The sequence below is a fragment of the Bacillus sp. AFS017336 genome, assembly GCF_002555445.1.
In the GTDB taxonomy this organism is placed as follows: domain Bacteria; phylum Bacillota; class Bacilli; order Bacillales; family Bacillaceae_G; genus Gottfriedia.
Genome location: NZ_NUCO01000024.1, coordinates 1 through 230,686, shown reverse-complemented (window position 1 = coordinate 230,686; position 230,686 = coordinate 1). Strand labels below are relative to the sequence as shown.

The following is a 230,686-nucleotide window of genomic DNA, read 5'->3' as shown; positions in this document are numbered from 1 at the left end:
GATAATCGAATCGTTGGAATTGGAACACACTTAAAAGCTGGGGAACCACATGCTGAAATTCATGCACTTAGAATGGCAGGAGAAAAAGCAATAGGTGGAACGATTTATGTAACGCTTGAGCCTTGCTCTCACCATGGACGAACTGGTCCTTGTGCAGAAGCAATCGTGAAAGCAGGCTTAAAAAAGGTTGTAGTTGCTACACTCGACCCAAATCCTTTAGTAGCAGGAAGAGGAATAAGAATCCTTCAAGACGCTGGAATTGAAGTAATTACCGGAGTTTGTGAAGAGCAATCGATTAAAATGAATGAAGTATTCAATAAATTTATCGTTGAAAATATTCCTTATGTTGTAATGAAATCTGCATCTACTTTAGACGGGAAGATTGCTACGCATTCATCTGATAGTAAATGGATTACTTCCGCAGAAGCTCGAAATGATGTTCATCAATTAAGAAATGAAATTGGTGCGATTTTAGTTGGCGTTAATACAGTAGTAAAAGATAATCCAGAATTAACTACTAGAATTCCAAACGGACGTAACCCAGTTCGAGTGATACTAGATTCAACTTTAAAAATTCCATTAGATTCAAAAGTTGTAATCGATCAACAAGCTGAAACATGGATTTTCACAAGTCAAAAACATTCTGAACAGAAAAAAATAGAATTAGAAAACTTGGGTGTAAAAGTATTTGTTACGAATGATGTAAACCGAGTTGATTTACAAGAAATGCTAAGAACCCTAGGGGAACTTTCAATTTCTTCATTGTTAGTTGAAGGTGGCGGAGAAGTGAATGCTTCTTTTATGAATGAGAAACTAGTTGATAAAGTGATCGTCTACTTAGCTCCTAAGTTAATAGGTGGAAAAAGTGCACCTACATTTTTAGAAGGTACAGGAATTGATAAGATGGGACAAGCCATCGAACTGAATGATCTTCAAATAACAAAAATTGGTCCTGATTATAAATTCATTGGTTATCCAAAATTTACAATAGCATGAGGAAGGACTATTAAAATGAGATTTGGATTCGATATTGATGATACTTTAATTGATTTAAGACAGCATGCTTTTCAAATTTATAATAAAAAATTAAATAAAAATGTTCCGATAGAAGTTTACAATGAACTAAAGACAGTTGAAATTCATGAGGCTTTTGGCTTAACGGCAGAAGAAGGTGGCCAAATGTGGAACAGTAATTTAGAAGAAACCTACTTTACTACTTGTCCCCCTTTTCCCTATGCGGTAGAAACATTACAAGAATTAGAAAAACAAGGCCATGAAATTTATTATGTGACTGCTAGAAATAAAGAATATGGCGACCGAACAAAAGAATGGTTAATAAAAAATGGATTTCCAGTTCATCAAGATCGCTTTTATTGCGGCATGAAAGACTCTGAAAAAATTCACATTATAAAAGAATTAGATTTAGATTACTATTTTGATGATAAACCAGCAATTTTGAATACACTTTCTGAATTAACTTTAAAAGTATATTTAAAAGACACATCATATAATCGAGAGTTAGATATTCCTCGCATTACATGTTGGTCTGAAATAAAAGATATTATTGAACAGAATTAAATGATGAGGGTACCTATGAGTTAAAGCTTTTAGGTGCTCTTTTTTTATAATATTGTAAGAGCTGAAATGCAAATTCTAGAATTATTAAATCTTTTTTCGATGATATATGAAAAAATAATAGATTCATTTATACTCTTTACTAAAAAACAATAATAAAATATAGGAAATAGAAAATAAAAGTTTACTCACTATCTGATCTTAATTTTGGAGGTGCTAGCCAAATTGACAAAGCTTGAATTTGATTTTCAAAATCTACATATTTCAAAGCATACTGATTATAAAGGCTATAAAATTAGATTTTCGATCAATCATCAAAACTATGTGCTTTTAGTTGGTAAAACAAAAATCTTATTTCCTTTGAATTTAATTCACGTTTTTAGTGAAAGAGAGACATGTCAGCTTTGCGGTAAATTAGTTTTTCCATCGAATATTAGTCAACAGGTTTGTCCTACTTTATTTAATAGAAGAAAAGAGTTGTTAGCTTATTTCCAAGAAAAGTATTCTGAGCAATTTTAAATTTGTATTAGACAATCGTCGACTATAGTGAATAATAAATTTCATAGTGAAAACGAGATAAAAAACTACTTTTTAGGTAGTTTTTATTTTTTTATGAAAATATTTAAGAATAATTAGACATAAAAATAGCATTTCATCATATATTTTGTTGAAAACGGAGGTGCTATTTTGCATGATTATTCAAGAATTAGATTTTCAAAACGTGAAAATTAGTAGGCTTGGAGGGTACGATGGCTTTAAAGTAAGCTTCTCAATTAATCATCAAGGTTATATTTTATTAGCCGGAAAACAAGAAACTTTATTTCCTTTGTCTATTAAACATGCATTTATTGAAAAAGAAAAATGTCAGTTTTGCAATAAGCTTGTTTTAAAATCAGCAATTAGCCAGCAAATTTGTTTGCATTTAATACTTAAAAAAGGCGATTTATTAACATTCTTTCAGCAAAAATATCCAGAGCAATTTGAGTAAATATTTAGATAGTATTTAAGGAAAACTTCTAAGGAAAAACCACGTAGAGGTGATTTTTTGTTTATAAAAGTATACATAGAGTAGTTGAATCCTCGATAAATACTTAATGAAGTTTGAATAATTATTAATGGATATTCGTCCGCAATTATTGTACTATTCTTATAATTCTATTTTTATTGGGGGATTTTTTCATGACTAATTCTATATCACCAGCTACTGCAGTTTCTTTGGAGTTTTACGATTCAAGATTTGACGAGCAGTTAAAGAACTATTATTTAACGGATGAGCACTTAAAGTTTACTGGATTACCGATCGATAATTTAGAAATATGTAAATTAGAGGAAGAACGTCATGCTATCGTAATCGTAAGCAATAACGAAGTAGCCGGATTTTTTGTATTGCATGGTTGGGAAGGTGTTCAGCAATATAGCGATAACGTAGATGCTATTTTACTTAGGGCTTATTCAATTGATTCTAATTTTCAAGGGAAAGGTATTGCGAAACATTCTTTAAAATTATTGCCTGATTTTGTGAGAGTACATTTTCCAGAAAAAAATGAAATCATTTTAGGTGTAAACCATAAAAATATCGCTGCACAGCATGTTTACTTAAAAAGTGGATTTGTTGATAAAGGCGTAAGAGTAATGGGGAAAAAAGGTGAGCTTTTTGTAATGCATATGGACCTAATATAAGTTTGGAAAGAGGAAGAAACAATGTACGGAGTTGTCGCATTATTTGATGAAAAAACCGAAAAAATTATTAGAAATATATGGTCAGAGTTAAGAGAAAACTCGATTTCGTTCTATGCTGATGAAGTAGTGGATCGCAAGCCGCATATTACTTTGGCTAGTTACCATGAGCTAGATTTATCAAAGTTCACTTCACAATTGGATGCAATTTATGAGAATGAGTCGGAAATAAATATTACTCTTAATTCAATCGGCTCATTTTTAAACACTGGGATATTGTATTATTCACCAATTGTTACAAAAGTTTTGATAGAGTTTCATGAGAATTTTCACGCTCAGTTTAAACAATTTAATGATAATCCAAAGTCCATGTATTTACCTGATAGCGAGGTACCGCATTGTACTCTAGCAAACCGTTTGACACCGGATAAATTAGTAGAAGCATATAATTTTTGTTTATATCGAAATGAAATAATTGTTGGAAAAATACAGGAGATTGGCGTTATTGAGTTGGTTAATAAGCATAATGCGCCTATCGTTTATTCAAAATCATTAAATGCAAAAACTCGTAAATGATTGCGGGTTTTTTATTTTTAAGTCTCTGTTAAAGTAGATTATTGATTTCCTTGAGTAACTAAATGTCAGTTTAGTGAAATAAAAAGTGAATTAATCCATTAATATCTGTATTATGTTAACTGCATAAATCAGTTGTACAGAGATAATAAAATTGTTTAATTTGCAATTATTTTGCGGTAATGAAATTAAATACCAAATAAAGGAAAAATCCTCTTGACAGTCGAATATTAGCCTAGAACCAAAATTAACAATTCCGATGAGGAGGATTCTTGTGCGTCCACGACCATTATCTATTGAAAATCCAGAGAATGCTAGGTATGTTAGTCTTGTGCCTGATGGAGATATTAAAGAAATACTTAGTAAGCAACGAACTAATACCATTACCCTTTTAAGCAGCGTATCAGAGGAGTCATCAAGGAAGGCGTACGCACCAGGGAAATGGACTTTAAAAGAAGTGATTGGGCATTTGACCGACTCGGAACGTGTGATGTCGTATCGAATGCTTGCCATTGCACGAAATGAAAGTGCACCACTCCCAGCAATGGATCAGGATCAATATGTTTCTGCGGCAAACTTCAATAAATTATCCTGGGAGCAGCTACTAGCTGGTTTAGACACGGTACGCTCCAACACGTTAAGCCTTATTTCAACCATTGATGATGTAGCGTGGGATCGTAATGGAACTGTAATGAACAAGCCAGTTTCGATAGGTATCATTGCATATGGCATTGCCGGGCACGAATTACACCATATGAAAGTGATTAGTGATAAATACTTATAAGTCTTTTTCTATTAATGAAAAAACCTAACTTCTCATTTAGGGTGCGTTAGTTGAAGAAGCAGCAAAAAAAGGATCTTTCCTGTTGAAAGTCCTTTTTTTATTGCCGATAACGGTGTTTATGCAAACTAGATTGTATTAAATTTTCACGTGAAAACGAGGCGTACTTGTTCAACTAAATGGCAGATTAGTTTAAGTGAAAAGATTCACAAATTGGTTCGGGTTTTTAAACTCATCCCCATCGAATTCGCACAAGAGAAACATAAGTAATTTAAATGGGGTAGATAAACCAGTGTTTTTTATTTGAACCTACTTTAAAGAGCCTTGCTACGTATAAAATGTAGTAAAGCTCTTATTTTTTTGTAAAACTATTAAGATGAACAGCTACACTCACTGTATGAGAAGTTGTATCTGATAATTCCACTGCAAAATCCCAATTATTACAATGCTGTGAAGAACAACATCTGGACACACACCAAATTCTGTCCTTGCCTTTTGAAGTAATTTCTGCAATACCTTATCCTTATTTTCTTCGGTGCAATTACCACATAAATATTTACCTTCTGGTAGTATTGTTAGCCCTTCTCGAGATGGATATTTTAAGCAAATTGCAAACAATCGTGTTTTTTCTGATGTTGTTATCATTCCTGCCATATCCTCAAACAAAAATTGTGATTGCAACGGTTCTTCAATTTGGTTATAAAAATGATTGTGATAGTTCCTTAAATTATCTAATGTAGGGTATTCCAATTTATTTGAGAGCATGATAACTCTTTTTGATATATGTTTGACAAAGAAATCCCCATTTTTGTTATCTAGGTTATTTAACTTATTTTCATAATCTGTATAGGCACGTTTAATCCTTGATTTTGCGAATTGCAGGCGAACGATTTTCTCATCTGCATTTATTTCTGCCTGTTTTAAAAGTGCTATAACTCTAGGGAGATCATTCTGCTGCAAAATGTCTTTTATCTCCGTCAAAGTTAAATCCATTGTTTTAAGAAGTTCAATTGTTTGAAGTTGTACTAGCTCCTGCTCAGAATAATATCGATATCCAGTTAGTTCATCTTTATGGCATGGCTTTACCAGACCTATACGGTCATAGTGCCTCAAGGTTTCACTAGTCGTGCTAACTTTTTCTGCTGCTTGCTTAATTGTGTATAAATTATTCATAATTCCCTCTTGACCTTTTTGTAACACAAAGATTTAAAGTGGAGTATATCATTGAACTGAGAAAATCGCAATGGTGTGAAATAACAAAATAAGAGAGGTTAAATAAGAAGGATTAAAACAAATGAAAAAGATAGAAGCTAAAGAAGAAGTACGTATAGAAAGTGGCTATTTTGATGGAAAGGGTTCATTTCATGTTATAAAGGACAGCGTGGAAATTGAAAGAGACGTTAGAAATATACTCACATGATCACCCTTTTTTAGTGAATGATCAAGCGATGACTAACCTTGTTGTAAATGGGAACTAAAATCACGGAAAAGGGATACTTTTACAAAAAGCGTGGGTTCGGAATGGCTGTGACCAGTGAGGCAAAGCATATCATTTTAAACGAGCGGAAAATGGAACTGTTAGGTAGATTTCGACAATCGGTGAAAATTGGTATATCAAGAGAGGAAAATTATAAGTTGTCTAGCGGTATCTGCGATTGTTTATGTTTTATGTGTTTTGGTAGTTAGTCGCAAAAAGATTTAAATGATAAATTTTAATAATATCCTTTAACAAAGAATCAAAGATGGTTATACCATAAAGGTGAAATGCGCTTCCGATATATCTTGTTAAGTCGAAATAAAAAGGATGAGCTTACAGCCTATACTTGAATAGAGGATAAACATGCGACAGCGCACCTTCACTATCATGGTTCTACTGCATACAAGATGAAATTACTACTTAGAGATTATTGGGGGTATAATAACGATTAAATTTTTTAAACCTATTATTGCAGGTGCAATAATGATTTCACTTACAGCATAACTCCTTTGAAAAGCTAAGTAGGGATTCTATCGAGATACACGCATCTCTGAATACCTAGTATATAAAGCTATTTACAATATTGCTCACCAAGTATAAAAATTAAATTCGTATAATATAGAAAGAGGTACCATAAGTTATGAAAAAATATTTTAAAAATCTTTTGTCTGTGACTGTTGCTCTTGGATCAGTAGTGATCTTTGCTTCTGCTTGTACAACAGATTCAGATTCTGATGTTTCATACGAAAAGAAAAGTTATTCTGTAGAAGCAGAAAGTATAAAGCAAATATCTCTGTCTGACAAAGGGAGAAAGGTTGAATTAGAAGAATCAAAAGACAATGATATTCATATAACTTATTTCGAAAGTGATAAGGAATCCTATGATATTCATGTTTCAGACAATGATGAGTTAGTAATGAAGTTAGTAACTGATAAAGACTGGAAAGACTATGTAGGATTCCAAACAGACGAAGAACATCATATTGTAAAGATAGCTGTTCCAAATGGTATTACTAGTGAAGTTAAGATTCAAACCTCCAAAGGGGATATTGTTTTAACTGACTTAAAAATAGATGGTTCTATTGAAACTATAACAAATGGAGGGAAAATAGAACTTACCAACGTAACGGCTAACAAAAAATTGAAAATGAAGACCAAAAATGACGATATAAAATTGAATGATGTAAATATAAAAGATTCCATTGATGCAACAATTACCAAAGGTAATATCAAGGTATCAAATGTGGCAGTGGGAGATACGTTGAAATTGAGAACGAAAGATGGAGATATTACCGGGTCTGTGATAGGTTCGTATGATGTATTTAAAATTTTTAGTGAGGCTTCTAAGGGTAAAAATAATCTACCTGAAAATAAAAAAAGTGGGAATAAGACATTGGACGTAGGTGCAAATAATGGAGACATAAATCTCGAATTTGTTAAGTAACCAATTTTGCTATTAATTAAAACTGTCTGATACAAAATCCTCAACGGTAAATCTTTTTGGATCCGATAGATCTGAAGTATTGAAGTTGAGGATTTTGTCTATATTTTTGCCATTATCACTAATTGTGTATATTCATTGAATAAAACTTTTAGAGTCTTTTTTATGCAAAGGAGTTAACAATGAAAGTAGAGTGGTACAAACTAGATAATGCCGGAAAGCTATATGCTTCAACTGTTACATCGAGAGTTTCTACGGTTTTTAGACTCTCAGTAAACCTTAAAAGCATTGTTAATCCTGAAATTTTACAATGGGCTATTGAACAAACATTAGAACAACTACCTCTATTTAAAGTAATCGTAAAGAAAGGGATTTTCTGGAATTACTTTAAAAAAACGAATGAAATTCCAATTGCTTCAAATGAGCATTACTATCCTTGTTCTAATCTGTTTTTTAACAGTCATAATAAATTACCCTATCGTATTTTGTATTATAATAGAAGAATTTCTTTTGAAGTCTCACATATGTTGACAGACGGTACGGGAGCCCTTGAATTTTTAAAACACTTGGTGACTTATTATGTAATAAGGAAACAATCTCTTAATTTGCAAATGGAAACGAAAAATAGAAATAGCTTAGAGTTTGAAGATTCTTTTTCTACATATTACGAAGAAAATGTACCAAGCTGGCAAGAAACCCTTGATTATGCATACAAACTCCCATTTAAGTTTGATAAAAAGGGCGTATATCATATTACTACAGGAAAGATTGATATAGGCGAAATAAAACAGTTAGCCAAACATCAAGGCATAAGCATTACCACTTATATAATATCTAAATACATAGAGGTATTAATCGAAATTCAAGCTGAGCTAGCAGATAAACCTAAACCTATTACCATAAATGTACCTGTTAACTTGCGGAATTTTTTTGAAAGTCAAACTCTCCGCAATTTCTTTGTTAGTATACCTATAACAATTGATCCTCGTTTAGGAGAATACAAATTTCATGAGATTGTCCATAAGGTTGAAATAGAATTTAAACGATATTTAAACAACAAACAACTGAAACCACTTATTGCTCGAAATGTTCGAGGAGAAAAAAATGTCTTGCTACGACTTTTACCACTTACAATTAAGGACCAATTGGCACCTATTATACACTCGAAATTTGGGGAAAGTTTGTATACAAGCTCCATCTCTAATTTAGGAGTAGTATCTCTGAATAAGGACATAGAACCTTTTATTGAACGATTTGAATTCTATCCACCCCCCAGTGTAGGTAATAAAATAAAAGCCGGAATTATTAGTTATGGTTCTTTCATGTATATCACTTTCGGAAATATATCTGATATTCGTATTGTAGAACGGGAGTTCTTTAGAAAACTTAAAAAAGATGGTATTCATGTGAAAATAGAATCTAATCGGAGTGGATTTTAGTGGCTTATTGCCCAAAGTGCGGTATTCAAGTAGAGAGGGACCAAATACCTTGCCCTTTATGCTTTACCTATATTCCTAAAGTTTCTAGTGATAAACAGCTTCTTAAAGATAATGGTTTTCCACAATATTACAGTATGTATGAAAATGTAAGAGATAACATACTAAAAATAATTTTTCGTATTTTTAGCGTAGGTGCTCTTTTAGCTCTTTTCATCACTACATTAATTAATTTTATATTAGCTGGAACTTTAACATGGTCTCTATATAGTAGCAGTTCAGTCATTTCTTTTTGGATTGTAATTTATGTCTTCTCTAAGAAAATTAAAAGGAAAACTCTGATATTAAGTATTACAGCTACATGTTTATTACTTGCATTAGATATGGTAGATGAACAAATAAATTGGTCTTTTACTATAGCAGTTCCTATTTTTTTAATGTTCGTTACTTTAATTTGGCTGAACAAAGTGTTTTATAAAAAGAACAAAAAAAGATGGCTTGCTTTTGTGGGGATAATTACCATATCCGTATGTATTTTAACAGTATGGATCGATTTTATATTAGGACAATATATTAACCGTCCCTATACCTTTTCAAGGTCTATTGAGGATATAAAAGTCTTTTTATCTATTGGTACAGTTTGTCTAGTTCTCTCCTATGGTTTTCCAAATAAATGGAAAGAAATATTGAAAAGCAAATTTCATTTTTAACTTTCTATTCAATTCACAAGTGGAACATGACAAAAGTATCCAATTGAATTAGAGGTCGAAGGGAAGATTGACGTTTATCCTCATCACAAAATAACAAGAAAGATAATGGATACGTTTATTTAAATATGAGGTTAATATTTGAGAAACCAAAGGTGTATTGAAATTTTTCTTATACAACTAACTAATGCATTAGTTACATAAGAAAATGACCACAAAAATTTTTGTGGTCATTTTCTTTTACTTAAAAAGCAAGAATTTAACAGAGCCAAGTATGATATTCCTTTTATAACTCTATTTGATTCTGGATTCACATATTTATGCTTCTAGAAGTTAAATGTATCAAAATTTAAACTAATTTATTAAAGAAAAGAGGTAAATAAGTAAATTTATGAAATGTGCACTTATTTTGAATTAGAATTAGCTGGCGATTTATCAAGCTCAAGATGATTTCTCAAACTACTTGTTATAGCATTTACGCTAGTTTGATCAGGCATATAATAGTAAATCCTGTCAATATAATCGTCTTTTCCATCCAATTTTAATGTCGTTATGTTTTTAGGATTAGTTTCTTTCATATCATTGAATAAAAATAAGCCTTCAGACAAGCTCATATTTGTTGTGACATTTTTACTAAATACACTTGCATATTTATCTATTTTAAATAAAGTTTTGGGAGACTTTAATTTATCGATAATTGCTAGCATGGCTTGTTGTTGACGTTCTTCACGTCCAAAATCACCACGGGGATCGCGCTTTCTCATTCGAGCATAGGCTAAAGCTTCTGTACCATTCAGATGTTGATTTCCTTTTTTGAAGTAAACCTTATAGCGTGGTTTAGTATCAGTATATTGCCAAAAATCAAATGGAACATCAACATTAATTCCACCAACTTCATCAACAATATTTTTAAAACCACCAAAGTCTACAGTAACATAATAGTCGATTGGGACGTGTAAAAAGTTTTCTACTGTATTGACAGTTGATTGAAGACCACTATTATATGCACCATTAATTTTAGATTTTCTTTTTTGATCTGGAATTTCCACGTAAGTATCACGAGGAATACTCATTTTTTGTATTGTATTATCTTTAGGATTAACTGTTACTAAAATAATTGAGTCAGTTCTACCCCCTTGACCTTTTGTTGCATAGTTTTCAATTCCTAGAAACAAAATGGAAAACGGTTGAGTATCTTTTAATTCTTGATTACGCATACTTGAGTGAATAACTTCACCCTGAGTAGCATTTTGTAATTTAAAGTATGCTTTTATTCCCTTATATCCAATAAATGCTATAAGAATTATAACTAGCAACAGCAATATTTTAAGAGACTTTCTTTTTGTTTTTCTGATTTTTTTAGGCTTTTCTTTCATTTGTTTAGCAAGAGCTCCTTTTGAGATTTTTGTATATTCTTTGATTTGAATCAGAATATTTAAGATGAAATATGATTAGCATAATTTAAACATTAAAGTTTTACAATACAGATTTGGTTAAATTTTTTTAATGAATAAACCAAAAAGATCAATTTCTAATGCAATTTAATCACCTTTGTTTAAAAGCTAAACTTGATTATTTATATCCATTAAAACCTTCGAAGAAAGGAGTATTAAAATGGCTTTACTTCTTATTACATTAATAGGTCAACATAGCTACCTATTGATATTCTTAGTAAACCTTCTTGAACTATTAGCATTACCTATATCTGGAGAACTTACCATGAGTTATTCAGGATATTTAGTATTTCAAGGCAAAATGAATTATTTTTTATCCATATTGTTAGCAGTATTAGGGGCTATAATAGGTATTAGTTTATCTTATTTAATAGGTAATAAATTTGGTTATCGTCTTATTCAAAAGTATGGAAAGTATATTCATTTTGGACCGGGAAAATATCAAAAGACTGCAAAGTGGTTTGATCATCATGGCAATAAATTACTGATATTAGCTTTTTTTATCCCAGGTGTTAGGCATTTTACTGGATACTTTTCTGGTATTTCCAAATTGCCATATTTAACATTTGCTCGTAATGCGTATATTGGTGCATTTTTATGGGGAGTGACATTCGTAACCCTTGGGAAAATTTTAGGTCCAGAGTGGGACAAGTTTCATCATTCCGCTAGTAAGTATTTAGGAATTGGAATAACTTCTCTCATAATATTTATTTTGATAATTTTTTTAACTAGAAGATACAAATTGTTTATTAAATCATTTATTAATCGTTATATTTCATCCCTGTCAAAATTTTTTACTACATTAAGAAGAATGGAAATTTTTATATTCTGTCTCTTTGCAGTTTTTTTGTTAATGTTTATTTCTACACTAGGATTAAGTGAGGAATATTTAAATAATGAGTTAAATGAATTAAATGAGGTTAGTAGATATTTAATACGTACATTATTTAATGAAGATTGGAAAACGGTGATGAACGGGTTACTCTTCCTCCAAACCCCATTGTTTTTATTAGTCATTTCATTCGTAACTTTCAGTGTACTTTTTTTAAATAGACGAGATTTATTGTTAGAAAGTTTAATTTGTTTATCTACTATTATTGGAGGAGTGTTACTTAAAAAGATTTTAATTAGTATTTTTCACTATTTAAAGCCAAGTTTAGGTTCATTGTTGAATCTTGGATTTCCGAATGAGCAGTCATTTATGTCAGTTTTGGTTTACGGATTTTTTGTTTTCATTTTAGTTCGCCATTTGACCAAAACTAATCTTCAAAGCCTCCGTATTTTTCTGCCCTTCATTTTTTTATTACTATTATTTTTGATGGGTATAGCTAACGTATATTTTTCAATTCGTCTGCTAAGTGATGTATTGGCAGGGTACACGTTCGGAGCAACTTGGCTATTTTTAAATTTAGTGTTACTCGAACTTTTTAGGCTAATTCAAAATAAAGTTGATTAAAATTTAAGTTGAATATTATCGCTTCCAATTGATGATCTTAATGCTGACAGTAGACTTGTAGCATTCATGCAATGTATAAAGATTTCATCGTGTACCAGATAGGCCAATTCATTTTTGTGGCAAAAATCCTTTACGATAAAATTGTATGGATTATGAATATGTAATTCAACTAGCTGATGCTTTAGTTGCATAAGAGTTCCAAAGGTTGTCTAATTAGATAACCTTTTTTTGTTCAAAAAACAACGTTTTAACTTAACAGAGCTATTTTTAAAGAAAGTTTACCTGATTAATAGCTAAAAGCTTCAACTCAAATAAACGAATCGAAAGTAACTCAATCGAGTTGTTTCCGATTCGTTTATTTTATTCATTTGAGTCGTTTTGAATCAATAAATGTTGTTTTGTTGGGGTTCTTTAGTTTTGGCATGGTTATTGCAATATAAATGGTATAGGGGAAAGAAATAGGGAAATGAGAGGGGAAATTACTAATGACTTTTAACAAAGTACAAAATGGAACGACTGAAATTTTTGAGAGAACGTTGACTTATGATTTATACACTGATCCGAAGGTTTTGGTGGAAGAGCAAGAGAAAATTTTTTCAAAGACTTGGCAGTTAGTTGGGCATGTTAGCCAATTAGAAAATTTAGGGGATTTCTTTACAGCTGAAGTAGCTGGTGAACCGATTATTGTAACACGTGATAAGGACGGGGTTATTCGAGCTTTTTATAATGTTTGTCCACATCGAGCAACTAAGCTAGAGAAAAATGAAAGTGGAAATAAGAAAATTTTACAATGTGCTTACCACGGATGGACGTTTCATTTAGATGGTAAGTTAAATAAAGCACCTAATTTTAAAGGGGAAGATTTAGCTTGTGTATCAAATGCTTGTTTACGTTCTGTGAGGATGGAAATTGCTGAATCATTCATTTTTGTTAATTTAGATGATCATGCTACGTCATTAATCGAGACGTATGGAGATTTTTTTGAAAAGCTAAGTAAGTTCTCATTTTTAAGTGAGTTAAAAAGAACGAGCAGTAAATCTAGAGTAATTAAAGCAAACTGGAAAGCGTTTATTGATAATTATTTAGAATGTGATCATTGTCATATAGCACATCCAAGCTTTGTGGCTACTTTAGATATGAAAGACTATCAAATTATTACATGTCAGAATTATTCTGTTCAAGGTTCTGTTGTGAAAGCAAATAAGAAAATGGGTTCATTAGATTTTAATGAAGTAGAAATGCAAGGTGGTACGTTCTATTGGTTATGGCCGAATTTAATGATGACTATTTATCCAGGACCAGGAAATATTGCTACGATCCAAATGGTCCCGGTCGATCATGAGACAACACTTGGAATTTACACTTACTATTTTAGAGATGAAAACTTAACACAGGAAGAAAAAGACTTAGTTGAATTTGCTGAAATAGTACGAAATGAAGATGTTGAGTTAGTTGAATTAGAGCAAGTTGGATTCCGCTCACGAGCATTTAATAAAGGCCATTATTCTTCTTCAGAGCAAGCAATTGTTCAGTTCCATGAGACTGTCTTAAAAGCACTGGAGGCAGAGTGATGATGAACAAAGTAAGTCCAATGAAAGAATATTTATTTATTAATGGGGAAGAAGTACAAACATCTGAGTATTCAAATTTGTATTCTCCATTTACAAGAGAAGTTATTTCAGAGATTGCTGTTGCTACAAAAGAACAAACAGAACAGGCAATTGAAGTAGCATATCAGTCAAAAGACGAGTTTGCTAGAATGCCAGCATTTGAGAGGGCACAAATTCTTGAAAATGTCGTGTTGCTATTAAAAGAAAATTTTAATGAAGCTGCTGAAATCATTACAAAGGAAACTGCAAAACCAATAATGTTTTCAAGGGGAGAAGTAACAAGAACAATAGAAACATATAAATTTGCAGCTGAGGAAGCAAAACGAATTCATGGCGAAACAATTCCATTCGATGCTGCTTCGGGAGGTGTAGGAAGAGTAGGGTATACAGTAAGAAATCCAATCGGTGTTATTGGAGCGATTACTCCGTTTAATTTTCCTATGAATCTAGTAGCACATAAAGTAGGTCCAGCTATTGCGTCTGGTAATACTGTCGTTTTAAAACCGGCATCTCAAACGCCACTTTCGGCATTATTTATTGCTAAATTATTCAAGCAAGCTGGCTTACCAGACGGAATCTTAAATGTTGTGACAGGTCCGGGTCGTACAGTTGGAGATACGATTGTTGAAGATGAGCGAGTAAATATGGTTACGTTTACTGGAAGTACGAGTGTAGGGATTAACATTAGAAATAAGGCGAAGTTAAAGAAAACAACACTTGAGCTTGGATCAAACGCTGCTGTTATTATTGATAAAAATACGAACGTTGATAATATTATTGATCGTTGTGTAATGGGGGCCTTTTCAAATCAAGGTCAAGTATGTATTTCCTTACAGAGAGTATTTGTTCATGAAGAGATTTATGAGGAATTTACGAACAAATTCGTAGAAGCAACGAAAAAACTAAAACTTGGTAATCCTTTTGATGATGAAACTTATCTTTCTTCATTAATTTCACCTGATGAATTAGATCGGGCGTTAGACTGGATCGAAGAAGCAAAACAGAGCAATGCAAATATCCTTACAGGTGGTAAAGCGCAAGGAAATATTTTGGAGCCTACAATCATTGCGGATTGTACATTTAGCTTAAAAGTTTCATGTCAGGAAGTTTTCGCTCCAATCGTAACGGTTAGCAAAGTGAAATCAATTCAAGAAGCGATTTCTCATGTAAACAATTCGCGCTATGGTTTACAGGCTGGAATCTATACGGATAGTGTGTCGAATGCATTACTTGCCTCAAATGAACTGCATGTAGGAGCGGTCATCATTAATGATATTCCAACTTTTCGAGTTGATAATATGCCATATGGTGGTGTAAAGGAAAGTGGAACAGGAAGAGAAGGAATAAAGTTTGCAGTAGAAGAAATGACTGAGTTGAAGCTAATTGTTTGGAATCAAAACTAAAGTAGGAGAACTGATATGAAAAAACATAAAATAGCGGTTATTCCAGGGGACGGTATAGGTCCAGAAGTGATTAATGAAGGAATGAAAGTATTAAATAAAATAGCAAGTCTCGATGCTTCTTTTACGTTCGAATTTACATCATTTCCTTGGGGATGTGAATACTACGCACAATTTGGAAAAATGATGGACGATGATGGAATTGACCGATTAAAGGAATTTGAAGCAATCTATTTAGGAGCGGTCGGATTTCCTGGTGTACCAGATCATATCTCATTATGGGATTTGTTATTAAAAATTCGTAAAAGCTTTGATCAATATGTGAATATACGACCTGTAACGCTATTAAATGGGGCACCGTGTCCTCTTAATAATATAGAAACCGATGATATAAATATGTTATTTATCCGAGAGAATACGGAAGGTGAATATGCAGGAGCAGGTGATTGGCTGTATAAAGGAAAAGAACATGAAGTAGTTATACAAAATAGTGTCTTTTCTCGAAAAGGTACAGAGCGGATCATTCGCTATGCGTTTGAAGTGGCCCTAAAAGAGGGGAAAACAGTAACAAGTATTAGTAAGGCTAATGCTTTAAATTACTCAATGGTATTTTGGGATCAAGTATTTGAAGAAGTAAGTAAAGAGTATCCTTCAGTAAAAACATACTCTTATCTTGTTGATGCAGCTGCAATGCTTATGATCAAAGACCCGAAACGGTTTGAAGTAGTCGTGACTTCTAATTTATTTGGAGATATTTTAACAGACTTAGGTGCAGCCATCGCTGGAGGTTTGGGTCTTGCAGCTGGAGCAAACATCAATCCTGAGAGAGAATATCCGTCAATGTTTGAACCAATTCATGGCTCAGCACCAGACATATCAGGTAGACAGATTTCCAATCCGCTCGCTGCAATTTGGTCAGCAAGCCAAATGCTTGATTATCTCGGATATGAAAAGTATGGTAAGTTAATTCTTAATGCGATTGAAGAATTATTAATAGAAAACAAATATTTAACACCTGATTTAGGAGGGGCATCAACTACATCAGAGGTAGGGGATCGAATCGTTGAAATAGTTGCCTCAAGAATGAGTGTGTTACATACACAAACAAATTAACGAAAAGAAATGATACCTAATATTCAAAAGGGAAATACTTCAGGAGTATCTCCCTTTTGATTTAATCTTCATTTTTACAATATTTTCTAATTAATTTATTTGCTTTTGTTTGACTTAATCCGAGATCCTTTGCAACCTTTCGAGAACTCTTATGAATTGTATAAGATTCGATTATCATTTTTTTCTCAGTTTCTTCTAAAATATTGTCTAATGAATTCTCCTCATAGATTGAGATAGATTGATCATCAGGAATTAATTGTGATGGTAAGTCAGACAATCGAATGACTGAATCGCTAGTAATAACAAGTCTCTCAATTATATTTTCAAGCTGCCTAATATTACCTGGCCATTGAAATACTTCAAAAGCGCTTTTTACATTTGATGAAAATGAGCGACTAACTTTGTATTTATGATTGAACTTAGTTAAAAAATGATCGGCTAGTAAAGGAATATCTTTTTTTCTTTTTCTAAGTGGGGGAATTTGAATATCAATTACGTTTAAACGATAAAATAGATCTTCTCTAAATTGCTTTGATTTTACCATTTCCAATAGATTACGGTTCGTCGCAGTAATAATACGAACGTCAGCCCTTTTTAATTCTCGACCACCTACTGAAAAGAAGCTACGATCTTGTAGTACTTGGAGCAATTTTGCTTGAAATTTTAAGGATATTTCACCGATTTCGTCTAAGAAAATTGTTCCTTTATTTGCAGTTTCGAGCAAGCCAATTTTTCCATTTTTTAAAGCACCTGTAAACGCACCAGTAGCATAACCGAATAGTTCTGATTCTAATAGCTCTTCTGGGATTGCTGCACAATTGATAGCAAGAAAAGGACCGTTTTTCCGGTTGCTTAAATCATGGATATATTTTGCGAGAACCCCTTTTCCTGTTCCAGATTCACCTTGAATTAAAATATTTGTATCAACAGGGGCTATTTTTTTACTAAAATCAATGATATTTGTCATTTCGTCATCACATGTTATAAATCCATTAGAATGCAAATGTTCACTCGAACTAAGTTCATGAGTGCTATTATGAATAATAGAAATATAATTTTTTTCGCGAGAAGTAATAAAAATGAAATCCAAGTTTTTATTAATAGGATTGAAGATTGGAATAGCTGTCGTGACAAGCTCTTTACCAGTATGAGTTGTTTGATTAATTGTGACTGTGTTATTTTTCTCCAAAACGATTGGAATAATTGAAGGGGTCCAATATCCTTTTTCTAAGAAAATATCATTATGTTTTCCTATAATTTCGTTTTGACGTAAACCATAATGTTGTTCACACATCTTATTAACATAAATGATTTCAAGATTTCGGTTTAAAATATAAATTTCATCAGAAGAATAGTTTAAAATGTTTAACAACACTTCTTTATCGAATTCTAGTATTTCTGTAAGATTAGAATAACTGTTCATAATGTATGCTCCTTTTTAAGCGCTTACAATTAAAGGTTAATATTTTACTATTTTACAAAAAGAGTTTAACATAAGTCTACAAATTATTTGCAGAATTTTAAAAATAATCAACTATTTGAGGGTAAGGGGGAAATAGGATGAAATTATTTGCCATTTTTTTAACTATTTTTGCTTTCATAGGGTCATTAACGATTGTAAATCGTGTGGAGCCATACATTTTAGGATTACCATTTATTGTATTTTGGTCTGCGAGTTGGTTAGTCATCACTTCAATCTGTCTATTTATTAGTAATGCAATATTAGAGAAACAGGAGGAAAATCAATGAGCATTCTATTAATTGGAATTACGTTTCTATTTGCACTTTTTTTAGGAATACGTGCCCGAAGAGGAAGAGAAATGAAGTTGGAATCTTGGGTAGTTGGAGATCGTAATTTTGGTAGTATTGTCATGTTCGTTCTAATGGCTGGTGAAATGTTCACTACATTTATTTTCTTAGGAGCAAGTGGTGCATCTTATTCAATGGGCGGACCAGTAATCTATATTTTCTGTGCTGTTACTTATATTATTCCATTTTGGATTTTACCCCATATTTGGCGTTATGCGAAAAAACATAATTTATTAACACAGCCTGATTTCTTCGTTAAAAAATATAATAGTAAATCTTTAGGTCTACTTGTTGCTATCGTTGGGGTCGTTTCCATTATTCCATATATGGTTCTCCAATTAAACGGTATAAAAATAATTGTATCTGAAGCTTCATACGGTGCCATTTCACCGAATTTAGCAGTATGGATTGGCGTTATTGTCGTGACAATCTTTGTCTATATCTCAGGAATACATGGTTCAGCATTTACGGCGATACTAAAAGATATTTTGATGCTTATTACGATATTAGTTTTAGGAATTTATTTGCCAGTCCATTATTACGGTGGAGTTGAACCGATGTTTAAAACATTAGATGCTGCTAAACCTGGATTCTTACTTCTACCTAAGTCTGGTTATAGTATTTCTTGGTATGTATCAGTTTGCTTAATTATTGCACTTGGTCAATACATGTGGCCACATGTTTTTGGAGCGAGTTTATCATCCAAAGATTCCAAAACATTACGAAAAAATGCAGCACTGATTCCTCTTTATCAAATACTGATGGTATTCATCCTGTTTATCGGTTTTACTGCACTTTTACAAATGCCACATATACCAGGAGGACGAACTGATCTAGTTTTATTCTCAATTGCTAAAGCAACACTCCCACCTTGGTTTATTGGTGTAATTGGTTCAGCAGGTTTACTAGCAGCATTAGTTCCGAGTTCATTGTTATTATTAACGGCTTCAACATTACTTTCAAAAAATATATATAAAGCAATTAAACCAGATACAAGTGAAGCGAAGTTAGCTGGACTTACTAGAATCTTAGTGCCAATCATCGCTTTAATCGCTTTATTATTTACTTTTTATGGTGGAAAAACAATGCTTTCTCTTTTATTAATGGCATATAGTTTCGTCTTACAATTATTCCCTGCCTTAATTGTAACGTTCTTAAAACGTAATCCAGTTACAAAAACAGGAGCAGTAGCGGGAATACTATCCGGATTAATTACAGTAGCATACGTAACAATTAAAAATACGAGCTTCGGTACATTATTCCCTCATGCACCTCAATTTTTAAAAGATTTAGATCCAGGGTTTATTGCATTTACGATTAATATCATCTTTATGTTTGGTGTAAGTGGAATTACATATTTAGTAAAAGTAAGACCACGAGTAGGTCAAAAAGCGATCAAGGAACAATGGTGAGCGTATGAAGATTATTTGTTTAGGTGATAGTCTTACAGAAGGTTTAGGGATAGCAAAAGTTAATGCATGGCCAGCTGTACTTCAAAACGAATTATCAGTCGAGATAATAAATAAAGGGATTTCAGGTGATACAAGCACTGGAATGCTATCACGATTCTACCATGATGTCGTATTAAACAATCCATCACATGTAATTATTTGCTCTGGTGGAAATGATCTATGGTGGAATGTTGATTTAAACTATATACTGTCAAACATTTATTCAATGGTCAAACAAGCTATACACAACAATATTCAACCTATTATAGCAATCCATCCACCAATTCATTTAGAAAATATCAATCACAAAGAAGTATGGGAACCGATTGCTGGCTTTGAAACATTTGTTTTAAAAGCCAAAGAGTTAGCCGAACGAATTGAGCAAATGATTGAAATAAATCATTTTAATCTAATTGATTTTCGAATTCCATTTCAACAGCATCAACAATTGAAGACTGAGTTTTTCGAAGGTACTGACGGAGTACATCCAAATGAACTTGGTCATATTGCTTTAGCGAAACAGGCATATCAAACAATGAAAGAGTTCTAAAAATACCAATAAAACGGATAGCAGTCTTTAGCTATCCGTTTTATTTTTTAATTAACCGTATCAATTGCTTTTAATTCATAATCCATATATGTACTCTCACTTTTCCATTCAATCTTCCTTATAACAGCAATACCAAAAGGCTTTTCATCATTCTTTCTAGTTACATTGATTGGTGTATCAATAGGAAACAAGTGGTATCCATTAAGCTCTAAAGAGAATGTATTATTTTCTTTTCTGATCGCTTTTTCATTCGTTACAATTACAAAATTAAATTCAAATGGCATACTCATATTTTGGAAACTCCTTAAATTGAAGATTTTTACTATTTAATATAGAAGAGATTAAAGACTTAAAAATATCTTAATATATTTTTGTTGTGAATACAAAAAAGAGATAGGTAGGAAGATGAAATTTCATAATTTAGAAACACTTATTTAATGTAAGGGAGACAGTGCGAGGTTTTATGAGTTACAAATTATGATGAATTAGCTAATTTAGTAACTCATGAACCGCTTATGAGTTAAAAATAATCAACAAATCGCTACTTTTCTAACTCATGAGCCTCTTATGAGTTAAAAATAATCAACAAGTCGCTACTTTTCTAACTCATGAGCCTCCTTATGAGTTAAAAATAATCAACAAGTCGCTACTTTTTTAACTCAAGACCCCCAATGAGTCAATAACTTTTACACATACAAATAAACGATTGGTCATTGATTCACTATGTCGACTATATAATAAAATAAACAGTATTTTTGGAGTTGTTCTTTGGAAGGGGCTGATGTTTATGCGAAGAAATAAAAATATGGCTCTCATTGCAATATTGTGGATATGCATGGTGATTTTTATTATTGTGAACGCGGTTCGTCATATTCGAATATATATGGTTTATAATTCAGGCTTAATGCCATTTATTGTTTGTGGAATGTTTCTTTTTGCCATTATTATTCTTTATGTGAGTGGATCGAAACAGCGGAGATAGAAGAGTAAATGAACCCATAATATTTAGGGTTCTTTTTTATTGTTAGCTCAGTTAAGCAGTTTGTAGATTTTCTTATGCAACTAAATTGAAGATTAGTTGAATAAGATAAGAAGTTTCAAAATATAACGAAATAAATTCCAAAATATGGTAATATCAATTAGTCAGTAATGAATTTTTAAGAGTTTTCTAATTGAAAAATATGGATTTTGGTGTCTAGAAAGCAGGTAATTTTCTTTGAATATAAAAGCTATCAAACTATCAATTTGTACAATGCTAATTTTCGTTTCGATGTTCTTATTGACTGCATGTGTTGGGGCAGGAACGATCGATGTAAAAGCACAAAAATATATTAAAGACAAATACGGTTTCGAAGTAGATGTTTTGGAAAAACCAAACATAAACGAAGGGAACATGGGAGATACCTATTTTAAAGTTAGAAAGAGAACGGGAAATAAGCTCACTTTTAACATCTACATAAAGGGGATGTTATTTACAAAAATTATTGGAGATGACTATGACATCCAATCTAAAACATTTGAAATGAAAAAGGCTTTTGAAAAATCGAATTCAGAAATTCTTAGTCGAGCCAAAGTAAAGTCAATCGAATTTAAAAGTGAAAATGATATGGAATCGTTTGATTACGCTGATACTGGAAATGTTATACAACATTTAAAAGTAAATGTTGTGAGTGCAAATGTTAAAAATTTATTTGATACTGAAAAAATGAATTCAATTTATGAAGTGCTTAAAAAATTTCAAGAGTTTAGCGATGTTTACAAGCCATTAGATGTGAAAGAAATTAGTATGAGCTATACAAATGATATAAATAAAAGAATAACTTTTGATATAGACAATGTACATTCGATTTATTCGATGTCTGATTTTGAACGTGAAAGCTCCACACCTTATGAACCGCCGAATATAACAAATTTTGCACAATACTCTTACTATATTGAAGAATCGGCACTTTTCAAGGATTTTGAAGGTGGGTTAAGGAGTCTTGGTTATGACTATTTGAATACAAATCAAATGCCAGTTTTCAATCAGGATCTTGATTTAGCTTTCGAGTCTGATGAATATAGTATTTTTGACATTCAACTAAAAGGTAATATAGACGATGTAGATCAGGTCTATCAGTTACTCCAATTTTTAACGAGTGCCAAACTTGAAGTTTATAATGTTAGAATTTTTTCTTTAGATAATAAATATCCGGAGGACTATATGAATTTAATTTCCTTTCATATTCCAGATGGGGTATCGAAAGAAATCGTAAAACAAGCTTTTAAAGAAAGAGAAGAATATATCAAGGAATTAGATTGAAATTTAATCTTATGAGTAATTTAGTGAAGCCTCTAATAATCATTAGAATAAAACGTTGCACAAAGTTATCGGTATTAATAAAAGAGTTCCTAAGGTTGTCTAATTGGACAACCTCTTTTTTTAATTCAAAAATCAACATTTTAATTTAACAGAAAAAAATAGGGAACAATTTAGAAAAATTAAAAATTAATTTGTACAGTATTAAACCATTTGTTAAAATGAAGACAGTATATGGTTGCAGTTTGCATTAATAGGGAATTTGGTGAAAAACCAAAACAGCTCACATCTACTGTAAGAAGCTACGAAACATTCGAGTGCGATTGCACGTTAATCACTGGGAAACTGGGAAGATGAATGGAGTAGGCTAGAAGCTTTAAGTCAGGAGACCTGCCATTTGCATTTTACAAGTCTTTCGGTGAGGGAAGTTTTGTTATCAGAAAAATTCTGTTCTTATGCGAAAGCCGTATAAGAGCGCTGTGACGCGCATTTTTTAGTATGCTGTTGGAGCAGTTTAATTTTTGGATAACTATGAGTCCTGCCAAATAAGGCAGGGCTCTTTTTTTGCACATGAAGAATGTATAAATTGGCAGCGGAGAGGAAAAGTCGACGTGGTTGCCAATTTTAATTTCTATGTATAAGTGCAACTTAAGCCTCTATCTTCGCCTAAAGACTCGCCATAATTGGCGGGTTTTCTTTATTGGCAATGAAGAATTTTTGTCACTAAAAGACACCGGAAAATCAAGCAAAATAAGGGAGGAAGAATTTGAGTTTATTAGAAAGATAGGTTTTTAGAAATGAAAGAAAGGACGCGTTTAAATGAAAAGAATATTAGGATTATTATTAGCAGTTTTATTAGTTTTTTCAATTACAATTCCAACGAAATCTGTACCGGTTCACGCAGATAGTCCAATTGGCTATGTGACGATGTCAGTTGAGGCAAATACTTTAGGTGCGGGGTTAATTCGTCAACCAGTTAAAGTTCCTTTTTATGAAGGGGAAAGTTATGCAAAAGTTCTTGACCGATTTTTAAGCGGGACAAGTAATTATGATAGTTACGGATCGGTTAATTCAGGATTCTATTTGTCAAAAGTTAAACTTGAAAATGGAAATATTTCTGTAAATGTTCCGACAGTCATAAAAGATGCAATGAATTTAAGTAATGAAGAAATTATTGCTAACGGCGCTCAAAAAACGGGCTATTTAGGGGAATTTGACTACTATAATATGTCCGGTTGGATGTATGCAGTTAATAATGAGTTTCCAAATGTTGGGGCATCTGATAAATTCCCGAAAGATGGGGATGTTTGTAGATGGCAATTTACACTTTATGGATACGGCTCAGATTTAGGACAAGATAATTCAAGTTTTGGTGGGGATAAAGCACTTTATACACCAGCAAATAAAGATTCTTTATTAAAAAAAGTAGCTGAAGTAAATTCAGCACCTAACAAAGATGCGTTATTAGCGAAGGAATCTATTCGAACTGCATATGATCAAGCAAATACAGCACTTATTAATTTAACAGTTGATCAATCTACTGTTAATACTGCACTGACTACTTTAAATGATGCTTTAAATAATGTTGATATAAGCACGCAATTAAATGATTCACTAGGCTATATATTGACTAAAGTTCCTAATCCAAGTTTTGGTACGGGTTCAGGTGAATGGTCAGTATTGTCATTAGCAAGAGGTAACTATAATGTACCTGATCAATATTTTGTTAATTACTACAATCGTATTGTCGATACAGTGAAGTCAGCAAACGGCGTTTTATCTACATCAAAGAATACGGAATATGCGAGATTAATATTAGCTCTTAGTGCATTAGGAAAAGATTCTACTGATGTAGGTGGTTATAACTTACTAACTCCACTTGCTGATTATGATAAAACAGTTAGTCAAGGGATTAACGGAGGGATATTCGCCTTAATAGCATTCGATTCAAATAATTATCAAATACCAACAATTGCAGATTCTACTAAACAAGCAACAAGGGAAAAATACGTTAATTATATATTAAGTAAAGAAGTAAAGAAGGGTACTGATCAAGCAGGAGGGTTTGCTTTATTTGGCACAACGCCAGATCCTGACATTACATCAATGGCATTACAGGCATTAGCTCCATATCAATCTATGCCAGAGGTAAATGCAGCAATTAATCGAGCATTAAAAGCGATCTCTACTATTCAAAAAGCGGATGGTGGATTTACTGCATTTGGTTCAACTTCTAGCGAAAGTATTTCACAAGTTATCGTAGCTTTAACAGCAGTAGGTGTAAATCCAGCAACAGACAGTCGATTTGTAAAAGAAAATGGAAATTTAGTGACCGCATTACTAAGATTTTATGTTAATGGCGGAGGATTCAAGCATGTTTTAACGGGGAATGTGGATGGAATGGCTACAGATCAAGCGACATATGCCCTTGTATCTTATGACAGATTTCTTAAAGGAAAAAATAGTCTTTATAACATGACAGATGCTTCGGTAACCATAGTTACAAATCAAATAAATGCATTACCTACAACAATTACAATTTCAAATGAATCAGAGATTGCTAAAGCAAGAACGGCTTATGAAGGTTTAACTGCAGCGCAACAGGGATTACTATCATCAGCGGTATTAGATAAATTAGTTGCAGCAGAATCAGAAATTACTAGATTAAAAGAAGAAGCAGTACTAGTTGTTTCAGTAATTAATAAAATTAATGAATTACCAGCATCAATTACTTTATCAGATGAAACAGCAGTAGTGTCAGCTCGTGAAGCATACGATGGTTTAACACAAGCTCAAAAAGAAAAAGTATCAGAAACTGTATTAAATAAATTAGTTTCGGCGGAAGCAGAAATTAGTAGTTTAAAAGACGAGGCTTCATTAATAGACTCGGTTATAGTCAAAATAAACGCCCTACCGACAACTATTTCTTTAGCAGATGAAGCAACGGTAGTTTCAGCTCGTGAGGCATATGATGGGTTGACGCAAGCTCAAAAAGAAAAAGTAACGGAAACTGTATTAGAAAAATTAGTTGCAGCAGAATCAGAAATTAAAAGTTTAAAAGACGAAGCTTCATTAATAGACTCAGTTGTTAACAAAATAAATGCTTTACCGACATCTATTACGCTATCAGATGAAACTGCAGTAGTATCAGCTCGTGAGGCATACAATGGGCTTACTCTTGTTCAAAAAGGGAAAGTATCAACAACTGTATTAAATAAATTAGTAGCAGCAGAAAATAAAATAATTGTCTTAAAAGATCAAGTAAAAGCAGATGCGGTTCAAAATAAAATCAATGGATTACCTTCACAAATCAAGTTAGCTAATGAATCTGCAGTAATTGCAGCTAGAAAAGACTATAACGCTTTAACAACTGCTCAAAAGAACTTAGTTACGTCTACTGTACTAAATAAGCTTGTATTAGCTGAAAAAACAATTGTGAATATAAAAAATGCCGCAAAAGTTGCGAAAGATAAAATTGCTGCATTACCAACTACATCACAAGTTAGATTAACTAGTGAATCGGCAATTAAGTCAGCACGAGCAGCTTATAATTCTTTAGATTCAAGTCAAAAATCGCTAGTAGGCAGTATTACTAGACTTACTTCAGCTGAGTCTAGGCTAGCAGTAATAAAAGCAGATAAAACATTACCAACTATAAAAGGAATTTCGAATAATGCCTATTATAGAACGAAAAAAACAATTCAAATCAGTGATAATGTTGGGCTGTTAAATGTAAAACTTACATTCAATGGTAAGTCATACACTTATTATTCAGGAAAAGTTTTTGCAGCATCTGGTAAGTACAATATTATTGCAACTGATTTAAAAGGGAACAAACGAAGCATCGTCTTCTATATTGATAACAAAGCACCTCTTAAACCAGCAGTAAAAAGTATAAAGAGCTCTTCAACAAAAGTTACTGGTAAAGCAGAGTCAAATAGTACGGTTTATATTTATCGTGGCTCACAAAGAATTGGTTCCGCAAAAGTATCATCGAGTGGAACTTACTCTGTTAAAATATCAAAACAGAAAAAGAGAACGAAACTAACTATCTATGTAGTAGATCGAGCAGGGAATAAGGGTGCTAAAACTTCAGTAACTGTTAAATAATACTGATAATACTCTAGCTGTATGTAATATTGAAACGATCACTAGTTTAATAGAGGTCGTTTCAGTTTTTTTAAAGTCGAAGGATATGATAAACCCAATTATTTTTACGGTCTTGGTTTTCAGAAAAGAAGAGAGGATATGGTATAAAAATGAGAAAAATATCAGGGATGTTATTATCAGGATTTTTTATTTTTTCAGTTATTGTTCCGGCTAATTCCGTTCATGCAGATAGCCGTGCTACGATTTTAGGACAATCAACTACTCACACTACATATGAGAATGCCGGCGCAGGGCTAAACTCAATATTGAAACTAAGTGAATCGAATAGCAACGCGACGATAAGTACCCAACTAAATAATTCTTTAGGATTTTTATTATCTAAAGTTCCTAATCCAAGTTTTGGAACAATTTCAGGTGAATGGTCAGTACTGTCTTTAGCAAGGGGGAACTATAATGTACCCGCACAATATTTTGTTAACTACTATAATCGTATCGTCGATCAAGTGAAATCAGATAAAGGTGTGTTGTCCACATCAAAAAATACTGAATACTCAAGGTTAATACTGGCACTTAGTGCATTAGGAAAAGATCCTACGAATGTAGGTGGTTACAATTTATTAACACCACTTGCCGATTACTCTAAAACAATTTATCAAGGTATTAATGGTGGTATTTTTGCCTTAATCGCATTTGATTCAAATCATTATGAGATTCCTACTATTGCAGATTCTACCAAGCAAGCAACGAGAGAAAAATACATTGATTTTATTTTAAGTAAGGAAATAAAAAAGGGTACTGATCAAGCAGGAGGTTTTGCTTTATCTGGCTCAGCGCCAGATCCTGATATTACTGCAATGGCACTACAAGCGTTAGCTCCATACGAATCAATGCCTGAGGTGAGTAGCGCAATTGATCGAGCAGTGACAGCACTATCAAACCTACAAAACACAGATGGAGGATTTACTGCCTGGGGCTCAACATCTAGCGAAAGTATTGCACAAGCAATCGTAGCTTTAACAGCATTAGGTGTAAATCCAGCAACCGATAGTCGATTTGTAAAGCCAAATGGAAACTTAGTGACTGCACTTCTTAAGTTTTATGTAGACGGTGGAGGGTTCAAGCATGTTTTAGAAGGTAGCGCAGACGGCATGGCTACAGATCAAGGGTCTTATGCTCTTGAATCTTATGACCGATTCTTAAATGGAATAAACAGCCTTTATAACATGACTGATGCCCCTGTAACGATCGTCACTAAACAAATTAATGGATTACCAGCAACAATCACACTTGTGGATGAGCCAGCAATTGTTGCTGCTCGAACGGCTTATGATGGGTTAGGACTAGCTCAAAAAGGATTAGTAGCATCGGTAGTTTTAGATCGATTAGTTGATACAGAGGATGCACTTAGAGCATTAAAAAACGAAACGACATTAGTCGATCTAGTCGTTAATCAAATAAATGCTCTACCAGCTACTATTACACTATCAAACGAAGCTTCGGTAGTTTCAGCTCGCAAGGCGTATGATGGGTTAACTCACACTCAAAAAGAAAAAGTTTCTATTAATGTATTAAACAAATTAGTCGCAGCAGAAAATGCGATTACTACATTAAAAAATCAAGCTAAAGCAAGTGAAGTTCAAAATAAAATCAATGCATTACCTTCACAAATAAAGCTTACGAATGAATCAGCTATTGTAGCTGCTCGAGCGGCATATAACGGATTAACAGCACCACAAAAAGCTTTCGTAAGTTCGACAGCTTTAACTAAACTCGTATCGGCTGAAAAAACAATTACTAATTTAAAAAATGCGGCAAAAGCTGTTAAAGATAAAATTTCGGCTTTACCAGCTGTAGGAAGTGTCAGGTTAACAAGTGAGACGGCGATTAAAGCAGCCCGTTCTGGTTACAATGCGCTTGATTCAAATCAAAAAACACTTGTAGGAAGTATTTCTAAACTTACTGCAGCAGAAGCTAGGCTTTCACTTATTAAGGCTGATAAAACATTACCAACGATAAAAGGTGTAACAAATAATGCCTATTATAAAGTAAATAAAACAGTCCAAATAAGCGATAATGTTGGCGTTTTAACAGCTACGTATACAATAAACGGAAAGTCTTATCCTTATTCATCTAGTAAAGTTTACTCAGCGTCTGCTAAATATACAATCACTGTAACTGATTTGAAAGGAAATAAAAGAACGGTTGTATTTTACATCGATAAAACAGCTCCAACTAAACCGACAGTAAAGAGCATTTCAAGCTCTACAACGAAAGTTACTGGAAAAACAGAAGGGTATAGTACGATTTATATACTTCAAGGCTCTAAAAAGATTGGAACTTCAAAAGTATCATCGTCTGGAGCGTACTCTGTAAAAATAGCAAAACAAAAGAAAAATACAAAACTAACAATTTATGTAGTAGATCGAGCAGGAAATAAAAGTGCAAATACGATTGTAACAGTTAAATAGTAATCTATTAACGTCAAAAAAATCTGCTCGAAATGTTTTTTAATGTTGAAACGACCACTAGCTAAATTAGCGGTCGTTTCAATACTTTAATAAGGAGGGGAATGCGATGAAAAAGTGGCTAGTTTCCATACTTCTAATACTTATACCGACATTGCTAATTGGCTGTGGAAAAGATGATTCGGCTGAAGGGAAAAAGCAAGTACCAAACGATGGAATTTCTCAATCAGTAGTTAACACAATTAAAGAGAATAACGCAAAAGAAAGCGCAGAAAAAAAGCAAACTACTGAAAAAAAACAGAGTGATGAAAAAAAGCAAACCTCTGAAAAAAAGCAAAGTAATGAAGTCAAACAAGAGCAAAAGGAAAGCCCTAAAAAAGAGGAAACAAAAAAGGAAGTAAATAAAGCACCAATTCAAGAAAAAAAATCAAGTAGCACAGATAAAACACAAAAGAAGTCGAATGCTCCTCCGAAAGATACAAAGAAGAATGACGTTGCAACGACTAAAAAACCAGCAAGTGGCAAAAAGGATAAATATCAAACAGATCCAGTACCAAAGGATAAACCAAAACCAGTAGAACCTGGTGATACTGCAGTTGTACCTACTAAAAAATTAACTGCTACCATTTCAATTGTTTGTGACACGATTTTAAATAATATGGATAAGTTTAACGAAGATAAATTATCTGTTTTGCCAAAAGATGGCGTAATCATGGCAAAAAGAACAGTTGAGTTTTCAGAAGGAGAAAGTGTTCTAGATGTATTGAAACGTGAAACGAGAGCATCCAAAATTCAAATGGAAATGGAATTTTACCCGGCATATAATAGCGCTTATATTGAAGGAATCAATAATATTTATGAATTTGATTGTGGTGAGCTTTCTGGTTGGATGTACAAAGTAAATGGATGGTTTCCAAATTACGGAGCAAGTCGTTATGAACTAAAAGATGGAGATGTCATTGAATGGGTTTATACATGCGATTTAGGACGTGATGTCGGAGGGTATGTAGAAGGAGTGGAGAATCAATGAGGGATGCTTTCTCATCCTGCCATCCTTTCATAAATATGTTTTATTTTACAGCAGTCATTATTTTTTCAATGTTTTTTCTTCATCCTGCCCTATTAATCATTTCACTTTTAGTGGCAGTCATCTATTCAATTTATTTAAACGGTGTCAAATCGGTCAAATTTAATTTCTTTATGATGCTTCCAACAATGATTATTGCAGCGATCATAAATCCAACGTTTAGTCACGCAGGTGTGACGATTCTTTATTATATTGACGATGGGAATCCAATTACACTTGAATCAATTTTATATGGTCTTGCAGTAGCGTGTATGCTTGTTACTGTCATTAATTGGTTTGCTTGCTACAATGCCGTGATGACTTCGGATAAATTTATCTATCTATTTGGAAGAATCCTTCCAAGTTTATCATTAATATTTTCGATGGTGTTACGATTTGTTCCTAGATTTAAAATGCGAATAAAAGAAATTGCTGAAGCACAACGAAGTATCGGTAAATCTACCTCAAATGGCAATATATTTCATCGTATAAAAAATGGGCTTAACATTATTTCCATATTAGTTACTTGGGCATTAGAAAATGGAATAGAAACAGCCGACTCAATGAAATCTCGCGGTTATGGACTTAGAGGCCGTACTGCATTCTCAATTTTTAAATTCGAAAAAAGAGATCGAATCGTATTAGCGATCTTTATTGTTTGTACTACCATTATTTTAATTGGCACGTATCAAGGAATTACTTCTATTAAATACTATCCAGCCATTTTAATAAAGCCTTTAACAATATGGAATCTTTTTGTTTATTTTACTTACTTGTTATTTTTATTTACCCCTATGATTCTGAATGTAATGGAGGATTTGAAATGGAAATCTATCAAATCAAACAGCTAACCTTTTCTTATCCAGAAAGAGAATATAAAGCGATTGATGATGTTTCAGTTAACATAAATCGAGGTGATTTTACAGTCATAATTGGAAAATCGGGTTGTGGTAAAACAACATTATTACGACATTTAAAAACGATTATTACACCTCATGGAAATCGAAGTGGTGAAATAAACTTTATGAATGAACCAATTGAATCACTAGATTTACGAACAGTAGCGAGCAAAATAGGTTTTGTATCACAAAACCCTGATAATCAAATCGTAACTGATAAAGTGTGGCATGAGCTTGCATTTGGATTAGAAAGTCTTGGAATCGATAATCAAACAATACGGCTAAGAGTAGCAGAAATGGCTAGTTTTTTTGGTATTCAAAATTGGTTTTTGAAAAATGTAAGTGAGCTATCGGGTGGTCAAAAACAGCTACTAAATTTAGCGTCAGTTATGGCAATGCAACCTGAAGTATTAATACTAGACGAGCCAACCTCACAATTAGACCCAATCGCTGCGGCTGAGTTTTTGGAAGCAATTAAAAAGATAAATAATGAATTAGGCGTTACGATCATCTTAACAGAACATCGATTAGAAGAAGTTTTTCCGATGGCTGATAAAGTAATCGCAATGGAAAACGGTAAGATAATTGTTCACGATACACCTGTACGTGTTTGTGAATGCTTAATGAACGAAAAAAATGATTTAATAAGTGCGTTGCCAAGTGCCATGCAAATCTATTCGAGCTTGCCTAGTAATGAGGAATGCCCAGTAACCGTGCGAGACGGAAGAAATTTTTTAGATCATTTACTTAATGGTAAATCAATAAAAGAACAGAATTCTCAAGTGAAAAACGATATGAATAACAACGAAAACGCCATTGAATTGAAAGATGTATGGTTTAAGTACGAAAAAAATGGGACGGATATTTTAAAAAGTTTGTCTCTTAAAATACAAAAAGGTAAATTTTATGCCATTATGGGTGGAAATGGAACAGGAAAATCAACAACTTTATCAGTAATAGCAGGAAATAATAAACCTTATCGTGGAAAAGTTTTACTAAATGGAAAACCAGTTGCGAAATACAATAATAAAGAGCTATTTCATAAAAATTTAGGTGTACTACCTCAAAATCCTCAAAGCTTATTTGTGAAAAAGACTGTAGAGCTTGATTTAATTTCGATCATAAAGGATCGAACATTAAGTGAAGTGGAGATGAACAAGAAAATTTCAGATGTTTCTATCTTAGTTGAAATAGAGCATTTGTTAAAGGAACATCCTTATGATTTAAGTGGCGGAGAACAACAAAGAGTAGCGTTAGCAAAAATATTACTTTTAGAACCTAAGATTCTATTATTAGATGAGCCTACAAAAGGATTAGATAACTGTTTTAAAGAGAAGTTTGCCAACATTTTAAAAGAACTAACTCAAAATGGTGTTACGATTTTAATGGTGTCACATGATCTGGAATTTTGTGCAAAACATACAGACAATTGTGGACTATTTTTCGATGGTAATTTAATTTCGGAAAGTACAACTACAGAATTCTTTGGTGGTAATAGTTTTTATACAACTGCAGCAAATCGCATCTCTCGCCAATATTTTAAAAATGCCATAACAAATGAGGATGTGATTGCATTATGCAAGATGGCAATGCAATAAAATCAAGAAAAAGAAGTATGCTAGCCACCTTTCTAATTTTAATAGTAATTCCCCTAACAATTGCATGCGGAATCTTACTATTAAATGACAGAAAATATTATTTGATTAGTCTTCTAATTATTTTCTATTCGATGCTTCCATTTGGAATGGTTTTTGAAAAACGTCGACCTCAAGCAAGGGAGTTAATTGTGATCGCAGTACTATGTGCGATTGCCGTCGCTGGAAGAGCAGCCTTTTTTTGGATCCCCCAATTTAAGCCAGTTGTCGCAATCGTCATTATTGCCGGGGTAACCTTTGGAGCTGAAAGCGGATTTTTAGTTGGAGCAATGTCAGGCTTTGTATCAAATTTCTTCTTTGGTCAAGGTCCATGGACACCATGGCAAATGTTTTGTTTTGGAATCATTGGATTTATTGCCGGACTAATATTTCACAAAGATAGGCTTCCAAAAAAAAGGCTTATCCTTTGTCTTTTTGGTGGATTATCAACATTTTTTATCTATGGCGGAATCATAAACTTTGGCGCACTATTAATGTGGTCTTCACACCCAACTTGGAAAGCTCTCCTAACTACATATCTATCCGGAGTTCCTTTTGATCTAGGTCACGCTTTAGCAACGGTCATCTTTTTAGCGATCCTTGCTAATCCGATGATCGAAAAATTAGAACGAATAAAGAAGAAATATGGCTTAGTAGAAAGTCGATAAGAAAAGTAAATATCGATAGCCTCTATCATTTACTGAAAACATAACATTTGGTTATGTTTTTTTGTATATTAAGAAAGTATAAATTGGCAGCGGAGAAGATCAAACGACGTAGTTTTCAATTTTAGGAATTAAGTATAAGTGCAACTACCCCTCTGTCTTCGCCAATCGGAGAGTTTTCTTTATTGTAAAGTAATAAATGTGAACTTTTTATGAAAATATTACCGGGGGTCTACGAAATAAAATTATGATAGTATTTTTATAAGGAGGGGACGAGAAATGGAATTTAAAAAGGCAAATTACATGTTAATTGGGGTACTTATTTTATTAAGTGCATTAAAATATATCGATGTTGTACGCAATTTAATAAATAAATCAAATGAAACTTATTACGTGCTTTTCGGAGTAGTGATCGTAATAACTGGTATAATTTTTGTATTAAGTCCTTATTTTATGAAGAATAAACAAAGTGATTTTTCTATTGAAGGTTAAACTAATGTGATCCTAAATTAAGAAAATGTCTATCTTAATTTAGGATAAGATCTAAATTATAAACTTCTATCTAACATCTTCTAAAACTCTCCAGTTCCAAGAAAATCTATCCATTAAAAGTTTACTATGTAGAATATTTAACAAATGATTGGTGACTCTATCCGTATAAATGAAGAATTGGTATTTTACGGAAAGGAAGTCTAACGAAATATGTCAACATGGTCCCAAATATATAATCCTTTACATAATATTTGGCTTTCTGCATTAATGGCAGCTATTCCAATTATATTTTTTATTATCGCATTAACAGTTTTAAAACTAAGAGGTTATATAGCAGGTGCATTAAGCATTATTGTTGCAGGTATTGTTGCAGTTTTAGTTTATGGAATGCCAATTAAAATGATTGTGTCATCTGCTGTATATGGAATATTGGCAGGGATTTGGCCAGTTGCATCAATCGTACTAGCAGCAATATTCCTATATAAACTAACTACTAAAACTGGTCAGTTTAGTATTATTCGAAAAAGTATCGCATCCATAACGGAAGATCAACGAATTCAAGTTCTTTTGGTGGCCTATTCATTCGGCGCATTTTTAGAAGGTGCTGCAGGATTTGGTGCGCCTGTTGCCATTACTGCTGCGATTCTAGTTGGGCTTGGTTTTAATGCATTAAATGCTGCGGCGATCTGCTTAATCGCAAACATTGCTGGTGGAGCATTTGGAGCAATGGGAATACCTGTTAATGTACCAGCACAATTGACTGGTCTTGATGGACTTACAGTTGGTAGATATACTGCTCTAGTTCTTCCACTAGTAAGCATTTTAGTACCATTTTTACTTGTATTTATCATCGATGGTTTTAAAGGAATTAGACAAACACTTCCAGCCATTTTAGTTAATGGAATTTCATTCGCCATTACACAATTTGCTGTTTTGTATTTTTTAGGCGCAGAACTTGCTGATATATTTGCAGCAATAATAAGTTTAGTTGCAGTATCATTATTTTTACGCATATGGAGTCCAAAAGAAATTTATAAAATTCAACAAACAGAAAGTAAAGCTTCAAACGCAGAAGAAAGATATTCATTTAATCAAATCATCTATGCATGGTTACCGTTTATTCTACTAACTGTTTTTGTGACAATTTTTAATTTAAACTTTATTAAAGCTCTATTTGCACCCGGAGGAGCACTGGCGAAACTTGTATTTTTAATACCTGTACCAGCTTTGAATAATTTAATTATTCGAAAACCGCCAATTGTTCCAACTGATACACCTTATGCAGCCGTTTATAAATTAGATTTATTTTCGTCAACTGTAACGGCCATTGTATTAGCAGCTATTTTAACGATTATTATTTTTAAATGTAATTGGAATTTAGTTAAAGAGACCGCCAGTGAAACTTTTAAAGAATTAATATCACCAATACTAACCATTTGTAGCGTCTTAGCTTTTGCCTACATTTGTACCTATTCAGGAATGTCATCAACGCTTGGACTAGCGTTCGCATCTACTGGAGACAAGTTCCCACTATTCTCACCAATACTTGGTTGGATCGGCGTATTCCTAACAGGTTCCGTTGTAAATAGTGGATCATTATTTGCACCATTACAAGCCGTAACAGCAGCACAAATCGGAATCCTCCCAGAAACAATGGTTGCCGTAAACGTAATGGGAGGAACAATGGCAAAAATGATTTCCCCACAATCAGTAGCAGTCGCAACAGCAGCAGTTGGCCTTGTTGGACAAGAATCAAAGCTCTTTAAAATGACAGTAAAGTACAGCCTGTCACTATTAGTTTTAATAGGTATTGTTAGCTGGACTATATTTTAAGGATAGGAATTTGAACCATAAGATATTATTTCTTATGGTTTTTTTTGCGTTTTCAAACGTATTCACATTGAAAGATAAGGGCATATGCTCAAGCTTACATAGGGCCAGATTATGTCATGAAGGAAAATAGATAGCGTATGCACAAAAACGATTAGCTTATAGATGAAGAACTGTAGCTTATGCACGAAAATCAGTTCTTTATGAACAAAAACAACTACTTTATGAGCAAAGTACACATCTTTATGAACAAAATACATATTTTGTTCGCCTTTTCCTCAAATCGAAACACTATAAAAAGGACTAAACTCCAAGGTATAAAAAATTTAATGTAATAAAAATTGATTTTGTAATTGACACTGATAATCATTATCATATAAAATTACAATTGAAAATGATTATCAATATCATGAAAATGATTGATTCCCTTATTTAAAATAAAAAGCTCGAATTAGAATAGAAGAGCCATTAAGGAGGCCGATGATGGATAAACATTTTATTATTTTAGAGCCGTTTCATCAGCAAGTAACATGTTGTTGTCCAGGTCAAAAGCATCAACACATGATTGAATTCAATGAAGGTGATTTATGGACAATGACAAGTGAGAGAAAGTATGTGGATTGCTTAGGTTGGTATTATTTAATTGATAATAACAGTGATTTTGAGTTTTATTTACATGTTGAAGATATAGAAGGTTTATATGAAAGCGGAGTACTTTGTTCATTGTGGGATATTGACCTTAAAATAAATCATTTGAATTTTAAAATAAACGAAGCACTTGATGTGAATGATCGAGAAGCATTTCTAACAATGGCAAATGATTTACGTAGTTTAAAAGAATTAAAGAATAGATTTTTTACAAATAAAGATGCTGTTTAAATAATTGTCATAAATAAAAACGTAAGATTTGAGGAGAGAGAAAAATGGCTAAAATTTTAATCGCTTTTGCAAGTATGTCAGGTAATACAGAGGAAATAGCTGAGTTAATTAAATCAAGTATAGATACAATGGGACATGATATTGAGATGAAAGAAATTGAAAATATTAATACTCAGAAATTATTAGAATTTGATGGAATCATATTAGGAGCTTATACATGGGGTGATGGAGAGCTTCCGTATGAAGTTGAAGATTTCTATGATGACCTTGAAAACTTAGAGTTAACTGGTAAAAAAGCAGCTGTATTTGGCTCTGGTGATCACGCTTATCCTAAGTTTTGTGCTGCAGTAGACATATTAGAAGAGCGATTAAAAGAATGTGGAGCTGAAATAGTAGAGGAAGGATTAAAAGTAGAATTCGCACCAGAAACAGAAGAAGACATAGAGAGTTGTGTCACATTTGCCATTAGCTTTATTAGCCAATTCGAAGACCAATTAGAGGGAACTGTATGAATAACATGTTCAGTTCTACAGCAGTAACAAGAACTGAAAATGGTAGTACGATTATAGCTACTGTAAATAATGGAATCATCATTGACAATGATGGAAACCGAACATTTAGTTTCCCTACAATAAAAAATCAGATTCGTGATTTAAAATGTGTAGGAAGAACAATATATGGTGTTGGCGATAATGGGATATTCATAAAGAGTATAAACGAAGGGAAAGACTGGAATATCGAACAGTTTCCTACAAAAGCGAGCGTATGGAGCGTATGCTGTAATGCAAAAGGACTTGTCGTAGCGCATGGAGATAAAGTAATTTACATATCAACAAATTATGGTGAGACCTGGAAGATTATTTCACCATTTAAAGTCAACAAACCACCTTCCATTCGCTCACTATGCTTACATGGAAATACATTATTTATCGGAACAAAAATTCATCCAATTAATGGTGGCATTTGGATGTTAGACTTAGGAACATTTAAAATCACTCGAGTAAAAACAGAGTCTGATAAAATGATTTCATCAATGCTAGTGAATAAGGATTTACTAATAACGGTAAGTGGTTCATGTAGGGGCAGAAACGGAGTTGTAGAATATTCTTCAATCAAAAGTCTTTACGCAGAAAATGGACGTTGGGATCAATGCCACAGTACAATCAACAATGGAAGTTACTTAGATATTTGTGCACATAACGGAATCGTCTACACTAGCTCAAGTCAAAATGATTCTGGTTACAGCACCGTTTCAAGAGTATATTTAGAAAGTCAGCTAATTGTCCCATGCGATTACGTAAAAGGTCATGGCTGGAGAATCTGTAATGAAAATGAAAACTACATTGTAGCTGGACAATATGAAACTAGATTTTTTGAGAAAGATTCGAAAAGAGTGTGTTAATAAGGACAGGGAAAATGGAAGCTCCGATCGGGGCTTCTATTTTTTTGAGTATAGGTCTATTTGAAAAAAATAGGATATTCTCCTAAATTATATAAACGGTATGAAAGGCATCAATAGAATGATGGAATCAAAGTATATTGATATTTTTATTGCACTACATGGCAAATTCCTTGAACAAGGAATTTATATAATAACTGTCTAATATATATTTTAAAATGTATAAAACCATAATGAAATTTGGAATAAAAGGAGATTAATATGTTCGATTTCATTTACCCGATTTTACCTTTATTAAATATGTTCTTTTTTATGGCACTTGTCATTTACATCATTTTGAAGATTGGTAAGAAGTTCAACAAAAAAAAATTGCGAGTTTTTGGGAGCATATTAATAGTTTATGTAGCTTTTGTTGTCTTGGTTGGAATCATATCTTATTTTGAATAGATCCCCTTAATACCCAACTAGTTTGGGTATTTTTTATTTGCTATTTGCACTAAATCTCATGAATGCTACCTATTATATTGATACTCCCGACTTTATTTGAAGTATAAGAAAAAGGGTCCCTAAATAAGAGACCCTCATGATTTTCATAACTCTATTCTGCAACGACCAAATGTGTATCTGTCTTATTAAATTTAGAAATAAAACTTTTATTGATTTGAGAATCTGTAATAATATAATCAATTTTTTCAAGTGGTGCTATGTGAACAGTGACGTTTTTACCAAACTTAGTGCTGTCAGCTGCTACATAATTTATGTTTGATAACTCGATTATTTTTTTCCTTGTAATAGCTTCTTCTAAATTATAATCAGAAATTCCTTTTTCGATTGTAATTCCACTGGCGCAAATGAACGTCTTTAGAATATTTAATTCATTAAAATTAAATAAGTAATCGTACGTTACAACCGATTGTTCATTTCGTCTAATTTTACCACCGATGATGATCAGCTCAATTGAACTATTTATTAGTTCATTGATGATCGGTATTGAATTTGTAACGACTGTTAAATTCTTTTTATCCCTTATAAACTTCGCAATTTGCAGTGTAGTAGAACCACTATCTAAATAGATACAATCTCCATCTTCAATATGTTCAGCACATTTTTTGGCGATTTTTTCTTTTTCCTCTAAGTGGCTTACCATTCTTTCTTCCATAGAAGATTCAAAAAACTTCGATTCTGCTATTTTCGCGCCGCCATATATTTTCTCTATTTTACCTTGTTTCTCCAGTAGGTTTAAATCTCTTCGTAATGTATCAGTCGATATATTTAGAGCTTCCGTTAATTCAGTTATTTTTAAAACATTGTTTGATTTTAATAAATCAATTATTTTGTTTTGTCTTTCAAGTGGAAACATAACCTCACCTATTTTCGTATTTAATAATATGTGCTTACAGTTTAATTGAAATGAATGCATATTTTCAATAGTAGTAATGCAAATATTTGGTTAAAAGAATGTAAATATATGCATAAGTTATGCAAAAGTTACTTATAATTTACATATTATTTACTTAAAAAGCTAATTGGATTTACATACGAATTCTATACTTAGGTTGTACTTAAGGAGGTGAACAGTTTGCTGAAACTACAAAACGTAAGCAAACAGTTTGATAAAAAAGTCGTATTATCGAATATAAATCTTGAAATTAATACAGGAGAAATTGTTTCATTACTTGGTCCAAGTGGAAGTGGAAAAACAACATTATTAAACCTTATTTTAGGACTAACTCAAATGGATCAAGGACAAATAATTTTTAATGATGTAGATATTACTAAAACACCAATGAAAAATAGAGGATTCAATATTGTTTTCCAAGATTATGCGCTTTTTCCTAACTTAAATTCTTATGAAAACATAGTTTACGGTTTAAGAAATAAGAAAGGTCTTGTTTCGGATCAAGAATTACAAGACTATATTGACTTTTTAGAGTTAAAGCCACATTTAAATAAGAAAATAGGGGAACTTTCTGGAGGACAAAAACAAAGAGTCGCACTTGCTAGAACATTAGTAACAAAACCAAAAATCTTACTATTAGATGAGCCTTTAAGTGCACTAGATGGTGTCATAAAGGAATCAATTAAAGAGCGCATTAAATCGATTGCAAGAGAATTTAAACTAACAACTATTATCGTTACACATGATCCAGAAGAAGCTTTAACTTTATCAGATAAAATTTTAATTATTAATGAAGGTAAAATCTCACAATTTGGTACGCCAAGCGAAATAATAAATGAACCAAAGAATCGTTTTGTAGAGGAGTTTATATTAAAGCAGCTACAAATTAAGAGACATAATATTTACAACTTATTTGGTGAGAAATATGCATAAAGTTAAACCAGAAATGCGAATCATTTATATAGCAATATTCCTATTATTTATCTCATTTCTATTAGTGCCATTAATTTCATTATTTTATCGCTCTTTTGAAACGGATCATGGTTTTGGGATAAGCAATTATATAACAATTCTTTCAGATAAAAACTTAGTACAAGCAATTGTTAATAGTATAAAGGTTTCTACTCTAACTGCTTGTATCAGTACAGTCTTGGCCTTTATTCTGGCCTATTCGATTAATTGTACAAAATTGATTCAGCCTTTAAAAGGATTTATGAAAATCGTTATTCTCATTCCAATGTTACTTCCAACAATCACATATGGATTTGCGATTATTTATTCCTTTGGACAACAAGGATTAATAACAAAATTAATCGGAAGAAATCTATTTGAAATTTATGGTTTTAATGGATTGTTAATCGGATATGTAATCTATACATTACCAGCTGCTTTCCTATTAATTAATAACTCTTTTAAATATATTGATAAAAAATTTATGGTTGTATCTGAACTAATGGGTGATGGTCCATTTAGAAGTTTTAAAAATACAATTATTCGCCCGTTACTTGGTACGCTTGGTGGAGCTTTTGTTCTTTCGTTCATTTTAAGCTTTACAGATTACGGTATTCCAGCTTCTGCGGGTGGTACATATTACGTTGTAGCTACCCAGTTATATCAAGTTATGCTTGGAGCGATTCCTAATTTTAATAATGGTGCAGTCATTGCGGTATTAATGCTTGTTCCAGCTGTCTTTGGAGTTTTATTGCTAAACTATCTTGAAAAATTCAATTTTCATTATGACAAGTTTACAAATGTTGAAATGATCCCCAACAAGTTACGAGATATTAGTTTTGGAATAGTTTCCACAATCATCTTAGTTGGGATTCTATCAGTATTTGCAGTAATGTTCATCGTACCATTTTTTATTAGTTATCCATTTAAATTAACTTTTACGCTACAACATTTCGTCGATGCTTTTCAATCAAGTGATTTAATAGGAGTTTATAAAAACTCGTTATTTGTCTCAATCTTAACAGCGGTTTTAGGAACGATTGTTGCATATAGCTCGGCATTATTAAATGTTCGAACAGCTATTAAACATAAATCTAAGCTAGTCATTGATTTAATTTCAATGCTAACAAACACTGTTCCAGGTATGGTTTTAGGTTTATCGTATTTACTATTTTTCAATAATAGTAGTTTAAAAGGAACATTCGCGATCATCATTCTTTGCAATATTGTTCACTTCTTTACTACACCATATTTATTAGCGAAAAACTCATTATCCAAAATGAATCCTGGCTGGGAGACTACTGGGGAACTAATGGGAGATTCATGGATAAAGACAATATACAGAGTTGTTTTACCGAACTCTAAATCAACCGTTTTTGAAATGGTTAGCTACTACTTTATCAACTCAATGGTAACGGTAAGTGGGATCATTTTCTTAATAACAGCTGAAACTTCCTTAGTTGCAAGCAAAATTAAAGAGCTACAGCATTTCCAAAAATATGATGAAATATTTGTTTTATCTCTACTAATCTTTTTCACGAACTTAATCGTTAAATTCATCTGCGACTATTTTCAACGTAAAAGCGTTATTCAGGGGTAATCAACAAGTTTAATAAAAAAACAAAAGAGAGAGGTTATTTTATGTTTAAGAAATTTAGGGGAATTATGTTGTCAGTATTCGCATTATGTTTGGTTTTTTCATTAACTGCATGTAATAGTTCAAAAACGAATGCCTCAGGAAAAGTTGTTATTTATACAAATGGCGATGAAGAAGCTATTACATCAATGGAAAGTGCATTAAAGAATGCAGGTTATGAAGGGAAATATGTATTCCAAACATTTGGTACTTCTGAATTAGGTGGAAAACTTATGGCTGAAGGCGACAAAATCGAAGCAAATTTAGTAATAATGAGTTCATACTTTTTAGATAGTGCTCAAGAAAAAAACAATATGTTTGAAGACTTAACATTTAAAACAAATTCATTAGAGAAATATCCTGCGTTTTATACACCAATTTTAGCTAACACGGGAGCGATCTTTGTAAATACGGAAGTAATGAAAGAAAAAGGATTACCAATGCCAACTTCAATTAAAGATTTGGCAAAACCAGAATTCAAAGGTTTAGTTTCAATCCCGAACATCATGGATTCTTCAACTGGATGGTTATTAATTCAAGCGATTATTACGCAATATGGTGAAACAGAAGGTAAAACAATTTTACATGATTTAATTGCAAACTGTGGTCCACATTTAGAAAGCTCAGGTTCAGGTCCAATTAAGAAAGTAGAAGCTGGAGAAGTTGCAGCAGGATTTGGATTACGTCACCAAGCAGTATTAGACAAAAATGCAGGTTTACCAATTGACTATGTGGATCCTACAGAAGGAAACTTCTCACTAACTGAATCAGTAGCAGTTGTTAAAAAAGACAAGAAATCAAATGAATTAGCAACGAAAATGGCAGAAGTTATTATTAAAGATGCTCGTAAAGATTTAATCAAAGATTACCCAGTTGCTTTATACAATGGAGAAACTGTTAGCGACGAACATAAACCAGCTCATTCTATGAAATTTAGTCAACCATTATCAGTTAAATTATTAGAGGATCACCAAAAGTTCTTTAACGCTGCAAAATAATTATCAAGGGGATGAAGGGTCATGAAAAATTATAAATTACTAACACCAGGTCCATTAACAACTACAAATACGGTCAAAGAAGAAATGCTCTTTGACCGATGTACTTGGGATAATGATTATAAAGAAATCACACAGAAAATTAGAACTCAGCTTTTAGATTTGGCAAAAGCTTCAAAAGAAGATTATACAGTTGTATTGATGCAAGGCAGTGGTACATTTGCAGTTGAATCCGTTATTAGTTCAACAATCTCTAAAAATGACAAAGTATTAATTGTGACGAATGGTGCTTACGGTGAGCGTATCGTAAAAATGGCTAAGTATATAGGTCTTAATTTCGTTCAATATAGCATTGCATATGATGAACTTCCAAAAGAGGAAGATCTAAGAGATATCCTTGAAAAGGATCAAGCTATAACACACATCGTGATGGTTCATTGCGAAACAACAACTGGTATTTTAAACCCAATTGAAATGGTAGCTGAGCTTTCAAAAGAATTTAATAAAACATTAATGATCGATGCAATGAGTAGCTTTGGTGGCATTGAAATTGACGTGCAAAAACTGGAAATTGATTATTTGATTAGTAGTGCCAATAAATGTATCCAAGGTGTTCCAGGATTTGGCTTTGTCATTGCAAAACTTGAGAAACTTGTTAAGTGCGAGGGAATTGCTAGAAGTTTATCTTTAGATTTATTCGATCAATGGAAGGAAATGGACAAGGATGGTAAATGGCGATTTACTTCTCCAACGCATGTTGTTGCAGCATTTTCAAAAGCGATTGATGAATTAATTGAAGAAGGCGGAGTTTCAGCTAGATTTGCACGCTATCAAAATAATAACAGCCTTTTAAGAAAAAGACTGAAAGAAGTTGGCATTCACGCTTATATAAATGAGGAAAACCAATCACCGATTATTACAACGTTTTTATTCCCAAGTGAACAGTTTAGCTTTGAAAACTTTTATTACTTCATAAAGGAAAAAGGATATGTGATCTATCCTGGTAAGCTAACTGATGCTGATACATTCCGTGTAGGAAATATAGGCGAAATTTATGAAGAAGATATTCAAAGTTTATGTAACATTATCGAAGAGTATATGGGAGTGTTGACGAAATGAATAAAGTAGAAGGAATTATTTTAGATTGGGCAGGTACAACAGTTGATTTTGGATGTTTTGCACCAGTAAATGTGTTTATTGATATTTTTAAAAATGCCGGAATTGACGTAACAATGGAAGAAGCTCGTGCACCTATGGGAATGCTTAAAATCGATCATATTCGTGAAATGCTATCAATGCCTAGAATTTCTCAGCTTTGGATTGAAAAATACGAGAGACCGTTTAATGAACAAGATGTGAATATACTTTATGCAAACTTTGAACCAGCTCTATTGTCGTCACTTTCTGATTATGCGGAGCCAATTCCTGGAGTCATCGAAGCAGTACAGGAATTAAGAAATCAAGGACTTAAAATAGGTTCAACAACAGGATATACAAATAAAATGATGGATGTGGTTGTTCCAAATGCTGAGAAGAAGGGCTATTATCCAGACTTCTATATTACACCTGATGATACAAATTCATTTGGTAGACCTTATCCATATATGATTTATCACAATATGGAGGTGTTGAAATTAACAGCTCCTTGGAAAATTGTGAAGGTGGGAGATACAATTTCAGATATTAAAGAAGGAATTAATGCCGGTGTGTGGTCTGTTGGTGTCATTATAGGAAGTTCAGAAATGGGACTTAGCTTAGAAGAGTTTAATAGCTTAACAGAAAGTGAGAAAGAAGCAATCATTTCGAAAACTGAACAATCATTTATACAAAATGGTGCAGACTTCACGATTAAACAAATGAGTGAGTTGCCTGCGTTAGTTGAAAAGATAAATGAAGGAATTTTAAAAGGGAATAAGCCTAATGCTAACTAATCACTTTAAAAGAGAAGGCGATATTAACTCGAGTCAACTACGCACAGAATGGATGGATCAATTAAATTTGATTAGTAAAGAAGTCATTCAAGCTGACGAGTTAGTTTTTGTAAAGCAATCGATGTCTACGCCTTGTCTTAATGGGATTGTAGATGCAAAAGGAAGCTATTTAATTGATGTGAATGGGAATAAATATCTAGATTTTCATGGAAATAGCTCACATCAAGTGGGATATAAAAACCCGTATGTAGTTGATGCAATCAAAAGACAAATTGATGAACTTCCTTTTATTCCAAGAAGATTTACAGCTGAAATAGTCATTAAAGCTGCAAATGCATTAATAAACAAAACAACTTCAAAAGATTATAAAGTATTATTTACGCCATCTGGAAGTGCAGCAGTTGGATTAGCTCTTAAAATTGCACGAAAAGTGACTGGACGTCATAAAGTTATTTCATTGTGGGAATCGTTCCATGGTGCTGGTTTAGATGCGATTTCAGTTGGTGGAGAATTTGTTTTTAAAAAAGATATGGGTCCTCTTATGCCTGGTACATTAAAAGCAATTCCTTTTAATGGATATCGTAATCTATTAAAAAGTGAATCCCATGAAGATGTAGCCAATTTTTGCCTAGACCATATTGAATATATGATTGAGCACGAAGGTGAAATAGGAGCTATTCTTTTAGAACCAATTAGAGCAACGGATACACATATTCCACCAAAGTCCTACTTTAAGAGACTAAGAGAGATTTGTGATCGACACGGAATTTTATTAATATTTGATGAAGTTCCGACAGCTTTAATGAGAAGTGGCAAGTTTTATGTCCATCAAAATTTTGACATCGAACCTGATATTTTGGTTCTTGGAAAAGGTCTAGGTGGAGCGGTAATTCCTCAAGCGGCTGTACTAACTCGTACTAAATATGATGTTGCTGAAGAAATATCACTTGGTCACTATACACATGAGAAACCAGCATTAGGGTGTGCAGCGATTTGTTCAACAATCGAGTATATAGATGACTATAACTTGGAAGAAAATTGCCATATCCAATCTAAGTACGTAAAGACAAAACTAGATGAGCTTTATGGGAAATATGAGGAAATTGGCGATATTCGAGTTGCAGGTCTATTAATCTCAATTGAACTAGTTAAGTCTCGTAAAACAAAAGAAAAGAATGATGAATTAGCTGAAGAAATTCTTTATTACTGTTTAAACAATGGACTGTCATTTAAGCTTTCAGGAGGTAATTGCATAACTTGGCATCCACCTTTAATCGTTACAAAAAATGAGCTAGAGTTTGCTGTTGGACTTCTTGAAGAAGGCTTGAAAAGGTTTAGTTAATTCGGATAAGTGTAGCTAATATTTAGCTACACTTTTTTTATGAAAATGATAGGGTAGGAGAGTTCATAATGACTAGTAAGTTAGTAAGTAGAGAACAAGGTGATATTAATTCTTCAACGAATAGAGATACTTATTGGAATCGTAATTTAAGTGAAAAGGCTAGAGAAATTTTTGAAGAAGATCAACAATACTTTTTACACCAAAGTTTAAGTACGCCTGTTTTAAATGTATTAAGTAAATGTGACGGGGCTTATTTATATGACATGGATGGAAAGAAATATTTAGATTTACACGGAAATGGAGTACACAACGCAGGATTTAATAATGATTATGTTATTGAAAAAGTAATCGATGCTCTCAAGGAAAAAAAAACCTTTACTCCAAGGAGATATACAAATGAACAAGCCATAAACCTTGCCAAAAAGCTAGTTAAAATAACACCAAAAGGATTAGACCGTGTCTTATTTGCACCTGGTGGATCAGAAGCAATAGAAATGGCTGTCATGCTAGCAAAACAAATTACTGGTAAATGGAAGACAATTTCCTTTTGGGATTCATATCACGGAACAGGTTTTCAAGCAGCAAGCATTGGTGGCGAAGAACTCTTTAAAGGCGGAAACGGTCCGATGGTTCCTGGTGCATTGCACGTTGAATTTCCTAACTATTTAAGAAATCCTTGGAATTTTACAAATCAAGAAGATGTCGATAATGAAATAATTCGCCAAATGACATTACTTTTCGAAAAAGAGGGAGAAATAGCTTGTGTAATTGGTGAACCAATCAGCGCTACTCCAGTTATGCCGAGCAAAAATTTCTGGCTGAAAGTAAAAGAGTTATGTAATAAGTACGGAGCATTACTGATCTTTGATGAAATAATAGAAGGGTTTGGAAGAACAGGAAAAATGTTTGCGTTCGAACACTATGTTACACCAGATATTTTAGTTTTAGGAAAAACGCTAGGTGGAGGACTATTTCCCTTTGCTGGCATCATGACAAAAGAAGAATACAATATACTAGAAAATCGCTCAATTGGACATTACACACATGAAAAAAACGGAATTTGTGCCACTGCCGGTTTAGCAACGATTGAATATATTGAAAATGAAAACTTAGTAGAAAACGCAAACCGATTAGGCCAATATTTAATAGAAGAACTTCGAAAAATGGTTGCTCGATACGATATCGTAGGTGGCGTAGACGGAATCGGATTTCATTTAGGAATTGATATCGTAAAAAACAAAGATACAATGCAAAGAGGAATTGAAGAAGCCGAATCAATCATGTATATGTGCATGGAAAATGGACTAGCATTCAAGTTGATTGAAGGTAATATTATAACAATGCGACCATCTCTTATATTAACAAAAGAAGAAGTGGATTTTATTTTAAAGACGCTTGAGGGTGCAATTAAAAGGGTTGTTAGTGGAGAAGTGTATAAATAGACAAAACTAGAGTGCCCGTTTTGGGGCCTCTTTTTGTGTTGGTAAATATGTTTTTGGGTGATTGTGGAATCGCAAATAAAAAGGCGGAATCGCAATTAAAATCGTGGAATCGCAAATAAAAATGGGGAATCGCAAATAAAATTATGGAATCGCTAGTAAAAATGCAGCATCGCAAATAAAATCGTAGAACCGCAAATAAGCTAAGAAAAAACCCATTATTACGACCAAAATTAGCACATTAGTAGATGCTTTTAAAAGTAAACTAGCAAATTATCTTTAATTCCTTCTAAATTTAATAAAAAATGGATACAAATCTCTTAATAATATAAAAAGAAGTTTAAAAATAACAGTTACAAATGAAACGGGAAACTAAAATACTCTCTCCACGTTTTCAAATCAAAATAAAAAAGAACTGCCTAATAATCAGACAACCTGAATTACTAGACAACCCTTTATATCTATCACATAATTTTTATTTCACTAATCCGCCTCTTAACTGAGTTACACCAAATTCTAAGTAGCATTTTAAACAGCTAAGCATAAAAACCCAGCCTTCTTTATTGTCGATTAAATGATGAACATATTTATCGTCGCTTTCATTAAAGCCTTCTTCGACTACTTCAATGATCGTGCTATCTTTGTCTTGTTCATTTAATGTAATTGTTACGATATTTCCTTCTTCTGTAGGTCCCCAAGCAAACACGATCTTCTTATTTGCCTCAACCTCGATGATCTTTATTTTACCTTCTGCATTGTAAAGATCGTATTTTAAAGTAATTACTTTTCCTGTTTCCCATCTTTCAGAGCTTGAAGAGAACCAAAAATTACCGATTTTAGCAGGATCAACGAAAGCTTCAAAAATATCATCTGCCGGTTTGAAAATTTTAAACGTAGTAACATTATTCATATAAAACAACTCACTTTCACAATATGTAATATGTATCATCATTAACTATTAAATTTATTTTAAACTTTTATCGCTGAATTGGGAACTTTAAGTCGTAATATTCTGTGAATAAACTTTATCTTTCTAAAACACATTCCCGAGCTACAATATAGTTTATCAACAAAAAACAGTAGTTTATCAATAAAAATCCTCACTATATCAACAAAAAACACCATTATATCAACAAAGTTCACAACTTTATCAATAAAGTACATATTTTGTTCGTATTTTCTAACTCAATCAAAAAAGGATAGGCACAAGCCTACCCCTCTCTTAATATCGGTCCGATTCATGCCCCATATTTTTCGCTTTGTCAGAAGCGACATCAGCGGCTTCGGTACTCGTGTGTTCAGATCTATTGCTATTTGCTTTTTCTAAACCTTCACGTACTCTTCGTCCATATTCTTCGTCGGCTTTTGTAAAGTAGCCAACCATCGTTTCTTGAATATGAGGTTTACATATTTTTAATGCATCGACTAAATTTGAAACTAATTCATTTTTCTCAGTTTCGTCAAAAGCACGATATGTGTTACCAGCTTGGATAAAGTCATTCGGTCGATCAATTTTTTGACGTACAAGTTTATTATTGTAGGAAGGCTCATGATCCTTTCCAGTTTTCGGTGCTTCTTTTAATCCACCTAATGATGAAGGCTCATAGTTTACATGAGGATTTTGCCCCGGACCAATATCAACTTTATACTCCATTTGACCATCGCGTTGATTTGTAGCTACATGAGTTTTTGGTGAATTAACAGGTAGTTGTAAGTAGTTTGTTCCAACGCGATGACGTTGTGTATCCGAGTAAGAAAATGTACGACCTTGAAGTAATTTATCATCTGAAAAATCAAGTCCGTCAACTAGTACACCTGTCCCAAATGCAACTTGTTCAACTTCTGCAAAATAGTTTTCTGGATTTTTGTTTAGTACCATTTTTCCAACAGGTAAAAAAGGGAACTTCTCTGGGCACCAAAGCTTTGTAGGGTCAAGTGGATCGTAATTAAGCTCCGGATGTTCATCATCACTCATGATTTGTACACATAATTCCCATTCTGGAAAATCGCCTTTTTCAATTGCTTCGTAAAGGTCTTGAGTTGCGTGATTATAATTAGTCGATTGGATTTCGTTTGCTTCTAGTTGCGTTAGATTTTTAATTTCATGCTTTAGCGGTTCCCAGTGGTACTTAACAAGAACAGCTTCTCCATCTTGATTAACCCACTTATATGTATTAACACCAGACCCTTGCATTTGACGATAGTTAGCTGGAATACCCCATGGTGAAAATATAAATGTAACCATATGAAGAGATTCAGGCGTTAAATGAAGAAAGTCAAACATTCTTTCAGGGTCAGGAAGATTTGTTACTGGATCCACTTTGAAGGAGTGAACCATATCTGGAAATTTCAATGGATCACGGATAAAAAAGATTTTTAAATTATTCCCGACTAAATCCCAGTTACCATCTTCAGTATAAAACTTTGTAGCGAAACCTCGCGGATCACGTAAAGTTTCAGGGGAATGTCCACCACCCACAACCGTAGAAAAACGAACGAATACAGGTGTGTTTTTACCCTTTTCTTGGAACAATTTTGCTCTAGTATATTTAGCAATCGGGTGGTCTCCAACTTTTCCATAAGCTTCAAAGTACCCATGTGCACCAGCACCACGAGCATGCACAACTCGTTCTGGAATTCGTTCACGGTCAAAATGAGAGATTTTTTCAAGAAAGTCATAGTTTTCTAAAGTTGTTGGTCCTCGATTACCAACTGTTCGTACATTTTGATTATCAGTAACCGGATGGCCTTGTCGATTCGTCAATATTTCATCATTATCATTGTTTGCTTGATTATCCATAATTTGCCCCCATTTATACAAATTCAAAATTTAGAATGTCCATCTATTTGGAAGGATATGCAAATTTTTCCTGTTTGTTAAAACGTCTTTTTGAAAAAGTTTACAACTTAGATACATTTCATGTTTAAGTTCGAAACATTGATTCAATATCATGGAGATAGAAAGTGAGAGGAGGAATTAAAATGAAGAAAAAATTAGTAAAAGCATTAGTTTCAACTATGGCATTATCAGGAGCATTATTATTCTCAAATGGAGTAGTAGCACAACCAACTCATGCTAGTGCAGCAGTGGTAAGTGCTCCAATTAGTGTATATAAAGTAACTGCAAGTGTATTAAATGTACGCAGTGCACCAAACACAAGCTCAAAAGTTGTAGACACATTAAGAAAGAATGATCAAATCGAAATTGTGAAATTCTATAATGCTAGCTGGGCACAAATTAAAACAACTACTACCAAAAACGGAATTGCATATGTAAGCACAAACTACTTACAAAAGATCCCAACTATAGTTTCAACAAAAGCAAATTTAAATTTACGTACTGGTCCTAGCACAAAAAATAAAGTTCTTACAGTAATACCTAAAGGTGCAAAAGTTAGTTTCCTTGGCTATCAAACAACTGGGAAAACCCAAATCGATTACAATTGGGCAATCGTTTCTTACAATGGAAAGAAAGGATTTGCTAGTACTCAATATTTAAATATGAAGTAAGGTTATTAAACTATTTTCATACCGCTTAAGTAAATAACTTTGATTTTATCCAAAACAGAAGTTTAAAATATGATCTTCACTATTTGTTTCATTGTTCTATTTCCCCATAAACTGAGGGTGTCCCTAAAATTTAGGGGCATCCTCATTTTTATTTTAATAGTGTAAATAAGAAATCAGAAACTACAACTAGATGTGGACGTGCAAATAAAAGATTGAAATGTGCAAATAAGAATCGTAGAACTGCAATTAAATGTCGAAGTGCAAATAAAAATAGAGAAACTGCAATTAAAATTGTAAAACTGCAATTAAAATAAACAAAACTGCAAATAAAATTAGTAAAACTGCAAATAAATTCCCAAGCACCCCAAAATAGATTAGATATTACCCATACCAGTTAGGGTATTTCCCCTTAATAATTGTTCAAAAGTAGTTGCACGAAACTAGAAAATTAATAAATTTGCCCAAATTCTTCTTAAACAGCTAAAAAAGTAAAGAATTCTACTAAATTTCAATTAATTGAGACCATAAAATTCACTCTAATTAAAAAACACAACGAAAATACCCCTGTTTTGCTTCTACTCATCAAAAATATATCTCAAAATAAATAGAGGCAGCCTGTTAGTCAGTAACGGTGACTTTTAGGACTGCCCCTTTTCCTTATATAGAATTAAAAAGGAAGTACTTCATATGCTAATTTATTAATAATCTCTTTATGCTCGGGATATTTCTTATGTAATTGTTCTCTAGTAAATAATTCAAAATCCTTAAAATCAAAGCCTGGTGAAACCATGCATCCTACTAGTGAAAAAGTATTTTCTTCCATAACTGAGGATCCGAAAATTGAATTTTTTGGAACTAAATATTGTAGAACTTCTCCGTTTTCTAAATTTAATCCTAATTTGATTTCTTCGTATTGACCATTTTCATGGATAACATGAATTGTTAATGAACTGCCTGCGTGGAAATACCATAATTCATCAGATTTTAGTCTGTGAAAATGAGAAATATCATGTGATTGTAGTAAAAAGTAAATGCTAGTATAAAGCAATCTGTGGTCATCAAAATTTACGGATAATTCTTGATCTGAAATTTGTTCTTTTGATTGATAGGTAGATTTGTAATATCCACCTTCTGGATGAGCTTCTAATTTAAGTTTGGAAATCCAATATTCAGGATTCATGTTTACCATTTAATTAACCCCCAAAATGTATACTCTACTTCTACATATTACAGTATTCTTTATTAGATTGTTGATTTCAGTAAAAAAATATGAACTATTTTTTCTGGATATAAATGAATATCTGAGTTCTCAGAATTTTGGTTAAATGGGCAGAATTTTCCCAATATACAAATTACGATAAATAGATTACATTAAACTTATTAAGAGAAAAAATATGGAGCGGAAGTTCGATGTTTAAAAAAGGAATTTTATATTTATTGGCGTTCTTTACAATTTCACTCATTGTTAATCAAACCATTTTATCGAAAGAAGAAAAACCAGTAGTTCAATTTGAACTTGCAGATAAAAATATACCGTATAAAATAGCAAATTATTCTTGGGGAAAATTATTGGATAAGGATAAATTAGTAAATGTTTCAGATCAAAATATTAAAGAAGATGCAGCTATTCCTGCCTTTCATGGGGACCTTATAAAAATTCATTTTTCAGAGCAACCCGAAAATATAGAAGTTTTAGAGCGAACCGCCACTAAAAATTCATATATTTATAACCAAAATTTAGATAGTAAAGGTAGCTATTCTTTTGCACTTGGTTCTAGAAAAGGGGAAAGAGTATATGAAGTAAAAGGTATTTGGAAAGGGAATAATTATTTTACTTATTTGATCAAAGTAAAGATTATATGAAAAAATTACTTCAAGCTAGAAGTAATTTTTTTAGTTTTAAACGATTTTCTAGCATTCTTTCCAGCTTTTAACCCTATGCTCATTTTTTTCCTTAAAACATGTATTTTAAGAAACGATTCATTTCGAAAAAAAGTTGAAATGAGGTATAATATGAAATAGAGAATGTTTGGCTATCCTTTAGTAGTAAGAGTTAGCTATAGTAATTGTAAAGAATGTCAAACATAGTAAATTAATCGTAGATTCAAAGTTGAAAGAGAGTGGGACAAGATGGGTCGTAAATGGAATAATATTAAAGAAAAGAAAGCTTCAAAAGATGCAAATACTAGTCGTGTTTATGCAAAGTTTGGACGTGAAATATATGTAGCAGCGAAGCAAGGTGAGCCGGATCCAGAATCAAACCAAGCTTTAAAAGTTGTTCTTGAGCGTGCGAAAACATATAGTGTACCAAAGCATATTGTTGATCGTGCGATTGAAAAGGCAAAAGGTGGTTCTGAAGAGAGCTTTGATGAACTTCGTTACGAAGGATTTGGACCTAATGGTTCGATGGTAATTGTTGATGCATTAACAAATAACGTAAACCGTACAGCTGCAGAGGTTCGTGCTGCATTTAGTAAAAATGGTGGTAATCTTGGCGTAACAGGTTCAGTATCATATATGTTCGATGCAACTGCTGTAATTGGACTTGAAGGTAAAACTTCTGATGAAGTACTTGAAATTTTAATGGAAGCGGATGTTGATGTTCGCGATATATTAGAAGAGGAAGAGGCAGTTATTGTTTACGCTGATCAAGACCAATTCTATTCTATTCAAGAAGCATTTAAAAACGCTGGTATTACAGAATTTACTGTAGCTGAATTAACAATGCTAGCTCAAAGTGACGTAGCATTACCAGAAGATGGACTAGCTAAGTTTGAAAAAATGTTAGATGTTCTTGAAGATATAGAAGATGTTCAACGTGTTTACCACAATGTAGACTTAGGTGAATAATAATTAAAAAAAACATAAAATAAACGCTTTCGTTTAGGTGATTTGATATTCATCTAGATGGAGGCGTTTTTTATTTCAACAATATAAAATTGACTCAAATGAGTACTCAATTTTTACGAACCATAACTGGCAGACAGGAAAATAGTAATGTAAGAGAGAATAGTATTGTTAGCTAAGATTTGCGTGGAAATTATCGAATATTATATTCAATTTGAGGAGAACCATACATATGAAAAAATTTATGAAGGTTGTAAAATCCGCAGCTCTAAGAATTGGTGTATTTTTGTTAGTTTTAGCAACTCCGGTAGGCATTTTAATGAGCTTTAACGCCAATGAGCGTAATAAAATTGAGGAAGAACAAGGAAACACTTTTTATGAACAATATATTGGTGAAAAAGGATTAAAGTTAGACGAGCAACGTAGAAATGCCGTAATTCAAGTTAATAATCAATCTGTAGATTTTAAAGCTGGAGGGAAAAATAGTGACTGAGACAATTGAAAAAGAAAAATTTACGCATAGGCAATTTGCTGTATCATGTTTTAACAAAGTGTGGGACTTACTAGAATTAGAAAACCGTTCTCCTAGTGAAACAGAAGAAATGGTTCATTTATGTCACAGTTCATTTTGGCATTGGACAAAAGTAGAGGAGCATACGCCAAAAAATGTGTCGATTGGATATTGGCAATTATCAAGAGTATATGCTGTGATCGGACAAGGGGATACAGCTTTAGACTACGCAGAAAAATGTATTAAAATTAGTTTAGAGGCGGAGTTGGAGCCATTCTACATAGCATATGCATATGAAGCTTTATCAAGAGCATGCGCAAAACTAAGTAGAGTTACAGAAAGTCAAGCTGCTAAAACAAAAGCGCTTGAATATACACAACTTGTAAAGTATGAAGATAGTAAAGAATTATTAATGAAAGATTTAGAAACAATCTAATTGATAAAAAGAAAAAGTAGACTTATAAGATTGAGAAGAAACTACATATGACTTAAATGGGAGGTCTCAAAGTCAGAGTACTTAGAGACTTCCTTTTTTTATAAATTGAGTAGGGGAAAAACGCAAAATTTACAATAAGGTCAAGCGAACAGAAAATGCAAATTAATACGAGAAATCATTAATAATACTAAAAAAGCCACAAGGAAAATTAATTTCCTAGTGACTTTCTTCGGGGACGTGGACTTTATAGAGAACATTTTTCCATCTAAAATGACTTTAAATAATTTTTAAATCGTATATATTTGCAATTACCCATTTATTTTTTAATTTAACAAGATCAAGAGTTACATTATATATATTTCGTCCATTTTTATAATTTACTTTAGGACACGTCTTACCAACAAACGTAATTTCATATTTTACATGTATAGTAGCAGTATGATCTTTCTTATTTAAATGGATGACAGATAAATTATCACCGATGAATTTCGCGTCAATTACATTGGACATTATTTTAGTAAAGTAGAAAGAATGTGTGTTAATTTTTAATGAATCAACAACAACAGAGTTATATTTCTCGACGTCTTTCCATTTTATAGCCGTAATATAATTTCTTACAGAATCCTGGACGCTTTGTTCAACGATCACTTCTGTTGAAGCTTCGTCGTCTAATCTTTTCTGTTTTTCTTTTTCAATAGATAGTTTTAATGTTAAGATAATAAGGAAGATTATACCAAAAATTACCAAATATAGAGTGAGTGATTTTTTAGCCATATGAGACCCCTACAACTTTAAATTGATTTAGAAGATTACTAGTTTGAATAGTTTCCAAAACTTGATGACTGGAAATTTAAAACTATATTTATATTATTTATGGAAATATTAATGGCTTAATCAAAAAAATCGCAAGATGTAATAGTTACATCTTGCTTTAATACTGGTTATTAAATGGGGGTGCATTTAAAAAATACTAATGAAGTTATTAATCTTTAGTATCGTTTAATTGCTTGTAAAGAAATCATACCATTATGTTTGACTTTTTTGTATTGGGAAAATTTTTTGAATATAATTTGTCTAAAAATTATCAGAAATTTATATTAATATGTCGGTGAATCTACTAAAATTTAATTATTAGGATGAGATTAAAAATATTAATATAGAATTTATTTATTATTTATCATATGAATTATCTATTTTAAATAAAGATGAACAGGAGATTTAATTATGGATTATGGCATGATGATCTTTCATCATCGAAAGAAATTAGGTTGGACTCAGGAGAAATTATGTGAAGGGATTTGTTCTGTTTCACACTTAAGTAAAATTGAAAATGGTACAAAAGAAGCTGGTATAGAAACGATTGGGTTACTTTTAAAGAAGATGCAAGTCGAGATAGATGAGAATGACATTATAGATGAAGTGACTATTCAGCTCAAACGATTATGGAATTCTATAGAGCGAGCTGACTATGACTCAAGCAAAATGCTATATGAAGAATTAATCAATAAAGAAGAAAAGATAAATTATACTAATATATCAAACGATTTTTATATTACAATTTGGAGATATTATATTTTTATCGAAGATCTTAAAAAAGCAAAGAAAAAATGGAAACAACTTGAAGCAAAAATGAAGAAATTTTCCCAATATGAATCAATAAAATATTTGTTTACACTATCAATATATTACATAAAAGAAAAAAGATACAATGATTCACTTCAAGTAATGGATGAAGTCCAAGAAATTACACCGAACCTTGAAATTGATTTTCAAGAATACTGCTTTTATAGAGCTTTAGTATACAGTTATATTAATCAGACCTCTTTATCAATGTATTTTTGTAATAAGGCAATCCCTATTTTTCTACAAAATAATAATATTAAACGAATTCTAGATGCAAAAATGTTACTTTCACTTCAATTAATTAAAAGTAAGTTATTAGATCGAGCTGAGCAATTTCTAATCGAAATACTAGATGCTTCTGTAATACTAAGCGATAAAACGATACAAATGAGCGCATTACATAATTTAGGCTATTTATACTATCATTCTAGTCAACATAAAAAGGCGATTAGATATTATGAAGAATACTTATCGAACATACAAGAGGGAACTGAGGAGTATTTTTTAGTCATTTCAAATATAGCTAACAATATGATGATCATGAACAATTACGAGACTGCTACTCAATTGTTATGCGAAAATCTATCTAAAATAAAAGATAGAAATAGTGCATCTTATATTAGAATGAAAGTTTTATTACTTGAAGCAAAAAAGGATGAGGCTAATTTAGTGACTTATTTACGTAAAATTGCTTTGCCATTATGGATTGAATATAATGACCACGAAAAATTAATTAAATATTATGGGGTTGTTGCAGATTACTATGAAAAACACGAATCATTAGAAAATCAAAACTTGTTATATAAAGAATACAATAACACTCTATTAAAAATAATCGAAAGCAGGAAATAACAAGATGAGAAGAATATCCAGCATTATAACAATATTGTGTATGATGACTGTATTATCTATGAATTATGAGCCAAACTTAGTTTCAGGCGGAACTGACACTGCGATTGTTTCAACTGATTCTGAAAGTCCAATTTTCTCAGACGATGGGCAAACAAACGGTTCTTTTGACGGAGAGATTCAACTATTCAATCGATGGAATCGTTGTTTTGTTGATGAACCAATTCATCCTAAAGTAGAAAAAAATTTATTTTTTAGAACTAAATAAATTGATAAATAAGTATCATACATTCAGTGTGGTGCTTTTTTAATTAGGAGGGAACTTTTATGGTTTTTGATGATTGTTTTAAAATAAATGAGATAATGAAAGGGTTTAATAAAGGATGGTATATTGCTGGTGGATGGGCAATTGACCTTTATTTAGATAAGGAAACGAGAAAACATCATGATATTGAATTCGCGATTGCCCGTAAGGATCAATTAAGTCTGAAAGAGTATTTAAATGAGTGGACGTTTAATAAAGTCCTTAAAGGGGAATTAACAAATTGGAAGAATGAATATCTAGAATTACCAATCCATGAATTGCATGGTAGGAATGATCAGACGAATAGTGAGTTAGAAGTCTTACTAAATGAAATTGAATTCAATGAGTGGAAATTTAGAAGAGATAAATCGATTACTTGTAAACTAGACTCATTTTACAGCTTTTCAAAAGAGGGTATTCCATACTTAAATCCTGAAATAGTACTTTTATATAAGGTTAGTAATACGAGGGAAAAAGATCACGAGGATTTTAAAAATGTGATTAATTCATTGAACGAGTTCCAGAAAAAGTGGTTGCGTGAAGCAATTTTGCGCCATCATCCTAATCATGAATGGTTAGATGGGTTAAACTAATAATTTGAGGGAGTGAGCCTTGATGGAAATCTTGATAAGACCAGTAGAAATAAGTGATGCGAAAGCACTTCATAGGATATGCACTCAAGAAAATGTTTTTCCATATATGATTTTTTTACCTAGTATGAGAGTAGACATGATGGAAAATAGAATTAGAAACTTACAAGCAAATGAATATGAATTTGTAGCTGAATGTAATGGAGATGTAGTAGGGTTAGTTGGTTTAGTGCAAAGAACTGGTCGCAGGTCTCATGTAGGAGATTTATTTATTGCGTCTGATGGAAATCATCATAATAAGGGAATTGGGAAGGCTTTGCTTACGAAAGTATTAGACTTGGCTGATCATTGGTTAATGCTTGAAAGAGTAGAGTTAGGAGTATTGGAAACAAATCCTAGGGCACAAGCATTATATGAAAAGTTTGGTTTTAAGGTTGAGGGAGTTAAGAAGGGGAATATAAAAGCAAATGGTCGGTTTGTTGATGAAATTATGATGGCGCGATTGAGGCCGGATGGTGCACTATTATAGAACGCAAACCGGGCGAGTTGATGCCCGGTTCTTTTTATTTGAAAAAAAGCTTTTTTAATTGAATTAGTACGAGAGTGTTTCTTTCATAAACGCAGATGTACTACTATTCATGCCATTAGATTATTAATCTCATTTGCAGCCCGGATCCCAGATTCAATAGCACCTTGTATCCAAGCATGAGAACGTGAAGTATGTTCACCTGCGAAATGCAGTCTTCCTTCAGGACTACTTATATATGAATTGAGTTCTTCCTCTTGCCCAGGCTCAAAAAATGAAAAAGCACCAACAGAAAATGAATTTTGACTCCAGTTAAAGGAAGTTCCCCTTACGAATTCAGTATACACTTGGTTTCCCCATATTTTAGACAAGTCTCGTAAAGTATAAAAAATACGTTCTTCTTCTGTTAAACTACTTAGCGTTAGCGCCTCATCTGCCCAAGTGTAGCTTGCGTTTACTACAGCATGCCCTGGTTTCCCAATATCAATGCTAGGATAGAGTGCAAGTCTACTAGGTAAATCAGTTGTAGATTTACCGCCGAATTGACCGTGTTTTTCCCAAAATCTACTTTTAAATTCTATTCCAATTTTCGTTGCAGACATGTAGTTAATTTCTCTAATTGCTTTACGTTTATAGTAAGAAACCGAGTTGAATGGTTCAATTTCTACAAATCTTAAGAGAGAAAATGGAATAGCGATAATGGCAAGGTCAGCGTTTAGCGTGAATTGTTTAGAGGTTTTATTATCAGTCGTTTGTATGGTTACAAATTTATCGTTTTGAATAATTTTCATCAGCTTTTGGTTGAGATGAATATTATCTTTTAATTGTGGCAGAAACGCTTTTGGTAATAGATCCATACCACCTGTTATTTCATAAAATTTTGTTGCTGAATTAAAAGCGACCTGTTCCCTTAATACCTCTAAAAAGGACATCCCCATAAATGCTTCAAAATCAAGGAGCACACCAATCATGTCGACTGCTCCTACTGAAAAATAGGAATTTAAAAAAGAACCAAATGAAATATTGCCATATTTCTTTTCGACTATTTCCCAATTCGTTAATGGATTTACATTAATAAAATCGATATATGGCTGCAATGCTTGATTCAATAAAGCATTTGAAGTTTTACCTTTTTCGTTTTGTGCTACTGGATAATTTAAAATGTCAGGATTAATTTTATAGTTAGCTTCATTCGTCATTATTCCGTTTGCATAAATAATATCGTTTGGCGTTTCATTAATAAACTCATTTACTGGCAATTTAAACTTTCGAATATATTCTAAAGTCAAATGATGTATATTGGGGATTCGTAAAGGTCCTGCGTTTAAATATAGACCATTACTAAAGGGAGAGCGCAACGTATAGGCACGACCTCCAATTCGATCATTTGCCTCAATAATCGTAACTTGATGCCCCGCATCTTTTAGTAAAGAAGCAGCGGTTAATCCGGCCATACCTGCGCCTACTATCACTACTTTTTTGGAGAATTGGGTTTTTCTAAGACCGCTTCGAATAATAGAAATCATTTGATCCGTAGTTAGTGGGAAATTTGTCATAGATTCTCCTCCTTTACAATTCATTCATTTCATTTTATTCACATTCAGGATAACGTATGAAAGTTTGGGGCCGGACAAATTATAAAAATCTTTACAAGAATAGAGGAGAATCCTGTCAAAAAATCTAATAAATAGTAGTGACTTACTTGTACTTTATTTACATTCATTCTTAAGCCGTAGCCTGATTGATACTAGAGGATGTTATCTAGATTTTTTAATTTCCATAAAATGAGAGTGTTAGAAGTTCTTATTTGGAGGTTAAAAAATGAAAAAATTAATTATGTCCGTACTATTAATAATTACTGCGGCCTTCGTTGTTACCGGTTGCTCAATCGTAAACAATGGTAAGGTGAAGGAAGAGACAATTTCAATTCATAAAGATCAAGCAAAGAATTTGGATGTAAGTTTAGACTTAGGTGCCGGATCAATGAATGTTTCTAAAGGAACTAAAAACTGGGTAGAGGGAAAGGCAGAATATAATAATAAAAGTTTTAAACCGGATGTATCATACAAACTTAAAAATTCTACTGGTGATGTAAAAGTTGATCAGTCTAAACATCATTTATCAAAAATGAAAATCGGGAAAATAAAGAGTGAGTGGGATCTGAAGCTTTCGGATAAAATTCCGCTCGATTTAAATGTAAACACAGGTGCGTCAAAGACAAATCTTGATTTGCGTGGTTTGAAGTTAAATAAATTAAATATAAATGCAGGTGTCGGAGAACTTAATGTCAACTTAGGAGGAAACTGGAAGAACAGTTTTGAAACAAATATTAAAACGGGAATCGGTAAAACGACTGTTGTATTGCCTTCAAATGTTGGTGTAAAAGTTAAATTAAGTAAAGGAATTGGAAAAGCAAACGTTATCGATTTAATTTCGAAAGGTAATGGAGTTTACGTTAATGAAGCATATGACGATGCTAAAATTAAATTAGAAGTTAATATGGATATTGGGGTAGGAGAAGTAACCTTCAAATTAGATTGAAACAAAACGGAAGAATAGTAGAAAAGTAAATTAATAATAACATGTATCGTCCAAGGAGGAGTTTTATGATTAAAAACGCAGTTGAATCGGTTATAGATTGTATGGCATCAGGTAATGGGATGTCTGACATACAAAGAATCCAAACAGAGCATCGTTTTAAATTAGTTGAATTTTGGAATATAAAAGAAGGAAGTAAAGTACTTGAAATAGGCTGTGGTCAAGGAGATACGACTGCCGTTTTAGCATACGTAGTCGGGGGAAATGGATTAGTTTATGGAGTTGATATAGGTTCAAAAACATATGGAAGTCCAATTTCATTAGGAGACTCAGCAGAATTTTTAATGAAATCGAAATTAGGGAATCAATTAAAGATGGAGTTTGAAGTTGACTTATTATCACCGTCTATTGATTTTTTAGAAAATGAATTTGATTATATCGTAATGTCTCACTGCTCATGGTATTTCAAATCACAAGAAGAGTTTGGGACATTATTAACTAAAATTAAAAAATGGGGCAAAACATTATGCTTTGCTGAATGGGACACAAGAGTTAGCTCAATTGAGCAGTACCCACATTTATTATCGATTTTAATTCAAGCTCAATACGAATCATTTAAACAAGATAGTGAATCTAATGTTCGAACTCTTTTAACTCCGAATGATATAAAAACTATTTGTGAAAGCTCCGGCTGGAACATAATTAATGAGACAGCAATATTTTCACCACAATTACATGATTGTAATTGGGAAATTAATAAAACATTATCAGATATTGATGTTGAACTAAGTAATGTTGAAGCCATGCCAAGTAAATTAACGGGACTGATTCGATCAGAAGTTAAAATTCTAGAAGATTTTATTGCGAATAATGAAATCAAGCCATTATCGATATTTGCTTTTACAGCGCAATAAATTTATTTAATACATCTAAAAAGAAAAAGCATCTGTTGCTAGATGCTTTTTTTATTACTGTGGATGATAATTTCTTTGATAAACATACTGGTAACTGTGGTAGTAATCTTGAAATAAGTAAATTGCTAAAACAGATTGTAGCGGTATATTAACTTTTTTATATTTTCGCTGTCTAGGAATAAAAGTTTCGGTATGGCTCTGTCTTACTTCAAAAGAACTCGATTCAGGAGCAGTGAGGTCTTCTGGGACAAGTAAGTTTGCGCTATTTGAGTCATTATCTAATAAAACCCCATCTAATAATGCACTTTCAGTAGTTTGAAATACTACATGGCAGAGTCGATATTTTTTACATTTCTCTTCCATATTTCGAATATGATCCATGAAATCCCTCCCAATCTTATTCATTACATAATGTATGAAACAAGATAAAGGACTAGAATATTGTCCAAACTAATAATTGAACCGAACAAATATGAAAAAATGAGAATGAGATGTTTCCAAGTTGTAAATTTTTTGTATTTAAATAAAAAACGTTTAGTAATTCGTTAAAGAGACATCTATAATTTTTCCTAAGGAAATAGAAAAAGCCATAAGTAAAAAAACATAAATTATGAATTTAGGTGAGGTAATTGCAAGGGAAAGTATTAATTGTAGATGATGAAAAAAGTATAGTAGATCCTTTAACATATGCATTTCGTAGAGAAGGATATGATGTAGAAAACGCATTTAATGGAAAAGAAGCACTAGAAAAAATCTCGACTTTTAATCCGGATATTCTAATCTCGGATATTATGATGCCTGTAATGAATGGTTTGGATTTATGTAAACAAATTGGTAATAAAGATGGACTTGGCATTATTTTACTTACAGCAAAAGATGATATTATTGATCGTGTTTTAGGATTAGAGTTTGGAGCAGACGATTATATAACAAAACCATTTGATATTAGAGAATTAATAGCTAGAACTAGATCGCTACTTCGAAGATTAAAAAAGCAATCATCTTCTGATGAAAATAAATCGATTTCAATTAATAAGCTTCAAGTCATTCCGTCTCAAAGAAAAGTTATTATTGATGGCACAAATATTGAATTAACCCCTAAGGAATTTGACTTACTAGTATTATTAATTTCAAATATTGATCGAATTTATAGTCGAGATGAATTATTAGATTTAGTATGGGGGATTGAGTATATCGGTGGTACAAGAACAGTCGATATTCATATCCAACGCTTACGAAAAAAGCTTGGGAATTCATACCAACATATCGTTCAAACTGTTTTTGGGGTTGGATATAAAATATCAAGTGAAACGAAATGAAATTAAGTATAAAAGTTAAGTCGAGCTTATTTTTAGCTGCATTATTAGTAGGAACTGTTATTGTATTAAGTATTTTAGTCCTTCAAGGAATCAAACAAAATCAGCAAAAACAAACGGAAGAAACACTGGCTAGGCAAAGTAAGCTAGCAAACGTATATGTAAAGCAGGTTTATTTAAGTCAAACATTAGATAACCCTCAAGAGTTTTATAAACAATATGGTCGAGAAATAGCTAGACAAATTGGAATTATTAGTAGTCTTCATGTCACGATTTTTAATATGTCAGGAAAAGTTGTAGGAGATTCTCTTCCATTAGAATCTACTGATATAGGAGATACATTGAGCTATGCATTAAAAGGTAAAATTGCTTATCAGGAAAAAGGTGATACATTATCATATTTTGCACCTATTTATAATGCGAATAAACAAATCGGAGTTGTTCAATTCGATTATTCATTAATAAATAATCAGGAGTTTTATGATAATACAATTAATCTTTTTATTAAAATTGGTTTAGTTACTACTATTCTTAGTTTTATTATTGGATATTTCTTTTTTAATTCGCTCGTTATGAGTATTTTAAAACTTAGGAAAGTAACAGAGGAAATTAAATTAGGAAACTATCCAGAACGATCAATTTTAAGTCGAAAAGATGAATTAGGCTATTTAAGCCAAGCCATTTTCTATATGAGTAATGAAATTCAAAGTAATATAAAAGGCATTCAACAAGAAAAAGAAAATCTTCAACTTGCAGTGGAAAAACTGAAAATTTTAGAAAAACAACAAAAACAATTCATAGGCTCAATTACACATGAATTTAAAACGCCTCTGACAGTTATAAGGGCTTATATTGACTTATTAGACATGTATTCAGATGATCCGAAATTATTAGAAGAAGCGATCAGTAATATCGGAAAGGAATCACTTCGCCTTTACGATATGGTAGAAAAAATTTTAAAGTTAGCAGAACTTGAGAAATATGACTTTGAAATTGAGAAAGAAGCAGTCGATATAAAGTCTCTTTTAGAAGATATCTGTTCAAGAATGAAAGGGAAAATGACAAAGTTTGGATTAGCGATTCATACAAATTTTGAACATGCAACGATTTTAATCGATAAAGAAAGCTTTACATTAATTATGATGAATTTATTAGACAATGCAATTAAGTATAATAAACCGAATGGTGAAATAAGTGTTTCAAATATCGTAGAAAATAACCAGTTAATTATTAATGTAACTGATACGGGAATTGGAATTTCTCCTACGGTAGTCGATAAAATATTTGAACCATTTTTTACTGTAAATAAGGATCGTTCGCGACAATCTGGAGGTTCTGGGCTAGGGCTTGCATTAACAAAAGATTTAATTGAAAAGCAAAATGGTACGATTCAAGTCGAATCAATTGAAGGTAGCGGATCAAGTTTTATCATTACATTTCCTATTGTGAAATGAAAAATTTACAAGTTGGAAACATGATTTGTTAAAAATTGAAACATCCTAAAATTATCATATAGTTAGTAATGGGCGTAGGGGAGTGATGTGGTGTTCAATAAGATTATGGTTAACGTGATAGTTCTTGTTAGTACAATTTTATTAATATCTGGTTGTCAAAGTCAAAATGACAATATCGTAATCGAAAAAAAGCATAAAAAGATTACCGTATTAACTGGAAATGAAGAAGTTGTAACAAATGAATTGGCTCTTGAAAAAATCGATCGATATGAAGGTGTGCGGGGGACAGATTGGTTAGATGATCATACGATTTTAACCGAGCAAAAAAATACGAGTTTACCAAAAAACGTGATGACAGAAAATGGTAATTATACTTATCATATTAACTTGTTTTCTTATGATTTAAAAACGAATAAATCGAAAGCATTAGTCAGTGAGGAGCACGATCAAGTTGGTGCTGTCATTTCGCCTGATAAAAAGCATATTTTCTATAAACAAACAGAGGATGGAAATACTGGCACTGGTTATATTATAAGTTCTGAAGGAACTGAAAAGGTTAAAGTGTCAGAACCAGATACAATCTATGCATTTGCAACAGAAGGACGATGGATTGATAATAATACAATCATTTATTCAACTTTATCTCGTCAGATGTATTCAGCTGATCTAACTGGACATGTGAAAGAAATCAATCCGAGCTTAGATCAGGTTAATGAAATTAGAAAAAAATATGGTGAACAAAATGTCGAGTGGGTGATTCCAGCACCTGATCAAAAGCAATATGCGATTGTTAGAAAAATTACACCGACAAAAAGAGAGTTATTTATTACGGATGAAAAGGGCCGAAAAACTGCCTCTTTAGCAACGGGGACGCAAATTTTTGGTTCAGGCTGGTCCCCAAACTCTAAAACGCTAGCTTTTTCCGTTATTTCGGAAGATAAAGGAGAAAGAGGATTATTTGTAATCGATGTCAAATCTAGAAAGATAACACAATTATCGACTGATTTAGATGAGATCGCAGGACCAATTACTTGGAGTCCGTCAGGCAATAAACTATTAGTTTCTAAAGTAATGATGAAAGATAACAAAAATGTGTTTGTAGCATATGTATTAACTTTGAAAAACTAAGAAATGACAAAAGTTTCTTCTATAGAAAGTGAGAGATTTTACTCACTTTCTCTTTTTTTACACATTAAGGAAGTATAGATTGGCAACTGTGAAGAAAAATCTCCATAGTTTCATTTTATTAAAAAATTCGTTCAATGGTCGTAGAAATAGGCAAGATATTTGTTCGAACAAGTAGCTGAACTTTTTCCCTATAATTCTAGCAAATATATATAAAGGAGAAATAAAATCATATGAGGAGTCGAAAGGTTAAGAACACCGAGAAAAGAAAAAGTAACAAAGTAATTGGTTGGATTATGGTGCTGGCACTATTTGGATGTATATCAGTGTTTAGCTATTATGTTTATGAGAAAATTTATGTAGAAGAAAACAGTATAGTTAAAAGCAATCATAATAATAAAGTAGGCAATGCTCCAAAACCGATAAAAAAGCCGGAGATCAAACCTCCTGTTCAAAAGCCTGAAAATCACAATACAACAAAACCTCAAAACGTCGAAACGACGATTAAAATTAGTGCAGCTGGAGACTTTACGCTTGGATCAGATGTGAACTTTCAATATGTAAACTCTTTTCCGGCAGAAGCAAATAAAAATGGATTAGTGTATTTTACAAAAGGATTAAATAATATATTTAAACAAGATGATTTATCGACTGTTAATTTAGAAACGACATTTACAAATGCTACAAAAAGAGCATCAAAAACGTTTCGCTTTAAAGGTAAACCGGCTTACGCGAATATTTTAAATCTAAGTGGTATTGAAGCGGTTAATCTAGCTAACAACCATATTTATGATTATTTACAAAAAGGCTATGAAGATACAATAAACACTTTAAAGAAGCAAAAAATTGGTTATTTTGGTTATGACAATCAATATGTAACCACAATTAAAGGTGTAAAAGTAGCTGCCCTCGGTTATGAAGGTTGGAATGATTCACCTGATTTAAGAGTTAAAATCAATAATGATATTCAAAACTTGCGAAAAAATGGCGTGAAAATCATCATTATTCATTTCCATTGGGGAATCGAACGAGATTATGTACCAAATAGTATTCAAAAGGATTTAGCACATTATTCGATTGACCACGGAGCAAATTTAATTGTTGGACACCACCCGCACGTCGTCCAAGGGATCGAAGAATACAAAGGGAAATTTATCGTCTATAGTTTAGGAAACTTTATGTTTGGTGGAAATAAAAATCCAAAAGATAAAGATACATTTGTTTTCCAACAAACATTTCATTTAACTAATGGAGTACTCTCTAATCAAAAGGAAATTAAAGTTGTGCCATTTTCTATTTCCTCGGTAACTAGTCGAAATAATTATCAGCCATTATATTTAAAAGGATCAGAAGCACAAAGAGTTAAGAAAAAAATTATTTATCTTTCAAATAAAATCAAAGGATCAAATTGGACTAAATATGAAAAAAATTAGATTAGAAATTAGGTTTAGCTAATGTCTTTAATCCAGTTCTAATGGTTAGTGCAATCGTTATGGGTATTAGTCCTTATTTACTGTAATACTGTTATTTTTGGAAGGAAAATCCTTTTTTATATCGAATCAAAAGAATAACCTAATAGAGTTAATTGCCAAATAAAATTTAGGAGGAATAAGAATGGATGTAAAGTTTATTGCGTTCCTTGGTTTTATTTTCGTTTCCTTGATTTTATCAGTCTGGTTAGAGGTTAAAATGCAAAGAAAAACAAAAAATGTACTAGCTACAATGTCGATTGCATTTAATATTAATCTCTTCATCTTAGGATTTGCGAGTATTTGGTGGTTACTTCATGCTACTGATAGTGCGAGTGTAATTTCAGGCGTTCAGTTATTATTAGCAGCATTTTTAGGAATATTTTTAGTGAATATCGGTGTATTCTTTTTTGTAAGACATAGAGCAGTTTCGTAATTAAAAATGCTCTATTAGTGTATAGCATTACTCCAATTTAAGGGGTAATGCTTTTTATATGTATGGGACAAATTGAAAAAGTGAGGGGAAATAATGCAGTTATCTATTAAAGAAATGACAGATTCTTATGCAATTGAAATTGTTAATTGGAGATATGTGCCACCATACGATTTTTATAATATTAAGTCGGGAAAAGAAGAATTAGATGAATTGTTAAACAATCAATATAAAGCAATAATTGACCAAAATGAGAACCTAGTAGGATTTTATTGCAGCGGACAGGCTGCTCAAGTTCCAAAAGGAAACGAGTTTGGTGTATATAACGAAACATTGATTGATATCGGTTTAGGTGTTAGACCAGAATTAACAGGAAAAGGCTTAGGAAGTCAATTTTTCAAATTTATTCTTATAGATATCGAGGATACAACAAAACATTCCTCGTTTAGATTAACAGTTGCAAAGTTTAATTCAAGAGCAATTCGACTATATGAAAATTTTATCTTCACAAAAGAAAAAGAGTTTCATACTGAGCGCGCAGAATTTATAACGATGGTTAGAAGAGGGAATAAAATTAGTTAGCTAAAGAGAAAAATATGGACATAAAATGTGATTGACATGAAACCAAATGGTTATATATAATTTGAAATATAACTAAAAGGTTTTATATTAATTTGAAAGAAGGGTCTATATGGGAGTACAAAACCAAGTAGAAGATATTAAACAAACACTAATATACAATGCACCTATTCAAAAAGTATGGCAGGTAGTATCAACTTCAGAAGGTATTGCGGCCTGGTTTATGCCGAATGATTTTCAACCAACAGTAGGGCATGAATTTCATTTGCAAGGACCATTCGGTGCATCTCCTTGTAAGGTATTAGAAATTGATGAACCAAACCTAGTATCATTTTCTTGGGATGTTGACGGATGGGTAGTATCATTTATTTTAAAAGATTTAGGTGAACAAACTGAATTTACTTTAATTCATAGTGGCTGGAAAACTGCAGACGAAATTCTTCCAAAACCAAATCAAAAAAGTGCGATTGTCCGCGACAATATGAATGGTGGTTGGACAGGTATTGTTCAAAAACTTAAAAAGGTTGTTGAAAACTAGTGTCCAGTTCTGCACAAAAATATGACGTTTTTCAAGCAATCGCGGATCCTACGAGAAGAGAAGTACTTAAATTATTAGCAAATAATGAACTACCTATCTCTGAAATATCAAGTAATTTTCCAATGAGTCGAACAGCAATTGCAAAACATCTCCATATTCTTTCAGAAGCTGAACTAATAAGTGGAAGAAAAGTTGGCAGAGAAAGAAGATACAAACTTCAGCCAGAAGCATTTTTAGAAATCAAACAATGGTTATCCTACTACGAACAATTTTGGGCAAATAAATTATCAATTTTACAACATCTTGTTGAAAATAATGAAGACCAAAGCATAAAAATAGTTAAAGCGAAAAAAGATCATATTGAAGATTAATTCATGAGGGCGTCCCGAAATTTTATTGGGACACTCTTTTTTTTTGAGGAGCATACGGGGATCATGAGTAAGTAAAACAGCGAAAAAAAGCAAAAGTGTTACTCATAGAAGGCTCATGAGTAAGTAAAACAATCAAAAAAAGAGAAAGTGTTACTCATGGAAGGTTCATGAGTAAGTAAAACAGCAAAAAGAAGAGAAAGTGTTACTCATAAAGAGCTTATGAGTAAGTAAAATAGGAAAAAGAAGGAAAAGTGTTACTCATGGAAGGTTCATGAGTAAGTAAAACAGGAAAAAGAAGCAAAAGTGATACTCATGGAGTGTTCATGAGTAAGTAAAACAGCGAAAAGAAGAGGAAGTGTTACTCATAGAAGGTTCATGAGTAAGTAAAACAGCCAAAAAAAGCAAAAGTGTTACTCATGGAGGGTCAATGAGTAAGTAAAACAGGAAAAAGAATCAAAAGTGTTACTCATAAAGGGCTCATGAGTAAGTAAAACAGGAAAAAGAAGCAAAAGTGTTACTCATAAAGGGCTCATGAGTAGTAAAACAGAAAAATGAAGAAAAAATCTAACTCATAAAGGGGCGATCACCCTGTAGTAGAAATCAAATTCAGGAGCCAACCTTTACAAAAATTTGATATTAATCAACAAGAGTATTTATAACAACTTGAAAATGAACCTAAACCAGGTTCGTTTTTTTACATAGACATTTTTAATTATATCTATATAATGAAATAATGTGACAAAAAATATTATGTGGTTCATATTTAAGGGGTTTTATAATGCATAAAGGAATATATATATTAGCTATTGCAACATTTGTAGCGGGAACTGTTGAGTTTATTATTACCGGTTTACTGTCAATGATTGCTGGGGATTTACATGTTTCGGTTGGAGCCGTTGGTCAATTGGTTTCAATTTTCTCGGTAGTCTTTGCATTTGGTGCTCCTGTTTTTATCGCGGTTACTTCAAAAATGGAGCGTAAGAAATTACTGTTAATCGCATTAACCGTATTCTTCTTTGGAAATATTGTTTCTATTATTAGTCCAAATTTTGCTGTTTTATTGATTGCACGTATAATTCTTGCAGCAAGCTGCTCGGTTGTAATCGTTGTTTCAATAACGACTGCAGCAAATATTGTTTCTTCTGAAATTAGAGGTAGAGCAATTGGGGTTATTTTTATGGGAATCAGTTCTTCTTTAGTTTTTGGTGTTCCATTAGGTACAGTAATTGGAGAAAATTTTGGTTGGAGAATGACATTTGTTTTGGTAGGTTTATTAAGTTTACTGTCTATGTTAGGAATATATAAATTTTTACCAAAAGTTGAAGGTCAGCCTACGATCCCATTGATTAAGCAAGTAGCGACACTTAAAAATAAAAGTATTTTATCGATCCAACTTATTTCATTTTTACAGTTAACAGGACACTTTACAATCTACACTTACTTTACTCCATACTTAATTAAAACGATGGGATTATCTACTAACATGATTAGTATTGTTTTATTAGTATTTGGTATGGCAGGAATTTTAGGTGGATGGTTAGGTGGTTGGTCTACTGATAAATTTGGTGGAAGTAAAACGATCGTATTTAATTTAGGGTTATTGGCTATTTCGATTTTAACTCTAACATTCGCACCGAGTTCAATCATTAGTTTATTTATTATTGTTATCATATGGGGTACTGTATCATGGTCAATTAGTCCAGCAGTTCAAGATAGCCTTGCGAAAGTAGCTAAAGAGTCAGCAGATATACAAGTTGGATTAAATAACTCTTTTTCACATACTGGAATTGCTTTAGGTTCAAGCTTAGGTGGTATTCTAATTACTCAGTATCATGTAACAATGAATGCATTAGTAGGTGGTATTATCGTTATTTTTGCTTTATTTTCTGCAATTTACTCTTTTGTTCAAACAAATAAAGTGAAAGCAAGTACAAATTAATATGTATATATAAACGATGTAATTTTTATTGCATCGTTTTTTTGTCATTTATTTTTCAGAATTGGACATTCTAATAGTGACATAAAACTACTATGAATTAGAAGGTGAAAGTTATGGAAAATAAACCAATGCATTTTGATGGCAGTGGAATGAGTGAAGAATCATTTGAGCAAAACTTCGAACAAGAAGATTTTCAAGTTACAGAGGAAATGAGAAAAAGTATAAGTGGAAATCCTTATTTATTTGAGTGATACTTTTTAAGCGGTACATTGTATCGCTTTTTTATTTTATTTTATTTTTTTGATTAATCCTATGTTAAATAGCTCCTTAATCAAATATGATTAATAGAAAAAGGAGAGGTATAAATGGGATCATTTGCAAAAACGCCAAATCCGCCTTACTATGCGGTAATTTTTTGTTCTAATAGAACTGAAGGAGATAATGGTTACAGTAAGATGTCCGAAAAAATGGTTGAATTAGCTTCAAGCCAACAAGGATTTCTAGGAGTGGAGAGTGCTCGAGATGATGAAATGGGTATAACTGTTTCGTATTGGGAGTCATTGGAAGCGATTAAAACATGGAAAGAACATGCGGTTCATAAAGTTGCACAAGAACGTGGAAAAAAAGACTGGTATGAATCTTTCGCGTTAAGAGTGTGTAAAGTTGAAAGAGATCGTTTTTTTGAAATGTAAAATATTATCGCCGTCAATAATACAGGAGTATATAACGGTGAGAAAGCTCAGATGTAAAAATATAAAATAATTGGAATTAATTTGAATGAAAATGATAGTTATTATCAATACTATAAATAAGAAAGGGCAACCTCCTAAATAGGTTACCCTTAATTGTTTATAATCCTGGATCAAATGTTTTGCAATCTGTTTCAGCATTGTTTGCAGCTTGTTTCCCTTTATGACTTACAACATAAATGGAATCTGCACTACATTGGTTTCCAGAAGCCCAATATTTACAATTATCAACTTCACAAAGTACATCTTTTGCCATAGTAAGACACCTCCTTAATTTTATCATTAACATTAATAAGAGGATTGATACATATTTGAATCGCTTTTTTTAATGTAAATTAATACAAGGTGTAAATCTTTATATGGCGAGTAAAAACCTTATCGATTAATTAGATAAGGTTTTTAGTTTACCTATTACTTTTAAGTTTCTTGATCTTGATTAAACATATTTGAAATTGAATATACTAACTCTGTAAAACCCCATATTTTTTTGAGTTCTAACTAAATCCACAATTTTATCTTCACCATCATAAAAATGATAAAAGATAAAATTGTATACCAAAACTAGCTATTTATGGTATAATTCCTTATAAAATATACTGAATATTTAATTATGGTATACCAAAGGTAAGGGGAGGATGTTGGAACGTGTTGAAGTATATGTTTGCTTTAGTAATCTTTTTCTATTTATTATCCTCTTTGTTTCAATGGGATTTGCAAATTTATATCTCTTGTTTATGTATTTTTATTGTTCTATATACAATGTTTACGGTTAAGTCACTCGTTAGAACAATTGGAAGTATTTTTTTACTAATTGGGTTCATTCTACTTTGGAGAAATCATGCTAGTTTAAAAGACTATATCCTGTCATTTGGACCAATGCTAGATTTGCTAACTTTATTTGCACTAATTCCTATATTAGGTTTTCCGGTCAGACTGGGAGGTTATGCTAATGGAATTCAAGCGATTATACAGAAGAAAGTAAAAACATCCGGACAGTTGTATATTATGACATCGGGAATTTCTTATTTTTTAAGTATGTTTATGAATCTAGCAACCTTACCGATGACATATTATTCCATTCAACCATCTTTAAGTCTTTTTTCTATTAAAAAAGAAGAACGTTTTATGAGTAGAGCGATCACACATGGATTTGCAATGCCACTACTTTGGGCGCCAATTACACCAATCGTTGGGATTGTAATCGGTGTAACGGGGGTAAGTTGGGTATCAATTCTACCGTATGTGCTGCCTTTAAGTATATTGGGGGTCGCGTTAGATTGGATATTAGCCTCAAGAAATTCACGAAAAAGTGTTACGAAGGGTCTTAGAAATAATTTAATACCAGATGAAACAGCAGCTTCACTAGAAGGAGTAGCTACTCAAGGAAAAGTTTTTCATATTTTCATAGCAATCCTGATTTTCAATCTGATCATTTCATTTGCCGAACATCTTTTTTCCTATTCATTTGTTATTATCGTTTCAATTCTAGTTATTCCATTTGCATTTAGTTGGTCTCTTCTCATTAAGCAACAAAGTGCATTTTTACATAATTTAAAAGAGTATTTTCAATCCTACTCCTTTAAAATGAAAGACCAATTTTTTATATTTTTGTCAGCTGGCTTTTTTATTTCCGTAGTCAAAGGAACGAATATAAGTGAAACAGTAAATTTAGCAGTTACTCATTTTAAGGATATTGTAGGACCAGAAGTATTTTTAATTCTTTTACCATTAATTCCATTAGCATTTGCTTTTACGGGGCTTCATCCTGCGGTAACTTTGACGTTAATGGCAGAAGCGCTAGACCCACAAAGTTTAGGTATTTCACCGTATATATTAACTGTTTCATTACTAGCAGGAGCCATTTCAGCATTTTTAGTAGGACCATACAACGCTACGATCGGATTAATGTCGAGTATCGTGAAAGAGAGTTCGTTTAAAGTATCGAATTGGAATATTCCTTATACAATTAGTTATTTAATTATGATTATGCTTTATTTATGTGGTTTAGAGTGGCTTTTTTAGAAAAATAGAACTGACAAAAGACAACAGTTAGTAGTTGTCTTTTTATTTTATCTATTATGAAAGGATAAATTGGGAATGTATAAGAAAAATCGGCGTAGTTTCCGATTTTAGGAATAAGTAACTACACCTTATAAAAAGGGGGGGGCTTTTTTATATGTTGAATAGTATCCGAATATAGAAATAGGTGGGCAAAAGTTTAGACTATTTTCAGTTGCCTGAGGAAATTAGTAAGTGCAGTTCAAATATATTTTTTAAATTAAAAATAGCACTGTAGCAGTGCTATTTCTAAGTAATCTATACAGATAATACGTCCGATTTAACTAATTTTGAATGCTGAGAGTCTTCACTGTTACCTTGGGCTTTAACAATTTCGTATAACTCTTCATGTGCCGCTTCGATTGTATCAAACGTCTCAAAGAACTTTACGCGAATATCATTCACATATTCTTTTCCTTCATACTTTTCGTAAAGTTTGATTTTAATATTGTCGTCTAATACTTCAGCAATGGTGTATTTCGCTTTTAGTTCTTCAAAAAAGTAGAAGTGGTATGTTTCGATTGCCTTTAATCCCTCGTTATCTACAATCGTTTGAAACGTGTCTTTATTCGTTAATACAATATACTTACCCATCTTTGCACACTCCTCATCTAATTATGTAGTATTGAGCATTAGGTATTTTGTATACCAAATTTCTATTCATAGTGTAATACATAAAAAAAAATTAAGCAATATAATTTTCAGAATTTTTAATAAAAACAAAAAATGCTTTGAAGAAAAAATAAAGTTTGATTAGATAAGTTTTTAATGTTAAAGATTTCCAAATGAATAATAGTGTTTACATTATAAAAAATTCGAATTATAATCAGAGTAAATTTTTGAAATTTTAAGAAAATTAAATTGGAGGGATACAAATGCCAAAAGTACGCTTGCATGTTGAAGGAGAAATCATTGAGCAAGAAGTGCGTGATAACGCGAATCTAGTAGTGTTGGCAGGCATCCGTCAATTCCCGAAGCTAAAATATGGGTGCGGGATGGGCAAATGTACAAAATGCGCTTGTAGAGTGTTAGAAGGAGCAGAGAAGCTTGATCCGCCAAACTGGAAAGAGCAGAAAATGTTAGGAGAAAAAGTAGAAGAAGGCATGCGTTTATGCTGTCAGCTAACGATCAAAGACGATATTGTCATTTCACAGGAACATATAATTGCCCCAATACCGAAAGTTGCAAAACCAGTTAATGCCCAATAATTTTTTTTGCATCATTTAGGTATACAATATACCTCGCTAATCTGAAATTAAATTCACATGAACTAAAGTAGAAATATTTGTAAGCGGATACACTTACCGTGAAAGGAGGTGAAAATATGAAAGCATTCTTGTTAACTGAGATGACTTGGGAAGAAGTAAAGGATGCGTTACATACTGTAAAACTTGCAATTATTCCAGTTGGTGCACACGAACAGCATGGCCCGCACATGGTTGAAAGCTGTGATGCTGTACTTGCAGAGAAAATGGCTAATAAACTAGCAGAAAAAATGCATCCTCATGTAATCGTAACACCGACTGTTAATATGGGAGTTTCACATCATCATTTGAATTTTCCAGGAACTATATCTTTACAACCGACTACGCTTATAGCAATTTTAAAAGATATGATCATATCTCTTAAACATCATGGAATTGAAAAATTTTTATTATTAAACTCACACGGTGGCAATCAGTCAACATTAAATGTTGCCTGCACTATGTTGTCGGATGAGCTAGATGCAGAGATTTATTATGCTAAAACGACTGCATCTGCCAAACTTTCAATCTCAGAATCTATTCACTCGCCGTTATTCGGGCACAGCTGTGAACGAGAAGTGTCTGAGGCACTTTACTTGGCTCCTCATTTAATTAGACCTAATAAAATTACAAAAGGAAGTATTACTAGCGAGAGTAGGTGGAAACAGCTACGACCTGGTAAAGCAATTCAAGGATTTTATCGATATGAAGAAATGACGACTAATGGTTGCATTGGGGATGCAACGAAAGCAAGTTACGAAATAGGGGAAAAAATCGTAGAAGAAGCACTTGAAAATCTTTCACTCGAACTTCAAAAGCTATTACATCTAGAAGAAGAATGTAAGTTGTAAGTACCTATAAATGAGAGGGTGGAGTTTATGGATTTAACTGTTGCTCACTGGCTTTATGGTATCATGACACTTGTTGTAATTGTGACAATGTTGTTTCGAAAAGGGGTTGTACTTCCTACCATCATTGGGACCTTTCTTGTTTCCATCGCTTATAAGGGATCAGTTGTTGGTGGATTTCAAGCGTTGTTCAATGCAAACCTTGTTGCAGCGAAAGAACTTTTTACCATCTTTTTAATCATCACTTTTATGGTGGCTTTATTACATTCCTTAAAAGATACTGGTGCAGATGAAAGAATGATTGCTCCGATGCAAAAGGTGATGAAAAACGGTCATATCGCTTTTGCTGTTTTACTAGTTGTAACATACGTTATTTCCTTATTCTTCTGGCCTACTCCAGCCGTACCGCTTATTTGTACCTTATTAGTACCTGCGGCTATTCGTGCTGGTTTATCGCCAATTGCTTGTGCTATGGTAGTCTCGATTGCAGGACAAGGTATGGCACTTTCTTCAGACTATATAATGCAGATCGCACCAATGCTTACTGCTAAATCTGCTGGTATTCCAACATCAGCTGTATCAGGTAAAGTGTTAATTCTTTCTCTTATTACAGGGGGAGTTGCGATCGCGATTACGTATTTAACTGAACGAAAATCTATCGGTAAAATGAAAGGTGAAGCTTCATTACAACATTTACAGTCACTTATAGACAAAAATTCTTCTGCAAATGAAATTGCTGCTGCAACAGAAAGCACTGTAGATACTAGAGAGCGTGAAAAATGGGGGAAAATCTTTGCTGTTATAGTCCCACTTTCACTACTAGCAGTTATTATATTCATGTTTTCAACGAAGCTTGGTAATAGTAAAATGGGTGGTTTTGAAGGAGGAGACGGTGCAGCATTTATAGGTGGTGTTGCGACAATGCTATTAGTCGTAACATGTGTAGCCTTCCGTCGTTTACAAGCTCTTGATAAAATTAGTGAGCATATTACAGAAGGATTCGTATTTGCGTTTCGTGCAATGGGACCAGTTATTCCGATTGCAGCGTTCTTCTTTTTAGGAAGTTCGGACTTTAGTGGTACAATTTTTTCTTTAGGAGAAAATGTGGCAAAGCCGGCTTTCTTAGTTGATTTAGTGCAAGCTGGCCAATCAATTATTCCACATAATTCGGTATTAACTTCATTTGGTCTATTAATTACGGGAGCTATTACAGGGTTAGAAGGATCAGGATTTTCTGGATTACCATTAGTTGGAGCTCTATCAGGTGCATTGGCTCCAGGTGTAGGAATGGATGCAGGTACGTTAGGTGCAATCGGACAAATGGGATCTGTTTGGACAGGTGGCGGTACATTAATTGCATGGTCTTCATTGGTAGCGGTTGCAAGTTTTTGTGGCGTAAACGTTTTAGAGTTAGCTAGGAAAAACCTACTTCCTGTTACTGCAGGATTAATAGTCTCTACCATTGTCGCTCTGGTTATATGGTAGAGCATCTCTTTAAATTTTAGAAAAATTAGAAAATTTAGTAAAAATGTATTTACAAATAAAAATGAATGGGTTACTATAAGGTTAGTTGGTATACCAAATACAAAATACAAATAAATACTCGGATTTAGTAGTTTTTATCGGTATATTTAGCGGTTTGGTATACTTCGATTTTTTACCTAATCTATTAAACTACATAAACATATTGAAGGAGGAGTTTGGAATGACTAGATTATTATCAAAAGATGAGTTTCGTAAGGAGTTAGAGGAAGCGATTAAAGGGAACCATAGCCAAAAGGCACCATTTACTGTAGCATGGGCTGAAGGAAAATTAGAGCGTAGCCACTTCGCTCGCTGGGCTGAAAACCATTACCATTATGTTGGACCTTTTGCAGATTACTTAGCTTATATCTACCATAACACTCCAAACTTACCAAAATTTGAAGACGCTAAAGATTTCACTTTACAAAATATGTATGAAGAAGAGATCGCTGGCGATCGTCATACAGACTTATTAATCAGATTTGCTGAAGCTTGTGGAACAACTCGTGAGCGAGTATTAGATCCTAATAACATGGCTGCAACAACATTAGGTTTACAAAGCTGGTGCTTTGCAGTAGCAGCGCGTGAAAACTTCGTAGTTGCAACTGCAGCTTTAGTAGTAGGACTTGAGTCTCAAGTTCCTGACATTTATCGTAAGCAAACTCCAGCTCTACGTGAAAAGTACAACTTTACAGATGAAGAGATTGAATTCTTCGACTTACACATCGTATCAGATGAAATTCATGGAGAGCGCGGATATAAAATCGTACTTGATCATGCTGATACTCCAGAACTACAACAACGTTGCTTAGAAGTAGTTCGTACTGGTGCAAAAATGCGCCGCATGTACATGGATGGCTTATGGAGAGAATATCTTGAGAAGGATCTTGGTGCTCTAGTACAAGCATAATAAGTAAAAAACTAAAATGGCAGTTTCCGACTAGGGAACTGCCATCTTGTTCAGAAAGGATGATAGATTTGTTAACTACTAAACTGGAAACTTTTAAAAATTACATATGTGGAGAGTGGATCGAGTCTTCAAATAATAAAACGTTCCAAAGCGTTAACCCGGCAAATAAGGAAGAGATTGTCGGCATATTTCAAGCATCAACAGAGCAAGATGTGAACCAAGCGATTGAAGCAGCAAGCAAAGCATTTCCTGAATGGGCACAAACTCCTCCTTCTAAACGTGCTGCAATTTTAAATAAGGCGGCAGCAATTCTTGAACAAAGAGTCGATCAACTAGCTGATGAGTTAACACGCGAAGAAGGGAAAATCATAAGCGCAGCTAAACAGGAGGTACTTCGTTCAGCAGAGACGCTTCGTTATTATGCAATTGAAGGACAAAGCTTTACAGGAGAAACATTCCCGAATGATGATCCAAATATGAGAGTAACAACAGAACGTGAACCGCTTGGAGTCATTTCAGTTATTACGCCTTGGAACTTCCCATTATCTATACCATCTAGAAAAATTGCTCCTGCATTGATTACTGGAAATACGGTTGTATTCAAGCCATCCTCTGATACACCTTTAATTGCTTTTCGACTTGTTGAAGCCTTGCACGATGCTGGTATCCCAAAAGGGGTAATCAATTTCGTTACAGGAAGTTCGTCTGATATCGGGGATATTTTAGTTAAACATTCTGCTATTCGTGGAGTTACTTTTACTGGATCTACTAGTGCTGGGGAGCATATTCATAAAAACACATCCTTTACGACAAGAACACAAATGGAACTTGGTGGAAAAAACCCACTAATTGTAATGGATGACGCAGATGTAGACTTAGCAGTGAATCTGACAGTGAATGGAGGCTTTCATCTTACTGGTCAGGCATGTACGGGTACTAGTCGTGTCATTGTTATGAAAGAAGTAAAAGAGCAATTTGTTCAGAAATTAGTAGAAAAAACGAGCGCTTTAAGAATCGGTGACGGATTTGATGAAAGTGTCATTATTGGACCGCTTGCAAATGAAAAGCAGTTAAAAAACGTTCTGAAATATATTGAAATTGGAAAAGGTGAGGGCGCGTTACTTGAATACGGTGGTCAACAACTTTCGTATGGTAATTACAAAAATGGCTACTATATCGAACCAGCAATATTCACGAATGTAAAGCCGGATATGCGCATTGCGAAAGAAGAGATTTTCGGACCAGTAGTAGCTGTGATTGAAGTTGAAAGCTATGAAGAAGCCGTTTCAATTGCTAATGATGTTGAATATGGGTTATCTGCATCGATTGTTACAAATAATTTGAAACTGGCTCATCAATTTACGAAAGATGTTCAGGCGGGGACTGTCAAAGTAAATCGTACAACAACAGGTAATTTAATGAACGCTCCATTTGGTGGAGTAAAACGATCTAGTACTTCTACGTTCCGTGAGTCAGGCAGAGTCGGACTTGAATTCTTTACTCAAATAAAAACAGTTTATATCGGTTATTAAGGAGGCATTTTTAATGAAGACAATATTGAAAATAGAACTAGAAGAAGCAAAAGTAATGATTGAGGCTGCAAAGAAAAAATCAGAAGAAATTAACGTACCAGAAACGATTGCAATTGTAGATGATGGAGGGTATGTTATTGCGCTTGAACGTATGAATGGTGCTCGTATTACTGGTCCAGAAATTGCGATTGCTAAAGCATATACTGCGGCAGGGCACAAGCGTTCGACTCATTTGTTTAATACAGAGCCTAATGGACCAGCTCTTCCAGGAAATGAGGCATTTGGCATACAACATATGTTAAATGGAAAATTTGCTATTTTTGTTGGAGGTTTTCCAATCGTAGTTAACGGAGAAGTTATTGGCGGTGTGGGGATTAGTGGCGGAAATGGAGCGCAGGATACAGCTGTAGGGACTGCAGCTCTGCAAGCTTTACAAGAGCTACTTTCAAATGATGGTTATGAAGTCATTACGGATGCAGACATAAAAAAATAATAGTTTAGAGGCGGTTAGGTGTTGTCCCTACATCGCCTTTTTTGGTATACAAACATTTTAATAATATAATAAATGGGAGTAAAGTTCTTAATTGAAGATACATAAGCTGTTAATTATAAGGCAGATTACATAGTGAGTTAGAGGGGACAGATAATAGAATGTGATAAATGAACTATAAATGTTATGCAAGGCTAAAATTGTGCAAAAGGTTTTAAGGTAGGTATTTCTTCCTTCTGCTCGATTACTCCAATAAAAGATATTATAATAGAAATATCAATTTACTTTTGAAGAAATGGTGTTACACTATTTTAAAATAGGCAAGAAATGAGAGGCAGGTGATTTGAATGGAAATGGAAACGAATTTTCTTTCAATCCGAGAACATGCGTATAGATATTTAAAAGAATTGATTTTAGAAGGGCATTATAAGCCAGGTGATCGCTTAATTGAACGGGAACTAGCTGTAAAGCTGAACATTAGCCGTACACCTATTAGAGAAGCTTTATTCCGCTTAGAATCACAAGGGTTTGTGAAAACGGTTCCGCGTAAAGGAGTCATCGTTTCGAATATTTCTGATGAAGATATTATGGAAGTGTTTACGATTTTATCTTCACTAGAAGTGCTTGCAGCAAAATTGGCTGCGCAAAAGATGACAGACGAAATTCAAAAAGAATTCGATCAAAAAATCGAAGCGCTTCTCTATATAGAAGAACACTCGGATGAAAACTTTGAAAACGAACATATTGAAATGAATCTTTTACTATACAAAGCAGCAAAAAGTCCTAAGCTATTTGAAATTTTATCTGGCTTAACAGATTATATCCATATGTCTGCCAATATGGGTTACGAAGCACCTGGAAGACGTAAGGAATCATTAAGGGAACATATTGAAATCATGAAAGCAGTACGAAATAAAGAAGTAGAAATGTCGGAGTATTTAACAAAAATTCACATTGAAAATTCTAGACGTGCTTACATGAACTACATAGAAAAAAGAAAAGAGAAAACGACATAAATGTAGTTGATTAAGAATATGATCCTATCGGTTTTATGTCCAAATTGATTTATTCTAAAATAAAAGCCACTAATAGTTAGACTTTTTATATGTCTATACTATTAGTGGCTTTTTGTTATGAACGTAGAAAGTTAGTTACTAATTACACATACAGTAAAAGGGAAAATATTATACTCCAATCACTATAGAGGAAGTTCTACTTTTTAATGCATTACAAATACTCATCGCTACAATATAGCCAGTCTTTGGATTAGTAGCAGAAGGAATATTTTGTACCTTCACTTCCATCTCACCAAAATAGCCGTTTACGAAAATTTGATGTGTATTACGGGTTATAGTTGGATCAACGTATACTTCAACTTTTGTTTTATCAAATCCTACTCCTGCAAGACTTAATGTAGCTGAAACATTAGTGCTCTCCGGAAAAAGCTTAGAAGATTCTCTTGCAACACCACTGTAAATGCAAAATGGTTCTTTAACAGTGTTCAAGTCTATCTTTTCTTCTGCAATAGTCCCTCTCCAAGCACTTGGTGGTTTTCTAGTTACAAGTTTCACTTCGTCAACACTCTGTAGCATTGAAGCAGCCACACGATCCAATCCAGCAATTGCAGCAGAAGGGATAATGATCCTGCTGTTATTAAGATTTGCAGCGGTTTCCAGTTCTGCTAAAAGTGTATCATCTGCTAGTGCGCCAACAGAAGCAATAACAAAATCACTATTAGAAGATAGAGCCCTTTTTCCATATTTGTAGACAGCTTCATGACCTGCAGCTTCAATAATAACATCCAATCCTAACGCGAAAAAAGCTTCTTCGTTGTCGTAAAATAAGTCGCTTATTTGCGCTTCGTATTGGTCCTTCCTTCGCACGAGTACTGCTTTTAGCATGACGTCTCCGGCTTTTCCTTCGTTTATATATTTGATGATATCCTGTCCAATCGCTCCATAACCTATTAGTCCAATTTTAAGCAAAGTAACCACCCCTATTTTTTTGAAAATTCAGATGTATTTGGTATACAAAATATTATATCAAACCGGAATACAAAAACAAATAGAGTAATATAAATTAAGAAAAATAGCTAAAAATATGTATTTTTAATATTGTCAGAAAATTGTAAATATGGTATATTGTATACCAAAGAGGTAAAGGGGAGGATTTATATTATGCCGAAGCTGAATTTTGCTACTAGTGGAAAGGTATTAGAAGTACCGGAAAACTCCAATATTTTACGTATGTCTCTTCGTTTTGATGGAGAATTACCAAATCGATGCGGTGGAGGCGTTTGTGGCTCCTGCGTCTGTAAAATTGAAGAGGGTACTGTTGATCATATAAAAGTACAAGAACGTCGAAAGCTTGGGGAAGAATGGTTGAGTAAAGGGTATCGTTTAGGTTGTCAAGCTTTCATCAATGACGAAGATGTAACGATTTCCTGGGATAAAGAAGTAACAGAAGAAGTGAAAAAACGAAAATTAGATCATCCGAAAAAGAAAGTGACTACTATACCATAAACTATTTTAGGAGCGGGAGTGAATTATATGTTGTTAGCTTGCGATAAACATATGAAAGAAGCCTTAAAGTTAGTAGGAATGCCACAAATTCAAAAAGCTCCAACTGGTGAAACATGTTCTTTTTGTAATACGGAGACTTCACTTTTAGTTAGCATGGTTAATCAACCTAAGCCAATTAAGAAGATGCCATGTGGCAAATGTAAAACATGCTCTTGTCTGATTGCAAATTAAAAGAACGATAAACTAAAGGGATTGATTTTATGAAACAATTAAACATCTTTATCGCCTTTTTTAGAAGCAGTATGCTTGGATATGGAGGTGGACCTTCGACCATTCCTTTAGTACATAAAGAAGTGGTTGATCGTTTTAAATGGATGAACGATGAAGAATTCGGTGATGTTCTAGCAATTGGAAATACGTTACCAGGACCAATCAATACAAAAATGGCAGGATACATCGGATTCAAAGTTGGTGGCTCGCTGGGGATGATCAATGCAATTATCGCGACGATCCTACCGACGATTATCTTAATGGTTATTCTATTAACAACACTCGTTACATTTAAAGATTTAAAATGGGTGCAAGGGATGACTAAAGCCATCGTTCCAGTAGTTGGAGTAATGCTTGGTGTATTAACTTGGCAATTTGTACAAGGCTCGGTTAAGGGGCTAAAATGGCCATTTACAATCGGTCACATTTTGGTAGGCGTTGTTTTAATGCAATATTTTCATATACATCCAGGATTTATTATTGGTGGTCTCTTGATATTTGCATTAGTTAAGCCAACCAATTCAGTTGAAAGTAAAAAATCAAAAGGACTGTCTGCATAATGGTATATTGGAACATTTTCTGGTCGTTTTTTGTTGCTAATATTTTAGGGTATGGCGGGGGCCCAGCGACAATTCCTCTTATTCAAAAAGAAGTGATCGCAAGAGGATGGCTAACGCATCAAGAATTTAATGAGGCTCTTGCTATGGGGAATTCTCTTCCAGGTCCGATTGCTACGAAAATGGCGGGATATATCGGATTTCATGAGGGAGGAATATTAGGTTCGTTTTTAGCAGTATTCGCTACAGTAGCGCCCTCTCTGATCCTCATGTTGACTTTAATGGGAATTTTGTATAAATATCGTCATTCGATCCAAGTTAAGCGAATGACACTATACGTCAAACCGACTATCGCTGTATTACTTGGTGTCATGGCATATAATTCATTTCATGATTCATATTCTCAAATCGGTATCGGGCAATTTCTATTTTTAGGAGTAATTAGCTACATATTAATGGAGAAAGTAAAACTACATCCAGCATTTATTGTAATGGGAGCTTTGTTGTACGGTGGATTAAATTTATAACTCGTAAAAAGGGTAAGCAAATTTTCATTAAATTTTGCTTACCCTTTTTTGCACATTAAGAAAGTATAAATTGGCATCGGTGGAGAAAAATCGACGTAGCGGCCAATTTTGAGATAAGTATAAGTGCAACTACGCCGCTGTCTTCACCTGATGGCTCGCCAATCGGCGAGTTTTCTTTACAATTTATACTTTGGTTTGTAGTTTGTTATTGTAATTTGCTTTCAACTTGTTGGCAAATTTGGTCAGCCGTTAAGCCACTTGCCTCAATTACTGATCCTTGTGTAGCAGTATCTTGCATTCCCATAACGTTTGAATCAAGTCCTGTTACTACACAGCAATCACAACCATTTGCATCTGATTCTTGTTTTAATTCAACTACATCATGCCCTGCTGAACGTAATGCTTCTTGGACATTTGTTAAAGATTGTTCTACTCCGATTCTAGCCATAAAAAACACCTCCTCAGAAATATAAGATTTGCAATTAATAGGAAAATTATTCTTTGAATAAAGAAGTTAACGTTTAGAAAAAGTAAAGATGGAGGTGATTGAAATGGGAAAAACTAAAAAAGATCCATCTAGAGCTGGCTTAGGGTCACCAAATGTACAAGGTCAAGGGACTACTACATCTGAAACAGGTGTGGAAATGTCTTCAAGTAGAAAAAAACAAAAAAGAGATTAATTTTAGACTGTTAATCTTTCAGATGAAAATGTTTAGCCACCTATAAATAGGTGGTTTTTGATTTTAACTTAAAAATAGTGATCAATGTAAAAGGATTCTACTATCTATAAGAAGAATTAAGAATTTAATTAAATAATTTTTTGATTTTTCTAAAGTACATTACAACAATATTTTGGAGTAATGTATTTTCTTTTTAATTAAAAATAATAGGGGAGTAGATGAATAGATGAATCATATTGTAAATGGTGACGTGGTTGGTGGGAAAATACAAGCTTTAAATGGGAATATAAACGTCTGGAGAGAAATGTATGATTTTGGGCCACTGAGTAATGAGTGGTCTTTGGAAGAAACATATCGAAAAAGAGCAGAGTTTTTTGAACAAAAGCTACAAATTCCTGCCGATTTTTTTATTGAAAATTGTCAAAAACAATATCGATTATTAAATGAACTATCACGTACTGAGGAAGTTGTTTTATGGTTCGAACATGATCGCTACGATCAAGTGACGATTCTATATTTATTAACAGAATTATCATCACTTGGATTTCAAAAAATTTCAATGGTTAGTATCAATGAATATGAAGGTTTTGATCCTTTTCATGGATTAGGTCAGCTATCTTCTGAACAATTAATTGAATTACTTCCAACTAAACAAGAAATGACAACAGAACAAATTGAAGAGGCATGTGCAGGATGGAAAGCTTATCGATCAGAAAGTTTGGAGGAACTTGATAAGTTTATTCAAGAATGTCATTCACTCCCATTTTTAAAGCAAGCCTTATTACGTCATAAAACTTATTTTCCATCTTCACAGAATGGATTAAATGAAGTAGAATGTTTAGCTTTATCAATGATTAATGAAGGAATTAACACCTTTGCAGTACTATTTAATAAACTCGTCAGACAAAGAACAAATGATGGATTAAGTGATTTATATTTTGCCGCAATTTTAAATGAATTAATGAAGGGTGATTATCCGCTAATAAGCAGTAATAGTGAATTACCAAGTTATAAACAACATAACCCAAAAGCAAAGATTGATTTAACAAGTTGGGGATTAGATGTACTAAATGGAAAAGCAAATCGAATTCATTTAAATGGAATCGATTGGTGGGTTGGAGGAGTTCATCTATTCGAAAAGCCCACAATGTAAATACTGAAAGAAGAATAAAATAAATGGCAGGTATTCATAATGGATGTTGTATTTAAAGCAGAAAACAATGTATTTAATTTAAGGGTAGCAGGTATTTGGATTAAAAACGGGCATGTACTAATTCATAGGCTAGCAAGTGAATCAATTTGGTCCTTACCTGGAGGTAGAATTAAATTAAATGAAGAATCACATATAAGCTTAAAAAGAGAATTTATTGAAGAACTCGGCATAGAAGTTGACATCGAAAAAATGATGTGGACTGTAGAAAACTTCTTTCATTACAATGGCAAAGATATTCATGAAGTTGGTCTTTACTATAAAGTTAAAAGTGAACAGAAGATTATTCATATGATGAATAAATCGTTTTATGGTCGTGAAGGTGATAGACTAATATTTAAATGGGTACCGATTGAGAATCTTGAAGAAATTGAATTATATCCAGAATTTTTGCGAACAAAATTAAAGGATTTTTCAACGGAAAATCATTTTATTGTTAAATAGTTGAATGAGTTAAGAGGTGGTGGTTTAAATGCGCCCAATTTTATTGGGAATATTAGCAGCATTTTTCTTTTCAATAACATTTATTTTAAACCACTCAATGGAATTATCCGGTGGAAGTTGGATTTGGAGCGCGTCATTAAGGTACTTTTTTATGGTTCCTTTTTTAATGATGATCGTAATTTCTAGAAGAAATCTTACTGTTTTATTGAAAGAAATGAAAAGGAATTTAAAAAGTTGGATTTTATGGTCAACAATTGGATTTGGTTTGTTTTATGCACCAATCTGTTTTGCAGCGGTTTATTCTCCAGGTTGGCTAATAGCTAGTACATGGCAAATCACGATTTTATCTGGTTCATTGTTAGCGCCTTTATTTTTTATTTCAGTGCGAACACCTAATGGTCTACAAAAGAAACGTGGCCAAATTCCATTTAAAGGGCTAGGGATGTCATTATTAATTATATTTGGTATTTTATTAATGCAGATGGAGTTAGCTACAAAAATAGCTGTTTCAACAGTATTAATTGGCATTTTACCAGTCATTATTGCTTCCTTTTCCTATCCACTTGGTAATCGGAAAATGATGGAAATATGTGATGGAAAGCTGGATGTATATCAACGTGTTTTAGGTATGACTTTAGCAAGTTTACCATTTTGGCTTATTCTTTCAATCTATGGGTTTTATACGGTAGGGCTGCCGAGTCAAAGCCAAATTTCACAATCATTAATTGTAGCGATCTCATCAGGAGTGATTGCAACTATATTATTTTTTCAAGCAACTGACTTGGTCAGAGGAAATATGCAAAAATTAGGCGCGGTAGAAGCGACCCAATCAATGGAAGTATTGTTTACAGTAATTGGTGAGATTTTCTTCTTATCTTCAGCACTTCCAACGATAATTTCTTGGATTGGTATGCTTATTATAATGGTAGGTATGATCTTACATAGCTATTTATCACAGAAAGAAAAAGTCTTAAAGCAAGATAAAGAGACTGTTAATTTATGAGCTGGAATCTATTTTTATCCCAGAATTTGAAAAGAGGTAATTAACTTGAATAAAGAATTCAGAGAATCACTTGTACTAGATGAAAGTAAGAATTCGATATCCATTTTAACACCAAAAGATTTCTCCTTTAAAGAATGCTTAGTGTTTTTAGCAAGGTCGAATAATGAAGTACTCCATCAAGTTAAAGGGGAGTATTTTTTTAAGCTTATTAAAGTAGAAAATGAATTAATTTTACTCAAAGTCAGCAGTGACCAAAATCGAGTTTTGATTGAGTTTCCTGACCAAATTTTGCGTGACGAAATAAGAGTAGCTGCAGCAGCATTTGTTTGGGATTTATTTGATTTAGATCGAAATCTTACAGATTTCTATCAATTAAGTAAAAATGATCAATTGCTACAGCAACTAATTAATCAGCATTTCGGACTTAGAGTAATAGGAATTCCAGATTTATTTGAAGCATTTACATGGGCAATTATGGGGCAGCAAATCAATCTTACATTCGCATTTTCTTTAAAACGAAGCTTTGTTGAAACATATGGAGAGAGTTTTAAATGGCAGGATGAAATTTTTTGGCTATTTCCAACTCCGAATGTAATAGCCGAACTAGAAGTTTCAGATTTAACTAGCCTAAAATTCACTACTCGAAAAGCAGAGTATGTTATTGGGATTGCAAAACTTATGGCAGACGGTCTCATTTCAAAAGAATATTTGCAAGAATTAGGCTCTTATGAGAAGAAGCTAAGTAAACTAGTAGAAATTCGAGGCGTTGGTAATTGGACAGCAGATTATGTTTTAATGAAATGTTTAAAAGAAAAATCTGCTTTTCCAATTGCTGATGTAGGAATACATAATGCTTTAAAAAATCTACTATCTTTAGAGAAAAAGCCTTCAGTAGAAGAAATCAAGAAATTGTCGACAAGCTGGGAAGGTTGGGAAGCATACGTAACTTTTTATTTATGGAGATCTTTATATTCCTAATATGTGATGTGTTTATCCGGTAAAGTTGAAAAATCCCTCTATTATTCGATATATAATTGGATTTTATTGTTAAAATAATGGATAGTAACATGAGTAGTTGGGGGAACATCATGAAAAGATTTATATTACTCAAATACGAATAATGCATCTAAGGGCAAAACATTTAAGAATTGTGCAGACTTAAGAAAAGTTTATCCAAATGGTGTGCCAAAAGGAAACAAAGCTTATCAAGAAAAAATGGATCGAGATCATGATCATTATGCATGTGAAAGTGACTAAAAAAGCACCTACTTTTAGGTGTTTTTTATTACTGATTAGAATCTTTCCTTTTATTTTGCTATTTGAATTGAATTTCTTAATTTAAGAACAAAAAAATTTTTAAAGAGTAGCGTTTATACAAAGGATTTTTGATTTAATAGTAGAATAATATTAGTGCCTAAAAATTTATTTTTACAATTTTGTTTAACAGTGTCAAAATATAAATAAGAAAATATTGAAGAGGACGGGACTATGATTAAATTTTTTAAACGATTATTTAGTAAAGAAAAAACAAATCAGGTTACACTGCCATTAAAAGAAACTCGTTCCCTATCAAAAGTGGAAATCGAATATATTATTAATGAGTTCACTGATAAACAAAATAAAGTAGTAGATGATATGAGAAATAATTCTATTGATCATGCTGATATTGAGTTTAATGAACTAATGACAAACAGAATAACGAATAATTTAAAGTACAGAATACCTTTTTTAGCAATTGAATTAGTTTATTTAAATAATACGTTAAGAGGAAAGAAAGTAAAATACATAAAATATAAATTATTTCATCAAGTCAAAGATATAGAAACAACGGAAATAACTGATATGGTAATAAATCAAGGTTATTCATTTGTTCCTTCAGTTGGTTATTTGAAAATTGGATAAAACTATGAAGAAAACCCACAAGATCCTTGTGGGTTTTTCATTTGTAATCTACGTATGTGGGTTCAAATAATTGAGCTTCATCTATTACGCATAGAAATCTCTGGTTTACGCGCGAAAAACTAGCGTATATGCACGAAAATCAGCTCTTTATGAACAAATATCCCGGGTTTATGCACAAACAATTCAATTAATAATGTTCACTTAGTGTTCGCCGCGTTCCTTATACAATTGCCTCATCCTTGTTCATGCATTTCAAAGTTCTCATTTGCTTCCGATTTAGGCAAATCGTTTACCTCATAGGCTACTCTTATCCCGGATTCGATCGCACCTTGAATCCAACCTGGAGCAGTAGAAGTGTGATCACCAGCGAAGTGAATTCTTCCTTCTGGTGTTGATATATAAGGGGAAATTTCAGTTTGCTGGTCAGGTTTGAAAATGGCAAAAGCACCACCTGAAAATGGATTTTCTGCCCAACTAAATGTATTACCTGTAACATACTCGCTGTATATTTCTTTCCCATAAATTTTGGATAAATCTTCTAACGCATTTTCTATTTGTTCTTTTTCTGTTAAGCTATCCCAAATTGCTGCGTTGTCTTCCCATGTATAGCTTGCTAATATGACACCTGGGCCTTCTGAGCCAACGGATTGACTTGGGAAATAGGAATAACGAACAGGTAAATCAGAAATCATTTTTCCTCCAATATTACCTTCTTTCTCCCAAAATCTCGTTCTAAATTGCAATCCGATTTTAGTGGAGGGCACATAGTGTAATTGTCGGATTGCTTTATATTTGTTGTAAGAAAATAAATCACGTGGAATTACCTCAACGAAATTTAGTAATGAAAATGGGATTGTAATGATGGCTAAGTCACCAGTGACAGTATATTGTTGTGAGGTTTGTGTATCTTCAGTATGGATTGTTACATATGAGTCATGTTGTTCAATTTTTTTCATTTTTTGATTGTAATAAAGATTGTCTTGTAATTCTGGAAGGAAGGAATATGGCAAATGGTCATTTCCACCTTTAATTTCATAAAACTTAAGCCCGGGAGTAAATAAAATCATTACTTCTCGAAGTAATGCAGTGAATGAAAGCTCTGGAAAACCTTCCATACCTAGCATAACCTTAATCATATCAATTGCTCCAACTGATAATGTTCTGCCATATGGATTGTATTTTAAATAATATTCCATAGAGTAACGATCAAGCAATTTAATCACGATTTCCCAATTCTTTTTTGGATTCTTTTTAATGAAATCAGTTACAGGCTGCATAGCATACCCGGCCAAATATTCTGCTGTTTTACCTTTTTCAGATGGTGATGTGGGGAAGTTTAGAATGTCTGGATTTTCTTCATAAAGCTTTTGAATAGTTCTTACGTTATTAACATAAATAATATCTTCTGGAGTGCTATTAATGAATTCTTCAAGAGTAAGATTAAATTTCTTAATATATTCTAGAACAAGTAAATGAATTGAAGGTATTCGCATCGCACCATTTTCCATATACTGGTTTGCATAAAAAGAACGATTTGTATAAATTCGTCCACCAATGCGATTATTTCCTTCTAGAATCGTTACTTCATGCCCTGCTGCTTTTAAAAGAGAAGCAGCCACTAAGCCAGAAATACCAGCACCAACAATGATTATATTTTTAGGTTCCAATGTTTTAGGTAGTCCTGTACGAATTGTTTGAAGCATTTGTTCCATAGAAATAGGAGGCTCCATACTTACTGTCATATTTTCGCTCCTCTATTTATGACATTCATAGAATCTTATTCAATAATAGAGGAAGATAGAAGAGCTAAACATAGAAATAAAAAACAAAAAGAGCTTGAAAATTCAAGCTCTTTTTGTGGACTAATATTGCTACTTTTTACGTCTAAATAGATTAACGATAAATACAATGATTGCAATAATTAAAACAATATGAATTAATCCACCTGCGATATGGAAAGTAAAATAGCCTAATACCCATAAGATTAAAAGAATAAAAAATAAAATCCACATAATGATGAACATTCCTTTCTTGATGACTGTATTATTACGTTGTCCAATTTTTACTTTCATATCCAATTAATAAGCTCTAAACGAAAAAAAGCCGCCAAAATTGGCGACTTCATTTTAGAATTTATCAAATACAGTATAAGGCATTTGTCTCTTATGTCTGGATTTATTAAACCATGATTCGATCTTTGCTTGTGAGTCACTATTAATTTCTTTACCTTCTAAATAATCATCGATATCATCATATGTAACACCAAGAGCGACTTCATCTGCTAATTGTGGGCGATCTTCCTCAAGGTCAGCAGTTGGAACTTTTTCATATAGCTTAGCTGGGCAGTTTAATTCTTTTAATAGCATTTTGCCTTGACGTTTATTTAGACGGAAAAGTGGAGTAAGGTCAGCGCCACCATCTCCAAATTTAGTGTAAAATCCAGTAATAGCCTCAGCAGAATGATCTGTTCCTAATACGACACAACCATTCATTGCTGCGACACTATATTGAGCTTTCATTCGTTCTCTAGCTTTTTCATTCCCTTTTGCGAAATCAGTAAGTTCTATGCCAATATCCTTTAATGTATTAACACTAGCATCTACAGCAGCTTTAATATTTACTGTGAAAGTCTTAGTTGGTTGGATAAATTTTAATGCCTCTTGGCAATCTTCTTCGTCCATTTGTACACCATATGGTAAGCGAATTGCGATAAATAAATACTCTTTTTCGGTTTGCTCACTATTTAATTCATCAACTGCTATTTGTGCAAGTTTACCGGTTAAAGTAGAATCTTGGCCGCCCGAAATACCTAAAACAAAACCATTTAAAAATGGATGTTTCTTTAAATAACTTTTTAAGAAATCAACACTAATTCTTATTTCCTCTTTAGGGTCGATAACAGGCTTCACTTTCATTTCTTCAACGATTTCTTTTTGTAAATTGTTCAATCTTCATTCTCCTTTTGATACAGATTGTATTTTTTTATATAAGCGTAGCATTCCTCAGGCAATAAATATCTTGGCTCGCCGCCTTTAGCAAACTCTTCTCGGATATAAGTTGAACTAATTTCCATTGCTAATCCTTTATCAATTAAATGAAATCTAGAGCCATTATCATTATTTCTTAATAGGGGAGAACGAGAGATGGTCTTTAACATATCAATTCCATCACGCGCCATAACAATGAATTTATTTTCAGAAACTAATTGATCCCCGTATTTCCATTTTCCTTCTGCAATATCTTCTAGAAGGTCAGCTCCCATTATGAAATAAACTTCATCTTCACTATACTTTGCTTTAAAATGATTCATTGTATAGTAAGTAAAGACTTCCCAAGCCTCTTTGCTCATTTCATAATCGTCTGCAATAAATTTTGTGTTATTTTGAATTGCCAAATTTAACATATTCCAACGATGTTCATCTGTATTATGTAATTGTTTATCCCTTCTTTTTGAAGAGCAAGGTAAAAATATTACTTTGTCTAATTGACAACGATGAGCAATTGTACTAGCAGTCCATAAATGAACGTTTGTGATTGGATCAAACGAACTGCCGTAAATCCCAATTTTAGCCATTTTTCATTTCCTCTGTTTTCTTTCTAGCTTCTGCTATTTTTTCCATTTTGTTATCCCAGCATTTTTGACTTAAGTCTACTGGATATTCTTCTGGGTTTAATGCACGCTTGTATTCTTCCCAAAGTACACTTAAATTGTTTTCAGCAAAATCTTGAATGTCTTTAATCGCAGGCATTTTATAAACTAATTCGCCTTTTGTAAAAATTTGGTGATGAAGCTCTCTAGCCTCAAAATTAGTAACAAACTTACTAATGTATGGATGAACTGGATGGAATAACTTTATTTTTTCCTCTGACTGTGGATCTTCATCTTCAAGGGCAATATAATCAGCCTCAGCGTGATGGTTAACCGTATTAATAATTCGATACAATTTCTTTAGCCCTGGCGTTGTTACTTTTTCAGGATTTTGAGAAATTTTTATAGTATCAATCATCTTACCGTTTTCATCTTCAATACTTACTAATTTATAAACTGCTCCAAGAGCCGGTTGATCATATGCTGTAATAAGCTTTGTACCGATACCCCAAGAATCAATTTTAGCACCTTGTGACTTTAAATTTAAGATTGTATATTCATCTAAATCATTCGAAGCAACAATTTTCGTATTTACGAAGCCAGCTTCATCGAGCATTTTTCTAGCTTCTTTTGATAAATAAGCTAAATCACCACTATCTAACCGGATTGCTGCAAAGTTAATTTTATCACCTAGCTCTTTAGCAACCTTAATCGCATTAGGGACTCCACTTTTAAGGGTATCGTATGTATCTACTAAAAATGTACAGTTGTAATGACGATCTGCATATTTTTTGAAAGCTATGTATTCATCTCGATAAGCTTGCACGAGCGCATGTGCATGTGTACCTGAAACAGGAATATTAAATAATTTACCAGCACGAACATTACTAGTCGCATGAAATCCACCAATAAAGGCAGCTCTTGCTCCCCAAATTGCTGCATCAAATTCTTGAGCACGTCTAGTACCAAACTCCATAAGAGTGTCATTACCGACAATATGTTTAATACGTGACGCTTTTGTAGCAATTAAAGTTTGGTAATTAACGATATTTAATAAGGCAGTTTCAATTAATTGAGCCTCTAATAACGGGGCCTCAATTCTTAAAAGTGGTTCATTTCCAAATACTAATTCTCCTTCTTGAATTGATCTAATGGAACCTGTGAATTTTACACCAGACAAATATTGAATAAATTCATCTTCATATCCAAGTTCTTCTTTTAAATATTCAAGATCTGTACTGCTAAATTTGAAGTTTTGCAGATAACTAATTATTTTTTCTAAACCTGCAAATATCGCATATCCATTCCCGAATGGGAGTTTTCGAAAATATAGTTCAAAAATAGCATTTTTATTGTGAATATTGTCTCCCCAATATGTTTCTGCCATATTAATTTGATAAAGGTCTGTATGAAGTGCAAGGCTATCATCGTGAAAGTTGTAATTCATCTTATTTCCGCCCCTAAAGTATTTTTAAAATGACTTAATGCCCATTCATGACCAGCTGCATTAAAGCTTGCAACTGCCTGCTCGTGAACGACTATTTTATAACCCTTATTATAAGCATCGACTGCTGTATGTAATACACAAATATCAGTACAAACCCCAATTAAATGAAGTTCATTAATTCCTCTTTCATTTAGTTTTATCTCAAGGTCAGTTCCTGCAAATGCGGAATAACGAGTCTTATCAATCCATTGAATAGTTGCTTTACCTTTTGATGAATTGTATAAATCCATTAAGCCACCATATAAATCTCTTCCTTTAGTATGTCTAATATTATGAGGTGGAAATAATTTTGTTTCAGGATGAAACGGATCATTCTCATCATGGACATCTACAGCAAATACAACATAATCTTGATCTTCAATGAAAGTTTTGGTTAATTGAAGAATACTTTGTTCAATTTCTTGAGCTGGTTTACCACAAGTTAATGAACCAGCATCTGCTACAAAGTCATTCGTATAATCAATAATAATGAGCGCTTTTTTATTCATTTTCAAATCACCCCAAGTAAATAGAATGTTAAATTCTTCACATAGTGAAATAAATCAAATTAGTTTTTCATCTTCAATATTATTATAAGTTAATTCATATGAAAACCTAAATTTTGGAAAATTAATATTTCATTTGGAATTTATTATTACCTTTTCTATAAAAAGTAATAAAAGATGAAATGTAGCTTTTGTGATCATTAAAGGATTTTTTTGAAATGGAAAGAACTAAATACTAAATAAGTTTAAAGATAGTAGAGGTGACAAAACTGGAAGTAGTTCAAGCGAAATCAGAACATATTGTAGAAGTTGCAAAGCTATTTGATCAGTATAGACAGTTTTATAAACAAGAAAGTAATTTAAATGAAGCGATTAATTTTATTACAGAAAGAATTAGTAATAAAGATTCCGTTATTTTTATTGTTAAAGAAGGAGAGGAATCTTTAGGGTTTACTCAGTTATATCCTACTTTTTCTTCAGTATCAATGAAAAAATTGTGGATATTAAATGACTTATTTGTGACTGAAGCAGCAAGGAAAAAGGGAGTAGCACAAATGCTGTTAGATGCCGCTAAAGGATTTGCAATCAATACAAAAGCGAAGGCATTGGATTTACAAACAGCGATTGATAATAAATCGGCACAAGCTTTGTATGAAAAAAATGGTTATCAAGTTGATAAGGAGTTTTTTTCTTATTCTTTGAATTTAGAGAATCTAACTTAATCTGCAAAGTTTGACAGAGAAGAGTGCTGTGAAAATAATAAAATTTTCGTAAAAGAAGTTGAGTGAGGTTGATTTCCATTCCAGGATGCTCGCTTTCCGAGGGGCGAGACCTGAGCCTCCTCGGCGCGCCTGCGGGGTCTCAGCCTTCCCGCATATCCCACAGGAGTCGATCATCCTTTCATTCCAATCAGCTTATTCATCGAAAAATGTATACAATAAAAACCTAGTTTAATACCCGTTACCTTTACAAATTATATTTCAGTTTGAACGTCAAATTCGATAAACCATAGATCTAGCATTTGAACTTGTTTTTCTATTCATTCTAGATATTCATTAATGATTCGATCATGTAAAGCCATTGGAATTGTAAATTGCTGAGTCCCCTTGTTGACATCATAAATAGTATATTCTAATAAATTTTCTTTTTTTATTATTTCAATTTTTCGATTAGGTGTTGATGTACTAATGCTTACCACTTTTTGACCTGAATTGTTTTCCTTAACCTTAATGTCCATTCCACTTTCAAAATAACTGGTAAGAGTTCTATATTTCTTAAACACTATCTCACTACCTCTCATATTAGTATAATCCCGAAAATATGAATAATAGATATGTGCATTTCTATTTGTCAATTGTATGCCAATTTAAAATATATTTGTATCGGGAAATTTTTTTGTTTATTTTTAACTTTCGGTTCTTTTAACTGAAAATCGTCTTGAAATTATTGCAGTAATACTAGCTAAATAAAGATGCATATTGGGAAAATTTAAAGTTCTGCAATTGACAATTAAACATTTGAATAATCTTCGGAAGTTAATACTAATAAGTCTTAGGGAATAGCTAAGTTTAATACTGTTTGTGGTAGTTATTGCTTAAATTATTTATATGTTTAAAACAGTTTTACTTAATGTAATGGGTTAGTCTAATATTAAAGGAATAAAACAATATTCAGCAAATGGAAAGGAGAGCATAATGCTTAAAGTTAACGGTACATTTAATGAAGCTAAAATATTTACAGATAATGTTGAACAAGGTGCCATTGGGCAAATTATTGAACTATGTAATCAAGAGTTCGTGAAAAATTCGAAAATTAGAATTATGCCTGATACTCATGCTGGTAAGGGATGTACGATTGGGACTACGATGACGATTCAGGATAAGATTGTTCCCAATCTCGTCGGCGTTGATATAGGTTGCGGAATGGAAACAATAAGAATCTCTCAAAAAGAAATTGATTTTCAAAAGCTAGACCAGGTCATCCGTAAACATGTTCCATCCGGGTTTTCAATTCGTAATAATAAGCATGCTTTTGTGAAAAATATCGATTTTTCTAAGCTTTATTGTTTTAAAGAGTTAAATGAAACTAGAACAAAGCTAAGCCTTGGGTCACTTGGTGGTGGAAATCATTTTATTGAATGTAACGCGGATGAAGATGGAAATATTTATTTCGTTATTCATTCTGGAAGCCGAAACTTAGGCAAGGTTGTAGCGGAATTTTATCAGAAAAAAGCGTATGAGTTATTAAAAAGTCAGTCAGAAAATCGTTCAAAGATCGTTCAACAATTAAGGAATGAAGGTCGTGAAAAAGAAATTGAAACTGCATTAAAAAATATTACGTCGTCATATATTCCAAAGGATTTAGCTTATTTAGAAGGAGAATGGTTTGATCGCTATATGCACGATATGGCCATTGCCCAAGATTATGCTTTATGGAACCGTAAGGCAATGATGGATGAGATTGTGCAGAATATGGATTTAACTGTTGTGGAACAATTTACGACCGTGCATAATTATATTGATATTGAAAATATGATTCTTCGTAAAGGGGCAATTTCTGCTCAAAAAGGTGAAAAAGTATTAATCCCGATTAATATGCGAGATGGGAGTTTAATAGCAATTGGAAAAGGTAACCCAGATTGGAATTATTCTGCTCCTCATGGTGCTGGTCGAATTCTGAGTCGTACAAAAGCTAAAGCCACACTTTCTCTTGATGATTTTAAAGAAACAATGAAAGATGTTTGGAGTACATCAGTTTTAGAAAGTACACTTGATGAAAGTCCAATGGCTTATAAGGAAATGAACGAAATCATCGAAAATACAAAGGACTCAATAGAAGTAATCAAAGTGATTAAACCACTTTATAATTTCAAGGCAAATTAATTTAATAGACAAAACCAAAGCCACCTACATAAGGTGGCTTTTTTTCAATCATTTCAAACGGTAAACTCTTGGATGGTCTTTTTATTCTCATCAATTCTTTCAGTAAAATTATCATTAGTATAAGAACGAATTACATTTCTCCAAAAAGCTTTAGCTGGTTCATTATTTTCAATTTCGGAGATGCTCCATTTTCCGGGAAACATATTGAATAGTTCAATCGCTACTTTCTTGCCAAAGCCGTTTCCTTTATATTTTTCAATAATAAAAAACTCTTCTACTAGATTTGAGGCAGTCTCTGTTAAGCTTTCAATTAAAGCAAATCCGATCAATTCATCTTTATGTTTAATAAAAAAAGCATGATAATTTTGATTTACCCAGTACTTTTCCAAATTAAACTTATGATAAGTTCCGTTTTGCCCGAGTTTAAGATCGGAAAGATATTTAGTGAATTCATAAATATAAAATTGCATCAAATTATGTAAAATAGATTCCTCTTCTTTTTTAACTTTAATGATGTTAATCAACATATTACCTCCAAATTCTAATTCCATATTTATTAATATTTAACTAGATTGAATAAAAAACCTTTATATAAATCAAAGGAAATAGAAATACATGTGTTGAATAAATAGAGTTAGAAGAGTGCATTTACTTAATTAATTAAATTTCTTAATAAGGATGGCAACTAAGATGAGTAAAAAAGTCATTACATTATTGTTAATCTGCGTAGCTTCTTTGAGTATATTTACATACATATCTTTTAATTTTAATACAGAACAAAAAGCAATTAATTTTGCTATCCATAAAGATTTACCGGAATTAAAGAACCAGGATTATCAATTAGTTAAAATCCCTCATAGTCCATACATTCTTTGTATTACGAATATCCCACATAGTATCTATATATTTAAAACATCAGCGTTTTTAAATATGAATTTTGCCTCTATTTCTGGTGCAGAGCATTTGTACGCCGGAGAAGGCACGGGAATGCATTTTTTAAATGATAAACTAATCTATGGATTTGATAAAGGCGAACCTAAAGGGAAAGCAATTTATATTGATGGGAAAAAAATGAGTAAGGTTGATTTGAATAAGTATTTTGCAAAAAGTAAGTACAAAATGAATTATAAAAATTTAGTGTTCTATTATCCTGATAAGCCAATGGTGACAACTAAAAATAGTTTAGGGTTTACTGAAGTTACTTATCGTTAAACGAATTATGCTGATGCAATACATTTTTTAGTATTGCATTTTTTGTTGTGAAATTTAGGAGGTTAGAAAAATGTTCGATCAATCTAATTATGAATGCCGAGTAGAGTGGGGAAAAAGGGGCGCAAGAGAAGCAGCAGAACGAGGGGATATTACAATAATTGTTGATGTACTTAGTTTTTCGTCGACAGTAGTTTCAGCAGTTTATCATAATGCACTTATTTACCCTTATCCACCAAATTTAGATGGAAAAGCTTATGCAAAAAATATTAGTGCTGAGTACATTTTAGGGAGAAATGAAGCGGAAGTTTTAGGGAAGGCAACTCTTTCACCAATCTCGTTTAATGAGAGACATGCAACTAAAAAGTTTGTTTTAAGTTCATTAAATGGCGCATTTTGTACCTGGATCGCTTCAAAAGTGCCGGCATTATTAATTGGCTCATTACTTAATGCTTCATCGGTTGCAACGTATGTTAATCAACTAAAAACTGCTTCAAATGCTAATATAACAGTCATACCTTGTGGTGAAGTTTGGAATGATGCACGAGAAAACGAAGATGTTTTACGTCCTTCAATAGAGGATTATTTAGGTGCCGGTGCGATACTAGCTGAGCTAGAAGGAACAAAATCTCCTGAAGCGGAAATCTGTATTGGTGCATTTCTTTATTCGAAGCATAAAATAAAAGAGTTTATTTGGGAATGTGGAAGTGGGAGAGAGCTTAGGTTTAAAGGCTTTGAGGATGATGTTAAACATTGTAGTCAACTAAACAGCTACAATGTAGTCCCAGTTTTACAGGATGGTTGTTTTCAAGATGCTCTAAAAATAGAAAAAGGATGAAACAATGTTCATCCTTTTTAACGCTCATAAATAGAGTATGAGCTAACGTTCTTTAAAAGTAACTTAGTATTACTGCCATTTACATTAGCAATCCATACGTTTCCGATGACATCCAATTCTCCTTTTCTAAACCAAGTTATTTTGTGTGAAGACTTAGAGTAGATTGGATAATAATCACCTTTACCTGTAGGCGGATTTGTTATTTTTGTTTGTTTATGTGTATAAAGATTAATTACGTTTAATGATGGTTTTGGACGTTTTTTTTCATCATTAGACCATTCACTTTCTTTTACTCTAGAAACAACTATTGCTGAATCATCCACCCAAGTAAATGCTAATTCAGCAAAATGTGGCGGAGTTAAATTTGTTGATGTAAATGTTGGCATTTCAGTAACTTTCATCTTTTTATTTTTGTATCCAAATACTAATCTTCCACCACCTGCAATGTATCCTAAAATATTTTTAGTTTGGGCCCACTTTGGATTATCTAAATGTAAAATAATTTCATCCTGAACTTCAAAAACTTTTCCATCTGAAGAAATGATACATAGCATATCACTATCCATAGACCATGAAGCTGTGGGGTTAACGATAAAGGAAATCCATTTTTGATTAGGTGAAAATTGAAAGTTCGACGCATTTATAGACGGTATGGAAGTATTGCCTTTTGTTAATGTTTTAGGAACGACAAAAAATTGTTTTACGTTGTTTGTTGTGCTAGTAATCTGTTTTAAATCATTAGGTAAAGTGATTTTATAAAGAACTGGGTTTGTCCAACCATCTGGATTAAGTGAAGCAGCTGAAGAGGCAATAAATCCTTTGCCATTTGGTATCCAGCTAAAGTCATCAACACCTAGTGCAATATTGTAAAAGTTATTAAAATCAGAAACATTTAAGACGCCGCTATCTAAGAAAGCGATAATATTTTTAGTTGGTGACCATTTCGGATTTTCACCATCATAGATGATTTTTTGTTCTTTTTTTGTTTTCATATTGTAAACCCATATTTCTGAGCGGGTAGGGTATGAAGTGGTTGGGCCAGTTGGTATTTCTTTTTGATACATTAAATAAGAGCCATCAAATGACCACTGGGGCTGTTCTGAATAAACTCCTTTTACTTTTGTTATTTTTTCCTCTTTATTATTTATTTTTACCCAAACAAATCCATCACGTATAAAGGCAATTTTTAATGCCGGATCGGTTGTTTCTGCATGACTAAATGTCGGTAAAATTAAACAGATAATTGTAATAAAAATGAATAGTATTTTTCGTTTCACAAACTCACCCCGTATTTCAATTTTGATTTATTTTTCCCAAGTAAGGATAGAAATATCAAAATGAAAGAAGCTCGTTATATGGAAGGGGAGGTTACAAATAGATCCGTCAAAGTTCAAAATTATGAACAGTAAATTTAATTTTAAAAAGCATAAGTAAAAGCCGCCCGATAAAAATCGAACGGCTTTTTAATAACTTAATATTCTTCCACTGTAGCAATATAAGGAAGGTTTCGATATTGCTGTGCATAATCAATTCCATATCCAACAATAAATTCATCTGGAATGACAAAGCCAACATAATCAACAGATAGGTCGATTTTTCTTCTTTCAGGCTTATCTAATAAAGTACAAATCTTAATGGATTTTGGCTTATGCATTTGAAGATGGTCACGTAAAAAATGCAATGTTAGACCACTATCAATGATATCTTCAATTACAACAACGTTTTGATTGGTGATATTCTCATCTAAATCCTTTAATAGTCTAACTTTTCCAGTTGATTCAGTTTGGTTGCTATAGCTCGACACAGAAATAAAATCTACATTAATATTCCCCTTCATTTCACGAACTAAATCAGCAGCAAATACAAAAGAGCCTTTTAATACGACGACCAGGATAAGAGGTTCGTTATTAAAGTCTTTTTCAATTTGTTCAGCGAGTGCTTTTACTCTATTTTTTAAATCTTCTTCAGAAATTAAAGTGTCCTTAATTCGATATGCCATTTTAATACCTTCTTTACTTATTATTAACTACATTTATGTTGTTTGATGAGCATTCATCATTATGTCCATTTTAACAATATTTACTAAATAGTAGAATGAAAAGTTAATTTAATGAACTGACTCAAATTTGGTAATAATAACCACATTACAGATTTGGAGGTACTCAAATGAATGAGAAAATTGATTTTAATGGCTTACCGACCCACTCAAAGCCATTATGGAGAAGTGGACTAAATATCCCAACATTTGAACCGTATAATGATGATGGTGAGTTTGATGTAGTAATTGTAGGTGCTGGTATAACTGGGATTACTACTGCATATTTTTTGACACAAGCGGGAATGAAAGTTGCTTTACTTGAAGCAAATAAAATTATTAATGGAACAACGGGACATACAACTGCAAAAGTAACTGCACAGCATGATTTAATATATGATGAACTAATTCAACATTTTGGATTGGAAAAAACAAAAATCTTTTATCAGTCTACTAAAAATGCGATGGATTTTATAAAGAAATATAGCATTGATAATCAAATAGACTGTAATTTTGAGATTCAAGATGCAACACTTTATACAACTTCAGATGATTATGTAAGAAATTTGGAAAAAGAGTTGAAAGCCTATGAATCATTAGGAATTGACTCATTTGGAGCTGTAAAAACTTTATTACCATTTGATACTAAATATTCAATTACAATGAAAAATCAGGCTCAGTTTCATCCATTGAAATATTTGATTCACTTATTAAAGGAGTCCATTGAAAACGGATTAAAAGTATATGAAGAAACTGTGGTCATTAATGTTGAAACAGGGGATTGCCCGGTTGTCGTAACTCAAAGTGGAAGAAAAATTAAATGTAAGCATGTTGTAAGTGCATCTCATTTTCCTTTTTATGATGGCAACCAAATGTTTTTTACTAAATTACATGCAGATCGCTCATATGCATTAGCTGCAAAAATAAAAACAGCTTATCCAGGAGGAATGTACATAAGCGCTGACAATCCAAAAAGGTCTTTAAGATCGATTAAATATAATAATGAAGAATTAGTTATAATTGGCGGAGAAAGTCACAAAACTGGCGTGGAAACACGCACAATGACATTTTATGAAAATTTAAAGCTTTTTGGTGAAGAGACTTTCGGAATCGAAGATATTAAGTTTAGATGGTCAGCCCAAGATCTAATAACTTTAGATAAAATGCCGTATATTGGCAGATTGTCATCGAAAAACCAAAATATATATGTGGCTACAGGATTCCGTAAATGGGGTATGACAACAGGAACAGTTTCTGCTCAGCTGATTAGTAATTTAATTTTAGAAAAAGAAGCAGTTGATGCTGAAGTATTCTCACCTTCAAGATTCCAAGCAGATCCTAGTATCAAACATTTCTTAATGCAAAACATTGATGTAGCTAAACATTTAATTGAAGGTAAATTAGAACCAGTTTCTAGAAAAATTGAAGAGTTATATAATGACGAAGGCTCAGTAGTTACGTTAGATGGAAAAAGAGTTGGAGCTTATAAAGATGTAAACGGTGAAGTTCATTGTGTCGACACTACTTGTACTCATCTAGGTTGTGAGGTCGAGTGGAATAATGGAGAAAAATCATGGGATTGTCCTTGTCATGGTTCAAGATTTTCAATCTATGGCGAAGTTTTAGAAGGACCAGCAGATCAACCGTTAAAACAAGTTTTTGTGCAGTAAGTAAAATAATGATATGGGATGCCTCTATATACGAGGCATCCTTTCATTTTGTATTTTCAGTCTTACAAGGGAGCTGACTATGACAGAAGCTCATATTCCATCACAAAACAATCTCTATATTCGCCTTCATGTAGCTCATGTTTTGGAAGTAATCGAATTTTTTTAAATCCACATTTTTCATAACATTTAATTGCGCGTATATTCCAAGTTTGTGGATCTACTACTATTTTTTCAGCGTTGTGATTGGAAACTAAATAATTTACCACTGAAGAGACAAGCAAGCTTCCAATCCCACGATTCCAATAATTTATATTACCGATAAATTGATCCATTCCGTAAATAACTTCATTATTTAGTTCATAACCATATTCACTTTTTGACTCTGCATCTAATTTATAATATTGTAAATAACCAATTTCAATATTTTCATAAACGACAATGCACATTTTAATTGAAGGATCTTTCGAAAAAAAGACTTGTTTAACTTTTTCTTCATCAAACGGATTATCTCGACCTTCATAATATTGAAGAACTTTAGGGTCAGAAAGCCAACTTGATAAAAGTGGAACGTCGGTTTCATTTAATAGACGAAGGCTCAGTTTATTATTTTGGAAAATCAAGTACACCCCTCCTTAAATCTGAAAATAGATGATGGTTAATAAAATCATATCATTTTGAAGGTTTAGTTATTATGTTCTTCGTAATGATAAAAAAAGATTTTTCCTATCTACGATAATCATTTAATAAAATAAGGAGTTCAAATTGACAATAGGTATTTAACCGTGTTTTGTCGAATATAGTATTGCAAAAGAAAATTATCATTCTTCTATGTTTTATTTCTAAAATCGAAATACGATAAGGAGGTGCTAATTAATATGAGGAAAATTAGGGTTAAACCAAGTAAAGGGCAGTCTTTCTTTGCTTTAATTATTGGACTTATTTTTATCGTGATCGGTTTTAAGATTGTCATTCCAGAGGCTGGTTTATTTGGATTGCTTTGGACTGGATTTGCACTAATGATTACAATCATCAACGCTTATAATTTATTTAGTAAACGCGGAATTTCAAATTATGAAGTAAATGTTGAAGAATATAGTACTAGAGAGAAAGTGGACTTTGATTTGAAGCTTCGCAAATTAAGCAAATTAAAAAACGATGGAGTTATTACGGAAAGTGAATTTCTAAAACAAAAGGAAAAAATTTTCAACCGAGACATGTAGAAGAATTACGGGGCATGGCTTCATATTTACTTATTAATGTTTTGATTTTTTGTAGGGGGAGTTTTACTTCCAAAATGTTAGAAACGATATTCCTTCAAAGATTACTATACAGACAGTTATTTCCTCGATTATTTAGAGCAATCTAGCTTTGCCAATCCTAATTTAACTTCTAGTCTATTCTTTAAATTGATTCATTCACAATTCACCTCGAAAAACATTTTGTAACTAGTTACGGTATGTATTAAAAAAAATTAATTTAATTTAGAACATTATTAAATTTATCGCAATAAATTAATTTAGGGGGGAATAGTATGAAAAGACTTTTATTTATAGGAATGGCCATTTTAAGCATAATTTGCCTAACAAGCTGTCAGTCAAGCGACTTCGGGTATAGCAAAAAGGATGACAAAACAACGCAGGTTGATAAAAATAAATCTTCGGACAAAGACCAATCCACCGATAAAAACAATTCAACAGATAAAAATAATACAACGGATAAAGGAAATAACAATCCTCCAAAAAAGGATGATAATAAACCGCCAGTAAAAGTTTTTACGCCAGTTGAAAATGACGCATTTAAAGTAACTTCGGTCGTAAATGATTCAACAGGAAAAAATGTGTTAATTGTTGAAGGGAAGGCTAGTGTTTTTGAAGCGACATTTCTATATAAATTAGAAGATGGGCACAATGTTTTAGCAGAAGGGAACACCATGGCTGATATGGGTGCACCTGAGTGGGGAAACTTTAAAATAGTGATAAATTATAATGAACCAACTAGTCCGAATGGAGTACTGACATTATATGTAGCAAGTGCAAAGGACGGCCAACCTGAACATATATTAACTATTCCAATTCAGTTTAAATAAAAATTAACTAAAAAAATAGACAAAATTCTGAGTGTGAGAAACCATTAAAATTTCTCTACACTTTTTTTGTTTTTATAGCCAAATTTCTCTTAGGAGTATTAATAACAAAATAAAAAAAAGTCGACTAATTCGACGGCCTGAAAATAGAAAATATGTAAAAGACAGTTTAAATGGTTTTACCTCTTGTTTTTTGTTTTATGAACGTTGTTAGGAGTCACTTTTTACATACGAATTTGCATGTGGAAAATTAAAATTTAAATAAATTTTAATCATTTTTAAGTGAAATTATTAGAAAATGTAAACAATAGGTAGTATTATCAAGATTATTAAGTTAATAAATTAAAAATTTCTAATAAAACTCTTATTAAATTTTAAAAAATCCGTAAAGCCATTTTCATCTTAAACAGATATCCTTATACAGTATAAATAATTATTTTATAGATGTTATTATATGAAAAATGAGGGATAAAATAAATGAAAAAAATATTAATTATAGAAGATGAAAAAGAATTAGCAAATTTTATACGATTAGAATTAGAGTATGAAGGAAATGAAGTTCATATTTCAAATGATGGTAGAGATGGATTAAACCAAGCAATTGACCAAGAGTATGACTTAATCTTACTTGATTTAATGCTTCCTAATTTAAGTGGAATTGAAGTTTGTAGAAGAATTAGAGCTCATAAAGACACTCCAATTATTATGATTACAGCAAGAGACAGTGTTTTCGACCGTATTTCTGGTCTAGACAGTGGAGCTGATGATTATATTTCAAAACCATTTGTTATTGAAGAACTTTTAGCGCATATGCGAGCAATTTTTAGACGTATTGATCGCTCAACAAATTTACATTGCTTAAAATTTAAAGACTTATCATTAGATTCTGCAGCAAGAGTTGTTAAAAAAGATGAAGCGGTAATTGATTTAACTAAAAAAGAATTCGATTTATTGTACTTATTAATGAGTAATGTAAATCGTGTATTAACAAGAGAAATTTTATTAGAAACTGTATGGGGCTATGGCTCTACAATTGAAACAAACGTAGTGGATGTTTATATTAGCTATTTAAGAACAAAACTAGATGATAAGAATAATACCTATATTCACACTGTAAGGGGTACTGGGTATGTAATGAGGATGTAGAGGTGAATCTTTCCTTGTTTAATAAGCTTTCGATTAGATGGAGAATAACAATTACAATCGCTGTACTTATGTTTTTCATATTTACATTATGTAATCTTATTCAACTTGGCTTAATTCAAATGTCAGTAATGAATCAACAACAGCATCGAATTGAAAAAAGGTTGAATGAAACGTCAGCTTATTTGGATGAAGATTATAAAACGAAAAAACCGAATGCTGCTTCTTTTGCAGAAAACAAAAAATTCTTTGAAAAAATTATCCAAAATAATGAAATGATTCGACTATTAGATAAAGATGGAAGAGTAAAATTTATTGTTTCAAGAACAATGCCTAAAATTTATATAAATAAAAATGACGTTGGCAAAATTCAAAAATATCGATTACACAATCAAGAGATTCTAATTATAAATAAACCATTACACTATAAGAATTTTGACGGTGTATTAGAAGTTGCAATGAATGTAGAAATCTTTTCGAAATTTATTAAAGAATCGTTCATGATCCTTATTTTGGGAACAATTATCTCGCTAATTTTAAGTATGTTCAGTGGTTACTTTTTATCAAAAAGAATAATAAATCCTATTAAAAATTTAAACCAGACGATGATTAAAATAAAAAATAATCAATTAAAAGAGCGAGTTATTGTTGGAGAAACGAAAGATGAGCTATCGGAACTCGGATTACTTTTTAATAAAATGATGGATGAGTTAGAAGCTTCAATTACAAGACAAAAGCGGTTTGTTGAAGATGCTTCTCATGAATTGAGAACACCTTTAGCAATCATTCACGGCCATTTGTCTCTAGTTAATCGCTGGGGAAAAAAAGACGAAACTGTTTTGGAAAACTCATTAAACACTTGTATTAATGAAGCGAACAGAATGATTGTTTTAACGAATGAACTTTTACAGTTGACGAAGCTAGAGAAAAATACTGAGAAAATAGAGCAATATGCACCGACAAATATTATAGAAGTTTTAAACGAAATCATAAACAATTATCAACTGCTACATGAAGATTTAGAAATTCACTTAGGTGAGACTAATCAAGTTGTTAATAAAGCAAATATCGCAAGAGAGCATTTAATGCAAATCTTAATTATTTTGTTCGATAATGCCGTTAAATACAGTAAAGAACACACTATAATAGATATTTCTACTTCGCAAGTTGCTAACAGAATCGAAATCAAAGTTTCAGACAACGGGATCGGAATTAAGGAAGAAGATATTAATCATATTTTTGACCGATTTTATCGAGCAGACAAAGCAAGAAGCCGAGCTAACGGCGGTAATGGTCTAGGCTTATCGATTGCGAAAAACTTAATTGAAAACTATGGCGGAGATTTAAAAATTACGAGTAAAAATGGAAAGGGAACAACTGCCATCATCACATTAAACACAATATAGATTTGTGGAGTTGTCTTCCAGTGAGACCACAAGGGTATTTAATTATCCTTGTGGTTTTTTTATGGAGATTTAGATAGTCAACATCTAGATTTAGCATTAAATTAACGAGAATAGGTTCGTTTTAACGAAAACCGGCGCTATATCAACGAAAAGAGGGACTAAATCAACGAAAACCGGCACCATATCAACGGAAAGTGGGACTATATCAATGGAAATCGGCACTAAATCAACGGAAACTGCCGCTATACCAACGAAAATCGGCACTATATCAATGGAAACTGGCGCTATATCAACGAAAACCAGCACTATATCAATGGAAACTGGCGCTATATCAACAAAAAGTGGGACTATATCAACGGAAACTGGCGATATATCAACGAAAAGGGGGACTAAATCAACGGAAACTGGCGCTATATCAACAAAAAGTGGGACTATATCAACAAAAACCATCAATATATCAACAAAAACTACCAATATATCAACAAAGTTCACAACTTTATCAATAAAGTTCACAAAGCGTTCGGGGCTATCCAATGTTGTAAGCAGTATTTCTTCATCATATTAATAGTTTGCGACTGTAATTTATGATAAAGTTGAATAAAAAGAAAATTCTTGTAATTCGGAGGGAGAACAACAATGAGTTATGTAGGGATCGCAATAAATAATGCCATAATGATTGAAAGACTTCGCAATGCTGGTGTTGAAAATGAACAGTTAATTAATGCTCTGAAAGAAGAGAATTACGAATTTTTAAATGAGTATGGTAATGGTTTTCCTGATTGGGAAACTTTAGTAAATTTATATAAGAAAGATGAAGAAAGTTTTATTAAACTAGTGAATGAAGGATACCAAATTAAATTTTTAACAAAAGGTTCATTAATGACTTTATTAAAATATAAATTTGGAATTGAAGTTGAAAAAGATTATGAAGATGTTGGAACTGCAATTCAAGGAATCCAATTATCCAATGAAGCAGTAAGCAATATTAAAAATACACTTGCAGCAAATTGGAAGCTAAGTACATATGTTGATGAAATAGACGGGCTTACGAAAATCCGTATTGAACTTGTCAAAAGTAGTGAAGTTGTAACTAAATAAAATTAGATTAGAGGGACAAACTTGTTCCTCTTTCTTTACTCATTTTTCAATTCTATATCAATTGCCCCAACTCTAATTCCATATTTAATTAATTCCTCATATGGATCTCCTATTAACCCTAAAATTTTACAAAATGCTGGTTCTGTTTTATAGCCTTCTGTTTTTAGTTTTATGATCTTAGTTTTCAGATTTGGATTTTGTGTCAAAATAAAATGCTCAATGATTAAATGAAGATAAGCATTTTGTTTAATAGATGGAACAGGTTGTCCGAAAATTTCAATCTCAAAGCCTTCGTAAGTAAAATTTGCTGTAATTGTTCCGATTCCTCTTACAATTGAGTGGGAAATCCGAAAATGTTCTTGTTCCTGATAAATATTCTCTAATAGTATTTTGAATGGTGTTAAATCATTTACCTCTGTAATAATATCTAAATCTGATCCCTCTATATCAATCCCAATTGGAATTGTTCCGCATAGAACAGGGCTAAAATCTTTTAATTCATTCAGTATATTTAATCGTGTTAATGCTGAATATGCAAGCTGTTGTTTAGGATTACCATGTTTTAAATAATCAATGGAAAGAAACATATAGACTCCTATCAAATAAGTTTTTTTTAGTATAATATGTATTTTTAAAAAATATAAAGGGAAATCATCCAATGAGTGGAATCAATAGTAAAAATGCAAAACTTAAAGGAGAAAAATGATGGGTGTAAAAAAGCTATTTTGGAATGATCCTTATCTCTCAAAAACGACTGCAATTGTTACAAAAGTAGATGGTCAAATGGTCACACTAAATCAAACAATAATTTATGCTTTTTCAGGTGGGCAACAATCAGACTCTGGCAAAATCGGAAATTATGAAGTGATTGACGCAAAAAAGGATGGATTGGATATTATTTATACTTTACCAGAAAACCATGAACTACAAAAAGGGCAGGAAGTAGTTGTTGAGATCGATTGGGAGAAAAGATATCGAATTATGAAGTTGCATTTTGCTGCGGAAATCATCTTAGAACTAATGTATCAAAACTATAATGAACCTGAAAAAATTGGTGCAAATATTACAAGTGATAAAGCAAGAATTGATTTTTATTGGGATGGAAAAATTTCAGAAACATTTCCTCTATTAGAGAAGAAAGCAATGGAGCTTATTGATGCAGATTTAGAAATAAATAGTGAGTATGACGATCAAGAAAATCAGAGAAGATATTGGGAAATCAAAGGTTTTGGAAAGGTTTCGTGCGGTGGAACTCATATTAAGAGAACAGGAGAAATTAAAGAAATAAAGCTAAAGCGAAATAATATAGGGGGAGGAAAAGAGCGGATCGAAATATACTTAGTATGATTAGATGAAGTGAACTTTTGAGTCGTGACTGTATTGATTTAATCTTAGGTCCGTTATTCACTGAGTTGCTTAAGGGTATAGGATTTTAAAGGAATAAAATAATAAATGACTACCTTTCAGTCGAATGGTAGCCATTTTTATTATATCTTACTTATTAAAAATCAAAATTATCAGGGTCTGGACCTACACGTTTATTTGCATCAAGTGTAGCAATTTGTTGCATATCATTAGATGAAAGCTCGAAATTGAATACATCAAAGTTTTCTTGAATTCGTGATGGTGTTATTGATTTAGGAATAACGATTACATTACGTTGTAAGTGCCAGCGGATAATGACTTGGGCAGCTGTTTTACCGTATTGCTCTGCAATCTCTTTAATAACAGGATTTGTTAAAGCGTCGCCACCTTGCATTAACGGGCTCCATGCTTCTAAAGCAATACCATTTTTTTGACAATATTCATGTAATTCGTTTTGTTGGAAAAATGGGTGCAATTCAACTTGATCAACCATTGGTTGAATATTGCGATGAGCTGCAATATCTTCTAAATGGTGGATATGAAAATTAGAAACACCAATCGCAGGTACAAGTTTATCATCGTAAAGTCTTTCTAATGCTTTATATGTATCTAAATATTTTTCTTTAACTGGCCAGTGAACTAAATAAAGATCAACATAATCCAAGCCTAATTTTTTAAGGCTTTCATCATAAGCTTTTAAAGTTGTATCATAGCCTTGATCAGCGTTCCACACTTTTGTTGTAATAAAAAGTTCATCACGAGAAACACCAGATTGACGAATTGCTTCACCTACTTGTTCTTCGTTTTGATAGACTGCTGCAGTATCGATGTGACGATACCCTACTTCAATAGCTGTTCGGACTGCATCAACACCATCTTCTGGTGACACTCGCCACACACCTAAACCTAATTGTGGCATTTTAACTCCATTTTGTAATGCAATAGAATGTTCAAACTTCATTGTTAATTCCCTCCTTATTAAAGACTAAATCTAGTGTACAATATAAACTTTAAAAATAAAAAAAATTTGATAGAAATTAATGGGAATTTAAAAATACGTACGAAAAAGGATTATGATTATTTAGTAAAAAAATAAAATTAATGCGTAATAAATTAATGAATTGGTTTAGAATAAGACTATCAATGAGTGCAAATTGGTTGTATATTTTGAGCTTTTCCTTCAAAATAGGTTTAGGAAAAAAGCTCTTTATTTTTGTTTGGAGGGGAATTTTTGTGTTAGATCAAATTTTAGAATTTAATAAGAAGTTTGTTGAGAATAAGGATTATGAGCAATATGTAGCTTCAAAGTTTCCGAACAAAGAAGTTGTAGTTGTTACTTGTATGGATACACGTCTAGTTGAGCTTTTACCGAAGGCTCTTGATATTCATAATGGTGACGTAAAAATGATTAAAACGGCTGGTGCAATTATAGCGCATCCGTTTGGCTCTGTTATGAAAAGCTTGCTAGTTTCGATTTATGAGCTTGGTGCGAAAGAAGTATTAGTAATTGGACACCATGAGTGTGGTATGGGGAATACAAACCCAGCTAAAATGAAGGAAAAAATGATTGATAGAGGAATTAAAGAAGAGAACTTAAAAATTTTAGATTTTTCAGGTTTAGATTTAGACAAATGGTTAACTGGATTTACAAATGTATATGATAGTGTTAATCATAGTGTTTCAATTATTAAAAACCATCCACTTATTCCAGAAGGTGTAGAAGTTCATGGCTTAGTAATTGACCCACATACAGGGAAATTAGAAGTTATTAATAGAGATGAAATAGCTGCTGAATAATGATTTAAACAAAAAAGTTATCCTTTGAGAAGGATAACTTTTTTTAACTTCATCTTTACCAAGACTCAAATAAATCTCTACCATTTAAAGGCTGAACAGGACGGCTATTTGGGTCGAATTTGTTTTGATAGAATTGAATTTGTTTTTTTGAAAATTGTAGTGGTTTTGTAAATACAATCCATTTTATGCCTTCAGTACATGGTGGTGTTGTAAAAGAACCATTATAGGCCACTTTTTTACTAGAATAAGGAATAAGTGAATGTAAATTGATTTTTACAAACTTCTCTTTATTTTGTTCGTCCAATGGATTGGCGTTAATTATTTTCTGAAACTCTTTATTCAATCTTCCGTCGTTAACTAAAACGCCTATTGTAACAACTGACTTTTTCGTATTTTCATTAATGAAATGTATCTCTAAATTACTATGTAAACCGTTTAATGTATGTTCACTAGGTGTGTGAAAGTGAAACTGTTTTAACGTATAGTTTGTTCCATTTAAATTAATGTTATTTAAATCATTCAAGGCAACTAATTTTACGGTGTAATGATCTTTTTCTATCTTAAAAAGTCCTCTATGATAGTTAATACCTAAAGGAAGGGATTTTGTTACAGTTTGGCTAATATTAATTGGTGATTGGTTTTTACCATTAGAACAAAGATTAAATTCTTTATTCATTGAGCTCCAATAATTAGGTCCAGTTTTACCTGTATATGACCAAGCTTCATGACTTGTTCCTGAAGCTATTGAATTATTTAGATGAACTATATGGTCTGTATCCCTATTTGAACAAGATGAGAGAATAATGCTGAGTATGATGCTAATTAAAAAAAAATAGTTCATTTTATACTTTCCTTTCATGTTATGTATGATAGGATTCATTTTAGACAACGATGGTACGGAACAAACATTTATTAAGGGGTGAAGAGATGAAACTAGAAGAGGTTATGAAAGCATTAGAGGAAATGGGGACTGAACAAACGAAAAAGACTTTTTTGCGTCATGGTGCAAAAGAACCCTTTTTTGGAGTGAAAATTGGTGATATGAAAAAGCTTGTTAAATATATAAAAAAGGATCACGATTTAGCATTATCACTTTTTCATACAGGAAATTCGGATGCTATGTATTTAGCAGGATTATCCGTCAATCCAAAGTTAATGACAAAAGAAGATCTTCAAAAGTGGGTGAAGGAAGCACACTGGTATATGATTTCTGAAAGTATTGTTGGTGCTGTTGCAGCCGAGAGTCCGTATGCAATTGAATTAGCGACAGAGTGGCTAAAGTCAGATGACGAATTAATTGAGGATTGTGGATGGAGTACTTATAGTCATTATTTATCAATTGCTCCAGACGAAGCAATAGATAAGGAAGAAATTCGTAAGTTACTTAATTATGTTGAAAATAATATACATACTTCAAAAAATAGAGTTCGTTATACGATGAATGGATTTGTAATTGCTGTAGGAAGTTTTATTCCTAGCCTAACAGTTGAAGCAATGATGGTTGGACAAAAAATTGGAAAAGTCCGAGTAGACGTAGGGGATACAGCTTGTAAAGTACCTCTTGCAACGGACTACATTGAGAAGGTAGAAGCGAAAGGAAGGCTTGGAGTTAAGAAAAAAACATGTATTTGTTAAAAATCGGTCGCCTATCTAATTAGGTGGCCTTTTATTAGAGCAAGGAGATAACAATGATTATTCAATCCAATAGACTTTATTTAAGAAAACTTAAAAGTGATGATTTAACTAATTTACATAAGCTTCAATCGAATGCAAATGTAATGAAATACATAATGAATCGGCCTAAAACTCTGGGTGAAACTGAAATGGAATTAAATAGGATTCTCCAAATGGATCAAGCTCATAACGAGAATTTTGAAGTAATGGCAGTTTGTAAAAATGAAGATAATCAGTTTATTGGAACTGCTGCAGTTATAAAAGATGAAAATAATGAGTTTGAAATCGGTTATCGATTAGTAGAAAAAGAGTGGGGAAATGGCTATGGTTCTGAGGCTGCTAGTTTAATAGAAAAATATTGCTTCGGGATGAGAAAGTTAAAATCGATAGTAGCAACTGTAGAAGCTAAAAATAGTAATTCAGTTAAGATACTTGAGAAAAATAATTTCACCTTAATTTTAGAATCAATCGATGATGAAAATGGAGAATTAGTAAAATATTTTCGTAAAGATCGTCATAGTTATTAGAAAGGATAAATAACAAAAAGGAGAATGCTATGCACGCTCAATTCTATTTTAATGAATATCACCTGGCTTCCACGATTATTACGTTAGTAAATTATCTAGTTTTTGGATATGTAATTTTTTGGGTCTATAGGACAAATGTTTTAAAACCTAAATTGTGGAAGGCATTGATCGCTGTACTTATAGGATTGTTTGTATTTAGTATTAACTTTAATTTTGATAATTACCACATTGTCATACCAATTTTACCACTTGGATTATGGATTCTACTTTTGATTTGTAAACATAATGGTAATGAAGAAAGATGGGCAAAATATAGACGTTTTGCATGGGCTGGTTTTCTAATAAGATACTTCTTTTTAATAACAAGTCTATTGCAAATACTAATTGAAAAGTGATTAATATTTCTTTAGATTGAATTTAAATACCAATGACAGTTTGAAATACCGTTTTTGGATATTCATAGTTAATAAATGCACCGATACCTATCGAGTAGTGGTCAGACAGTTATTCTAACCGTCTGGCTTTTTTTATTTAAATTTATAAAAAAGGATCTTCATAGAAAATCAATGAAGATCATACTAAAGAATTTTCAGAATTTACATAAAAAAGGAAAAAATCCCTAACACAAAAACGATCTGTATTGATATAATTAATCCAAATACTTCCATTACTTAAGCGAATGAATGTTGCATATCTTAAGTCGGATTAATAATAAAAAGGAGTCAAGTGAATGGATAACCTAACAAATGAAACGATTAATCAGGCAAATAAATTTGGTATGCTAGACTTGCAATTTACAATTCTTAAATTAATTAGTGCAGGTTTTATCATTACACTTTTTGCAATTATAATAATGTCTACATATTTTTTTCTTAAAACAAAACATAAGAAGCAAGTGATGGAATATGAACACGAATTAGGGGAAGGCAATTCAAACAACTAGAGGGATTGACATGAATAGCTTCCCATGGAAAGCGAGAATCCTGTAGTGGAAATCAACATCAAACAGCTTCCTTTACATGGAAAGAATTATCGATTAATTGACAATTTCTTTTTTCAACAGCTTGAAAAGCAGTTATTTAACTGCTTTTTTATTATGTATTATTTAAAAATGTCGGATGTCCAATGGAGTATTAGAAAAATAAAAAAGGACACATCGTAAAATTACATATATAATTAGAGAAGGTATATTACAATACTTTACACATGATGAGAAAATTAACAACTATGACGTACAGTTGGAAAGTGAGATAACATAATTATGAAATATGATTTAATTTTTGATTTAGATGATACGTTAATTCAAACTCAAGCAGCGTTCCGACAAAACATAGACTTATGTGCGGATTTAGTCTATGAAGTACTCGGTGGAAAAGTAATAATTAATGATATTAAAGAAATTTTCAATACAATAGATCTGGAGCTAATAAAAGAGTTGGGATTCAGTAAAAAGAGATATCCTTTTGCGTGGGCATCAACTTTAGAATTCTTTATAGAAAAACATAATATCGAGGTTTCTAGTACAGCCATTGAACAATTACAATCATTAGCAAAAATGATATTTCAAGAAAATGTTCCACTACAAAGTGACACATTTATAATAGAAGAATTTGCAAATCACAAAGATGTAGCAAGTATGACTATTTTAACTTTAGGTGAAAAAGACGTACAAACAAAGCGTGTGATGGATACTGGCTTAGTACAATATTTTGATGAAGTCATAATCACACAAAAGAAAGATATAAATATATATCTTGAGTTAAATAAAAAATTAAGTAATCCAGTAATGATCGGGAACTCACTTAGAAGTGACATTGTACCTGCAATAGATGCTGGAATGAAAGCTATTCATATTATTAGAGATTCATGGTCTTATGACGAAATTGAGCATAATCATAGAATAGATAGTATTCAGTCATTAGATGAATTAAAATTACTTTTATTTGGAAATTTGGTAAATCAATAAATTTTAAAACTTAATACTAACAATCAAAACTGTCTAATTAGGCAGTTTTTTTTTTTATATTGCCCATTTATTTGAATTATCGAGCTAAAAACTTACTAAACTAAGTATTCCTATAACGAATTCGAATATTCCTCAAAATTTTACAAATAATACTTTGACACATATGAACAATCACTCATATAATATACATATAGAAAACATATGAATGTTTGCTCATGTATTCATAGGAGGACAGTTTATGATTGAAGAAAAGAAAAAAGTAGACGATTTATGTGAAGATGTTTGTCAAACAACGGTTATGCATGAGGATATTATTCTTTCAGTAAAAGAAAGAATGTTAAATACTGATACACTCACAGTGCTTGCAGAGCTTTTTAAAGTTCTTGGAGATAAAACAAGAACAAGAATATTACATGCACTTAGTCAATCTGAGATGTGTGTATGTGACTTAGCACATTTATTAGAAATGACTCAGTCATCTATCTCACATCAGTTACGTGTACTAAAACAAGCGCATTTAGTAAAAAATCGTAAAGAAGGTAAAGTAGTTTATTATTCATTGGCAGATGATCATGTTACACAAATTTTCAATCAAGCACTAGAACATATTTTAGAGGATTAAGATATGTGTTTTCCTGAGAGGAGATGAGTTTGTTGAGTAGGGAGCAAAGGCAAATAAATAGTGAGTTAAAATTAGAAGGACTTGATTGTGCAAATTGTGCAATGAAAATAGAAAAAGGGGTATCCACACTAGAAGGCGTCGACGCATGTTCAGTAAATTTTGCAACATTAACGATGACTATTACAACGAGTGAGGACCAAAAAGAAACGGTTTTAGAAAGTGCTAAGGATAAAATCCGCTTATTAGAACCGCATATTAATCCTGTTTCAAAAATGGATGCAAGTGTAGGACAATTGAAACAATCTGGAATGAATGCCGAAACAAAAAAATTAATTGTTAAATTAGGAGTCGGTACTTTTTTATTAATTTTAGCTCAATTACTAAACTTACCGATTCTTTATCAAATGATTCTTTTTATAGCTGCCTATTTAATAGCAGGTGCTGATGTCGTATTAAAAGCAGTTCGAAATATATTTAGAGGCCAAGTATTTGATGAAAATTTTTTAATGGGTGTAGCAACAATTGGTGCATTTATTATTGGAGAGTACCCTGAAGCTGTCGCAGTAATGCTTTTTTATCAGCTAGGTGAATTATTCCAAAGTATTGCAGTCAATCGATCGCGTAGCTCGATTTCGAAATTAATGGATATTCGTCCTGATTACGCTAATTTAAAAACTGGTGATCAAACTGAAAAAGTATCTCCAGAGAAAATTCAATTAGGGGATATTATCGTAGTAAAACCAGGAGAAAGAGTTCCATTAGATGGAATCGTAAAAAGTGGTTCTTCTAGTGTTGATACTTCAGCTTTAACAGGTGAATCTTTACCGCGAGAAATAGTTGAAGGTGATGAAGTATTAAGTGGATTTATAAACGTCCAAGGTTTATTAGAAATTGAAGTAACAAAGGAATTTAATGAATCAACTGTATCGAAAATTTTAGAGCTTGTTCAAAATGCCACAAATAAAAAGGCACCAACAGAAAATTTTATAACAAAATTTGCAAAAATCTATACGCCAATCGTTGTAATTACAGCAGCTATTATTGCAATAATCCCTCCAGTGATTATTCCAGGTGAAACATTATATGATTGGGTTTATAGAGCATTAATTTTTCTAGTTATTTCATGTCCGTGTGCTTTAGTCGTTTCAATTCCATTAGGTTTTTTTGGAGGAATTGGTGCAGCCTCTAGGTCAGGCGTTTTAGTAAAGGGAAGTAATTATTTAGAGGCATTAAATGATGTAAAATATATTGTGTTTGATAAGACTGGAACTTTGACGAAAGGACAATTCCAAGTAAGCACGATTGTACCTGCCCGAAGTTATTCAAAAGACGATCTACTTGAATTAGCGGCCTATGCAGAGTTTTATTCCAATCATCCTATTGCATTATCAATTCGCCAAAAATACGGTAAAGAAATTGTAGAAGGAAAGCTATCCAATTACACCGAAATTGCCGGACATGGGATTAGCGTTATGTTTAATGAAGACGAACTTTTAGTAGGTAATTCAAGACTAATGGAGAGTCATTCAATTTTATATGAACCAACAAGAGAAGTAGGGACTACGGTTTATTTAGCAAAAAATAAGCACTACATTGGTTCAATTGTCATCGCAGATCAACTAAAAGATGATGCGAAAAAAGCTATCTCAGAGCTAAAGCAAGTTGGTATTAAAAGGTCTGTGATGTTGACGGGTGATTCTACTTCTGTTGCAAGAAAAATCGGTGATGAATTAAAGATAGACGAAATTTATGCAGAGCTTCTTCCACACCAAAAAGTTGAAAAGCTTGAATTAATCGAGAAAATGAAATCTGAGAAGGAAAAAATTGCGTTCGTAGGTGATGGTATTAATGATGCACCAGTTCTAGCGCGAGCAGACGTTGGTATTGCAATGGGTGGAATTGGATCCGATGCAGCTATTGAAGCAGCGGATGTAGTATTAATGTCAGATGAACCTTCTAAAATAGTAGATGCAATAAAAATTGCCAAACGAACAAGACAAATCGTATGGCAAAACATCTTTTTCGCTTTAGCTGTAAAAGGATTTTTCTTATTACTTGGCGTGATTGGAATTGCAACAATGTGGGAAGCGGTAATTTCAGATGTTGGCGTGACTGTTTTAGCTGTATTAAATTCGATGAGAGTTTTAAGACAGAGATAATAAGGAAAAATAAAAAACTCGAGACTTATGATTAAATGTCTCGAGTTTTTCTTTGATTATTTTGTGGCACGTTTTCTTTTTTTCATAAACAGGAGAATAAAAATTACAAGTCCAATTCCTAAAATCCCATAAATTATACTAGAATATACATCCATATACTCTACAATATTCTCCCATGAAGCACCAACTGACGCTCCGACTAACACTAAGACTGTGTTCCATATTAATGAACCGAGAGTAGTAAATAACAAAAAGATCCAAAAATTCATTCGTGACATTCCAGCAGGTATCGAAATTAGGCTGCGAATTAATGGAATTAAACGACAGAAAAAGACAGTCCATACACCATATTTGGCAAACCACTCGTCTGCTTTATAGAGATCCTTCTTAGTTAAACGTAAAATATGACCCCAGCGGTCTACGATTTTTTCTAACTTTTTTACATCTAATAATGTACCGATCCAATAAAGGATGACTGCTCCTACTACTGAACCGAGAGTTGAAAAGAAAATGACTCCTATATTTGAAAGTGAAGATTGCGTTGCCATAAATCCGCCAAACGTTAAAATAACTTCTGATGGGATAGGAGGAAAGATATTTTCTAATGCGATCAATAAAAAGATACCTAAATAACCGAAAGTATCCATCGTTTCAATAATCCAATTTTGCATGAAATTACCTCAATTTGTTTTTTTGATTAGAAAGTTTTAATATTCCTTGTGAAAAAATATACTATGTAACTACTAATTTAGGCAAGTAATTGTGAAAAATGTTACATAAATATAATAAATAGTTCACCAAATTAAATGTACATTTAGTATAATGTAAGAATAATTTGAATTAATTAAAAATAGTTATTGCTATCTGGATGTGTTATGGACGCAAATATAGAGTAAAGCGTATTTTAATAGTCTATTCAATCTAAGATATGCAAAGTGTAAAATCAGCAGAAAAACTAGTGAAATTGAATTTTTTGTTAGAGGATTTTAACAGTTTATGGAGAAGTAAAGTAGACCCATAAAAAAGCAGAATTGATTTAGCTCTTTAATAAAGTATTAATATAGAAACTTTGAGACAAGAGTAATACTTACCGTAGCTCTTATCGGGAGGAATAAAAATGTTTAAAGTACAATTAAGTAGTGACCTTTCAATTAATTTATTAACACCAAAATATGCAGAAGAATTAGTAGAAGCGCTAAAAGAAAATCAAAACTCATTAAAAGAGTGGTTAGTTTGGGCTGAAAATATTCCAGTGATTGAGGATTATCAACGATCGATCATACCGATGTGGCTACAAAAATTTGCTGATAATAATGGGTTTGAAACAGGTATCTTTTATAAAGATGAGTTAGTTGGTATGCTAGGGTTGCATTATATTGACTGGTCAAATCAAACTACTGAAATCGGCTATTGGCTAAGTGAAAAGATGCAAGGACAAGGGATCATGAGCCGAGCTGTAGAAGGTTTAGTTACATATTGTTACGAAGAGCTCAATTTAAATAGAGTCGTTATTAGAGCGGCTGTAGAAAATGAAAAGAGTAGAGCGATTCCGGTGCGTTTAGGATTTAAGCATGAGGGAGTTCAAAGAGAGGCACAACAAATTAGAGATAAGTTTTACGACATAGCAGTATATAGTATGTTGAAAAATGAGTGGCAAAAGTAAATAAATTAGTTAAACGCGTTAGCTAAACATGCTAGCGCTTATTTGTGCCGAAAGATATGGAAAATGATGTTTTAAACGATCCTATTCGATTTTGATGATTTGATGGGATTGTTATTAATAAAGCGATGTTCTTGTACAGAAGGAGGAGTTTGTTTGAAGAACGGAAAAATACATTATGCTTGGATTATATTAATCGTTACATTCCTATCTGTTCTTATTGCAGCGGTGACAAATACAATGTCTGGAGTGATGATGATTCCTTTTGAAAAAGAATTCGGATGGAGTAGGGCATCAATTTCAGGAGCATTTGCGGTTTGTATTACTCTCGTTGGATTTTCTGGTCCATTTATAGCAGGGTTATATCAAAAGTTTAATGTGAGAAGTGTGTTGTTAATAGGAATGGGTGCATTATTAGTAGCGGTATTATTAACAACAATTATGACGCAAATTTGGCATTTATTTATTATTTGGGGAGTCATGATTGGACTTAGTGCAGGTACATTTTTAACTGTATTAAATGCTTATGTCGCTACGACATGGTTTGAAAAAAAGCGTGGATTGGCACTAGGACTTTTAACTTCTAGTTCAGCTGCTGGTCAGCTCGTATTTTTACCGTTGATGGCATATATCGTTGAAAACTATTCGTGGAGAAGTGCAGTATTAACAATCTTCTCTTTCGGTGTTTTTGTTTATGTTTTACTTTGGATTTTTATGAAGAGTGATCCGTCAGATGTTGGAGTTTTGCCATTAGGGGCAGAACATAGTAATAAGAAACAAGTAAACAACATTAATCCAGTGAAGGCAGCGTTTGATGGTTTAAAATTAGGTGCTAAATCGAAAGTTTTTTGGTTATTGGCAGGGAGTTTTTTTGTTTGTGGTTTTTCAACAAGTGGTTTAATCGGTACGCATTTTATATCCCTTTGTATGGATTATGGTTACAAAGAAGTTACTGCTGCTAGTATATTAGCTTTTATGGGGATATTTAATATTATTGGTACTACTTTATCTGGCTATATTTCAGATCGCTTCGATAATCGTTGGTTATTATTTTGGTACTACGGTTTGAGAGGTTTATCATTATTAATTCTTCCATTTGCACTCTCTACAAATTCATTAATCTATTTAAGTGCTTTTGCTATATTTTATGGAATGGATTGGATTGCTACAGTACCTCCAACGATTAAACTAGCAACGGATCATTTTGGTAAAGAAAAAGTAGGCGTCATCTACGGATGGATTTATACGGCGCATCAATTAGGTGCTGGAGCGGCAGCATATGGTGGTGGGCTAATTTATTCTTGGCTAAACGCATATCAGTCAATCTTTATTGCAGCAGGAATTTTTTGTTTAGTCGCTACATTATTTGTACTTAATATTAAAAGAAAAGCGGTCTTAAACCAAGATCTTACTGCGTAAAAAATATAGCTTATTTGAAAAATTGTTTTGTGTTTCTTAAGCTTGTATTTTTGTTAGCGTCAACTGATAATTATATGATAGAGAACAGATATAAGAGGTGTTTATATGACCTATCTTTATAAAATAACAAAAGATAAGTATAAAATAATGCGTGGGAAAAATTGTTTTTGGGAAGGTAAGATTAGCAAAATTTGTGATTTGGAAAAGATAGATTACAAGAGGCTTACTCGATTTTCATACGGTGGGAATATTGTTTTTAGTGTAGATGGTAGAATCGTTATAAAATTATATCCATCCTATGTGAATGATGAGTTTGTAAAGGAGAAGCAAGTTCTTGAGTTTTTAAATGCCCGAACTTTTTCTGTAGATCTTCCTCAAATAATAACGACCGGACAATTTGAAGGTTGGAATTATTTAATAATGAGTGAACTAAAAGGTACACTTTTAATCGATATTTTTGATGAGTTATCGCTAGAAGAGAAAAAGCAAATTGCGTTTGATTTAGGAAAAATAATTAGAGAAATTCATGAAGCAACGATTACTTCAAGGCAAGAAGACTATGAACATTGGAATCGATTTTTATCGAATCAATTACAGCAAGTAGAAATTCATCATAGAAATAACGCAATGAATGAAGCGTTATTTAGCCAATTACAAAGTTATGTAGTTCGTAAAACAATTCGAGACAATGAACAGACCGTACTATTAACTGGAGAATATACGCCATTCAATTTACTCATGAATAAAGTAGATGGTATGTGGAAATTTACTGGTTTAATTGATTTTGCTGATTGCTTTGTAGGTAACGCTAAATATGATTTGCTTGGACCAATTGCATTTATGTTTTATCCATACGAAGGACTAAATAAAATCTTCCTAGAAAGCTATGGATATTCCGAAAATGAATTAAATGAAGAATTTCAAAATGAATTAATGATTTATTTATTACTACATCGATTTAGTAATATTAGTTTTTATCAAGAGAAGTCTGAAGTAGCTAAGAAAGCTGCTAGTTTTAAAGAACTTGAAGAGATATTTTTTAATTTTAATCATTAAAGGAAAAGCATCGAAAATGGCTAGATTAGTCAATTTCGATGCTTATTTTATTAATTTAGTGCTATTAAAAAAGGGTATAATTCAGCGGTCATAACATTCTTTTTAACTGCTGGATCATTTTGCATTATTCCTTGAGCATGTTGTAAGTTTTCTGCATGTAATATGACAATTCCAAACTCAGCGTTTTCTGTTCGGCCTGCTAGTGACACTGTTTTTTCTATATTTAAATTTTGAAGATAATGAAAATGCTCTGATACGATACTTCTTTCTTCCTCTGTTGAATCGTTTAAAAAAGTTGATCGAACTGGTTTTAAAACATAAATAAATTTTTCCACTCATCACACATCCAATCGCTTATACTAGTTATACTATAGCATGTAATGAAGGAGTTAATCATGAAGGAAATCATTTCTGAAAAACTAAAACAAATAGAACGTGAACATGATGTAAAGATTCTCTTTGCAGTTGAGTCGGGAAGTAGGGCTTGGGGATTTCCATCTAAAGATAGTGATTATGATGTGAGGTTTGTTTATGTTCACCGCAAAGATTGGTATTTAAGTATTGATCAAAAACGTGATGTCATAGAATATCCAATTAATGATTTGCTTGACTTCAGTGGATGGGATATAAAGAAGGCACTTAATCTTTTTGCGAAATCAAATCCTGCATTATTAGAATGGTTACGATCACCTATTGTTTATTCAGATGATTTAACAATTTCAGAAGAATTAAGATTGATTGGTAATGATATTCTTTCTACAAAGGCTTGTGTCTACCATTATCTTCATATGGCCAAGGGGAATTATCGTGATTATTTACAAGGTCAAGAAGTAAAAATTAAAAAGTATTTTTATGTACTAAGACCGATATTAGCTTGTATGTGGCTTGAGAAATATAAGGAAATCCCTCCAATTTTGTTTGATGACTTACTAGAAATTGAAGGTTTAGAGAAGGAATTTTTAGAGGAAGTAAACCAGTTATTAATCCGAAAAAAACAAGGTGAAGAATTTGATTTGGAGCCAAGAAAAGATGTATTAAATGAGTTCATTGAAAATAAAATCCAATTTTTTGAAGAGTATGTAAAGGAAATCAAGGAATCCAGCAAAGTAAATATTAATGATCTGAATGAACTATTTCGAAATACAATTGAAGAATCGTGGAAAGAATAGAATAGAAGTCACACCTTTTGGGAAAAATTTCTATGTATGTATTTAAACAAAGAATAGCCAAATGGAGTGTGAACGAAATTGACGAACTTAGAAAGTTTATTAAATCAGCAACTCGCAAACTGGAATGTATTATATGTAAAATTACATAATTATCATTGGTATGTAAAAGGACAGAATTTCTTTACGCTACATGAAAAATTTGAATTATATTATGATGAAGCGAAAGTAATGGTAGATGAATTAGGAGAACGAATTTTAACAATCGGTGCAAAACCAATTGCTACACTTCGTGAATATTTAGAAACTGCTACGATCAAAGAAGGAAATCATACTTTTTCTGCAGAAGAAATGGTATCAGATTTAATTAAGGACTATGAAAAAATTGTACAAGAATCACGTGATGTAATTTCAATAGCAGAAGAAAGTAATGACCAGGAAACAGCTGATTTATTTCTAGGTAAAATTGCTGAAATAGAAAAGATGCTTTGGATGTTAAAGTCATTTCTTGGTAAATGAATAAATATTAGTGAAGGTGAATTAACCGATTCGTAAATGGAGTTTGGTTGGTTCACCTTTTTTTATTTTTAATGATTTTTCCAGTTTGTTTTCTGGTGAAATAGTAGTAATATCAAGGGTTTTTCTAAAAGTGGTACATTTGTCTAAAAAAATTACCAAAAAAAACTAAAAAAGGAATTGTATAATTATTTATATTTGTGTATAATCATTCATTATATAAGAATCTGATGCTTCTAAAAAAGGGGATGGATTTATGAGTAAAGTATTGAAAGAAAATCATGTAAAAAAAACTAACTATACACAAATGCCAAAGGGGAATGTTACAAAAGGGAATTTTAGCTCTGTAAAATGGTCGGATTTTAAAGGGAAAAACTTTCTAACGATTAGTGAGTTTTCATCAAGTGAATTATTATTCTTACTTGAAAAATCATTAGAGATGAAAAATATGCAAAAAGCGGGAGAGGCGCATCCATATTTAAAAAACAAAGTATTAGGGATGATATTTGAAAAAAATTCAACTAGAACGAGACTTTCTTTTGAAATCGCTATGATGCAATTAGGTGGTCATGCAATCTTTATGAGTAGCAAAGATTTACAGTTGGGTAGAGGTGAATCTGTTCATGATACATCAAAAGTATTTTCTCGATATGTAGATGGAGTAATGATTCGTGCGAACTCTCATGAAATGTTAACGGAGTTTGCTGAGCACTCGTCAATTCCCGTTATCAATGGATTAACAGATCTGCACCACCCAGCTCAAATATTGGCTGATTTCTTAACAATTCTTGAACATAAAGGTAGATTAAAAGGTTTAAAGATTGCTTATGTTGGAGATGGGAATAATAATATTTGTCATTCGTTAATTGAAGGGGCAGCTAAGCTTGGTGTTTATTTAACGATTGCTTGTCCCGTAGGGTATGAGCCAAATAAAGTTGTACTTCAATCAATGAAGCATGTTGCAAAAACGACTGGAAGTGTCATTGAAGTAGTCAATAATCCAATTGATGGTGTAAGCAGAGCGGATGTTGTTATAACGGATGTTTGGACCAGTATGGGGCAAGAGAAAGAAACTGAAATACGATTAAAAGATTTTAGCCCATATCAAGTAAATGATCACTTATTAGAAAACGCAAAAGAAGATTATTTATTTATGCACTGCTTGCCTGCACATCGAGGAGAAGAAGTTACGGCTTCAATAATTGACGGTAAGCATTCAGTTGTATTTGATGAAGCGGAAAATCGACTTCATGCTCAAAAATCAATCCTTGTTGCTTTAATGAGTAATTTATAATTCTAACAATCTATTCTATTTTTAAAATTCGACTATCGGGGGTAATAACATGGGAAATGAAAAAATTGTTTTAGCATATTCAGGTGGTTTAGATACTTCAGTTTGTATTAAGTGGTTACAGGAGAAATATAACTATGATGTCATCGCACTTTGTCTTGATCTAGGGGAAGGAAAAGATGTAGAATCTGTTCGTCAAAAAGCGTTAAATTTAGGTGCAATTAAGTCATATATGATCAATGTTAAAGATTTATTTGCAAATGAATATATTGTTCCCGCTCTAAAAGCGAATGCCTTATATGAAGGGAAGTATCCTTTATCTTCAGCTTTATCAAGACCTTTAATTGCAAAGCTATTAGTGGAAGTAGCTGAACAAGAAGGGGCAGTTGCAGTAGCTCATGGTTGTACTGGAAAAGGAAATGACCAAGTTCGTTTCGAGGTTTCAGTAATGGCTTTAAATCCTAATCTAAAAGTAGTAGCTCCTGTTCGTGAATGGGGGATGACTCGTGATGAAGAAATTCAATATGCAAATGAAAATGGTGTACCAATTCCAGTTGATTTAGATAATCCATTTTCAATCGATGCAAATATTTGGGGAAGAGCATGTGAAGCGGGTGTATTAGAGAACCCATGGAATGAAGCTCCTGAAGAAGCATTTGATTGGACGAATGCTATTGAAAATACACCTGACGTACCTGAATATCTTGAAATTGAATTTATTAAAGGTGTTCCTGTTGCCTTGGACGGTCAATCTATTGATCTAGTTCAATTAATTGAACAGTTAAATGGCGTAGGTGGAAAGCACGGAGTTGGAAGAATCGACCATATTGAAAATAGATTAGTAGGCATTAAATCTCGTGAAGTATACGAAAACCCAGCGGCATTAATTTTAATCAATGCCCACAAAGAATTAGAGTTCCTTACATTACCTCGTGAAGTGACAAACTTTAAAGTAAATATCGAACAGCAGTTTTCAAAAATGCTTTACGATGGATTATGGTATTCACCTCTAATGGGAGCTTTAGATGCGTTTGTTAATACAACACAGGAGACGGTATCTGGTGTTGTTCGTGTGAAATTATTTAAAGGTACTCATACAGTAGTAGGTAGAAAATCTGAAAACAGTTTATATAATGAAGAGCTTGCAACTTATTCAAAAGGTGACATGTTTGATCACAACGCAGCAGTAGGCTTTATTAAACTGTGGGGATTACCAACGAAGGTATATAGCGAAGTAACACATAAAAATACTGTTTTAAGTAAATAAAATCGTTTTGTAAATAGGAGGTAGCTATGTCAAAGCTTTGGGGCGGACGTTTTACGAAGGATACAAATCAATTAGTAGAAGAATTTACAGCATCAATTGAATTTGATCAATTAATGGCAAAGGAAGATATAGCTGGTAGTATAGCGCATGCGACTATGCTTGGTGAATGTGGCATTATTGAACTAAAAGAAGCTGATTTAATAATAGAAGGTTTAAACAAGATTTTAAAAAAAATTGAGAAAAATGAAGTTCAATTTAGTGTTGAAAATGAAGATATTCATATGAATATCGAAAGTTTGTTAATTGAAGAAATTGGACCTGTAGGTGGAAAACTACATACAGGTCGCAGTCGAAATGATCAAGTTGCAACGGATATGCATCTATTTTTAAAGAATAATACGTCCTCTATTATTCAATTAATTGAAGACGTTCAAAATAAAATTGTTTCTCAAGCAAAAAAGCACGTAAATACAATTATGCCTGGATATACGCACTTACAAAGAGCGCAGCCTATTTCGTTTGCACATCATATCCTAACTTATTTTTGGATGCTTGAACGTGACAAGAGCCGTTTCAAAGATGGTTTAAAACGTGTAGATATTTCACCATTAGGTGCAGGCGCATTAGCTGGAACTACATTTCCAATTAACCGTTATCGTACTGCTGAATTACTTGGTTTTAGTGATATCTACCACAATAGTTTAGATGCAGTAAGCGATCGTGATTTTATCGTAGAGTTCCTTTCACATGCATCACTACTCATGACACATATTTCTAGGTTGTCAGAGGAATTTGTCATTTGGTCTAGTCAAGAATTTCAGTTTATTGAATTAGATGATGCCTTTTGTACGGGCTCTAGTATTATGCCGCAGAAAAAGAACCCAGATGTTCCAGAATTACTTCGAGGTAAAACAGGAAGAGTCTATGGTAGCCTAATCGGATTATTAACAGTTTTAAAGGGACTACCTTTAGCTTATAACAAAGACATGCAAGAAGATAAAGAAGGTATGTTCGATACTGTTTACACTGTTGTGGGATCATTGAAATTACTTTCAGGAATTATCGATACAATGAAAGTAAACGAAAATCGTATGTATGAAGCTGTTAAGAATGATTATTCTAATGCTACCGATTTAGCAGACTACTTAGTTAGAAAAAATATTCCATTCCGTCAAGCTCACGAAATTGTTGGCAAAACAGTTTTATATGCAATCGAGAATCGTAAATTTCTTGGGGAATTAGGTCTAGAAGAATATAAGGAAATAAATGAAGTGTTTGAAGAGGATATTTATCATACATTAAATCCAAAAACAGTTATGGAAGCAAGAATAAGTGAAGGTGGAACTTCAACGAATGAAGTTTGGAAACAAATCTTGAAAGCGGAAGAGTGTTTAAGCTTTACAACGAATATGGTATAATTTTCTAATTGAAAGCGTCCAATCATTTGGACGTTTTTTTGCACATTAAGAAAGTATAAATTGGCAGGCGGTGAGGATAAGTCGACGTAGTTTCCAATTTTAGGAATTAGGTATAAGTGCAACTACCCCTCTGTCTTCGCCTAAAGGCTCGCCAATCGGCGAGTTTTCTTTATGCTACTATTAATAAATAATTTTCGATACATTTAGCAAATACTAGGAGTAGTTACTAAAAAAAGGTAGGTATAATATGAGTACGCAAGAAAAAAGTAGTGTTTTTAAAGCATCAGAAGGTATTGCACATGCCGTATTTGTTATGATCGGTATCGGTTCTTTACTTGAAAGTATTGGGAAAATTTTTCACTTTGAATCGTTAATGACGATTGGACTTTCAACTAAGTTATTAATGGCACCAGCTATTGGAGCAGGAATAGCAGTTTTATTAGGGTGCGGTACACTGATTATATTTTCAGCAATGGCCGCTGCGATAATAGGTTCTGGAGCATTATTAATGGTAGATACGGCAATGACCATTAAAATGGGAGAACCAGTCGGAGCATTATTGGCTGCTTTAGTTGCTATTTTAATTGGAAAGGCCATTCAAGGTAAAACGAAACTAGATTTAATGGTTGTACCTCTATTTTCAATTTTAATTGCCGGATTAATTGGATTATATTTATCAAAATGGATTTCACCGATCTTAATAGCAGTTGGTAATTTTATTAAAGGCTCAACTGAAGGTTCACCAATTATTGCTTCTATTGTATTAGCTGTAGTATGGGGGATATTAATTGTTTCACCTGCTTCTTCTGCTGCACTAGCGATTGCATTGAATCTAGATGGGATAGCTGGAGGAGCTGCATTAGCGGGATGTGCAGCACAATTTGTAGGTTTAGCTATTATCTCTGCTCGAGAGAATGATCCAGGAAGTATTCTTGGATTATTAATCATCACGCCTAAGTTACAGCTACCAAATGTAACTAGAAATTTAAAGATTCTTATTCCAACTATTGTTGCAAGTGCTGTGGCTGGACCAATATCTGCCTTCTTATTTCATATAGAAGCACCAAAAGAAATTGCTGGATTAGGATTATGTGCACTAGTTGCTCCAATGAATTTATTAGCTACATATGGAAGTGCAGCTATTATACCTATGGTGGTAACGTACATATTAGTTCCAGGGATTGTTTCGTATATCGTGTATATGTTTTTAAAACAAGCAGGTATGATAAAAGCTGGAGAACTGAAAATCTTATAGATTTTCGATAAGATCATGATGAAGTGCAAATAAAATGATGAAAAGTGCAAATAAAATTAGTGAAAGTGCAAATAAAAAAGCCAAAACTGCAAATAAATCAGTGCAACTGCAAATAAAATAGCTAAAACTGCAAATAAATATTGCACATCTGCAAATAAAAAAGTGAAAACTGCAATTAAAATCGGGTATTCTGCAAATAAAGGATCATGAATTATGAATATTTGGGGGAAACCTACTAAATTAAAAGAAATAATAATAAAATAGAATGTGAATTAACTAAAACAGAACAAAATTATATAAAAAACCAATAAGATCAGAGTAAATAGATAAATTTTACTTCCCAACAAATAGAAAAATGAGTACTAATTAAAGTACTCATTTTTCTGTTCAATTTAAAATGCGTTTTCATCGGTCCATAAAAAATAGTTTTAATCCGATTGCCGTAAAAATAATTCCTTGTGCTAGATTGATAGCTTTAGAAGATTTCTCATTTTGTAACAATTTTTCACCTAAGCTACCTGCAAAAATCGCTATAATAGAAAATACAATTAGTGTTAATACCATAAAAGTTAAACCTAAAATAATCATTTGTAGAGGAACTGCCATACCGCTCTTGTTTATAAATTGAGGTAAAAATGCTAAAAAGAATAATGAAACCTTAGGATTCAGTACATTCATCAAAAAACCACGACGGTATAAAGCTGGTAAAGTTTGTTTTTTTGGTTTTGTAAAGGAACCGACTTCACTACTTGAACGGAAGGCTTGATAAGCTAAATAAAGTAAATAAAAAGCTCCTAAGTATTTTAAAATGGAAAAAGCGACATCTGATTTATATAAGATGGCAGATAATCCAATCGAAGCAGCAAGAGTGTGAATTGTCACTCCTGAACAAAGACCACATGCCGTTGCGATTCCTTCTTTTTTTCCGTAAGAAATGCTTTGAGCCATAACAAAAATATTATCTGGTCCAGGTGCTATAATTAATAATAAAGATACTCCAATAAATGATAAGTAAATCGTTAAATCCAAATAAATACCTCCAATAAAATATGTTCGATTTTAATATTCTTACTTTAACATATTAGGAGCAGGAAGAACCTGAAAGAATTTAAAAGCTTAAAAGAGCCGGATTTGATAGTAGAAATTAGAGGTAATAAAAGGTTGTGAGGTTGAAAAATCTCCTAAAACTGTATCTCATTTTCAACTTCGTCTTGCACTAGTAGAGAGGATGAGTTTTATGAATGAGAAGGAAAAGATGATAAATGGTGAAATGTATTTAGCGTGGGATCCACAATTGATTGAGGAGAGAGTTAATGCAAGGCGTTTAACTCGTGAGTATAATTTGACGCTTGAAACAGAAAGTAGTAAACGAGAAAATTTAATAAAGCAATTATTTGGTTCGACTGGTGATAGTATATATATTGAACCGACATTTCGTTGTGATTACGGATACAATATTCACGTCGGTGAAAATTTTTACGCAAACTTTGATTGTGTCATTTTGGATGTATGCCCTGTTCATATTGGAGTAAATTGCTTTATGGCACCTGGTGTCCACATTTATACTGCGACACATCCACTTGATCCAGTTGAAAGAGCTAGTGGAGCAGAATTTGGTAAACCAGTTACGATTGGTGATAATGTTTGGATTGGCGGAAGAGCCATTATTAATCCAGGAGTAAAAATTGGTCAAAATGTAGTTGTTGCATCTGGGGCCGTTGTAACAAAAGATGTTCCAGACAATGTAGTCGTTGGAGGAAATCCAGCGAGAATTATAAAGGAAATTAAGTAAGAGTAATTGCGAAAAAGTCCTTTTTAGAAAAGCACACAGCGCGATGAAAATTTTCCGATGCTGGAAATGGAGGGCTATATGTTAAATCTATTTATCATTTGTATAATACTAGGTTTTCTTTTGTTAGTTTATATGTTTATAGAAGCTCACTTAAATATAGTAAGAAAACATGAATTTTCTTTTTCAAATACTCCTCTTGAAAAGCCAATTAGACTATTTTTTATTTCTGATATTCATAGAAGGAAAGTTCATTCTTCTATTATAGAGCAAATGACAAATCAAGTTGATCTTGTCATTATTGGCGGAGATTTAGTTGAAAAAGGTGTGCCACTTAAACGTCTTGAACAAAATATTCAGAGGCTAAGTAGTCTTGGTAAGGTTTATTTTGTTTGGGGAAATAATGATATTGAAATAGAAAAAAAGGACATAGAGAAAATTTTTAATAAATGGAATGTAGTCGTATTAAAAAATGCAGCTGATATGATAAGTCATCAACAAAATGAGTGGGCAATAATTGGAGTAGATGATTTGAAGACAGGGCATGTTGACATTGATCTTGCCTTTCAAGGTGTTGAGCAAGATACATTTAAGCTTTTAGTGAGTCATAATCCGAGAATTTTGAAGTCACTAACTGAAGAACATGGAGTATCACTTGTTTTAAGTGGTCATACACATGGTGGGCAAATTAGAATTTTTGGATATGGTCCCTACGAGAAAGGTAAAACACGTAAATATAATGGAATGACTCAAATAATAAGTAATGGATATGGAACGACGAAACTACCACTTAGATTAGGTGCACGTCCTGAAACACATTATATTGAGATTAAGAGTAACTAGAATTGTTTTAGTAAAAAAGGAGACACTTAGTCTCTTTTTTTTTGTAGATTTTTTTCTTAATTTTTTTTAATTTTGACTGTTTTTATTAGTGTTTTATTAAGAAAAAATTAGTAGTTAAATTTAGTTTGATTAAAAAATTATAATGAAGCTTGATCGAAAATGCAAGGATTTATTTTTTTGGATTAAAAAGTAGAAAATTCCCCCTAATGATTATTATCTAAAAATAAAGCTCTATAAGTAGTATTAGTTAATCTTTAGTGAAAATTCGGATGCTAAATTGATTATTTTTAGAGTTGAATTGTTTAAATTCCCCCAATTTACGATGTCGATTGCTAGCGCTAAAATGAAAAAAAGAAAGAAAATTGTCAAAAAATTATAAAAATTGGGGGAGAACAATTTGAGTAAAAGGAAATTCAAAACAAATTTAGCGAAAACGTCAATCAGTGCACTTGTTGTTACATCGCTGATTCCGTTTAATGTTTTCGCTGCTGCACCTAACATCGCGACAAATCAAACGACCACACAAAAAACGGTAATGGGCTCTGTTGCACAAAAAACAACTACGCCTAACTTAACGGCTGATCAAATCGACGCGTTAAAGAAAATATCAACAAATAGTGAAGTAAAGATTTCACCAAAAATTGACACGACGACAAGTAATCCAGTGCGTGTCATTGTCGAATTTAAACAAGCACCAGCAAAAATAAGTGTTCTACAAAAAGCAGTAGAAGGTGAAACAACTACATTAAGCGCAGAAAATAGCGCAGTTAGTGCTTCACATGCATCATTCAAGTCATTTGTGAATGGGTTAAACAAAAATAATAATGAAAGTAAAGCTAATGCAGTGTCTGCATTAACTATTACACAAAATGAAGCATCTACTGAAACATCTGGCAATGATGGCGACGCAACGGCTCAAATTACGCGTGAATATACACATGCATTAAATGGAGTAGCAATGACCCTACCAGGTAATTTAGTTGAGAAGTTATTAGATTCTGATGTAGTAGCTCGTGTGCTAAACGATAATATTGTTAAGCTTGACCCAAGTGAGCTAAAGGCTTCGGCAAAAAGTGAACAAAGTGTTAGCGATCTACCAGAAAATTATATTCCATTACCTGGAATTGATGACTTGCATAAAGATGGCACGACTGGAAAAGGAATAAATGTTGGGGTTATTGATACAGGGATAGATTATAATCACCCAGATTTAACCGATGTATACAAAGGTTACCGTGCAAAAGCCGGTGAAGATGCAAGCAAAATCGACCCATCAACGGTTAAAGGTTGGGATTTCGTTGACAACGATGCTGATCCAATGGAAACAACAGTTGATGATTGGGTAAAAGCTGGCAAACCAGAAGGTGATGGTGGAGAGCCATACTACACATTCCACGGTACACACGTTTCAGGTACGATTGCTGCTCAATCGAAAAATAATGTAGATTTCCCAGCTCAAGGGGTTGCGCCAGGCGTAAACTTGTATAACTATCGTGTGCTTGGTCCATACGGTACAGGTTACGATGATGGAATTATTGGTGGAATTGACAAAGCCGTTCAAGATGGTATGAAAGTAATTAACTTATCTCTTGGAGCACCTGTAAATGATCCATTATCAGCTGAAGCAGTGGCAATCAATAATGCAACTCTTGCAGGTGTTACATGTGTAATTTCAGCAGGGAACTCTGGTCCAGGTGAAGGAACACTTGGTACTCCGGGTGCTTCAGCGCTTGCGATTACGGTTGGAGCAAGTGACTTCCCAGTAAGTATTCCGACTGCATCAGCAAAAGTAGGTAATGAAACATTTACTAATTTCAAGTTACTAGGAAAAGGATATGGCGATCGTATAACAGATCTTGAGAATAAAACGTACCAAATCGTGGATGTTGGTTTAGCGCAAGCAGCTGATTTTAAAGATGCAAATGGTAATCCAATCGACTTATCTGGAAAAGTTGCACTAATAGCACGTGGTACAAACGCATTAGCCGAAAAAATTACGAATGCAGCGAAAGCAGGCGCGGTAGCAGCTATTATGAGTAACAATATTGATGGGGATATCGATAATTATTTAGCAAGTGATGATGGGTTTATCCCAACATTCCGTATGACAAAAGCTGATGGTGAACGTTTACGAACTGTATCAGGCACAAATACGATCACTTTTTCAAATATTAGTTCAACGAATACAGAGGGCAATCACTTAGCGAGCTTCAGTTCTAGAGGTCCAGTCGCTTCGACATATGATATTAAACCAGATGTTGTTGCACCAGGTGTATCGGTTTATTCAACATATCCATATTTCGTCCATAGCCCAGATAAAGTAGATTATAGTAACGCATATGCTCGTATTTCAGGTACATCGATGGCATCTCCACATGTGACAGGTATTGCGGCACTAATTTTACAAGCTCATCCAGATTACACACCAGCTGACGTAAAAGCAGCGTTAACGAATACTGCTGGAAATCTAGACGGTAATTATTCTGTATACGAACAAGGTGCGGGTTTAGTCAATGTAGTTAAAGCAGTAAAAGGTGACGTGAGCTTTAAAGCGCAAGACACAACTGCAAACCTTGATAGTAGCGGTAATAGTGTAACTTTGAATTACGAAAAAGGCTCATTAACCTTTGGTGCAGTTTATAAAAAAGATGGTGCGGTCAATACAAGTAATCGAACAGTGAAAGTAAAAAATCGTGGAAACACTGACAAAACATATGATATATCTGCAACTTTCATTAAACCAAATGCATCAGTAAGTGATGCAAATAAAAACGGTATTACTGTGACAACAAGCACTCCATCACTTACAGTAAAAGCAGGTGAAACAACGGACTTTACAGCAACTGTAAACATGCCTGATAGTGCGGAGTATGGTCGATACGAAGGGTATTTGAATATTGTGAATCATAATGATCCAACTGAAACGTATCGTATGCCACTTGCTGTTCGTACGGTGGAAAAAGGATTCAGCAACTTGATGATGGACGACAATGCTGCCACGACTAGAAAGCCAGTCATCCCTTCATTTTTTAACCTTGGTAGTGCAAGGAATATCGGCTTCATATTAAACAGCCCGATGAAATACGTGTGGGCAGTAATATATGACAAAAACGGCAACGCACTTGGAGCTACGGCACCATCGCCGATTAGTGCAAGTACAGCGCCAACGGATGCGTTTTTATCGCTTCCTTTTGACGCAGGTATTTACTATCCATTTATCGGCGATCCGTCGAAAGAATTGACAAACCAGTTCACCAAAGCAGCCTTACCAGAAGGGCAGTACACGATTAAATTCCGTGCCACTGATACGACAAATATGTATGCTAAAACGTATGAGAAGTCGATGCCATTTGTAGTGGACAACCAATTGCCGAAATTGACCTATAAAGACCATGCTCCAGGCATTTACGAGCTAAATGATTCAGATTATACGGATGAAAAACAGGAGGGCAATACTTATCATGCTTTCTGGGTTCATGCCAACCTATATGATGAAGGAACCGCACAGTTGGCTCCCTTAGGCATCACCCAATCGAATAACTCGTTGTTCTATTACTATAATCGCATTGACGATCCAGAAGGAGTATTCCCGACCGATTCAAATGGTGAAACAAAATTCGGGATTGAAAAATCGGACATTGAAAATGGCCCAGCAATCGTCACTCTCTTCCCTAATGATGTAGCAGGAAATGCGGAAATTGTTAATGATTTCCATCAGTATGTATTTGTTAAACAAGGCACGCCGTATATGGTGCCGACGTATGACAAACAAAAAGTGACCCTGAATGATACGGTCACAATGACTTTGAATCTTCACAATGTACAGCAAATGATGTCAGGGGCATATAATGCATCGTACTTCAACGATGTGTACGATTTGCAAGGGGTGACGGTAGCGCCAGAATTCCAAAAATGGGCAAATGATCATGGCGTGAAGGTCAATGTGGATACGCCGGTTAAAACGCCTGACCCTCTTTATGCAAGCAAAACCATGATTAATGTAGGCGCACATTTAAGCGGCGGAGAAGACTTTAAAGGATTCAGCGGCGATAAGATGCCATTCCTGAACGTAACATTAAAAGTGAAGAACGATGACCCGCAATCGCCGGCAGGGATTATATATGGGAATATGGTGGAGGATGATGTAAAGACCGACTTCAGCATGATGCAATATGGTCAAACGCAGCCGACCAACATTGCAGCGTTTGGTCGGGTCAACAGCTTCCAAGTTCTACCAACGCATAATTCAATCCAATCGTTTGTTAGACTTCAAGCGTTTAATAACAACTTTACTATCGACTATAGCACACTAAATGCAAAAGCATATGCACTACTTTCGGATGGTTCTAAGTACCCAGGAACAATTGATCCGAAAGGGTATGTAAATATATTAGGCATTCCGCTTTCAAACGACCCATTTAAAGTGATTATCGAAGCACCGGGGCACTTAAAGAGCGTTCAGACCATCACAATGACGGCGCAGACTCCATGGGGCGACAATGTAGGTCAGTTTAGCGGCTATATCGGAGCTACATCTAAGCAACCGAACGGTCTAGCAGGAGATATAAACGGAGACGGCGTGATTGACGTTCTTGACGTAAAAGCCGTCGCAAAGAAATACAGCGTGAAAAAAGCAGTTCCCGCTTTCAATCCGGAAGACTTGAACCAAGACGGCGTGGTGGATATCACAGATATGAACTATCTTGTCGGGAACCTGTACAAAACCAATTTCGATGCGACGATCACACCAAAAGAAATGGTAGATGGAAAATACGCTACTGATTACTTTAACGTACTTGGTATCGCATCAGGTGTAAACACATTCAAAAATGTGGATAGCAGTGCACACAAAGCAACGTTCACATGGGACCCAGCAGTGGATGCAACAGCGATCAAAATCCAAACGAGTGTGAATAACGGTTCTTCATGGCAAACAGCTACTGTTGATGGGCCATTAAATGTAACAGATGGAAAAGCAACGATTACAGGTTTAGCAGAAAATACGACATACCAAGTACGTGTAGCGATCACAGGCGGTTTAAATGCAAGTGTATCGAACGCAGTAACGATCACAACAAATACGGTACCAACTCCAAACGCACCATTTGTGAAAGGCTTAGGTAATGGGGATACAACAATTTCTGGAAAAGCAGACCCTAATGTTACAGTTACAGTGAAAGCGGGAGACACTGTTTTAGCAAGTGGTAAAGCAAATGCAGCTGGCGATTTCAGCTTAAGCATCGCTAAGCAATCAGTAGGAACAGTATTAAGTATTACAGCAACGAATGATGACAATAAAGTTAGCTCAGTAACTTCAATTACAGTGAGTGACAACGTGGCACCAGATGCACCGGTTGTTGACAATGTAGGCGATAGCAGTAAGACAGTTACAGGTAAAGCTGAAGCAGGTTCAACTGTAGTTGTACGAAACAATGATGGTGTACTTGGAAGTGCAAAAGCGGATACAAATGGAAACTACTCAGTTACGATCGCACCGCAAAAAGCAGGTACAACACTTTATGTAAGTTCAACGGACGAGGCAGGAAATGCTAGCAAGGATGTAACAGTTTCTGTTACTGACACGACAGCGCCTACTGCACCGGTTGTGAATGCTGTTACCGACCATGATACGCAAATTTCTGGAACAGTAGAAGGCTATGGTACGGTTACTGTGAAAGCAGATGGAAAAGTCATTGGTACTGAAGACGCAAACAAAGCAGGCAAGTTCTATATTGGAATTACCCCACTTGCTGGAGGCACTGAATTAGCAGTAACTGTGTCTGACGCAGCAGGAAACGTGAGCGCAGCAACAACTGTTAAGGTTCTAGATAAAACGGCTCCAAATGCACCAACAATTAACCCAATTGCTGATAACGAGTCAGTAATCACAGGTAAAGCAGAAGCAAATGCAACAGTTTCAGTAAAAAATGGTAATACAGAAATTGGAACTGGAAAAGCAGATTCAAACGGAGTGTATGAAATTCAAATCGGTAAACAAACAGCAGGCACATCATTAACAGTAACTGCTAAAGATTCAGCAGGAAATGAAAGTGCAGCTTCTACTACAACAGTATTAGACAAAACAGCACCAAATTCTATTATCATTAATCCTATTGGTGATAATGAAACAGTACTAGCTGGAAAAACAGAGGCAAATGCAACTATTACAGTAAAAAATGGTAATAGCGAAATTGGATCTGGAAAAGCAGATTCAAACGGATTATTTGAAATTCAAGTAGGTAAACAAACAGCAGGCACAACTCTAACAGTAACTGCTAAAGATTCAGATGGAAATGTGAGTGAAGATGCTAATACAACAGTATTAGACAAAACAGCTCCTGCTACACTTGTTATTCATTCATTCAGTGATAATGATACGGAAATAACAGGTAGTACAGAAGCAGGCGCTACAGTTATCGTAAAAAATGGAGATAAAGTAATTGGAACAGGTAGAGCATATTCAAACGGCTATTTTGTAGTTCAAGTAGGAAAACAAGCAGTAGGAACAATCCTTTCAGTAACTGCAAAAGATCAAGCAGGAAATGAAAGTAATGTTTTCGATGTTGTAGTACTGGACAAAACAGCACCTACAGTACCAGTGGTAAATGCAATTAGTGATAAAGATGCGACATTAACTGGTAAAGCAGAAGCAAATGCAACAATCACTGTAAAAGTTGGTAACAATGTAATCGGTTCAGGAAAAGCAGATTCAAACGGCTCTTACCAAATCCAAGTAGGTAAGCTAAAAGCAGGAACAGCTTTAACTGTAACAGCTACTGACGGATCTGGAAACGTAAGTGGGGCTTCTAATACAACAGTATTAGACAGAACAGCACCTACAGCACCAGTTATTAATGCTATTGATGACAACGATGTAGTTTTAACTGGTAAAGCAGAAGCAAACGATACAATTACAATCAAGAATGGTACGAAAGTAATTGGAACAGGAAAAGTAGCTTCAAATGGAACATATAAAATTTCACTAAGTAAGCAAAAAGCAGGAACAGTTCTTTATGTAACAGCTAAAGATGCAGCTGGAAATGAAAGTATTGCATCGAAAACAACAGTATTAGACCGCACAGCACCAAATAAACCAGAGATTACAAGTGTATCTGTAAGTTCGAAAACAGGTATTCAAGTAAACGGTAAAGCAGAAGCAAATGCGAAAATTGTTATTTCAATCGGCACGAAGGTTGTAGCGAATGTAAATGCATCAAGCAATGGTACATTTGCTGCGAAACTACCAAAACAAAAAGCTGGTAAAGTAACAATTACGATTTATGCAGTTGATAAAGCTGGTAATAAGAGCGGGACAGTATCACGTCAAGTTACTGTAAAGTGAGACAATCTCAAAAAGGGGGATTTTGAATAACCCCCCTTTTAAAATAAAGTTATTCTTACTTTATTTTGGGATAGAATTAAACCAACATACTAAAAATAGTAAAGACTACCTCGACAAAATAGAGGTAGTCTTCACTATTTTTTATATTAAATGTGTATTGATGGTAGGGAATACCTTGAATTCAATATTGAAGTGTGTACTTTATTTTAGAAATACCTCATAAAGCGGAGGGACTTTCACAGGACTGCTATCTCTGTTACAAAAAAAGATGCTGCATGAAATGTGAGTTTGCAACGGAAACATTTGATTTTTACAAATAGAATTAAAATGGAGAGCCCTACTAATTTAGATGGGGCTCTCTTTTTGTAGATACAAAAAACGTAGACTTAGGCTTCGATGAGCTTACAACATGGATTTATATGTCAAAAGACAGCAATGGTTAATCTACTCATAAGAGTTTATAACATCTTTTTTATATCCTTAACTCAAATTTCGACATCTCCATGACTGACAAATTATTAAATTATCAAATTATGATTTGAAATGATGTAAATATTTGGTTTATTAAGAAAAATAATAAAAATTTAGAAAAATCTGATGAATTCCCCCAAATTTAATACAATTAGCCTTTTTCTAGGTAAATATAGTAGTTATACTTTGTTTTTACTTTTAAATTACTGAATATTTTTTGAAAATTAATAGTTTTTAGATTAAATTCATTGTAAAAAGATTAAAAAATGGTGAGATTCCCCCAATTTACTATGTCGATTGCTAGCGCTAGAATAAAAAAAAGAAAGAAAATTGTCAAAAAATTTTAAAAATGGGGGAGAAAAGAGTGAGTAAAAGAAACTTCAAAAAAAATATAGCGAAAACGACAATCAGTGCACTAGTTGCAACATCGCTAGTTCCATTTAATGTATTCGCAGCAGCACCAAACACGTCGACAGACCAAACGACCACACACAAAACGGTTGCAGGATCATTCGCAAGTGATGCAAGTGCGGCAAACTTAACAAAAGAACAAAGAGAGATATTAAACCAACTAAAAACAACAAGTGGCGAAACGATTTCACCGAATATCGATACAACCACAAGTAAGCCGGTTCGTGTCATTGTTGAGTTTAAACAAGCACCGGCAAAAATAAGTGTGTTGCAAAAAGCAGTTGAAGGTGAATCAACAACGCTTAGCGCCGAAAATAGCGCGGTGAAAGAATCACACACAGCATTCAAAACGTTTGTAAACGGATTAAACAAAAGCGTGCAACCTGCGGGTGTTTCAGCACTTACCACAACAGGTACAAGCGAAAGCGCAGCGGACGTTACAATCACCCGCGAATACACGCACGCGTTAAACGGTGTTGCGATGACGTTACCAGGGAATATGGTAGAGACATTATTCAAATCAGGTGTGGTAAACCGCATCTTAAATGACGACATCGTCAAGCTTGATCCATCTGAAACGAAGATCAGTACGAATGAAGCGTCACCTAGCGATTATCCGGAGAACTACATTCCATTACCAGGAATCGATGGATTACGAAAAGACGGGATCACTGGGCAAGGCATCAACGTTGGGGTTATTGATACGGGCGTTGATTACAACCACCCAGATTTAACAACGGTTTACAAAGGCTACCGTGCAAAACAAGGGGAAGACGCAAGTAAAGTCGATCCAACTAGTGTGAAAGGATGGGACTTTGTCGATAACGATGCGGATCCAATGGAAACAACGATTGACGATTGGAAAACAGCTGGCGAACCTGATGGCACGTACGAGCATTACATCACGTATCACGGAACACACGTATCGGGAACGATCGCCGCACAAAGTAAAGCAAGTGTGGAATTCCCAGCCCAAGGTGTCGCACCTGGAGTGAATTTATACGATTACCGTGTACTTGGTCCGTATGGTCATGGCTACACAGAAGCGATCATCGGTGGGATTGACAAAGCAGTCGCTGACGGCATGAAAGTGATCAACATGTCACTTGGCGCAGCGAACAACGATCCATTATCAGCAGAAGCCATCGCGGTCAATAATGCGACATTAGCTGGTGTTACGTGTGTTATTTCAGCCGGTAACAGTGGACCAAGCGAGGGTACGCTTGGAACACCAGGGGCATCCGCACTTGCGATTACGGTTGGAGCGAGTGATTTCGCGATGAGCATTCCAACGGCATCAGCGAAGGTTGGGAACGCATCATTCACAAACTTTAAGTTACTTGGGAAAGGCTACGCTGGTCAAGTGTCGGACTTAGCGAACAAAACATACGAATTCGTGGATGTTGGGTTAGCACAAGCGGATGATTTTAAAGACGGTAGTGGAAATCCGATCGATTTAACAGGGAAAGTCGCTCTGATCTCACGTGGAACAAACAATTTAAATGATAAAATCATGAATAGCAAAAAAGCAGGTGCAGTGGCTGCGATCATGACAAACAACATTGACGGAGACATTGACAATTACTTAGGAACGGATGAAAGCTTTATCACAACCTTCCGCATGACAAAAGCAGACGGCGAACGTCTTCGCGCTGACGGTAGTCACAGTATTACGTTTACAAGCACAGGGGCGACGGTATCGGAAGGCAATCACTTAGCGAGTTTCAGTTCGAGAGGTCCGGTTGCAACAACATACGACATCAAACCAGATATCGTGGCACCAGGGGTTTCCGTGTACTCAACGTATCCGTATTTCGTTCATTCACCAGGGAAAGTCGATTATACGAACGCGTACGCACGTATTTCTGGTACATCGATGGCGTCACCGCACGTGGCTGGGATCGCGGCACTGATTCTACAAGCGCACCCAGATTACAAACCAGCAGATGTGAAAGCAGCTCTGACGAATAGTGCAGGGAAATTAAACGGCAACTATTCCGTGTATGAACAAGGTGCCGGTCTTGTCGACGTCGCAAAAGCGGTGAAAAACGATGTGTCGTTCAAAGTCCAAGACACAACGGAATCAGCACCAAATAGTGGTGTGAACTTAGACTATGAAAAAGGGTCATTAACATTCGGTTCGATTTACCGAAAAGAAGCTGGGACAAGTAACAGTGGGAACCGTACGGTGAAAGTCACGAATCGTGGAAACAAAACGAAAACGTTTGACATCACGGCGGAATACAACAAGCCAAATGATAGCGTGAATAACGCGGTTTCAAACGGTGTGACGGTCACAGCAAATGGACCAGTTACGGTCGAAGGTGGCAAAACGGCGAACTTCACCGCGACGGTAAACATCCCTGCATCAGCAGCGTACGGTCGTTATGAAGGGTATGTGATCATTACCAACCACGATGACCCGACGGAAACGTACCGAATCCCATTTGCGGTTCGTAGCGTAGAAAAAGGAATTGGTCGATTTGGCATGGATCTTCCGGCGACACGAACAAATAATCCGATTATTTACTCTGATTTCAATGGAACAGCGGCAAGAGCTATCAAGTTCCGTTTCAATAGTCCGATGAAATATGCGTGGGTTGTGGTTTACGATAAAGCTGGGAATCCACTTGGATCACCGATGCTATCGCCATTGAGTATCAGTGGGTATGCACCGGACAAGGATATTTTCACAACGCTTGATTTCTCAACGTTCTATCCATTTATTGGGGATCCGAAAAAGGAGTTAACGAGTCAGTTTACGAAAACGAAATTACCAGAAGGGGAGTATACCCTAAAATTACGTGCAACGGACACGGATAACTTGTATGCAAAAACATACGAAATGTCTCAAAACTTTATCATCGACAATACGTTACCAATCCTAACGTACAAAGACCATGCACCAGGCGTGTATGAATTAGAAGACAAAGATTTCACAGACGAAAAAATGAACGGGGATACGTACCATGCGTTTTGGGTACACACGAATCTAAGTGACGAAGGAACAGCAAAATTAGCCGAATTTGGGGCAACTCAAGCGGATAACTACTTATGGTATTATCACAATGATTTGTTCTTCCCAGAAGGTGATTTCCCAATTGAAGCGAACGGGGATGCAAAATTTGGTATTGAGAAATCCGACATCGAAAAAGGGCCACAAACGATTACGTTGTTCCCAATGGATGTTGCACACAACGCCGAATTATTGAATGATTTCCATCAGTACGGATTCGTCAAAAAAGGCACACCGTATATGGTGCCAAGTTACGATAAGCAAAAAGCGACGTTAAATGACACGGTGACGATGACGTTAAGCTTAAACAACGTCAAAGACATGCTGGCTGGAACCTATGAAGCAGCTTACTATCATGACTACTTTGACTTACAAGGCGTAACCGTAAACCCAGCGTTCAAAAAATGGGCAGACGAGCATGGTGTGACAGTGAATGTCGATCCTGTCGTTAAAACAGTCGACATAGACTACCCAACGCACGTATCTGATATCAACGTGGGGGCTCATTTAAGTGGCGGAGCAGATTTCAAAGGATTCTCTGGTAACTCTCCATTTTTAAACGTCTCATTCAAAGTAAAAGATGACAACTGGGACATCTTAGCAGCAAGATTCACGCATGATGATGATACGACGAAGTTTAGACTGACGCAGTATGGTCAAGAAAATCCAACAGAAATCACAGCGTTTAGCCGATTGAATGGCTTCCAATTACTACCGACCCATAATTCTGTGCAAACATATGTGAAATTAGCAGGATTACAAAACAACTTCTCAGTGAAGCTGGATAGTGTGGGCGCAAAAGGATACGCACAAATGGCTGATGGTAGCATTTACCCAGGTGTCATTGACGAAAAAGGATACATTGATATTAAAGGGATGCCAGTTTCAAAGGATCCGTTCAAAGTAATCGTCGAAGGACCAGGACACTTAAAAAGCATCCAAAGTGTAACACTTGGCAAAACATCCCCTTGGGGAGATTTACTTGGCGAATTCAAATTTGTTGCAGGACAACAAACGTATGCAGCAGCGGGTGATATAAACGGAGACGGCGTGATTGACGTCTTAGACGTAAAAGCAGTCGCGAAGAAATATAGCGTGAAAAAAACAGCACCTTACAATGTAGAAGATTTAAACAAAGATGGCATTGTCGATAGCCAAGACATGAATTACTTAGTGAACAATTTATACAAAGCAAATCCAGATAACACAATCTCACCAAAAGAGATGGTGGATGGAAAATATGCAACAGATTACTTTAACGCGCTTGGAATCGTAACGAGTATCAATACGTTTAAAGTAGTTGACAGTGGTTCACACAAAGCAACGTTTACATGGAATCCAGCTGTTGATGCAACGGCGATTAAAATCCAAGTGAACAATGGTTCTGGTTGGACAACTGCAACAACAGAAACACCTTTAGCAGTGAACGATGGAAAAGCAACAGTAACAGGCTTATCTGAAAACACAGCATACCAATTCCGTGTATCGATGACAGGTGGCTTAAATCCTGGTTCATCAAACGCGGTTAGTTTGACAACGAGCACGGTTCCAACACCTAACGCACCAGTCGTAAAGGGCTTAGGCAACGGAGACAGTAAGATCACGGGTAAAGCTGATCCAAACGTAAATATTACAGTGAAAGCTGGAGAAACAATAGTAGCAAGTGGTAAAGCAAATGAGGCTGGTGATTTTAGCCTAAGCATCGCTAAGCAAACAGTTGGAACAGTATTAAGTATTACAGCAAAGAATGATGATAACAAAGTCAGCCCAGTTACATCAATTACAGTGAGTGACAACGTGGCACCAGATGAGCCAGTTGTTGACAAAGTGGGCGATAGCAGTAAGACTGTTACAGGTAAAGCTGAAGCAGGCTCAACTGTAGTTGTACGAAACAATGATGGCGTACTTGGAAGTGCAAAAGCGGATGCTAATGGAAACTACTCAGTTACGATCACTCCGCAAAAAGCAGGTACAACTCTTTATGTAAGTTCAACAGACACAGCAGGAAACGCAAGCAAGGATGTAACAGTTTCTGTTACTGACACGACTGCGCCTACTGCACCGGTTGTGAATACTGTTACCGACCATGATACGCAAATTGCTGGAACAGTAGAAGGCTATGGTACGGTTACTGTGAAAGCAGATGGAAAAGTAATCGGTACTGAAGACGCGAACAAAGCAGGCAAGTTCTATATTGGAATTAGCCCACTTGCTGGAGGCACTGAATTAACAGTAACTGTGTCTGACGCGGCAGGAAACGTGAGCGCGCCAACAACTGTTAAGGTTTTAGATAAAACGGCTCCAAGTGCACCAATTATTAACCCTATTGCTGATAATGAGTCAGTAATTACAGGTAAAACAGAAGCAAACGCGACAGTTACCGTAAAAAATGGTAATACGGAAATTGGAACTGGAAATGCAGACTCAAATGGAGTTTATGCAATTCAAATAGGGAAACAAACAGCAGGAACAATTCTAACAGTAACTGCTAAAGATCCATCAGGTAATGAAAGTGCAGCTAGTAATACAACAGTATTAGACAAAACAGCGCCAAATACAATTGTCATTAATCCTATTGGAGATAATGAAACAGTCCTAACAGGAAAAACAGAAGCAAATGCAACAGTTACAGTAAAAAATGGTAATAGCGAAATCGGATCTGGAAAAGCAGATTCAAACGGATTATTTGAAATTGAAGTAGGTAAACAAACAGCAGGAACAATTCTAACAGTAACTGCTAAAGATTCAGCTGGAAATGTGAGTGAAGAGTCTACTACAACAGTAATAGACAAAACAGCTCCTGCTACCTTAGTTATTCATTCATTCAGTGATAATGATACGGAATTAACAGGTAGTACAGAAGCAGGCGCAACAGTTATCGTAAAAAATGGAAATAAAGTAATTGGAACAGGTAAAGCATATTCAAACGGCTATTTTGTAGTTCAAGTTGGAAAACAAGCAGTAGGCACAGTTCTTTCAGTAACTGCAAAAGATCAGGCTGGAAATGAAAGTAATGTTTTCGATGTAGTAGTTTTAGACAAAACAGCACCTGCAGTACCTGTAGTAAATGCAATTAGTGACAAAGATGCTACATTAACTGGTAAAGCAGAAGCAAATGCAACAATCACTGTAAAAGTTGGTAACAATGTAATCGGATCAGGAAAAGCAGATTCAAACGGATCTTATCAAATCCAAGTAGGTAAGCTCAAAGCAGGAACAACTTTAACTGTAACAGCTACTGACCAATCTGGTAACGTAAGTGGGGCTTCTAATACTACAGTACTGGACAAAACAGCACCTACTGCTCCAGTTATTAATGCTATTGATGATAACGATTTAGTTATTACTGGTAAAGCAGAAGTAAACGCAACAATTACGATCAAGAATGGTACAAAAGTGATTGGAACTGGTAAAGCAGATTCAAACGGAACATATAAAATTGCACTTAGCAAGCAAACTGCAGGAACAGTTCTAACTGTGACAGCTAAAGATGCAGCTGGAAACGAAAGTACTGCTTCTAAAACAACGGTTTTAGACAAAACAGCACCAAGCGTACCAGCAATTACAAGTGTATCTGTAAGCTCTAAAACAGGTATCCAAGTAAACGGTAAAGCAGAAGCAAATGCGAAAATTGTAATTTCAATCGGCACTAAAGTTGTAGCGAATGTAAATGCATCAAGTAATGGTACATTTGCAGCGAAGTTACCAAAACAAAATGCTGGTAAATTAACAATTACGATTTATGCAGTTGATAAAGCAGGAAATAAGAGCGGTACAGTATCACGTCAGGTTACTGTAAAGTAAAATACTTTAAAAAGTGGGGTGTTGAAAAGGAATAGCCCCTCTTTTTATCAAATCAATATTATAAAAATAGTGAAGGATTCTTCGATAAAATTGAAGATGCCTTCGCTATTTTTTTATGTTAAAATTGCAAATCAATTGAAGACTCTTTTATGTGGAGATAGCAAGATAACAAAAACAGCTAGATAGAAAACCTAATTTGCTAAAAGAAGTTCCCTTTATAAAAAAGGTATTTTGTTACTTTATGGCGAATTGTTAGTATGTGTATTTTTTCTTTGGGGGTTCAAAAAATGAAAAAAGTTTTAGTATTAGGTGGTACGAGATTTTTCGGAAAACGACTTGTTCATAAGTTAATCGAAAAAGGTTATGATGTTTCAATCGCGACAAGGGGACTTACGGAAGATAGCTTCGGTGATCAAGTTAATCGATTTGTCATCGACCGACGAAATCCTGAGACTTTAACAAGTTTAAGTAATCATAATTGGGATCTTGTTTATGATAATATTTGTTATACTCCGATTGAAGCGAAAGAAATTATTAAACTACTAACAAATCATGTTAAAAAATATATTTTTACTTCTTCATTAGCAGTCTATGATACTGGCTTAAATCATGTGGAAAGTGACTTTGATCCTTTTAATTATCCAGTTGTTTATAACAAAGATAATGAATATTCTTATGCGGAAGGGAAACGCCTTTGTGAAGCTGTTTTATTTCAGGAAGCAAGTTTTCCAGTGTTTGCAGCTAGATTTCCAATCGTATTAGGACCGGATGATTATACTAAGAGATTGCTTTTCCACGTTAATAAAATATCTAATAATGAAGAAATGATAATTTCTGATTTAAACAAAGAGATGACCTTTATCGATTCTGATGAAACCGCTGAGTTTTTACTATGGTTAGGCGAAAACGAATCGATTAAAAGTGGTCCTTTTAATGCGAGCTCTAATGGTAGTATTACATTTAAAGAGATTGTAAATATATGTGAAAAGGAAACTGGAAAAAAGGCTATTATCAGCTCTAAAGGTCCGAGTGAACATCAGTCGCCATTCGATGCATATAGTGATCAGTCTTTGAGTAACGAGAAAGCTAGAAAAGAAGGTTTTCAATTTTTAGAAGTACATGATTGGATGGAGAAATTAATCCGACAGTATAGTTCAATTTAAAAAGTTCACAATATGTTCAAAGAATAAAATTCCGAATTTCTGGAATTTCCAGGTTTTCGGAATTTTATTGAAGTGAAATTCCGAAATCTCGGAAAAACTCTATTTAAAATAGTTAGAAAATTATAAATTACCCTAATATTAATAGTATTATAAAATAAATAGTTGTAGTGTACACAAAGTCCTAAAATTCTGATGTTCAGACTGATTGAAAACGTTTGTCTTTCGAGGCGCGAAGTCTGATGAGGAGCGGAGTTACCCTAAACGGTAATGAGCACCGCAGGCAGACGAAGAAACGAAGAAAGCGAGCGATTGTCAACAGTCTGAATAAATTTCAATAATAACTTGGCACACTATTTGCTTGTATAAAAGCAGAAGTACAATCTGTTAAAAAAAGCAAAATGCAGTAAATAGTGGATTTCAAACTACTTAAAAGTTTGGATGAAAGCGTTATCAAAATTACCAATTCGTAAAGATAACAAGGAGGTTATTATGGAAATCATCATTATTTTATTAGCATTAGGACTTTTAATGTTTGTAGCTTATCGTGGGTTTTCTGTTATTTTATTTGCCCCAATTTGTGCTTTATTTGCAGTACTTTTAACTGAGCCAAGTTATGTTTTACCATTCTTTAGTAATATTTTTATGGAAAAAATGGTTGGTTTTATAAAGCTATATTTCCCTGTATTTTTACTTGGAGCAATCTTTGGCAAAATCGTTGAAATGTCTGGAATTGCTGAATCAATTGCAAAAACAATTATTCAATTAGTTGGAGCAAAAAGAGCAATTTTAGCGATTGTATTAATGGGTGCAATTTTAACATATAGTGGAGTAAGCTTGTTTGTTGTCGTATTTGCAATTTATCCATTTGCTGCAAACTTATTCCGTGAAGGCAATATTCCGAAGCGATTGATTCCTGGAACAATTGCCCTTGGTGCATTTACGTTTACAATGGATGCATTGCCTGGTACACCGCAAATTCAAAATGTTATCCCGACTACATTTTTTAAAACGGATATTTATGCGGCACCATTTTTAGGAATTCTAGCTGCTGTTTTTGTACTTGCAGTCGGTCTTTGGTACTTAGAATCAAGACGTAGGAAAGCAGAAAAGGCTGGGGAAGGTTATTTAGGATTTAATGGAGAATTAGCTGCTGCACAAGAAACTCAAACAGAAGTTCCTTCATTAAATACAAATACTCCTATACCAGTTTTAAAACAAATTTTAGCGTTCGTTCCACTATTATTAGTTGGATTTTCAAATAAATTTTTTGTTGTTTCATTCCCAAAATGGTATCCAAATGGATTTGATTTTAAATCAATTGGTTTAGAAGCTTTTGGGGTTGTTGATATTACTGCAGTTGTTGGTATTTGGTCAGTAGAATGTGCCCTCGTTATTGGGATCCTTTCAGCGATGATTTATGGCTACAAAAATATTCGAACAAATTTAAAATCAGGCATTAATATAAGCATTGGCGGAGCACTACTTGCGTCGATGAATACTGGTGCTGAGTATGGTTTTGGTGGAGTAATTTCTGCATTGCCAGGTTTTGGATTAGTCAGTAAAGGAATTTCTCATACATTCACAGATCCATTAGTAAATGGAGCTGTGACGACTACAACATTAGCAGGTATTACAGGTTCTGCATCAGGTGGTATGGGTATTGCACTCAGTGCAATGTCTGAAAAGTATATAGAGGCAATCAATAAATATAATATTCCGCCAGAAGTTATGCATCGTGTTATTTCGATGGCATCAGGTGGGATGGATACTTTGCCTCATAATGGTGCAGTTATTACATTATTGGCTGTAACTGGTTTAACACATCGCCAGTCATATAAAGATATTTTTGCAATAACAATCATTAAAACAGTTGCAGTATTCTTAATCATTGCAGTATTTAAACTTACAGGACTTGTTTAAGAATGTTAAACTACTAATCTTACTTTTGAAGGGAGCAAAATAATGGGCAAGAATAAGGTAATTACTTCAGTTGAAGAGGTTGTTTCACAAATTCATGATGGGGCTACGATTATTGTCGGTGGCTTTGGTCTTTGCGGTATTCCTGAAAAAATGATTCTAGCATTACGAGATAAAGGGACAAAGGATTTAACAATCGTAAGTAACAACTGTGGAGTTGACGATTGGGGACTTGGATTATTACTAGCAAATAAACAAATTAAAAAAATGGTTTCATCATATGTTGGAGAAAATAAAATTTTTGAAAAGCAGTTCTTAAGCGGAGAACTTGAAGTAGAACTAGTTCCTCAAGGTACTTTAGCTGAGCGTATTCGTGCAGGCGGCGCTGGAATCCCAGGATTCTACACAGCTACAGGTGTAGGAACTCCAATTGCAGAAGGAAAAGAACATAAAGTATTTAACGGAAGAACTTATTTATTAGAAGAGGGAATCGTAGGTGACTTTGCATTTGTTAAAGCTTGGAAAGCTGATAAGCAAGGGAATCTAATTTTTAGAAAAACTGCTCGTAACTTTAATCCACTTGCAGCGATGGCTGGGAAAATTACAATTGCCGAAGTTGAAGAAGTAGTAGAAGTTGGAGAACTTGACGCTGATGCGATTCATACACCGAGCATTTATGTACAACATGTTTTCCACGGCGAAACATACGAAAAACGCATTGAACGTAGAATGACTACAGGAGTATAGGAGGCTAATAACATGAAAGATATTCGTCAATTAATTATTCAAACTGCGGTTAAGGAAATTCAAGATGGCATGTATGTAAACCTTGGAATTGGACTTCCTACTTTGTTAGCAAACTATCTTCCAGAAGGTATTGAAGTAATGCTACAGTCTGAAAATGGTTTACTAGGAATTGGACCATATCCAACAGAAGCTGAAATAGATGCTGATTTAATCAATGCAGGAAAAGAAACAGTAACTGCTGCTAAAGGAGCTTCTTATTTTGATAGTGCTGAATCTTTTGCAATGATTAGAGGAGGTCATATCGATTTAGCTATTTTAGGTGGTATGGAAGTCTCTGAAACTGGTGATCTTGCAAACTGGATGATCCCAGGGAAAATGGTAAAAGGTATGGGCGGTGCGATGGACTTAGTAAATGGTGCAAAGAAAATCGTCGTTGTGATGGAACATGCAAACAAATATGGCGAAAGTAAAGTGAAAAAAGCTTGTACTTTACCTCTAACTGGAAAAAGCGTAGTTCATAGACTAATTACTGAATTAGCAGTTTTTGATTTTACAGATAAAGGCATGGTTTTAGTAGAGTGCGTAGGAGAAGCAACGATTCAAGAAATTACTGAAAAAACTGAAGCTACATTCACAATTAGTCCGAAATTATTAAATAATGTGAACTAGTCTGTTAAAGGAGGCAAACAAATGCAGCAAATGCTTTCTGAGAAGGTTGCACTAATAACTGGTGCTGGTAGTGGAATTGGTTTTGAAATTGCTAAAACCTTTGCAGAGCAAGGAGCAACAGTTGTTTTAACCGACTTAAACGAAGGGAATGTTCAAAAGTCAGCTTCTTCACTACGAGAATTAGGGTTTAATGCGATCGGTTATGCGTGTGATGTTACAAATGAAGAACAAGTAGTTGACACGATTCATAAAGTAATCGATCAATTTGGTGAATTACATATTTTAATAAACAATGCAGGTTTACAATACGTTTCATCAATTGAAGATTTTCCTACAGAAAAATTTGAATTACTTGTTAAGGTCATGTTAACAGCACCATTTATCAGCATCAAACATGTATTTCCGATCATGAAAAAGCAAAAGTATGGCCGAATTATTAATATGGCTTCGATTAATGGATTAATAGGATTTGCTGGTAAAGCAGCCTATAATTCAGCGAAGCATGGAGTAATTGGTTTAACAAAGGTGGCTGCATTAGAAGGCGCTTGTGATGGGATTACAGTTAATGCAATCTGTCCAGGTTATGTTGATACACCACTAGTCCAAAACCAATTAGCTGACTTAGCAAATTCAAGGAATGTACCACTTGAAAGTGTAATTGAAGAAGTAATATATCCATTAGTACCTCAAAAAAGATTACTTTCAGTAAAAGAAATCGCAAACTATGCAGTATTTCTTGCTAGTGAATACACTGGCGGGGTCACAGGTCAAGCAAATGTAATAGATGCAGGATATACAGTGCAGTAGGGCACAAAAAAGGTAGGAAGAGCAGGGACGTGTTCCTGCTTTTCGCTTTACCTGTATCCTACTTTTAAAGTGAGGTATCGTATGAATAGTATGTTAGAAAGACTTCCGTTTGAATGGATACAAGAGATTATTAATCTAGCAACTGAATGGATTGTCGTAGTTAATCGTGATGGCAGAATTTTATATATGAATGAATCGTATTGTGAGTTTGTTGGACGTTCTGCAGATGAAGTGATTGGAATGGCGGTCCATGAAGTGATTGAAAACTCAAGAATGCATATTGTAGCTAAAACTGGTCAAGCAGAGGTTGCTGAAATACATCCAATAAAAAACACAGAGATGGTAGCAAATCGATATCCGCTTTATGTAGGTGACGAATTAGTAGGCGCAGTTGGAACAGTTATGTTTAGGAATGCACAAGAGTGGGTTGAGTATTCTAAAAAAGTAGAACCAATAGTAGAGGAATTAAATTATTATAAAAAGAAATTTGAAAAAGAGTTAAGTAGTAAATACAACTTCAATCAATTAATTGGTGAAACTCCTGATTTCAACGCTGCAAAAAATTTGGCAGGGCAAGTATCTGCAAGTTCATCAGCAATTTTACTTTTTGGAGAATCAGGTACAGGTAAAGAATTATTTGCACATGCAATTCACGATGCAAGTCCAAGAAGGAATTTTCCATTTGTACGAGTAAACTGTGCTTCAATTCCAGAGCATTTACTAGAATCAGAGCTCTTTGGTTATGAAGAAGGTGCATTTACAGGTGCAAAAAGAGGTGGGAAAAAAGGGAAATTTGAGATAGCAAACCGAGGAACGATTTTTCTAGACGAGATTGGTGATATGTCATTGCATATGCAAAGTAAATTACTTAGAGTACTTCAAGAAAGAGAAATAGAAAGAGTTGGTGGAAGTTCTCCAATCTCCATTGATGTACGAGTGATTGCTGCTACTCATCGAGATCTTGAAAAGATGGTCGTTTTAAAGGAATTTCGTCAGGATTTGTATTACCGCTTAAATGTAATTAAAATCGATATCCCTCCACTTAGATTACGGATAAATGATTTACCTCTCATTGCAAATTCATTAATAAAAAAACTCGAAAGGAAATTTCATAGAAATGGTATTCAAATTTCAAATGAAGTTTTTCAAATTCTTAAGTCACATCACTGGCCAGGAAATATTCGAGAACTAGAAAATGTACTTGAGAGATGCATAAATGTCCTAAATGGTAAAGTGATTACACCAAAGCAATTACCTCTTTATTTATACGATAATCCGATCAATCAAAAAAAACCATTTGCTGTAGAAAAAAATACATCCCAATTCATTCATCAAAATTCCATAAAATCGCTAAAAGAAATGATTGAAGAGACCGAAAAGGACGCTATTAAGAGAGCGCTAGTTGAATCTCAAGGTAATAAGATTGAAGCTGCGAAATTATTAGAAATAAGCAAGTCAACTTTTTATGAAAAATGTAAAGCTTATAACATTAAAAATTAATTCGTTAAGGTGGTTTAGTTCAAAAGGATAAAATAAAAGGGGGAAATAAAATGCGTGAGAATGTTGTAATCGTTAGCGCTGTTAGAACTGCAATTGGAAATTTTAGTGGTACATTGAAAGATGTAAGTGCAGTCGAACTAGGTGCTAAAGTGATTAAAGAAGCGATTTATAGAGCGGGTATACAAGAGAGTCAGGTTGATGAAGTAATCATGGGAAATGTCCTACAGGCTGGTTTAGGCCAAAATCCAGCAAGGCAGGCAGCTTTAAAGGCGGGATTACCAAATACTGTCTCTGCAATGACAATAAATAAGGTTTGTGGTTCAGGTTTAAAATCAGTCCATTTGGCGACTCAAGCGATTTTAGCAGGAGATGCAGATATTATCGTTGCTGGTGGAATGGAGAACATGAGTCAAGCTCCTTATCTACTTAAAGGTGCAAGAGATGGCTATAGAATGGGTAATCAAAAAGTTGTTGATAGTATGATTGCAGACGGACTTTGGTGTGCATTTAATGACTATCATATGGGAAACACAGCTGAAAACTTAGCGGTTCGCTATGAAGTTTCTAGAGAAAAGCAAGATGAGTTTTCGGTAAATAGTCAACAAAAAGCTGAAATGGCAATTAAGGCTGGGAAATTTGAAGATGAAATTGTTGCAATTGAAATACCACAACGAAAGAAGGATCCAATCATTTTTAAAGAAGATGAGTATCCTAAATTTGGTGCAACAGTAGAGAAAATTTCAACATTAAGACCGGCTTTTGATAAAAATGGAACAGTTACAGCGGCAAATGCTTCTGGAATAAATGATGGCGCAGCTGCTGTTATATTGATGAGCGAAAGTAAAGCAAGAGAACTTGGTATTAAACCGTTAGTAAAAATTAATGCGAATAGTAGTGCAGGCGTTGATCCTAGTATTATGGGAATTGGGGCAGCCTTTGCAGCTAAAAAAGCAATTGAAAAATCATCAATCGAATTAAGCGATATTGGCTTAATTGAAGCAAACGAAGCATTTGCAGTGCAATCGCTTTCTGTGTTGAAGGAATGCGGATTTGATGACACGATTGTCAATGTGAATGGTGGAGCGATTGCATTAGGTCATCCAATTGGTGCAAGTGGAACTAGAATACTAGTTACATTGATTCATGAGATGAAGAGAAGAGAAACACAATATGGTCTTGCAACACTATGCATTGGTGGCGGAGAAGGTGTTGCTACAATTATTGAAAATTGCTTCGAATAAATAAAAAGCGGTAGGGCAAAATTTGCTCCTACCGTTTTTATCTGTTTAGATGATTCTTACCGAAATGACGCCTTCAATTTCTTTTAACAATTGATCGACTGGTTCATTTAAAGTTTCATCAAGGTCAATCATTGTATACGCAAAAGCACCTTTACTTCGGTTAAGCATGTCGGCGATGTTCACATGATATTTTGCGAGTAATCCAGTAATTTGTCCGACCATATTTGGAATGTTTTTATGTGCAATCGTAATTCGTTTCTTCCCTGTATATGGTAATTCCACATTTGGGAAGTTAACTGAATTCTTTATGTTACCTGTTTCTAAGTAATTTTTTAGTTGTTTTGCAGCCATACGCGCACAGTTCTCTTCTGATTCAGCTGTTGATGCTCCTAAATGAGGGATTGGTATGACATTTTTCATACCGATTACTTTTCCATTTGGGAAATCAGTTACATAAACTCCAACAGTACCATTATTTAGCGCATATTCGATCGCAGTATCTTCCACTAATTCAGAACGTGAAAAGTTAAGTATTTTAACTCCTTTTTTTACGACTGATAACAGTTTTTCATTTACAAATTCTTTTGTTTCAGCTGTAAGTGGAACATGAATTGTTATATAATCACATGTTGAAAAAATTTGCTCCAAATTATCAATTCGCTGTACATTTCTAGATAATCGCCAAGCTGTTTCAACAGAAATATAAGGGTCATAACCATATACTTCCATATCTAATGCAAGAGCATCATTTGCTACAAGTGCGCCAATTGCTCCCAAACCAATAATCCCTAATTTCTTACCTGCGATTTCTGCTCCAGCAAATTCTTTTTTACCAGCTTCTACAATTTTGGAAACATTTTCTTCACCAAATAAAGATCGAGTCCATTCAATCCCTTCAATAATTCGGCGAGAAGAAAGAAATAAACTTGTCAAAACTAGTTCTTTAACTGCATTTGCATTTGCACCAGGCGTATTAAATACGACAATTCCTCTTGAAGTACATTCATCTATTGGAATATTATTTACGCCAGCTCCAGCCCTTGCGATTGCCTTTACACTATTTGGAATGCTCATCTCATGCATACTATGGCTTCTTAATAAAATTCCATCAGGTTCATTTAAATTATTGTTAATCGTATAATGATCTAAAGGAAATTCTTTAATACCATGCTCAGAAATATTATTCAATGTTTGAATTTTTATCATCTTAGAATCTCCTCTACAATTTTCTTTTCAAAGCGGCTCATAAACTGAACTAATTTCTCAACACCTTCTAAAGGCATCGCATTATAAATACTAGCTCGCATACCTCCTACTGATCGATGACCTTCAAGATTCACAAAGCCAGCTGAATTTGCCTCAGCAAGAAATTGTTTATTTAATTCATCAGTAGTTGAAGTAAATGGGATATTCATAAGTGATCTGCTCTCTTTTTCAATTGGAGAAGAGAACAAGTCAGATTGATCGATAAAATCATATAATAATTGAGCTTTTAACAGGTTGTTTTGATGAATACTATTTAATCCGCCAGATTCTTGTATCCATTCTAAAACTAACATCGCTACATAAATGCTGAAAGTCGGTGGTGTGTTATAAAGTGAAGATGCTTCCGCATGTGTTTTATAGTCGAGCATTGTTGGACAAAGTCTATCAGCATGACCAATTAGATCATCTCGAATAATAACAATCGTTAATCCTGCAGGGCCGATGTTCTTTTGTGCACCCGCATAGATTAAACCGAATTTAGAGACATCAATTGGTTCGGAAAGTATATTTGAAGAAAAATCTGCAACTAGTGGAGAAATTGTTTTAGGGTAAGTAGTGTATTTTGTCCCTTCAATTGTGTTATTCGATGTAATATGTACATAGTCATATGGTTCGTTTAAATCTAAAGCTTCTAAATTAGGAATATATGAAAAATTTTTATCCTCAGAAGAACCGATCACTTCAACTTCACCATATTTCTTTGCCTCAGAGATTGCTTTCTTAGACCAAGAACCCGTATTGATAAAAGCAGCCTTTTTATACTTTTTCAATAAGTTTAGTGGAACCATTGAGAACTGAGTCGAAGCTCCACCTTGCAAAAATAAAACTTTATAATTTGCTGGAATTTCTAAAACTTCACGTAATAAGTTTTCACAGTTTTTAATAATTCCTTCAAATTCAGCAGAACGATGGCTCATTTCCATAACAGACATTCCAGAATTTCCAAAAGAAACAAGCTCTTTTTGTACTTTTTCTAATACTGGAAGGGGTAAGACAGAGGGACCAGCAGAGAAATTAAAGACACGTTCCATAACAATCATCCTCACTTCTTATTTTTTTAATATTCTAACTTTAAACTACCGTAATACGTTGGTCAATAAAGAATGAAATAAAATCACAAAATTTTCACAAAAAGTATAAGTCTTATATGAAATAATCAGTTTGAGTAGGTTAAATTTTAAGTGTGATGAAAGGAGCGCTATTGAACGGAGGAAGTAAATAGTTAATATATATGTATGCTAAATAAAAAATAAGTCGTGATATACGAACACTAAGTGAACTTTGTTGATATAGTAATGGTTTTTGTTGATATAATAATAAAATTTGTTGATATAATGGGGAAATTTGTTGATAAAACGATTAGTGTCCAATGGCAGAGTAGTACAAAAATCTTTTTAAACGAAATGAGAGTAGCCTTATCGATAAAGGCTACTCTTTTCGCTGTACCAACCTGGAATAGATTGATTAAAATTCCTATGATCATCTAATATCATTCGAACCCTTTTCCACATTGAATCAATTAAATGAGGTGTTGTCTTATAAGACCAAATAATATCCGACGGAATAATCATTGCAGCATAGAGTGCGTACAAAGTCCAAAAATCATCAGGGGGATTGTTCGAGAAATACCCATCAATTTGTCCAATTGCAAACGGAGTGCTTATATCTTTTGTAAATAAAGCAACCTTGTGAAAATCATGATAAGGATCTCCCCATTCAAATCGATCAAAATCAATAACCGCTTTTAGCTGCCCATCTTTAAAAAGTAAATTTGCTGGATGAAAATCATCATGTAAAAAAGTAATAGGTCTATTTTTTAATAAGTGTCTGTTTTCCTGAACAAAGGAGAGAACAAAATCGAGTTCCGGAAATGAAATAGTAGATTCCTTCAGTAAATCGACGTATCGATTGAATTTAGCAAGTCGCGTATCTTCCCAAGATTGATTTTGACTTAGATTTGTTAATGAATGAATTTTAAGTAATTCTTTTCCAGATTGGTAACCTAATTGATACTGTTGTTCCTTAGGAATTGTTTGTAAATATTCCTCACCATCAAATCCATCAACAGACTCGACAGCGTGTATTGTGACAGCTTCCTCACTTAACTCAATTAAGTGAATCGGTTTAGGAATAATTGATCCAATTTCATAAAAGTTCTCTAAATATGTATTAAGCAATTTAACATGACTAGTACGTTCAAAATCATAAATTTTGATAAACAACTCTTCACCTAAATCACTTTTAACCTTCCACTTCTCTTCAAATGAAAATCCTTTTTTTACTTGCGAAATAGAAACAGCAGACTGCAAAAATGGAACCTTTTGTATTATGCGATCATTTAATTTCAAAATTACACCTCCAATTTTTATAAATTACAAGAAAATGCTTTAAATTCAATGTATTTTTACTTTGTTAATGGGAAATACGGGGAAGCTGAGACCCCGAAGAGGAAATCATCAAACGAATTTTCTTTAAAGACAACAAAGATCACTCATAAACCAATAATAATATGTATTTTTATACTTTTTTTCGTCGAACTGTAACGTTTGACTGTATACTTTCTAAATTATATAATAGTAATACTATTTAAAATGGGGAGGGTTGTCACTTGGGATCGAGTATCGCATTGGAGAGTTAGCTGAAATAGCTCAAGTTTCAAAAAGAACAATTGATTATTATACAAAATTAGGGTTACTAGAAGCAAAACGATCTGTATCAAATTATCGATATTATTCCACAGAGGCAATTGAGACTCTCAGATTTATTGAACATTGTAAGAAAATGAGAATATCCTTAGAAGAGATAAAAGATTTATTGCAAACTAATTATAATCAAAAAAATTGTGTTTTTGAACAAATTCAACAAATATCAAATCAAATTATTGAGCTTGAAGCTAAATTAGCTCAGTTAGTTCCTGTTATTTCGGGTATGAATGAATGTGAAAAAAATGCTTTAGTAGATTCATTGTCACATCATACATCACCGTTGTTTCAAACATTAAAGCATTTTGTAAAATAATGACTAAATTAATATTAAAACTTAACAATTTATTAAAGCTATAAAATAAGTATGTTTTACTAAATTATGGTAATCTATTAAGTAAGTAAAATAATATTTTTATATTTTTGTAGATTGAAAATCTCAGGAGGTGAATACTCGAGTATTAAAACTCGAGTTCGTCATTGGACATAGTTAACTTGTTTATGATTGCAGTATTAATCGCACTTACAGCTTTTTTCGTCGCAGCAGAGTTTGCGATCGTGAAAGTTAGATCAAGTCGAATTGATCAACTAGTAGCTGAAAAAAAGCGAGGTGCAGTAGCTGCTAAAAAGGTTACGACGAGTTTGGATGAATATTTATCAGCTTGTCAATTAGGTATTACGGTTACAGCTTTAGGATTAGGTTATTTAGGTGAGCCAACGTTTAAGCATCTTATATACCCAGTAGTAGAATTTCTTGGATTAAACGGGACAATTGCTTCAACAATTTCGTTTATTCTAGCTTTTTCATTTATGACATTTATTCACGTTGTAATTGGTGAGCTAGCTCCAAAAACGGTTGCTATTCAAAAAGCTGAATCACTCACACTAATACTTTCTACTCCACTTATTGTTTTCTATAAAATAGCTTATCCATTTATTTGGGTATTAAATGGTTCTGCAAGATTTTTTACAGGATTATTTGGTATTAAGCCAGCATCAGAATCAGAAGAAGTTCATACTGAGGAAGAATTACGAATTATTTTATCAGAAAGCTTTGAAAGCGGAGAAATTAATCAAGCTGAGTATAAATATTTAAATAATATTTTTGAGTTCGATAACCGACTTGCAAAAGAAATTATGGTCCCTCGTACTGAAATTATCGGTTTATATGCGGAAGACCCAATTGAAGAACAAATTGAAATAATTAAAAATGAAAAATATACACGTTACCCGGTTTTTGGTGAGGATAAAGATGATATTTTAGGCATGGTAAATGTTAAAGACTTTTTTATCCGTTATCTTGATGGTGAGGTTGAAAAATCATATGATTTCGCTAACTACACCCGACCAGTAATTCAGGTAATTGAAACGATCGCAATTCACGATTTATTATTGTTAATGCAAAAGAAACGTATTCCGCTTGCAATATTGTATGATGAATATGGCGGAACTGCTGGATTATTAACAATGGAAGATATACTTGAAGAGATTGTTGGAGAAATTCGTGACGAATATGACGATGATGAAAAGCCTGCTGTTCAACATATTTCAGACTCTCATAAAATTGTAGACGGAAAAGTGTTAATCACTGAAATTAATGACTTATTCGGACTATACGTAGAAGAAGATGATGTTGACACAATTGGTGGCTGGATTTTAACTCAAAACCACGATATTCAACAAGGTGAATCGATCATATTTGAGGACTTTGAATTTAAAGTTGTTGAATTAGATTCACATCAAGTAAAACTTGTTGAAATAAAAAAAAATGAATTTATAGAAGCAGTAAAATAATAATATCAATAAAAAAAGAAGGATAAAGAGTTAACTCTTTATACCTTCTTTTTTTAGTTAAGGTACATTGTACAATGTTTCACAAAACGTTAACATATTACTAAACCTGTTGGTCTATATTTAGTATAAAATAAGGGTGTAAAGTTGATTTGTGCAGAAGTACTATTTCTTTCTAAGTTACAAGGAGAGAACCTTCTAGTTATAGTTGGATTTTAACTATTTCAATCAGCTTATTTTTTAATCGTTTCGTACAATACCTCATTTTTCCCCCCTCTTCTTATTTTAAGAAAGAGGCTTTTTTTTTGCATAAAATTTCCTGTTTTGAATACATATTAAATAAATATTTGTAAAGGATTGTCGATAGTTAAAGTTTAAAATATTTAATTAGGGATGTGAAGTGCTTGTCTGATGCTCCCTCGGGTAAAGGAATATTGAATTTTTTTAACTTAATCGAACGTTTATTTTTTAGTAGTAATAATCAGAATGCTCAACTGCAAAATCACGATCCGAGCTTTTTGATTAACAACGATGGTGAACAGTCTAATTTGTACGAAGATGAATTATTTTTAAGAACAATTACATTTAAAGAAAAAAAAGTAAGCGACATTTTAACACCTCGAACAAATGTTGTTGCGATTGACATAAATGAATCTTTAGATATAGTGTATGGAATATTTTTACAAGAAAGATACTCGAGAATCCCAGTATATGATCACGATATTGATCACATTATAGGTGTTATTTCTGAAAGAGAATTTTTAACTCAATTAATTCAACATCAAACTGCTAAAATTAATGAACTGATTAGAGAACCAATATTTGTTATGGAAACAATGAAAATTTCAATGGTATTAAAGATTCTTCAAAAACAAAACGCACATATAGCTATTGTTGTTGATGAGTTTGGAGGTACTTCAGGAATCGTGACAATGGAAGACATAATCGAAGAACTAGTTGGTGAAATAAGGGATGAGTTCGACGATTTAGATGATGATTTTTTCCAAATAAATGAGAATGAATACCAATTCCAAGCCTCGATTGAATTATCCAGTTTTTTTCAAAGGTTTAAAATTAAAAAACCTACCAGTCGATATTTAACATTAGGTGGCTGGTTATTTGAAAGTTTTAAACACATTCCCCAAAATGGAGAATTACTCCAATATAAAAACTTAACCTTCACAATTCAAGAAGTTCAAAATAGAAGAATTCAAAGTGTAATTGTAAAAGTAAATAGCAATTTACAAAGTAAGCTCGGTTCTTAGTGAACCGAGTTTTCAGCGTATGGAAATATTAACAATTTTACTAATTGATTTAAGGAAATTTATAATTTATTGATGATGTTATTTATTTGTTTTAATGGATAATTTGTTAGTGTACTACTAAAAGGGTTTAATAAGGTTCTTAATCGCATACTTTTTTATTTTGAAGAAGTTGATTGGAATGGAGGGGTACTCGACTCCTATGGGAGANNCATACAGCTTTCTTTACATTGAAAAAATATTGATCTTTAATTGACAAGTGCTTTTTTTAGCAGCATGAAACTCGGTTCTTAAGAGAACCGAGTTTTTTGCGGGTTTGCAATAAATGGTGTAAAACTCTGTGAAAACAATAGAAGAGTATCAACTCAATACAACTTACAAAAAGATTGAATATTAGCAATTCCCTGTACTTATGATTAAATATTTGATCACAAAAAAAGAATTAAAAAGATAAAAAGAAAAATAATAAAAATATGAGATTTTTTTGTTGTAATTTTTTAATACATGCAATATATTTAAGACACACAATTCAAAACAAACAATTCCGATAAGGTTAAGGGAGATTAAAGAATGAATATTAAGAAAATTGGTTTAACATTAGGTTCGTTAGTTTTAGCAGCAGGTTTTATGGCAGGCTGTAATTCAAATAAAAATGAAAATACTGCAAAAGGAAAAGATTTATTAACTCAAGTAAAAGATAGTGGAGAGTTAAAAATTGGTACTGAAGGTACATATGCACCATTCACGTTCCATGATAAATCTGGTAAATTAACAGGTTTCGATGTTGATTTATCGAATGAAGTTGCTAAACGTTTAGGCGTAAAACCAAAATTTTATGAAACACAATGGGATGCAATGTTTGCAGGATTAGATGCAAAACGTTTTGACATCATTGCAAATGAAGTTGGTATTAGAGCAGATCGTGAGAAAAAATATTATTTCTCTGATCCATATATAACTTCTTCAGGTGCATTAGTTGTTAAATCAGATTCAAAAATTAACTCATTTGATGGCATTAAAGGAAAAAATGCTGCTCAATCTTTAACTAGTAACTACGGGGATTTAGCTAAAAAATATGGGGCTAAATTAGTAGGAGTTGAAGGATTTAGCCAAGCGATTCAATTAATTGAATCTGGCCGTGCTGATGCAACAATCAACGATAAGTTATCAATTCAAAATTATTTAAAAGAAACTGGTGACAACAAAGTTAAAATTGCTGCTCTAGAAAATGATGCTTCAAACAGTGGATTTATGTTCCGTAAAGACGATGAATCATTAGTAAAGGCAGTTAACAAAGCAATTGAAGATATGAAAAAAGACGGAAAGTATGATGAAATAGTTACAAAATGGTTCGGTAAAGATGGACTTAAATAATATACTCAGCCCAGAGTGGATTGACAATTTAACCATTGCGAAGGATTCTTTCCTTCCAATGGTTAAAACTGCTTTAATCGGTACTATTCCATTAACAATTATTACTTTCATAGTAGGTATAATATTAGCATTTATTACCGCACTTTTCCGTCTATCAGGTAATAAATTCTTAAATGGTTTAGCGAGATTTTATGTTTCCATTATTAGAGGAACGCCTCTATTAGTTCAATTATTTATTATTTTTTATGGATTACCTACTCTACATGTAACAATTTCACCTTATATTTCTGCAATTATTGGTTTTTCATTAAGTGTTGGGGCATATGCTTCTGAAATTATAAGAGGATCAATTCAGTCTATTGATAAAGGCCAATGGGAAGCTGCTTATTCAATAGGCATGACATATAATCAAACGTTGAAACGTATTATTATTCCGCAGGCTGCGAGAGTTTCATTACCACCATTATCAAATACTTTTATTAGTTTAGTAAAAGACACGTCTTTGGCCTCATTAATATTAGTAACTGAGATGTTTAGAACAGCTCAGGAAATAGCTGCAACTAACTATAAATTTTTAGTTGTTTATACAGAAGCTGCAATAATCTATTGGATCGTATGCTTCTTCCTTTCAGTCATTCAAGGTCGATTAGAAGCTCGAGTTGAACGCTATGTTGCTAAGTAATGGAGGAAGAGTAGATGATAAAACTAGAAAATATTAAAAAAAGCTTTGGAGAACTAGAAGTATTAAAAGATGTTAGCTTAAATGTAGAAAAAGGTACGGTTACGGCAATTATTGGTCCTTCTGGATCTGGAAAAACTACATTTTTAAGATGTATAAATGTTTTAGAGCATCCAACTGATGGGAAAATCACAATTGACGACCAGTCAATTGACTTTTCGAATAAAATGACTAAAAAAGAAATTATCTCATTAAGAAGTAAAACAGGTATGGTTTTTCAACAACATCATTTATTCCCACATTTAACAGCGTTGGAAAACGTAATGGAAGGGCTAGTAACGGTACAAAAAGTAAAAAGAGATGTAGCGAAAAAGAAAGCTGTTGATTTACTTACAAAAGTGGGTTTAGAAGAAAAAATCAATCTATTACCACATCAGCTTTCAGGTGGTCAACAGCAACGAGTAGGTATAGCTAGAGCATTAGCTCTAGAGCCAACAGTTATCTTGTTTGATGAACCAACTTCAGCGCTTGATCCTGAGCTTGTACAAGAAGTATTGAAAGTAATGAAGGAATTAGCTGAAGATGGTATGACAATGATCGTAGTTACGCATGAAATGAAATTTGCTCGTAATGTTGCAGATGAAGTTATTTTTATGGACGGTGGATACATTATTGAGCAAGGTCATCCAAGTGATGTATTAGAAAATCCTAAGCATGCAAGAACAAAACAATTTTTACAATTAATACAGTAATCCAAGAATTAAGAGAAACCCAGCACTAGAGCGCCTTCTAGTGCTTTTTTTTATGTAAAAAAGCCGATAAAGAAATAAAAAAATTTTTTCCAAAATTTACATTAGCTAAACATACATATGTTAATCGATTAGAGTCATACTATCATTACACTTACATAAGGAGGTGAGACAACATGGCAAACAACAACAGCTTAGTAGTAAATGGTGCACAACAAGCATTAGATTCTATGAAGTATGAAATCGCTTCTGAGTTTGGAGTAACTTTAGGTCCTGATTCTACAGCTCGTGCTAACGGTTCTGTAGGAGGAGAAATCACTAAACGTTTAGTTCAAATGGCTGAGCAAAGCTTAGGTGGTTATTCAAAATAATATCTATGGCTAATAAGGATGGAGATTAATCTCCATCCTTTCTTAATGAAGAGTACATAATAGGAGTGTTAATAATGGATGGTATTTGTCCACTATGCAATGGGATCGAGCAATATAAATTAAAATGTCCTATTTGTGAAAATCATTGTGAAGATAAAGGAAGAGCAGTTGATTATGAAGATAAATACAGTCCATATTTAGATTATGATATTTCAGCAAAATCTGATGGATTAACTGAACAAAATTCAAATCAGTATTGTACACATATGTTTAATTGTCCAGATTGTAATGAGGGCTTTTTAAAAATTATTGAGAAAATAAAATAACGCAGTACCNNGGTACTGCGTTATTTTATTTATTTTTAACGAATACGTGATTCAGTTTCTTTATCAAAGAAATGAACTTTGTTCATGTCTACAGCTAATTTAATCACTTGACCATGTGTAAATGTTGAACGTGCATCTAATCTTGCTACTATAGTATGGCCTTCATAGTTAGTGTAAAGCATTGATTCAGCTCCTAGAAGCTCAGCTACTTCAATTTTTAAATCAAGAACTGTACCTTGAGATGCTTCGATAAACACTGGCTCATCATGTAAATCTTCTGGACGTACACCTAAAGTAACTTCTTTTCCAATATATCCATTATCGCGTAATGTTTTCATTTTTCCTTCAGGTATAGCAATTTTTTTGCTTCCTAAGTTAAAGTGACCATCTTCAACTTTACCAGAAACAAAGTTCATTGCAGGTGAACCGATGAATCCACCAACGAATACGTTTTCAGGACGATCGTAAACTTCTTTAGGCGTACCAACTTGTTGAATAATACCATCTTTCATTACAACTAAGCGCGTAGCCATTGTCATTGCTTCAGTTTGATCATGTGTTACATAGATAGTAGTTGTTTGTAGACGTTGATGTAATTTAGAAATCTCAGAACGCATCGCAACACGCAATTTAGCATCTAAGTTAGATAATGGCTCATCCATTAAGAATACTTTTGCATCACGTACAATAGCACGTCCTAGAGCAACACGTTGACGTTGTCCACCAGATAGTGCTTTTGGTTTACGACTTAAATATTCTTCAAGTCCTAAAATTCGAGCAGCATCTTTTACGCGTCGATCGATTTCAGCTTTATCAAATTTACGTAATTTTAATCCGAAAGCCATGTTGTCATATACAGTCATATGCGGATAAAGCGCATAGTTTTGGAATACCATTGCAATGTCACGATCTTTTGGTTGAACGTCATTTACACGAAGCCCATCAATAAAGAAATCACCTTTTGAAATATCTTCTAAACCAGCAATCATACGAAGTGTTGTTGATTTACCACATCCTGACGGACCTACGAATACGATAAATTCTTTATCTTCAATATGAAGATTAAAATCTTTTACAGCCGTTACGTTATTGTCATAAATTTTATAAATATGATCTAATTTTAATTCTGCCATTGATATTACCTCCAAATAGTTGTAATCGGTTTCATTAACTAAATTGTAAACATTTAAACATTTTCCAACAATGGCAAAGGTACACAAAAAAAATAGCTTCAATTGTACAAGGTGCACAAAAAAAGCTTTTGTTAATTTTCGTTCGTTAACTCAAGTAGGCGAATGGCTAGAAATATAACAAGACCTTCCTCAAAATGCTTTAAATCTATTCCTGTTTGTTCTGAAAATTTATCAAGACGGTATTGAACAGTATTCCGATGTAAAAAAGCTTTTTTAGAAGTAGCCGTAACATTTAGATTTTGTTGAAGATAAATTTTTACAGTTGAAAGAATTGGGTCATCAATTTTCATATCATTCAAAAATAGATTAGGTAGTTCTTTCTGTAAATCATCTGGTAAAAAGGAAAGGATATAGTAAAGCATCTCTTTTGAAAACCAGAGTATATGTTTTTGTTTCTTTATAGATAAAGCTTTTTTAAAACAATGATGTTCAATGTCAAAATACAGAAATAAATTTGCTAGTGGAGAGTATCGTTTTCCAACAAGAAAAGTTACATCATGGTATAAGTCAGCTGCAATGATTTCTTGCATATGCTCTAGAAATTCTTTATTAAATGGTTGATCGATTATTTTTTCAATAATGACGCCTTCTTTTGCAGAATTCCAAACGACGATTACATCTTTATGAAAAAAAGCATTGATTGCTTCTTCAAATTCAATTTTATTTGTAAAAAGCTGGTTACTGTAAAAATGAATAAATCGAATGGAGGAAGGGAGAGTATTTTCATTTTCGAATAATAAAGGATTATGCCCTTTATTGAAATATAAATATTGAAACCATTCGCTTTGTGCAGATGGCATCATAATTGCATCTGATTCTAATTTTGTAAAAAGACATTCCAATAGGTTATGTTGTTCATCAGATATAGAACTTTGTTTAATCCCAAAAATTTCTTGATTTTCTGTAGAAAACCACAAGTAATCCATATATGTATTCTGATCTGGTGTTACCGAAACGGACTCACTTCCAAATAACGTCTTAATTTTCTCAATCATAATATTTACCTTTCGAAGCATTTTTCATTTAGTGTAACATTGTTATTTAAAATAAAAAAGAACAGTAGTATACAAACTACTGTTTGAAATTTGAAAGTTCATAAAATAGATGAATTAAGTTTTCAAGTCCTTGTTCTTTTATAGAGATTTCGTCAAATACCATTGGTTTAGAGTTTATTTCAAAAATATAATATTGGTTATTTTGAATACCGATATCCATTGAGAATTCATAAAAATGTGCCTCTTCATTATTTAATGCAATTCCTGTTTGTCTAACGATTTCCTGTAATAATTCATAGTTTAAATTAATTGGTAGTTCTTCGATTGAAATAATGCTGCCACCTCTAGGAACATGAGTTGTAATGCCATTAAATGTACCAACTCTTACTCCGATACCAGAAAGAATGAAATTATTTTCTTTTTTGTGTGCAAGAATTCGTAAATCAAACTTTCTTCCATCTGGCAATTCGCTTATTATACCTTGTTGGCAAATAAAATCCTCATTTAAAGAGCTAAGAAATTTCCAACAATCACTGATTGATTTCACTAATTCTACATGAAAAGCATTTCGGATGATGACTTCATTATCACTTTTCAAGGTAAGCTTAAACACGCCAAATCCTCTTGAAGAATTATGCTTTTTAATATAAAGAAATTTCCATTTTTTTAAATAGAAAAACAAATCTTTTTCGTTTATTAATTCAATTGTTTTAGGAATATATGTTTTTAAAAATTCGTTAGTGGATAATATTGCCGTTGTTTGTATTTTTGAAAGATATGATTCATTAAAAAAAGGGATGTTTAACGCAGAAATTTTTTCTCGAAATTCTTTATAATCATGATTGGATTCATATTGTACAGATGGAATTCGATTGTAAATTACGTCTGGTAAAGGGGAAAATAGTTTAATCCATTTTTTTGTTTTAAAACAAAATGTATAACATGTAACTGAATGATTAGAAAAGGCGGTAGGCGTTAAGATAACTGGAATACCGCCGTTATTTAATACCTTCTTGCAAATTCGTTTAAATGTTTTAATATTTCCGCTAAAAGGTAGTCGATCTTCATTCGTTAAAATGCCGATAATTGGGCCTAAATGTGAACCATTTTTTTTAACATGAAATTGAATGGAATTTGAAGCATTATCTTGCATTGGTAAAATAGGAAGGTGGTTGTAGCCAATTGAAAACTTTGATTCTAAGTGATCATGCGACCAAGTATTTGTATCAAGATGGTAAAAAACAGAAATCATTTCATTGAAGCCTCGAGTTCATTTCCCTGTTTGGACAAATGAGTAGCATATTCTAAAAATAGTTTTTTAATTTGTTTGTCATTTTCTTGGAAGCTTGGATTTGAAAAAATTGATCTACCAGGCTTAGAGTTCGCTTCAAAAAGCCAAATTGTTTCATCTTTATCAACACCGATATCAAATCCAATTTCTCCGATGTGACCGTCAACTTGACGATCTAAAGATTCACTAATTTTTAAAGCTGCAGTAGATAATTTTTCATGAATCCTTTTAGCTTTTTCTTGATCAAATAATTCTTCAAGAGTTTTCACGCGACCACCGTTATTTAAGTGAGTAGTAGTACTACCTTTTCCTGCTATTTTTCCAGCAATTACAGTTACATGCCATTTTCCTAAAGCATCTTTGTTTGTATGAACTCGAAAATCAACAGGTTGATGCTCATATCGAATTAATGAAATACCTTGTTGAACGATGAAGTCATGTATTTTCATGTTACGGAAAACATGATTAATTAAGGATTGGAGTGTTGAGAATTTTTGAAGTCTGTTTGTTTCAAAATCACGATACCTACAATAATAAATACCTTCTTCACGCTGGTAGCGTATTAAAATTACTCTCGATCCAAGGCTACCGTTTTCGGGTTTAACATACACAAAATGATATTTGGATAATAACTCTTCGATTGTATCGAAATTATTAAACTTTAATGTTTTAGGTAAATACTGTGCAACTGAATCGTCATTTTTTAATTTTAAATATAAATCCCATTTATTGAAGAATCCTGGGTTAAACCAAGGGATTTTATATTCTTTTTCTAGTTTTTGGCGCACTCGTTTAATTGATTTATGAACTTCGACTTTCCTATTCGGAAGCCTATTATAAATCACGGTTGGAAAAGGAACTACTTCTTTAATCCATCTTTTATTTGTAAAGAAATAACCTTGAATTGTTTCGTTTTCCCAGTCAATTCCATGTGTGCCAAATACAAATATGAAGCTGTTTTTTTGATTATTTTCGGCAATTAAATTTGCAAACATAAAGCTTCGATCGCCAATTGGGCGAAGGAGGGACTCAGTAAAGCCAGCTGTAAAAATTCCAATTAGTGGACCGAGCTGCAGCGTATTCCCAATAATAATAGGCTCAATAGTTCCTTCAAAAGGGATACAGAGCATTTCAATTAAATGCTCTGATATTGAAATGGTATTTTGAAGTGTATTCATCGTAACTAGTTGACAAGGGTATTTTTTTTGACCAAAAGCAATATATTCAATATTTCTTGATGTCGTAAGTTTTTCAGGTATACATACTAGGTTTTTACTCTGTCGATGAGTAACGATTTTATAAACTTCATTCATTATTTAATTTCACTTCTTTCACTTTTAGATTTCGATTGTAAGTGTAGACAATACTGAATTGGTGCCGAATATAGCTTTTGTTGAATGGAAGGATCAGTTTGGATTAAAACTTTTCTTCCTGGTTTTGAATTAACATCTAAAATCCAGATTGCTTGATTCGAATCAATTCCTAAATCTAATCCTATTTCAAATAATGGAAGAAAATTCTTCTCAAGTACAATCGGTAATTGATTACAAATTGTTTCAATATCTTGTTGTAAAATTAGTGCAGTTCTTTGACTAAATTGAGTAATCCACTCATCAAATGCAACTGCATTACTGCCAGCACTTAAGTTTGCAATAATTGAATTTGGTTTTCCCACTCGGATCCCTTTACCAACAACTTGCCACTCGCCTTTTTCGTTTTTTTGTAAAAGAACGCGTAAATCAAATGCTTCGCGTGATTTTGTTTGAAGGTCTAAATTGTTTTGATAAACATAGTTTTTTGATTCGACAAGAGGCTGTAGCCATTCAAAAAATTCATCTCTTGTATCGTATACTGTTTCAACAACTTCATTTTGTTTTTGAGTTGAAACGCTAATTGAATAAGGACTTAAAGTAACAAAGTAAATATTTATTCCTCTTGATCCATGTATTGGTTTAATAACTAGCTTACGTGTTTTTCTAAGCTCTTCAAAAAATACAGCTAAATGCAATAACTTTTTTGTTTTTGGTATATAAGGATTTAAACTTTCATCAGTCGCTAGCGCTTGATAAGTTTCCCATTTTCCCGGTAGTCCGTAACCTAAAAAAGTAATATCTTTACGTTTTTTCAGCCAATCAACAATTGGTTTTGCTTGCTTACTTTTAATGTTAGGAGAGTAAAAGCATCGATCATAAATATAATTTGGAATTTCAAATGTTGTTTTCTCCCATTGTTCTGTTTCTGCAATATACTTCCAGCCAAGTATTTCTTCTGAAGCTGGTTGAATACTAAAAGGGGTAAATTGAACGAATTCATAACCTAGTTTACTTGCTTCCTTTGCCATGTGCTGTACGTATTCACCTTCTTGTCTTTCTTTGAGAGATAAATAACCTATTCTCATTCTTTTCACTCCTTGTACTTATAAATATGATTGAACAAGAGAAAAAATAGCCTTTGTTGAAGGTCTAATTTTTTGAATTGGGTCCGTTAAATGTAAATCCTTAGATGGCTTTGAATTTAATTCAATGACCCAAGGATTGAATTGGTTATCAATAGCAAGATCCACTCCAAACTCAGCGAATAAACCATCAAAGGAGGAGTCTATACACCTACAACATTCAATCGCTAATTCAACTAATAATTTTTTAAAGTGAACGCGCTCTTTTTTTGGTAAATATTGACTTAAAAATTCATCGATTTTTTGAAGGTCTCCGCCTCGAGCTAAATTACTGACAAACTGAGTTGGATGACCAATCCTTGCTACAGTTGAAGTTACTTCCCAATGATTAAATTTATTTTTGTGACATAAAAATCTAAAATCAACAAGTCGATTATCTTTACTGATTAAAGGTAAGCCTTCTTGAATAATACAAGTACGCTTACTTAATTGCTGTTTAATGATTTGAAATACTTCATGTATTGATTGAAATTCTAGTTCTACTTCAGAGTTCTGACTATTTTTTAACCGAAATAGATCCTTTTCTTTTGTGACCTTAAGAATATTTCTTCCTTGACTGCCGTGGATTGGCTTAATAAAAACTGTTTCATATTTTTGGATGAAATTTTCTAATTGTTCTGCTGAAATACATTCCTCAGTGTACGGTACATATGGTTTTATATAGGCAGAATCAATTAATGCTTTAAAAACTTCAAGTTTATTTAAGAAACGTGCATTAAAAAAAGGTATTTGCTGAGTTGTTAGAGAAGAATTTAGTAATTTAAATTCTTTAGAACGCTCAAGCTTTCTTGAATGAATGCGATTATGAATGATTGATGCAGGAGGTACATTCATTAAAGTCCAGCCATCTTCTGAGCGTTTATAACCTTTTAATTCATTCGTAAATAGCTTTTTGAAAGTAGTTACATAAAAATCGATCTCAGATTCCCCGCATAACTCTGATAACTCCTCACAAAGTGTTGTAATGGAGCCTAGCGGATTTAATGATTCTTCATTGATTGAATCAGTTACTACTGCGAAAGATTGCGGTTCTTGATTTTTAGGAAAAGATTGCAATGATTCTCCTCCTTTCCAAAATAATGTCGTTGTATACTATGTGATATTCGCCCAGTTGGTGAATGTCTTTAAGAAATTTTAAGGTAGAAAGTTTGATTTGTTTTTTGAAAGACTGACATATAATAGAATGTTTGCTATAGTGGAGATACAAAAGTTTATAGGAGGTAGTTAACATGGCAGTAAACATTTATGATATTGCATACTCACTACAAAACGCTTTTAAGGAGCAACCAGAATTTAAAAATTTACAATCACTATACTCACAAGTATTAGCTGATCCAACTGCGAAACCATTATTTATGGAATTTCAAAATTTCCAAAAAACTATGCAACAAAAAATGTATCAGGGTGAAGCAGTTACACCTGAAGAAAATGCAAAAGGCCAAGAGATAGTTGCAAAAGTGTCTCAAAATCCTTTAATTGCAAACTTAATGCAAACGGAACAAAGATTAAATTTAGTTATTCAAGATGTAAATAAAATCGTCATGAATCCATTAGAAGAATTTTATAAATCTTTAATGGAAATGTAAGACGAGAGGAAGAACAGGGAGATTCCTGTTCTGAATATAAGAGAGACTTCATTATATGGAGTCTTTTTTAGTATAAAGAAGGATATAATAACAATCTGCAATGTTCTAACTTAATGAAGCATGTCATATATTCTAGTAAGGTATTTCTTCGCGAAATGGGGGAGATTAGGTGATTTATAAGTTACTTGCAATTAATATAGATGGTACTTTATTACAATCAAACGGAAAACTCTCTAAGGAAACGAAAGAAGCTGTTGAATACGTTCAAGATAAAGGGATTTACGTAACCTTATTTACAAGTAGAAATTTCCAAGCTACAAAAAAGATTGCAAAAGCATTAAAGGTTAATAATCTTTTGGTTTCGCACTCAGGCGCCTTTATTTCTTCTAAGCTTGATGAGCCACTTTTTGAAAAAAGGGTTGAAGAAGAAGAAGCGTATGACATTGTAAAAAAACTAGAAAGGTATGATTGTAATATTCGATTGTCACATGAGCATTTTTCAATTGGAAATCGAAAAAAATTGCAATCAAACTTAGTTGCGAAAGCAGTTTTATCAAATGCAGATCCAGTATTTTATCCGATTCAATTTGTTGAATCCCTATCAGATAGTATTCTGGAAAATTCAATTTCTCCATTAAAAATAGAATGTTATTTCTCTGATGAAGTAGAGAAAAGCAAAGTGAAAAATGAATTAAATACGAAATATCCACATCTAGATTGCCTCTGCGAGGAAGATAAGAAAATTGAAATAGTTCGTAAAGGAATCTCTAAATATACAGGTTTAAAACGATTAGGTGAACACTTAGGAATTTCCTATCATGAAATGGTTGTAATAGGCGATAATTATAGTGATTTACCATTAATCGAACATGCAGGTTTAGGTGTTGCAATGTCAAATGCTCCTGTTGAGATTAAAAAGGTTGCAGACTGGATTACAAGATCAAATGATCAAAATGGTGTTCCATATATGATTAAAGAACATTTCAGGAAACAATTCCCACTACCTTTCTTAAAAACACATTTAAAAATTGAAAAATAGATAATAAGCCTGGCTTTCATGGAGACTTCTCTTTGAAATTCAGGCTTTTATTACGTTTATTTTTTATCGACTATTCACTTAAACATAATACATGTCCCTGTCCTATATATTGACCTCTTATCTCTTTAATTCTATACTTAAGTGATAACTTAAAAAGGTGATAAAAGATGAAAATATATATAAAAGGTTTAGAAGATAGTCGTTTTCAAAGGCCGTTGGAGTTATTAGCTCAACTATTCTTTGAAGACTGTGATGTATCGTTAGAAAAAATAGATGCTGATATTGAAGTAAGTTTTGATTTAGATGAAGTAAACAAACAGGTCTCAGGTGAATTAGGATCTGATTTTCGAGCAAATACGAGCTATGTAGATGGTAAAGACGAAAAAGAATCGTTCAAATTTAAAAAGAAGGCTGTTAATTTTGTCTTTTTATCATTACTACAAGAGTATACTGGCATTCAGCAAAAGTGGGGAATTTTAACTGGGATTAGACCGACGAAACTTCTTCATTCGAAGCTTAAGTCTGGTATGTCAAAGGAAATGGCACATGAAGAGTTACGCAATGATTACTTGATTCATGATGAAAAGATAGATTTAATGCAATCAATCGTTGATCGTCAATTAAAAGTAATTCCTGATTTATATAATTTGCAAAATGAAGTAAGTATTTATATCGGAATTCCATATTGTCCGACAAAATGTGCTTATTGTACATTCCCAGCCTATGCGATTCAAGGTAAACAAGGCGCAGTTGATTCATTCTTATATGGATTACATTATGAAATGGAAAAAGTCGGTGAATTCTTAAAAGAGCGTGGAATAAACATTACAACGATTTATTATGGTGGAGGTACGCCTACTAGTATTACAGCTGAAGAAATGGATTTACTGTACGCTAAAATGCACGAATCATTTCCAAATATGAAGCAGGTTCGTGAAATTACAGTTGAGGCAGGAAGACCAGATACAATTACACCAGATAAATTAGATGTTTTAAATAAATGGAATATTGACCGAATTAGTATTAATCCACAATCGTATATTCAAGAAACTTTAAAAGCGATTGGAAGACATCACACTGTTGAAGAAACAGTAACAAAATTCCATCTAGCTCGTGAAATGGGTATGAATAATATTAATATGGATTTAATTATTGGATTACCTGGCGAGGGATTAAAAGAATTTCAGTATACTTTAGATGAAACTGAAAAGTTAATGCCTGAATCGTTAACTGTTCATACACTTTCATTTAAAAGAGCATCAGAAATGACGCAAAACAAGCAGAAATATAAAGTTGCTGATCGTGATGAAGTACAGCAAATGATGAACGAGGCAACAGTATGGACAGAAAAACATAACTATCATCCGTACTATTTATATCGTCAAAAAAATATATTAGGTAATCTTGAAAATATTGGGTATTCCGTAGATGGACAAGAAAGCTTATATAATATTTTAATTATGGAAGAAGAACAAACAATAATTGGGCTAGGCTGCGGTGCTTCAAGTAAGTTTGTCAATCCAAATACTCGTCAAATTACTCGATTCGCAAATGCAAAGGATCCTAAATCATATAATGACGGTTATGAGCATTATACGAATGCTAAAATAAAAATTTTAGATGAGTTATTTTCGAAAACTAATCAATCAAATTAATGAAAAATAAAGGAAAATCCCCTTTCAATGTTTAATGTTTACATTAACTATGAAATTAAGGGGGATTTTTTTATGTCTATTTCGAATACTGCAGAACACGTATTGTTAAAAAAAGAGGGGCGAGTTGCAACGGTAGTATTTAATCGACCTGAAGTTTTAAATGCAATGAATGAAGATACATTCAGACAATTTCGTGATGTATTAGATGAAATCGCAAGCTCCGAAGTTGATGTAGTCGTACTATGTGGAAATGGCAAAGGTTTCTCTTCTGGTGGAGATTTAAAATCAATGCTAAGCAATACTGATGAATCAGCTTTTGGTCCAATAATGGATTTAATTTCAGAAGTAGTAGTCAAATTATACACTTTACCTAAAATCGTTATCAGTGCAATTCATGGACCTGCTGCAGGGATAGGATTAAGTTTTGCTTTAGCAAGTGATTTTGTTCTTGCACATGATTCAGGAATTCTAGCAATGAACTTTATCGGTATTGGTTTAATACCTGATGGCGGTGCACATTACTTCTTAGAAAAACGATTAGGTGAAACAAAAGCTAAACAACTGATTTGGGAAGGTAAAAAACTAAACTCAGCACAAGCATTAGAAATTGGCTTAATTGATGAAGTGATTAATGGTGACTTCGAACAAGAAATTAACGAACGTGTTAAGAGTATCCTTCAAAAGCCAGTCAGTGCGATGATTCAAACTAAACAAATTTACAGCAAAGGAAATTTAGAGGTTTTAAAAAGAGTGCTATTAGCTGAAAAAGAAGGACAAAGTGCTATGAGAAGAACTGCTGATCACCAAGAAGGTGTTCAAGCGTTTTTACAGAAGAGACTACCAATTTTTACTGGTAAATAAGGATTGAAAAGCCGACTATATTATAGTCGGTTTTTTGTACTTTAAGAAAGTATAAATTGGCAACGGTGGAGATCAGTCGACGTAGATGCCAATTTTAGGTATAAGTATAAGTGCAACTACCCCTCTGTCTTCGCCAATCGGCGAGTTTTCTTTTTGGATGTAAGGATGAGTAATAAGGAAAAAACTGCGATCAATCATCGCAGCTATCTAAAAGTACTATTACTATTAAGTATAAAAGCTTAATAAAGTCTTAGGTTTGACCTCTATACCAGAATTCTTTAAACGTTCTTTACGGTTTTTGTATAATTTTTTAATCAGTTTTTCAACTGTTTCAATCGGTCCATGATGGATTTTTTTATGGCAGATAGGACATAGGCTTATAACATTCGCTTCAACATCTAAGTTATAATCGAACATTTCCTCGAATTCCAATGGTATTAAATGATGCCCTTCAACATAATTTTCTCCAGTTTGTTTAGATAGAAAGAATGAATGTGATTCATCGATTTCACATTTGAAATTTGCTTCAACAATCGCTCTTTTTGTAACGGTTCGATTACGATTAGATTTATTCGTAATGAATGTACAATTATATTTAGCTTTAGGCTCATCCTTAACAGGAGTATGTGAATCAACGAATGTTTTTTCAACTTCAATAGTAAAAGTTTCCTCATCCATTTCATTGTCTAAAGCGTATCTTATATTTTTACTATAAAGATAGTTCATGAAATCATCATATTTATGTTTATCTAGATTTTGTGGTACTTCTGAAAAATTAATAAATTCTTCCCAAATTAATTTCATATCATCTAAGTTTAGAGGGTTAAAAATACAGATTGATGATGGATCGAATATAAACGTTCCTATAGTTCCATTAGCATTATTAGGATGCTCAAATATTGAAGACAATTTACCTGAAGCAATTATTTGGTCATTGTTTTGAAACAATAAGATTGCCCCTTTTGGTGTGTTCAATCCTTTTTTAAATTGATAACCTCTAACAGGTAATTCGTCTAAAAACCACTCCTGTAATTCTTCGATGCTATCATAACTAAATTCGAGATTTTCACATGAAATAGGGAAAGTTCTAATTGGTGGAGTGTCATCTAATATAGAAAGTTCTTCATACATTTCGTCCAATAGTGCATTGGCTTCTGTCTTTAATATACTCATTTCATAGTTAGCTCTTAATGGAGAGTATTCATATAAATTTTCTTTGAGACTATTTGATAGTGATTTAATCGGTTGTTTAACAAACCAACGTTTTAAAATATTCTCAGTTTTTCGGAAGTCAATTTCAGTTAGAAAATCTGAATCAAAATAAATATCTGAACACATGTCTTTATAGGCTATATAATTACTTGGACCGAAAAGATCGATTTCTTTTACATAATACCACGCGGCAAAATGTGATAACTTCATTTGAAGGTTTACATCTATTTTAATGTCTTCATTAAATTGTTTTATGTTTTTAATTACATCTTGAATGTCATCAACGAATGGATATTTATTTTTCTTCATTTAAGAAAACTCCTATTATATTCTGTCTTAAGTAAAAAAATGATATAAACAAAAAAACTGCGAACATTATTTCGCAGCTTCTTATTACGGATGAAATAATAGGAGTTTACCAGTTTGACTAATGCAACGGTGTGTCTTATCAAGTGCACCAATTACTGAAAGTTTTTCTTTACCAATATCTTTTGCTTCTAAGTCAGAATTAGCTTCAAATTGTTCGTCGACAATTGATTCTCCACTTTTTTCAAAAGCAGTAATTCGATATGTTCCCATGTTCTAGTCCTCCCCTTAAATAGTTGCTATATTACTATTTTGGCATATATTGAAAAGGCATGTAAAGTAATAATTTGAATTGTAAAAAGATTCTGCGATAAGTTAAAGTTCTGAAATACAATCTTTCATAGCAAGTTCTTGAGAATTGTTAGAATATGTCTTAATTTTTGTATGATCATTGTTGGGATAAGTAGCTATTTTAACGTATAATAGGATAAGTAAAACGACTAATACATAAATTGATTTTCCTTTTTCTTATTTTGGAGAAAATGGTTTTCCAAAATATTTTAAGCTATTTATACAATTTGTTCATTTTGTTTAGTATGGCGAAGGAAGCATATACATAGTGGAGGTACTTATGGATAAAAAAGTATATGATCATGAAGTTGGCGAACGTTTTGTGACGTTTTTATTTGTTAAAGCAGCTACTAAAGGTGTAGCAAGTAATCAAAAATCCTTTTTATCATTAACTTTACAAGATCAAAGTGGAGATATAGAGGCGAAGCTTTGGGATATTACTACAGAGCAAGAAGCAGCCTATGCAGAGGGAACAGTTGTAAAAGTTGAAGGTGAGCTACACGATTATAGAGGGAAGCTTCAGCTTAAATTACGCCAAATTCGTCCAGTAAAAGACACAGACGAAGTAAATCCAGAAGACTTTTTTGCGAGAGCACCAGTTTCGAAAGAAGTATTGTATGAGAAAATTACTTCTTACATCAATAATATGACGAATGAAAAACTTAAGAAACTAACTGAACATCTAGTATTAAAAAATCAAGAAGAATTCCTTGATTTTCCGGCAGCAACTAAGAATCATCATGAATTTGTTTCTGGATTAGCTTATCATGTTTTTTGTATGCTGCAATTAGGTGAATCGATAGCGAATTTATATCCTTCGCTTAATAAAGATTTACTATACGCTGGAATTATATTGCATGATTTAGGCAAAGTAAGAGAGTTATCGGGTCCGGTTTCAACAAAATATACTGTTGAAGGTAATTTACTAGGCCATATTTCACTAATGGCAATTGAAATTGGTAATGCCTCGATTGAATTAGGAATTGAGGGAGAAGAAGTTACTGTACTTCAGCATCTTATTTTAAGCCATCATGGTAAGTATGAATATGGTAGTCCAAAGCTACCTTTAATTAAAGAAGCGGAAATATTACATTATATTGACAATATTGATGCGAAAATGAATATGTTAGATCGTGCGCTTGAAAGAGTTGAACCAGGTGAATATACTGAGCGCATTTTCCCACTAGAAAATCGTAGTTTTTATAAACCAAAATTTTAAAATAATCATACTTTCTCCTTAATAGCCATATAATGAAGCAAATGCTTGTCTACTAAGGAGGAAAATCAATGCCAATCTTACCATTTTGGATGTATATTGTGATATTAGGAATTTTTGTTAGTGGATTTATGGTACTATACACCTCTAAACAAGAAAGAGACGCAGATGAAGCTTTCATCGAAAAAGAGGGAGAAATTTACTTACAACGAATTAAAGAGGAACGAGAAAGAAGAGAGCAGTTACTTATTAACTCTGAGATTTCTTCAAATTAAAAAACCTGCCATTATGGCAGGTTTTTTTTTATGATTTTTTATCTTGGCTTTCTAAATCTTTGTCTTTAACTTTAAATTTAGCTTTTTTAAGAAGTTCATCTGAAAATGCAGCGAAGTTATCTTGGCTTAATTTAGTCTCAGCAATTTTTGAACGAGCGTCTTTTTCGTTAGCAGTCTTTTTACCAGTTAATTTAATGATATGGTATCCAAATTGTGATTTAACTGGTTTGCTAATTTCTCCAACTTTTAGAGCGTATGCAGCTGATTCAAATTCAGCTACCATAGCACCTTCTCCAAAATAGCCTAAATCTCCACCTTTATCTTTTGAACCAGTGTCAGTAGAATATTTTTTTGCTTCTTGTGCAAAATCTGCACCATTCGCTAAGTCTGTTTCTACTTTATTAGCTGTAGCTTCATCTTTTACTAAAATATGACTAGCTCTAATTTCAGGTTTATATTTTGCAATCTCAGCTTGTGTAACTGAAGCTTCAGCAGCTTTTTCAGTTAATAAATCAACTTTAACGCGATCTTTAAATGCTGCTTCATCTTTAAATCCGTATTGAGCTAAGAATGCTTTAAATTGGTCACCATTTTGTGTTTTATACTCATTGAATTTTTTATCAACGTCTTTATCGCTAACTTTGAAGTTTTTCTTTAAATAATCTTCAATAGCCATTTGCTTAAGCATTGCTAATCCTGCTGTATCCTTCATTTTGTCATATAAATCTTTTGAAGTGATATCTCCCGCATTAGATGTAGCAACTACATCATTACTAATACCAGCTGAACCACATGCCGCTAGTCCGAATACTGAGGTAGCTAAAACTGCAGATACGATTATCTTTTTCATTTAAACATCTCCTAATAATAATTTAAATTGTTTTTTATAAAAAAAAATTTACTTATTTAAGTATGGAGCATAAATCTTAATTTTTCCTGTATTTAGACATACCTTTTACTGGAAATTACTTCACTAAATATAACATATTTTTCTACAATGTGACAAAGTTTATCCAAAAAAAGAATAATTTGGAATGTTTTTTAATAAAAAATTAATCAAATTAAAGGAATCTTGAACTAGTTTTAAATAAAAAATAGGTATTTATGAGAGCAAGGTTAAGTGATGAGACTGAAGAAATACGAAAAAATTTTAATAAAACTTTATTAAATTACTTTTCCCATAACCTACCAATATAATGTATTTATTTTATAAAAATTAGCTAGTCAACCGTGACATTCGCCCAATCATTTAAGGCATTCGTCTATATATTATTAAGAATTACTTTAGGGGGGTTGGAAAAATGGAAGGGAAAGCATCGCGTGAATTTATTTTAATTGTGATCCTATTTATTTTACTAATCATTATTGGGTGTTCATGTCTATAGTACAAATCTTCGAAAATGAAGGTTAATTATACATTTGCCCAGACCATTTTTTACTACACGCATAAGATAAGATATGTAGCTAAAGGAGGTGTGAATGATGGGCGTAGGATTCCATGGTGGAGGATTTGCGTTAATCGTTGTATTGTTCATCTTATTAATTATCGTAGGAGCAGCTTGCATCTAATTTGTAAATAAGACAATTATTCAACCGGAGGTATTGTACCTCCGGTTGAGTTTTTATTACAGATATATAAAATAGATACCTTTGTACATAATTAGAAAATAGAAATCGTAATAAATTGGACTAAGTTAGAGGAATAACTAGAGGTTTTTATGTGAAGTTTTTAACAAAAATGGTTGAAATAAAAAGCGGAAGGATTTTTCATCTTGCCCCGCTTCTATTTGAGTTTATTAAACAACTACAAGGACAATCAACTCGTAATTGTAACAATTTAAGAAGATATTAAGGTTTTTTTATTAAACGGTTATCTTCTTCGATAAATTCTTTATCTATGTTACCTAAAGTTGTTTCAAAAATATCCATGAAATCTTTTCCGTAAATATTACGTAAGATAGCCATAATTTCCATATTTTCTGGGAATTTACCATAAAATTCTTTTAATGGCAGAGTACCTTGGAAAACTGAATTTGTTTCTGGATCAAATTCTCCTAGTATTTCTAATAGCATATTCTTACCTTTTTCTGTTAATTCAATATAAGTATTTCGCTTATCTTCTACTTTCTTAGAAAACACTAATAAACCACGCTCTTCAAGCTTTTTCGAAAAATTAAAAGCTGTAGATACGTGCATTACACCAAACTTAGCAATTTCAGAAATAGAGGCACCCTTTAAGTGGAAGGCGATCATTAAAATATGATGTTCATTGATATTTAAATCATAGGGCTTAATCCATTGTTGCCAGTCTTTCTCAACTGACTTCCATAATGCTTTAGAAATTTGGGCAATTCTTTGACTAAAAATCAAAGCTTCTTTCATTGTGTATAATTTTTGTTCAGTTTTCATCAATTCACCTTCTTTTCTATTTAACTATCTATTTATTATTATGCCAATAATATGTGAAGAAATAAAGAACTTTTAGTTAGAATTTTTAAAAATTTTCACAAAGTCATTGATAAAATTCTACAATTTTATATTATAATTAAGTGTTAGGCTTTAAAAAAGATATGCTCATATAATATTTTTAGCGAAAATACAGAGGGCTTGTCGAAAAAATATTATTAGTAATATAGTAAATATATAATATTAATCTTCAAAAATATAGTGTAAAATGCAGAACTTAGCTGGAATATAAATGTAAAAACAAAAACAGGAGAAAATAAAACTCCTGTTTTTGTTTTTATTTGGATTTATTTTATTATTTTTTAATAATGTTATTATGAATCGATTTTGCGATTTCTTGGAGCGTTTCATTTGTGTATTGATTTTGGTTTGATTGCCATTTTACATCAAATCCATCATTTTTTCCGTATCGTGGTAAAATATGCATATGATAATGAAATACAGTTTGTCCTGAAACTTCACCACTATTATTTATGATGTTGACCCCTTGAACATTAAATGCTTCTTTCATTGCATTTGCAATTAACGGTACTTTACGAAAGTATGTACTTGCTGTGTCTTCACTCATTTCGAATATGTTCTCAGTATGATCTTTTGGAATGACTAATGTATGACCTTTTGTAACTTGACTTAAATCTAAAAAAGCTAACACATCATCATCCTCATATACTTTCGAAGCTGGAATGCTTCCTTCTACAATTTTGCAAAAAATACAATTAGAATCATGCACCATTTTTATTACATCCTTTCACTTTTTTTCCTTATTTTAACATAGGCGTTGGTTTATTGGTAAATGTGGCTAATAAAATCATGACAAAAAAAGAACAAGAAGCAACCTACGTTGCTTCTTGATGAAGGGGAAAGAATTTAGAAAATTGGTTAATAAGTTAAATTGTCTTTAACAGACACCTCATTTGCTTTAATGTTCAATTAATTTGGTACACCTATAAGAATAAATATATATGCTCTGGTAGAGACACCTCATTTACAAATTGGTATACTAAAAACCTTTGATATAAGTGATATTGTTCAAGCGTACCATCTCCTTTGATGTTTTCACTGCTGTTTATACAACGATGTTTTATCTTTAGAGATATTTTCACTTCAACAGTTATCTAACACAGGTTTGAACGCAAATTAAATTCCCTTTAACACACACCTCATTTTCAAGTGTTTGAATTAAGAAAGAGTGTATTGCTTTCCCTTCATAGATTATAATGCCCTTTTGAAAAAATAGTATGCAGCAAGTATGAAAAAATTTTAGAAATTAGTTTTTTTAAAAGATAAAAGGCAAGCCAGGGGATTTGATTATTTATAATAGAAGAAAGTAGTTAAAAAAGAGGAGCATCATTATTATGGATGTAAGAAGTCTAAAGACTCAACAGAAACGCTAAAAGAGGATCAGGTCATCTAAATATTTAGTAAGCGAAAATGCTGTAATGTAAATCAACTTCATTTTTTTGAAAAATATTGCTAATTAATTGATGAGTTCTTTTTTCAACAAAATGAACAAGGAGCAACTTTAGTTGCTCCTTGATGAAGGGGAAAGAATTTAGAATATAGGTTAATAAGTTAAATTGTCTTTAACAGACACCTCATTTGCTTTAATGTTCAATAAATTGGTACACCTATAAATAAATTATATGTTCTGCTCGAGACACCTCATTTACAAATTGGTATACTAATGCCCTTTGGTTTTATAGATATCGTTCAAGCTTACCATCTCCTTTGAATTTAGCACTGCTGTATATGACAACGATGTTAATCAATGGAGATACCTCATTTCACTTAAACAAATATCAGACTTAGGTTTGAACGCAAATTAAACTTCCTTTAACACACACCTCATTTCAAATTTTGAATTAAGAAAGTGTGTTGCTTTCCCTTCAAGAATTAGAATACCCTTAACGTAAAATAGTATTCAAAAAAAGAAGGATTTTTTTTGAGTGTTCCATAAATATGATAATAAGGCAGTTATGTTTATTATTTGATACAATACATTCTATAGGAAAAGTACATATGAAAGGATTTGTAAAAGAATGACATTATTACATGTAAAAGATGTCTCGGGTGGATATACACGTCAACCAGTCATTAAAGATGTCTCGTTTACGATTAATAAAAATGAGCTTGTTGGACTGATTGGTTTAAATGGTGCTGGTAAAAGTACAACAATAAAACATATTTTAGGACTCTTGAAGCCCTTAAAAGGTGAAATATTAGTTAATGGACAATCATTTGATAAAGATCCAACTACATACCGTGCAAATTTATCATATGTTCCAGAGACACCGATGATCTATGAGGAATTAACTTTACAGGAGCATCTTGAAATTACAGCTTTAGCTTATAATATTCCTGAAAAGGATTTTAAAAAACGTAGTGAAATGTTATTAAAAACATTTAGACTATATGAAAAAAGAAAATATTTTCCGTCTACATTCTCAAAAGGGATGAAACAAAAGGTAATGATTATTTGTGCCCTTATTGTTCAACCGCAGTTATATATAATCGATGAACCATTTTTAGGATTGGATCCAATTGCTATTAATGACTTACTTGAGATATTAAAAGAGGAAAAAGAAAAAGGAGCAGGCATATTGATGTCTACTCATATTTTATCGACTGCTCAAATTTATTGTGATTCATTTATTATTTTGCATGAGGGAGTAATTATTGCAAAAGGTACATTAGCAGAACTACAAAATCAATATAAAATGCCAAATGCTTCATTAGATGAAATTTATATTTTTGCTACAAAGGAAAGAGAAATATGAGTACGATAAAGGAATTATGGCTAGCACGATTTCGAAGCTTCATGAAAGAAATGGGCAGATATGGTCGTTATATTTTTAATGATCATATAAAATTTGTGCTTGTTTTTGCTTTTGGCGGAGGCGCATATTATTATCAAGAAATGCTAAAAACAATCTCTCCAGACTTTCCAGTCATTTTGGTCATTTCAATTATTTTTGGTTTTCTTGTTGTAACAGGTCAAATAACAACTTTTTTTAAAGGGCCTGATTTACACTATTTATTACCTTTAGAAAAAAAGATGAAAAGTTATTTTATTCGTTCCTTTTTCATTACTTACATTGTTCAAATTTATTTAATGTTAATGATGTTAGGGGTAATTTATCCAATTTATAAGAAGTTTTTACTAGGGGAAACTACAAGTTTTATCGTATTTATGGTAATCATTTTCTTATTAAAGGGATATAATCTTTTCGTTTCATTTTTACATATTTCAAATAGCGGTGTTTTAAATCGAACTTTTGATTATTGTTTAAGATTAATCGGCACTTTCTTATTTATTTACGGTTTATTAACTAAGTGGAGTAGTTTAATCCTTTTAATAATCATCGTTATTTTAGCAGCCTATGCATTATATATCCAAATTGGTAGTAAAAATAAAAGAGTACAATGGGAAAGAAATGTAAGACTCGATACTTCGAGATTAGCTACTTTCTATCGATTTGCGAATATGTTTACAGATGTACCATCCATTCAACAACAAGTTAAACGAAGAAAATGGGCAGATCCAATTATAAATAAAATTCGAGTAAAAAATGCAGCAAACTATCTTTTAGTCCGTACATTTATTCGAAATGGTAACTATTTAAGCATGTTTATAAGACAGGTTTTCGTAGGTGGATTTGTAGTTTACTTAGTACCAACTATTGTGGGAAAGGTATTAATAGGAATTTTATTTCTTTATGTAATCTCACTTCAGAATATATCAATTTTGGGACAATATAACTATCATTTATTGTGGAAAATTTATCCTTATACAAATGAAGAAAATAAAAAATCTATTTCAACGCTTTTGTATATACTACTGATAATATGTAGTGTTGTTTTTAGTTTAATCGTATTAATAAAAGTCGCATCAATTTTAAATTTTATTATTGCGATCGTTGTATATACTTTATTTTCAATGTGGTTAATTAAATTTTATGTACAAAAGAGATTGAGTCAACCACAAAAATTGTAAAGGGTGGACAAAATGGATTCTTATGAACTTCGTATTCAGTATGAATTATCTAGATGGAAACAAAAAGTAATGGCCGAATCAAGTATCTTCCAAACATCTGCAAAAAAGGTTCAATTAAAAATTCAATCATTATTGCCAGAGCAAATTCAAGACTTGTTTACGAAAGCCGTTAAAAACATGATGGTATTATTTATGGGTGGATCGACGGTTTTTAACGGTTCAGGCGAAGAATATGAGGCATTATCTCTTAGAGAACGAGATTTAATGCTAGATAAGAAAATGAACGAATATAAAAAGATTTCAGCAGTTGAAGGAGCAGGAACTGGAGCAGGTGGACTATTGCTAGGTCTTGCTGATTTTCCACTATTATTAGGAATAAAAATTAGATTTTTAGTTGAGGCAGCCAAAATATATGGGTACTCACCGAAAGATGAACTTGAACGCCAATTCATGCTTTACATTTTTCAACTTGCTTTTTCAAGTGATAATCATCGAAAGAAAGTTTTTCAAATCATCGAAAAGTGGGAAGACAAAATCGACGAAAATCCACAAGTCAATTGGGAACAATTACAACAAGAGTATCGAGATCATATCGATTTAGCTAAACTCCTACAATTGGTACCCGTAATTGGAGCACCAGTTGGAGCATATGTAAATTATCAATTACTTGAGCAATTAGGCGAAACTGCCAAAAATGCTTATCGTTTAAGGTATATGAACAAGAAAGAAGAGCTTTTCTAAGGTCTACATATAAAAAAGGAGAACTATAAAAGTTCTCCTTTTTTTTTGCTGTTGAACATAGTTTTTTTTGAGTAAGATCTTTTTCAATAACATGCTGTGTCCATACTTATGAACCCCTTATGAGTAAGAAAACTAGAGCATTTAGCTATATTATTAACTCATGAACTCCATTTAAGTAAGAAATTTCTTCATCTTACTGTTGTTCTAACTCATGAACTGATCATGTGTAAGTAATTTGCATTTTTTAAATTTGGTGTATGTTGTATTTCACCACGCAAAAAAGGAGAACTTCAAAAGTTCTCCTCAATTCTTAATTTTGTTCAACTAATTTTTGTGATTGCTTTAATGAAGCTAGTGTCACAGAGCCTAGTGTTTTTGCTGCAATTAGCATAGCTTTTTCGTCAAAATCAAATTTAGGATGGTGATGAGGGTAAGCTTCTGTAACGTGAGGAGGCTTTGCTCCTGTGAAGAAGAATGTTCCTGGAACCTTTTGTAAATAGTAGGCAAAATCTTCTCCACCCATTTTAGGGTCCATTTCTTTTAGGTTAGTTACTTCTTCGATTTTGTCAGCGACAGTAACAAGTAGGTCAGTTTCTTTTTCGTGATTTACTACTGGCGGGTAGCCATCATCGTACTGAAATTCGTATGTAACGTCATTAGCTAGACAAATACCTTTTATGATTCTAGCCATTTGTTCCTTCACTTTTTCTTGTGTATCCTTTTTGAATGTTCGTACAGTTCCTACTAAAGTTGCTCGATTGGCAATTACATTAAAAGCGTTTTTTGCTTCGAAACTACCGATAGATAAAACAACTGTGTCAATTGGATTGGATTCACGGCTAACAACTTGTTGAAGTGCCATTACTAGTTGGCTAGCAATTACGATACTATCTTTAGTTCGGTGGGGTTCGGCACCATGACCGCCTTGACCTTGGATTGTGATTGAAAAACGATCAGCTGCTGCCATGATCGGGCCTTTTCGATAACCGATTGTTCCTAATTCTTCGATAGCCCAAATATGAGTTCCATAAACCTCGTCTACACCATCTAGACAGCCATCAGCAATCATCGAAATTGCTCCGCCTGGTGCGTATTCTTCAGCATGTTGATGAAGTAAAACGACTGTGCCGTCCCAAGAGTCTTTTTTCTCGTGAAGTGCTTTTGCTAAATATAGTAATGTAGCTGTATGACCATCGTGACCACATGCATGCATAACTCCAGGTACTTTTGAGGAATAAGGTACGTTTTTCTCATCCTGAATAGGTAAAGCATCGAAATCAGCTCTTAAAGCAATTGTTTTTCCAGGGCTTCTTCCATTAATTGTTGCAACAATTCCATTTCCACCAACATTTGATTTAAATGGAATATTTAATTGTTTATAGAAGTTTTGAATAAATTTAGCCGTTTCAAATTCTTTAAAAGAAAGCTCGGGATTTTCATGTAGATATCTACGAGTAGATACCATTTCTGGATAATATGAATCTAATAATGTAAATAAATCTGACATTTTTTCACCCTCCTACTTACTATCTATATAACCTATTCAAGAAATGTAGTTGATATCCTTCAAAATTATCTCCAATTAGGAGATGACGAAAAATGTATTTCCAAGGAAATATGCATCGAAAAAAAGGAAATAATGACTTATTCGTGGGAATATATGGATATACTATTACTTATATGGTAAGAGAATGAAGGTGAAATCATTGAAAAAATGGGGATATGTAGCAATAGGACTATTAAGTGTCCTGCTGATTAGTTTTATAGGATTCTTACTAATAGTCTTTTTAGGTAATTATGTAATAGATGAGGATAAACTAGTCGTCCATTCATCATCTGAAATGGTAGATTTAGAGGGGAATTTTGTCTCAAAGTTATATAATGAAAACCATCAAATTGTTTCAATTAATGATATACCTGACTATACAAAACAAGCGGTAGTTTCAATTGAAGATGAACGATTCTACAAGCACCATGGAATTGATACACAGTCAATTTTTCGAGCGATCGTAAACGATATAAAATCATTTAGTAAAGTTCAAGGTGCAAGTACACTTACGCAACAGCTTGCAAAGAATGTATTTTTGACGAACGACAAAACATATATGCGAAAAACGAAGGAAGTAATTATTGCAATTAATTTAGAAAGAAAATATACAAAAGATCAAATACTAGAAATGTATTTAAATCAAGTTTATTTTGGACATGGGGTTTATGGTATTGGTGGAGCAGCGAAATACTATTTCGGAAAAGACGTTAAAAATTTAACGATTGAAGAAAGTGCGTCATTAGCAGCGCTATTAAAAGCACCATCGCATTATGATCCTGTCACTCAGCCAACGCGATCTCTAGAGCGTAGGAATCTTGTTCTTTATAAGATGCTAGATACGCACTACATTACGGATTCTGAATACAAGAAAGCAATAAGTATACCATCAGTATTACATATCACCGAGCAAAAATTTGAAAATGGCTATGCTACTTATATTGATATGGTTATAAAAGAGGCAAAAGAAAAGTATGGAATTTCTTATGACGAGCTTTTAAATGGTGGGTACAAAGTAGTTGTACCGATTCATAAAAAGACCCAATTAACTGCTTATAAATATTTTAAAAATGGAAACTATTTTCCTGGTACAGATCAAAATGCTGAGGGAGCATTCATCTTAATCAACGCTGAAACAGGTGGTGTAGAGGCAGCCATAGGAGGAAGAAATTATTATTTTCAAGGCTTGAATCGAATAAACGTAAAAAGACAACCTGGTTCAACGATGAAGCCATTACTAGTTTATTCCCCAGCGCTTGAAACGGGAAACTACAATCCGTATTCCTTATTGCCAAATGAGCAAAGTGCACTAGGAGACTATAAACCTAAAAATTATAATGGAGTATACTCGAAAACGATTTCGATGTTTGACGCATTAATACAATCCGCAAATGTGCCCGCAGTTTGGTTATTAAATGATATTGGAATTGATTATGCGAAAGAGTATTTAAAGAAAATGGATTTGAATATTCCTGACAAAGGTTTAAGTATGGCTCTTGGCGGTCTAAAGAATGGTTTAACGCCATTAGAGCTGGTTAAAGCATACAGCGCACTTGATCATGAAGGGGATGCATTAGAGCCTTTTGTTATTAATGCAATTTACGATCGCAATAATGAATTAGTCGGAGAAGCTAAAATTAAAGAATATAAAGTTTTTTCATCTCAAACCTCTTGGTATATGACAAAAATGCTAAAAGGTGTTGTTAATGAAGGGACTGCAAGTAGAGGTAGTTTTTCTGGTGATTTAGCAGGGAAAACTGGTTCCACTAATATTCCTGGTCAAACGAATGGAAATAAAGATGCTTGGTTTGTAGGATATACACCTGATGTAGTTGGAGCAATTTGGATGGGGTACGATAAAACGGATTCAACCCATTACTTAAGAAATGGAAGCACATATCCAACTATATTATTTAAAAAGATTTTAAGTGAAGCTGGAAGAGAACCAAATAAGAAATTTAAAAAACCAAAAAATATAGATGATTTAGATTCACCAATAAATTTAGAGCCTATTTCAAATGTTCAATCGAAAGTATCATTCTCTCCATTTGGATTATTCACTGTCGTCCTTAATTGGAACGCACCAACTGATCATAGACAACAATATCGAATTTATCGTGTGAAAAATGGAAAAGAGAAATTGATAGATACTGTTACAGGATTAGATCAATATAAAGACACCTTTGTAAACGTGTTTAATGTACCTTCTTATTACGTAGTACCGTACAATCCTCAAACAAAAGAAGAAGGTAAGAGGTCTAAACTTGTCACACCAAACATAAGAAATAAGGAATAGACATTTATTAAGGCTCTCCTTCTTATCGTATGATTTGAAGGGGAGTTTTTTATGTAAATAAGGTATCTATTTTTTTACGTCTTTCTCTTGATGTCTAATCCCTTAATTCTGAATTTTAAATTCGATATTTTAGTTATATTTTGATATAATTTTTAATGGGAAAAGTCTGGTAGTAAATTAGACCTATTAATTGATAAAAAATGTAAAAAGAGTGAACATTATGTGTCAAAATTCGAGTTTTCTATACAATTAATGGTTCAATCAGTATATTTAATAGTAGAGTTTGGAAAAGTGAAAGGGAGACTTTGAAGGATGAAAAAAGATTTTAACGATACATTTCTAAAAGCTGTTAGAGGAGAAGAAGTAACACATACACCAGTTTGGTATATGAGACAAGCAGGTCGTTCTCAGCCAGAATATCGAAAAATTAAAGAGAAATATTCTTTATTTGAAATTACTCATCAACCTGAATTATGTGCATATGTAACAGCGCTTCCAGTTGATCAATATAACGTTGATGCAGCTATTTTGTATAAAGATATCATGTCGCCACTTCCTGCTATTGGAGTCGATGTTGAAATTCAATCAGGAGTAGGACCGGTAATTAGCAATCCAATTCGTTCTTTAGAAGATGTAAAAAAGTTAACTGATATTCATCCAGAAGAGCAACTACCTTATATCTATGAGACGATTAAATTATTAACAACAGAGGTTCTTTCTGTACCATTAATTGGATTTGCAGGCGCACCTTTTACAGTTGCAAGCTATATGATCGAAGGAAGACCATCAAGAAGCTATAATAAAACTAAATCGTTTATGTATGCAGAGTCAGAAGCTTGGTTCGCTCTTATGGATCATTTAGCTGATATGACGATCAAATACGTGAAAGCACAAGTTAAAGCGGGAGCAAGTGCGATTCAATTATTTGATTCATGGGTTGGTGCATTAAATGCTAGCGACTATCGCATTTATATTAAACCTTGTATGGATAAAATATTTGCAGCTCTTAAAGAGGATAATATTCCTACTACTATGTTTGGAATTGGCGCAAGTCATTTAATCCATGAATGGAATTCATTGCCTGTAGATGTAATTGGATTAGATTGGAGAACGTCTATTTCTGAGGCTCGTTCTTTAGGTGTTACGAAAACACTTCAAGGTAATTTAGATCCTGCATTCTTATTAGCTCCATGGGAAGTAATTGAGGCACGTGCAAAGGAAATTTTAGATGAAGGTATGGCAAACCCGGGACATATTTTTAACTTAGGACATGGGGTATTCCCAGAAGTTAATCCTGATACTCTTAAACGATTAACAAGTTTTGTACATGAGTATTCATCTAGAGTTAAAGCTTAATATAAAAGGACTATGGTGATGACATGAAGGAAAAAATCGGTTTATTAGTTATGGCTTACGGCACGCCATATAAAGAATCAGATATTGAACGTTATTATACAGATATCCGTAGAGGTAGAAAGCCTTCTCCTGAAGCGTTAGAAGAGTTGACGGAGCGATATCGTGCAATTGGAGGAATTTCTCCATTAGCAAAAACAACAGTTGAACAAGCAAAAGCTTTAGAAGAAGATTTAAATAAGATCCAAGACAATGTAGAATTCAAAATGTATATCGGACTAAAGCATATTGAACCATTCATTGAAGATGCAGTAGACGAAATGAAGAAAGACGGTATAACAAAGGCGGTTAGTATCGTACTTGCACCACACTATTCAACATTCAGTGTAAAATCGTATAACGAACGTGCTACAAATCATTCAGATAAAGTAGACGGACCAAAAATTATCCATGTTGATGACTGGTATAAAGAAGAAAGATTTATTCAATATTGGGTACGCGAAGTAGAAAAGGTTTTAGAACCAATGAATGAAGAGCAACGTGTTAAAACGGCATTTATTTTTTCAGCACATAGCTTACCTGAAAAAATTCTTACTTATGGTGACCCATACCCTGATCAGCTTAAACAAACTGCCGAGTTAGTTGTTGAGCAATCTGATATTCGTCATTATTTTTTAGGCTGGCAAAGTGCAGGAAACACGCCAGAGCCTTGGCTTGGACCTGATGTACAAGATTTAACACGTGAACTGAATGATAATTATGATTTTGATACTTATGTTTACTTACCATTAGGATTTGTAAGTGAGCATTTAGAAGTACTTTATGATAATGACATAGAATGTAAACTTGTAACAGATGAAATTCAAAAAGCATATGTTCGTCCACCAATGCCTAATACAGATCCATTATTTATTAGTGGACTAAGTACGGTTGTATTAAGAAAATTAAACGAACAATAAATATGGTTTTGAAATAGGGGGTTAAGAAGTGAATAAGAAGGTCGTCATTATTGGTGGCGGTATTACTGGATTGACAGCTGCCTACTATTTAAAACAAGAAAAAATAAAAAATAACCTTCCGATTGATATTCAATTAATTGAAGGATCATCAAGGCTTGGTGGGAAAATCCAAACGATTAGAAAAGATGGATTTGTGATTGAGCGTGGACCTGACTCATTTTTGGCAAGGAAAAAGAGTGCGTATCGATTAGCTGAAAATTTAGGTATTCAAGATCAAATCGTTTTTAATTCTTCGGGAAAATCCTATGTTTTAGCCCATAATAAATTACATGGAATGCCAGAAGGTTCTAATATGGGGATTCCTACTCAAATTAAACCTTTTATATTTTCAGGTCTATTTTCACCCGCGGGAAAAATTCGTGCAGGTCTAGATTTTGTTTTACCTAAAACACATGTCCAAGGGGATATGTCATTAGGTAAATTTTTCAGAAGAAGACTTGGTAATGAAGTAGTTGAAAATTTAATTGAGCCATTATTATCAGGTATTTATTCTGGCGATATTGACCAAATGAGTTTGATGGCGACATTTCCTCAATTCTTCCAAATTGAACAAAAACATCAAAGTATTGTTCTAGGTATGAAAAAAGAAATGCCTATAAAAAAATCAAAAGGTCCTAGAAAAGGAATTTTCCAGACTGTAAGTACAGGACTTCAAACAATCGTTGAACGAATTGAAGAAGAGTTAGATAAAGAGGAAGTTTTAAAGGGTGTACAAGTTGTTAATATAAATAAAGTTGGAAAAAAATATGAGATTACACTAAACAATAATGAGAAAATCGAATCAGATTCAATTATCGTTACTGTACCTCATCGTTTCATTCCACAACTATTTAACGATAAACCTGTATTTGAGCCTTTCAAAAAAGTACCTTCTACTTCAGTTGCTAACGTTGCACTTGCATTTCCGGAGCATGCAATTAAGAAGGATATTAATGGTACAGGCTTCGTTGTTTCACGAAACAACGACTATAATATAACAGCATGTACTTGGACTCATAAAAAATGGGCACATGCCTGTCCAAAGGGTAAGGTCCTTTTACGTTGTTATGTTGGCCGTCCATACAATAAGGAAATAGTCGATAAAACAGATGAAGAACTTGTTGAAATTGTTTTAGAAGATTTAAGAAAAACGATGGATATAACTGAAAAACCTGAATTTTATATTGTTTCAAGATGGAAAGATGCGATGCCTCAATATACGATTAATCATAAAGAGCGCACGAAAAATATGGAACAATATTTACAAAAGGAAATGCCAGGAGTATCAGTGATTGGCTGCTCATTTTATGGTTCAGGTTTACCAGATTGCATAGATCAAGGTGAAAAAGCAGTTTCAGATACGATTGAGTTCTTATTCTCTAAAGAAAAACAATCTGTTCCAAGTTATTAAAGAATAGAGCAACCATAAAGTAGATTGATACTTTTGAGGTTGCTCTTTTTATTTTGACGCTATACTATAACAGTTTTGTGTTATAAGAATTTAGTGAAACAATAAGGCCTCTAAATCAAAAACTATCTTTTAAGCATTTTGAGCAAGTATTACTGTAGCAATCATGTTGTTCTTCAATCGTCGAATTACATTGTTTACAAAGTTTCTTTGGTAATTGTTTAAAAAATTCGGACATTTTTACAAGCATGCTACCATCTCCTTTGATTAATTAACTTATTAGTATTGTATTACTACAACTTATTTTATGTCAATCTGTATTAGTACAATTTTTAAAAAATAATCTAAATGCCTATTTTCAGTTAAACAGTAAGGACGACTTATAAATTTGAATTTTCATAGAAATAATAAGTAGAAAGGAGCGTGTTTTTTTATGAAAGTAACCGTAATCGGTTATTGGGGCGGCTATCCAGGTAAAAGTGAAGCAACATCATGTTATTTATTTAAATCTAAAAATTTTAATCTATTGGTTGATTGTGGTTCAGGCGCGTTAGCTGCTTTACAAAATTACATTGATCCTAATAGCTTAAATGCTGTAATCCTTTCACATTATCATCATGATCATATTGCGGATATAGGAGTACTACAATACTACAAGCTTGTAAACGCTGATAAGCTTAAGTTTGCTTTACCTATATATGGTCATAACTTTAATCAAGAAAAATTTAATTCATTAACATATAAAGAGGCAACAAAAGGGTATGAATATAAACCAAATGAGGCCCTAGATCTAGGTCCATTTACAATACGTTTTCTTAAGACTGTTCATCCAGTTGATTGTTTCGCATTCCGAATTGAAACTGCAAATCATTCGGTCGTATATACTGCAGATTCAAGCTTTACGGAAGAGTTCATGCCATTCTCTTCCAATGCGGATTTACTTATAAGTGACTGTAATATGTTTGAACACCAAGATGGAGCTAAAGTGGGACATATGAGCAGTAAAGATGCTGCGACGATAGCGAATGAAGCAAATGTAAAAGAATTACTTTTATCTCATCTTCCTCATAAGGGAAATACAAAAGATTTAATCATTGAAGCAGAGAAGTATTATAATGGAATTGTTCATTTAGCTTATACAGGATTTGAATGGAAATCAAAAGGATAGGAGAATACACATGTTATTTTTAGATAATAGAGGAATTACGGATCCAACATTAAATTTAGCGATGGAAGAATATGCGCTAAAAAATCTAGATCCTGAAAATACATATTTTTTATTTTATATTAACGAACCATCAATCATTATTGGTAAAAATCAAAATACTGCCGAGGAAATTAATGCGGCCTATGTAAATGATCATAACATCCATGTTGTACGAAGATTATCTGGTGGCGGAGCGGTATATCACGATTTAGGGAATCTAAATTTTAGTTTTATTACAAAGGATGATGGTGATAGCTTTCATAATTTTAGAAAGTTTACTGAGCCAGTAATCGATGCACTAAAAGAACTTGGTGTGAATGCAGAGCTTAGTGGCAGAAATGATATTTTAGCTGAAGGTAGAAAAATCTCTGGTAACGCACAATTTTCTACTAAAGGTAGAATGTTTAGTCACGGTACATTGTTGTTTAATAGTAATATTGATGAAGTTGTAAATGCATTAAATGTAAAACTAGAAAAAATCCAATCCAAAGGGATTAAATCTGTTAGAAGTAGAGTTGCAAACATTAAGGAATTTTTAAAAGAAGATATTACGATTCTAGAATTTAAAGAATTAATATTACAATCAATTTTTAAAGAACACGGCAAAATAGAACGTTACGAATGGACAGATGAGGATATTAAGAATATTAAAGAGCTTGCTGAGAGTCGATATCGCAATTGGGATTGGAATTTTGGGAAATCTCCTAAATGTAATATTCAACAAAATAAGAGATTTGCAGCTGGATCAATTGATATTCGTTTAGATGTAAACAAAGGAAGTATTGAAAATGTTAAAATTTACGGTGACTTCTTTGGAGTTGGAGATGTATCTGATATAGAACAGCTTCTTATAGGTAGTAAATTTGATAAACAAGAGATTGAAAATAAGCTAAATGAAGTTAATTTTACACATTATTTTGGTAACGTCTCTAAAGAAGAATTTATGAGTTTATTATTTTAAAAAAAGAGTAGGAAACTACTCTTTTTTTGTTAGGTGTAGCAAATCAAAGACTAAAAAGTGCTAGTATTCTCACTTGTCAGAATTGTTTTCTAGCAATATAATATATTTAGAATATTTTAAATTTTTATATTTAAAGGGGGTAGTTTTTCTTGAATTTAGTTGAAACACTGTCACAATCAGCTTTAAAGAATCCTGAACACTCTGCCGTTATCTTTGAAGGACAAACTCTATCATATTCAACACTAGATACTTACATTACGAAATTTGCGAGTGGTCTCTCAAAACTAGGAATTGAAAAAGGAGATAAAGTAGCTTTAGTTGTTGGTAATTCTCCTCATTTTATTATAGCGCTATATGGTGCCTTAAAGGTTGGAGCGGCTGTTATACCAGTTAATCCTCTTTATTCGCCAGATGAATTAGTATACATATTAACAAACGGCGACGCAAAAGCAGTAATCACCTTAGACTTATTTCTTCCACTAGTAGAAAAAGCTTCACCGATTCTTCCAAACATCGAACACTTCATTATTTGTGAAACAAAGCAAGAAAATCCGTATGAATTTAAAAACAATAAATTGAAATCGTTTACAAATGTAGTTGGCCTTGGAGATGTAAATTTCAAAGGGCCTGAATTAGAAGAAGATGATTTAGCAGTTATCTTATATACTTCTGGTACAACAGGAAAACCAAAGGGAGCTATGTTAACGCATAAGAACTTATATTCGAATGCAATGGATGCAGGCCATTTTTTAAGCTTTTCGAGTTCTGAAAAAGTAATAGCAACTTTACCTGCTTTTCATGTATTCTGTCTAACTGTAGCTTTAAATGCGCCTTTAATGTACGGAGCTACTGTTATTTTAGTGCCTAAGTTTAGTCCAAAAGAAATATTTGATATCATTCGTTCTTATAAGGCAACAGTATTTGCCGGTGTACCAACAATGTATAATTTCCTATATCAATTCCCTGAAGGAAATACAGAGGACTTTGAGTCTATTCGATTATGCATTTCGGGAGGTTCCTCATTGCCAGTTGCACTATTAGAAAATTTTGAGAAGAAATTTAATGTTATGATCTCAGAAGGTTATGGATTATCAGAAGCTTCACCTGTTACTACATTTAACCCATTAGATCGTCCGAGAAAAGCAGGATCAATTGGAACAAATATTAGCAATGTAGAAAATAAAGTTGTTAATGCACTTGGTGAAGAAGTTGTAGTTGGCGAAGTAGGTGAATTAATCGTCCGAGGACCAAATGTTATGAAAGGTTATTATAATATGCCAGAGGAAACGGCAATGACGATTCGTGACGGCTGGCTATATACTGGTGACCTAGCAAGAATAGATGAGGATGGCTATTTCTATATAGTCGATCGCAAAAAAGAACTGATTATTGTAGGTGGCTATAATGTGTATCCGCGTGAAGTTGAAGAAGTAATTTACAACCATCCTGATGTTGTTGAATGTGCTGTAATTGGATTACCAGACGATAATTTCGGCGAAAGTGTAAAAGCATATGTCGTTTCTAAAAACCCATCATTAAGTGTAGAAACACTGGCAGAATATTGCAATGCACATCTTGCAAAATATAAAGTACCAAGATCAATCGAGTTTATTTCTGAGCTACCAAAAAATGCAACAGGTAAAATACTTAGACGAGCATTAAAGGATTCTGTTATTCAATAGGGAACAGTAATAAAAGTACAACCGAATATGGTTGTACTTTTTGGTGAGAAATTAATTACAAACAGAGGGGATTTTAGTTATCAAATTATCTGGAGGTATAATTTCTTTTATCTAAAATAATAATAGGTATTGGGTTTTAGTTAGTTTTTGTTAATTGCAGTTAGTTGCAGTTGTTGATAGAATGGAGGTAAGAGGTGATGAAAATGCCATTAACTAATCACGATAAAAAGGTTTTTCAAGAGTCTGCTTTAGAGTTACAAGAAATGGATTTTAAAGAATGGGCATCAAAAAGTTTTTCCAATAAGGATTTTCGAAGTGCATTTTTTAAAATGATGAATAATATTGTCGAGTTAAATCAAACCTCATCTAACCACCGTTATAGTTCAGCTGTATCAGTAGAAAATAAAAAGATGCTTGCTGAATTATTACTTTTAGCCTTCGATTCCGTCGAGAAGCCACAAAGAAAATTTACTGAAAATCCTCTAGTTGCAAAAAGAATACCAAAAGAAATGCAAGGATATTCGACTGGTCAGATTGCAAAATTTTTATATGTAAGCATTACAACAATTAATAACTGGGTAAAAGAAGGAAAGTTTTTTATTGAACAAGCGGATGGTCAAGTTATTAACGTTGAGCGTTCTAATATTAATGAAAAATTACGTTTCCATCCAAACACTTTGTTCGAGGCTCCAACTGGAGTTCGCTTAAAATTAAAAGATATTGCTGAAGCATATTATGCAGATAAGAAAGAACATGAAATGCTTGAAAGAGAATTCTCGGTTAATACAGAAGAAGAACAAATCAGACTATATAACGATTACTTTATAAATAAATACCACGGTACATTTGAAGAAGTATTTGGTCATAAAAAATGGGACGAATTAACTCCAGAAGAAGATACAGATAAATCAATGTGGTCTTTCTTCTTAAATAGAGCAAAAAATGAAGAAAATAATTGAGATTGAAAGAACTAAATTTCACTTAATTGAATTATATTATAAAGATATAATTCGAGAAATTCAAAATATCCCAACTGCTGATATCCCAAAACACTATGTGGTCCCAACGTGTATTGTCAGGCAAAAAGGATAAAGTTTACGTTTGAATCAGACATTCCTGATCTAAAATGTATAGAATACATAGATAAAAAATCTGATAAAATAGTAGCTTATTTCTATGATTGGGAAAATAGTGCTGGAGCAATTATGAAATTTCACAACCATTATCATCATGATGAAGCACCAGAGGAAGTGAAGGAGTTTGATCCATTCCACTTACATATCGGGAAAGATCAATTTGATAAACTTGCAAAAGCTCGTAAAAAAGATGAAGAATTCATGTGTCTACAAAAAGTATTAGATTTTATTAAGCTCCATGTGTATGCGAAAATAAGAGAAAAACATTTAAATCCAAAATGAAATCTGTTTGAACATAAACTACGAAACGATTCGTGGTTTTATTTTTTAGACTTTAAAATTCGGTAATGTAATTTTAAAAATTTATGTAATGGAGTTAATTTTTTTGAGTCTAACAGAAAAAAGTATTTAAAAATATAATAGGTTGAAGTTCTAAAAAATTGGACAAAGTTGATAATATAGAGTGGGGGGAGATTTTATGAAAAAAGCTACGAAAACGAAGTTGACCAAATACATTTGTCTAGGTTATCTCGTCTATATCATTTTAATCCTGTTATACTTTTATGTATTTACAAGTCCTGACCTACCTTCAAAATATAAAGGCACTTTTGTAGATCCACATACGTTTATGAATCATAAAGAAGCTAATTTAAGTTCTAGTTATAGCACATTAAAAAATGTTCTTTACTTTATTAGCTTACCGATTGATTGGATTGTTTTATCACTTTTATTATTAAGTGGAGCGATTGAAAGATTAGGTGAATCGTTAGCTAAGTTGACTAGATTTAAGTTTATCCAAGTCCTTTTATATTATTTCTTTGTCTCAGTCATTACATATATTGTTACATTTCCAATTGACTTATATCGATTTAAGTTATCAACTAAATATGGATTGTCTGTTCAAACATTTAATGCGTATATGAAAGATGAAATGATTAGTTTTTGGATAAATTTTGGAATGATGTTTTTTGTGCTGTATGTGCTGTATTTATTAATCAAAAAACAACCAAAGAAATGGTGGCTAACGGCGTGGCTATTAAGTATTCCTTTTACAATATTTTTAACGTTTATTCAGCCGGTCGTCATCGATCCATTATATAATGATTTTTATCCATTGAAAGATAAAAACTTAGAAAAGAAAATTATTACATTAGCTAAAGAGGCGAATATTCCTGCTCATCGGGTTTATGAAGTAAATATGTCGACTAAGACCACGACTTATAATGCCTACGTTACGGGTATAGGTAAAAATGCAAGAATTGTTTTATGGGATACAACTCTAAAGGGGTTAACTGAGGATGAGATTATGTTCATCATGGCTCATGAAATGTCTCATTACGTACACAAAGATATCTATAAATCAATGTTTGGCTTGCTAGCCGGAAGCTTAGTTGGTCTGTATATCATTCACTTATTAATGAAGTATGTTCTATCAAAAAGTAGGAGCAGTAACCAGGCTGAAAAAATGGCAGTTGTCTTAACACTATTTTTAATCATTAGTGGAGTTGTAGAATTTATTTCTGACCCGGTTTCAAATACTTTTTCTAGAAGTGCGGAGAAAAGAGCGGATTTATATGCTGTTAAGTTAACACATGATCCTGAAGCAGGGATTATTGCTTTTCAAAAATTATCAAAAAACAGTCTTTCCCAGGTAAATCCTCCATTTCTTGTGAAGTTATTTAGATATGATCATCCGACTATGTTAGAAAGAATGCAGTATTTAGAGGCAGCTGAGAAAAGAAATGGTAACAAATAAATAAAAATTCCTTTTGAATTTTTAGCTTGTAGGCATGTCACATGTCTACAAGCTTTTTTTGTACGCGGAGAATTCATCTTAAAAAAGAATAATAGCATGAAAATCATCTGTATCTCTCAGTTCAGTAAAATTTATATAGTAAAAAATTCGATCAAAAAGTAAGAAAATTAACTGAAATTTTTCTATTTATTTAGAGTATAACTGTCGAAAAATCTTTTGGAAAAATTTTCAGAAATTAATATCCATTTTGAATACTCTGTTATATAATAACGTAAGTATATAAAAACTGTTATATAACTGAATGGAGGGATCGTATGACAACTGAGCTTTCGAAAATTAAGGTTCTAGGTAATCATGTAGAGGGTTCAACTGACATTCTTACGACCGAAGCTTTAAATTTTTTAGAACAATTACATCTGAAATTTGATCAACGTAGACAAGAGCTGTTATTAAACAGAAAAGAAAGAATGCGCTTTTTACAAAATGGAGGTAAGCTTCAATTTTTGGAGGAAACAAAACATATTCGTGAAAGTGAATGGACAATTGCGCCTATTCCAACGGATTTACAAGATCGAAGAGTAGAGATAACGGGACCGGTTGATCGGAAAATGATAATTAATGCATTGAATTCAGATGCGTTCGTTTTCATGGCTGATTTTGAGGATGCAACTTCTCCAACTTGGGAAAATATTATTTCAGGTCAGGTCAATTTAAGAGATGCTGTGAATCGAACGATTTCACTTCATTCAAAAGGAAAAATTTATCAATTAAAAGAGAAGCCAGCTGTACTAATAGTCCGCCCAAGAGGCTGGCATTTAGAAGAAAAGCATATCACTGTAAATGGTGAAAATATGTCTGGTAGCTTAATAGATTTTGGACTTTATTTTTTTCATAATGCAAAACAGGCATTAAAAAACGGCTCAGGTCCTTATTTTTATTTGCCTAAAATGGAAAGTTATTTGGAAGCAAGATTATGGAATGATGTTTTTGTATTTGCTCAAAACGAATTGAATATCCCAAATGGAACGATTAAAGCAACTGTACTAATCGAAACAATTGCTGCTTCATTTGAAATGGATGAAATTCTGTATGAGTTAAAAGATCATTCGGCAGGATTTAATTGTGGAAGATGGGATTATATTTTTAGTTTTATAAAAATGATGCGTTACGATCAATCAATTATTCTTCCAGATCGTTCCGTTGTGACGATGGAAGTACCTTTTATGCGCTCATATTCTCATAAAGTAATCCAAACATGTCATCGTAGAAATGCTCCGGCAATTGGAGGAATGGCTGCTCAAATTCCAATTAAGGGTGATAAGGAACGGAATGATGCTGCGTTTGAAAAGGTAAGAAAAGATAAAGAGCGAGAAGCAATAGATGGTCACGATGGTACTTGGGTGGCTCATCCTGGTTTAGTAGCTGTTGCACTTGAACAATTTAATCAATTTATGCCTACACCAAACCAGATTCATAGAAAACGCGAGGATGTATATGTAACTGAAGCAGATCTTTTAGAGATTCCTAGTGGAGTCATTACAGAACAAGGTCTTAGAACGAATATAACAGTTGCGATCCAATACATTGAGGCATGGTTAAGTGGACGAGGAGCTGTACCACTTTACAATTTAATGGAGGATGCTGCAACTGCTGAAATTTCGCGTGCGCAAATTTGGCAATGGGTACGTCATGAAAAGGGTATTTTAGAGGACGGTACAAACATTACTCTACAATTAGTTGATTCATTAAAAAACGAAGAAATGATGAAGCTTCAACTAGAAATCGGTAAAGAAGTATTTGAAGCAAAGCAATTTAAAAAAGCAATTGAATTATTTGATGACTTAATTAGCAACGATGAATTTGCAGATTTTCTAACTTTAAAAGGATATAACTTTTTATAAAATTAGGAGGTAATGAATATGACGAAAAATCGTGAGAAACGTATTGCTGAATTACAAGAAAGCTGGGAACTTGATTCTAGGTGGAATGGTATTACAAGGACTTATACAGCTGAGGATGTTATTAAATTAAGAGGATCAATTGATATTGAACAAACATTAGCTAAAAAAGGTGCAGAAAAATTATGGAAGCTTTTAAACGAAGAGAGCTATGTTAATGCATTGGGAGCATTAACTGGAAATCAAGCAATTCAACAAGTAAAAGCAGGTTTGAAGGCAATCTATTTAAGTGGATGGCAAGTAGCTGCAGATGCAAATCTTTCTGGTCAAATGTATCCAGATCAAAGCTTATATCCAGCAAATTCTGTACCAGCTGTTGTAAAAAGAATAAATCAGGCTTTCCAACGTGCAGATCAAATTCAATATGTTGAAGGTGGAGAGGAAGTAGATTACTTCGCACCGATTATGGCAGATGCAGAGGCAGGCTTCGGTGGCCAATTAAATGTATTTGAACTAATGAAAAGCATGATTGAAGCGGGAGCGGCTGGAGTACATTTTGAAGATCAATTGTCTTCTGAGAAAAAATGCGGTCATTTAGGCGGAAAAGTATTATTACCTACTCAAACTGCGGTTCGCAATCTAATCTCTGCTCGTTTAGCAGCGGATGTAATGGGAGTTCCTACTCTAATTGTTGCACGAACTGATGCTGATGCAGCTGATTTAATTACAAGTGATATTGACCCGGTTGATCAGCAATTTATCACAGGGGAAAGAACACCAGAAGGATTTTATCGTACAAAAGCTGGGTTAGATCAAGCAATTGCTCGTGGTCTTGCTTATGCACCGTATGCAGATTTAGTTTGGTGTGAAACATCAGAGCCAAATTTAGAAGATGCAAAACGATTTGCAGATGCAATACATGCAAAATTCCCTGGTAAATTACTTGCATATAACTGTTCTCCTTCATTTAACTGGAAGAAGAAATTAGATGACGAAACAATCGAGACATTCCAACAGCAAATTGCTGCAATGGGTTACAAATTCCAATTCGTTACACTGGCTGGTTTCCATGCATTAAACTTTGGAATGTTTGAATTAGCTAGAAATTATAAAGTGCGTGGAATGGGAGCATATTCAGAGCTTCAACAAGCTGAATTTGCAAGTGAGCAACATGGCTACACTGCGACAAGACATCAACGCGAAGTAGGAACAGGTTATTTTGATCAAGTAGCTCAAGTTATTACTGGAGGAACTTCTTCAACTACAGCTCTTAAAGGTTCTACAGAAGAACAACAATTTTCATCTAATTAATGAAAGTAACCACTTTTTCTACTAGAAGAGAAAGTGGTTTTTTTATGGCTATTATCCTAAAATTTAGTAAACATTGACACTTTTGTTAAACTATTTAAATATTGATTTTGCTATTAATAATTTATGATATTATTTTTCTAACATCTATGTTTGCTACTATACTTCGTGTTAAAAAATTTTTTATTGGTGTTGTTAAATATAGAGAATGGTATTTTTAATACTTTTCGACATTTAACAGAACTCAAAACTAATAACAGAAGGAGTTGTAATGATGAATAATTCGAAAGGAAAAGTCAAGGTACTAAACGAGTATGAAATCAACAAATCAACAATGGCAATCATACCTGAGTTTACGGTGGATTTAGTAGTGATTTCAAAGGTATTGGAATCAAATGATAATTTTTATGTACTAATGAAGCCGATTGAAATTATTGAGAGAAGCTGCGCTTATTTTGGAAGCAGTTATCGCGGCAGGCGTGAAGGCACAAAACAAATGATATCCATTACTCACAAACCACCAATTGCAATCAGCTCAATGAATCAAATTTTCTTTTTCCCCACTTCATCTTCTTTAAAAGTAGAATGTTCTTGGATCTCCTACAATCACGTTTCAAACTTCAAAGGCGGTAAATATAATCGATCAATTGTTGAATTTTTTAATGGTGTTGAACTCCCACTAGATATATCCCGCGGTTCATTTGAAAATCAATTATATCGAACTGCCCATTTAAGAGCTATTTATGAAGATCGACTCAATCAAGAGAATGCTGCACAACAAAGAAATTATAGATTAGTTCCTGATAAAGAAATTACTTCTTATATAAAAGGAGCAACGGTACACGAAAAATAAAGAGGAAGTTTAAAATTTGACTACTTTTACATTTAGTAAAGTAGTTTTTTTAGTGTATTTATCGATCGTTTATTAGAATTTAATTAAGGATTATTAGGAATAAATTAGTAAAAAAGTACTTCAAATAAAAAGAGGCAATTTATGACAAAAAATAGTAGTTAGAATCATTTATTATTATTGAATAAATAGTTATATGTGATAATGTTAACAGTAAGGATATCAATATAGAAATACGGCTTAAGGAGATTCATATTTAGATGAACGTTTTTGACATAAAGGCTTTTTTTACAGAGGAACATTTTTTACATCTTATTCAACAATACAAAGATTATGGTCCATTAGTTGGGATATCCATGCCATTTCTTGAAGCATTATGCCCAATTTTACCTTTGGTCGTTTTTATATTTGCTAATGCTGCGGCATTTGGACCTTTATTAGGATTTTTATATTCTTGGATTGGTTCTTGCTTAGGTTCCATTTTATTATTTTATGCTGTGAGGAAATTTGGTCAGAAACGATTTTTTTCATTTTTAAGTAAGCATAAGAAAGTAGAATCATCAATTGGATGGATTGAAAAAAGAGGATTTGGTCCAATTTTTATCATGTTTGCTTTTCCGTTCTCTCCATCTTTTTTAATAAATATTGTAGCGGGTTTGTCCCGTATTAAAATTTCCCAGTTTTTAATCGCATTAGTACTTGGAAAGTTTACAATGATTGCTGTGATTAGCTATTTAGGGAAAGATTTAACTTCTGTGTTTCAAAATCCAATTAAAGCATTATATATAGGAATCTTTATTTTTATATTGTGGATTGTTGGAAAAGTGATTGAGAAACGTATGGACATCAAAGAAAAAACAACAGAGAAAAAGGGTACACCTCAATCATCTGATGAGCAATAAAGCATTATTACTCAAAAGGGAGAGAGTTTGTTTATGCTAAGAAAAGAAGTATTTGATTGGGGAAAAGCAATCTTTATCGGAATCGCAATTGCTTTTATTGTTCGAACTTTTCTATTTTCTACTTATGTAGTTGATGGAGAGTCTATGATGCCAACTTTAAAGAATGGAAATTTACTAGTAATAAATAAATTTGGATATGAATTAAGTGATATAAAAAGATTTGATGTAATAGTCTTTCATGCAAATAAACAAGAGGATTATGTTAAACGAGTTATTGGTTTACCAGGAGATTCAATCGAATATAAGGATGATCAACTTTATATTAACGATAAAAAATGGAGTGAACCATTTTTAAATGATTACAAAAGTACTCTAAAGGGAACACCTTTTACTGGTGACTTTAATTTAAACGAAATTACGGGTAAAGCTAAAGTTCCATCTGGTTATGTGTTTGTAGAAGGAGACAATCGACCAAAAAGTTATGATAGTCGTTTGTTTGGATTTGTAAAAATTGATAAAATTGTAGGGAAGGTCGATTTACTATATTGGCCGCTTTCAAACTTGAATACGAATTTTAACAAGTAAGCTCCTTATAGGGGCTTTTATTATTAGGGGCAGAAAAGACAGGAAGAGCACGTAAAACGAAAAAAGCAGGGGAAATTGGGGGCAAGGTCTTTAGGACTTTACCTATGTACCAAAATTACTATGAGCCTGCTTCAAAGGAGTGGATTTAATGTCGTTTCAATTTATTTTAGGACGTGCAGGCAGTGGGAAAACACATTATATTTTAAATGAAATTACAGATAGATTAAAACAAGAAACAAAAAATATCATATTTATTGTACCTGACCAAATGACATTTCAGATGGAATATGAATTAGTCAGAAGGCAAGAGAAGAAGGCTATTATTAATTCACAAGTTTTTAGTTTTACAAGACTAGCTTGGAAGGTTTTACAGGAAACTGGTGGAATTAGTCGGATTCATATCGGAGAAATTGGTATTTCAATGGTTCTTCGAAAGATTATTGAGGAAAAGAAAGAGGAATTAAAGGTATTTCATCACGTCGCTGATCGACAAGGGTTCTACAAGGAATTAACTTCTCTTATTTCTGAGTTTAAAGGATTCCAAGTTTCTTCAGATGAACTATCTTCCGTGATTTTGCAAATGGAACAAAATTCCTCAAAAGATCATCTCTTTATTCAACAAAAGATAAATGATATTCAAATTGTATTTGATGCTTTTAATACATATATGAAAGATAAATATCTTGATTCGGAAGACTACTTAAATTTATTAATTCAAGAGCTACCTAAAAGTGAGTATATAAAAGATAGCATTATTTATATTGATGGTTATTATGATTTAGCGCCACAAGAGCGTAATGTTGTAGAAGAGTTAATGAAATATTGTAGTGAAGTTAAGTTCTCATTAACGATTGATCGTCCATATGATGATTTATTACCGCATGAATTAAATTTATTTCACAAGCCTGCAATTTTATATCAACAAATTAAGGAGATTGCTTTAAATACAAAGCAATCTATTGACGAGTCAATAATTTGCCACGAAAATTTAAGGAATATATCGAATGGCTTGAGCTATTTTGAAAAGAATTTTGATAGTAGACCAGTAAGGCCTTCTTTTGAGTCAGAGGGGATTAAGATTATATCGGCATCAAATCGTAGGTCAGAGATTCACGCGATTGCAAAAGATATACTTCATAAAGTACGAGATAAAGGCTATCGATATCGTGATATGGCGATTTTTTTGAGAAACAGTGAGACTTATTCACATTTAATCTCTACTATTTTCCATGCTTATCAAATACCGATTTTTATAGAAGAAAAGCGTTCCATGTTAACTCATCCATTGTTTACATTTTTACAGGCTACTTTTGATATCATTCAAAAAAATTGGCGTTATGAATCAGTTTTTAATGCATATAAGACAGAATTAGTTTACCCGTTTGAAAGCAATAGCGATAAAAATCGTGAGCAGCTAGAGTTATTTGAAAACTATTGCATTGCATATGGGAAACAAGGGAAAAGGTGGACGATAGATGAACCGTGGAAGTATCGTAAATATCGTTCTACTGATGGAATCGAAAAAGGGGTAACAAATGAAGAACTAGAATTTGAGGCCTTAATAAATTCAGTAAGAAATTTATTAGTGGGGCCAGTTCGATCATTTCAAAGCAATTTAAAAAATGCAAAAAATGTAAGAGAAATGTGTGTAGCATTATACGAATTTGTTGAATCACTAGATATTTCTAGAAAACTTCAACGCTTAAAAGATGAAGCTGAAAATCGATCCAATTTAATCGAAAGTAAAGATCACGAACAAGTATGGAAAGGATTTATTAATCTTTTAGATGAGTGCGTCGAATTAATTGGTACGGAGAAACTGTCACGTAAAACATTTTTTGAAATTCTTCAAACTGGTTTTCAATCGCTTCAATTTGCTAACGTACCTGCTTCATTAGATCAAGTAAATATTGCTAATTTTGATCATTCACGATTGCAAAATGTAAAGTGCGCATACATCATTGGTGTAAATGAAGGGATTATCCCAAGAAAAGCTAATGAGGATGGATTGTTAGGTGATACTGCAAGAGAGTATTTACAATCATTCGGCGTTGAGGTTGCGCCAACTAGTAAGCATCAATTGTTCGTAGAAAATTTTAATATATATACTGGGATTAACCGGGCAAGTCATGAGTTAATATTCAGCTATCCTTTGGCAAGTGATGACGGAAAAGGACTTGCGCCTTCAAGTCTAATTCAAAGGATTAAATCGATATTCCCAAATGTACAGCAACGTTTTGAAAGTGGAGATTTATTATTTAGTTCAGTAGAAGAACAGCTTTCATTTATTACGAATAATGGAACTGCGCTATCGAGTTTAGTTACCCAGCTTCAAGCTTGGTCAACTCAAGAGACTGAGTCTAATATGGATTTATGGTGGTTGCTATATAACTTTTTACGCGAAGATTCAGATTCTAAAGATAAACTCTATAAAGTTATTAGTAGTGTAATGTATAACAATATTGCAAAAGATCTTGGAGAAGAGTTAAGTACAGAATTATATGGAGAAGAATTAAGTGGTTCGGTATCAAGAATTGAGCTTTTCCATCAATGTGCTTATGCTCATTTTGCACGATACGGATTAAAGCTACAAGAACGTGAAATTTATAAATTTGAATCATTCGATATGGGACAACTTTTCCATAGTGCTTTAACAATAATTGGAGAGAATCTATTGCAGGCAGGAAAGAGTTGGAGTAATTTAACGAATGCAGAGTGTGATGAATTAGCAGCGAGAGTAGTAGATGAAATATCACCTAAGTTTCAACGTGAAATTTTACTAAGCACAAACCGATATATGTTCTTAAAGAAAAAAATGAAAGACGTAATTTCAAAAGTATCATCAATCTTAAGTCAACAAGAGCATGCAGGTAAATTTATTCCAGTTGCTTTAGAAGTACCATTTGGGATTGGTAAACAATTAAATTCATATGAACTACCTATTGATGGAAAGAAAAGAATGGTATTAAATGGTCGAATTGACCGGATTGATAAAGCGTCTAGTGAAAAAGGCGAATATTTACGAATTTTGGACTATAAATCAACTAAAAAGGAATTAAAATTATCTGATGTTTATTATGGTCTGGCATTACAATTACTAACATATTTAGATATAGCTGTAGCGAATTCAACTTCATTACTTGGTAAACCTGCAGACCCAGCTGGAATACTTTATTTCCATGTTCAAAATCCAATTGTGAAAATTAAAAATGAAATTGAATTTGATGAAATACAAGACGAAATCTTTAAAAAGTTTAAAATGAATGGATTACTGTTGGAAGATCGTGAAAGTAATTCGTTAATGGATGAAGCTTTAATTGAAGATGGAGGTTCTTCGAAAATCGTACCAATTAAGCTTAAAAAAAATGGAGAGTATATTGCAAAATATTCTAAAACAGTAAAGCCTGAACAATATCCAATGATGACGAACTTTATAAAGCAAAAATTTACTGAAGCTGGTCAGCAAATTTATAACGGATTTGTTGAAGCGAACCCATACCAACAAAAGGATAAAATCCCATGTACATATTGCTCATATCAATCAGTATGTCAATTTGATGCAAATGTAAAAGGGAATGAGTATCGTATTTTACCTCCTTTAGAAGATGGTGAAGCAATACAAAAAATGATCGAGGCGGTGAAGCATGATGAGTAAGGAAGAAAATAATGCCAGTAAAACAAAATGGACGGTCGACCAGCAAAAGGCGATAGATCTCGAAGGATCAGACATTCTAGTTGCCGCTGCCGCTGGTTCCGGAAAGACTGCTGTTCTTGTTGAGCGAATCATTCAAAAGATTATTCGTGAAGAAAATCCGATTAATGTTGATGAATTACTTGTCGTTACCTTTACTAAAGCAAGTGCCCAGGAAATGAAAGAAAGAATTGGAGTCGCATTAGAGAAGCAACTTGTAAATAATCCTGAATCGGATCATTTACGAAAACAAGCTTCTTTGTTAAATAAAGCATCAATCTCAACAATCCATTCTTTTTGTACGGAAGTCATTCGATCAAATTACTATATGGTTGAGTTAGATCCGAATTTCCGTACAGCAGAAGAAGTAGAGATCCAACTACTGATGGATGAAGTGTTAGAAGAATTAATGGAAGCAGAGTACAGTGATGATTCTAATTTAGTCTTCTTTGATTTAGTTAATCGTTATACAAGCGATCGCGATGATAATGATTTACCAAAATTAATTTTAAAGCTGTATCGTCATGCAATTTCTAATCCAAATCCAAGCGAGTTTTTAAATACGTTCATTCATCAATATGACGTAAAGGATAAATTAGTTGACGATATTCCTTTTATTCAAGAACTAAAGAGATTTATTCAAGAAGACATCATTGCTTGTATAAACGCTTATAAACAAGCTTTAAATTTAATTGAAAGTCCCGATGGTCCAATAAAGTATTTCGATGTATTTAAAGAAGAATATAGCAATTTAGAGTGTTTATATCATGTTTCAGAAAAAACATGGGAAGAAATTAATATCGGTCTACAAAAAATAGCGTTTACTCGTCTGCCTATTATTAAAAAGACAGAAGGGGATCAGCAGAAAAAAGAAATAGCAGCTAATTTCCGTAAAGATGTTAAAAAGAAAATTGATGATTTGAAAGAAAAGTATTTTAGTCGAAACATTAATCACCAGTTAAAACAAATAATTGAATTAAAGCCTCTAGTTGAAAAACTAATCGGGCTTGTTAATAACTTTATCGTGCTATTTAAACAAGCAAAGCTAGAAAATGGTATTTTAGATTTCAATGATTTAGAGCATTATGCACTCGAAATTTTAAAGGAAAAAGAAGAAACAGATCAATTGCTGCCTTCTTCGGTTGCTAGGGTTTATCAAGAAAAATTTAGTGAAGTATTAGTCGATGAATACCAAGATACGAATTATGTCCAAGAATCGATTTTAAGATTAATTACAAAAGGTACAGGCTCAGATGGAAATCTATTTATGGTTGGCGATGTTAAACAATCAATCTATCGCTTTCGTTTAGCAGAACCACAGTTATTTATCGATAAATATAATCTATATGAAAAAGAGTCAAATGATCGAACAGGTTTAAGGATTGATTTATCTAAAAACTTTAGAAGTAGAGCGGAAGTATTAGATGCAACCAATTTTATCTTTCAACAAATCATGGGAAGAGAAATTGGCGGAATTGAATATGATGAAGATGCTATGTTGAAGTTAGGAGCTAGCTATCCAGAATACTCCGAGTGCACTTCAGAATTGATTTTATTAACAAACTCTGCTGATGAAGATGACATTCCTGAAGTTAGCGAGCTAGAAGATGATGAACTTGTTGAAGAAAAACTGGAACAAATTGAAGCTAGATACGTTGCAAGGAGAATAAAGGACTTAATTGAAAGCGAATATTTGGTTACCGAAAAAACTGGAGAAATGAGACCAGTTAAATACAGCGATATCGCGATATTAGGACGTTCATTATCGAATGCGGATTTATATATTGAGGAATGTAAAGCTCTTGGAATCCCTTTATATGCTGAAAAATCGAAGGACTTATTTCAAACAATTGAAGTGGCTGTGTTCTTAAATCTATTAAAGCTAATCGATAATACGATTCAAGATATCCCACTTGCATCTGTCCTACGCTCTCCAATTGTAGGGCTAACAGAACCAGAATTAACGGTGATCAGACTTGACCATAAAAAGGGTTCTTTTTATGAGGCATGTCAAGCGTATACAAATAATTTTGAAAATCGCCATAAGCAATTATCAATTAAATTAGCAAATTTCTTTCAACAAATAAAGGAATGGAAGCGACTTGTAAAAAGAGAAACACTTTCAATCTTTATCTGGAAGGTATTAAATGAGTCGACTTATTATGACTTTGTCGGAGGTTTACCTGGAGGGAAACAAAGACAGGCAAATTTAATCACAATATTTGATCGTGCAAAAGCGTTAGAAGAATCGAACTATAGAAGTCTATTCCAATTTTTAAGATTTTTAGATCGTATGCAGGAAAGAGACGAAAAACTAGATGAAGTTCGTATAGTAAGTGATCAAGAAAATATCGTACAGATGATGACAATCCATAAAAGTAAAGGCCTAGAGTTTCCTGTCGTGTTTGTTGTGAATACATCTAAGCAATTTAATATGCAAGATTTAAATGCGAAATTTATATTACAAAAAGAGCTAGGATTAGGAATGAATTATGTTCATCCGACGTATCGCACTACAAATTCAACGCTATTAAAGGAAACAATCAAGCGTAAGGAACAACGAGAATTAATATCTGAGGAGTTACGTATTCTTTATGTTGCATTAACCCGTGCAAGGGAAAAACTAATACTTGTAGGTAAGGTGAAGGACGCACAAAAAATAATCGAAAGCTGGAAAGAAATTGAAAATCATAAAGAGTGGCTTTTACCATTAAATATAATTAGTGGTGCAAAAAACTATCTTGATTGGATTGGCCCATCAATCATTCGTCATGATTCTAGTAGCGCAATTAGACTTCAGGATGATCTATGGCAAACCAAAAATGAAATTCAGTTTTATCCATGTCGTTGGAATTATTCGATTGTTGATGCTTCTACTATTCAACTAACGGAAACCGAAGAAGTAGAAAATAATAAAACTGAAATATTTCAAGCTTTTCAGCTAAAAGAGCCAATCAATATCAAAAATGACGAGCTTTATGAAGAAATTGAAAATCAATTAAATTGGCAATATAGTCATAATCAAGCAACGCTATATCGACCAAAGCAATCTGTAACAGAATTAAAAAGAAAAATGCAAGAAGAAGAGCCGTATCATCAAAGTTTTACAGGATCTACATCAAAAGGCTTTCCTCTTGAGCGACCAAAATTTATCTCAGAACAAAAGATGAACCAGGCTGAAAAAGGAACTGCGACCCATGCTGTAATGCAAAATTTAGATTATCAATTTATTTCTTCTCATGAAGAAATTATGAATCAAATTAGTAGTATGGTTTTGAAAGAACTAATTACACATGAACAAGGAGAAGCCGTCAATAGCATGGAAATCTTTGATTTCTGTCAATCAGAACTTGGTCAATTAGTGAAAAACGCTCATCAAAAGTTACGTGAAGTACCTTTTAGTTATGGTGTTTCAACAAATGAAATTTATAAAGATTGGCAAGATGAAGAAGAAGTGGTATTAATTCAAGGGATTATTGATTTACTTTTAATCGATGGTGAAGAAGCGATCCTAATTGATTATAAAACAGATCGAACTGAAGCATTTACCACTGATGAAGCATTGAAAAAAGAAGCAATAAAAAGATACGGTATTCAACTTGATCTTTATTCAAAAGCAATCGAAGCTGGAATGGATAAAAAGGTTAAAGCGAAATATCTATACTTTTTCGATGGCGGTCATATTGTAGAATTATAGAAAAAAGCGATGCTAGTTTGCATCGCTTTTTTTATCGTGGTGAAATAAAAATTAGACAATATTGATAAATTAAGATACTCATAAAAAGTACGTGCGATTGTAGAATACCGTAAATATGAAAATTAAATACTCAAGTTTGGATCATGAGTATGCAAATAAACATGAAGCTGGCCATAGTACACTCGTAAAGGGTTCGCGGAGGGCTCATTAGTAAGGAAAAGAGCAAGATGATGAAAATATGTAACTCATAATGTGTTCATGAGTTAAAAAAAGAGAGTGGTTGAGAGAATTCTTAACTCATAAGGAGTCATTTCAACACAATGAAAAAGCGATGCTAATTCGCATCGCCTTTTATCGAAGAAGACATTATAAAGTTGCTACTTCATTTTGATCGACTAAATCAGCATCTAAAGTATTAGTAGCACTTGCACCGCTAATTGTTGCTGGTATAAATCCAGTATTACCTGAACCCGAGCCGAAATATGATTTTGTTTGTGTTTTTGGTGAGATATTATTAAGATCTCCCGTATTTATATTCCCTTCATTGCTATTTATAACAATTGCACCAAGAAATGTTGGCATAAAGTATTCTCCTTTCTTAATCTGTTAGTGTTGAATCTGTTGGATCAGTTGATCGTCCTGCTACTGCAGGAACTGCAGGTACGGTTGGTACTGCTACGTGTACCGGAACTACAGGTGCTACAGGTATTACAGCGTGTGCTGTTACTACTGGTGAAACTGGTGTTGTTGGTTGAACAAGAACATCTGATTGAAATGGTTGCATTTGTTGTGTCATTAGTGGCTGGAAAAGTTGAGAAAATGTAGGTTGAGCATGATATTGGCCAGGAGTTTGATAATGTATAGTAGGTGCCGATGTAAAATGCCGTATTTGATGAACACGGGCTAACATTGTAGCGTTATGAACTGAACCAACAACGGAAGCGCTGGAGGAACTTATACCATTATAATTAATTGAACCAACCTGTATAGTAGGGTTAAGATTTACTCGATTTAATTTTACATTAGGAACATATGGAAGATGTTTTGGAATTACTTTAAAAATAGGGTAAATTTCAAAAATATCTTTGTTTGGATCAGCTAATATGTTTCCCTCTTCTTGTAGTGCGAGAGCATTTGACTCTGCGTTTATAGAAAATACATCCCCAAACTGTAAAACACTTGAAAATAGAACTGTATTTACATCATACGTTTCTACAGCGGCTAGACGAAATCTTGGATCAATATTAAACATTAGCTTACAGATAAAGGTACAAATGGCCCTACAATTAACGATTCTGGTGGCGTGTCAAATATAGAAGATAGTGAAATATTATGAGCATCTCCAATCAAAAATAATGAAGATGAAGATATGGCTGTAAACTTAATATCTTCTACTTGTAAATTGCAATTTGTTACATTTAAAATCATCCTTTATTCTCCTTTCCAATATTATGTGGTAAGTTTTGAAGAAAAGCACTGTATGCTGTTCGGATATCTCTTAACATGTGTAATACGACCTCTTCGGAATAACGAAGCGGATTATCATTGAAATCAGGTTTATTTTTATATAAGTCGATATAATAAGGAATTCGAATATCCATTTGATTTCGAATATCATCGATCATCATTTGACGATAATAATCATCTACTGCAACTCTTAGTTCGGTTTCTAATTGAAGAATTGTTTCTAAAGCTTCTTCTTTCAAATGGAAATGAATTCGGTCTGCAATATATGATTTCAAAGCTTTTATATTGTTGTCTGGTTTAATATCTATTTGTTGGTTCTCCACTGTTAAATCATCGAATGTTGGAGCTTGAAGTGGATTCAGTCCAATTGTTAATGTACCATTTAAATTCTCTACTTTTAACTGGTCGAATTTATATTCAATTTTATCAATTTTTGTCTCAGGTCTTTGAGAAAGTTCAACAACAGTGGCTTCAAGTTGAGCAATTCTACTTTTTAATTGTTCAATCATTTGAGACTGTTCATATAGTAGTTGCTCAATCTGAGTCTGCCTTAATTCTAGTTGATTCATAGAATTCCCTCGCTTTCAATTTGCTGCAGGAATAAAATTATGTCTCTTGCGAAGTTTGAACGATTTGACCTGGTTCAGTAATTGGTGGTGCTGGTTCTAAATAATCTCCAGTATTATTCGTTATTGTTTTTGCATTTATATTTCCTGTTGTACCAATTTGAAAAACAGATGAGTTTACAATCCCACCGGTTTTTAGTTGATTAATAATAATTGTTTGATGTATATATATATTCAAACGACATCCTCCTTTACATGTTGCCAACCATTGGCTGATCCACTTGATCTTGATCATATACGTTCGAAATGCTTCTATTATTATAAACTGTTACATTATCACCCGTATTAAACGAACCAGCACCGGCATATGTTTGTGCATTACTTTTAGGTGTTATATTATACGCGTCACCTATGTTAACTACGCCACTACTACCGATACTGACAATATTTATTACTCCAACATAAGCAGGCATGACTGTACACCCTTTGTTCTTTTTATGATTATGTATTATATGGCCATTTAACCTAAAACGTGATTGTAGACTACTTATTGTTAAGAAGTATTAATTTTAAATGAAGGAAAGTGAAGAATAGTGAAATAGAAAGATCTTATTGAATGGTGATAAAAAAAATACTAGTCGCAATTAGAATGAACTAATCGCAACTAGTTATTAAGCTCTCTTTTTTAAAGAGGAAAAGGTCGATATCATATTCATGAGCCTGTCCAACTCTTGGCTACATAAAACTGTTTTCTTGTTCGTAAAGCCATATCGTCCCGCATAATATACCATTCGGGCCCGTTTTTTCTCTATAACATGAAGCAGCAATTTAGTCACCAACTTTGTTCAAGAATAGGGAATTATGTCTAGGTCTCACGATGTATGTAATGCTATTATACAAAATCATTTCCATATGAGAAGGCATTCGCTAAAAGAAGTGTAAAACTTACAAAATACAACAATATTCATCTGCATTCAATCAATGGATAGTGGAAATTAAAAGGTTTTTGTAGGATAAACTATACGGACTGTCGAAACATAAGGTCCTATAGAAAATATTGAATTTATTTTCGACAGTAGATTACAATCCTAGATTAATATAATTTATAAATTTTAAAAATGAGTATTTTGTCCTGTGAGTTTTAACGGTTGATGGGTAGAAAATCACACCATATATTTTGAACAATTTGTGAATTTTTTTAAATCTTTTCACTTTCCGATTCATCTTAATTTTTCCTTATTTATAGTCTTATGTTATGATTATTTAGAATATATATTTGGGAGGAAATGAAATGATTCACTTACATATTACATCGTGGGTAGTCGCTATTATTTTAGCTTTAATTGTTGGGCACGGTTACAAAAATGGTTGGAATGTTAAAGTTGCTCACATGATTTTACGTCTTTTATATTTCGTTATTTTAGGAACTGGACTGTATTTATTTATTCATATTCCTAATAAAGGAAATATGCCGTCAGATATGATGATGCTTTACAACATCAAAATGACACTTGGCATTATTATGTTAGGAGTATTTGAATACTTCACTGTGTCTTCTAAGAAACATCGTAAAATGGTTGTTCCTGCAACTATTTTTACAGTAATTATTTTAGCTTTATTATATTTAGGATTTAGATTACCTCAAGGTTTTCACTTCTTTGCATAATAAAAAACTGTCACAATATTAATTGTGGCAGTTTTTTTATTTTTTAAGAAAGCTGTGTTAAGAGATAACGGTTTCCTGTTGCTTTAGTCAATTCAAATCTATGGTTTTGTTCTTCAGATGATATCCTGAATTGGTGATATACTGAACAAACTAATTCTCCATTATCAAACACAATGAAATTTACTCCATCAGAAGGGGAATTTTCTGGTTGGAATGAAAGGAAATTATGACAGTATAGACAATCGTATAAAGAAAAATGATGAGTATTTAGCAAGTAAGCTAAAGTATAAAACGATTCATCACTCAAATTTTTTAATAGTGTATCGAAGCTATATAAAAGTTTTCGTTGAATACGTAGGATATCACCATTTTGTAATTTTTTCTTTTTGGGATATTGAATTAGAAAATTTCCGTTCCTTAAAGAAGCAGGAATCCATTCTTCATTTATAGAAACTTCGAACTCTTCATCGATGAGATCCTCAAGTAAAAACGCCTCATCAGTTTCATCATCGAAAAAGACCCATTCATCATTTATTTCTTCAATTGCTCCAATAGTGAAAGCGCGAGGTTGCTTTTGAAATAATTGAGATCGTTGCTTAAATTGCATTAAGTAACCTCCAGTTACAAGCGTTCTGCTGTTCATTTATTAATTTACATAAGTTCGATGAGAAGTAGTGATTCGGACATTTTATTGATACATAAAATAAAGTATTAATAATTGGATCCTTTTTTTCATTCGAACCTTTTTTAAAATCTCGAATATTGTTTTAAATGGATAAAAGTTAACTCTATTTTCCGACCGATATTGGGATTTATTAACAATAATAGCTGCGTTTATTTCAATTTTAATAAAGCTGCTACTTTTTTCATTTATTGACATAACTTAACTATTTTATAACTATGCAAAAATTGAAAAAACGTATGGACAAATATTGATAAGTTATCAACTTTTTTTATAGATTGACGCACCTATTTTTAAAAGCATTAATACGATATAGAATTAACTTTAGTTTTATAGGGAAATAGCCCAGAAAGGAGAAAAAAGCATGTGCGGTATAACTGGGTGGGCAGATTTTCAAAAAGATTTATCAAAGGTAACCAATACTACAAAAAAGATGGCTGAAACATTATCGAAACGAGGTCCAGATGATACGAATATTTGGTCCACAAATCATTGTAGCTTTGGCCATAAAAGATTAGTAGTAGTTGATCCGGTTGGTGGGAAACAACCGATGCGTAAAGCAAGAGGAAATGTTACGTATACACTTTGCTACAATGGTGAGCTATATAACACTGAGGATCTAAGAAAGGAACTCTTAAAGAGGGGTCATACATTTCAAGGTCATTCAGATACTGAAGTCCTTCTTACTAGTTATATAGAGTGGAAGGAAGCTTGTGTAGACAAATTTAATGGAATATTTGCATTTGCAATCTGGGACGAAGAAAAAGAAAGTTTATTCATAGCAAGAGACCGTTTAGGCGTAAAACCGCTATTTTATAAAGAAGATTACAAAAGATTATTATTTGCTTCAGAAGTAAAGGCAATATTAGCAAATCCAGAAGTAAAAGCGGAATTAACTGAAGAAGGGCTTTCAGAGGTTTTTGGTCTTGGACCATCCCGTACCCCTGGAAATGGCGTTTTTGATGGCATAAAAGAGCTTCGTGGTGGCCATGCAATGACGTTCTCTAGAAATGGACTTAAAGTATGGAAATATTGGGATGTTAAAAGTGATATTCATACAGATTCTGTTGATGAAACGATTGAGAAAGTGCGTTTTTACGTAGAAGATGCAATCGTAAGACAACTAGTTTCTGATGTACCGTTATGCACTTTTCTCTCAGGTGGAGTAGATTCAAGTGCAATTACAGCAATTGCTGCGAATCATTATGCTAAAGAAGGAAAAGGCCAATTAACGACCTATTCAATTGATTACGAAGAAAATGACAAATACTTTACATCAAGTGTATTCCAACCGAATTCAGATGCACCATGGATTGAGTTAATGTCTTCAACATTTAATACAAATCATCAAAGATGCGTCATTTCAAACGAAGAACTAGTGCAATATTTAGAAGAAGCTACAGAATGTCGTGATCTTCCGGGAATGGCAGATGTCGACTCTTCATTACTATGGTTTTGCCAAAAAATTAAAAACAATTTTGTAGTAGGTTTATCAGGAGAATGTGCTGACGAAATATTTGGTGGTTATCCTTGGTTTCATCGAGAAGATGATTTAAATAGACCAGCGTTTCCGTGGATGAGATCTACAGAGCTTCGTCAAAATCTATTAAAAGACGAATGGAGTAAGAAACTGAATTTAGCCAACTACGTTCAAAATCGCTACAATGAAACTGTAAGAGAAACGCCAATCCTTGAAGGAGAGAGTCCTTTAGAAGCTAAAAGAAGACAATTATTTTATTTAAATCGCCAATGGTTTATGGCTCAACTTTTAGATCGCAAAGATCGAATGAGTATGGGAGCAAGCCTTGAAGTACGTGTTCCATTTGCTGACCATCGACTTGTTGAATATGTTTGGAACATCCCTTGGGAGCTTAAGATGTATGGCAATCGTGAAAAAGGCATCTTAAGAAAGTCGCTTGAAGGTCTGTTACCAGATGAAATTTTATACCGTAAAAAAAGTCCATATCCAAAAACGCACAATCCAGTCTATACAAAATTAGTTGTTCAAAAATTAAAAGAAGCATTAAAAGACAAAAGCTCAGCTCTTTATGAATTTCTAGATAAAGAGCAATTAAATAGCCTAGTTCAAAGTGAAGGAAGAGCATTCCAAGTTCCGTGGTATGGGCAATTAATGTCTGGACCGCAGTTATTAGCTCATTTGTATCAAATTCATGTTTGGTTTAAAAAATTCAATATTAATGTAAAGGCGTAAAAGAGGTGATTTTCACCTCTTTTTTTTAGTTGTGGAAGGACTTAATTAGAGGAGAAGTGGAATCGCAAATTAGATCGTAGGATTGTAAGTAAAGATGGGAAAACGTAATTGAAAAAGTGGGATCGTAATTAAAAAGTGGGAGCACATTTAAAAAAAGGAGAATCGCAATTAAAAATGCGGAATCGCAAATAAAAACGAGGGATCGCAATTAAAAATGCGGAATCGCAAATAAAATTTCAGAATCGCAAATAAAAATGGGGAATCGCAAGTAAAAATTGAAAATCGCAAATAAATTTCTAGAATCGCAAACAAAATCCTAATTCATCCGAAATGTGATGAATTTCTATAAAAAAATCAACCGAAATAAAGCGTATCTATATAAAACAGGTACTCTTCTTAGGATAATCGCTAATTTTCATCAAAAACTAAGCCGGTTGGGGCACTAAAACGTCTGAAGATGAACGTATGTAGCAGCTACCTGATCCCTCATATGTAAAAAAGCCAATAAAAAACCTAGCCATTCAAAACGGCTAGGTTTTAAAATTAATAATCATTCTGTAAAGCGTCTCTACCTTCTTCCCCCGTGCGAATTTTAATCGCATTTTCAATGGGATATACAAATATTTTTCCATCACCAGGTTTTCCCGTTTTTAACACTCTTTTTGCCTCATCGATTACAGCTTGAACGGGTACGTCACATACAACAATTTCGACTTTAATTTTTTCATGTAAATTTATTGTTCGTTTTTTGCCTCGATATACTTCTGTGTAGCCTGATTGCATTCCACATCCTAATACGTTTGTAACGGTCATTCCTGTAATCCCTACTTTTGAGAGGGCATCTTTTAAAACATCAAATTTATCTGGTCGAGTAATGATTTCGATTTTTGTTAGTTTAGCTGTCACTTTAATACCTCCTTATAAGCTTGCGTCATGATATGCTTTTTCGCCATGTATAGATAAGTCTAGACCGAGGTTTTCTTCTTCCTGGTCGACCCGAATACGAATGAATTTGCTTATTACTTTTACGATGATAAAGGTCATCACTCCTGCAAATAGATAAGTTGCTCCGATTGCGAGTAGTTGTTTCCAAAGTAATGATAAATCACCGTAAAAGACTCCGTTTGCTCCTGCGCTATTTACAGATTTTGTAGCAAATAATCCTGTGGCGATTGCGCCCCATGTTCCACCGATTCCGTGGCAGCCGAATGCGTCTAACGCATCGTCGTATCCGAATTTGTATTTTAAGTATGTTACTGCTAAAAAGCATATGACTCCACTTAAAAAGCCAATCACGATCGATGAGAGGGGAGTAACAAAGCCACAAGCTGGAGTAATTGCGACAAGACCAGCTACAGCCCCGCTGACTCCGCCTAACATTGTAGGTTTTTTATTTACATACCATTCAACGAGCACCCAAGCGACTGATGCGGCAGCTGCTGCAGTATTTGTATTAATAAATGCTGTTAATGCGACATCGTTTAAAGTTAGAGCGCTGCCTACGTTAAATCCAAACCAACCAAACCATAAGAGACCTGCGCCTAACACAGTTAATGGTAAGTGATGAGGAGAAGTTGAACCGAAATCTTTTCGTTTACCTAGAAGGAGCGCTAGGACTAAGCCTGAAACACCGGAGGAAATATGGACAACTGTACCACCAGCGAAGTCTAAAGCACCTAAATTACGAAGCCAACCATCTACACCCCAAACCCAGTGAGCTAATGGGTCATATACGAATGTTGTCCATAAAAGGGTAAATAATAGAAATGCTGAAAATTTCATTCGCTCAGCAAATGCGCCTGATATTAGAGCGGGAGTTAAAATTGCAAACATTAGTTGGAACATCATGAAAAGATTATGAGGGACTGTTGCGCTGTAATTATCATTTGGAGTAAAACCAACATCCTTTAAGGCTGCCCATGAAAAGTTACCGATAAAGTGATTTACATCTGGGCCGAATGCTAAAGAATAGCCTATTATTACCCATTGGATTGATACGATTGCCATAGCAGCATAGCTATGCATTGTCGTACTTAAAACATTTTTGCTTTTGACCATTCCGCCATAAAAGAGTGCTAGACCAGGCGTCATGATCATTACTAAAACAGTTGAAATAAAAAGAAATACACTATCTGCAGCTTGAATACTGTTCATTTTCATTCCCCATTTCTGTAATGTTAGATTTTATAACATTAAGTGTTATATAAGATATCATATTCAGAATATATGCAAAATTCAATAATAATTTCATAAAAATAACAAAAAAATAATCTGAAAAATAATGAAAACGCTAACATATATAAGAAATGTAAGAAAATCTAACATTTAGTAAAATGATGAATAAAAATACAGACCCAAGTGAATGAGTCTGTGTTAATTAAATGAATGAGCCTATTTCTTCAAATTGCAAAATTAAAAAATCAGTTTCAGCAATGTCGATCGCAATTGAATCAGAATCAGTAGCAAATTGTTGACCATTCCATAAATTTGTTATTCTTTTCCCCTTCAAATTTATTGGTAATGAAACTGACTGTTTTTCAAGCGAGTTATTAGCTATGATTAAAAAATGAAATCGATCATTTTTCCGCTCATACATAAGAATATTGTTATGATCAGTTTGTACCCAATTAAATTCCCCATCGTTTGCTAATACTGAGAACTTATTTCGTAAGGCAATTAATTTTTTTAATGAATCAAATATTGTTAAATTGTATTGTGATTGGTCCCAAAGCATACAACTTCTACATTCTGGGTCATTGCCACCTTGTAGGCCAATTTCATCACCATAATATATACATGGCGTTCCAAAGAATGTAAACAAAAAAACATATAATAAAATAACCCTTTTTTCGTTTTGATTACATTGTGTCAGTATTCTTGGTGTATCGTGCGAACCTATTACATTGAATAAAGTTTTGATAACAGTTAATGGATATGTGGCAATTAAATCATTGATTGAATTTTGATAATTAGTGGTTGAGATTGTTTGGTATCCAAAATAAGCAAGTAATGATTTCATTAGTGGGTAATTCATAACAGAATCGAACTCATCACCCCTTAGCCATGGCATAGCATGGTGCCAAATTTCTCCTACTATAAACAAATCATTTTTTATTTCTTTCATTTTTTTGTTAAAATGCTTCCAAAAATAATGATCAATCTCATTAGCTACATCTAAACGCCAGCCGTCTATATTAAATTCCTTAATCCAATAAGAACCGATTTCGATTAAGAAATTTTGAACTTCTTTATTTTCTGTATTTAGCTTTGGCATTTCCTTAACAAAAGAAAAGGTTTCATAAGTGAGTTGATTGTTTTCGGAATAGAAGTGAAACCAATCATAAAATGCAGAGTTTTTTCCGTTTTGTAATGCATCTTGAAAAGGGGGGAATGATGCGCTTGTATGATTAAAAACTGCATCAAGCATAACTCTTATATTATTTTCATGGCATTTTTTAATTAATAATTTTAAGATTTTTTCATCTCCGAATGTAGGGTCCACTCGAAAGTAATTAATCGTATTATATTTATGATTTGAATTTGCCTCAAAGATAGGTGTTAAATAAATGCCTGTTATACCTAAATTTTTAAGATAATCGATTTTTTGGATTATACCTTCCAGGTCCCCTCCAAAATAACTTGAACTTGTCGGTAAAGTAGAGCCCCATGGAATTGAATCGATTGGATTATTCTTATTATTACCACTAGCGAATCGATCAGGGAAAATCTGATACCAAATTGTTTTATTTACCCATTTTGGGGGAGAAATTAAATAATTTTTATGTAGAAATGCTAAAGTAAAACAATTCGATTGATCATTTTGATTAAATTGATTAGAAAATCCACTTTCACCATAATAAATAGAGTTTTGGTCGTCTCTTAAGTGAAAAATATATTTCATTCTTTTATTTGGAGGCATAACGTTTATTTCCCAGTAATCAAAAAATTCAGTAGAAAAAGCAAGATACATCGAGAGAACCGATTCTATTTGCCAGCCCGAATCATTAAATTTGAAAGGATCTCCGTAATAGAAACTAACTTCTTTGCAATCTCCTTTTTTTGTTCGAATTCTTATACGATAGGTTTTATCATCAATTGAAAAAGCATATTGATCATACGGTTGATGATAGATTGATTCAATTTTCATGATTCTCCCCTTTAAATTTTATTTATGGTTTAACTAAAAGGAATTAATGAAAGGATTAACTTGCTATCTAATTTGCTAACAGTATAATTAAATAGTGTGTGCAATCGCTTCCGTTTTATGAAATCAATATAATATTTGAATTTCATTGTAATATTTTGCACTATAGTTAGAGAGTGAATTTTGTACATGCGATTGACTTGCAGGGGGAGAAAAAATGAGGCGATTTGGTTTTATAATACTTGTGTCTGTATTATTTTTAAGTACATTACCAAGTATTAGTTTTGCAGAGAAAAATACTACAGATCTAAAAAAAGAAATGATTTACCGTATTTTAATTGATCGTTTTTTTGATGGGAATCCTAGAAATAATAAAAATACTGACCCGAAAGATTTAACAAAATCTCAGGGTGGTGATTTAGAAGGAATTACACAAAAATTAGATTATCTAAAGGATTTTGGCTATACAGCTATTTCAATATCACCTATTTTTAAAAGCGATGAAAATTCATACGATGGAAATTCAGTAGTAGATTTTAAAAAAATGGACCCAAGGTTTGGAACAATCGAAGACTTAAAAAAGTTAGTAAAAGAAGCGCATAAACGTAAAATTAAAGTTTTTATTGATTTTGTTGCAAATAATGTTTCACCTAATAGTGAATTAGCTAAAAATGCGAATTGGTTCAATCCAGAAAACAGTACAAGTTCAGAAAAGAAATGGATAAACGGACTTCCTGACTTCAATCAAGAAAATGCTGAAGTAGCGAATTACTTAATTGATGCTGGTAAGTACTGGATGGATCAGGCTAGCTTTGATGGTTATAATTTACAGGAAGTAAATAATGTACCTGTTTCTTTTTGGAAAACATTTAATCAAGAATTAAAAAAGAAAAATCCCAATTTTATTTTACTTGCTGATTTAAATGAATCAAGTGAAATGAATTATAGTAAATACGAGAATTTAGACTTTAATGGAATTTATAACGTTGATTTAGTAGGCGATTTAGCTAATACTTTTTCTTCACAAAATCAATCATTAACAGAAGTAATGAAGCAGCAAAAAGATTTAACTAAACAGCTTGGATCTACTTTAATGATTAACTATGTAGATGATGAAATGACTAAGCGTTTTGTTTCAATTGCACTATCAAAGAATCAGTACCCACCGTCAAGATTAAAGTTAGCACTTACTTATTTATTTACATCACCAGGTATCCCATTAACTTATTATGGTACTGAAATTGCATTAAATGGTGGAAATATACCGGATAACCGAAAAGGAATGGACTTCCGTACGGATCAAGATTTTTCGGATTATATAAAAAAACTGACTGAATTAAGAAGAACTTTACCTTCACTTACTAATGGGAATTTTGAAGTTCTTTATGATTCGAAAGGTATGACTTTATTTAAGCGACATGATAAAGATGAAACGACTATCATTGCTATTAATAATACTTCACTTGATCAAAAGGTTCATTTGGATTTTGACGTTGTTAAGAAATCAGATGAATTACGAGGTCTTTTAGCTGATGATTTAGTTCGCCCGAATAAAAAAGGGTTTGATATTGTTCTGAAAAGGGAATCATCAAATGTTTACGCAGTTGCACCAAAAACGGGCTTAAACATGGGTGTAATCATAGCAATTCCATCGATTTTTGTAGCATTTATCATCTTTTTGTGGTTTGCAAGAAGACGTAATAAACAATAAGCATAGAAAATAGTTTGATGTGATTAGAATACTTGAAACGGTTATGTGAAGTATTCTAATCATCTAACAATTTTGATAATCCATCACCTGGATATGAACGAGGCATCGAGGTTTAGTTGGCAAGACGTGGATTTTATTAAATAGCATCTAAAGAAAAAAATGATAACGTTTACATTCATTCGTGAATAAGGGGAATTAAAATGACTATAACAATTAAGGATGTTGCGAAGAAAGCGAATGTAGCACCTTCAACGGTGTCTCGAGTTATCTCAAACAGCCCAAGAATTAGTGAAAAGACAAAAAGAAAAGTTAGAAAAGTGATGGACGAGCTAAATTATCATCCGAATTTAAACGCTAGGTCATTGGCTAATCGATCTACGAAATCAATCGGTTTAGTTTTACCACCTGCACTTGATACATCATTTCATAATCCATTTTTTGCAGAAGTAATTAGAGGTGTGACTGCTTACTCAAACCAAAAAGAATATTCTCTTTACTTTATTACAGGAAATAATGATGATGAAGTCGAACAATCTGTGATAAGAACGATTAGGGGTAGAAGAGTTGATGCAATTATTCTGCTGTATTCTAAGGAAAATGATAAAATCATTGATTATTTAAACGAAAATAACTTTCCTTTCGTACTAGTTGGTAAGCCAGATCATTCAATGGATGATATTACGTATATTGATAATGATAACTACTCAGCTGCTAGAGATGTCACCAATTACTTAATTGATCTTGGACATCGACAAATTGCTTTTATTGGAGGAGAAAGTAGCCTACTAGTAACCCAAAATCGTTTACGTGGCTTCCAAGATTCAATGAAATTAAATGGGCTACCAGTAAATGATGAAGCAATAATCTTTACTTCATTTACAAGAGATGGTGGAAGAAAAGCAGTAAATCAATTACTAGACCTCCAAGAACTTCCTACTGCAATAGTAGTCACAGACGATGTATTAGCATTAGGGATTATAAGTGTATTAAATGAATATAATATTTCAGTTCCGAACAATATTTCAATGATTAGTTTTAATAATGCCATCTTTGCAGAATTAGCAAATCCACCTTTAACATCTGTTGATATTAACATTTATCAACTAGGTAACGAAGCGGCCAAAAATGTAATCTCAAAGATTGAAGAACCAGACGGTACTGAAAAAAGTATTATCGTTCCTTATAAACTAATCATCCGAGATACTTGTGCAAAGAATGAACGATTAACATTGGTGAGTAGTTAAGGGGAAAAGAAGAAATTTTAACTCGCATGAAAAAGAGGATGAATTCATTTTCATCCTCTTTTTAGATTGTTGAAATATAGAATAGTCGATAGTTAAAATGTTGCTAAGCGACTTATTTAAGTGTGAGTTTCTTTTATGAGGTTATTTATTTGATTTAATAGATAATTTGTTTTTGAATTATCAGCAAACTTTAGTAATAGACCTTTTTCAGAATATAAAATATTGTGGTGTTAATTGTTTGAAGAAGAAATTCAATTATTAGTTTATAAGAAGACGATTTACCGATATTAGAAAAATAATCGAGTATTTAATTTCTATTTTTCTCTAAGTAAAGGGGATTAAGAGGTTATTTATTGCATGTTTTTTTATTTTGAAAAAGTTGATTGGAACGGAAGGATTCTCGACTCCTATGGGAAAAGCGGGAAGGCTGAGACCCCACAGGCAAAGCCGAGGAGGCT

The 230,686-nt window shown here is 33.0% G+C and carries 216 protein-coding genes, 2 pseudogenes and 1 riboswitch (1 of these 219 cut by a window edge); of the genes and pseudogenes, 158 read left to right on the top strand and 60 right to left on the bottom strand.

All coding sequences use genetic code 11. From position 1 onward, the window contains the following. The 7 genes from ribD to CN601_RS15385 form a co-directional block, all read left to right on the top strand. Positions 1-996, top strand: partial view of a bifunctional diaminohydroxyphosphoribosylaminopyrimidine deaminase/5-amino-6-(5-phosphoribosylamino)uracil reductase RibD gene (gene ribD, locus CN601_RS15415; protein WP_098171543.1) — the 3' portion only. It extends 102 nt beyond the left edge of the window; 996 of the gene's 1,098 nt are visible here — the last part of the coding sequence; its start codon lies off the left edge, out of view; it ends in the stop codon at positions 994-996. A 15-nt stretch (positions 997-1,011) separates the two neighbouring features. After that, positions 1,012-1,578, top strand: coding sequence for a 5' nucleotidase, NT5C type (locus CN601_RS15410; RefSeq protein WP_098171542.1), 567 nt, complete (start codon positions 1,012-1,014; stop codon positions 1,576-1,578). Between the two features lie 222 nt (positions 1,579-1,800). After that, positions 1,801-2,094: a hypothetical protein gene (locus tag CN601_RS15405; RefSeq protein WP_098117016.1), complete on the top strand. Its 294-nt coding sequence runs from the start codon at positions 1,801-1,803 to the stop codon at positions 2,092-2,094. 172 nt (positions 2,095-2,266) lie between these two features. Next, positions 2,267-2,563 carry a hypothetical protein gene (locus CN601_RS15400; RefSeq protein WP_098171541.1) on the top strand — a complete coding sequence of 99 codons (297 nt, stop codon included), beginning with the start codon at positions 2,267-2,269 and terminating at the stop codon, positions 2,561-2,563. A 191-nt stretch (positions 2,564-2,754) separates the two neighbouring features. Then, positions 2,755-3,255: a GNAT family N-acetyltransferase gene (locus CN601_RS15395; protein WP_098171540.1), complete on the top strand. Its 501-nt coding sequence runs from the start codon at positions 2,755-2,757 to the stop codon at positions 3,253-3,255. Between the two features lie 21 nt (positions 3,256-3,276). Then, complete coding sequence (locus CN601_RS15390; RefSeq protein ID WP_098171539.1) at positions 3,277-3,828, top strand: 2'-5' RNA ligase family protein; 552 nt, start codon at positions 3,277-3,279, stop codon at positions 3,826-3,828. A gap of 271 nt (positions 3,829-4,099) precedes the next feature. After that, a complete protein-coding gene (locus CN601_RS15385) occupies positions 4,100-4,609 on the top strand; it encodes a DinB family protein (RefSeq protein WP_098117019.1) in 510 nt (169 codons plus the stop codon). A 387-nt stretch (positions 4,610-4,996) separates the two neighbouring features. Here CN601_RS15385 and CN601_RS15380 read toward each other — a convergent pair whose 3' ends face one another. Continuing rightward, a complete protein-coding gene (locus CN601_RS15380) occupies positions 4,997-5,779 on the bottom strand; it encodes a MerR family transcriptional regulator (RefSeq protein WP_098171538.1) in 783 nt (260 codons plus the stop codon). A gap of 121 nt (positions 5,780-5,900) precedes the next feature. Here CN601_RS15380 and CN601_RS28015 point away from each other — a divergent pair, with 121 nt between their 5' ends. The 4 genes from CN601_RS28015 to CN601_RS15360 all read left to right on the top strand — a co-directional run bounded on the left by CN601_RS28015 (position 5,901) and on the right by CN601_RS15360 (position 9,670). Next, entirely contained in the window at positions 5,901-6,026 is a 126-nt protein-coding gene (locus tag CN601_RS28015) for a hypothetical protein (protein WP_373604981.1), read from the top strand. A 697-nt stretch (positions 6,027-6,723) separates the two neighbouring features. Further along, positions 6,724-7,527 (top strand): DUF4097 family beta strand repeat-containing protein, encoded by an 804-nt coding sequence (locus CN601_RS15370; RefSeq protein WP_098117021.1) that lies wholly within the window; start codon positions 6,724-6,726, stop codon positions 7,525-7,527. A 179-nt stretch (positions 7,528-7,706) separates the two neighbouring features. After that, on the top strand, positions 7,707-8,963 hold the full coding sequence (locus CN601_RS15365; RefSeq protein ID WP_098117022.1) for an alcohol acetyltransferase: 1,257 nt from the start codon (positions 7,707-7,709) through the stop codon (positions 8,961-8,963). Further along, the gene (locus tag CN601_RS15360; protein WP_098171537.1) at positions 8,963-9,670 is read left to right on the top strand and encodes a DUF6320 domain-containing protein; all 708 of its coding nucleotides are present in this window, start codon (positions 8,963-8,965) and stop codon (positions 9,668-9,670) included. The genes CN601_RS15365 and CN601_RS15360 overlap by 1 nt, the downstream gene beginning before the upstream one ends. A 401-nt stretch (positions 9,671-10,071) precedes the next feature. Here the strand turns inward: CN601_RS15360 and CN601_RS15355 are convergent, their stop codons facing one another. Beyond that, positions 10,072-11,043, bottom strand: a complete 972-nt coding sequence (locus tag CN601_RS15355) for an LCP family protein (RefSeq protein ID WP_098171536.1) — start codon at positions 11,041-11,043, stop codon at positions 10,072-10,074. Between the two features lie 238 nt (positions 11,044-11,281). Between CN601_RS15355 and CN601_RS15350 the strand changes: the two genes are divergently transcribed. The 4 genes from CN601_RS15350 to CN601_RS15335 all read left to right on the top strand — a co-directional run bounded on the left by CN601_RS15350 (position 11,282) and on the right by CN601_RS15335 (position 16,700). Further along, complete coding sequence (locus CN601_RS15350; RefSeq protein ID WP_098171535.1) at positions 11,282-12,577, top strand: VTT domain-containing protein; 1,296 nt, start codon at positions 11,282-11,284, stop codon at positions 12,575-12,577. Positions 12,578-13,062: 485 nt separating this feature from the next. Then, positions 13,063-14,148 carry an aromatic ring-hydroxylating oxygenase subunit alpha gene (locus CN601_RS15345; protein ID WP_098171534.1) on the top strand — a complete coding sequence of 362 codons (1,086 nt, stop codon included), beginning with the start codon at positions 13,063-13,065 and terminating at the stop codon, positions 14,146-14,148. After that, positions 14,148-15,590, top strand: a complete 1,443-nt coding sequence (locus CN601_RS15340; protein ID WP_373604980.1) for an aldehyde dehydrogenase family protein — start codon at positions 14,148-14,150, stop codon at positions 15,588-15,590. Before CN601_RS15345 ends, CN601_RS15340 begins: the two co-directional genes overlap by 1 nt. A 15-nt stretch (positions 15,591-15,605) precedes the next feature. Next, positions 15,606-16,700, top strand: a complete 1,095-nt coding sequence (locus CN601_RS15335; protein WP_098171533.1) for a tartrate dehydrogenase — start codon at positions 15,606-15,608, stop codon at positions 16,698-16,700. A 61-nt stretch (positions 16,701-16,761) separates the two neighbouring features. Here the strand turns inward: CN601_RS15335 and CN601_RS15330 are convergent, their stop codons facing one another. After that, positions 16,762-18,123 carry a sigma-54 interaction domain-containing protein gene (locus CN601_RS15330; RefSeq protein ID WP_098171532.1) on the bottom strand — a complete coding sequence of 454 codons (1,362 nt, stop codon included), beginning with the start codon at positions 18,121-18,123 and terminating at the stop codon, positions 16,762-16,764. 137 nt (positions 18,124-18,260) lie between these two features. Between CN601_RS15330 and CN601_RS15325 the strand changes: the two genes are divergently transcribed. Genes CN601_RS15325 through CN601_RS15315 form a run of 3 tightly spaced genes read left to right on the top strand, consistent with a single transcriptional unit; the run spans position 18,261 to position 20,510 of the window. Continuing rightward, on the top strand, positions 18,261-18,449 hold the full coding sequence (locus tag CN601_RS15325) for a DUF3311 domain-containing protein (RefSeq protein ID WP_098117029.1): 189 nt from the start codon (positions 18,261-18,263) through the stop codon (positions 18,447-18,449). Continuing rightward, the gene (locus CN601_RS15320; protein ID WP_098117030.1) at positions 18,446-19,921 is read left to right on the top strand and encodes a sodium:solute symporter family protein; all 1,476 of its coding nucleotides are present in this window, start codon (positions 18,446-18,448) and stop codon (positions 19,919-19,921) included. The genes CN601_RS15325 and CN601_RS15320 overlap by 4 nt, the downstream gene beginning before the upstream one ends. A 4-nt stretch (positions 19,922-19,925) precedes the next feature. After that, positions 19,926-20,510, top strand: coding sequence for a GDSL-type esterase/lipase family protein (locus CN601_RS15315; RefSeq protein WP_098171531.1), 585 nt, complete (start codon positions 19,926-19,928; stop codon positions 20,508-20,510). A gap of 47 nt (positions 20,511-20,557) precedes the next feature. Here CN601_RS15315 and CN601_RS15310 read toward each other — a convergent pair whose 3' ends face one another. After that, positions 20,558-20,800, bottom strand: coding sequence for a DUF2584 family protein (locus CN601_RS15310; RefSeq protein WP_098117032.1), 243 nt, complete (start codon positions 20,798-20,800; stop codon positions 20,558-20,560). A 497-nt stretch (positions 20,801-21,297) separates the two neighbouring features. Between CN601_RS15310 and CN601_RS15305 the strand changes: the two genes are divergently transcribed. From CN601_RS15305 to CN601_RS15245, 13 genes are all read left to right on the top strand, one after another. Next, positions 21,298-21,492, top strand: a complete 195-nt coding sequence (locus CN601_RS15305) for a hypothetical protein (RefSeq protein WP_098171530.1) — start codon at positions 21,298-21,300, stop codon at positions 21,490-21,492. Positions 21,493-21,726: 234 nt separating this feature from the next. Further along, positions 21,727-22,812 carry a hypothetical protein gene (locus CN601_RS15300; protein ID WP_098171529.1) on the top strand — a complete coding sequence of 362 codons (1,086 nt, stop codon included), beginning with the start codon at positions 21,727-21,729 and terminating at the stop codon, positions 22,810-22,812. A gap of 215 nt (positions 22,813-23,027) precedes the next feature. Next, a riboswitch (cobalamin riboswitch) is annotated at positions 23,028-23,221 on the top strand. Positions 23,222-23,628: 407 nt separating this feature from the next. Continuing rightward, positions 23,629-26,919, top strand: a complete 3,291-nt coding sequence (locus tag CN601_RS15295; RefSeq protein WP_098171528.1) for an Ig-like domain-containing protein — start codon at positions 23,629-23,631, stop codon at positions 26,917-26,919. 149 nt (positions 26,920-27,068) lie between these two features. Then, entirely contained in the window at positions 27,069-29,387 is a 2,319-nt protein-coding gene (locus CN601_RS15290) for an Ig-like domain-containing protein (protein ID WP_098171527.1), read from the top strand. A 106-nt stretch (positions 29,388-29,493) separates the two neighbouring features. Beyond that, positions 29,494-30,414, top strand: a complete 921-nt coding sequence (locus CN601_RS15285) for a DUF4430 domain-containing protein (protein WP_098171526.1) — start codon at positions 29,494-29,496, stop codon at positions 30,412-30,414. Then, positions 30,411-31,301, top strand: a complete 891-nt coding sequence (locus CN601_RS15280) for an energy-coupling factor transporter transmembrane component T (protein ID WP_098171525.1) — start codon at positions 30,411-30,413, stop codon at positions 31,299-31,301. The genes CN601_RS15285 and CN601_RS15280 overlap by 4 nt, the downstream gene beginning before the upstream one ends. Then, positions 31,274-32,947 carry an ABC transporter ATP-binding protein gene (locus tag CN601_RS15275; RefSeq protein WP_098171524.1) on the top strand — a complete coding sequence of 558 codons (1,674 nt, stop codon included), beginning with the start codon at positions 31,274-31,276 and terminating at the stop codon, positions 32,945-32,947. Before CN601_RS15280 ends, CN601_RS15275 begins: the two co-directional genes overlap by 28 nt. Next, entirely contained in the window at positions 32,926-33,651 is a 726-nt protein-coding gene (locus tag CN601_RS15270; RefSeq protein ID WP_098171523.1) for an ECF transporter S component, read from the top strand. The genes CN601_RS15275 and CN601_RS15270 overlap by 22 nt, the downstream gene beginning before the upstream one ends. Positions 33,652-33,927: 276 nt before the next feature. Further along, on the top strand, positions 33,928-34,140 hold the full coding sequence (locus CN601_RS15265; protein WP_098171522.1) for a hypothetical protein: 213 nt from the start codon (positions 33,928-33,930) through the stop codon (positions 34,138-34,140). A gap of 210 nt (positions 34,141-34,350) precedes the next feature. After that, positions 34,351-35,973: a lactate permease LctP family transporter gene (locus CN601_RS15260; RefSeq protein WP_098117043.1), complete on the top strand. Its 1,623-nt coding sequence runs from the start codon at positions 34,351-34,353 to the stop codon at positions 35,971-35,973. Between the two features lie 480 nt (positions 35,974-36,453). After that, a complete protein-coding gene (locus tag CN601_RS15255; protein WP_098171521.1) occupies positions 36,454-36,849 on the top strand; it encodes a hypothetical protein in 396 nt (131 codons plus the stop codon). Between the two features lie 44 nt (positions 36,850-36,893). Next, the gene (locus CN601_RS15250) at positions 36,894-37,361 is read left to right on the top strand and encodes a flavodoxin (protein WP_098117045.1); all 468 of its coding nucleotides are present in this window, start codon (positions 36,894-36,896) and stop codon (positions 37,359-37,361) included. After that, complete coding sequence (locus CN601_RS15245) at positions 37,358-38,251, top strand: WD40/YVTN/BNR-like repeat-containing protein (protein ID WP_098171520.1); 894 nt, start codon at positions 37,358-37,360, stop codon at positions 38,249-38,251. Before CN601_RS15250 ends, CN601_RS15245 begins: the two co-directional genes overlap by 4 nt. 595 nt (positions 38,252-38,846) lie before the next feature. On the opposite strand, the gene CN601_RS15235 is transcribed toward CN601_RS15245, so the two are convergent. Then, positions 38,847-39,608, bottom strand: coding sequence for a DeoR/GlpR family DNA-binding transcription regulator (locus CN601_RS15235; RefSeq protein WP_098171518.1), 762 nt, complete (start codon positions 39,606-39,608; stop codon positions 38,847-38,849). 219 nt (positions 39,609-39,827) lie between these two features. Between CN601_RS15235 and CN601_RS15230 the strand changes: the two genes are divergently transcribed. The 7 genes from CN601_RS15230 to pbfA (CN601_RS15200) all read left to right on the top strand — a co-directional run bounded on the left by CN601_RS15230 (position 39,828) and on the right by pbfA (CN601_RS15200) (position 47,944). Continuing rightward, complete coding sequence (locus CN601_RS15230; RefSeq protein ID WP_098171517.1) at positions 39,828-40,580, top strand: ABC transporter ATP-binding protein; 753 nt, start codon at positions 39,828-39,830, stop codon at positions 40,578-40,580. Next, complete coding sequence (locus CN601_RS15225) at positions 40,573-42,198, top strand: ABC transporter permease subunit (RefSeq protein ID WP_098171516.1); 1,626 nt, start codon at positions 40,573-40,575, stop codon at positions 42,196-42,198. Before CN601_RS15230 ends, CN601_RS15225 begins: the two co-directional genes overlap by 8 nt. Positions 42,199-42,239: 41 nt before the next feature. Beyond that, positions 42,240-43,232 (top strand): extracellular solute-binding protein, encoded by a 993-nt coding sequence (locus CN601_RS15220; protein WP_098171515.1) that lies wholly within the window; start codon positions 42,240-42,242, stop codon positions 43,230-43,232. Between the two features lie 21 nt (positions 43,233-43,253). After that, positions 43,254-44,348: a 2-aminoethylphosphonate--pyruvate transaminase gene (phnW, locus tag CN601_RS15215; protein WP_098171514.1), complete on the top strand. Its 1,095-nt coding sequence runs from the start codon at positions 43,254-43,256 to the stop codon at positions 44,346-44,348. After that, positions 44,345-45,160 carry a phosphonoacetaldehyde hydrolase gene (gene phnX, locus CN601_RS15210; RefSeq protein WP_098171513.1) on the top strand — a complete coding sequence of 272 codons (816 nt, stop codon included), beginning with the start codon at positions 44,345-44,347 and terminating at the stop codon, positions 45,158-45,160. The genes phnW and phnX overlap by 4 nt, the downstream gene beginning before the upstream one ends. Next, a complete protein-coding gene (pbfA, locus tag CN601_RS15205) occupies positions 45,150-46,502 on the top strand; it encodes a (R)-1-hydroxy-2-aminoethylphosphonate ammonia-lyase (RefSeq protein ID WP_098171512.1) in 1,353 nt (450 codons plus the stop codon). Before phnX ends, pbfA (CN601_RS15205) begins: the two co-directional genes overlap by 11 nt. A gap of 68 nt (positions 46,503-46,570) precedes the next feature. Beyond that, positions 46,571-47,944: a (R)-1-hydroxy-2-aminoethylphosphonate ammonia-lyase gene (gene pbfA / locus CN601_RS15200; protein ID WP_098171511.1), complete on the top strand. Its 1,374-nt coding sequence runs from the start codon at positions 46,571-46,573 to the stop codon at positions 47,942-47,944. Positions 47,945-48,416: 472 nt separating this feature from the next. On the opposite strand, the gene CN601_RS15195 is transcribed toward pbfA (CN601_RS15200), so the two are convergent. Beyond that, on the bottom strand, positions 48,417-48,851 hold the full coding sequence (locus tag CN601_RS15195) for an SRPBCC family protein (protein WP_098171510.1): 435 nt from the start codon (positions 48,849-48,851) through the stop codon (positions 48,417-48,419). Positions 48,852-49,163: 312 nt separating this feature from the next. After that, positions 49,164-50,723, bottom strand: a pseudogene (locus tag CN601_RS15190) (catalase); the annotation flags it as partial. A 200-nt stretch (positions 50,724-50,923) separates the two neighbouring features. On the opposite strand from CN601_RS15190, the gene CN601_RS15185 reads away from it, so the two are divergent. Further along, the gene (locus tag CN601_RS15185; protein ID WP_098171508.1) at positions 50,924-51,451 is read left to right on the top strand and encodes an SH3 domain-containing protein; all 528 of its coding nucleotides are present in this window, start codon (positions 50,924-50,926) and stop codon (positions 51,449-51,451) included. Between the two features lie 667 nt (positions 51,452-52,118). Here CN601_RS15185 and CN601_RS15180 read toward each other — a convergent pair. Then, positions 52,119-52,640 (bottom strand): cupin domain-containing protein, encoded by a 522-nt coding sequence (locus CN601_RS15180; protein WP_098171507.1) that lies wholly within the window; start codon positions 52,638-52,640, stop codon positions 52,119-52,121. Between the two features lie 221 nt (positions 52,641-52,861). Between CN601_RS15180 and CN601_RS15175 the strand changes: the two genes are divergently transcribed. From CN601_RS15175 to CN601_RS15160, 4 genes are all read left to right on the top strand, one after another. Next, positions 52,862-53,314 (top strand): hypothetical protein, encoded by a 453-nt coding sequence (locus tag CN601_RS15175; protein ID WP_098171506.1) that lies wholly within the window; start codon positions 52,862-52,864, stop codon positions 53,312-53,314. Between the two features lie 267 nt (positions 53,315-53,581). Next, complete coding sequence (locus CN601_RS15170; RefSeq protein ID WP_098117062.1) at positions 53,582-54,301, top strand: YebC/PmpR family DNA-binding transcriptional regulator; 720 nt, start codon at positions 53,582-53,584, stop codon at positions 54,299-54,301. 229 nt (positions 54,302-54,530) lie between these two features. After that, positions 54,531-54,791: a hypothetical protein gene (locus CN601_RS15165; RefSeq protein WP_098171505.1), complete on the top strand. Its 261-nt coding sequence runs from the start codon at positions 54,531-54,533 to the stop codon at positions 54,789-54,791. Further along, entirely contained in the window at positions 54,784-55,245 is a 462-nt protein-coding gene (locus tag CN601_RS15160) for a hypothetical protein (protein ID WP_098117064.1), read from the top strand. The genes CN601_RS15165 and CN601_RS15160 overlap by 8 nt, the downstream gene beginning before the upstream one ends. 276 nt (positions 55,246-55,521) lie before the next feature. Here the strand turns inward: CN601_RS15160 and CN601_RS15155 are convergent, their stop codons facing one another. Beyond that, positions 55,522-56,019 carry a hypothetical protein gene (locus CN601_RS15155; RefSeq protein WP_098171504.1) on the bottom strand — a complete coding sequence of 166 codons (498 nt, stop codon included), beginning with the start codon at positions 56,017-56,019 and terminating at the stop codon, positions 55,522-55,524. A 450-nt stretch (positions 56,020-56,469) separates the two neighbouring features. On the opposite strand from CN601_RS15155, the gene CN601_RS15150 reads away from it, so the two are divergent. From CN601_RS15150 to CN601_RS15135, 4 genes are read left to right on the top strand one after another with little or no spacing between them, the layout of a single operon-like run. Continuing rightward, positions 56,470-57,720: a helix-turn-helix domain-containing protein gene (locus tag CN601_RS15150; protein ID WP_098171503.1), complete on the top strand. Its 1,251-nt coding sequence runs from the start codon at positions 56,470-56,472 to the stop codon at positions 57,718-57,720. Between the two features lie 4 nt (positions 57,721-57,724). Continuing rightward, positions 57,725-57,985 (top strand): hypothetical protein, encoded by a 261-nt coding sequence (locus CN601_RS15145; protein WP_142317358.1) that lies wholly within the window; start codon positions 57,725-57,727, stop codon positions 57,983-57,985. Positions 57,986-58,044: 59 nt separating this feature from the next. After that, on the top strand, positions 58,045-58,614 hold the full coding sequence (locus CN601_RS15140) for a nucleotidyltransferase domain-containing protein (RefSeq protein WP_098171502.1): 570 nt from the start codon (positions 58,045-58,047) through the stop codon (positions 58,612-58,614). Between the two features lie 22 nt (positions 58,615-58,636). Beyond that, complete coding sequence (locus CN601_RS15135; RefSeq protein WP_098171501.1) at positions 58,637-59,140, top strand: GNAT family N-acetyltransferase; 504 nt, start codon at positions 58,637-58,639, stop codon at positions 59,138-59,140. Between the two features lie 107 nt (positions 59,141-59,247). On the opposite strand, the gene CN601_RS15130 is transcribed toward CN601_RS15135, so the two are convergent. Beyond that, the gene (locus tag CN601_RS15130; protein ID WP_142317357.1) at positions 59,248-60,693 is read right to left on the bottom strand and encodes a flavin monoamine oxidase family protein; all 1,446 of its coding nucleotides are present in this window, start codon (positions 60,691-60,693) and stop codon (positions 59,248-59,250) included. A 265-nt stretch (positions 60,694-60,958) separates the two neighbouring features. On the opposite strand from CN601_RS15130, the gene CN601_RS15125 reads away from it, so the two are divergent. Together CN601_RS15125 and CN601_RS15120 are read left to right on the top strand one after the other, a co-directional pair. Next, a complete protein-coding gene (locus tag CN601_RS15125; RefSeq protein ID WP_098117071.1) occupies positions 60,959-61,678 on the top strand; it encodes a toast rack family protein in 720 nt (239 codons plus the stop codon). A 65-nt stretch (positions 61,679-61,743) separates the two neighbouring features. Beyond that, positions 61,744-62,589 carry a class I SAM-dependent methyltransferase gene (locus CN601_RS15120; protein WP_098171500.1) on the top strand — a complete coding sequence of 282 codons (846 nt, stop codon included), beginning with the start codon at positions 61,744-61,746 and terminating at the stop codon, positions 62,587-62,589. 54 nt (positions 62,590-62,643) lie between these two features. Here CN601_RS15120 and CN601_RS15115 read toward each other — a convergent pair whose 3' ends face one another. Then, on the bottom strand, positions 62,644-62,970 hold the full coding sequence (locus CN601_RS15115; RefSeq protein WP_098171499.1) for a hypothetical protein: 327 nt from the start codon (positions 62,968-62,970) through the stop codon (positions 62,644-62,646). A 248-nt stretch (positions 62,971-63,218) separates the two neighbouring features. On the opposite strand from CN601_RS15115, the gene CN601_RS15110 reads away from it, so the two are divergent. From CN601_RS15110 to CN601_RS15065, 11 genes are all read left to right on the top strand, one after another. Next, positions 63,219-63,908: a response regulator transcription factor gene (locus CN601_RS15110; protein ID WP_098117074.1), complete on the top strand. Its 690-nt coding sequence runs from the start codon at positions 63,219-63,221 to the stop codon at positions 63,906-63,908. Next, entirely contained in the window at positions 63,905-65,359 is a 1,455-nt protein-coding gene (locus CN601_RS15105) for a sensor histidine kinase (protein WP_098171498.1), read from the top strand. The genes CN601_RS15110 and CN601_RS15105 overlap by 4 nt, the downstream gene beginning before the upstream one ends. 90 nt (positions 65,360-65,449) lie before the next feature. Further along, positions 65,450-66,487 carry a TolB family protein gene (locus CN601_RS15100; RefSeq protein ID WP_098171497.1) on the top strand — a complete coding sequence of 346 codons (1,038 nt, stop codon included), beginning with the start codon at positions 65,450-65,452 and terminating at the stop codon, positions 66,485-66,487. A gap of 230 nt (positions 66,488-66,717) precedes the next feature. Further along, positions 66,718-67,917: a CapA family protein gene (locus tag CN601_RS15095; RefSeq protein WP_098171496.1), complete on the top strand. Its 1,200-nt coding sequence runs from the start codon at positions 66,718-66,720 to the stop codon at positions 67,915-67,917. A gap of 181 nt (positions 67,918-68,098) precedes the next feature. Next, entirely contained in the window at positions 68,099-68,389 is a 291-nt protein-coding gene (locus tag CN601_RS15090) for a hypothetical protein (RefSeq protein WP_098117078.1), read from the top strand. Between the two features lie 93 nt (positions 68,390-68,482). After that, positions 68,483-68,968 carry a GNAT family N-acetyltransferase gene (locus CN601_RS15085; RefSeq protein ID WP_098171495.1) on the top strand — a complete coding sequence of 162 codons (486 nt, stop codon included), beginning with the start codon at positions 68,483-68,485 and terminating at the stop codon, positions 68,966-68,968. A 109-nt stretch (positions 68,969-69,077) separates the two neighbouring features. Next, positions 69,078-69,503: an SRPBCC family protein gene (locus CN601_RS15080; RefSeq protein WP_098171494.1), complete on the top strand. Its 426-nt coding sequence runs from the start codon at positions 69,078-69,080 to the stop codon at positions 69,501-69,503. Further along, positions 69,503-69,874, top strand: a complete 372-nt coding sequence (locus CN601_RS15075; RefSeq protein WP_098171493.1) for an ArsR/SmtB family transcription factor — start codon at positions 69,503-69,505, stop codon at positions 69,872-69,874. Before CN601_RS15080 ends, CN601_RS15075 begins: the two co-directional genes overlap by 1 nt. 778 nt (positions 69,875-70,652) lie before the next feature. Then, entirely contained in the window at positions 70,653-71,813 is a 1,161-nt protein-coding gene (locus CN601_RS15070; RefSeq protein WP_098171492.1) for an MFS transporter, read from the top strand. A gap of 113 nt (positions 71,814-71,926) precedes the next feature. After that, positions 71,927-72,064: a hypothetical protein gene (locus tag CN601_RS26965; RefSeq protein WP_179865567.1), complete on the top strand. Its 138-nt coding sequence runs from the start codon at positions 71,927-71,929 to the stop codon at positions 72,062-72,064. Positions 72,065-72,178: 114 nt separating this feature from the next. Then, complete coding sequence (locus CN601_RS15065; protein ID WP_098171491.1) at positions 72,179-72,505, top strand: antibiotic biosynthesis monooxygenase family protein; 327 nt, start codon at positions 72,179-72,181, stop codon at positions 72,503-72,505. A gap of 157 nt (positions 72,506-72,662) precedes the next feature. On the opposite strand, the gene CN601_RS15060 is transcribed toward CN601_RS15065, so the two are convergent. Then, the gene (locus CN601_RS15060) at positions 72,663-72,818 is read right to left on the bottom strand and encodes a DUF1540 domain-containing protein (RefSeq protein ID WP_098117084.1); all 156 of its coding nucleotides are present in this window, start codon (positions 72,816-72,818) and stop codon (positions 72,663-72,665) included. Positions 72,819-73,207: 389 nt separating this feature from the next. On the opposite strand from CN601_RS15060, the gene CN601_RS15055 reads away from it, so the two are divergent. Beyond that, complete coding sequence (locus CN601_RS15055) at positions 73,208-74,584, top strand: hypothetical protein (RefSeq protein WP_098117085.1); 1,377 nt, start codon at positions 73,208-73,210, stop codon at positions 74,582-74,584. A gap of 294 nt (positions 74,585-74,878) precedes the next feature. Here the strand turns inward: CN601_RS15055 and CN601_RS15050 are convergent, their stop codons facing one another. After that, complete coding sequence (locus CN601_RS15050; RefSeq protein WP_098117086.1) at positions 74,879-75,214, bottom strand: hypothetical protein; 336 nt, start codon at positions 75,212-75,214, stop codon at positions 74,879-74,881. A 281-nt stretch (positions 75,215-75,495) separates the two neighbouring features. On the opposite strand from CN601_RS15050, the gene CN601_RS15045 reads away from it, so the two are divergent. The 7 genes from CN601_RS15045 (at position 75,496) to CN601_RS15015 (ending at position 82,184) form a co-directional block, all read left to right on the top strand. Next, positions 75,496-75,828: a 2Fe-2S iron-sulfur cluster-binding protein gene (locus tag CN601_RS15045; RefSeq protein ID WP_098117087.1), complete on the top strand. Its 333-nt coding sequence runs from the start codon at positions 75,496-75,498 to the stop codon at positions 75,826-75,828. A gap of 116 nt (positions 75,829-75,944) precedes the next feature. After that, the gene (locus CN601_RS15040; protein WP_098171490.1) at positions 75,945-76,715 is read left to right on the top strand and encodes a creatininase family protein; all 771 of its coding nucleotides are present in this window, start codon (positions 75,945-75,947) and stop codon (positions 76,713-76,715) included. Between the two features lie 27 nt (positions 76,716-76,742). Continuing rightward, positions 76,743-78,197, top strand: coding sequence for a hypothetical protein (locus CN601_RS15035; protein WP_098171489.1), 1,455 nt, complete (start codon positions 76,743-76,745; stop codon positions 78,195-78,197). A gap of 220 nt (positions 78,198-78,417) precedes the next feature. Next, positions 78,418-79,146, top strand: a complete 729-nt coding sequence (locus CN601_RS15030) for an iron-containing redox enzyme family protein (protein WP_098117090.1) — start codon at positions 78,418-78,420, stop codon at positions 79,144-79,146. A gap of 59 nt (positions 79,147-79,205) precedes the next feature. Further along, the gene (locus CN601_RS15025; RefSeq protein WP_098171488.1) at positions 79,206-80,678 is read left to right on the top strand and encodes an aldehyde dehydrogenase family protein; all 1,473 of its coding nucleotides are present in this window, start codon (positions 79,206-79,208) and stop codon (positions 80,676-80,678) included. A gap of 13 nt (positions 80,679-80,691) precedes the next feature. Continuing rightward, positions 80,692-81,171: a GlcG/HbpS family heme-binding protein gene (locus tag CN601_RS15020; RefSeq protein WP_098117092.1), complete on the top strand. Its 480-nt coding sequence runs from the start codon at positions 80,692-80,694 to the stop codon at positions 81,169-81,171. A 344-nt stretch (positions 81,172-81,515) separates the two neighbouring features. After that, entirely contained in the window at positions 81,516-82,184 is a 669-nt protein-coding gene (locus CN601_RS15015) for a GntR family transcriptional regulator (RefSeq protein ID WP_098117093.1), read from the top strand. Between the two features lie 168 nt (positions 82,185-82,352). Here the strand turns inward: CN601_RS15015 and CN601_RS15010 are convergent, their stop codons facing one another. Then, complete coding sequence (locus CN601_RS15010) at positions 82,353-83,162, bottom strand: aspartate dehydrogenase (RefSeq protein WP_257131719.1); 810 nt, start codon at positions 83,160-83,162, stop codon at positions 82,353-82,355. Positions 83,163-83,345: 183 nt separating this feature from the next. On the opposite strand from CN601_RS15010, the gene CN601_RS15005 reads away from it, so the two are divergent. The 4 genes from CN601_RS15005 to CN601_RS14990 are packed head-to-tail and all read left to right on the top strand — an operon-like array spanning position 83,346 to position 85,044. Further along, entirely contained in the window at positions 83,346-83,690 is a 345-nt protein-coding gene (locus CN601_RS15005) for a 2Fe-2S iron-sulfur cluster-binding protein (RefSeq protein ID WP_098171486.1), read from the top strand. 18 nt (positions 83,691-83,708) lie between these two features. Beyond that, on the top strand, positions 83,709-83,921 hold the full coding sequence (locus CN601_RS15000) for a hypothetical protein (protein ID WP_179865566.1): 213 nt from the start codon (positions 83,709-83,711) through the stop codon (positions 83,919-83,921). Positions 83,922-83,950: 29 nt separating this feature from the next. Next, positions 83,951-84,520, top strand: a complete 570-nt coding sequence (locus tag CN601_RS14995; RefSeq protein WP_098117097.1) for a chromate transporter — start codon at positions 83,951-83,953, stop codon at positions 84,518-84,520. Beyond that, positions 84,520-85,044, top strand: coding sequence for a chromate transporter (locus tag CN601_RS14990; protein WP_098117098.1), 525 nt, complete (start codon positions 84,520-84,522; stop codon positions 85,042-85,044). The genes CN601_RS14995 and CN601_RS14990 overlap by 1 nt, the downstream gene beginning before the upstream one ends. 205 nt (positions 85,045-85,249) lie before the next feature. Here CN601_RS14990 and CN601_RS14985 read toward each other — a convergent pair whose 3' ends face one another. Next, entirely contained in the window at positions 85,250-85,492 is a 243-nt protein-coding gene (locus tag CN601_RS14985; RefSeq protein ID WP_098117099.1) for a YkuS family protein, read from the bottom strand. Positions 85,493-85,595: 103 nt separating this feature from the next. Here CN601_RS14985 and CN601_RS14980 point away from each other — a divergent pair, with 103 nt between their 5' ends. The 7 genes and pseudogenes from CN601_RS14980 to CN601_RS14950 all read left to right on the top strand — a co-directional run bounded on the left by CN601_RS14980 (position 85,596) and on the right by CN601_RS14950 (position 90,283). Then, a complete protein-coding gene (locus CN601_RS14980) occupies positions 85,596-85,724 on the top strand; it encodes a YuzL family protein (RefSeq protein ID WP_098117100.1) in 129 nt (42 codons plus the stop codon). A 226-nt stretch (positions 85,725-85,950) separates the two neighbouring features. Continuing rightward, positions 85,951-86,877, top strand: a complete 927-nt coding sequence (locus CN601_RS14975) for a DUF1835 domain-containing protein (RefSeq protein ID WP_098171484.1) — start codon at positions 85,951-85,953, stop codon at positions 86,875-86,877. Between the two features lie 39 nt (positions 86,878-86,916). Beyond that, positions 86,917-87,378 (top strand): NUDIX hydrolase, encoded by a 462-nt coding sequence (locus CN601_RS14970; protein ID WP_098171483.1) that lies wholly within the window; start codon positions 86,917-86,919, stop codon positions 87,376-87,378. 28 nt (positions 87,379-87,406) lie between these two features. Then, positions 87,407-88,381 carry a DMT family transporter gene (locus CN601_RS14965; protein ID WP_098171482.1) on the top strand — a complete coding sequence of 325 codons (975 nt, stop codon included), beginning with the start codon at positions 87,407-87,409 and terminating at the stop codon, positions 88,379-88,381. A gap of 45 nt (positions 88,382-88,426) precedes the next feature. Beyond that, positions 88,427-89,359, top strand: a complete 933-nt coding sequence (locus CN601_RS14960) for a DNA-3-methyladenine glycosylase family protein (RefSeq protein WP_257131718.1) — start codon at positions 88,427-88,429, stop codon at positions 89,357-89,359. A 174-nt stretch (positions 89,360-89,533) separates the two neighbouring features. After that, positions 89,534-89,638 (top strand): annotated as a pseudogene (locus tag CN601_RS26540) (excalibur calcium-binding domain-containing protein); the annotation flags it as partial. 231 nt (positions 89,639-89,869) lie between these two features. Then, positions 89,870-90,283 carry a hypothetical protein gene (locus CN601_RS14950; RefSeq protein WP_098117104.1) on the top strand — a complete coding sequence of 138 codons (414 nt, stop codon included), beginning with the start codon at positions 89,870-89,872 and terminating at the stop codon, positions 90,281-90,283. 233 nt (positions 90,284-90,516) lie between these two features. Here the strand turns inward: CN601_RS14950 and CN601_RS14945 are convergent, their stop codons facing one another. The 6 genes from CN601_RS14945 to CN601_RS14920 all read right to left on the bottom strand — a co-directional run bounded on the left by CN601_RS14945 (position 90,517) and on the right by CN601_RS14920 (position 95,867). Next, positions 90,517-92,025 carry a flavin monoamine oxidase family protein gene (locus tag CN601_RS14945; RefSeq protein WP_098171481.1) on the bottom strand — a complete coding sequence of 503 codons (1,509 nt, stop codon included), beginning with the start codon at positions 92,023-92,025 and terminating at the stop codon, positions 90,517-90,519. A 129-nt stretch (positions 92,026-92,154) separates the two neighbouring features. Continuing rightward, positions 92,155-92,355 carry a lmo0937 family membrane protein gene (locus CN601_RS14940; RefSeq protein WP_306659828.1) on the bottom strand — a complete coding sequence of 67 codons (201 nt, stop codon included), beginning with the start codon at positions 92,353-92,355 and terminating at the stop codon, positions 92,155-92,157. A gap of 54 nt (positions 92,356-92,409) precedes the next feature. Beyond that, positions 92,410-93,231 (bottom strand): ammonia-dependent NAD(+) synthetase, encoded by an 822-nt coding sequence (gene nadE, locus CN601_RS14935; RefSeq protein ID WP_098171480.1) that lies wholly within the window; start codon positions 93,229-93,231, stop codon positions 92,410-92,412. After that, positions 93,228-93,857, bottom strand: a complete 630-nt coding sequence (nadD, locus tag CN601_RS14930; protein ID WP_098117108.1) for a nicotinate (nicotinamide) nucleotide adenylyltransferase — start codon at positions 93,855-93,857, stop codon at positions 93,228-93,230. Before nadD ends, nadE begins: the two co-directional genes overlap by 4 nt. Next, positions 93,850-95,319, bottom strand: coding sequence for a nicotinate phosphoribosyltransferase (locus CN601_RS14925; protein ID WP_098117109.1), 1,470 nt, complete (start codon positions 95,317-95,319; stop codon positions 93,850-93,852). The genes nadD and CN601_RS14925 overlap by 8 nt, the downstream gene beginning before the upstream one ends. Beyond that, entirely contained in the window at positions 95,316-95,867 is a 552-nt protein-coding gene (locus tag CN601_RS14920; RefSeq protein WP_098171479.1) for a cysteine hydrolase family protein, read from the bottom strand. Before CN601_RS14920 ends, CN601_RS14925 begins: the two co-directional genes overlap by 4 nt. A gap of 266 nt (positions 95,868-96,133) precedes the next feature. Here CN601_RS14920 and CN601_RS14915 point away from each other — a divergent pair, with 266 nt between their 5' ends. After that, positions 96,134-96,586: a GNAT family N-acetyltransferase gene (locus CN601_RS14915; RefSeq protein ID WP_098171585.1), complete on the top strand. Its 453-nt coding sequence runs from the start codon at positions 96,134-96,136 to the stop codon at positions 96,584-96,586. Positions 96,587-96,903: 317 nt separating this feature from the next. Here the strand turns inward: CN601_RS14915 and CN601_RS14910 are convergent, their stop codons facing one another. Beyond that, positions 96,904-97,101 carry a hypothetical protein gene (locus CN601_RS14910; RefSeq protein ID WP_179865565.1) on the bottom strand — a complete coding sequence of 66 codons (198 nt, stop codon included), beginning with the start codon at positions 97,099-97,101 and terminating at the stop codon, positions 96,904-96,906. A 457-nt stretch (positions 97,102-97,558) separates the two neighbouring features. Here CN601_RS14910 and CN601_RS14905 point away from each other — a divergent pair, with 457 nt between their 5' ends. Next, positions 97,559-98,746, top strand: a complete 1,188-nt coding sequence (locus CN601_RS14905; RefSeq protein ID WP_098171477.1) for an RtcB family protein — start codon at positions 97,559-97,561, stop codon at positions 98,744-98,746. A gap of 53 nt (positions 98,747-98,799) precedes the next feature. On the opposite strand, the gene CN601_RS14900 is transcribed toward CN601_RS14905, so the two are convergent. Continuing rightward, on the bottom strand, positions 98,800-99,273 hold the full coding sequence (locus tag CN601_RS14900) for a GNAT family N-acetyltransferase (protein WP_373604979.1): 474 nt from the start codon (positions 99,271-99,273) through the stop codon (positions 98,800-98,802). Between the two features lie 163 nt (positions 99,274-99,436). Between CN601_RS14900 and CN601_RS14895 the strand changes: the two genes are divergently transcribed. Both CN601_RS14895 and CN601_RS14890 read left to right on the top strand, forming a co-directional pair. After that, entirely contained in the window at positions 99,437-99,958 is a 522-nt protein-coding gene (locus CN601_RS14895; protein WP_098117115.1) for a hypothetical protein, read from the top strand. Between the two features lie 70 nt (positions 99,959-100,028). Continuing rightward, complete coding sequence (locus CN601_RS14890) at positions 100,029-100,793, top strand: 2-phosphosulfolactate phosphatase (RefSeq protein ID WP_098171475.1); 765 nt, start codon at positions 100,029-100,031, stop codon at positions 100,791-100,793. Between the two features lie 17 nt (positions 100,794-100,810). Here CN601_RS14890 and CN601_RS14885 read toward each other — a convergent pair whose 3' ends face one another. Both CN601_RS14885 and hpt read right to left on the bottom strand, forming a co-directional pair. Continuing rightward, entirely contained in the window at positions 100,811-102,070 is a 1,260-nt protein-coding gene (locus tag CN601_RS14885) for a TolB family protein (RefSeq protein ID WP_179865564.1), read from the bottom strand. A 194-nt stretch (positions 102,071-102,264) separates the two neighbouring features. Then, positions 102,265-102,792 carry a hypoxanthine phosphoribosyltransferase gene (gene hpt / locus CN601_RS14880; RefSeq protein WP_098171474.1) on the bottom strand — a complete coding sequence of 176 codons (528 nt, stop codon included), beginning with the start codon at positions 102,790-102,792 and terminating at the stop codon, positions 102,265-102,267. 167 nt (positions 102,793-102,959) lie between these two features. On the opposite strand from hpt, the gene CN601_RS14875 reads away from it, so the two are divergent. Beyond that, positions 102,960-104,498, top strand: a complete 1,539-nt coding sequence (locus tag CN601_RS14875; protein ID WP_098117118.1) for an FAD-dependent oxidoreductase — start codon at positions 102,960-102,962, stop codon at positions 104,496-104,498. Between the two features lie 77 nt (positions 104,499-104,575). Here the strand turns inward: CN601_RS14875 and CN601_RS14870 are convergent, their stop codons facing one another. Further along, complete coding sequence (locus CN601_RS14870) at positions 104,576-105,124, bottom strand: GNAT family N-acetyltransferase (RefSeq protein ID WP_306659827.1); 549 nt, start codon at positions 105,122-105,124, stop codon at positions 104,576-104,578. Positions 105,125-105,373: 249 nt separating this feature from the next. Between CN601_RS14870 and CN601_RS14865 the strand changes: the two genes are divergently transcribed. The 4 genes from CN601_RS14865 to CN601_RS14850 all read left to right on the top strand — a co-directional run bounded on the left by CN601_RS14865 (position 105,374) and on the right by CN601_RS14850 (position 109,130). Then, positions 105,374-105,718 carry a hypothetical protein gene (locus CN601_RS14865; protein ID WP_098171473.1) on the top strand — a complete coding sequence of 115 codons (345 nt, stop codon included), beginning with the start codon at positions 105,374-105,376 and terminating at the stop codon, positions 105,716-105,718. A gap of 311 nt (positions 105,719-106,029) precedes the next feature. After that, a complete protein-coding gene (locus tag CN601_RS14860) occupies positions 106,030-106,584 on the top strand; it encodes a Gmad2 immunoglobulin-like domain-containing protein (protein WP_098117121.1) in 555 nt (184 codons plus the stop codon). Positions 106,585-107,058: 474 nt separating this feature from the next. Then, the gene (locus CN601_RS14855) at positions 107,059-107,727 is read left to right on the top strand and encodes a response regulator transcription factor (RefSeq protein ID WP_098117122.1); all 669 of its coding nucleotides are present in this window, start codon (positions 107,059-107,061) and stop codon (positions 107,725-107,727) included. A 14-nt stretch (positions 107,728-107,741) separates the two neighbouring features. Further along, complete coding sequence (locus CN601_RS14850; protein ID WP_098117123.1) at positions 107,742-109,130, top strand: HAMP domain-containing sensor histidine kinase; 1,389 nt, start codon at positions 107,742-107,744, stop codon at positions 109,128-109,130. A 96-nt stretch (positions 109,131-109,226) separates the two neighbouring features. On the opposite strand, the gene CN601_RS14845 is transcribed toward CN601_RS14850, so the two are convergent. Continuing rightward, the gene (locus CN601_RS14845) at positions 109,227-109,643 is read right to left on the bottom strand and encodes a hypothetical protein (RefSeq protein WP_098171472.1); all 417 of its coding nucleotides are present in this window, start codon (positions 109,641-109,643) and stop codon (positions 109,227-109,229) included. 123 nt (positions 109,644-109,766) lie between these two features. Here CN601_RS14845 and CN601_RS14840 point away from each other — a divergent pair, with 123 nt between their 5' ends. After that, entirely contained in the window at positions 109,767-110,228 is a 462-nt protein-coding gene (locus CN601_RS14840; protein WP_098171471.1) for a hypothetical protein, read from the top strand. Positions 110,229-110,263: 35 nt separating this feature from the next. Here CN601_RS14840 and CN601_RS14835 read toward each other — a convergent pair whose 3' ends face one another. After that, positions 110,264-110,815: a DUF4269 domain-containing protein gene (locus CN601_RS14835; protein ID WP_098171470.1), complete on the bottom strand. Its 552-nt coding sequence runs from the start codon at positions 110,813-110,815 to the stop codon at positions 110,264-110,266. Positions 110,816-110,933: 118 nt separating this feature from the next. Between CN601_RS14835 and CN601_RS14830 the strand changes: the two genes are divergently transcribed. Next, on the top strand, positions 110,934-111,575 hold the full coding sequence (locus CN601_RS14830) for an alanyl-tRNA editing protein (RefSeq protein WP_098171469.1): 642 nt from the start codon (positions 110,934-110,936) through the stop codon (positions 111,573-111,575). A 154-nt stretch (positions 111,576-111,729) separates the two neighbouring features. Here the strand turns inward: CN601_RS14830 and CN601_RS14825 are convergent, their stop codons facing one another. After that, on the bottom strand, positions 111,730-112,554 hold the full coding sequence (locus tag CN601_RS14825; protein WP_098171468.1) for an aldo/keto reductase: 825 nt from the start codon (positions 112,552-112,554) through the stop codon (positions 111,730-111,732). A 266-nt stretch (positions 112,555-112,820) separates the two neighbouring features. Here CN601_RS14825 and CN601_RS14820 point away from each other — a divergent pair, with 266 nt between their 5' ends. Next, positions 112,821-113,390, top strand: coding sequence for a beta-class carbonic anhydrase (locus CN601_RS14820; protein ID WP_098171583.1), 570 nt, complete (start codon positions 112,821-112,823; stop codon positions 113,388-113,390). A gap of 55 nt (positions 113,391-113,445) precedes the next feature. Here the strand turns inward: CN601_RS14820 and CN601_RS14815 are convergent, their stop codons facing one another. Further along, complete coding sequence (locus tag CN601_RS14815) at positions 113,446-114,231, bottom strand: carbonic anhydrase (protein ID WP_179865563.1); 786 nt, start codon at positions 114,229-114,231, stop codon at positions 113,446-113,448. Positions 114,232-114,317: 86 nt separating this feature from the next. On the opposite strand from CN601_RS14815, the gene CN601_RS14810 reads away from it, so the two are divergent. The 7 genes from CN601_RS14810 (at position 114,318) to CN601_RS14780 (ending at position 120,338) form a co-directional block, all read left to right on the top strand. After that, complete coding sequence (locus tag CN601_RS14810) at positions 114,318-115,025, top strand: DNA alkylation repair protein (protein ID WP_098171466.1); 708 nt, start codon at positions 114,318-114,320, stop codon at positions 115,023-115,025. Between the two features lie 53 nt (positions 115,026-115,078). Continuing rightward, positions 115,079-115,591, top strand: coding sequence for a GNAT family N-acetyltransferase (locus tag CN601_RS14805; protein ID WP_098171465.1), 513 nt, complete (start codon positions 115,079-115,081; stop codon positions 115,589-115,591). 29 nt (positions 115,592-115,620) lie between these two features. Then, positions 115,621-115,986: a hypothetical protein gene (locus tag CN601_RS14800; RefSeq protein WP_098171464.1), complete on the top strand. Its 366-nt coding sequence runs from the start codon at positions 115,621-115,623 to the stop codon at positions 115,984-115,986. A gap of 335 nt (positions 115,987-116,321) precedes the next feature. Continuing rightward, positions 116,322-116,534, top strand: coding sequence for a hypothetical protein (locus CN601_RS14795; RefSeq protein ID WP_098171463.1), 213 nt, complete (start codon positions 116,322-116,324; stop codon positions 116,532-116,534). A gap of 318 nt (positions 116,535-116,852) precedes the next feature. After that, complete coding sequence (locus CN601_RS14790) at positions 116,853-117,557, top strand: HAD family hydrolase (protein WP_098171462.1); 705 nt, start codon at positions 116,853-116,855, stop codon at positions 117,555-117,557. A gap of 298 nt (positions 117,558-117,855) precedes the next feature. Next, a complete protein-coding gene (locus CN601_RS14785) occupies positions 117,856-118,179 on the top strand; it encodes an ArsR/SmtB family transcription factor (RefSeq protein WP_373604983.1) in 324 nt (107 codons plus the stop codon). Positions 118,180-118,211: 32 nt separating this feature from the next. Next, positions 118,212-120,338, top strand: coding sequence for a heavy metal translocating P-type ATPase (locus CN601_RS14780; RefSeq protein ID WP_306659826.1), 2,127 nt, complete (start codon positions 118,212-118,214; stop codon positions 120,336-120,338). Between the two features lie 56 nt (positions 120,339-120,394). On the opposite strand, the gene CN601_RS14775 is transcribed toward CN601_RS14780, so the two are convergent. Then, on the bottom strand, positions 120,395-121,009 hold the full coding sequence (locus CN601_RS14775) for a DedA family protein (RefSeq protein WP_098171460.1): 615 nt from the start codon (positions 121,007-121,009) through the stop codon (positions 120,395-120,397). Between the two features lie 446 nt (positions 121,010-121,455). Between CN601_RS14775 and CN601_RS14770 the strand changes: the two genes are divergently transcribed. From CN601_RS14770 to CN601_RS14760, 3 genes are all read left to right on the top strand, one after another. Continuing rightward, positions 121,456-122,001, top strand: a complete 546-nt coding sequence (locus tag CN601_RS14770) for a GNAT family N-acetyltransferase (RefSeq protein ID WP_098171459.1) — start codon at positions 121,456-121,458, stop codon at positions 121,999-122,001. 153 nt (positions 122,002-122,154) lie between these two features. After that, complete coding sequence (locus CN601_RS14765; RefSeq protein ID WP_257131716.1) at positions 122,155-123,417, top strand: MFS transporter; 1,263 nt, start codon at positions 122,155-122,157, stop codon at positions 123,415-123,417. A gap of 105 nt (positions 123,418-123,522) precedes the next feature. Next, positions 123,523-124,473 (top strand): aminoglycoside phosphotransferase family protein, encoded by a 951-nt coding sequence (locus CN601_RS14760; RefSeq protein ID WP_098171457.1) that lies wholly within the window; start codon positions 123,523-123,525, stop codon positions 124,471-124,473. Positions 124,474-124,523: 50 nt separating this feature from the next. On the opposite strand, the gene CN601_RS14755 is transcribed toward CN601_RS14760, so the two are convergent. Continuing rightward, the gene (locus CN601_RS14755; RefSeq protein WP_098171456.1) at positions 124,524-124,808 is read right to left on the bottom strand and encodes a YciI family protein; all 285 of its coding nucleotides are present in this window, start codon (positions 124,806-124,808) and stop codon (positions 124,524-124,526) included. Positions 124,809-124,868: 60 nt separating this feature from the next. Between CN601_RS14755 and CN601_RS14750 the strand changes: the two genes are divergently transcribed. From CN601_RS14750 to CN601_RS14725, 6 genes are all read left to right on the top strand, one after another. After that, entirely contained in the window at positions 124,869-125,642 is a 774-nt protein-coding gene (locus tag CN601_RS14750) for a nucleotidyltransferase domain-containing protein (protein WP_098171455.1), read from the top strand. Between the two features lie 78 nt (positions 125,643-125,720). Further along, on the top strand, positions 125,721-126,158 hold the full coding sequence (locus CN601_RS14745) for a Dps family protein (RefSeq protein ID WP_098117144.1): 438 nt from the start codon (positions 125,721-125,723) through the stop codon (positions 126,156-126,158). A 304-nt stretch (positions 126,159-126,462) separates the two neighbouring features. Beyond that, positions 126,463-127,449 (top strand): ornithine carbamoyltransferase, encoded by a 987-nt coding sequence (argF, locus tag CN601_RS14740; RefSeq protein ID WP_098117337.1) that lies wholly within the window; start codon positions 126,463-126,465, stop codon positions 127,447-127,449. A 49-nt stretch (positions 127,450-127,498) separates the two neighbouring features. Then, positions 127,499-128,713: an argininosuccinate synthase gene (locus tag CN601_RS14735; protein WP_098171454.1), complete on the top strand. Its 1,215-nt coding sequence runs from the start codon at positions 127,499-127,501 to the stop codon at positions 128,711-128,713. Between the two features lie 26 nt (positions 128,714-128,739). Beyond that, the gene (gene argH, locus CN601_RS14730; RefSeq protein WP_098171453.1) at positions 128,740-130,131 is read left to right on the top strand and encodes an argininosuccinate lyase; all 1,392 of its coding nucleotides are present in this window, start codon (positions 128,740-128,742) and stop codon (positions 130,129-130,131) included. Positions 130,132-130,378: 247 nt separating this feature from the next. After that, positions 130,379-131,386, top strand: coding sequence for a PTS sugar transporter subunit IIC (locus CN601_RS14725; RefSeq protein WP_098171452.1), 1,008 nt, complete (start codon positions 130,379-130,381; stop codon positions 131,384-131,386). A gap of 405 nt (positions 131,387-131,791) precedes the next feature. Here CN601_RS14725 and CN601_RS14720 read toward each other — a convergent pair whose 3' ends face one another. Further along, positions 131,792-132,415, bottom strand: a complete 624-nt coding sequence (locus CN601_RS14720) for a LysE family translocator (RefSeq protein WP_098117148.1) — start codon at positions 132,413-132,415, stop codon at positions 131,792-131,794. Between the two features lie 199 nt (positions 132,416-132,614). Here CN601_RS14720 and maa point away from each other — a divergent pair, with 199 nt between their 5' ends. The 11 genes from maa to CN601_RS14665 all read left to right on the top strand — a co-directional run bounded on the left by maa (position 132,615) and on the right by CN601_RS14665 (position 157,106). Next, positions 132,615-133,178, top strand: a complete 564-nt coding sequence (gene maa, locus CN601_RS14715) for a maltose O-acetyltransferase (protein ID WP_373604978.1) — start codon at positions 132,615-132,617, stop codon at positions 133,176-133,178. A gap of 78 nt (positions 133,179-133,256) precedes the next feature. Beyond that, positions 133,257-134,018 carry a metallophosphoesterase gene (locus tag CN601_RS14710; protein ID WP_179865562.1) on the top strand — a complete coding sequence of 254 codons (762 nt, stop codon included), beginning with the start codon at positions 133,257-133,259 and terminating at the stop codon, positions 134,016-134,018. A 397-nt stretch (positions 134,019-134,415) separates the two neighbouring features. Continuing rightward, complete coding sequence (locus CN601_RS14705; protein ID WP_098171449.1) at positions 134,416-141,360, top strand: Ig-like domain-containing protein; 6,945 nt, start codon at positions 134,416-134,418, stop codon at positions 141,358-141,360. A gap of 835 nt (positions 141,361-142,195) precedes the next feature. Beyond that, positions 142,196-149,062, top strand: a complete 6,867-nt coding sequence (locus CN601_RS27885) for an Ig-like domain-containing protein (protein ID WP_179865561.1) — start codon at positions 142,196-142,198, stop codon at positions 149,060-149,062. Positions 149,063-149,349: 287 nt separating this feature from the next. Further along, positions 149,350-150,225 carry an NAD-dependent epimerase/dehydratase family protein gene (locus CN601_RS14695; RefSeq protein WP_098117151.1) on the top strand — a complete coding sequence of 292 codons (876 nt, stop codon included), beginning with the start codon at positions 149,350-149,352 and terminating at the stop codon, positions 150,223-150,225. Between the two features lie 489 nt (positions 150,226-150,714). Then, positions 150,715-152,145 (top strand): GntP family permease, encoded by a 1,431-nt coding sequence (locus tag CN601_RS14690; protein ID WP_098171447.1) that lies wholly within the window; start codon positions 150,715-150,717, stop codon positions 152,143-152,145. Positions 152,146-152,187: 42 nt separating this feature from the next. Beyond that, positions 152,188-152,889: a CoA transferase subunit A gene (locus CN601_RS14685; protein ID WP_025568519.1), complete on the top strand. Its 702-nt coding sequence runs from the start codon at positions 152,188-152,190 to the stop codon at positions 152,887-152,889. 12 nt (positions 152,890-152,901) lie between these two features. Further along, a complete protein-coding gene (locus CN601_RS14680; RefSeq protein WP_098171446.1) occupies positions 152,902-153,558 on the top strand; it encodes a 3-oxoacid CoA-transferase subunit B in 657 nt (218 codons plus the stop codon). A gap of 30 nt (positions 153,559-153,588) precedes the next feature. Further along, positions 153,589-154,365: a 3-hydroxybutyrate dehydrogenase gene (locus CN601_RS14675; RefSeq protein ID WP_098171582.1), complete on the top strand. Its 777-nt coding sequence runs from the start codon at positions 153,589-153,591 to the stop codon at positions 154,363-154,365. A gap of 81 nt (positions 154,366-154,446) precedes the next feature. Continuing rightward, positions 154,447-155,865: a sigma-54 interaction domain-containing protein gene (locus tag CN601_RS14670; protein ID WP_098171445.1), complete on the top strand. Its 1,419-nt coding sequence runs from the start codon at positions 154,447-154,449 to the stop codon at positions 155,863-155,865. 50 nt (positions 155,866-155,915) lie between these two features. Beyond that, the gene (locus tag CN601_RS14665; RefSeq protein ID WP_098171444.1) at positions 155,916-157,106 is read left to right on the top strand and encodes an acetyl-CoA C-acetyltransferase; all 1,191 of its coding nucleotides are present in this window, start codon (positions 155,916-155,918) and stop codon (positions 157,104-157,106) included. Positions 157,107-157,151: 45 nt separating this feature from the next. Here CN601_RS14665 and CN601_RS14660 read toward each other — a convergent pair whose 3' ends face one another. The 3 genes from CN601_RS14660 to CN601_RS14650 all read right to left on the bottom strand — a co-directional run bounded on the left by CN601_RS14660 (position 157,152) and on the right by CN601_RS14650 (position 160,720). Continuing rightward, a complete protein-coding gene (locus CN601_RS14660) occupies positions 157,152-158,312 on the bottom strand; it encodes a phosphoglycerate dehydrogenase (protein WP_098171443.1) in 1,161 nt (386 codons plus the stop codon). Further along, positions 158,309-159,403: a 3-phosphoserine/phosphohydroxythreonine transaminase gene (gene serC / locus CN601_RS14655; protein WP_098171442.1), complete on the bottom strand. Its 1,095-nt coding sequence runs from the start codon at positions 159,401-159,403 to the stop codon at positions 158,309-158,311. Before serC ends, CN601_RS14660 begins: the two co-directional genes overlap by 4 nt. A 384-nt stretch (positions 159,404-159,787) precedes the next feature. Then, the gene (locus CN601_RS14650) at positions 159,788-160,720 is read right to left on the bottom strand and encodes an aminoglycoside phosphotransferase family protein (RefSeq protein ID WP_179865560.1); all 933 of its coding nucleotides are present in this window, start codon (positions 160,718-160,720) and stop codon (positions 159,788-159,790) included. Between the two features lie 253 nt (positions 160,721-160,973). Between CN601_RS14650 and CN601_RS14645 the strand changes: the two genes are divergently transcribed. The 8 genes from CN601_RS14645 to CN601_RS14610 all read left to right on the top strand — a co-directional run bounded on the left by CN601_RS14645 (position 160,974) and on the right by CN601_RS14610 (position 167,626). Then, entirely contained in the window at positions 160,974-161,390 is a 417-nt protein-coding gene (locus CN601_RS14645; protein WP_098171440.1) for a MerR family transcriptional regulator, read from the top strand. 164 nt (positions 161,391-161,554) lie between these two features. Further along, a complete protein-coding gene (locus CN601_RS14640; protein WP_098117161.1) occupies positions 161,555-162,868 on the top strand; it encodes a hemolysin family protein in 1,314 nt (437 codons plus the stop codon). A gap of 401 nt (positions 162,869-163,269) precedes the next feature. Beyond that, positions 163,270-164,130: a hemolysin family protein gene (locus CN601_RS14635; RefSeq protein WP_179865559.1), complete on the top strand. Its 861-nt coding sequence runs from the start codon at positions 163,270-163,272 to the stop codon at positions 164,128-164,130. A gap of 573 nt (positions 164,131-164,703) precedes the next feature. Beyond that, entirely contained in the window at positions 164,704-165,501 is a 798-nt protein-coding gene (locus CN601_RS14630; protein ID WP_373604982.1) for an amino acid ABC transporter substrate-binding protein, read from the top strand. Next, positions 165,488-166,183: an amino acid ABC transporter permease gene (locus tag CN601_RS14625; protein ID WP_098117164.1), complete on the top strand. Its 696-nt coding sequence runs from the start codon at positions 165,488-165,490 to the stop codon at positions 166,181-166,183. Before CN601_RS14630 ends, CN601_RS14625 begins: the two co-directional genes overlap by 14 nt. 14 nt (positions 166,184-166,197) lie before the next feature. After that, on the top strand, positions 166,198-166,932 hold the full coding sequence (locus tag CN601_RS14620) for an amino acid ABC transporter ATP-binding protein (RefSeq protein ID WP_098171438.1): 735 nt from the start codon (positions 166,198-166,200) through the stop codon (positions 166,930-166,932). A gap of 173 nt (positions 166,933-167,105) precedes the next feature. Further along, entirely contained in the window at positions 167,106-167,300 is a 195-nt protein-coding gene (locus tag CN601_RS14615; RefSeq protein ID WP_056472044.1) for an alpha/beta-type small acid-soluble spore protein, read from the top strand. Positions 167,301-167,374: 74 nt separating this feature from the next. Beyond that, the gene (locus CN601_RS14610; protein ID WP_098117166.1) at positions 167,375-167,626 is read left to right on the top strand and encodes a hypothetical protein; all 252 of its coding nucleotides are present in this window, start codon (positions 167,375-167,377) and stop codon (positions 167,624-167,626) included. A 35-nt stretch (positions 167,627-167,661) separates the two neighbouring features. Here the strand turns inward: CN601_RS14610 and CN601_RS14605 are convergent, their stop codons facing one another. The 6 genes from CN601_RS14605 to CN601_RS14580 all read right to left on the bottom strand — a co-directional run bounded on the left by CN601_RS14605 (position 167,662) and on the right by CN601_RS14580 (position 174,616). Then, positions 167,662-168,759, bottom strand: a complete 1,098-nt coding sequence (locus tag CN601_RS14605; protein ID WP_098117167.1) for an ABC transporter ATP-binding protein — start codon at positions 168,757-168,759, stop codon at positions 167,662-167,664. Positions 168,760-168,890: 131 nt separating this feature from the next. After that, complete coding sequence (locus CN601_RS14600) at positions 168,891-169,814, bottom strand: PucR family transcriptional regulator (protein ID WP_179865558.1); 924 nt, start codon at positions 169,812-169,814, stop codon at positions 168,891-168,893. A gap of 76 nt (positions 169,815-169,890) precedes the next feature. Then, the gene (locus CN601_RS14595; protein WP_098171436.1) at positions 169,891-171,066 is read right to left on the bottom strand and encodes a YheC/YheD family protein; all 1,176 of its coding nucleotides are present in this window, start codon (positions 171,064-171,066) and stop codon (positions 169,891-169,893) included. After that, on the bottom strand, positions 171,063-172,418 hold the full coding sequence (locus CN601_RS14590; protein WP_257131715.1) for a YheC/YheD family endospore coat-associated protein: 1,356 nt from the start codon (positions 172,416-172,418) through the stop codon (positions 171,063-171,065). Before CN601_RS14590 ends, CN601_RS14595 begins: the two co-directional genes overlap by 4 nt. Further along, on the bottom strand, positions 172,418-173,503 hold the full coding sequence (locus CN601_RS14585) for a YheC/YheD family endospore coat-associated protein (protein WP_098117170.1): 1,086 nt from the start codon (positions 173,501-173,503) through the stop codon (positions 172,418-172,420). The genes CN601_RS14590 and CN601_RS14585 overlap by 1 nt, the downstream gene beginning before the upstream one ends. 18 nt (positions 173,504-173,521) lie before the next feature. Continuing rightward, positions 173,522-174,616, bottom strand: a complete 1,095-nt coding sequence (locus tag CN601_RS14580) for a YheC/YheD family endospore coat-associated protein (protein WP_098171435.1) — start codon at positions 174,614-174,616, stop codon at positions 173,522-173,524. A 173-nt stretch (positions 174,617-174,789) separates the two neighbouring features. On the opposite strand from CN601_RS14580, the gene CN601_RS14575 reads away from it, so the two are divergent. From CN601_RS14575 to CN601_RS14560, 4 genes are all read left to right on the top strand, one after another. After that, the gene (locus CN601_RS14575) at positions 174,790-175,146 is read left to right on the top strand and encodes a YlbF/YmcA family competence regulator (RefSeq protein WP_098171434.1); all 357 of its coding nucleotides are present in this window, start codon (positions 174,790-174,792) and stop codon (positions 175,144-175,146) included. A gap of 169 nt (positions 175,147-175,315) precedes the next feature. After that, on the top strand, positions 175,316-176,185 hold the full coding sequence (locus CN601_RS14570) for a Cof-type HAD-IIB family hydrolase (RefSeq protein ID WP_098171433.1): 870 nt from the start codon (positions 175,316-175,318) through the stop codon (positions 176,183-176,185). Positions 176,186-176,352: 167 nt separating this feature from the next. Further along, positions 176,353-177,840, top strand: coding sequence for a coproporphyrinogen III oxidase (locus CN601_RS14565; RefSeq protein ID WP_098171432.1), 1,488 nt, complete (start codon positions 176,353-176,355; stop codon positions 177,838-177,840). Positions 177,841-177,912: 72 nt separating this feature from the next. Next, complete coding sequence (locus CN601_RS14560) at positions 177,913-178,701, top strand: enoyl-CoA hydratase (RefSeq protein WP_098171431.1); 789 nt, start codon at positions 177,913-177,915, stop codon at positions 178,699-178,701. A 225-nt stretch (positions 178,702-178,926) separates the two neighbouring features. On the opposite strand, the gene CN601_RS14555 is transcribed toward CN601_RS14560, so the two are convergent. Both CN601_RS14555 and CN601_RS14550 read right to left on the bottom strand, forming a co-directional pair. Then, positions 178,927-180,222 (bottom strand): HNH endonuclease, encoded by a 1,296-nt coding sequence (locus CN601_RS14555; RefSeq protein WP_098117176.1) that lies wholly within the window; start codon positions 180,220-180,222, stop codon positions 178,927-178,929. A gap of 84 nt (positions 180,223-180,306) precedes the next feature. Next, complete coding sequence (locus CN601_RS14550; protein WP_098117177.1) at positions 180,307-180,492, bottom strand: YhzD family protein; 186 nt, start codon at positions 180,490-180,492, stop codon at positions 180,307-180,309. A 358-nt stretch (positions 180,493-180,850) separates the two neighbouring features. Here CN601_RS14550 and yhaM point away from each other — a divergent pair, with 358 nt between their 5' ends. Both yhaM and CN601_RS14540 read left to right on the top strand, forming a co-directional pair. After that, positions 180,851-181,789: a 3'-5' exoribonuclease YhaM gene (gene yhaM, locus CN601_RS14545; RefSeq protein WP_098171430.1), complete on the top strand. Its 939-nt coding sequence runs from the start codon at positions 180,851-180,853 to the stop codon at positions 181,787-181,789. 68 nt (positions 181,790-181,857) lie between these two features. Beyond that, positions 181,858-182,061: a sporulation YhaL family protein gene (locus tag CN601_RS14540; RefSeq protein WP_056472082.1), complete on the top strand. Its 204-nt coding sequence runs from the start codon at positions 181,858-181,860 to the stop codon at positions 182,059-182,061. Between the two features lie 28 nt (positions 182,062-182,089). Here the strand turns inward: CN601_RS14540 and CN601_RS14535 are convergent, their stop codons facing one another. Continuing rightward, positions 182,090-182,911 (bottom strand): peptidylprolyl isomerase, encoded by an 822-nt coding sequence (locus tag CN601_RS14535; protein WP_098117179.1) that lies wholly within the window; start codon positions 182,909-182,911, stop codon positions 182,090-182,092. A gap of 451 nt (positions 182,912-183,362) precedes the next feature. Here CN601_RS14535 and CN601_RS14530 point away from each other — a divergent pair, with 451 nt between their 5' ends. After that, a complete protein-coding gene (locus CN601_RS14530) occupies positions 183,363-183,446 on the top strand; it encodes a YjcZ family sporulation protein (RefSeq protein WP_098117180.1) in 84 nt (27 codons plus the stop codon). A gap of 94 nt (positions 183,447-183,540) precedes the next feature. Next, positions 183,541-183,630, top strand: a complete 90-nt coding sequence (locus CN601_RS14525; RefSeq protein ID WP_097973758.1) for a YjcZ family sporulation protein — start codon at positions 183,541-183,543, stop codon at positions 183,628-183,630. A 279-nt stretch (positions 183,631-183,909) separates the two neighbouring features. Here the strand turns inward: CN601_RS14525 and CN601_RS14520 are convergent, their stop codons facing one another. Both CN601_RS14520 and CN601_RS14515 read right to left on the bottom strand, forming a co-directional pair. Next, positions 183,910-184,470, bottom strand: coding sequence for an HTH-type transcriptional regulator Hpr (locus CN601_RS14520; protein WP_056472088.1), 561 nt, complete (start codon positions 184,468-184,470; stop codon positions 183,910-183,912). A 352-nt stretch (positions 184,471-184,822) separates the two neighbouring features. After that, the gene (locus tag CN601_RS14515; RefSeq protein ID WP_098171429.1) at positions 184,823-185,260 is read right to left on the bottom strand and encodes an HIT family protein; all 438 of its coding nucleotides are present in this window, start codon (positions 185,258-185,260) and stop codon (positions 184,823-184,825) included. Between the two features lie 1,306 nt (positions 185,261-186,566). On the opposite strand from CN601_RS14515, the gene CN601_RS14510 reads away from it, so the two are divergent. From CN601_RS14510 to CN601_RS14500, 3 genes are read left to right on the top strand one after another with little or no spacing between them, the layout of a single operon-like run. Further along, entirely contained in the window at positions 186,567-187,304 is a 738-nt protein-coding gene (locus CN601_RS14510; protein WP_098117182.1) for an ABC transporter ATP-binding protein, read from the top strand. Beyond that, entirely contained in the window at positions 187,301-188,521 is a 1,221-nt protein-coding gene (locus tag CN601_RS14505) for an ABC transporter permease (RefSeq protein WP_098171428.1), read from the top strand. Before CN601_RS14510 ends, CN601_RS14505 begins: the two co-directional genes overlap by 4 nt. A gap of 12 nt (positions 188,522-188,533) precedes the next feature. Beyond that, complete coding sequence (locus tag CN601_RS14500) at positions 188,534-189,262, top strand: EcsC family protein (RefSeq protein ID WP_098171427.1); 729 nt, start codon at positions 188,534-188,536, stop codon at positions 189,260-189,262. A gap of 310 nt (positions 189,263-189,572) precedes the next feature. Here the strand turns inward: CN601_RS14500 and CN601_RS14495 are convergent, their stop codons facing one another. After that, complete coding sequence (locus CN601_RS14495) at positions 189,573-190,769, bottom strand: M20 family metallopeptidase (protein ID WP_098171426.1); 1,197 nt, start codon at positions 190,767-190,769, stop codon at positions 189,573-189,575. Positions 190,770-190,953: 184 nt separating this feature from the next. Here CN601_RS14495 and CN601_RS14490 point away from each other — a divergent pair, with 184 nt between their 5' ends. From CN601_RS14490 to hemY, 4 genes are all read left to right on the top strand, one after another. Then, entirely contained in the window at positions 190,954-193,104 is a 2,151-nt protein-coding gene (locus CN601_RS14490; protein WP_098171425.1) for a transglycosylase domain-containing protein, read from the top strand. Between the two features lie 312 nt (positions 193,105-193,416). After that, positions 193,417-194,460 (top strand): uroporphyrinogen decarboxylase, encoded by a 1,044-nt coding sequence (gene hemE, locus CN601_RS14485; RefSeq protein ID WP_098171424.1) that lies wholly within the window; start codon positions 193,417-193,419, stop codon positions 194,458-194,460. A 23-nt stretch (positions 194,461-194,483) separates the two neighbouring features. Continuing rightward, the gene (hemH, locus tag CN601_RS14480) at positions 194,484-195,416 is read left to right on the top strand and encodes a ferrochelatase (protein WP_098171423.1); all 933 of its coding nucleotides are present in this window, start codon (positions 194,484-194,486) and stop codon (positions 195,414-195,416) included. 28 nt (positions 195,417-195,444) lie between these two features. After that, positions 195,445-196,866: a protoporphyrinogen oxidase gene (hemY, locus tag CN601_RS14475; RefSeq protein WP_098171422.1), complete on the top strand. Its 1,422-nt coding sequence runs from the start codon at positions 195,445-195,447 to the stop codon at positions 196,864-196,866. 115 nt (positions 196,867-196,981) lie between these two features. Here hemY and yhfH read toward each other — a convergent pair whose 3' ends face one another. Continuing rightward, positions 196,982-197,101, bottom strand: a complete 120-nt coding sequence (gene yhfH / locus CN601_RS14470) for a protein YhfH (RefSeq protein ID WP_369700043.1) — start codon at positions 197,099-197,101, stop codon at positions 196,982-196,984. 195 nt (positions 197,102-197,296) lie between these two features. Between yhfH and CN601_RS14465 the strand changes: the two genes are divergently transcribed. The 13 genes from CN601_RS14465 (at position 197,297) to addA (ending at position 216,536) form a co-directional block, all read left to right on the top strand. Next, positions 197,297-198,031 carry an MBL fold metallo-hydrolase gene (locus tag CN601_RS14465; protein ID WP_098117191.1) on the top strand — a complete coding sequence of 245 codons (735 nt, stop codon included), beginning with the start codon at positions 197,297-197,299 and terminating at the stop codon, positions 198,029-198,031. A 10-nt stretch (positions 198,032-198,041) separates the two neighbouring features. Then, positions 198,042-199,031, top strand: a complete 990-nt coding sequence (lplA, locus tag CN601_RS14460; protein WP_098171421.1) for a lipoate--protein ligase — start codon at positions 198,042-198,044, stop codon at positions 199,029-199,031. Between the two features lie 149 nt (positions 199,032-199,180). Continuing rightward, positions 199,181-200,713, top strand: a complete 1,533-nt coding sequence (locus CN601_RS14455) for a fatty acid--CoA ligase family protein (RefSeq protein ID WP_098171420.1) — start codon at positions 199,181-199,183, stop codon at positions 200,711-200,713. 197 nt (positions 200,714-200,910) lie between these two features. After that, positions 200,911-201,672, top strand: a complete 762-nt coding sequence (locus CN601_RS14450) for a MerR family transcriptional regulator (protein WP_098171419.1) — start codon at positions 200,911-200,913, stop codon at positions 201,670-201,672. 108 nt (positions 201,673-201,780) lie between these two features. After that, entirely contained in the window at positions 201,781-202,131 is a 351-nt protein-coding gene (locus tag CN601_RS14445) for a toxin-antitoxin system TumE family protein (RefSeq protein ID WP_098171418.1), read from the top strand. 196 nt (positions 202,132-202,327) lie between these two features. Next, on the top strand, positions 202,328-203,605 hold the full coding sequence (locus CN601_RS14440) for a M48 family metallopeptidase (RefSeq protein ID WP_098171417.1): 1,278 nt from the start codon (positions 202,328-202,330) through the stop codon (positions 203,603-203,605). Positions 203,606-203,919: 314 nt separating this feature from the next. After that, positions 203,920-205,506 (top strand): malate synthase A, encoded by a 1,587-nt coding sequence (gene aceB, locus CN601_RS14435; protein WP_098171416.1) that lies wholly within the window; start codon positions 203,920-203,922, stop codon positions 205,504-205,506. 18 nt (positions 205,507-205,524) lie between these two features. Beyond that, entirely contained in the window at positions 205,525-206,814 is a 1,290-nt protein-coding gene (aceA, locus tag CN601_RS14430) for an isocitrate lyase (RefSeq protein WP_098117198.1), read from the top strand. A 271-nt stretch (positions 206,815-207,085) separates the two neighbouring features. After that, entirely contained in the window at positions 207,086-207,664 is a 579-nt protein-coding gene (locus tag CN601_RS14425; protein ID WP_179865557.1) for a competence protein ComK, read from the top strand. A 257-nt stretch (positions 207,665-207,921) separates the two neighbouring features. Further along, positions 207,922-208,563: a TVP38/TMEM64 family protein gene (locus CN601_RS14420; protein ID WP_098171415.1), complete on the top strand. Its 642-nt coding sequence runs from the start codon at positions 207,922-207,924 to the stop codon at positions 208,561-208,563. 33 nt (positions 208,564-208,596) lie between these two features. Further along, positions 208,597-209,148 (top strand): signal peptidase I, encoded by a 552-nt coding sequence (gene lepB, locus CN601_RS14415; protein ID WP_098117201.1) that lies wholly within the window; start codon positions 208,597-208,599, stop codon positions 209,146-209,148. Positions 209,149-209,296: 148 nt separating this feature from the next. Next, a complete protein-coding gene (gene addB, locus CN601_RS14410; protein WP_098171414.1) occupies positions 209,297-212,803 on the top strand; it encodes a helicase-exonuclease AddAB subunit AddB in 3,507 nt (1,168 codons plus the stop codon). Then, positions 212,793-216,536, top strand: coding sequence for a helicase-exonuclease AddAB subunit AddA (addA, locus tag CN601_RS14405; RefSeq protein ID WP_098171413.1), 3,744 nt, complete (start codon positions 212,793-212,795; stop codon positions 216,534-216,536). The genes addB and addA overlap by 11 nt, the downstream gene beginning before the upstream one ends. Before the next feature lie 366 nt (positions 216,537-216,902). Here the strand turns inward: addA and CN601_RS14400 are convergent, their stop codons facing one another. From CN601_RS14400 to CN601_RS14370, 7 genes are all read right to left on the bottom strand, one after another. Further along, positions 216,903-217,118, bottom strand: a complete 216-nt coding sequence (locus CN601_RS14400) for a spore germination protein (RefSeq protein WP_098117204.1) — start codon at positions 217,116-217,118, stop codon at positions 216,903-216,905. A 16-nt stretch (positions 217,119-217,134) separates the two neighbouring features. After that, positions 217,135-217,788, bottom strand: a complete 654-nt coding sequence (locus CN601_RS14395; protein ID WP_098171412.1) for a spore germination protein GerPE — start codon at positions 217,786-217,788, stop codon at positions 217,135-217,137. Further along, positions 217,788-217,964 (bottom strand): spore gernimation protein GerPD, encoded by a 177-nt coding sequence (locus tag CN601_RS14390; RefSeq protein WP_098117206.1) that lies wholly within the window; start codon positions 217,962-217,964, stop codon positions 217,788-217,790. Before CN601_RS14390 ends, CN601_RS14395 begins: the two co-directional genes overlap by 1 nt. Next, positions 217,961-218,572 (bottom strand): spore germination protein GerPC, encoded by a 612-nt coding sequence (gene gerPC, locus CN601_RS14385; protein WP_098171411.1) that lies wholly within the window; start codon positions 218,570-218,572, stop codon positions 217,961-217,963. Before gerPC ends, CN601_RS14390 begins: the two co-directional genes overlap by 4 nt. Before the next feature lie 37 nt (positions 218,573-218,609). Next, the gene (locus CN601_RS14380) at positions 218,610-218,807 is read right to left on the bottom strand and encodes a spore germination protein GerPB (RefSeq protein WP_098117208.1); all 198 of its coding nucleotides are present in this window, start codon (positions 218,805-218,807) and stop codon (positions 218,610-218,612) included. A 13-nt stretch (positions 218,808-218,820) separates the two neighbouring features. After that, the gene (locus CN601_RS14375) at positions 218,821-219,042 is read right to left on the bottom strand and encodes a spore germination protein (protein ID WP_098117209.1); all 222 of its coding nucleotides are present in this window, start codon (positions 219,040-219,042) and stop codon (positions 218,821-218,823) included. Between the two features lie 198 nt (positions 219,043-219,240). Continuing rightward, positions 219,241-219,396 (bottom strand): aspartyl-phosphate phosphatase Spo0E family protein, encoded by a 156-nt coding sequence (locus CN601_RS14370; RefSeq protein WP_098171410.1) that lies wholly within the window; start codon positions 219,394-219,396, stop codon positions 219,241-219,243. A 464-nt stretch (positions 219,397-219,860) separates the two neighbouring features. Here CN601_RS14370 and CN601_RS14365 point away from each other — a divergent pair, with 464 nt between their 5' ends. Beyond that, on the top strand, positions 219,861-220,235 hold the full coding sequence (locus CN601_RS14365) for a DUF1516 family protein (RefSeq protein ID WP_098117211.1): 375 nt from the start codon (positions 219,861-219,863) through the stop codon (positions 220,233-220,235). A 43-nt stretch (positions 220,236-220,278) separates the two neighbouring features. On the opposite strand, the gene CN601_RS14360 is transcribed toward CN601_RS14365, so the two are convergent. After that, positions 220,279-220,842: a DUF2777 family protein gene (locus CN601_RS14360; protein ID WP_179865556.1), complete on the bottom strand. Its 564-nt coding sequence runs from the start codon at positions 220,840-220,842 to the stop codon at positions 220,279-220,281. A 439-nt stretch (positions 220,843-221,281) separates the two neighbouring features. Here CN601_RS14360 and asnB point away from each other — a divergent pair, with 439 nt between their 5' ends. Beyond that, positions 221,282-223,129: an asparagine synthase (glutamine-hydrolyzing) gene (gene asnB / locus CN601_RS14355; RefSeq protein WP_098171409.1), complete on the top strand. Its 1,848-nt coding sequence runs from the start codon at positions 221,282-221,284 to the stop codon at positions 223,127-223,129. Positions 223,130-223,672: 543 nt separating this feature from the next. On the opposite strand, the gene CN601_RS14350 is transcribed toward asnB, so the two are convergent. The 3 genes from CN601_RS14350 to CN601_RS14340 all read right to left on the bottom strand — a co-directional run bounded on the left by CN601_RS14350 (position 223,673) and on the right by CN601_RS14340 (position 227,276). Next, positions 223,673-224,035, bottom strand: coding sequence for a P-II family nitrogen regulator (locus tag CN601_RS14350; protein ID WP_069032963.1), 363 nt, complete (start codon positions 224,033-224,035; stop codon positions 223,673-223,675). Positions 224,036-224,047: 12 nt separating this feature from the next. Next, positions 224,048-225,274, bottom strand: coding sequence for an ammonium transporter (locus CN601_RS14345; RefSeq protein WP_098171580.1), 1,227 nt, complete (start codon positions 225,272-225,274; stop codon positions 224,048-224,050). Between the two features lie 232 nt (positions 225,275-225,506). Then, on the bottom strand, positions 225,507-227,276 hold the full coding sequence (locus tag CN601_RS14340) for an alpha-glycosidase (protein WP_098171408.1): 1,770 nt from the start codon (positions 227,274-227,276) through the stop codon (positions 225,507-225,509). Between the two features lie 214 nt (positions 227,277-227,490). On the opposite strand from CN601_RS14340, the gene CN601_RS14335 reads away from it, so the two are divergent. Then, positions 227,491-228,984, top strand: coding sequence for an alpha-amylase family glycosyl hydrolase (locus CN601_RS14335; RefSeq protein WP_098171407.1), 1,494 nt, complete (start codon positions 227,491-227,493; stop codon positions 228,982-228,984). Between the two features lie 200 nt (positions 228,985-229,184). Then, on the top strand, positions 229,185-230,228 hold the full coding sequence (locus CN601_RS14330) for a LacI family DNA-binding transcriptional regulator (RefSeq protein WP_098171406.1): 1,044 nt from the start codon (positions 229,185-229,187) through the stop codon (positions 230,226-230,228). Positions 230,229-230,686: the final 458 nt, after the last annotated feature.

Bases quoted from the DNA above. Each gene is read 5' to 3' on its own strand.
- CN601_RS15410 (WP_098171542.1), top strand. From the start codon at position 1,012: ATGAGATTTGGATTCGATATTGATGATACTTTAATTGATTTAAGACAG.
- CN601_RS15400 (WP_098171541.1), top strand. From the start codon at position 2,267: ATGATTATTCAAGAATTAGATTTTCAAAACGTGAAAATTAGTAGGCTT.
- CN601_RS15395 (WP_098171540.1), top strand. From the start codon at position 2,755: ATGACTAATTCTATATCACCAGCTACTGCAGTTTCTTTGGAGTTTTAC.
- CN601_RS15390 (WP_098171539.1), top strand. From the start codon at position 3,277: ATGTACGGAGTTGTCGCATTATTTGATGAAAAAACCGAAAAAATTATT.
- CN601_RS15380 (WP_098171538.1), bottom strand. From the start codon at position 5,779: ATGAATAATTTATACACAATTAAGCAAGCAGCAGAAAAAGTTAGCACG.
- CN601_RS28015 (WP_373604981.1), top strand. From the start codon at position 5,901: ATGAAAAAGATAGAAGCTAAAGAAGAAGTACGTATAGAAAGTGGCTAT.
- CN601_RS15370 (WP_098117021.1), top strand. From the start codon at position 6,724: ATGAAAAAATATTTTAAAAATCTTTTGTCTGTGACTGTTGCTCTTGGA.
- CN601_RS15365 (WP_098117022.1), top strand. From the start codon at position 7,707: ATGAAAGTAGAGTGGTACAAACTAGATAATGCCGGAAAGCTATATGCT.
- CN601_RS15355 (WP_098171536.1), bottom strand. From the start codon at position 11,043: ATGAAAGAAAAGCCTAAAAAAATCAGAAAAACAAAAAGAAAGTCTCTT.
- CN601_RS15350 (WP_098171535.1), top strand. From the start codon at position 11,282: ATGGCTTTACTTCTTATTACATTAATAGGTCAACATAGCTACCTATTG.
- CN601_RS15345 (WP_098171534.1), top strand. From the start codon at position 13,063: ATGACTTTTAACAAAGTACAAAATGGAACGACTGAAATTTTTGAGAGA.
- CN601_RS15340 (WP_373604980.1), top strand. From the start codon at position 14,148: ATGATGAACAAAGTAAGTCCAATGAAAGAATATTTATTTATTAATGGG.
- CN601_RS15335 (WP_098171533.1), top strand. From the start codon at position 15,606: ATGAAAAAACATAAAATAGCGGTTATTCCAGGGGACGGTATAGGTCCA.
- CN601_RS15330 (WP_098171532.1), bottom strand. From the start codon at position 18,123: ATGAACAGTTATTCTAATCTTACAGAAATACTAGAATTCGATAAAGAA.
- CN601_RS15325 (WP_098117029.1), top strand. From the start codon at position 18,261: ATGAAATTATTTGCCATTTTTTTAACTATTTTTGCTTTCATAGGGTCA.
- CN601_RS15320 (WP_098117030.1), top strand. From the start codon at position 18,446: ATGAGCATTCTATTAATTGGAATTACGTTTCTATTTGCACTTTTTTTA.
- CN601_RS15315 (WP_098171531.1), top strand. From the start codon at position 19,926: ATGAAGATTATTTGTTTAGGTGATAGTCTTACAGAAGGTTTAGGGATA.
- CN601_RS15310 (WP_098117032.1), bottom strand. From the start codon at position 20,800: ATGAGTATGCCATTTGAATTTAATTTTGTAATTGTAACGAATGAAAAA.
- CN601_RS15305 (WP_098171530.1), top strand. From the start codon at position 21,298: ATGCGAAGAAATAAAAATATGGCTCTCATTGCAATATTGTGGATATGC.
- CN601_RS15295 (WP_098171528.1), top strand. From the start codon at position 23,629: ATGAAAAGAATATTAGGATTATTATTAGCAGTTTTATTAGTTTTTTCA.
- CN601_RS15290 (WP_098171527.1), top strand. From the start codon at position 27,069: ATGAGAAAAATATCAGGGATGTTATTATCAGGATTTTTTATTTTTTCA.
- CN601_RS15285 (WP_098171526.1), top strand. From the start codon at position 29,494: ATGAAAAAGTGGCTAGTTTCCATACTTCTAATACTTATACCGACATTG.
- CN601_RS15280 (WP_098171525.1), top strand. From the start codon at position 30,411: ATGAGGGATGCTTTCTCATCCTGCCATCCTTTCATAAATATGTTTTAT.
- CN601_RS15275 (WP_098171524.1), top strand. From the start codon at position 31,274: ATGGAAATCTATCAAATCAAACAGCTAACCTTTTCTTATCCAGAAAGA.
- CN601_RS15270 (WP_098171523.1), top strand. From the start codon at position 32,926: ATGCAAGATGGCAATGCAATAAAATCAAGAAAAAGAAGTATGCTAGCC.
- CN601_RS15265 (WP_098171522.1), top strand. From the start codon at position 33,928: ATGGAATTTAAAAAGGCAAATTACATGTTAATTGGGGTACTTATTTTA.
- CN601_RS15260 (WP_098117043.1), top strand. From the start codon at position 34,351: ATGTCAACATGGTCCCAAATATATAATCCTTTACATAATATTTGGCTT.
- CN601_RS15255 (WP_098171521.1), top strand. From the start codon at position 36,454: ATGGATAAACATTTTATTATTTTAGAGCCGTTTCATCAGCAAGTAACA.
- CN601_RS15250 (WP_098117045.1), top strand. From the start codon at position 36,894: ATGGCTAAAATTTTAATCGCTTTTGCAAGTATGTCAGGTAATACAGAG.
- CN601_RS15245 (WP_098171520.1), top strand. From the start codon at position 37,358: ATGAATAACATGTTCAGTTCTACAGCAGTAACAAGAACTGAAAATGGT.
- CN601_RS15235 (WP_098171518.1), bottom strand. From the start codon at position 39,608: ATGTTTCCACTTGAAAGACAAAACAAAATAATTGATTTATTAAAATCA.
- CN601_RS15225 (WP_098171516.1), top strand. From the start codon at position 40,573: ATGCATAAAGTTAAACCAGAAATGCGAATCATTTATATAGCAATATTC.
- CN601_RS15220 (WP_098171515.1), top strand. From the start codon at position 42,240: ATGTTTAAGAAATTTAGGGGAATTATGTTGTCAGTATTCGCATTATGT.
- phnW (WP_098171514.1), top strand. From the start codon at position 43,254: ATGAAAAATTATAAATTACTAACACCAGGTCCATTAACAACTACAAAT.
- phnX (WP_098171513.1), top strand. From the start codon at position 44,345: ATGAATAAAGTAGAAGGAATTATTTTAGATTGGGCAGGTACAACAGTT.
- pbfA (WP_098171512.1), top strand. From the start codon at position 45,150: ATGCTAACTAATCACTTTAAAAGAGAAGGCGATATTAACTCGAGTCAA.
- pbfA (WP_098171511.1), top strand. From the start codon at position 46,571: ATGACTAGTAAGTTAGTAAGTAGAGAACAAGGTGATATTAATTCTTCA.
- CN601_RS15195 (WP_098171510.1), bottom strand. From the start codon at position 48,851: ATGAATAATGTTACTACGTTTAAAATTTTCAAACCGGCAGATGATATT.
- CN601_RS15185 (WP_098171508.1), top strand. From the start codon at position 50,924: ATGAAGAAAAAATTAGTAAAAGCATTAGTTTCAACTATGGCATTATCA.
- CN601_RS15180 (WP_098171507.1), bottom strand. From the start codon at position 52,640: ATGGTAAACATGAATCCTGAATATTGGATTTCCAAACTTAAATTAGAA.
- CN601_RS15175 (WP_098171506.1), top strand. From the start codon at position 52,862: ATGTTTAAAAAAGGAATTTTATATTTATTGGCGTTCTTTACAATTTCA.
- CN601_RS15170 (WP_098117062.1), top strand. From the start codon at position 53,582: ATGGGTCGTAAATGGAATAATATTAAAGAAAAGAAAGCTTCAAAAGAT.
- CN601_RS15165 (WP_098171505.1), top strand. From the start codon at position 54,531: ATGAAAAAATTTATGAAGGTTGTAAAATCCGCAGCTCTAAGAATTGGT.
- CN601_RS15155 (WP_098171504.1), bottom strand. From the start codon at position 56,019: ATGGCTAAAAAATCACTCACTCTATATTTGGTAATTTTTGGTATAATC.
- CN601_RS15150 (WP_098171503.1), top strand. From the start codon at position 56,470: ATGGATTATGGCATGATGATCTTTCATCATCGAAAGAAATTAGGTTGG.
- CN601_RS15145 (WP_142317358.1), top strand. From the start codon at position 57,725: ATGAGAAGAATATCCAGCATTATAACAATATTGTGTATGATGACTGTA.
- CN601_RS15140 (WP_098171502.1), top strand. From the start codon at position 58,045: ATGGTTTTTGATGATTGTTTTAAAATAAATGAGATAATGAAAGGGTTT.
- CN601_RS15135 (WP_098171501.1), top strand. From the start codon at position 58,637: ATGGAAATCTTGATAAGACCAGTAGAAATAAGTGATGCGAAAGCACTT.
- CN601_RS15130 (WP_142317357.1), bottom strand. From the start codon at position 60,693: ATGACAAATTTCCCACTAACTACGGATCAAATGATTTCTATTATTCGA.
- CN601_RS15125 (WP_098117071.1), top strand. From the start codon at position 60,959: ATGAAAAAATTAATTATGTCCGTACTATTAATAATTACTGCGGCCTTC.
- CN601_RS15120 (WP_098171500.1), top strand. From the start codon at position 61,744: ATGATTAAAAACGCAGTTGAATCGGTTATAGATTGTATGGCATCAGGT.
- CN601_RS15115 (WP_098171499.1), bottom strand. From the start codon at position 62,970: ATGGATCATATTCGAAATATGGAAGAGAAATGTAAAAAATATCGACTC.
- CN601_RS15105 (WP_098171498.1), top strand. From the start codon at position 63,905: ATGAAATTAAGTATAAAAGTTAAGTCGAGCTTATTTTTAGCTGCATTA.
- CN601_RS15095 (WP_098171496.1), top strand. From the start codon at position 66,718: ATGAGGAGTCGAAAGGTTAAGAACACCGAGAAAAGAAAAAGTAACAAA.
- CN601_RS15090 (WP_098117078.1), top strand. From the start codon at position 68,099: ATGGATGTAAAGTTTATTGCGTTCCTTGGTTTTATTTTCGTTTCCTTG.
- CN601_RS15085 (WP_098171495.1), top strand. From the start codon at position 68,483: ATGCAGTTATCTATTAAAGAAATGACAGATTCTTATGCAATTGAAATT.
- CN601_RS15080 (WP_098171494.1), top strand. From the start codon at position 69,078: ATGGGAGTACAAAACCAAGTAGAAGATATTAAACAAACACTAATATAC.
- CN601_RS15070 (WP_098171492.1), top strand. From the start codon at position 70,653: ATGCATAAAGGAATATATATATTAGCTATTGCAACATTTGTAGCGGGA.
- CN601_RS26965 (WP_179865567.1), top strand. From the start codon at position 71,927: ATGGAAAATAAACCAATGCATTTTGATGGCAGTGGAATGAGTGAAGAA.
- CN601_RS15065 (WP_098171491.1), top strand. From the start codon at position 72,179: ATGGGATCATTTGCAAAAACGCCAAATCCGCCTTACTATGCGGTAATT.
- CN601_RS15060 (WP_098117084.1), bottom strand. From the start codon at position 72,818: ATGGCAAAAGATGTACTTTGTGAAGTTGATAATTGTAAATATTGGGCT.
- CN601_RS15050 (WP_098117086.1), bottom strand. From the start codon at position 75,214: ATGGGTAAGTATATTGTATTAACGAATAAAGACACGTTTCAAACGATT.
- CN601_RS15045 (WP_098117087.1), top strand. From the start codon at position 75,496: ATGCCAAAAGTACGCTTGCATGTTGAAGGAGAAATCATTGAGCAAGAA.
- CN601_RS15040 (WP_098171490.1), top strand. From the start codon at position 75,945: ATGAAAGCATTCTTGTTAACTGAGATGACTTGGGAAGAAGTAAAGGAT.
- CN601_RS15035 (WP_098171489.1), top strand. From the start codon at position 76,743: ATGGATTTAACTGTTGCTCACTGGCTTTATGGTATCATGACACTTGTT.
- CN601_RS15030 (WP_098117090.1), top strand. From the start codon at position 78,418: ATGACTAGATTATTATCAAAAGATGAGTTTCGTAAGGAGTTAGAGGAA.
- CN601_RS15025 (WP_098171488.1), top strand. From the start codon at position 79,206: ATGATAGATTTGTTAACTACTAAACTGGAAACTTTTAAAAATTACATA.
- CN601_RS15020 (WP_098117092.1), top strand. From the start codon at position 80,692: ATGAAGACAATATTGAAAATAGAACTAGAAGAAGCAAAAGTAATGATT.
- CN601_RS15015 (WP_098117093.1), top strand. From the start codon at position 81,516: ATGGAAATGGAAACGAATTTTCTTTCAATCCGAGAACATGCGTATAGA.
- CN601_RS15005 (WP_098171486.1), top strand. From the start codon at position 83,346: ATGCCGAAGCTGAATTTTGCTACTAGTGGAAAGGTATTAGAAGTACCG.
- CN601_RS14995 (WP_098117097.1), top strand. From the start codon at position 83,951: ATGAAACAATTAAACATCTTTATCGCCTTTTTTAGAAGCAGTATGCTT.
- CN601_RS14990 (WP_098117098.1), top strand. From the start codon at position 84,520: ATGGTATATTGGAACATTTTCTGGTCGTTTTTTGTTGCTAATATTTTA.
- CN601_RS14985 (WP_098117099.1), bottom strand. From the start codon at position 85,492: ATGGCTAGAATCGGAGTAGAACAATCTTTAACAAATGTCCAAGAAGCA.
- CN601_RS14980 (WP_098117100.1), top strand. From the start codon at position 85,596: ATGGGAAAAACTAAAAAAGATCCATCTAGAGCTGGCTTAGGGTCACCA.
- CN601_RS14975 (WP_098171484.1), top strand. From the start codon at position 85,951: ATGAATCATATTGTAAATGGTGACGTGGTTGGTGGGAAAATACAAGCT.
- CN601_RS14970 (WP_098171483.1), top strand. From the start codon at position 86,917: ATGGATGTTGTATTTAAAGCAGAAAACAATGTATTTAATTTAAGGGTA.
- CN601_RS14965 (WP_098171482.1), top strand. From the start codon at position 87,407: ATGCGCCCAATTTTATTGGGAATATTAGCAGCATTTTTCTTTTCAATA.
- CN601_RS14950 (WP_098117104.1), top strand. From the start codon at position 89,870: ATGATTAAATTTTTTAAACGATTATTTAGTAAAGAAAAAACAAATCAG.
- CN601_RS14945 (WP_098171481.1), bottom strand. From the start codon at position 92,025: ATGACAGTAAGTATGGAGCCTCCTATTTCTATGGAACAAATGCTTCAA.
- CN601_RS14940 (WP_306659828.1), bottom strand. From the start codon at position 92,355: ATGAAAGTAAAAATTGGACAACGTAATAATACAGTCATCAAGAAAGGA.
- nadD (WP_098117108.1), bottom strand. From the start codon at position 93,857: ATGGCTAAAATTGGGATTTACGGCAGTTCGTTTGATCCAATCACAAAC.
- CN601_RS14925 (WP_098117109.1), bottom strand. From the start codon at position 95,319: ATGAATTACAACTTTCACGATGATAGCCTTGCACTTCATACAGACCTT.
- CN601_RS14920 (WP_098171479.1), bottom strand. From the start codon at position 95,867: ATGAATAAAAAAGCGCTCATTATTATTGATTATACGAATGACTTTGTA.
- CN601_RS14910 (WP_179865565.1), bottom strand. From the start codon at position 97,101: ATGGACATTAAGGTTAAGGAAAACAATTCAGGTCAAAAAGTGGTAAGC.
- CN601_RS14905 (WP_098171477.1), top strand. From the start codon at position 97,559: ATGCTTAAAGTTAACGGTACATTTAATGAAGCTAAAATATTTACAGAT.
- CN601_RS14900 (WP_373604979.1), bottom strand. From the start codon at position 99,273: ATGTTGATTAACATCATTAAAGTTAAAAAAGAAGAGGAATCTATTTTA.
- CN601_RS14895 (WP_098117115.1), top strand. From the start codon at position 99,437: ATGAGTAAAAAAGTCATTACATTATTGTTAATCTGCGTAGCTTCTTTG.
- CN601_RS14890 (WP_098171475.1), top strand. From the start codon at position 100,029: ATGTTCGATCAATCTAATTATGAATGCCGAGTAGAGTGGGGAAAAAGG.
- hpt (WP_098171474.1), bottom strand. From the start codon at position 102,792: ATGGCATATCGAATTAAGGACACTTTAATTTCTGAAGAAGATTTAAAA.
- CN601_RS14875 (WP_098117118.1), top strand. From the start codon at position 102,960: ATGAATGAGAAAATTGATTTTAATGGCTTACCGACCCACTCAAAGCCA.
- CN601_RS14865 (WP_098171473.1), top strand. From the start codon at position 105,374: ATGAGGAAAATTAGGGTTAAACCAAGTAAAGGGCAGTCTTTCTTTGCT.
- CN601_RS14860 (WP_098117121.1), top strand. From the start codon at position 106,030: ATGAAAAGACTTTTATTTATAGGAATGGCCATTTTAAGCATAATTTGC.
- CN601_RS14855 (WP_098117122.1), top strand. From the start codon at position 107,059: ATGAAAAAAATATTAATTATAGAAGATGAAAAAGAATTAGCAAATTTT.
- CN601_RS14840 (WP_098171471.1), top strand. From the start codon at position 109,767: ATGAGTTATGTAGGGATCGCAATAAATAATGCCATAATGATTGAAAGA.
- CN601_RS14835 (WP_098171470.1), bottom strand. From the start codon at position 110,815: ATGTTTCTTTCCATTGATTATTTAAAACATGGTAATCCTAAACAACAG.
- CN601_RS14830 (WP_098171469.1), top strand. From the start codon at position 110,934: ATGGGTGTAAAAAAGCTATTTTGGAATGATCCTTATCTCTCAAAAACG.
- CN601_RS14825 (WP_098171468.1), bottom strand. From the start codon at position 112,554: ATGAAGTTTGAACATTCTATTGCATTACAAAATGGAGTTAAAATGCCA.
- CN601_RS14815 (WP_179865563.1), bottom strand. From the start codon at position 114,231: ATGAACTATTTTTTTTTAATTAGCATCATACTCAGCATTATTCTCTCA.
- CN601_RS14810 (WP_098171466.1), top strand. From the start codon at position 114,318: ATGAAACTAGAAGAGGTTATGAAAGCATTAGAGGAAATGGGGACTGAA.
- CN601_RS14805 (WP_098171465.1), top strand. From the start codon at position 115,079: ATGATTATTCAATCCAATAGACTTTATTTAAGAAAACTTAAAAGTGAT.
- CN601_RS14800 (WP_098171464.1), top strand. From the start codon at position 115,621: ATGCACGCTCAATTCTATTTTAATGAATATCACCTGGCTTCCACGATT.
- CN601_RS14795 (WP_098171463.1), top strand. From the start codon at position 116,322: ATGGATAACCTAACAAATGAAACGATTAATCAGGCAAATAAATTTGGT.
- CN601_RS14790 (WP_098171462.1), top strand. From the start codon at position 116,853: ATGAAATATGATTTAATTTTTGATTTAGATGATACGTTAATTCAAACT.
- CN601_RS14785 (WP_373604983.1), top strand. From the start codon at position 117,856: ATGCATGAGGATATTATTCTTTCAGTAAAAGAAAGAATGTTAAATACT.
- CN601_RS14775 (WP_098171460.1), bottom strand. From the start codon at position 121,009: ATGCAAAATTGGATTATTGAAACGATGGATACTTTCGGTTATTTAGGT.
- CN601_RS14770 (WP_098171459.1), top strand. From the start codon at position 121,456: ATGTTTAAAGTACAATTAAGTAGTGACCTTTCAATTAATTTATTAACA.
- CN601_RS14760 (WP_098171457.1), top strand. From the start codon at position 123,523: ATGACCTATCTTTATAAAATAACAAAAGATAAGTATAAAATAATGCGT.
- CN601_RS14750 (WP_098171455.1), top strand. From the start codon at position 124,869: ATGAAGGAAATCATTTCTGAAAAACTAAAACAAATAGAACGTGAACAT.
- argF (WP_098117337.1), top strand. From the start codon at position 126,463: ATGCCAAAGGGGAATGTTACAAAAGGGAATTTTAGCTCTGTAAAATGG.
- CN601_RS14735 (WP_098171454.1), top strand. From the start codon at position 127,499: ATGGGAAATGAAAAAATTGTTTTAGCATATTCAGGTGGTTTAGATACT.
- argH (WP_098171453.1), top strand. From the start codon at position 128,740: ATGTCAAAGCTTTGGGGCGGACGTTTTACGAAGGATACAAATCAATTA.
- CN601_RS14725 (WP_098171452.1), top strand. From the start codon at position 130,379: ATGAGTACGCAAGAAAAAAGTAGTGTTTTTAAAGCATCAGAAGGTATT.
- maa (WP_373604978.1), top strand. From the start codon at position 132,615: ATGAGTTTTATGAATGAGAAGGAAAAGATGATAAATGGTGAAATGTAT.
- CN601_RS14710 (WP_179865562.1), top strand. From the start codon at position 133,257: ATGTTAAATCTATTTATCATTTGTATAATACTAGGTTTTCTTTTGTTA.
- CN601_RS14695 (WP_098117151.1), top strand. From the start codon at position 149,350: ATGAAAAAAGTTTTAGTATTAGGTGGTACGAGATTTTTCGGAAAACGA.
- CN601_RS14690 (WP_098171447.1), top strand. From the start codon at position 150,715: ATGGAAATCATCATTATTTTATTAGCATTAGGACTTTTAATGTTTGTA.
- CN601_RS14685 (WP_025568519.1), top strand. From the start codon at position 152,188: ATGGGCAAGAATAAGGTAATTACTTCAGTTGAAGAGGTTGTTTCACAA.
- CN601_RS14680 (WP_098171446.1), top strand. From the start codon at position 152,902: ATGAAAGATATTCGTCAATTAATTATTCAAACTGCGGTTAAGGAAATT.
- CN601_RS14675 (WP_098171582.1), top strand. From the start codon at position 153,589: ATGCTTTCTGAGAAGGTTGCACTAATAACTGGTGCTGGTAGTGGAATT.
- CN601_RS14670 (WP_098171445.1), top strand. From the start codon at position 154,447: ATGAATAGTATGTTAGAAAGACTTCCGTTTGAATGGATACAAGAGATT.
- CN601_RS14665 (WP_098171444.1), top strand. From the start codon at position 155,916: ATGCGTGAGAATGTTGTAATCGTTAGCGCTGTTAGAACTGCAATTGGA.
- CN601_RS14660 (WP_098171443.1), bottom strand. From the start codon at position 158,312: ATGATAAAAATTCAAACATTGAATAATATTTCTGAGCATGGTATTAAA.
- serC (WP_098171442.1), bottom strand. From the start codon at position 159,403: ATGGAACGTGTCTTTAATTTCTCTGCTGGTCCCTCTGTCTTACCCCTT.
- CN601_RS14625 (WP_098117164.1), top strand. From the start codon at position 165,488: ATGGACTTAAATAATATACTCAGCCCAGAGTGGATTGACAATTTAACC.
- CN601_RS14620 (WP_098171438.1), top strand. From the start codon at position 166,198: ATGATAAAACTAGAAAATATTAAAAAAAGCTTTGGAGAACTAGAAGTA.
- CN601_RS14615 (WP_056472044.1), top strand. From the start codon at position 167,106: ATGGCAAACAACAACAGCTTAGTAGTAAATGGTGCACAACAAGCATTA.
- CN601_RS14610 (WP_098117166.1), top strand. From the start codon at position 167,375: ATGGATGGTATTTGTCCACTATGCAATGGGATCGAGCAATATAAATTA.
- CN601_RS14605 (WP_098117167.1), bottom strand. From the start codon at position 168,759: ATGGCAGAATTAAAATTAGATCATATTTATAAAATTTATGACAATAAC.
- CN601_RS14600 (WP_179865558.1), bottom strand. From the start codon at position 169,814: ATGATTGAGAAAATTAAGACGTTATTTGGAAGTGAGTCCGTTTCGGTA.
- CN601_RS14595 (WP_098171436.1), bottom strand. From the start codon at position 171,066: ATGATTTCTGTTTTTTACCATCTTGATACAAATACTTGGTCGCATGAT.
- CN601_RS14590 (WP_257131715.1), bottom strand. From the start codon at position 172,418: ATGAATGAAGTTTATAAAATCGTTACTCATCGACAGAGTAAAAACCTA.
- CN601_RS14585 (WP_098117170.1), bottom strand. From the start codon at position 173,503: ATGAGAATAGGTTATTTATCTCTCAAAGAAAGACAAGAAGGTGAATAC.
- CN601_RS14575 (WP_098171434.1), top strand. From the start codon at position 174,790: ATGGCAGTAAACATTTATGATATTGCATACTCACTACAAAACGCTTTT.
- CN601_RS14565 (WP_098171432.1), top strand. From the start codon at position 176,353: ATGAAAATATATATAAAAGGTTTAGAAGATAGTCGTTTTCAAAGGCCG.
- CN601_RS14560 (WP_098171431.1), top strand. From the start codon at position 177,913: ATGTCTATTTCGAATACTGCAGAACACGTATTGTTAAAAAAAGAGGGG.
- CN601_RS14555 (WP_098117176.1), bottom strand. From the start codon at position 180,222: ATGAAGAAAAATAAATATCCATTCGTTGATGACATTCAAGATGTAATT.
- CN601_RS14550 (WP_098117177.1), bottom strand. From the start codon at position 180,492: ATGGGAACATATCGAATTACTGCTTTTGAAAAAAGTGGAGAATCAATT.
- yhaM (WP_098171430.1), top strand. From the start codon at position 180,851: ATGGATAAAAAAGTATATGATCATGAAGTTGGCGAACGTTTTGTGACG.
- CN601_RS14540 (WP_056472082.1), top strand. From the start codon at position 181,858: ATGCCAATCTTACCATTTTGGATGTATATTGTGATATTAGGAATTTTT.
- CN601_RS14535 (WP_098117179.1), bottom strand. From the start codon at position 182,911: ATGAAAAAGATAATCGTATCTGCAGTTTTAGCTACCTCAGTATTCGGA.
- CN601_RS14530 (WP_098117180.1), top strand. From the start codon at position 183,363: ATGGAAGGGAAAGCATCGCGTGAATTTATTTTAATTGTGATCCTATTT.
- CN601_RS14525 (WP_097973758.1), top strand. From the start codon at position 183,541: ATGATGGGCGTAGGATTCCATGGTGGAGGATTTGCGTTAATCGTTGTA.
- CN601_RS14520 (WP_056472088.1), bottom strand. From the start codon at position 184,470: ATGAAAACTGAACAAAAATTATACACAATGAAAGAAGCTTTGATTTTT.
- CN601_RS14515 (WP_098171429.1), bottom strand. From the start codon at position 185,260: ATGGTGCATGATTCTAATTGTATTTTTTGCAAAATTGTAGAAGGAAGC.
- CN601_RS14510 (WP_098117182.1), top strand. From the start codon at position 186,567: ATGACATTATTACATGTAAAAGATGTCTCGGGTGGATATACACGTCAA.
- CN601_RS14505 (WP_098171428.1), top strand. From the start codon at position 187,301: ATGAGTACGATAAAGGAATTATGGCTAGCACGATTTCGAAGCTTCATG.
- CN601_RS14500 (WP_098171427.1), top strand. From the start codon at position 188,534: ATGGATTCTTATGAACTTCGTATTCAGTATGAATTATCTAGATGGAAA.
- CN601_RS14495 (WP_098171426.1), bottom strand. From the start codon at position 190,769: ATGTCAGATTTATTTACATTATTAGATTCATATTATCCAGAAATGGTA.
- CN601_RS14490 (WP_098171425.1), top strand. From the start codon at position 190,954: ATGAAGGTGAAATCATTGAAAAAATGGGGATATGTAGCAATAGGACTA.
- hemE (WP_098171424.1), top strand. From the start codon at position 193,417: ATGAAAAAAGATTTTAACGATACATTTCTAAAAGCTGTTAGAGGAGAA.
- hemH (WP_098171423.1), top strand. From the start codon at position 194,484: ATGAAGGAAAAAATCGGTTTATTAGTTATGGCTTACGGCACGCCATAT.
- yhfH (WP_369700043.1), bottom strand. From the start codon at position 197,101: ATGTCCGAATTTTTTAAACAATTACCAAAGAAACTTTGTAAACAATGT.
- CN601_RS14465 (WP_098117191.1), top strand. From the start codon at position 197,297: ATGAAAGTAACCGTAATCGGTTATTGGGGCGGCTATCCAGGTAAAAGT.
- lplA (WP_098171421.1), top strand. From the start codon at position 198,042: ATGTTATTTTTAGATAATAGAGGAATTACGGATCCAACATTAAATTTA.
- CN601_RS14450 (WP_098171419.1), top strand. From the start codon at position 200,911: ATGAAAATGCCATTAACTAATCACGATAAAAAGGTTTTTCAAGAGTCT.
- CN601_RS14440 (WP_098171417.1), top strand. From the start codon at position 202,328: ATGAAAAAAGCTACGAAAACGAAGTTGACCAAATACATTTGTCTAGGT.
- aceB (WP_098171416.1), top strand. From the start codon at position 203,920: ATGACAACTGAGCTTTCGAAAATTAAGGTTCTAGGTAATCATGTAGAG.
- aceA (WP_098117198.1), top strand. From the start codon at position 205,525: ATGACGAAAAATCGTGAGAAACGTATTGCTGAATTACAAGAAAGCTGG.
- CN601_RS14425 (WP_179865557.1), top strand. From the start codon at position 207,086: ATGAATAATTCGAAAGGAAAAGTCAAGGTACTAAACGAGTATGAAATC.
- CN601_RS14420 (WP_098171415.1), top strand. From the start codon at position 207,922: ATGAACGTTTTTGACATAAAGGCTTTTTTTACAGAGGAACATTTTTTA.
- lepB (WP_098117201.1), top strand. From the start codon at position 208,597: ATGCTAAGAAAAGAAGTATTTGATTGGGGAAAAGCAATCTTTATCGGA.
- addB (WP_098171414.1), top strand. From the start codon at position 209,297: ATGTCGTTTCAATTTATTTTAGGACGTGCAGGCAGTGGGAAAACACAT.
- addA (WP_098171413.1), top strand. From the start codon at position 212,793: ATGATGAGTAAGGAAGAAAATAATGCCAGTAAAACAAAATGGACGGTC.
- CN601_RS14400 (WP_098117204.1), bottom strand. From the start codon at position 217,118: ATGCCAACATTTCTTGGTGCAATTGTTATAAATAGCAATGAAGGGAAT.
- CN601_RS14395 (WP_098171412.1), bottom strand. From the start codon at position 217,788: ATGTTTAATATTGATCCAAGATTTCGTCTAGCCGCTGTAGAAACGTAT.
- CN601_RS14390 (WP_098117206.1), bottom strand. From the start codon at position 217,964: ATGATTTTAAATGTAACAAATTGCAATTTACAAGTAGAAGATATTAAG.
- gerPC (WP_098171411.1), bottom strand. From the start codon at position 218,572: ATGAATCAACTAGAATTAAGGCAGACTCAGATTGAGCAACTACTATAT.
- CN601_RS14375 (WP_098117209.1), bottom strand. From the start codon at position 219,042: ATGCCTGCTTATGTTGGAGTAATAAATATTGTCAGTATCGGTAGTAGT.
- CN601_RS14365 (WP_098117211.1), top strand. From the start codon at position 219,861: ATGATTCACTTACATATTACATCGTGGGTAGTCGCTATTATTTTAGCT.
- CN601_RS14360 (WP_179865556.1), bottom strand. From the start codon at position 220,842: ATGCAATTTAAGCAACGATCTCAATTATTTCAAAAGCAACCTCGCGCT.
- asnB (WP_098171409.1), top strand. From the start codon at position 221,282: ATGTGCGGTATAACTGGGTGGGCAGATTTTCAAAAAGATTTATCAAAG.
- CN601_RS14340 (WP_098171408.1), bottom strand. From the start codon at position 227,276: ATGAAAATTGAATCAATCTATCATCAACCGTATGATCAATATGCTTTT.
- CN601_RS14335 (WP_098171407.1), top strand. From the start codon at position 227,491: ATGAGGCGATTTGGTTTTATAATACTTGTGTCTGTATTATTTTTAAGT.
- CN601_RS14330 (WP_098171406.1), top strand. From the start codon at position 229,185: ATGACTATAACAATTAAGGATGTTGCGAAGAAAGCGAATGTAGCACCT.